The organism is Nonomuraea rosea (genome assembly GCF_039539705.1).
Classification (GTDB): domain Bacteria; phylum Actinomycetota; class Actinomycetes; order Streptosporangiales; family Streptosporangiaceae; genus Nonomuraea; species Nonomuraea rosea.
This window is the reverse complement of the sequence record NZ_BAABDQ010000003.1, coordinates 509,195-737,486: the sequence shown is the minus strand read 5'-3', so window position 1 is coordinate 737,486 and position 228,292 is coordinate 509,195. Positions and strand designations below refer to the sequence as shown.

The 228,292-nt window shown below is 71.3% G+C and carries 199 protein-coding genes and 3 pseudogenes (2 of these 202 cut by a window edge); 83 read left to right on the top strand and 119 right to left on the bottom strand.

Going from position 1 to position 228,292, the window contains the following annotated elements; genetic code table 11:
- Positions 1-1,038: the 5' portion of a glutamate-cysteine ligase family protein gene (locus ABEA43_RS10840; protein WP_345560751.1), read on the bottom strand. 360 nt of this gene lie to the left of the window's left edge; the window shows 1,038 of its 1,398 coding nt (coding positions 1-1,038); it begins with the start codon at positions 1,036-1,038; the stop codon falls past the left edge of the window.
- A 35-nt stretch (positions 1,039-1,073) separates the two neighbouring features.
- Positions 1,074-1,784, bottom strand: coding sequence for an SDR family oxidoreductase (locus tag ABEA43_RS10835; protein ID WP_345560750.1), 711 nt, complete (start codon positions 1,782-1,784; stop codon positions 1,074-1,076).
- Positions 1,785-1,898: 114 nt separating this feature from the next.
- Here ABEA43_RS10835 and ABEA43_RS10830 point away from each other — a divergent pair, with 114 nt between their 5' ends.
- Both ABEA43_RS10830 and ABEA43_RS10825 read left to right on the top strand, forming a co-directional pair.
- On the top strand, positions 1,899-2,729 hold the full coding sequence (locus ABEA43_RS10830) for a helix-turn-helix transcriptional regulator (RefSeq protein ID WP_345560749.1): 831 nt from the start codon (positions 1,899-1,901) through the stop codon (positions 2,727-2,729).
- A gap of 1 nt (position 2,730) precedes the next feature.
- The gene (locus ABEA43_RS10825; RefSeq protein WP_345560747.1) at positions 2,731-3,768 is read left to right on the top strand and encodes a zinc-dependent alcohol dehydrogenase family protein; all 1,038 of its coding nucleotides are present in this window, start codon (positions 2,731-2,733) and stop codon (positions 3,766-3,768) included.
- Here ABEA43_RS10825 and ABEA43_RS10820 read toward each other — a convergent pair.
- Entirely contained in the window at positions 3,746-4,222 is a 477-nt protein-coding gene (locus tag ABEA43_RS10820) for a carboxymuconolactone decarboxylase family protein (protein ID WP_345560746.1), read from the bottom strand. The genes ABEA43_RS10825 and ABEA43_RS10820 overlap by 23 nt on opposite strands.
- Before the next feature lie 159 nt (positions 4,223-4,381).
- Here ABEA43_RS10820 and ABEA43_RS10815 point away from each other — a divergent pair, with 159 nt between their 5' ends.
- Entirely contained in the window at positions 4,382-4,987 is a 606-nt protein-coding gene (locus ABEA43_RS10815; RefSeq protein ID WP_345560745.1) for a response regulator, read from the top strand.
- Between the two features lie 19 nt (positions 4,988-5,006).
- Here ABEA43_RS10815 and ABEA43_RS10810 read toward each other — a convergent pair whose 3' ends face one another.
- The 6 genes from ABEA43_RS10810 to ABEA43_RS10785 all read right to left on the bottom strand — a co-directional run bounded on the left by ABEA43_RS10810 (position 5,007) and on the right by ABEA43_RS10785 (position 14,376).
- Positions 5,007-6,980 carry a prolyl oligopeptidase family serine peptidase gene (locus ABEA43_RS10810; protein WP_345560744.1) on the bottom strand — a complete coding sequence of 658 codons (1,974 nt, stop codon included), beginning with the start codon at positions 6,978-6,980 and terminating at the stop codon, positions 5,007-5,009.
- Positions 6,977-8,677 (bottom strand): ATP-binding cassette domain-containing protein, encoded by a 1,701-nt coding sequence (locus ABEA43_RS10805; RefSeq protein ID WP_345560743.1) that lies wholly within the window; start codon positions 8,675-8,677, stop codon positions 6,977-6,979. Before ABEA43_RS10805 ends, ABEA43_RS10810 begins: the two co-directional genes overlap by 4 nt.
- The gene (locus tag ABEA43_RS10800; RefSeq protein ID WP_345560741.1) at positions 8,674-10,431 is read right to left on the bottom strand and encodes an ATP-binding cassette domain-containing protein; all 1,758 of its coding nucleotides are present in this window, start codon (positions 10,429-10,431) and stop codon (positions 8,674-8,676) included. Before ABEA43_RS10800 ends, ABEA43_RS10805 begins: the two co-directional genes overlap by 4 nt.
- A 75-nt stretch (positions 10,432-10,506) precedes the next feature.
- Positions 10,507-10,638, bottom strand: coding sequence for a SapB/AmfS family lanthipeptide (locus ABEA43_RS10795; protein ID WP_345560739.1), 132 nt, complete (start codon positions 10,636-10,638; stop codon positions 10,507-10,509).
- A gap of 3 nt (positions 10,639-10,641) precedes the next feature.
- Positions 10,642-13,209, bottom strand: coding sequence for a class III lanthionine synthetase LanKC (gene lanKC, locus ABEA43_RS10790; RefSeq protein WP_345560737.1), 2,568 nt, complete (start codon positions 13,207-13,209; stop codon positions 10,642-10,644).
- Between the two features lie 90 nt (positions 13,210-13,299).
- Positions 13,300-14,376 carry a sensor histidine kinase gene (locus tag ABEA43_RS10785; RefSeq protein WP_345560736.1) on the bottom strand — a complete coding sequence of 359 codons (1,077 nt, stop codon included), beginning with the start codon at positions 14,374-14,376 and terminating at the stop codon, positions 13,300-13,302.
- Positions 14,377-14,616: 240 nt separating this feature from the next.
- Between ABEA43_RS10785 and ABEA43_RS10780 the strand changes: the two genes are divergently transcribed.
- Positions 14,617-15,585, top strand: a complete 969-nt coding sequence (locus ABEA43_RS10780) for an aldo/keto reductase (RefSeq protein ID WP_345560735.1) — start codon at positions 14,617-14,619, stop codon at positions 15,583-15,585.
- Positions 15,586-15,633: 48 nt separating this feature from the next.
- On the top strand, positions 15,634-17,313 hold the full coding sequence (polX, locus tag ABEA43_RS10775; RefSeq protein ID WP_345560734.1) for a DNA polymerase/3'-5' exonuclease PolX: 1,680 nt from the start codon (positions 15,634-15,636) through the stop codon (positions 17,311-17,313).
- Positions 17,314-17,462: 149 nt separating this feature from the next.
- Here the strand turns inward: polX and ABEA43_RS10770 are convergent, their stop codons facing one another.
- Positions 17,463-17,714, bottom strand: a complete 252-nt coding sequence (locus ABEA43_RS10770; RefSeq protein ID WP_345560733.1) for a hypothetical protein — start codon at positions 17,712-17,714, stop codon at positions 17,463-17,465.
- 904 nt (positions 17,715-18,618) lie between these two features.
- Between ABEA43_RS10770 and ABEA43_RS10765 the strand changes: the two genes are divergently transcribed.
- The 3 genes and pseudogenes from ABEA43_RS10765 to ABEA43_RS10755 all read left to right on the top strand — a co-directional run.
- Complete coding sequence (locus ABEA43_RS10765) at positions 18,619-19,386, top strand: hypothetical protein (protein WP_345560731.1); 768 nt, start codon at positions 18,619-18,621, stop codon at positions 19,384-19,386.
- A 652-nt stretch (positions 19,387-20,038) separates the two neighbouring features.
- A complete protein-coding gene (locus ABEA43_RS10760) occupies positions 20,039-21,085 on the top strand; it encodes a sulfite oxidase (RefSeq protein WP_345560729.1) in 1,047 nt (348 codons plus the stop codon).
- 110 nt (positions 21,086-21,195) lie between these two features.
- Positions 21,196-21,708: pseudogene (locus tag ABEA43_RS10755) on the top strand (wax ester/triacylglycerol synthase domain-containing protein); the annotation flags it as partial.
- Positions 21,709-21,846: 138 nt separating this feature from the next.
- Here the strand turns inward: ABEA43_RS10755 and ABEA43_RS10750 are convergent.
- Positions 21,847-22,413 carry a hypothetical protein gene (locus ABEA43_RS10750; RefSeq protein ID WP_345560814.1) on the bottom strand — a complete coding sequence of 189 codons (567 nt, stop codon included), beginning with the start codon at positions 22,411-22,413 and terminating at the stop codon, positions 21,847-21,849.
- Positions 22,414-22,428: 15 nt separating this feature from the next.
- Here ABEA43_RS10750 and ABEA43_RS10745 point away from each other — a divergent pair, with 15 nt between their 5' ends.
- Positions 22,429-23,334, top strand: coding sequence for a WS/DGAT domain-containing protein (locus ABEA43_RS10745; RefSeq protein WP_345560812.1), 906 nt, complete (start codon positions 22,429-22,431; stop codon positions 23,332-23,334).
- On the opposite strand, the gene ABEA43_RS10740 is transcribed toward ABEA43_RS10745, so the two are convergent.
- Positions 23,272-23,817, bottom strand: coding sequence for a TetR/AcrR family transcriptional regulator (locus ABEA43_RS10740; protein ID WP_345560727.1), 546 nt, complete (start codon positions 23,815-23,817; stop codon positions 23,272-23,274). The two genes, ABEA43_RS10745 and ABEA43_RS10740, sit on opposite strands and share 63 nt — an antisense overlap.
- Before the next feature lie 579 nt (positions 23,818-24,396).
- Here ABEA43_RS10740 and ABEA43_RS10735 point away from each other — a divergent pair.
- Both ABEA43_RS10735 and ABEA43_RS10730 read left to right on the top strand, forming a co-directional pair.
- Positions 24,397-24,945, top strand: coding sequence for a TetR/AcrR family transcriptional regulator (locus tag ABEA43_RS10735; RefSeq protein WP_345560725.1), 549 nt, complete (start codon positions 24,397-24,399; stop codon positions 24,943-24,945).
- Positions 24,942-26,450 carry an MFS transporter gene (locus ABEA43_RS10730; RefSeq protein ID WP_345560723.1) on the top strand — a complete coding sequence of 503 codons (1,509 nt, stop codon included), beginning with the start codon at positions 24,942-24,944 and terminating at the stop codon, positions 26,448-26,450. The genes ABEA43_RS10735 and ABEA43_RS10730 overlap by 4 nt, the downstream gene beginning before the upstream one ends.
- Before the next feature lie 236 nt (positions 26,451-26,686).
- Here the strand turns inward: ABEA43_RS10730 and ABEA43_RS10725 are convergent, their stop codons facing one another.
- Positions 26,687-27,646, bottom strand: coding sequence for an alpha/beta hydrolase (locus ABEA43_RS10725; protein WP_345560721.1), 960 nt, complete (start codon positions 27,644-27,646; stop codon positions 26,687-26,689).
- Between the two features lie 35 nt (positions 27,647-27,681).
- On the opposite strand from ABEA43_RS10725, the gene ABEA43_RS10720 reads away from it, so the two are divergent.
- Positions 27,682-28,611 carry an aldo/keto reductase gene (locus ABEA43_RS10720; protein WP_345560719.1) on the top strand — a complete coding sequence of 310 codons (930 nt, stop codon included), beginning with the start codon at positions 27,682-27,684 and terminating at the stop codon, positions 28,609-28,611.
- Between the two features lie 313 nt (positions 28,612-28,924).
- Here ABEA43_RS10720 and ABEA43_RS10715 read toward each other — a convergent pair whose 3' ends face one another.
- The gene (locus ABEA43_RS10715) at positions 28,925-29,935 is read right to left on the bottom strand and encodes a polyprenyl synthetase family protein (protein ID WP_345560717.1); all 1,011 of its coding nucleotides are present in this window, start codon (positions 29,933-29,935) and stop codon (positions 28,925-28,927) included.
- 114 nt (positions 29,936-30,049) lie between these two features.
- On the opposite strand from ABEA43_RS10715, the gene ABEA43_RS10710 reads away from it, so the two are divergent.
- The 7 genes from ABEA43_RS10710 (at position 30,050) to ABEA43_RS10680 (ending at position 37,675) form a co-directional block, all read left to right on the top strand.
- Positions 30,050-31,408, top strand: coding sequence for a cytochrome P450 (locus tag ABEA43_RS10710; protein ID WP_345560715.1), 1,359 nt, complete (start codon positions 30,050-30,052; stop codon positions 31,406-31,408).
- Complete coding sequence (locus tag ABEA43_RS10705) at positions 31,405-32,253, top strand: terpene synthase family protein (protein WP_345560714.1); 849 nt, start codon at positions 31,405-31,407, stop codon at positions 32,251-32,253. The genes ABEA43_RS10710 and ABEA43_RS10705 overlap by 4 nt, the downstream gene beginning before the upstream one ends.
- On the top strand, positions 32,250-33,776 hold the full coding sequence (locus tag ABEA43_RS10700; RefSeq protein WP_345560712.1) for a prenyltransferase/squalene oxidase repeat-containing protein: 1,527 nt from the start codon (positions 32,250-32,252) through the stop codon (positions 33,774-33,776). The genes ABEA43_RS10705 and ABEA43_RS10700 overlap by 4 nt, the downstream gene beginning before the upstream one ends.
- A gap of 222 nt (positions 33,777-33,998) precedes the next feature.
- Positions 33,999-36,305 carry a sensor histidine kinase gene (locus ABEA43_RS10695; RefSeq protein ID WP_345560711.1) on the top strand — a complete coding sequence of 769 codons (2,307 nt, stop codon included), beginning with the start codon at positions 33,999-34,001 and terminating at the stop codon, positions 36,303-36,305.
- The gene (locus ABEA43_RS10690) at positions 36,302-36,721 is read left to right on the top strand and encodes a roadblock/LC7 domain-containing protein (protein WP_345560710.1); all 420 of its coding nucleotides are present in this window, start codon (positions 36,302-36,304) and stop codon (positions 36,719-36,721) included. Before ABEA43_RS10695 ends, ABEA43_RS10690 begins: the two co-directional genes overlap by 4 nt.
- 44 nt (positions 36,722-36,765) lie before the next feature.
- Positions 36,766-37,107, top strand: coding sequence for a DUF742 domain-containing protein (locus tag ABEA43_RS10685; protein WP_240779729.1), 342 nt, complete (start codon positions 36,766-36,768; stop codon positions 37,105-37,107).
- Positions 37,088-37,675 (top strand): GTP-binding protein, encoded by a 588-nt coding sequence (locus ABEA43_RS10680; protein ID WP_345560706.1) that lies wholly within the window; start codon positions 37,088-37,090, stop codon positions 37,673-37,675. The genes ABEA43_RS10685 and ABEA43_RS10680 overlap by 20 nt, the downstream gene beginning before the upstream one ends.
- A 289-nt stretch (positions 37,676-37,964) precedes the next feature.
- On the opposite strand, the gene ABEA43_RS10675 is transcribed toward ABEA43_RS10680, so the two are convergent.
- On the bottom strand, positions 37,965-38,882 hold the full coding sequence (locus ABEA43_RS10675; RefSeq protein ID WP_345560704.1) for an NAD-dependent epimerase/dehydratase family protein: 918 nt from the start codon (positions 38,880-38,882) through the stop codon (positions 37,965-37,967).
- A gap of 22 nt (positions 38,883-38,904) precedes the next feature.
- On the opposite strand from ABEA43_RS10675, the gene ABEA43_RS10670 reads away from it, so the two are divergent.
- The 3 genes from ABEA43_RS10670 to ABEA43_RS10660 all read left to right on the top strand — a co-directional run bounded on the left by ABEA43_RS10670 (position 38,905) and on the right by ABEA43_RS10660 (position 42,187).
- Positions 38,905-39,525 carry a TetR/AcrR family transcriptional regulator gene (locus tag ABEA43_RS10670; RefSeq protein ID WP_345560702.1) on the top strand — a complete coding sequence of 207 codons (621 nt, stop codon included), beginning with the start codon at positions 38,905-38,907 and terminating at the stop codon, positions 39,523-39,525.
- Between the two features lie 54 nt (positions 39,526-39,579).
- Complete coding sequence (locus ABEA43_RS10665) at positions 39,580-41,955, top strand: beta-galactosidase (protein ID WP_345560701.1); 2,376 nt, start codon at positions 39,580-39,582, stop codon at positions 41,953-41,955.
- Between the two features lie 61 nt (positions 41,956-42,016).
- Positions 42,017-42,187, top strand: a complete 171-nt coding sequence (locus ABEA43_RS10660; RefSeq protein WP_345560700.1) for a hypothetical protein — start codon at positions 42,017-42,019, stop codon at positions 42,185-42,187.
- Here ABEA43_RS10660 and ABEA43_RS10655 read toward each other — a convergent pair.
- The 6 genes from ABEA43_RS10655 to ABEA43_RS10630 all read right to left on the bottom strand — a co-directional run bounded on the left by ABEA43_RS10655 (position 42,131) and on the right by ABEA43_RS10630 (position 51,162).
- On the bottom strand, positions 42,131-44,023 hold the full coding sequence (locus ABEA43_RS10655) for a hypothetical protein (protein WP_345560699.1): 1,893 nt from the start codon (positions 44,021-44,023) through the stop codon (positions 42,131-42,133). The two genes, ABEA43_RS10660 and ABEA43_RS10655, sit on opposite strands and share 57 nt — an antisense overlap.
- On the bottom strand, positions 44,017-46,569 hold the full coding sequence (locus tag ABEA43_RS10650) for an alpha-mannosidase (RefSeq protein WP_345560697.1): 2,553 nt from the start codon (positions 46,567-46,569) through the stop codon (positions 44,017-44,019). The genes ABEA43_RS10655 and ABEA43_RS10650 overlap by 7 nt, the downstream gene beginning before the upstream one ends.
- A complete protein-coding gene (locus tag ABEA43_RS10645) occupies positions 46,566-47,210 on the bottom strand; it encodes a D-sedoheptulose-7-phosphate isomerase (RefSeq protein ID WP_345560695.1) in 645 nt (214 codons plus the stop codon). Before ABEA43_RS10645 ends, ABEA43_RS10650 begins: the two co-directional genes overlap by 4 nt.
- Positions 47,203-48,171, bottom strand: a complete 969-nt coding sequence (locus ABEA43_RS10640; RefSeq protein WP_345560693.1) for an ROK family protein — start codon at positions 48,169-48,171, stop codon at positions 47,203-47,205. Before ABEA43_RS10640 ends, ABEA43_RS10645 begins: the two co-directional genes overlap by 8 nt.
- A 106-nt stretch (positions 48,172-48,277) precedes the next feature.
- A complete protein-coding gene (locus tag ABEA43_RS10635; RefSeq protein WP_345560692.1) occupies positions 48,278-49,318 on the bottom strand; it encodes a LacI family DNA-binding transcriptional regulator in 1,041 nt (346 codons plus the stop codon).
- Positions 49,315-51,162, bottom strand: a complete 1,848-nt coding sequence (locus ABEA43_RS10630) for an MBL fold metallo-hydrolase (protein WP_345560691.1) — start codon at positions 51,160-51,162, stop codon at positions 49,315-49,317. The genes ABEA43_RS10635 and ABEA43_RS10630 overlap by 4 nt, the downstream gene beginning before the upstream one ends.
- Positions 51,163-51,194: 32 nt before the next feature.
- On the opposite strand from ABEA43_RS10630, the gene ABEA43_RS10625 reads away from it, so the two are divergent.
- Positions 51,195-52,841, top strand: a complete 1,647-nt coding sequence (locus ABEA43_RS10625; RefSeq protein WP_345560690.1) for a glycoside hydrolase family 84 protein — start codon at positions 51,195-51,197, stop codon at positions 52,839-52,841.
- Positions 52,842-52,920: 79 nt separating this feature from the next.
- On the opposite strand, the gene ABEA43_RS10620 is transcribed toward ABEA43_RS10625, so the two are convergent.
- The 11 genes from ABEA43_RS10620 to ABEA43_RS10570 all read right to left on the bottom strand — a co-directional run bounded on the left by ABEA43_RS10620 (position 52,921) and on the right by ABEA43_RS10570 (position 65,935).
- Positions 52,921-54,435 carry an FAD-dependent oxidoreductase gene (locus tag ABEA43_RS10620; protein WP_345560689.1) on the bottom strand — a complete coding sequence of 505 codons (1,515 nt, stop codon included), beginning with the start codon at positions 54,433-54,435 and terminating at the stop codon, positions 52,921-52,923.
- Positions 54,432-56,165 carry an alpha-amylase family protein gene (locus ABEA43_RS10615; protein WP_345560688.1) on the bottom strand — a complete coding sequence of 578 codons (1,734 nt, stop codon included), beginning with the start codon at positions 56,163-56,165 and terminating at the stop codon, positions 54,432-54,434. Before ABEA43_RS10615 ends, ABEA43_RS10620 begins: the two co-directional genes overlap by 4 nt.
- Complete coding sequence (locus ABEA43_RS10610; RefSeq protein ID WP_345560687.1) at positions 56,162-56,989, bottom strand: carbohydrate ABC transporter permease; 828 nt, start codon at positions 56,987-56,989, stop codon at positions 56,162-56,164. Before ABEA43_RS10610 ends, ABEA43_RS10615 begins: the two co-directional genes overlap by 4 nt.
- On the bottom strand, positions 56,986-57,879 hold the full coding sequence (locus ABEA43_RS10605; protein ID WP_345560686.1) for a carbohydrate ABC transporter permease: 894 nt from the start codon (positions 57,877-57,879) through the stop codon (positions 56,986-56,988). Before ABEA43_RS10605 ends, ABEA43_RS10610 begins: the two co-directional genes overlap by 4 nt.
- Positions 57,880-57,919: 40 nt before the next feature.
- The gene (locus ABEA43_RS10600) at positions 57,920-59,311 is read right to left on the bottom strand and encodes an extracellular solute-binding protein (RefSeq protein WP_345560685.1); all 1,392 of its coding nucleotides are present in this window, start codon (positions 59,309-59,311) and stop codon (positions 57,920-57,922) included.
- 325 nt (positions 59,312-59,636) lie between these two features.
- A complete protein-coding gene (locus ABEA43_RS10595) occupies positions 59,637-61,256 on the bottom strand; it encodes a solute symporter family protein (protein ID WP_345560810.1) in 1,620 nt (539 codons plus the stop codon).
- Between the two features lie 17 nt (positions 61,257-61,273).
- Entirely contained in the window at positions 61,274-61,564 is a 291-nt protein-coding gene (locus ABEA43_RS10590; protein ID WP_345560684.1) for a DUF485 domain-containing protein, read from the bottom strand.
- Between the two features lie 204 nt (positions 61,565-61,768).
- Positions 61,769-62,593, bottom strand: a complete 825-nt coding sequence (locus tag ABEA43_RS10585) for a carbohydrate ABC transporter permease (protein ID WP_345560683.1) — start codon at positions 62,591-62,593, stop codon at positions 61,769-61,771.
- Positions 62,590-63,483 carry a carbohydrate ABC transporter permease gene (locus ABEA43_RS10580; RefSeq protein ID WP_345560682.1) on the bottom strand — a complete coding sequence of 298 codons (894 nt, stop codon included), beginning with the start codon at positions 63,481-63,483 and terminating at the stop codon, positions 62,590-62,592. Before ABEA43_RS10580 ends, ABEA43_RS10585 begins: the two co-directional genes overlap by 4 nt.
- Positions 63,480-64,736 (bottom strand): ABC transporter substrate-binding protein, encoded by a 1,257-nt coding sequence (locus ABEA43_RS10575; RefSeq protein WP_345560681.1) that lies wholly within the window; start codon positions 64,734-64,736, stop codon positions 63,480-63,482. The genes ABEA43_RS10580 and ABEA43_RS10575 overlap by 4 nt, the downstream gene beginning before the upstream one ends.
- A 35-nt stretch (positions 64,737-64,771) precedes the next feature.
- A complete protein-coding gene (locus ABEA43_RS10570) occupies positions 64,772-65,935 on the bottom strand; it encodes a trans-sulfuration enzyme family protein (protein WP_345560679.1) in 1,164 nt (387 codons plus the stop codon).
- 56 nt (positions 65,936-65,991) lie between these two features.
- Here ABEA43_RS10570 and ABEA43_RS10565 point away from each other — a divergent pair, with 56 nt between their 5' ends.
- The 3 genes from ABEA43_RS10565 (at position 65,992) to ABEA43_RS10555 (ending at position 68,576) form a co-directional block, all read left to right on the top strand.
- Positions 65,992-66,990 carry a LacI family DNA-binding transcriptional regulator gene (locus tag ABEA43_RS10565; RefSeq protein ID WP_345560677.1) on the top strand — a complete coding sequence of 333 codons (999 nt, stop codon included), beginning with the start codon at positions 65,992-65,994 and terminating at the stop codon, positions 66,988-66,990.
- A 78-nt stretch (positions 66,991-67,068) separates the two neighbouring features.
- Positions 67,069-68,184: a hypothetical protein gene (locus ABEA43_RS10560; protein WP_345560676.1), complete on the top strand. Its 1,116-nt coding sequence runs from the start codon at positions 67,069-67,071 to the stop codon at positions 68,182-68,184.
- A gap of 5 nt (positions 68,185-68,189) precedes the next feature.
- Complete coding sequence (locus ABEA43_RS10555) at positions 68,190-68,576, top strand: hypothetical protein (protein WP_345560675.1); 387 nt, start codon at positions 68,190-68,192, stop codon at positions 68,574-68,576.
- Here the strand turns inward: ABEA43_RS10555 and ABEA43_RS10550 are convergent.
- The 12 genes from ABEA43_RS10550 to ABEA43_RS10495 form a co-directional block, all read right to left on the bottom strand.
- Positions 68,573-69,622 (bottom strand): inositol monophosphatase family protein, encoded by a 1,050-nt coding sequence (locus tag ABEA43_RS10550; protein WP_345560673.1) that lies wholly within the window; start codon positions 69,620-69,622, stop codon positions 68,573-68,575. The genes ABEA43_RS10555 and ABEA43_RS10550 overlap by 4 nt on opposite strands.
- 29 nt (positions 69,623-69,651) lie before the next feature.
- Positions 69,652-70,839, bottom strand: a complete 1,188-nt coding sequence (locus ABEA43_RS10545) for an alpha-D-ribose 1-methylphosphonate 5-triphosphate diphosphatase (protein ID WP_345560671.1) — start codon at positions 70,837-70,839, stop codon at positions 69,652-69,654.
- Positions 70,836-71,591, bottom strand: a complete 756-nt coding sequence (locus ABEA43_RS10540) for an ATP-binding cassette domain-containing protein (RefSeq protein WP_345560669.1) — start codon at positions 71,589-71,591, stop codon at positions 70,836-70,838. The genes ABEA43_RS10545 and ABEA43_RS10540 overlap by 4 nt, the downstream gene beginning before the upstream one ends.
- A complete protein-coding gene (locus ABEA43_RS10535; protein ID WP_345560668.1) occupies positions 71,588-72,424 on the bottom strand; it encodes an ATP-binding cassette domain-containing protein in 837 nt (278 codons plus the stop codon). Before ABEA43_RS10535 ends, ABEA43_RS10540 begins: the two co-directional genes overlap by 4 nt.
- Entirely contained in the window at positions 72,421-73,275 is an 855-nt protein-coding gene (locus ABEA43_RS10530; RefSeq protein WP_345560666.1) for an alpha-D-ribose 1-methylphosphonate 5-phosphate C-P-lyase PhnJ, read from the bottom strand. The genes ABEA43_RS10535 and ABEA43_RS10530 overlap by 4 nt, the downstream gene beginning before the upstream one ends.
- Positions 73,272-74,384 carry a carbon-phosphorus lyase complex subunit PhnI gene (locus tag ABEA43_RS10525; protein ID WP_345560665.1) on the bottom strand — a complete coding sequence of 371 codons (1,113 nt, stop codon included), beginning with the start codon at positions 74,382-74,384 and terminating at the stop codon, positions 73,272-73,274. The genes ABEA43_RS10530 and ABEA43_RS10525 overlap by 4 nt, the downstream gene beginning before the upstream one ends.
- Positions 74,385-75,074, bottom strand: a complete 690-nt coding sequence (gene phnH, locus ABEA43_RS10520; protein ID WP_345560664.1) for a phosphonate C-P lyase system protein PhnH — start codon at positions 75,072-75,074, stop codon at positions 74,385-74,387.
- The gene (phnG, locus tag ABEA43_RS10515; RefSeq protein WP_345560663.1) at positions 75,071-75,511 is read right to left on the bottom strand and encodes a phosphonate C-P lyase system protein PhnG; all 441 of its coding nucleotides are present in this window, start codon (positions 75,509-75,511) and stop codon (positions 75,071-75,073) included. The genes phnH and phnG overlap by 4 nt, the downstream gene beginning before the upstream one ends.
- Complete coding sequence (locus ABEA43_RS10510; protein WP_345560661.1) at positions 75,508-76,227, bottom strand: GntR family transcriptional regulator; 720 nt, start codon at positions 76,225-76,227, stop codon at positions 75,508-75,510. Before ABEA43_RS10510 ends, phnG begins: the two co-directional genes overlap by 4 nt.
- 83 nt (positions 76,228-76,310) lie before the next feature.
- A complete protein-coding gene (gene phnE, locus ABEA43_RS10505; RefSeq protein WP_345560659.1) occupies positions 76,311-77,945 on the bottom strand; it encodes a phosphonate ABC transporter, permease protein PhnE in 1,635 nt (544 codons plus the stop codon).
- Positions 77,942-78,709 (bottom strand): phosphonate ABC transporter ATP-binding protein, encoded by a 768-nt coding sequence (gene phnC, locus ABEA43_RS10500; RefSeq protein WP_345560657.1) that lies wholly within the window; start codon positions 78,707-78,709, stop codon positions 77,942-77,944. Before phnC ends, phnE begins: the two co-directional genes overlap by 4 nt.
- Positions 78,706-79,635: a phosphate/phosphite/phosphonate ABC transporter substrate-binding protein gene (locus ABEA43_RS10495; protein ID WP_345560655.1), complete on the bottom strand. Its 930-nt coding sequence runs from the start codon at positions 79,633-79,635 to the stop codon at positions 78,706-78,708. The genes phnC and ABEA43_RS10495 overlap by 4 nt, the downstream gene beginning before the upstream one ends.
- A 241-nt stretch (positions 79,636-79,876) precedes the next feature.
- Here ABEA43_RS10495 and ABEA43_RS10490 point away from each other — a divergent pair, with 241 nt between their 5' ends.
- On the top strand, positions 79,877-80,407 hold the full coding sequence (locus tag ABEA43_RS10490; protein WP_345560654.1) for an HD domain-containing protein: 531 nt from the start codon (positions 79,877-79,879) through the stop codon (positions 80,405-80,407).
- A gap of 107 nt (positions 80,408-80,514) precedes the next feature.
- A complete protein-coding gene (locus ABEA43_RS10485) occupies positions 80,515-82,698 on the top strand; it encodes a helicase-associated domain-containing protein (protein WP_345560653.1) in 2,184 nt (727 codons plus the stop codon).
- Here ABEA43_RS10485 and ABEA43_RS10480 read toward each other — a convergent pair.
- From ABEA43_RS10480 to ABEA43_RS10455, 6 genes are read right to left on the bottom strand one after another with little or no spacing between them, the layout of a single operon-like run.
- Positions 82,695-84,182 carry a sodium/solute symporter gene (locus tag ABEA43_RS10480; RefSeq protein WP_345560651.1) on the bottom strand — a complete coding sequence of 496 codons (1,488 nt, stop codon included), beginning with the start codon at positions 84,180-84,182 and terminating at the stop codon, positions 82,695-82,697. The genes ABEA43_RS10485 and ABEA43_RS10480 overlap by 4 nt on opposite strands.
- A 22-nt stretch (positions 84,183-84,204) precedes the next feature.
- Entirely contained in the window at positions 84,205-84,597 is a 393-nt protein-coding gene (locus ABEA43_RS10475; RefSeq protein ID WP_345560649.1) for a hypothetical protein, read from the bottom strand.
- Positions 84,598-84,625: 28 nt separating this feature from the next.
- Positions 84,626-85,375, bottom strand: coding sequence for a LytR/AlgR family response regulator transcription factor (locus ABEA43_RS10470; protein ID WP_345560648.1), 750 nt, complete (start codon positions 85,373-85,375; stop codon positions 84,626-84,628).
- Positions 85,376-85,408: 33 nt separating this feature from the next.
- Positions 85,409-86,587 carry a sensor histidine kinase gene (locus tag ABEA43_RS10465; RefSeq protein ID WP_345560647.1) on the bottom strand — a complete coding sequence of 393 codons (1,179 nt, stop codon included), beginning with the start codon at positions 86,585-86,587 and terminating at the stop codon, positions 85,409-85,411.
- Between the two features lie 16 nt (positions 86,588-86,603).
- Positions 86,604-87,008 carry an HIT family protein gene (locus tag ABEA43_RS10460; protein WP_345560645.1) on the bottom strand — a complete coding sequence of 135 codons (405 nt, stop codon included), beginning with the start codon at positions 87,006-87,008 and terminating at the stop codon, positions 86,604-86,606.
- Positions 87,005-87,718 (bottom strand): DUF1838 family protein, encoded by a 714-nt coding sequence (locus tag ABEA43_RS10455; RefSeq protein ID WP_345560644.1) that lies wholly within the window; start codon positions 87,716-87,718, stop codon positions 87,005-87,007. The genes ABEA43_RS10460 and ABEA43_RS10455 overlap by 4 nt, the downstream gene beginning before the upstream one ends.
- A gap of 52 nt (positions 87,719-87,770) precedes the next feature.
- Between ABEA43_RS10455 and ABEA43_RS10450 the strand changes: the two genes are divergently transcribed.
- Together ABEA43_RS10450 and ABEA43_RS10445 are read left to right on the top strand one after the other, a co-directional pair.
- Positions 87,771-89,294, top strand: a complete 1,524-nt coding sequence (locus tag ABEA43_RS10450) for an MFS transporter (RefSeq protein WP_345560642.1) — start codon at positions 87,771-87,773, stop codon at positions 89,292-89,294.
- On the top strand, positions 89,295-89,873 hold the full coding sequence (locus ABEA43_RS10445) for a TetR/AcrR family transcriptional regulator (RefSeq protein ID WP_345560641.1): 579 nt from the start codon (positions 89,295-89,297) through the stop codon (positions 89,871-89,873).
- Between the two features lie 6 nt (positions 89,874-89,879).
- Here the strand turns inward: ABEA43_RS10445 and ABEA43_RS10440 are convergent, their stop codons facing one another.
- From ABEA43_RS10440 to ABEA43_RS10420, 5 genes are all read right to left on the bottom strand, one after another.
- Positions 89,880-90,305: a protease inhibitor I42 family protein gene (locus tag ABEA43_RS10440; protein WP_345560808.1), complete on the bottom strand. Its 426-nt coding sequence runs from the start codon at positions 90,303-90,305 to the stop codon at positions 89,880-89,882.
- A 70-nt stretch (positions 90,306-90,375) separates the two neighbouring features.
- Positions 90,376-91,080: a DUF3618 domain-containing protein gene (locus ABEA43_RS10435; protein WP_345560639.1), complete on the bottom strand. Its 705-nt coding sequence runs from the start codon at positions 91,078-91,080 to the stop codon at positions 90,376-90,378.
- Complete coding sequence (locus ABEA43_RS10430; RefSeq protein ID WP_345560637.1) at positions 91,077-91,457, bottom strand: phage holin family protein; 381 nt, start codon at positions 91,455-91,457, stop codon at positions 91,077-91,079. The genes ABEA43_RS10435 and ABEA43_RS10430 overlap by 4 nt, the downstream gene beginning before the upstream one ends.
- A gap of 64 nt (positions 91,458-91,521) precedes the next feature.
- Positions 91,522-91,686, bottom strand: coding sequence for a hypothetical protein (locus tag ABEA43_RS10425; RefSeq protein ID WP_345560636.1), 165 nt, complete (start codon positions 91,684-91,686; stop codon positions 91,522-91,524).
- A 92-nt stretch (positions 91,687-91,778) separates the two neighbouring features.
- Entirely contained in the window at positions 91,779-92,552 is a 774-nt protein-coding gene (locus ABEA43_RS10420; protein ID WP_345560635.1) for a methyltransferase domain-containing protein, read from the bottom strand.
- Positions 92,553-92,656: 104 nt separating this feature from the next.
- Between ABEA43_RS10420 and ABEA43_RS10415 the strand changes: the two genes are divergently transcribed.
- From ABEA43_RS10415 to ABEA43_RS10405, 3 genes are all read left to right on the top strand, one after another.
- A complete protein-coding gene (locus ABEA43_RS10415; protein WP_345560632.1) occupies positions 92,657-95,659 on the top strand; it encodes a DEAD/DEAH box helicase in 3,003 nt (1,000 codons plus the stop codon).
- Positions 95,660-95,661: 2 nt separating this feature from the next.
- Positions 95,662-96,432 (top strand): SWIM zinc finger family protein, encoded by a 771-nt coding sequence (locus tag ABEA43_RS10410; protein WP_345560630.1) that lies wholly within the window; start codon positions 95,662-95,664, stop codon positions 96,430-96,432.
- Positions 96,433-96,528: 96 nt separating this feature from the next.
- A complete protein-coding gene (locus tag ABEA43_RS10405; RefSeq protein WP_345560629.1) occupies positions 96,529-96,951 on the top strand; it encodes a hypothetical protein in 423 nt (140 codons plus the stop codon).
- Between the two features lie 88 nt (positions 96,952-97,039).
- Here the strand turns inward: ABEA43_RS10405 and ABEA43_RS10400 are convergent, their stop codons facing one another.
- From ABEA43_RS10400 to ctaD, 8 genes are all read right to left on the bottom strand, one after another.
- On the bottom strand, positions 97,040-97,978 hold the full coding sequence (locus tag ABEA43_RS10400; RefSeq protein WP_345560628.1) for a diacylglycerol/lipid kinase family protein: 939 nt from the start codon (positions 97,976-97,978) through the stop codon (positions 97,040-97,042).
- Positions 97,979-98,087: 109 nt separating this feature from the next.
- Positions 98,088-100,829: an immune inhibitor A domain-containing protein gene (locus ABEA43_RS10395; RefSeq protein WP_345560626.1), complete on the bottom strand. Its 2,742-nt coding sequence runs from the start codon at positions 100,827-100,829 to the stop codon at positions 98,088-98,090.
- A 122-nt stretch (positions 100,830-100,951) separates the two neighbouring features.
- Positions 100,952-101,293 (bottom strand): fumarate reductase subunit FrdD, encoded by a 342-nt coding sequence (gene frdD / locus ABEA43_RS10390; RefSeq protein WP_345560624.1) that lies wholly within the window; start codon positions 101,291-101,293, stop codon positions 100,952-100,954.
- A complete protein-coding gene (locus ABEA43_RS10385; protein ID WP_345560623.1) occupies positions 101,290-101,673 on the bottom strand; it encodes a hypothetical protein in 384 nt (127 codons plus the stop codon). Before ABEA43_RS10385 ends, frdD begins: the two co-directional genes overlap by 4 nt.
- A 74-nt stretch (positions 101,674-101,747) precedes the next feature.
- Positions 101,748-102,509, bottom strand: coding sequence for a succinate dehydrogenase iron-sulfur subunit (gene sdhB / locus ABEA43_RS10380; protein ID WP_345560622.1), 762 nt, complete (start codon positions 102,507-102,509; stop codon positions 101,748-101,750).
- A complete protein-coding gene (gene frdA, locus ABEA43_RS10375) occupies positions 102,502-104,235 on the bottom strand; it encodes a fumarate reductase (quinol) flavoprotein subunit (protein WP_345560620.1) in 1,734 nt (577 codons plus the stop codon). Before frdA ends, sdhB begins: the two co-directional genes overlap by 8 nt.
- A 4-nt stretch (positions 104,236-104,239) precedes the next feature.
- Positions 104,240-104,473, bottom strand: a complete 234-nt coding sequence (locus tag ABEA43_RS10370) for a hypothetical protein (RefSeq protein ID WP_345560618.1) — start codon at positions 104,471-104,473, stop codon at positions 104,240-104,242.
- A 33-nt stretch (positions 104,474-104,506) separates the two neighbouring features.
- Positions 104,507-106,222 (bottom strand): aa3-type cytochrome oxidase subunit I, encoded by a 1,716-nt coding sequence (gene ctaD / locus ABEA43_RS10365; protein WP_345560616.1) that lies wholly within the window; start codon positions 106,220-106,222, stop codon positions 104,507-104,509.
- 280 nt (positions 106,223-106,502) lie between these two features.
- On the opposite strand from ctaD, the gene ABEA43_RS10360 reads away from it, so the two are divergent.
- Entirely contained in the window at positions 106,503-107,708 is a 1,206-nt protein-coding gene (locus ABEA43_RS10360; protein ID WP_345560614.1) for an aspartate aminotransferase type Ic, read from the top strand.
- 21 nt (positions 107,709-107,729) lie between these two features.
- Here the strand turns inward: ABEA43_RS10360 and ABEA43_RS10355 are convergent, their stop codons facing one another.
- On the bottom strand, positions 107,730-108,140 hold the full coding sequence (locus ABEA43_RS10355) for a hypothetical protein (protein ID WP_345560612.1): 411 nt from the start codon (positions 108,138-108,140) through the stop codon (positions 107,730-107,732).
- Between the two features lie 238 nt (positions 108,141-108,378).
- Here ABEA43_RS10355 and ABEA43_RS10350 point away from each other — a divergent pair, with 238 nt between their 5' ends.
- The 7 genes from ABEA43_RS10350 (at position 108,379) to ABEA43_RS10320 (ending at position 118,947) form a co-directional block, all read left to right on the top strand.
- The gene (locus ABEA43_RS10350; protein ID WP_345560611.1) at positions 108,379-109,740 is read left to right on the top strand and encodes an FAD-binding oxidoreductase; all 1,362 of its coding nucleotides are present in this window, start codon (positions 108,379-108,381) and stop codon (positions 109,738-109,740) included.
- Between the two features lie 203 nt (positions 109,741-109,943).
- A complete protein-coding gene (locus ABEA43_RS10345; protein WP_345560610.1) occupies positions 109,944-112,253 on the top strand; it encodes a protein kinase domain-containing protein in 2,310 nt (769 codons plus the stop codon).
- Between the two features lie 92 nt (positions 112,254-112,345).
- The gene (locus ABEA43_RS10340) at positions 112,346-112,981 is read left to right on the top strand and encodes a TetR/AcrR family transcriptional regulator (RefSeq protein WP_345560608.1); all 636 of its coding nucleotides are present in this window, start codon (positions 112,346-112,348) and stop codon (positions 112,979-112,981) included.
- A 53-nt stretch (positions 112,982-113,034) separates the two neighbouring features.
- Positions 113,035-114,567, top strand: coding sequence for an acyl-CoA carboxylase subunit beta (locus ABEA43_RS10335; RefSeq protein WP_345560806.1), 1,533 nt, complete (start codon positions 113,035-113,037; stop codon positions 114,565-114,567).
- Positions 114,564-116,435, top strand: a complete 1,872-nt coding sequence (locus tag ABEA43_RS10330) for an ATP-binding protein (protein ID WP_345560606.1) — start codon at positions 114,564-114,566, stop codon at positions 116,433-116,435. The genes ABEA43_RS10335 and ABEA43_RS10330 overlap by 4 nt, the downstream gene beginning before the upstream one ends.
- Positions 116,432-117,193 (top strand): enoyl-CoA hydratase-related protein, encoded by a 762-nt coding sequence (locus ABEA43_RS10325; protein ID WP_345560604.1) that lies wholly within the window; start codon positions 116,432-116,434, stop codon positions 117,191-117,193. The genes ABEA43_RS10330 and ABEA43_RS10325 overlap by 4 nt, the downstream gene beginning before the upstream one ends.
- A complete protein-coding gene (locus ABEA43_RS10320; protein WP_345560804.1) occupies positions 117,190-118,947 on the top strand; it encodes an acyclic terpene utilization AtuA family protein in 1,758 nt (585 codons plus the stop codon). Before ABEA43_RS10325 ends, ABEA43_RS10320 begins: the two co-directional genes overlap by 4 nt.
- Here the strand turns inward: ABEA43_RS10320 and ABEA43_RS10315 are convergent.
- Positions 118,903-119,928: an ROK family protein gene (locus ABEA43_RS10315; RefSeq protein WP_345560602.1), complete on the bottom strand. Its 1,026-nt coding sequence runs from the start codon at positions 119,926-119,928 to the stop codon at positions 118,903-118,905. The two genes, ABEA43_RS10320 and ABEA43_RS10315, sit on opposite strands and share 45 nt — an antisense overlap.
- A gap of 168 nt (positions 119,929-120,096) precedes the next feature.
- Here ABEA43_RS10315 and ABEA43_RS10310 point away from each other — a divergent pair, with 168 nt between their 5' ends.
- From ABEA43_RS10310 to ABEA43_RS10290, 5 genes are all read left to right on the top strand, one after another.
- A complete protein-coding gene (locus ABEA43_RS10310) occupies positions 120,097-120,903 on the top strand; it encodes a GNAT family N-acetyltransferase (RefSeq protein ID WP_345560601.1) in 807 nt (268 codons plus the stop codon).
- 60 nt (positions 120,904-120,963) lie between these two features.
- Positions 120,964-121,977, top strand: a complete 1,014-nt coding sequence (locus ABEA43_RS10305) for a phosphotransferase family protein (protein ID WP_345560599.1) — start codon at positions 120,964-120,966, stop codon at positions 121,975-121,977.
- Positions 121,978-122,009: 32 nt separating this feature from the next.
- A complete protein-coding gene (locus ABEA43_RS10300; RefSeq protein ID WP_345560598.1) occupies positions 122,010-122,330 on the top strand; it encodes a hypothetical protein in 321 nt (106 codons plus the stop codon).
- A gap of 57 nt (positions 122,331-122,387) precedes the next feature.
- Complete coding sequence (locus ABEA43_RS10295; RefSeq protein ID WP_345560596.1) at positions 122,388-123,239, top strand: helix-turn-helix domain-containing protein; 852 nt, start codon at positions 122,388-122,390, stop codon at positions 123,237-123,239.
- Positions 123,240-123,308: 69 nt separating this feature from the next.
- Positions 123,309-123,575 (top strand): hypothetical protein, encoded by a 267-nt coding sequence (locus ABEA43_RS10290; RefSeq protein WP_345560594.1) that lies wholly within the window; start codon positions 123,309-123,311, stop codon positions 123,573-123,575.
- A 50-nt stretch (positions 123,576-123,625) separates the two neighbouring features.
- Here ABEA43_RS10290 and ABEA43_RS10285 read toward each other — a convergent pair whose 3' ends face one another.
- The 11 genes from ABEA43_RS10285 to ABEA43_RS10235 all read right to left on the bottom strand — a co-directional run bounded on the left by ABEA43_RS10285 (position 123,626) and on the right by ABEA43_RS10235 (position 134,856).
- A complete protein-coding gene (locus tag ABEA43_RS10285; RefSeq protein WP_345560592.1) occupies positions 123,626-124,066 on the bottom strand; it encodes a GNAT family N-acetyltransferase in 441 nt (146 codons plus the stop codon).
- A gap of 66 nt (positions 124,067-124,132) precedes the next feature.
- The gene (locus ABEA43_RS10280) at positions 124,133-124,708 is read right to left on the bottom strand and encodes a GNAT family N-acetyltransferase (protein WP_345560590.1); all 576 of its coding nucleotides are present in this window, start codon (positions 124,706-124,708) and stop codon (positions 124,133-124,135) included.
- A gap of 126 nt (positions 124,709-124,834) precedes the next feature.
- Positions 124,835-125,809, bottom strand: coding sequence for an ABC transporter substrate-binding protein (locus ABEA43_RS10275; protein ID WP_345560589.1), 975 nt, complete (start codon positions 125,807-125,809; stop codon positions 124,835-124,837).
- A gap of 26 nt (positions 125,810-125,835) precedes the next feature.
- Entirely contained in the window at positions 125,836-126,777 is a 942-nt protein-coding gene (locus ABEA43_RS10270; protein ID WP_345560587.1) for an ABC transporter permease, read from the bottom strand.
- Positions 126,774-127,562: an ATP-binding cassette domain-containing protein gene (locus ABEA43_RS10265; RefSeq protein ID WP_345560586.1), complete on the bottom strand. Its 789-nt coding sequence runs from the start codon at positions 127,560-127,562 to the stop codon at positions 126,774-126,776. The genes ABEA43_RS10270 and ABEA43_RS10265 overlap by 4 nt, the downstream gene beginning before the upstream one ends.
- A gap of 95 nt (positions 127,563-127,657) precedes the next feature.
- Positions 127,658-128,008 carry a hypothetical protein gene (locus tag ABEA43_RS10260; RefSeq protein ID WP_345560584.1) on the bottom strand — a complete coding sequence of 117 codons (351 nt, stop codon included), beginning with the start codon at positions 128,006-128,008 and terminating at the stop codon, positions 127,658-127,660.
- Positions 128,009-128,266: 258 nt separating this feature from the next.
- The gene (locus tag ABEA43_RS10255; protein WP_345560583.1) at positions 128,267-130,342 is read right to left on the bottom strand and encodes an ArnT family glycosyltransferase; all 2,076 of its coding nucleotides are present in this window, start codon (positions 130,340-130,342) and stop codon (positions 128,267-128,269) included.
- Complete coding sequence (locus tag ABEA43_RS10250; RefSeq protein ID WP_345560581.1) at positions 130,339-131,514, bottom strand: bifunctional glycosyltransferase family 2/GtrA family protein; 1,176 nt, start codon at positions 131,512-131,514, stop codon at positions 130,339-130,341. The genes ABEA43_RS10255 and ABEA43_RS10250 overlap by 4 nt, the downstream gene beginning before the upstream one ends.
- 24 nt (positions 131,515-131,538) lie before the next feature.
- On the bottom strand, positions 131,539-132,891 hold the full coding sequence (locus tag ABEA43_RS10245; RefSeq protein WP_345560579.1) for a sensor histidine kinase: 1,353 nt from the start codon (positions 132,889-132,891) through the stop codon (positions 131,539-131,541).
- On the bottom strand, positions 132,888-133,586 hold the full coding sequence (locus ABEA43_RS10240) for a response regulator transcription factor (RefSeq protein ID WP_345560577.1): 699 nt from the start codon (positions 133,584-133,586) through the stop codon (positions 132,888-132,890). Before ABEA43_RS10240 ends, ABEA43_RS10245 begins: the two co-directional genes overlap by 4 nt.
- A 64-nt stretch (positions 133,587-133,650) precedes the next feature.
- Entirely contained in the window at positions 133,651-134,856 is a 1,206-nt protein-coding gene (locus tag ABEA43_RS10235; protein WP_345560575.1) for a cytochrome P450, read from the bottom strand.
- Between the two features lie 85 nt (positions 134,857-134,941).
- Here ABEA43_RS10235 and ABEA43_RS10230 point away from each other — a divergent pair, with 85 nt between their 5' ends.
- Complete coding sequence (locus ABEA43_RS10230) at positions 134,942-135,499, top strand: TetR/AcrR family transcriptional regulator (protein WP_345560574.1); 558 nt, start codon at positions 134,942-134,944, stop codon at positions 135,497-135,499.
- Here ABEA43_RS10230 and ABEA43_RS10225 read toward each other — a convergent pair.
- Entirely contained in the window at positions 135,496-137,010 is a 1,515-nt protein-coding gene (locus ABEA43_RS10225) for a phytoene desaturase family protein (RefSeq protein ID WP_345560573.1), read from the bottom strand. The genes ABEA43_RS10230 and ABEA43_RS10225 overlap by 4 nt on opposite strands.
- Positions 137,011-137,063: 53 nt before the next feature.
- Complete coding sequence (locus ABEA43_RS10220) at positions 137,064-137,954, bottom strand: LysR family transcriptional regulator (RefSeq protein ID WP_345560572.1); 891 nt, start codon at positions 137,952-137,954, stop codon at positions 137,064-137,066.
- A 70-nt stretch (positions 137,955-138,024) separates the two neighbouring features.
- Here ABEA43_RS10220 and ABEA43_RS10215 point away from each other — a divergent pair, with 70 nt between their 5' ends.
- The 4 genes from ABEA43_RS10215 (at position 138,025) to ABEA43_RS10200 (ending at position 143,693) form a co-directional block, all read left to right on the top strand.
- A complete protein-coding gene (locus ABEA43_RS10215) occupies positions 138,025-139,131 on the top strand; it encodes a YeiH family protein (protein WP_345560570.1) in 1,107 nt (368 codons plus the stop codon).
- Positions 139,132-139,237: 106 nt separating this feature from the next.
- Positions 139,238-140,176 carry a pseudouridine-5'-phosphate glycosidase gene (locus ABEA43_RS10210; protein WP_345560568.1) on the top strand — a complete coding sequence of 313 codons (939 nt, stop codon included), beginning with the start codon at positions 139,238-139,240 and terminating at the stop codon, positions 140,174-140,176.
- Positions 140,173-141,102, top strand: coding sequence for a carbohydrate kinase family protein (locus tag ABEA43_RS10205; RefSeq protein ID WP_345560566.1), 930 nt, complete (start codon positions 140,173-140,175; stop codon positions 141,100-141,102). The genes ABEA43_RS10210 and ABEA43_RS10205 overlap by 4 nt, the downstream gene beginning before the upstream one ends.
- Before the next feature lie 83 nt (positions 141,103-141,185).
- Complete coding sequence (locus ABEA43_RS10200; protein ID WP_345560564.1) at positions 141,186-143,693, top strand: hypothetical protein; 2,508 nt, start codon at positions 141,186-141,188, stop codon at positions 143,691-143,693.
- 271 nt (positions 143,694-143,964) lie between these two features.
- Here ABEA43_RS10200 and ABEA43_RS10195 read toward each other — a convergent pair whose 3' ends face one another.
- From ABEA43_RS10195 to ABEA43_RS10165, 7 genes are all read right to left on the bottom strand, one after another.
- A complete protein-coding gene (locus ABEA43_RS10195) occupies positions 143,965-146,922 on the bottom strand; it encodes a helix-turn-helix transcriptional regulator (RefSeq protein WP_345560562.1) in 2,958 nt (985 codons plus the stop codon).
- A gap of 63 nt (positions 146,923-146,985) precedes the next feature.
- Positions 146,986-147,600: a nuclear transport factor 2 family protein gene (locus ABEA43_RS10190; RefSeq protein WP_345560560.1), complete on the bottom strand. Its 615-nt coding sequence runs from the start codon at positions 147,598-147,600 to the stop codon at positions 146,986-146,988.
- 30 nt (positions 147,601-147,630) lie between these two features.
- Complete coding sequence (locus tag ABEA43_RS10185) at positions 147,631-148,065, bottom strand: GNAT family N-acetyltransferase (protein WP_345560559.1); 435 nt, start codon at positions 148,063-148,065, stop codon at positions 147,631-147,633.
- A 62-nt stretch (positions 148,066-148,127) separates the two neighbouring features.
- On the bottom strand, positions 148,128-149,264 hold the full coding sequence (locus tag ABEA43_RS10180; RefSeq protein ID WP_345560557.1) for an acyl-CoA dehydrogenase family protein: 1,137 nt from the start codon (positions 149,262-149,264) through the stop codon (positions 148,128-148,130).
- 1 nt (position 149,265) lies between these two features.
- The gene (locus ABEA43_RS10175) at positions 149,266-150,171 is read right to left on the bottom strand and encodes a hydroxymethylglutaryl-CoA lyase (protein ID WP_345560555.1); all 906 of its coding nucleotides are present in this window, start codon (positions 150,169-150,171) and stop codon (positions 149,266-149,268) included.
- Positions 150,171-152,180 (bottom strand): acetyl/propionyl/methylcrotonyl-CoA carboxylase subunit alpha, encoded by a 2,010-nt coding sequence (locus ABEA43_RS10170; protein ID WP_345560554.1) that lies wholly within the window; start codon positions 152,178-152,180, stop codon positions 150,171-150,173. The genes ABEA43_RS10175 and ABEA43_RS10170 overlap by 1 nt, the downstream gene beginning before the upstream one ends.
- A gap of 8 nt (positions 152,181-152,188) precedes the next feature.
- Positions 152,189-153,757, bottom strand: coding sequence for a carboxyl transferase domain-containing protein (locus ABEA43_RS10165; protein ID WP_345560551.1), 1,569 nt, complete (start codon positions 153,755-153,757; stop codon positions 152,189-152,191).
- A 61-nt stretch (positions 153,758-153,818) separates the two neighbouring features.
- Between ABEA43_RS10165 and ABEA43_RS10160 the strand changes: the two genes are divergently transcribed.
- The 4 genes from ABEA43_RS10160 to ABEA43_RS10145 all read left to right on the top strand — a co-directional run bounded on the left by ABEA43_RS10160 (position 153,819) and on the right by ABEA43_RS10145 (position 156,936).
- Positions 153,819-154,415, top strand: a complete 597-nt coding sequence (locus ABEA43_RS10160; RefSeq protein ID WP_345560550.1) for an SACE_7040 family transcriptional regulator — start codon at positions 153,819-153,821, stop codon at positions 154,413-154,415.
- A gap of 86 nt (positions 154,416-154,501) precedes the next feature.
- Positions 154,502-155,101, top strand: a complete 600-nt coding sequence (locus tag ABEA43_RS10155) for a PadR family transcriptional regulator (RefSeq protein WP_345560548.1) — start codon at positions 154,502-154,504, stop codon at positions 155,099-155,101.
- Complete coding sequence (locus ABEA43_RS10150; RefSeq protein WP_345560547.1) at positions 155,102-156,079, top strand: ATP-binding cassette domain-containing protein; 978 nt, start codon at positions 155,102-155,104, stop codon at positions 156,077-156,079.
- Positions 156,080-156,081: 2 nt separating this feature from the next.
- Positions 156,082-156,936, top strand: a complete 855-nt coding sequence (locus ABEA43_RS10145; RefSeq protein WP_345560546.1) for an ABC transporter permease — start codon at positions 156,082-156,084, stop codon at positions 156,934-156,936.
- Positions 156,937-157,042: 106 nt separating this feature from the next.
- On the opposite strand, the gene ABEA43_RS10140 is transcribed toward ABEA43_RS10145, so the two are convergent.
- Positions 157,043-158,392, bottom strand: a complete 1,350-nt coding sequence (locus ABEA43_RS10140; RefSeq protein ID WP_345560545.1) for a hypothetical protein — start codon at positions 158,390-158,392, stop codon at positions 157,043-157,045.
- 198 nt (positions 158,393-158,590) lie between these two features.
- Between ABEA43_RS10140 and ABEA43_RS10135 the strand changes: the two genes are divergently transcribed.
- Entirely contained in the window at positions 158,591-160,810 is a 2,220-nt protein-coding gene (locus ABEA43_RS10135) for a thiamine pyrophosphate-dependent enzyme (protein WP_345560543.1), read from the top strand.
- Between the two features lie 3 nt (positions 160,811-160,813).
- On the opposite strand, the gene ABEA43_RS10130 is transcribed toward ABEA43_RS10135, so the two are convergent.
- Positions 160,814-162,622, bottom strand: a complete 1,809-nt coding sequence (locus tag ABEA43_RS10130; RefSeq protein WP_345560541.1) for a serine/threonine-protein kinase — start codon at positions 162,620-162,622, stop codon at positions 160,814-160,816.
- A gap of 54 nt (positions 162,623-162,676) precedes the next feature.
- On the bottom strand, positions 162,677-163,375 hold the full coding sequence (locus ABEA43_RS10125; protein WP_345560540.1) for a M50 family metallopeptidase: 699 nt from the start codon (positions 163,373-163,375) through the stop codon (positions 162,677-162,679).
- A gap of 46 nt (positions 163,376-163,421) precedes the next feature.
- Between ABEA43_RS10125 and ABEA43_RS10120 the strand changes: the two genes are divergently transcribed.
- Genes ABEA43_RS10120 through ABEA43_RS10110 form a run of 3 tightly spaced genes read left to right on the top strand, consistent with a single transcriptional unit; the run spans position 163,422 to position 165,912 of the window.
- On the top strand, positions 163,422-164,294 hold the full coding sequence (locus tag ABEA43_RS10120) for an amidohydrolase family protein (RefSeq protein WP_345560539.1): 873 nt from the start codon (positions 163,422-163,424) through the stop codon (positions 164,292-164,294).
- A 7-nt stretch (positions 164,295-164,301) separates the two neighbouring features.
- Positions 164,302-164,775: a nuclear transport factor 2 family protein gene (locus tag ABEA43_RS10115; RefSeq protein ID WP_345560537.1), complete on the top strand. Its 474-nt coding sequence runs from the start codon at positions 164,302-164,304 to the stop codon at positions 164,773-164,775.
- Between the two features lie 18 nt (positions 164,776-164,793).
- Positions 164,794-165,912: a magnesium and cobalt transport protein CorA gene (locus ABEA43_RS10110; protein WP_345560535.1), complete on the top strand. Its 1,119-nt coding sequence runs from the start codon at positions 164,794-164,796 to the stop codon at positions 165,910-165,912.
- On the opposite strand, the gene ABEA43_RS10105 is transcribed toward ABEA43_RS10110, so the two are convergent.
- Complete coding sequence (locus tag ABEA43_RS10105; RefSeq protein WP_345560534.1) at positions 165,890-167,044, bottom strand: methyltransferase domain-containing protein; 1,155 nt, start codon at positions 167,042-167,044, stop codon at positions 165,890-165,892. The genes ABEA43_RS10110 and ABEA43_RS10105 overlap by 23 nt on opposite strands.
- 298 nt (positions 167,045-167,342) lie before the next feature.
- Here ABEA43_RS10105 and ABEA43_RS10100 point away from each other — a divergent pair, with 298 nt between their 5' ends.
- Genes ABEA43_RS10100 through ABEA43_RS10090 form a run of 3 tightly spaced genes read left to right on the top strand, consistent with a single transcriptional unit; the run spans position 167,343 to position 170,190 of the window.
- Positions 167,343-167,585: a hypothetical protein gene (locus ABEA43_RS10100; protein ID WP_345560533.1), complete on the top strand. Its 243-nt coding sequence runs from the start codon at positions 167,343-167,345 to the stop codon at positions 167,583-167,585.
- Positions 167,582-169,642 (top strand): DUF6571 family protein, encoded by a 2,061-nt coding sequence (locus ABEA43_RS10095; protein ID WP_345560531.1) that lies wholly within the window; start codon positions 167,582-167,584, stop codon positions 169,640-169,642. Before ABEA43_RS10100 ends, ABEA43_RS10095 begins: the two co-directional genes overlap by 4 nt.
- On the top strand, positions 169,639-170,190 hold the full coding sequence (locus ABEA43_RS10090) for a hypothetical protein (protein ID WP_345560529.1): 552 nt from the start codon (positions 169,639-169,641) through the stop codon (positions 170,188-170,190). The genes ABEA43_RS10095 and ABEA43_RS10090 overlap by 4 nt, the downstream gene beginning before the upstream one ends.
- A gap of 103 nt (positions 170,191-170,293) precedes the next feature.
- Here ABEA43_RS10090 and ABEA43_RS10085 read toward each other — a convergent pair whose 3' ends face one another.
- On the bottom strand, positions 170,294-171,412 hold the full coding sequence (locus ABEA43_RS10085) for a hypothetical protein (RefSeq protein ID WP_345560526.1): 1,119 nt from the start codon (positions 171,410-171,412) through the stop codon (positions 170,294-170,296).
- A 197-nt stretch (positions 171,413-171,609) separates the two neighbouring features.
- Between ABEA43_RS10085 and ABEA43_RS10080 the strand changes: the two genes are divergently transcribed.
- A complete protein-coding gene (locus ABEA43_RS10080; RefSeq protein WP_345560524.1) occupies positions 171,610-172,338 on the top strand; it encodes a neutral zinc metallopeptidase in 729 nt (242 codons plus the stop codon).
- A gap of 122 nt (positions 172,339-172,460) precedes the next feature.
- Here the strand turns inward: ABEA43_RS10080 and ABEA43_RS10075 are convergent, their stop codons facing one another.
- Positions 172,461-173,213 carry a Clp protease N-terminal domain-containing protein gene (locus ABEA43_RS10075; RefSeq protein WP_345560522.1) on the bottom strand — a complete coding sequence of 251 codons (753 nt, stop codon included), beginning with the start codon at positions 173,211-173,213 and terminating at the stop codon, positions 172,461-172,463.
- 103 nt (positions 173,214-173,316) lie between these two features.
- Here ABEA43_RS10075 and ABEA43_RS10070 point away from each other — a divergent pair, with 103 nt between their 5' ends.
- On the top strand, positions 173,317-174,138 hold the full coding sequence (locus tag ABEA43_RS10070; RefSeq protein ID WP_345560520.1) for a fumarylacetoacetate hydrolase family protein: 822 nt from the start codon (positions 173,317-173,319) through the stop codon (positions 174,136-174,138).
- On the opposite strand, the gene ABEA43_RS10065 is transcribed toward ABEA43_RS10070, so the two are convergent.
- From ABEA43_RS10065 to ABEA43_RS10025, 9 genes are all read right to left on the bottom strand, one after another.
- Positions 174,113-175,600: a heparinase II/III domain-containing protein gene (locus ABEA43_RS10065; protein ID WP_345560518.1), complete on the bottom strand. Its 1,488-nt coding sequence runs from the start codon at positions 175,598-175,600 to the stop codon at positions 174,113-174,115. The genes ABEA43_RS10070 and ABEA43_RS10065 overlap by 26 nt on opposite strands.
- 131 nt (positions 175,601-175,731) lie before the next feature.
- Positions 175,732-176,511, bottom strand: a complete 780-nt coding sequence (locus ABEA43_RS10060; RefSeq protein ID WP_345560516.1) for a hypothetical protein — start codon at positions 176,509-176,511, stop codon at positions 175,732-175,734.
- A complete protein-coding gene (locus tag ABEA43_RS10055) occupies positions 176,504-177,079 on the bottom strand; it encodes an RNA polymerase sigma factor (RefSeq protein ID WP_345560514.1) in 576 nt (191 codons plus the stop codon). The genes ABEA43_RS10060 and ABEA43_RS10055 overlap by 8 nt, the downstream gene beginning before the upstream one ends.
- 34 nt (positions 177,080-177,113) lie before the next feature.
- Positions 177,114-178,316 carry an MFS transporter gene (locus ABEA43_RS10050; RefSeq protein ID WP_345560512.1) on the bottom strand — a complete coding sequence of 401 codons (1,203 nt, stop codon included), beginning with the start codon at positions 178,314-178,316 and terminating at the stop codon, positions 177,114-177,116.
- A gap of 21 nt (positions 178,317-178,337) precedes the next feature.
- Entirely contained in the window at positions 178,338-179,282 is a 945-nt protein-coding gene (locus ABEA43_RS10045; RefSeq protein ID WP_345560511.1) for a winged helix DNA-binding domain-containing protein, read from the bottom strand.
- Positions 179,283-179,327: 45 nt separating this feature from the next.
- Complete coding sequence (locus ABEA43_RS10040; protein ID WP_345560509.1) at positions 179,328-181,388, bottom strand: transglutaminase TgpA family protein; 2,061 nt, start codon at positions 181,386-181,388, stop codon at positions 179,328-179,330.
- Positions 181,385-182,566 (bottom strand): DUF58 domain-containing protein, encoded by a 1,182-nt coding sequence (locus ABEA43_RS10035; protein ID WP_345560506.1) that lies wholly within the window; start codon positions 182,564-182,566, stop codon positions 181,385-181,387. The genes ABEA43_RS10040 and ABEA43_RS10035 overlap by 4 nt, the downstream gene beginning before the upstream one ends.
- Positions 182,567-183,601, bottom strand: coding sequence for an AAA family ATPase (locus ABEA43_RS10030; protein WP_345560504.1), 1,035 nt, complete (start codon positions 183,599-183,601; stop codon positions 182,567-182,569).
- A 13-nt stretch (positions 183,602-183,614) separates the two neighbouring features.
- Entirely contained in the window at positions 183,615-185,747 is a 2,133-nt protein-coding gene (locus ABEA43_RS10025; RefSeq protein WP_345560502.1) for a hypothetical protein, read from the bottom strand.
- A 151-nt stretch (positions 185,748-185,898) separates the two neighbouring features.
- Between ABEA43_RS10025 and ABEA43_RS10020 the strand changes: the two genes are divergently transcribed.
- The 3 genes from ABEA43_RS10020 (at position 185,899) to ABEA43_RS10010 (ending at position 192,311) form a co-directional block, all read left to right on the top strand.
- Positions 185,899-187,113, top strand: coding sequence for a hypothetical protein (locus ABEA43_RS10020; RefSeq protein ID WP_345560500.1), 1,215 nt, complete (start codon positions 185,899-185,901; stop codon positions 187,111-187,113).
- 242 nt (positions 187,114-187,355) lie between these two features.
- Entirely contained in the window at positions 187,356-189,011 is a 1,656-nt protein-coding gene (locus ABEA43_RS10015) for a hypothetical protein (RefSeq protein WP_345560497.1), read from the top strand.
- 78 nt (positions 189,012-189,089) lie between these two features.
- On the top strand, positions 189,090-192,311 hold the full coding sequence (locus ABEA43_RS10010; RefSeq protein WP_345560495.1) for a coiled-coil domain-containing protein: 3,222 nt from the start codon (positions 189,090-189,092) through the stop codon (positions 192,309-192,311).
- 13 nt (positions 192,312-192,324) lie between these two features.
- Here ABEA43_RS10010 and ABEA43_RS10005 read toward each other — a convergent pair whose 3' ends face one another.
- Positions 192,325-193,704, bottom strand: coding sequence for a citrate synthase (locus ABEA43_RS10005; protein ID WP_345560493.1), 1,380 nt, complete (start codon positions 193,702-193,704; stop codon positions 192,325-192,327).
- Positions 193,705-193,774: 70 nt separating this feature from the next.
- Here ABEA43_RS10005 and ABEA43_RS10000 point away from each other — a divergent pair, with 70 nt between their 5' ends.
- Positions 193,775-194,995, top strand: a complete 1,221-nt coding sequence (locus tag ABEA43_RS10000) for a LeuA family protein (RefSeq protein WP_345560491.1) — start codon at positions 193,775-193,777, stop codon at positions 194,993-194,995.
- Between the two features lie 204 nt (positions 194,996-195,199).
- Here the strand turns inward: ABEA43_RS10000 and ABEA43_RS09995 are convergent, their stop codons facing one another.
- The gene (locus tag ABEA43_RS09995) at positions 195,200-196,486 is read right to left on the bottom strand and encodes an MFS transporter (RefSeq protein WP_345560490.1); all 1,287 of its coding nucleotides are present in this window, start codon (positions 196,484-196,486) and stop codon (positions 195,200-195,202) included.
- 105 nt (positions 196,487-196,591) lie between these two features.
- Between ABEA43_RS09995 and ABEA43_RS09990 the strand changes: the two genes are divergently transcribed.
- Entirely contained in the window at positions 196,592-197,224 is a 633-nt protein-coding gene (locus ABEA43_RS09990; RefSeq protein WP_345560488.1) for an HAD family hydrolase, read from the top strand.
- Positions 197,225-197,323: 99 nt separating this feature from the next.
- On the opposite strand, the gene ABEA43_RS09985 is transcribed toward ABEA43_RS09990, so the two are convergent.
- The 3 genes from ABEA43_RS09985 to ABEA43_RS09975 form a co-directional block, all read right to left on the bottom strand.
- Positions 197,324-198,208 (bottom strand): NAD-dependent epimerase/dehydratase family protein, encoded by an 885-nt coding sequence (locus tag ABEA43_RS09985; RefSeq protein WP_345560485.1) that lies wholly within the window; start codon positions 198,206-198,208, stop codon positions 197,324-197,326.
- Between the two features lie 97 nt (positions 198,209-198,305).
- Positions 198,306-201,860, bottom strand: a complete 3,555-nt coding sequence (locus tag ABEA43_RS09980) for an AAA family ATPase (protein ID WP_345560483.1) — start codon at positions 201,858-201,860, stop codon at positions 198,306-198,308.
- The gene (locus tag ABEA43_RS09975; RefSeq protein ID WP_345560481.1) at positions 201,861-202,985 is read right to left on the bottom strand and encodes an exonuclease SbcCD subunit D; all 1,125 of its coding nucleotides are present in this window, start codon (positions 202,983-202,985) and stop codon (positions 201,861-201,863) included.
- A 107-nt stretch (positions 202,986-203,092) separates the two neighbouring features.
- On the opposite strand from ABEA43_RS09975, the gene ABEA43_RS09970 reads away from it, so the two are divergent.
- Positions 203,093-204,586 carry an alpha/beta hydrolase family protein gene (locus tag ABEA43_RS09970; protein WP_345560479.1) on the top strand — a complete coding sequence of 498 codons (1,494 nt, stop codon included), beginning with the start codon at positions 203,093-203,095 and terminating at the stop codon, positions 204,584-204,586.
- Here the strand turns inward: ABEA43_RS09970 and ABEA43_RS09965 are convergent.
- Both ABEA43_RS09965 and ABEA43_RS09960 read right to left on the bottom strand, forming a co-directional pair.
- Entirely contained in the window at positions 204,559-205,494 is a 936-nt protein-coding gene (locus ABEA43_RS09965) for an alpha/beta hydrolase (RefSeq protein ID WP_345560478.1), read from the bottom strand. The two genes, ABEA43_RS09970 and ABEA43_RS09965, sit on opposite strands and share 28 nt — an antisense overlap.
- 1 nt (position 205,495) lies before the next feature.
- On the bottom strand, positions 205,496-206,356 hold the full coding sequence (locus ABEA43_RS09960; RefSeq protein WP_345560477.1) for a crotonase/enoyl-CoA hydratase family protein: 861 nt from the start codon (positions 206,354-206,356) through the stop codon (positions 205,496-205,498).
- A 136-nt stretch (positions 206,357-206,492) separates the two neighbouring features.
- On the opposite strand from ABEA43_RS09960, the gene ABEA43_RS09955 reads away from it, so the two are divergent.
- The gene (locus ABEA43_RS09955; RefSeq protein WP_345560476.1) at positions 206,493-207,977 is read left to right on the top strand and encodes an LCP family protein; all 1,485 of its coding nucleotides are present in this window, start codon (positions 206,493-206,495) and stop codon (positions 207,975-207,977) included.
- A 91-nt stretch (positions 207,978-208,068) separates the two neighbouring features.
- Here ABEA43_RS09955 and ABEA43_RS09950 read toward each other — a convergent pair whose 3' ends face one another.
- Genes ABEA43_RS09950 through ABEA43_RS09930 form a run of 5 tightly spaced genes read right to left on the bottom strand, consistent with a single transcriptional unit; the run spans position 208,069 to position 211,699 of the window.
- Positions 208,069-208,347, bottom strand: a complete 279-nt coding sequence (locus ABEA43_RS09950; RefSeq protein WP_345560475.1) for a hypothetical protein — start codon at positions 208,345-208,347, stop codon at positions 208,069-208,071.
- A gap of 38 nt (positions 208,348-208,385) precedes the next feature.
- Positions 208,386-209,330 carry an asparaginase gene (locus ABEA43_RS09945; protein ID WP_345560474.1) on the bottom strand — a complete coding sequence of 315 codons (945 nt, stop codon included), beginning with the start codon at positions 209,328-209,330 and terminating at the stop codon, positions 208,386-208,388.
- Positions 209,323-210,144 (bottom strand): amino acid ABC transporter permease, encoded by an 822-nt coding sequence (locus ABEA43_RS09940; protein WP_345560472.1) that lies wholly within the window; start codon positions 210,142-210,144, stop codon positions 209,323-209,325. The genes ABEA43_RS09945 and ABEA43_RS09940 overlap by 8 nt, the downstream gene beginning before the upstream one ends.
- Positions 210,141-210,785 (bottom strand): amino acid ABC transporter permease, encoded by a 645-nt coding sequence (locus ABEA43_RS09935; RefSeq protein ID WP_345560470.1) that lies wholly within the window; start codon positions 210,783-210,785, stop codon positions 210,141-210,143. Before ABEA43_RS09935 ends, ABEA43_RS09940 begins: the two co-directional genes overlap by 4 nt.
- Positions 210,785-211,699 carry a transporter substrate-binding domain-containing protein gene (locus ABEA43_RS09930; protein ID WP_345560469.1) on the bottom strand — a complete coding sequence of 305 codons (915 nt, stop codon included), beginning with the start codon at positions 211,697-211,699 and terminating at the stop codon, positions 210,785-210,787. Before ABEA43_RS09930 ends, ABEA43_RS09935 begins: the two co-directional genes overlap by 1 nt.
- Before the next feature lie 106 nt (positions 211,700-211,805).
- Between ABEA43_RS09930 and ABEA43_RS09925 the strand changes: the two genes are divergently transcribed.
- Positions 211,806-212,948 carry an ROK family transcriptional regulator gene (locus ABEA43_RS09925; protein WP_345560467.1) on the top strand — a complete coding sequence of 381 codons (1,143 nt, stop codon included), beginning with the start codon at positions 211,806-211,808 and terminating at the stop codon, positions 212,946-212,948.
- 501 nt (positions 212,949-213,449) lie between these two features.
- On the opposite strand, the gene ABEA43_RS09920 is transcribed toward ABEA43_RS09925, so the two are convergent.
- Positions 213,450-214,322 (bottom strand): VOC family protein, encoded by an 873-nt coding sequence (locus ABEA43_RS09920; protein WP_345560465.1) that lies wholly within the window; start codon positions 214,320-214,322, stop codon positions 213,450-213,452.
- 238 nt (positions 214,323-214,560) lie between these two features.
- Between ABEA43_RS09920 and ABEA43_RS09915 the strand changes: the two genes are divergently transcribed.
- The 7 genes and pseudogenes from ABEA43_RS09915 to ABEA43_RS09890 all read left to right on the top strand — a co-directional run bounded on the left by ABEA43_RS09915 (position 214,561) and on the right by ABEA43_RS09890 (position 218,415).
- Positions 214,561-214,878, top strand: coding sequence for a hypothetical protein (locus ABEA43_RS09915; protein WP_345560464.1), 318 nt, complete (start codon positions 214,561-214,563; stop codon positions 214,876-214,878).
- A 186-nt stretch (positions 214,879-215,064) separates the two neighbouring features.
- On the top strand, positions 215,065-215,217 hold the full coding sequence (locus ABEA43_RS09910; protein WP_345560463.1) for a hypothetical protein: 153 nt from the start codon (positions 215,065-215,067) through the stop codon (positions 215,215-215,217).
- Positions 215,218-215,356: 139 nt separating this feature from the next.
- The gene (locus ABEA43_RS09905; protein WP_345560461.1) at positions 215,357-215,857 is read left to right on the top strand and encodes a hypothetical protein; all 501 of its coding nucleotides are present in this window, start codon (positions 215,357-215,359) and stop codon (positions 215,855-215,857) included.
- Between the two features lie 671 nt (positions 215,858-216,528).
- Positions 216,529-217,047, top strand: coding sequence for a DUF6879 family protein (locus tag ABEA43_RS09900; protein ID WP_345560803.1), 519 nt, complete (start codon positions 216,529-216,531; stop codon positions 217,045-217,047).
- A gap of 18 nt (positions 217,048-217,065) precedes the next feature.
- Positions 217,066-217,269: pseudogene (locus ABEA43_RS68145) on the top strand (helix-turn-helix domain-containing protein); the annotation flags it as partial.
- Complete coding sequence (locus ABEA43_RS09895) at positions 217,270-217,917, top strand: DUF5753 domain-containing protein (protein ID WP_345560460.1); 648 nt, start codon at positions 217,270-217,272, stop codon at positions 217,915-217,917. It begins immediately after the preceding pseudogene.
- Between the two features lie 99 nt (positions 217,918-218,016).
- A complete protein-coding gene (locus tag ABEA43_RS09890) occupies positions 218,017-218,415 on the top strand; it encodes a hypothetical protein (RefSeq protein ID WP_345560458.1) in 399 nt (132 codons plus the stop codon).
- Between the two features lie 495 nt (positions 218,416-218,910).
- Here ABEA43_RS09890 and ABEA43_RS09885 read toward each other — a convergent pair whose 3' ends face one another.
- Together ABEA43_RS09885 and ABEA43_RS09880 are read right to left on the bottom strand one after the other, a co-directional pair.
- The gene (locus ABEA43_RS09885; RefSeq protein WP_345560457.1) at positions 218,911-219,999 is read right to left on the bottom strand and encodes a mandelate racemase/muconate lactonizing enzyme family protein; all 1,089 of its coding nucleotides are present in this window, start codon (positions 219,997-219,999) and stop codon (positions 218,911-218,913) included.
- A complete protein-coding gene (locus ABEA43_RS09880; RefSeq protein ID WP_345560456.1) occupies positions 219,996-220,697 on the bottom strand; it encodes a GntR family transcriptional regulator in 702 nt (233 codons plus the stop codon). Before ABEA43_RS09880 ends, ABEA43_RS09885 begins: the two co-directional genes overlap by 4 nt.
- Positions 220,698-220,792: 95 nt before the next feature.
- Between ABEA43_RS09880 and ABEA43_RS09875 the strand changes: the two genes are divergently transcribed.
- Positions 220,793-222,085: an MFS transporter gene (locus ABEA43_RS09875; RefSeq protein ID WP_345560455.1), complete on the top strand. Its 1,293-nt coding sequence runs from the start codon at positions 220,793-220,795 to the stop codon at positions 222,083-222,085.
- A 2-nt stretch (positions 222,086-222,087) separates the two neighbouring features.
- On the opposite strand, the gene ABEA43_RS09870 is transcribed toward ABEA43_RS09875, so the two are convergent.
- Positions 222,088-223,158 (bottom strand): helix-turn-helix transcriptional regulator, encoded by a 1,071-nt coding sequence (locus ABEA43_RS09870; RefSeq protein ID WP_345560454.1) that lies wholly within the window; start codon positions 223,156-223,158, stop codon positions 222,088-222,090.
- A 176-nt stretch (positions 223,159-223,334) separates the two neighbouring features.
- Between ABEA43_RS09870 and ABEA43_RS09865 the strand changes: the two genes are divergently transcribed.
- On the top strand, positions 223,335-224,804 hold the full coding sequence (locus ABEA43_RS09865; RefSeq protein WP_345560453.1) for an FAD/NAD(P)-binding protein: 1,470 nt from the start codon (positions 223,335-223,337) through the stop codon (positions 224,802-224,804).
- Positions 224,805-225,044: 240 nt separating this feature from the next.
- On the opposite strand, the pseudogene ABEA43_RS68140 reads toward ABEA43_RS09865, so the two are convergent.
- Positions 225,045-225,287: pseudogene (locus ABEA43_RS68140) on the bottom strand (RNA-guided endonuclease InsQ/TnpB family protein); the annotation flags it as partial.
- Positions 225,288-225,596: 309 nt separating this feature from the next.
- On the opposite strand from ABEA43_RS68140, the gene ABEA43_RS09860 reads away from it, so the two are divergent.
- Both ABEA43_RS09860 and ABEA43_RS09855 read left to right on the top strand, forming a co-directional pair.
- Entirely contained in the window at positions 225,597-225,824 is a 228-nt protein-coding gene (locus tag ABEA43_RS09860; protein ID WP_345560451.1) for a hypothetical protein, read from the top strand.
- Between the two features lie 93 nt (positions 225,825-225,917).
- Positions 225,918-226,133, top strand: coding sequence for a hypothetical protein (locus tag ABEA43_RS09855; protein WP_345560449.1), 216 nt, complete (start codon positions 225,918-225,920; stop codon positions 226,131-226,133).
- A gap of 7 nt (positions 226,134-226,140) precedes the next feature.
- On the opposite strand, the gene ABEA43_RS09850 is transcribed toward ABEA43_RS09855, so the two are convergent.
- Both ABEA43_RS09850 and ABEA43_RS09845 read right to left on the bottom strand, forming a co-directional pair.
- A complete protein-coding gene (locus ABEA43_RS09850; RefSeq protein ID WP_345560447.1) occupies positions 226,141-228,120 on the bottom strand; it encodes a class I SAM-dependent methyltransferase in 1,980 nt (659 codons plus the stop codon).
- Between the two features lie 28 nt (positions 228,121-228,148).
- Positions 228,149-228,292: the end of an enolase C-terminal domain-like protein gene (locus tag ABEA43_RS09845; protein WP_345560445.1), read on the bottom strand. It continues 765 nt past the right edge of the window; only the last 144 of its 909 coding nucleotides appear in the window; the start codon falls outside the window, past its right edge — the gene reads right to left on this strand; it ends in the stop codon at positions 228,149-228,151.

The following is a 228,292-nucleotide window of genomic DNA, read 5'->3' as shown; positions in this document are numbered from 1 at the left end:
CGACAGCGTGAGCCCGAGGAGGAACGCCGTGTTCGCCGCCATGTCCGCGCACGAAGGCCCCGCCGGCAGCGCGCGCATCTCGATCCGCAGGTGACCGCCGTCGGCCGGGTCGTAGACGGGCCGGTTCCACTGCCAGATCGTGCCCTGGTGCAGCCGCAGCTCCGGCACCTCGTGCCGCTCGGCGTCGTCCGACATATCCGGCATGACGGGGTCGTAGTCCCGTACGTACCGCTCGAACAGCTCGTACGCGCCCTCCCGCACCCAGTCCGAGCCGAACGTGACGCGCCCGTCCCTGCGCTCGCGCCGCTGCACGTCCCGGTCGTCGGCGGCCTCCTCCATCAGCGCGATCCGCGTCTCCTCCCAGAGCTGCCTGCCCAGGAAGAACGGCGAGTTCCCGCAGGCGGCCAGCACCGGGCCGATGGCGAGCTGGGCGGCGTTGAACAGGCGGGCGAACCGCTCGGGCGGCGTGCGGATGTGCACCTGCCAGGAGGTGTTGGCGCTCTCGAGGATCACGTCCTCCACGGACAGCTCCAGGTCGTCGATCTTGACCAGGAACGGTTCGAGCCGGAGCCGCCTGATGCCCCTGCTCATGGCCCGGTAGCGGTTCTGGTCACTGATGGCGCCCAGCGTGAAGTCCTCGGTGCTGAGCGTGGGCAGGATGCCGATGGGCAGCGCGCCGCCGCCCTCGACGGCGGCGTCCACCTTGGTGATCGTCTCCTGCACCTCCGCGCTCATCACCTCGAAGGGGTTGCCCGCCAGCGGCGTCGGGGTCAGGTTGACCTCGATGTTGAAGCGGCCCAGCTCCAGGACGACGCGGGGGTCGTCCAGCGTCTCCTGCACCTGGCTGTTGTGCGGCAGCGGCCGGCCCTGCTCGTCGATGAGGAACAGCTCCAGCTCCGCGCCGATCGTGGCCGGACCCTGCCCGAAGCCGGGGGTATCGAGCAACTCGCGCAGGACCGCGAGCTGCTCCTGGATGCGCTCACCGAAGCGGGCGTACTCCGCTTCGGTAAAGCGCTCTTTATCGAGATCTCGTCCCATCACCACCTTCTGTCCTTTTTGTCAGCCTTGACACCTCACCAGGGGAGGTCGCCCGCATCCTCCAGGTAGCCACCGGTCGGGCCGTCCGCGCCGATCGTCGCGAGCCGTACGGCGATCGCCGCCCCCTGCTCGGCCGTGCGGAATCCGGTGTGGTGGTTGAGGTCGGTGGCGCAGTAGCCGGGGTTGGCGGCGTTCACCTTGATCGGGGTGTCCATCAGCTCCTTGGCGTAGCTGACGGTGATCATGTTGAGCGCCGACTTGGAGGAGTTGTAGGTGATGTAGTTGGCGTCCCAGTAGGGGGTGCTCCGGTCCATCGCGAGGGTCAGCGAGCCGAGCTCGCTGGACATGTTCACGATCCGGCCGGCCTCGGAGGCGCGCAGCAGCGGCAGCATCGCGTTGGTCACGGTGACCACGCCGAACACGTTCGTCTCGTAGACCTCCCGGAGCGCCTGCGCCGGCGTGCCGCTGGGCGCGGGCGCGGACAGGCTGCCGGCGATCCCGGCGTTGTTGACCAGGATGTCCAGCCGGCCGTACTCCTGCTCGATCCACTTGGCCGCGGCGGCCACGACGGCCTCGTCCGTCACGTCGATCCGCACGTACGGCAGCCCGAGCTTCTCACCGGCGGCCCGCCCGCGCTCCTCGTCGCGCGCCCCGATGATCGCGGTGACGCCCTGCTCGGCGAGCAGCCGCGCGATCTCGAAGCCGATTCCCTTGTTGGCGCCCGTGATGAGGGCAATCTTCGTCATGGGGACCACGTTCGCCCAGGTGACGGCAGGTCCGGGAGAGACCTGCAAAGGCTGGGATCGGCAGTACCACCCACCCGTCGCCCATCATCGCCGCAGGTCACCGATGATGGAGGCATGAACCGCGACGAACTTGCCGATTTTCTGCGCAGCTGGCGCGCCCGCGTCACCCCGGCCGAGGTGGGCCTGCCGAACGGGGAGCGCCGTCGCACGCCGGGCCTGCGCAGGCAGGAGGTGGCGCAGCTGGCCGGCATGTCGATCGACTACTACATCCGGCTGGAGCAGGCCAGGGGCCCGCATCCCTCCAGGCAGGTGCTCGGCGCGCTGTCCAGGGCCCTGATGCTGAGCCAGGACGAGCGCGCCCACCTCTTCCACCTGGCGGGGCAGCAGCTCGACGCGCCGCGGATCAGGGAGGACGTGCCCGGCAGCCTGCTGCACCTGATCGCGTTCCTGGAGGAGGTGCCCGCCTACGTGCTGGACGCCAGGTACGACATCCGCGCCTGGAACCCGGTGGCCGGCGCCCTGATGGGCGACCTCGACAGCCAGCCCCCTGACCAGCGCAACGTCATCCGCTGGGTGTTCATGTCCCCCGACATCGCCGAGCATCTCACCGACGAGGAGAAGGGCCGCTTCGCCCGCGCCTCGGTCGCCGACCTGCGCGCCGCGGCCGGCCGCTACCCCGACGACCAGCAGCTCCAGGCGCTGGTCACGGAGATGCGCGGGCTGAGCCGCGAGTTCGCCGAGCTGTGGGACAGACACGAGGTCCAGGTGCGCAGGGAGCAGCGCAAGCGGATCACGCATCCGGTGGTCGGCTTGATCGACGCGATCTGCCAGGTCATGGCGGTTCCCGACCGCGACGATCTCCGTCTCGTCCTGTACACCACAGAACCTGGGTCACCCTCGCACCAAGCCTTGCGCGAGCTGCGGCAATTGACCCTAAGCTCATGAGATGCGAGCGGTTGCCTTTGACATCTTCGGTGGAGAGCTCGACGTGCGCGAGCTGCCCGACCCTTCACCCGCCCAGCACGGAGCGGTGATCAGAGTCGAGGCTACGGGGCTTTGCCGCTCCGACTGGCACGGCTGGCAGGGACACGACTCCGACATCAAGGTCCTGCCGCACGTGCCGGGGCACGAGCTGGCGGGGGTGGTCGAGTCCGTCGGCTCCGATGTGCGCGGCTGGCTGCCAGGCGCGCGCGTCACCGTCCCGTTCATCTGCGCCTGCGGCTCCTGCCCGTCCTGCGCCACCGGCGACCAGCAGGTGTGCGAGCGCCAGACCCAGCCGGGCTTCACCCACTGGGGCTCCTTCGCCGAGTACGTCGCCATCGACCACGCCGACGTCAACCTGATCGCGATCCCCGAGGACATGGCCTACGCCACGGCGGCCGGGCTCGGCTGCCGCTTCTCCACCGCCTTCCGCGCCGTGGTGCGGGTGGGCCGGGTACGGCCGGGCGAGTGGGTGGCGGTGCACGGCTGCGGCGGCGTGGGCCTGTCGGCCGTGATGATCGCGACGGCGGCGGGCGCCCGGGTGGTGGCCGTGGACATCAGCAGCGACGCGCTGCACCTGGCCGAGCTGGCCGGGGCCACGCACTTCGTCAACGGCTCGGCCGGCGACGCGGCGGCCCAGGTCAGGGAGCTGACCAGAGGGGGCGCACACGTCTCGATCGACGCGCTGGGCAGCCCCCAGACGTGCGCCGCCTCCATCGAGAGCCTGCGCCGCCTGGGCCGTCACGTCCAGGTCGGCCTGCTCCCCGGCGGGCCCACACCCGTGCCGATGGACCGGGTGATCGGCTACGAGCTACGGCTGCTCGGCAGCCACGGCATGGCCGCGCACGCCTATGCGCCGATGCTGGAGATGATCAGGGCCGGGATCCTGCACCCCGACCAGCTCGTCACCCGCACGATCGGGCTCGCCGACGCCGGCAAGGCGCTGGCCTCGATCGGCTCGGTGCCGGGCGTCACGATGATCACTCCTCGATCTCCACTCTGAGCGTCCTGAGCACGAGCGCCAGCATGCCGTAGTGGGCCACGAGCATGACGAGCTCGATCCTGCCCACCTCGTCGTAGCGGTCGCAGAGCGCCGCCCACGTGGCGTCGGTCAGGTCGCCGGCGTAGTGGAGGTCGTCGGCCACCTGGAGCACGAGTCGGTCCTCGACCGACCAGAGGGCGTCGAGCTGGCGTACCGACTCGATCTCCATGTCGGACAGGCCCGCCTCGCGGGCCAGGCGGGTGTGCTGGGCCCACTCGTACGCGCTGTCGGTGTGGTACGCCGTCCGCAGGATGGCCAGCTCACGGTCGCGGGCCGGCAGCGTGCCGTCGAGCAGCACCCCGCCGAACCGCAGCCAGGCCCGGTAGAGCCGTGGATGGCGGGCCAGCGTGGCGAACACGTTGTAGGGGTTGGCCTTCGTGAAGTCGTCCCACTCTTCCGGGGGAAGGGGCCGCACGCGAGGATCCATGGTCGTAAGCATCCCCCCAAATAAGCGGGCGATAGCGACACCTTTTGTCTGACGCCTCTATACAAGGACTTTTCACCACCCGGTCAATAGGTCAGGATTGGGGGGCCCGCAGACGTTGCAAGCCCGTCGACCGCAAGGACGCGCACGGTGATTCGAACGTTGCTCGCTGAGGACATGCACCTGGTACGCGGGGCGCTCGTGGCGCTGCTGGCCTATGAGGAGGACATCGAGGTCGTCGCCGAGGTCGAACGCGGCGACCGCATCCTGGCCGCGGCGCACGCCTGCCGCCCCGACGTCGCGGTGATCGACATCGCGCTGCCCGGCAAGGACGGTCTCACCGCGGCCGGCGAGCTGCACGAGAAGCTGCCTGACTGCGGGGTGCTCATCCTGACCGGCGTGGGCACGCCCGGCCTGCTCAAGCGGGCGCTCGACGTGCACGTGCGCGGCTTCATGGCCAAGGACGCGCCGCCCGGCCAGCTGGCCGACGGCATCCGCAGGGTGGCCGAGGGCGAGCGGGTCATCGACTCGGAGCTGGCGATCGCGGCCATGCGGCCCGCCGAGGCGCCGCTGACGCAGCGCGAGCTGGACGTGATCGGCGCCGCGGCCGGCGGGGCGTCGATCGGGGAGATCGCGGCGGCGCTGTACCTGGCCGAGGGGACCGTACGGAACTATCTGTGCCGGACCACGGCCAAGCTCGGGGCGCGCAGCAGGATCGACGCGATCCGCATCGCCAGGGAGTCCGGCTGGATCTGAGCCCGGCCCATCCGGGGCGTCAGGACGTGTGCGCGGCCAGGAAGGCCAGGACGTCGGCGGCCAGCCCGACCGAGCGGCTGACCGCCCGGGCGCCGTGCCCCACGTCCGGCTCATGCCTGAGCAGCACCGTCCGGTCGCTGCCGGTGGCCCACTGGAGCGCGGCGCACATCTTGCGCGCGTGCATCGGATCCACCCGCGTGTCCTCCGCCGAGACGGTGAAGAGCGTCGCCGGATAGTCCGTGCCCTTGGCGACGTGGTGGTAGGGCGAGTAGGCCAGCAGCCAGCCGAGCTGCTCGGGGTCATCGGGGTCGCCGTACTCGCCGGTCCAGGCGGGGCCGAGGCCGCTGTGGTGGTAGCGGGCCATGTCGAGCAGCCCGGCCGAGCACACCGCGGCGGCGAACAGGTCGGGCCGCTGGGTGATCGCCGCGCCGACGAGCAGGCCGCCGTTCGACTCGCCCCAGATGCCGAGCTGCTCCGGGGTCGTCCAGCCGTCGGCGATCAGCTTCTCCGCCGCCGCCACGAAGTCGTCGAACACGTTCTGCTTGCGATCCAGCATGCCGTCCCGGTGCCAGGACTCGCCCTCCTCGCCGCCGCCCCGCAGGTTGGCGATGGCCAGCACACCGCCGGACTCGACCCAGGCCAGGGAGTCCGCGGCGTAGCCGGGGGTGAGGGGGATGCCGAAGCCGCCGTACCCGCTGAGTATCGCCGGCCGGGGGCCGCCGTCCGACGGCAGCGCGACGACGACCATGCGGACGCGGGTGCCGTCGGCCGAGTCGTACTCGACGTGGTGGCTGCGCGCGTCGGGCAGCCAGACCCGGCCCGGCGCGGCCGACCAGGGGGTGGTGGCGTCCGTACGGGCGTCGTAGCGCCAGATCTCCACGGGCGTGACCGCGTCGGTGTAGGCGAACCACGCCTCGGAACCGGCCTCGGGGCGTGAGGTGAGCGCGGCGATCGTGCCGCTGCCCGGCAGCGGCACGGTGCCCAGCCGCTCCCCCGTGCGGCTGTGGTGCACGGCGATCTCGCCGACCGCGTGGCGCGTCCTGGAGACGAGGAGCCGGTCGCCGTCGAGCACCGTGAACGCGCCCAGGACCGCCTCCTCGTCCTCGGGCACCAGCTCCCGCCAGACGTCGGGCGCCTCGGGATCGGCCACGCAGAGCCGGCGTCTCGGGGCGTCCCGGTCCGTGAGCAGGTACAGGCGTCCGTCGCAGGCCACCGCACCCGCCGTCCTGGCGTGCGCCCCGTCCTGCACGGGACGCGGGCTGAGCTCCGCCGGATCGCCGGTCACGTCGGCCAGCCAGAGGGACGTGCCCGATCCGGTGCCGGCCGCGATCGTGAGCCAGCGGCCGTCCGCGCTGATCTGGACGCCGTACGAGATCGGGCCCCTGGTGAACACCGGCACGTCGGCCGCCTCGCCGATCCTGTGCAGGTGCACACCCGCACGGAAGCGCACGTAGTAGAACGCCTCGCCGCCGGGCAGCCAGGCCACCGCGGAGTACCGGCAGCCGCCGATGGGCCCGTCGACGACGGTCCCGGTGGCGATGTCCCTGACGTAGAGGTCCGCCTGCTCGTCGCCGCTCCTGGAGATCTGGTACGCCAGGCGCCGCCCTTCCAGGTCGGGCTGCCAGTCGTCCAGCGTGGTGAGCCCCGTGGGGTCGAGGTCCATGGGGTCCAGGACCACGCGGTCGTCGCAGTAGAGGACCGGGTGCTCCTGGGAGGTGGACTGCCACAGGTGGAAGCGCCTGCTGCCGCGCCACACGGGCGGGGTGACCAGCCCGGTGTCGCTGAGCTCGGTGAGCCGGGCCAGGAACCGCTCCCGCCCGGGCAGCTTGGCGGCGTGGTCGCGCCAGAGCTGGTCCTGGGCGGTCAGCCAGGTCTCCGTGCGGGGGTCGAGGGGGTCCTCCAGCCAGCGGTAGGGGTCGTCGATCGCGTGGCCGTGGTGATGGGCGGTGAGGGGAAGGCGTTCGGCGAGCGGATAGCTGTCTGGAAATTTCATGACACGGGCTCCGGGTGCCAGTGGCCGGCCAGGTCCGCGTACAAGGGCGAGGTCCTGACCAGCTCGTCGTGGGTGCCGATGGTGACGGTGGGGCCGTCCATGAGCAGGATGCGGCGGGCGCGCAGCGCGGAGGTCAGGCGGTGCGCGACCACGATGAGCGTGCCGCCGCGACGCGCGAACGCGCTCTCCGCCCGCGCCTCCGCGGCGGGGTCGAGGTGGCATGTGGCCTCGTCCAGGACGACGAGGGGCGCGGGGGCGAGGTAGGCGCGTACGAGGGCGATGAGCTGGCGCTGCCCGGCCGACAGGGCCACCGGCTCGACGACGGCCGCGTACCCGCCCAGCTCGGCCACCAGCTCCCCGGCGCCGAGTGCCGCGACGGCCTCGTCCAGCGCGGTGGCCGGCGCGTCCTCCCGGAGGTAGGCGAGGTTCTCCATGAGCGTGCCGCGGAAGACGTACGCCTCCTGGGGGATCAGCACGCGGACGGCGGGGTCGAGCCGGTCGGCGGGGATGCCCCCGACCAGCGCCGCACCGCTCTGGGGCCGGAGCATGCCGCTGATGAGCGCGGCCAGCGTGGACTTGCCCGCGCCGCTCGGCCCCACCACCGCCAGGTGGTCGCCCTCGGGGACCGCGAGGTCGAGGCGGTCGAGGACGGGCGCGGAGTGCGGCCCGTACGCGAAGGTGACGCCGTCGAGCCGCACGTCGCAGGAGAAGGGCCGGATCCTGGGCCGGGACGGCGCGGGCGCCGGGACCGCGCCCGCGATCCGCCCCAGCGTGGCGGCGAGCCGGACGCCGCTCACGCCGAGCCCCTGCACCAGGCCGCCGAGCGCGGGTGCGAGGGACTGGGTGACGTACGCGAGCGCGCCGACCACCACCCCCGCCCCGAGTCCGCCGCTCATCAGCCACGGAGTGCCCGCCAGCACGAGGACGACGGGCAGCCAGCCGCCCACGGCGAGTGCGGCGGTGCGGACGGCGGTCACCCCGGCCAGCGCCCGCGCGGCGGCGGCCTGCTCGCCGGCCTGCCGCCCGAGCCTGGACGCGACGCGTTCCTCCAGGCCGCACGCCTCGATGTCGCGCAGGCCGCCCGCCATGGCCGTCATCGACTCGGTCAGATGCTCGTCGGCCATCAGGAACGCCCGCTGCCGCCGCGCCAGCGCGGGCAGCGACGCCAGGAACAGCCCGAGCCCGGCCACGAACGGCGGCAGCACCAGCACGAGCAGCAGCGGGGCCAGCGTCAGCAGCCCCAGCAGCACGCTGATCACCGTGAACACGAACCCGCGCACGGTCGTGACCACCGCCGCGAAGGCGTCCCTGGCCAGCTCCACCTGGAGCCCTGCCCTGGCCACCGCGGCGCTGTCGATGCGCGTGGACGGCTCGCGCCGCAGCGCCCCTTCGACGACGTGGGTCAGCAGGTCGTCGCGGAACGGCTCGGCCACCGCCGCCACGGCCAGCACGACCTGGCGCGCGGCCACCGCGGCGGCCAGCCACGTGACGGCCAGCGCCGCCAGCCAGCCCAGCCCCACGAGCGGCTCCCCTTGGGCGAACCCGTCCTCGATGGCCCGCGCGATCGCGTGCCCGACGAGGAACGCGGGGCCCGCCTCCAGCACCGACCAGAGGCCGATCCTGACGAGGACGCGCGGCCTGCGCCGCAACGCCCGCCAGAACCCGATCCCGTCCCGTTCCCGGCCCGATGCGCTCATGTCTCCCCCTGGAAAACCGCGCGGTAGGCGGGGTCCTGCCACAGCGTGTGGTGCGGCCCCCGGCCGCGCACTTCCCCGTCCGCGAGCCAGACGACCTGGTCGGCGCGGGCGGCGGTGGCGAGCCTGTGCGCCGCGATCAGCCGGGTGCGGCCTCCGTGATCGGCGGTGAGTGCCTGGCCGACCTGGCGTTCTGTGACGGTGTCGAGGCTGGAGGTGGCGTCGTCGAGCACCAGCAGCCGCTCTCCTTGGGCGAAGGCCCTGGCCAGGCCGATCCGCTGCCGCTCGCCGCCGGACATCGGCGCGTCCTGCAGCGGCGTGCCGTAGCCGAGGGGCAGCCGCCGGATGAACGCGTCCGCGCACGCCGCCCCGGCGGCGCCGGCCACATCCGCCGCTCCCATCGAGTCGGCCGCATCCCCCGCCGCGATCGGTCCGGCCGTGTCCGCCGCTGCGATCGGTCCGGCCGCATCCCCCGCTGCGATCGGTCCGGCCGTGTCCGCCGCTGCGATCGATTCTCCGACGGTCTCGCCGACCAGCACCGGGCGTTCGAAGGCGTACCCGATGGCGCGGCGCAGCTCCGCGCGCGTCAGTTCGCCCAGCGGGACGCCGTCGAGCAGGACCGTCCCGCGCTCCGGGTCGGCCAGCCGGCCCGCCAGCGCGGCCAGCAGGGACTTGCCGGAGCCCGACCGCCCCACCACGGCCGTCACGGAGCCGCCGGGCAGCGTCAGGTCGCCGACGGCCAGGCCGTTCGCGGTCACGTCGCGGAACTCGACCGTCCCAGGACCGGGCGGGAGCGTCCGCGTGCCGTGCGCGACCGGGGTCATGGCGAGGACCTCGGCGACCCGTTCCGCCGCGGCCCGTGCCCTGGCCAGGCCGCCGACATGGCCGAGCGCCGTGCTCAGGGCCGCGCCGAGCACGGCGTAGCGGGCGGCGGCGTACAGCTCGCCGATCGTCAGGTCTCCCGCGGCGAGCATGAACCCGCCGGCGATCAGCACCACCACCTCCAGCAGCGGCACCACCACGCCCGCCTGGATCGCGGCCCCCGCGTTGGCCCGCCACAGGGCCAGGCCGTGCGCGCGCAGCCTGGGCAGCGGCGCCAGCACGCGCCGCGCCTCCTGGGCGGCGGTCCCGGCCGCGGCGATCGTGCGGGCGCCGTCCATGGCGGCCACCAGCCGCGCGGCGATCTCGCCCTGTACCTCCTGGTACCCACCGGCGATCACGGTCGTCGCACGGAGGAAGGCGCGCAGCGCGAAGAGGATGACGACGATGCCCACGCCGAGCGTCAGCGTCAGCACGGGCGCGATCAGCGTGAGCGCGACCAGCGCGCCCGCCGTGGGCACCAGCAGGGCGAGCGCGCTGGTCACCGTCTCAGGCGCCCGGCCCGCCTCCTCGGCGTTCAGTCCCGCCCGGGTGACGAGCTCGCCTTCGGGAAAGCGGCGGACGGCCGCGTGACCGGTGCCGAGCACGTGGCGCAGGACGCCGAGCCGCAGCCTGGCCGCCGCGTGGGCGCTGCTCGCGCCGCGGGCCCAGACGCCGATGCTCTCGCAGAGCATGACGACGGCGATGACGGCCACGCAAAGCGCCAGCCAGGGAGTGCTTCCTGGCTGGCGCGAGACGAGGACGTCCACGGTGCGGCCGATGAGGTAGGGAACGGCCAGCTCGCCGGCCGCGCCCGCGACCGCCGTGACCGCCAGCACGGCCGGCCAGGGGCCGCCGCGCCGTATCGTGCCGGTCAGCAGCCGGTCACCTGCCCGCACCGCGCGCCTCCTCACGGGTAGAGTTCGTGGTGTCCCCGCGCCGACTCCTACGGCACGGGGACCGAGATCACGCGATCAGTGGCAGAGTGCGACACTGAGGTTGCTGGGATGCCCGGAGTGGCATGAGAGAACGGTGAGCGTGCTGCCGCCGCTGGCCACGTCGCTGGCCGCGGGAGCCTCAAGACCCTGCAGGTCGAGAAGTACCATGTGTTACACCTCCTTCCAGGTCTCATCAGAGGTAGGCCGCTCGGGTGCGGCCTCCAGGAACGGCAGGCGGCATGGCTGGTCTCCCAGCGCCGCGCCGAGGGCGAAGAGCACGCCCGCCGTTCCGGTCGCGAAATCCATGGAGAGGCGCAGCAGCTGGTCGCCGGGGAACGCCAGTCCCCCGCCGTACGGCAGCGCGTGCCACCTCAGTCCCTTCACCTGGCTGTCCGCCCCTGCGGGGAAGGCGGCGATGATGCCCGCGCGCCCGGTGAACAGCCCCGGCTGCACGAAGAACCCGGCCCGCGCGACCAGCCGCAGCTCCGCCAGCGCCGTCGCGAGCTCCTCGTCGGGCCGGTGCGCCAGATAGCGCTCCAGCACCAGGGCGATGCCGGCCGAGCCCTCGTCCAGGTACGGCAGCAGCCGCCAGCCCTGGTTCACCTGGAGCGAGCCGTCCTCGGAGTGCCGGCAGCGCCGCAGGTCCTGTTGGAGCGCGGTGTGCGCCAGGTCGAGCAGGGCGCGGTCGCCGGTGTGCTCGTACGCGCGCAGGAACAGCAGCGCGGGTCCCGACGAGCCGTGCAGCAGCCCGGCCCGCGGGTTGGCGCCGCCGCTGATCTCGGACACGGGCCCGCCGAGCCGCTCCGCGCAGATGTCCACGGCGCGCAGGGCCGGGCCGGTGCGGCCGGCGTCGAGGAGGTTCAGCCCGATTCCGGACAGGCCGGAGAACAGCGCCGACTCCAGGAGGTCCCATTTCTCGCGCAGGCAGACGTCGATCAGGTCGTCGGCGTCCTGGCGGTGCCCGAGCAGGCGGAGCACGTACGCGATGCCGTGCAGCCCGTCGTAGAGTCCGAGGCCCGAGCCCTGGGCCGGGCGGAGCGCGCGTTCGCGTAACCAGCTCTCGTACTCGGGGAAGGGCCCCAGGCCCGCGCGGGAGAGTGCGAACAGCACGCCGGCCGCGCCGTGGGCCAGGTTGAGCCCGCCGCCCGGCCGGAACTGGGCCACGTCCCCCGGGAACAGCCGGTCGTCCCGCTCGGGGGTCGCGCTCGCCACGATGGCCCGGCACATCGCGTCGCGGAGCTCGGGCCAGGTCGCGGTGCCCGGCATGGGCACGGCGCGCTCCCACGCCTGCTCCGAGATGGTCCGGACGGCTTCGTCCACCATGGGCGCCGGCACGGGGAACGTCTCCTTGACGATCTCCCCCAGGTGCGCCACCTTCGTCCGGTGCAGCGGCAGCATGATCGTGCACTGCGGCGCGAACAGGCCGAGGCGCAGGCAGGCCAGCGCGTACCTGTCCACGTCCACGCCCTGCCGGTCGGCGGGCGCGGCGAACGCGGGGTGCGCGAGCGCGGCGCGGGCCCGGTCTCCGGCGAGCGTGGCGACCTCGTAGTCGATCAGCGCCACCCGGCCGTCGTCGGTCAGCAGGATGTTGTCCGGGTGCAGGTCGCCGAAGACGACCCCGCGCTCGTGCAGCGACTCGACGGCCTCCTCGACGGCCCGCAGCGTCTCGGCCGCCCACGCCGTGTACTCGGCGAGGTCCTGGTCGGTGCAGGTGGCGCGGGTCAGCGGGTAGCGGTGCACCAGCCGCCGCTGGAGCGGCGTGCCGTCCACGAACTCCTGTACGAGGAAACGGTGCTCGCCCAGCGTGAAGAAGCCGCGCGGCTCGGGTGAGGCGGGCAGCCCCGCCAGGCGCTCCAGGATGTCGCGCTCGTGCTCGATCCTGGCGACCGCGTCCCGTCCCGCCGCGTCGAGCCCGGCGTGCGGCCTGGCCTCCTTGAGCACCACCTGCTCCCCCGTACGCGTGTCCCGTCCCAGGTAGACGCCGCCGCCGTTGGAGAAGTGCAGGACGCTCTCGATCTCGTACGGCACCCCGCCCAGCGTCACGGCGTTGCGCGCGGCCAGATGGGGCTCCAGGAACGCGGGCAGCGTCGTCCACGGCGGCACCGAGAACGTGGCGCCGCGCACGTCGGGCACGAGCCGCCCGTCGCCGTCCTCCAGGGCCAGCACCCGCTCGCCGGCGGCGGACAGGCAGTGCCGCTCGGCGAAGCCGCCGTACCTGACGAACAGGGGGCCGGCGCCGTAGCGCAGGTCGCTGAGGATGTACGGGCCCCGCACGCCGCCCAGGAGCTCGCCGAGCTCTTTGAGCACGAGTTCGAGCTGGCCTTCGTCTCTGGGATAAACGGTGATGAGTTTTCCGCTGGACGCCCTGGAGGCGGCCTTGGAGTTCACCATGACGAGCACCGGGAGCCCGCGCAGGAATTTGAACGCGATTCCCTTCGGCACACAGTAATCCCAGACGGCGGCGATGGCCTGGTCCGCGTCCTCCACCCGGGCCGACACGTGAATCTTCCAGCCCTGGGCCGGCAACGGCGGCTCGTTGTCGGGGACGTAATAGCACCAGGTGTCGGTCACCGCGTTCGACCAGCCGGGGGGCGTCGGCCTGCGCAAGATGGAGAAGTCGGCGTCCTCGGCCGTGCTGTGCTCCAGAGAGTCGTAGAAGCACGGATCCGTTAGGCAATAAAGCTCGTACTTGTCCATCTGGCGGGCCTCCAAGGCGATGTCCTTAGAGACTGACGCCATTGGCGGCGGCAGGCTAGTTACATGCGGCATTACCGCACCGTGCCTATATAATGTGCATTTGTGCGTTCCTCACAATAAACCAGGTGACGATTATTTCTTTCGTGGGGCGTACACGCTGAAGGTGAACTGGCCGGTCCGCGAGGACGTCGCCTCCAGCCAGCCGCCGAGGCTGGAGACGCGCTCGGCCAGGTTCAGCAGGCCCTGTCCCGCGTCGCCCGGGCGGCGCGGCGGGCGCACGCCGTCGTTCCTGATCGTCAGGCGGACCATCTGGTCGCGTTCGAGGAGATGGATGGAGCATTGGCGGGCCTCGGCGTGCCTGAGCACGTTCGTGACGCCTTCGCGCAGGGCGTGCGTGAGCGCCTCCTCGACGTCCTCCGGCAGGTCGCGGCAGGACACCTTGATCTGGCAGCGGACCCGTGCCGACTCCAGCAGTGTCCGCGCCGAGCCCAGCTCGGCCGCGAGCGAGGAGCTGCGCAGGCCGTGGGCGACGGCCCTGACGTCCGCCGACAGGCTGCGCAGCAGCTCCAGCGTCTGGCTCACCTCGTCGCCCGCCCGCTTGTCCTCCTCCGCCACCAGCCGCTGCACGAGCTGCGCCTTCAGCACCAGCACCGTGAGCCGGTGGCCGACGAGGTCGTGCAGATCGCGGGTGAAGCGGCGGCGCTCCAGCTCGACCGCCTTGCGCATCACCTCCGTACGCTCCTTGCCCAGCTCCCTGGCCCGCGCCGCCAGCGTCACCAGCGCGTACTCGACCAGGCCCACCAGCGGGCTCACCAGCGCCCAGCCGTGGTGGACCAGCGACGGCGCGGGGGCGGCCAGCACCACCAGGCCGCAGGCCAGCGCCAGGACCGCCAGCACGATCGACCGGAGCCGGCCGGCCATCACCAGCAGCGCGCCCGCGAGCAGCCCGCACACCGGCGTCCACGCCGCCCCGAACACCGTCAGCGGCACGTACGTCAGCCACGCCTGCACGGCCACGATCCACCACGAACCGGCCCGGCGTACCGGAGTCTCCAGCACGAACCTGACGTGCAGCCCGATCAGCACGAGCAGCGTCGCCGCGCCCTCGAGCGCCATCCCCGACCCGGCGAGCCCGACCTGCACCGGCACCGTCAGACCGATGACCCCCGCCACCAGCCCCAGCCCGCCGACCCAGCTGGAAGTGGACAAGAGCTCCAGTTTGGAACGTGCCCAACGAACGGATCCCCGATGCGTTTGCTCCACCTCACCCCCGTGCTGTGCGGTCGGCTCCGCGAGGTGCCCGCCTCTCCCCGGCGTTGCCCCGCGCTCTCGTGCCTCTAATCGACCCGATCAGGCTCTCCCCTGTAAAGGTCGTTTCCGCTTTCGGACAAGCCTGACTTCCCGTTGGAAAGGCAGTTAACCAGTACATACGCCTCTATCGTGGACGTTATGGACTACACACGACTTGGCACCACGGGCTTGCAAGTTTCACGCGTCTGCCTCGGCATGATGAGCTACGGCGATCCGGCGCGGCAGGAGTGGGCGCTGCCGCAGGATCAGGCCGAGCCCATCATCCGCAGGGCCGCCGACGCGGGCGTGACGTTCTTCGACACCGCCGACGTCTACAGCGAGGGCGAGAGCGAAGTCGTGACGGGCAACGTGCTGCGCGGGATCTTCCCCAGGCGCGAGGACTACGTGCTGGCCACCAAGGTGTACTTCCCCATGAGCAAGCGGGTGAACGACCGTGGCCTGTCGCGCAAGCACATCCACGCCGCCATCGACGACTCGCTCCGCCGGCTCGGGACCGACCACGTCGACCTCTACCAGACCCATCGCTGGGACGACGAGACGCCCATCGAGGAGACCATGGAGGCGCTGCACGAGGTGGTCAAGGCGGGCAAGGCCCGCTATATCGGCGCGTCGAGCATGTGGGCCTGGCAGTTCGCCAAGGCGCAGCACGCGGCGGAGTCCAACGGGTGGACGAAGTTCGTCTCGATGCAGAACCACTACAACCTCCTCTACCGGGAGGAGGAGCGCGAGATGCTGCCGCTCTGCGCCGACCAGGGCGTGGGCGTCATCCCGTGGAGCCCGCTGGCCCGGGGCGTGCTGGCCAGGGCGGGCGCGGCGACGGCGACCGCCAGGACGGGGTCGGACGAGCGCATCGACGCCCTGTACGACCCGGAGAACGACAAGCTCATCCTCGACCGGGTGGCGAAGGTGGCGGCGGATCGCGAACTGCCCGCCGCGCAGGTCGCCCTGGCGTGGCTGCTGCACCAGCCGGGCGTCACCGCGCCGATCGTCGGGGCCACGAAGAACCGGCACGTGGACGACGCGGTGGCCGCCGTGTCGGTGACGCTGTCGGAGTCGGAGCTGGCCTTCCTGCAGGAGTTGTACCGGCCGCGTGAGGTGCGCTTCTGACCGCCTCGTCTTTTCTTAATTGTCGGCCCGGGATCCTAAGGTAAGGGCATGCGGGCAAACGAGGACGCGGCGGCGGCGCTGCAGGAATACGCGGAGCTGTTCGCGCTCTGCGGCGGCGACGCCTTCCGGGTGCGGAGCTATCAGAAGGCGGCCAAGGCGATCGCGGGCTTCCCCGAGGACATCTCGGTCGCCGACGTGCGCTCCGTCCCAGGGGTGGGCGAGGCGATCGCCAAGAAGATGGAAGAGTTCCTGCAGCGCGGGAGCTTCCGGCAGCTCGACGACCTGCGCGGCCGGGTGCCCGAGGGCGTGCGCAAGCTGACCAAAGTGCCGACGCTGGGGCCCAAGACGGCGATCATGCTGTTCGAGGACTACGGCATCGACTCCCCCGTGGCGCTGAGCGAGGCGATCACCTCCGGCCGCCTCGACGGCGTCAAGGGCCTTGGCCCGAAGACGCTGGCCAACCTGCTCAAGGGCGTCGAGCAGCTGGAGCAGTCCGGCCGCCGGGTGCACATCGGCGTGGCCATGTCGCTGGCCGAGCAGGTGATGGGGTCGCTGGAGGCCGAGCGCATCGCCTATGCCGGGTCGCTGCGGCGGATGAAGGACACGATCGGCGACATCGACGTCCTCGCGGTCGCGCCCGAGTCCATCATGACCGCCTTCCGCGCGCAGCCCTACGTCGCCGAGGTCATCGCGGCCGGCGACAAGAAGACCTCGATCCGCACCACGTCCGGCATCCAGGTGGACCTGCGCGTGGTGCCCGCCGAGTCGTGGGGCGCGGCGATGCAATACTTCACCGGCTCCAAGGAGCACAACGTCACCATCAGGGAGATGGCGGTGAAGCGGGGCTGGAAGCTGTCCGAATACGGGCTGTACGAGGGCGAGCGGGTGATCGCCGCCGAGTCGGAGGAGGACATCTACGCCGCCCTCGGCATGCAGTTCGTGCCGCCGCCGATGCGGGAGGACGGCGGGGAGGTCAAGGCGGCGCTGAAGGGCGAGCTGCCGGAGCTGGTGGAGCTGGCCGACCTCAAGGGCGACCTGCACACCCACACCGACCTGACGGACGGGATCGCGTCCCTGGAGGACATGGTGGCGGCCGGGCACGCGCGGGGCTACGCCTACTACGCGGTCACCGACCACGCGCCCGACCTGACGATGCAGCGGATGACCCTGGACAAGGCGCTGGAGCAGCGGGAGCAGGTGGCCGAGCTACAAGGGAAATATCCCGACATGCGGCTCCTGCACGGCACCGAGCTCAACATCGCCCCCGACGGCTCCGTGGACTGGCCGGCGGAGGTCCTGCGGGGGTTCGACGTGTGCGTGGCGTCCGTGCACTCCCATTTCGGGATGTCCAGGGACGAGATGACGCGCCGGTTCATCACGGCGTGCGAAAACCCTTACGTCGACATCATCGGGCACCCGACGACCCGGAAGATCGGCAAGCGCCCTTCTGTCGATGCCGACTGGGACGCCGTCTTCCGGGCCGCCGCCCGTACAGGGACGGCCATGGAGATCGACTCCTACCCTGACCGCTCGGACCTGCCGTCGGATCTGGTGCGGCTGGCCAAGCATCATGGGGTGAAGTTCTCGATCGACAGCGACTCGCACGCGATCCCGCATCTGGCGCACCAGCGGTACGGGGTGGGGATCGCGCAGCGGGCGTGGCTGACGACGGAGGACGTCATCAACACGTGGCCGGTGGAGCGGCTGCTGTCCTTCCTCGGACGCTGACCCCACTTCCGAGCTCACCAACTTCAGGCCGCCCCCTCCGGGCTCACCGCTCCAGGCCGCGTGCCCTCCAGGGCCACCACCACGAGCTGCGTCCTCGGGATCGGGTAATAAGGGGCCTCTCCGGGCTGGCACATGACCTTTCACCGGCTTCACCCGCCCCAGGGCTGGAGCCGATCGCGCCAGACCCAGAGGCCCTCGTGGTCGCCCTGCTTGAGCCGTACCCAATGCTCGGGTCCGCGCCCTCGGGCGGCGCAGGTCGCCTTGACCGGGTCGTCGGAGGCCGGCAGTTCGCCCCGCGCCCGATACTTCTTGCCCGGACCCGACCTGACCGGCGCCGGGTCGTCCGCGATCACCACGTAGCGGCAGGTCTCGGCCTGCAGCCCATACGGCGCGACGGCCACCGGCCGAGCCGACCCAGCCCTCGCGCCGGCCGGGTAGGCGCTGACCGGACGGACACCTGGCGAGCCGGCCAGATGAGCGCTGACCGAACGAGCACCGGCCAGATGAACGTTGGCCGGACGGCCGCCAACCCGATGGCCACCGGGCGGACGAGCGCCGTCCCGATGGACACCAGGTCGATGGACGCTGGCCAATCGGGCGCTGATCCGATGGGCACCGGTCATCTGGGCTCGCGCCAGATGCGCTCCGTTCGGGCGGGCAGGCGTCGGACGGGCAGCGCTCTGCGGGCCGGCCTGCTGGGCGGCGTGAGCGTTCGTCAAACCCAGGCCGCCGAACGCGAGCGCAACGACGGCGCCGGACCAGAAACAGGCGGCGATCCCCATGAGCAGCCCCCCTTCCAACGAAAAGGTACGTCGGCCAGTCCCTGCTCAGTGCTCGTGGACTTAACACCACAAACCTGGACATTTTGCCCACAATTTAACGCGACACCACCCGCAAACGTTGGCCCGCGCCAACATAGCGACGCGTTCCCCGACCCGAATGCCTTCGTTGACCCCCAACGAGTTCATTCACCTGGGCAAGTTCATTGGACCCGAGCGAGCTCCGAAGCGGCAAAGGGCCACCCAAGGCACCCACGCACCTTGAGCATCTGGGCACCTTGAGCATCTGGACACCTTCGGCATCTGGGCACCTTGAGCACCTGCAGCACTGGCACCTTGGAGGACCCCTGCAGCCCTGCAGCACTGGGCGCCTGGAGCGCCTGGAGCGCCCGGAGCAGGAGACCACAGCGAGGCAGCCCCCACCATCGACCCCAAGGATGACAAACCCTGGGTGGATGTGCCGCCACCAACAATCCGAAAGAGTGTCCCCACCAGCTCGACCACGCACCCAAGGAGCACCCCGGGCATGCACTCCGTCCGAAAGAAGTCACGCACGCCGCGAGCGCGCATCCTCGCGGCCCTGCTGGCGTTCGTCGTGCTCCTCATCGCCGCCACCGCCGGAGCCGCCTTCGCCTACCCCTCCGTAGCCTCGACCACCTGCCCCGGCTGCTACGGCCTGACCGAGACAGAAGAAGGCGTCTACGCGGAAGACAACCTCTCCGACGCCCAGCGATCGCAGGTCCACCAACTGGTCGCCCAGGCACGCCGGCTGATCACCGGCTTCTACGGCACCCAGACGAGCTCCCCAAGCCTCCTCATCTGCCTGACCGAAGCCTGCTACCAGCGCATCGGCGGCAAGAAGGAGCGCGGCATAGCGGTTCTCAACCGAGCGGTGATGTTGTCACCCCGAGGCCTCAACGCTGTGATCGCCTCCCACGAGATGTCCCACGTCGAGCTCCATGCCCGCCTGGCCTCCAGCGCAGCCGTCCCCCAATGGTTCGACGAGGGCCTGGCCGTGGTGGTCTCCGACGACACCCGCTACCTGGCACCCGCACCAGCAGCAGACCGCTGCCTGATCGCCCCGACGGGCCCGCTACCGGTCACCCTGGAGGAGTGGTTGAGCGCCGCAAGCAAGGACGCCAGCACCTACGCCAAGTCCGCCTGCCAGGTGAGCCGCTGGCTACACGCCAACGGCGGCCGTACGGCACTGCTGTCCTTAATCGAGCGCCTCAACGCCGGCGAACAGTTCGACTCGATCGTGAAGCTCCCGGCGAACTACCCAGTTCCCTCCTGACATCCACCCAGCCATACCCTTCCCCCACCCTTCACAGCTCTCCCCACCACACTCCTTCGTGGCTTCCCCACCCCCACCCCTTCGCAGCTCCCCTGCCACGCACCTTCACGGCTTCCCCTGCCACGCCCTTTCGCAGCTCCCCCCACCCCACCCATTGCAGCTCTCCTGCCACATTCCTTCGCAGCTCCCCTGCCGCACTCCTCCGCTGCTCCCCCTACCACACCCCTTCACGACCACTCACAATCCGCCCGTTGCGGCCTTCACGGCGCGGCGCGGCCTGCAACCCCCAGCGAGCTACCCGCTCCTTCCTGACGCCTGCCCAAGCCGACCTCCCCTGCCACACCCTTCACAGAGGCCCCCTGCACACCCCTCACAGCCAACCCCTCCCTTCACAACCGACACCCAACACCCCTCCATCAGCTCAGCCGATCACATAACCCCAGGTCGAGCCCATGTAGCCGACCGGGGATCGACCAGAACGTGGCTCCGCGTGCAGTTCCTCCCGCTGGGGAGCCGGGTAAGGCCTAAGGCGATGGGATGGAACGTTCCTGAACTGTTCGGACACGCTTTGGCAATGAAGGACGCGGGGAGGCAGCCTGAAGAGATTAAATGGTTTCCTGGTAGGAAATAAGGATTGCGGAGGAGGGCATCGATGACGCAGGCCATGGCGACGATCGTGAAGCCGCTGCCCGACCACCTGTTCAGGGTGCACGGCGCGAGCGCGGAGATGCGCTGGGAGACCATGTCGGGGCAGGGGTATCACACCCCGAACGACCGGTTCTTCGTGCGCAATCACACGTTCACCCCGCTCATCGACGTTACGACGTGGCGCCTGCGGGTGCACGGCGCTGGTGTTCGATGTCCGCGCGCGTTCGATTATGAGGAACTGCGGGCCATGCCGTCACGTACGTTCGACGTCGCGATCGAGTGCGCCGGAAACGGGCGGCGGTTCTACGGGACACAGCAGCACGACGGTGCTCCCGGCACGCAGTGGGGGCTGGGTGGCATCGGGGTGGCGCGGTGGCGGGGAGTGCCGCTGAGATACCTGCTGAAGCAGGCGGGCGTGCTGCCGGGCGCCGTGGACGTGCTGCCCACCGGGCTCGACGCGCCGTTCGAGGACTACGGGCACGTACGCCGGCCGATGCCGATCGACAAGGCCATGGACGACGTCCTCGTCGCGTATGAAATGAACGGCACACCGCTCCCTCCCGATCACGGATTTCCGGTACGGCTGGTAGTTCCGGGATGGGTGGGAATCGCCTCGATCAAATGGCTTGGCGACATAGAAGTTTCAACGACAGAGCTCTCCACACCCTGGAACACGGTCTTTTACGCGAACGTCACGACGCAGCCGGTGAAGAGCGCTTTCGAGCTCCCTTGGAATGCCCGCCTGCCCGTCGCCAGACCGCACATCCTGCACGGACGGTCATGGTCCGGGCGGGGCAGGATCGTCCGGGTCGAGGTCAGCTTCGACGGCGGAATGAGCTGGCGCGAGGCAGAACACCACGGTCAACACCTGGTCAGCGCCTGGCTCCCCTGGCACATCGGCTGGGCTCCCCAGCGTACGGGAGCGGGCGTGCTCATGGCGCGCGCGACCGACGAGACCGGCGCCACACAGCCGCTCGTCACGCCGCGGCACCCCTTCGGCTATCACTTCGACGGGGTAGTGCAACACCCCATTCACGTGGTCAACGGATAGGTAATTGTCACCGATCCCGGCTGAGCTGGACAATCACTAAATGCAGGTTCTGCGCACCTGAATTCATCTGAAAGACTCTCGCGGAAACCTTCCAGAAATCCCTTCATGTGATGCTGCCCAGATCACGGGAAAAAGGAGAGCAGATGCGCCAGCTGACCGCGCTCGACGCCCAGTTCCTCAATGTCGAGACGGCGACGACCGCTGCACATGTGGCCGGGCTGGCGATCCTCGACTCGGCGGACGGCTCGGTCACCAGGGATGCGCTGGCGGAGCTCCTGCTCGATCGGCTGCACCTCTCCCCCGCGCTCAGCCTGCGGCTGGCCCACGTGCCGCTCGGGCTGGATCGCCCGTACTGGGCGGCCGACCCCGACTTCGACATTGACCACCATCTGTTCGAGATGGCGCTTCCCAAGCCGGGCAACGATTGGCAATTGGCGGAGGCTGTAGGCGAGATTCACGCCCGCAGGCTCGACCGGTCGCATCCGCTGTGGGAGATGCATCTCATCAACGGGTTGCCCGACGGGAGGGTGGCCGTGTACACGAAGGTGCACCACGCGGCCATCGACGGCGTCTCGGGCGCCGAGACCCTCGCCACGTTGCTTGATCTCAGTCCGGACGGCGGTCGCCGTACCAACACGCAGAACGGCAGTACGAAGGGCGCCACGCACGTTGAGCGCGTCACGTCGGCTGCGCGCGGCGATCGTACGAGAGTCGCGGCGCACAGCAGCCTCTCGAAGACGGTGACGCACGAGGATGGGCCCCTAGAGGCAGCGCGCGGTGAAGCTTCGCTCGGCGGAGTTGCGCGCAGGGGCGCAGGACGTGACGAGGACATGCGTGGCGACGCTGGACGCGGTGGCGGAGGGCGCGGCGACACCGAACCTGGCGAGGGCGTGCGTGAGGCCAGCGGACCTGCTGCCGGCGTTCGCAAGGCCGCCGGACGCGGTGGCGGAGGGCGCAGGGACGGCGAAGCTGGCGAGGGCGTGCATGAGGCCACGCGACATAACGGCGGCCTTCATGGGGACGCCGGACGTGGTGGCAGCGTGCACAAGGACACTGGGCGTGGTGGCCGAGTGCGCGGGGGCACCGGGCGTAACGACGGCGTGGCCGAGGAAGCCGGACACGGTGAGGCTGTGCGCGGCGACACCGGGCATCACGACGGCGTGGCCGAGGAAGCCGGACACGGTGAGGTTGTGCGCGAGGACGCCGGGCGTCGCGACGGCGGGGGCGAGGACGCTGGGCGTGGTGAGGTTGTGCGTGGTGGGGCGGGAGAAGTGGTGCAGGAGGGTGCGCCTGGGTTGATCGGGATGCTGGCCGGGGCGGCTGTTCATACGGCGACTCACCCCGTGCGGGCCGTTCAGTCCGTGGTCAGGGCGGCCGGTGACCTGGACGCCATCCCGCTGGCGGCGGGGCTGCCCGGTGCGAAGCTGATCGCCAAGGCCGCGCGGCTGGTGAGCGGTGATCGGCAGCAACGTCCGGAGCTGCCCAGCCTGAGCGTTCCGCGTACGCCGCTCAACGGCCCCATCAGTGGCCGCCGGCACTTCTCGTTCGGCTCGCTCTCGCTCAAGGACGTCAGGAGCGTCGCCAAGGCCAACGGCATCAGCGTCAACGACGTCGTGATGGCCCTGTGCACCTCGGCCCTGCGTTCGTGGCTGCAGGAGCGGGACGCGCTGCCGGAGACGCCGCTGATCGTCGCCGTCCCCGTGGCGGTCCGTACGGCCGGCGCCAAGGACCTGGTCGGCAACCAGATCTCCGCCATGGTGGCGCCCATGCCCACCAACGTTCCCGACCCCAGGGAACGTCTGGCCGCCGTCGGCGCGACCATGGGCAAGGCCAAGCGGCGTTTCGCGGTCGCCCCGGCCACCTGGCTGAACGAGCTGTGCTCGTTGCTGCCCGCCCCCGTCACCAGCCTGGCCACGCCGGCGATCTTCCGGCTGGCGGCGCTGGCGTTCCCGCCGGTCAATCTGATCATCAGCAACGTTCCCGGTCCGCAGTTCCCGCTGTATCTGTGCGGCGGGAGGGTGCTGTCGTACTACCCGCTGTCCGTCCTGACCGACGTGAGCGGCGGCCTGAACATCACCTGCTTCTCCTACGACGGCATGATCGACTTCGGCATCGTGGCCTGTCCTGAACGCGTGGACGACGTGTGGAGGTTGATCACCCATCTGCGTACGGCGCTCGATGAGCTGCTAGACGAGCGAGTGGGCGATGAGTTCCGCGACGGCGTCGGGGTCGATCTGGTGGCCGGTTAGCTGGCAGAGGTTCTCCTGGTAGAGCAGGACTGCGGCGAACGTGGCCGCCGCCACTTCCAGCCTGGCGGCGTCCCCGCGCGCGCCGGGCAGGGCCAGCTCCAGCGCGAACCTGGAGCGCCTGATCAGCTCACCGTTCAGTCGGCCGAGGCGTTCCTTGACCGAGCCGTGTGTGTCGGCCTCCCGGAACAGGATGCGCCGCATCGCCGGTGAGGCTCTCAGGGGCAGCCCGCGTGCCAGTTTGGACAGCGTGCCCGCCGGGTCGCCGGGCACCGCTTCGACGTCGTGCCCCTCTTCGACCAGCGTGCGCTCGTCGACGAGGGCGACCAGGACGTCGATCTTGCGCGGGAAATAGTGGAAGATCAGCCCTTTGGGGACCATCGCTAGCCTGGCGATGACGGCGGTCGGGGTGGCTTCGTAGCCGCCGCCCGCGAAGAGTTCTTCGGCCGCATCCAGGATGCGCGTGCGCGCGTCACCGATCACCACGCTCGCACCATAGCGCCACCTGCGACTTCGCCACCATGCCGCAAAAGCGAGACCCCTGTGTTGTTGTCCCGCCTGGCCGTCGGGCCCCTGTTGTTCCGCCTGGCCGCCGCTCCCCACTGTCCGGCCCGGCCGCCGCTCCCCGTTGTCGCGCTTGGCGTCGGTCCCTGTTGTCCCGTCTGGCGTCGGTCCCTGTTGTCCCGTCTGGCGTCGGTCCCTGTTGTCCGGCGTCACTGTGGCCGCCGTCGTTCCGACTGTTCGGTGCCCCCGTGCCCGCCGTCATTCCGCGAGCGTCGGGGGTGGGCGTTCGCGGGTGGCCACCCGGGTTGAGCACCCGGGTTGGGCACCCGGGTTGGGCGCTCGGGTTGGGCGCTCGGGGGTGGGCGTTTGGGGAGGCGGTGTGCTGGGTGCTCGGCGGTGCTTCGTGCGCGCTCGGTGCCTGGTCGCGAGCGTTCCGCTGTTCGTTCTGGAGGCCGGTAGGGCTGGCGAATGGTTCGCCTGTGAGGCAATGGTGTAGCTTATGAGACATATTTGTCTCATATGACACGGAGATGTGTAATGGTGATGAGCCGGGAGCAGATCATGACCGCGGCGATCCAGCACCTCAACAAGGATCCGATCGCCTCCATGGCTCAGCTCGCCGAAGCGGTGGGGATCAGCAGGGCCACGCTCCACCGGCAGTTCAGCAGCCGGGAGGAGCTGATGCTGGCCCTGGGGCTCCGGGCGCTTGAGCAGTGGCAACGGGTCCAGGAGGCCGCCGGCATCGCCGAGGCGACCGGCTCGGCGGACCCGCAGGTGCTCGACAAGGCCATGACCGCCTTACTGACCGGCCTCATCGACGTCGCCGACGAATACGGGTTCGGGCTGACCGACTACGCCATGGCCGTCCATCCGGAGCTGCTCCGGCGTTCCGACGAGCTGGAGGAGAGCGAGATCGCGTTCTATGCCGCCGCCCAGCGAGCGGGCCTGCTGCGCGGCGATCTGCCCGCGCGCTGGGTGAGCAACACCGTGTACGGCCTGCTCGTGGCCGTACGAGAGAGCCTGCGGCGCGGGGACGTCGCCCGCCGGGACGTGCCCCGGCTGCTCCTCGGCACCTTCCTGCACGGCACCGCATCTCGGGGGAACGCATGATGACCACGACTTCGCCGGTCACGTCGAGGAGACGCTGGGCGGGCCTGGCCGTGCTGTCGGCCAGCGTGCTGCTCGTGGTCATGGACATGACCGTGCTCAACGTCGCGCTGCCCGCCATCTCCGAGGACCTGCGGCCGGGCTCGATCGAGCTGCTGTGGATGGTGGACGCGTACGCGCTGGTGCTGTCCGGGCTGCTGGTCACGGTGAGCGCGCTGGGCGACCGGTGGGGGCGCAAGCGGATGCTGCTGACCGGGTTCGCGGTGTTCGGGCTGGCCTCGATGGCGGTGCTGCTGGCCGACAGCGCGATCGAGGTGATCGCCGTACGGGCGCTGCTCGGGGTGGGCGGTGCGATGATCATGCCGTCGACGTTGTCCATGATCAGGAACCTGTTCACCGACCCCGCCGAACGCGCGCGGGCGCTGGGCGTCTGGGCCGCCATGGCCGCGGTCGGGGCGGCGCTGGGGCCGATCCTGGCCGGGCTCCTGCTGGAGCATTTCAGCTGGCATTCGGCGTTCCTGGTGAACGTGCCCGTCATGGTGGTGGCGATCGCCGCCGGGCTGTTCCTGCTGCCGGAGTCCAGGAACCCGCGGCCCGGCCGGTGGGACGCGCTGGCCACCGTGCTGTCGATGACGGGGATGGTGGCGCTGGTGTTCGCAGTGAAGACGTTCGGCAAGTACGGCCTGGCGCCCACCGCCCTGATCGCGACCGTGCTCGCGGCGGTGACGCTGGGCTGGTTCGTGGTGCGGTGCCTGCGCAGGCCGGATCCGCTGCTGGAGATCGGGCTGTTCCGCAACGGGCCGTTCTCCGCCGGGGTGGTGACGGCGCTGACCACGTCGATCGCGATGGCCGCGGTGTTGCTGCTGCTCGCGCAGTGGATGCAGCTCGTGCAGGGATACTCGCCGCTGGAGACCGGCATCCGGCTGCTGCCCGCCGCGCTGGCCGCGATCGTCGCCTCGCCGCTGGCTCCCGCGCTCGCCGCGAAGATCGGCGCCCGTACGGTGCTGGCGGGCGGGCTGGCGGTGACCGGGCTGGGGTTCCTGCTGCTCTTCCTGGCGCCGAGCCCGCTGGGTTACTGGCCGGTCGCGGGTGCGCTGACGCTCATCGGCATCGGGAACGGCGCTTTGGCGATCGCCTCAGCAGTGATCATGTCGGGTACGCCGGCCGAGAAGGCGGGCAGCGCGGCGGCCATCGAGGAGACCAGCTACGAGGTGGGCGGGGCGCTCGGCGTGGCCGTCCTGGGCAGTCTCGCCGCCGCCGTCTACCGTGACCAGCTGGACTACGAGGGGCCGCAGGCCGGCGTCGTACGCGAGTCGCTGGGCGGCGCGCTGGACGCGGCCAGGGAGCTGGGGTCTGCGGGCGGGCAGGTGATCGAGCAGGCCAGGACGGCGTTCACCGACTCGCTGATTCTGACCAGCGGGGCGGGGGCTTTGCTGATGCTGGCCGGCACGGTGGCGGTGTGGCTGCTCATGCCACGCGGCCTCGACCTGTCCACGGCCGAGCATTGAGGCGGTTGGCCCCTCGGGTCGTGGATTTCGGTGGTGGTCGGGGTTCGACGGTGGTGGTGAGGCAAACGTCGGGCCCCGGCCTCGGTGGCGGGGTCTCGGTGGCGGGTGTGGGGGGCTCGGTGATGGTGCAGGCGGTGCGATGGTGGCGGTGTCGGGGGCTCGGTGATGGTGCAGGCGGTGCGATGGTGGCGGTGTCGGGGGCTCGGTGATGGCGCAGGCGGTGCGATGGTGGTGGGTCAGTGGGCGTTGATGGCGTTCATGAGCGTCGGGTAGGCGCGGTGCAGCTCCCGCTGCCAGTACGTGTGGTTGTGGCCGCCGCGGTAGAAGTGGGTGCGTACCGGGATGTCCAGCTCGTCCAGCCGGGCCGTGAACGATCGCGCCGCCCGGTTCGCCAAGTCCTCCACCAGGTCGCCCTCGCCCGCGGCCACGTACAGCTCGACGCCCTTGAGCCGGTCCGCCTGGTCATAGGGGTTGTGCGCTCGCCAGACGGTGCGCTGCGCCTCCGGGTCGCCCCAGATGCGCTTCCAGTCGGTGCCGAAGCAGCCGATCGCGGTGCCGGCCATCACGGCCTGCGGAACGCCGGGGCCGAGGATGTGCACCGCCCCGCTGAACGAGGCGGCGGCCTTGAAGTAGCCCTTGGCCGCGTACAGCATCGCGCCCTGACCGCCCATCGAATAGCCGGCCACGGCGCGCGCCCCGCCTGCGCGGTAGCGGGCCTCCAGCAGCGGCAACAGCTCCGTGAGGTGGTAGGTCTCCCAGCGCGGTGGGCCGCCGTCGCCGCCGTTCCACCAGTCGGAGTAGCTGCCGCACTTGCCGCCGTCCGGCATGACGACCAGTACGCCGGTGTCGCGGGTGAGCGCGTCGACGTCGGTCTTGGCGGTCCACGAGGTCTGGTCGTCCAGCCCGCCGTGCAGCAGCCACAGCACGGGCCAGTCCGTACGCGACTCCCAGCCGCGCGGCAGCAGCAGGCGCACCTTCGTGGTGGCGGCGAGTGCGGGCGATCTGATCGTCAGCTCCATCCGGCGTTCGTCGAGCCGGTTCTCCTCGACCACCTCCGCCGGGGTCGCGGTCTCGGTGGTACGGCGTTCCGGCGCGGCCCGCTCGTCCCTGCCGGCCAGCAGCATGGACAGGACGAGCAGGAACAGGCCACCGGCGACGACGGCACCGACCAGGCATCCACGTAATCGGGGGCGCATCGAGCCTCCTTGTTGGATGCGCGGATAATAGCGGGATGAGATCAATAGGCACCACGGCTCTGACCGTTTTCCCGATATCGCTCGGCACCAACGTCTTCGGCTGGACGGCGGACAAGGAGACGTCGTTCGCGGTCCTCGACGCGTACGTGGAGGGCGGCGGCAACTTCCTCGACACGGCCGACGTGTACCCGTACTGGGCGACCGGTGAGTCCACGTCGGAGTCGATCATCGGTGAGTGGATGGCCGATCGCAAAAACCGCGACTCGCTGGTGCTCGCGACCAAGGTCGGCATGCTGGAAGGGCTGCAGGGCCTGTCGCCCGCGACCATCCGCACGGCGGTCGAGGACTCGTTGCGGCGGCTCCGTACCGACTACATCGACCTCTACTGGGCGCACGTGGACGATCACGACACGCCGCTGGTGGAGTCGCTCGCGGCGTTCGACACGCTGGTGCGCGAGGGCAAGGTCCGCCATGTCGGGGCGTCCAACTACGGCGCGGGACGGCTGGCGGAGGCGCTCAAGGTCTCCGACGACGAGGGGCTGGTCAGGTATGTGGCGCTGCAGCAGCCGTACAACCTGGTCGAGCGCGGGTACGAGGGTGCGCTGCGCGATGTGGTGGCCACGGAGGGGCTGTCCAGCACGCCGTACTTCGGGCTCGCGCGCGGGTTCCTGACCGGCAAGTACGCCCCGGGCGTGACCGTGGACAGCCCCAGGGCGGGCAAGGCCGCCGAGTACCTGGACACCGAGTACGGGCGCAGGACGCTGGAGGCGCTGGCCAAGGTGGCGAACGAGCTCGAGGTCGCGCCGGCGTCCGTGGCGCTGGCCTGGGTCGCAGCCCAGCCGACGATCACCGCGCCGATCGCCAGTGCACGAAACGTCGAGCAGCTCCAGCCGCTCATGACGGCCGCGGCGCTGACGCTGAGCACCGAGGAGCTGGCGCTCCTGGACGAGGCCTCCCGCCCCTGACACCCGCAGGCAGCGGCTCGCAGGCGCAGGCTTTCACGCAACCGCCCGCAGGCGCGGGGTCCCGGGCTACCCGCAGGTCCGGGACGCCCGCAGGTCCCGACCCGCTATGCGCCGCAGGGCCCGGTGCGCGCTGCCAAGCCCGCTATGCGCTGCCGGAAATGTCCGCTTGGGCGGATTTCCAGCGGCACTCCTGGGGCGTCCGGGCCCCCGAGCCTCGGGGCGTCTGGACGGCTGAGCGACTGGGCGACTGCGGCGGCTGCGGCGGCTGGGTGGCTGCGGCGGCTGAGCGACTGCGGCGACTGGGTGGCGGGCGTTAGTGGGCGCGGTTTACGAGGGAGGCGCACAGCGCGCGTAGCTCCGTGGCGTCCGGCAGGCATTCGTCCATGACGCCCAAGGCCGACGACAGGTGCCGCTCCGCCTGCGCCTGGGCCTCGGCGCGGCCCCCCGCCTCCGCCGTCAGGCGGGCCGCCCGCCGTACCGAATCGTCGTCGTTCGCCCCCGACGCGAGGATGGCGGCCAGGTCGCGGGCGGCGGGGCCGCCCGCGGCGAGGGCCGCGAGCACGGGGAACGTCTTCTTGTCGCGCCGCAGATCGTTGTGCACCGGTTTGCCGGTGATGACAGGGTCGCCCCAGATGCCGAGCATGTCGTCCACGATCTGGAAGGCCACGCCGAGATCGCGTCCCATGGCCCACATGCGGTCCGCGAGCTCGGGCGCCCCGCCGAGTGCGACGCCCGCCGCCGCGGCGGCGCCCAGCAGGCCGCCGGTCTTGCCCGCGGCCATCTCGGTGTACTCGTCGACCGTGACCTGGGCGGGGCCGGTCCACGGGCGGTTCTCGAAGGCCATGTCCGCGGTCTGCCCCTGGACCAGCTCGATCAGCGCCGCCGACAGGTATTTCATCGCCTCCGGCCGCTCGGCGAGCCGGCTGACGGCCAGGGCCAGGAGCGCGTCGCCGGCCAGGAGCGCGGGCCCCACGCCGTACGCCTTCCAGAGCGCCTCGCGATGCCTGCGCAGCTCGTCGTTGTCGATGATGTCGTCGTGCGCCAGCGAGAACGCGTGCACCAGCTCCACCGCCACCGCGCCGGGCACCGCCGCCTCCGCCGGCCCGCCGACCGCCTCGGCGCTGAGCACGGCGATGGCGGGCCGCACGCTCTTGCCGCCGTCGCCCCTGTCCGGCCTGCCGTCCACATCCGACCAGCCCAGAGCGAACGCCGCCATCTTGGCGCCCCACGGATGCAGCACGGAGACCGCCTCACGAAGAGCCGGCTCGACCAGAGTCCGGCAGCGGACGATGGCGCCGCCGCCCGATGCATGGCTGAGATTCAACACCACTCCTACCCCGCTACGATCTTGAATCTACATGCATAAGCATGTGATACTCCACTCACCGGTTGACATTTGTCAGGGAATGTCCGTCATCTGAGACGGACACGGTCCGCGATGGAGGAATCACCCGTGGCGATCGCCGCCGCCCCCACCCGAACACTTCCATTCCTCCGCAAGCTCACGAGACACGCGCGCATCCCCGTCAACGCGTTCGAGGAGGCAGGGACGCAGGCCGATGGGGACCTCGTCCGCCTCACCATGGGACCGTTCCGCCCGTACCTGGTTACCCACCCTGACCACGTCCAGCACGTCCTGGCCAGGAACCAGCCGAACTACGTCCGCGAAGGCATGTTCTGGGACCCGCTCGCCCCGCTGCTGGGCGAGGGAATCCTGTCCGACGGCGAGACCTGGTCGGAGAGCCGGCGGATCCTGCAGCCCCTGTTCACGGCCAAGTACGTCAACTCGCTGGCCGAGCGCATGGCGGAGATCATCACCGAGCTGATCGACGAGACCGTGGTCCCGGGACGGCCGTTCGACGTGGCCAAGGGCATCTCGGCGATCGTGCACCCGACGATCGTGCGCCTGTTCTTCGGGGCGAAGATCTCGGTGGCCGACATCAACCGGCTGGTGCCCGCCTACGACGTGGCCGTCACCGCCAAGGCCATCCGGCTGCTGATGCCGTTCGTGCCCGAGCTGGTCCCGCTGCCCGGCGACCAGGCGTTCAAGAAGGCGATCAAGGCCATCGACGAGGTGGTCTACCCGCGTATCAGGCAGGCCAGGGCCGAGGCGCAGGAGGGCGACGACGTCGTCTCGCGGCTGTGCAAGGCACGCCAGGACGAGACCGGGGCCGAGGGCGACCGGCGGATCAGGGACGACCTGGTCGCCATGCACGGCGCCTCCACCGAGACCTCGGCGACGGCGCTGACCTGGGCCTGGCCGGTGCTCCAGGCGTACCCGGAGATCGCCGCCAAGCTCTACGCGGAGGTGGACCGGGTGGTCGGCGACGACCCGGTCAGCACGTCGCATCTGCCGGACCTGGTCTACCTGCGGATGTTCGTCAGCGAGCTGCTGCGGCTCTACCCGCCGGGCTGGATCCTGCCGCGCAAGGCCCTTGAGACCGACGTCGTCGGCGGGGTCACGATCGAGGCGGGCTCCACGGTGATGCTGAGCCCGTACCTGACGCACCGGATGAGCGCGTTCTGGGACCGGCCGCTGGAGTTCGACCCCGAGCGGTGGAACCCCGCGAACGAGGCCAAGCGGCACCGGTACGCGTACTGGCCGTTCGGCGCGGGCCCGCACGTGTGCCTGGGGCAGCACCTGTTCATGATGGAGGCGCCGCTGCTGATCGCGGGGATCCTGCGGAAATACCGGCCCATGGTCCACCATGACGGACCGGTGTCGCCGCGCCTGGCCTCCTCGCTGCGGCCCGCCGCGGGCCTGTCGATGACCCTCGTCCCGGTGGGACGGCAGTGATCGCATCGTTCACGGCCGGGCGGACGTGCGCCCTGGCCGTCGCGGGCGGGCGCGACCTCGCCCGCACCGCGGCCCGATACGACGGGCTGTTCCCGGAGAGGTCGTTCGACGGAGGGCTCTACCACTCGCTGGCCCTCGCCGGCGCGTTCGGCTCCCCTTGGGCCTCGCCCGCTGAGCTGCGCGCGGTCAACCGGGCGTCGCTGCTGGTGTTCGCCGTCGACCGGCTGATCGACGAGGAGGCGACCGCTCGGGAGCAGGTCGTCTCCCTCGTCGGCGAATGCCTGGACGCGGCGGCCGGCGGCGCGCCCGCCTCCCCCGTCGCCGCCTTCGTGGCCGGCCTGCGGGCCGAGCTGGCCGCGCCGGCCGAGCTGGAGGCGGCCTGGCGGGACCAGCTCGAACGCATGCTCCGGGCCATGGCCCGCGAATGGGACTGGAGCCGGGCGGAGCGTCCGCCGGCCCCGGAGGAGCACCTGGCCGGGGCCGACAGTTGCGGCGCGCTCTTCATCGGCGTCTCGCACTGGATCCACACCGGCCAGGCCCGCACTCGCGGCGACCTGGACCGGCTGCGGCCCGCGGGCGACGCGGTGCAGCGCTATCTGCGGCTGCTCAACGACCTGGCCACCCGGCACAGGGAGGCGCGCTTCCAGGACGTCAACGCGTTCACGCTGGGGATGAGCCCCGGCGAGGTGAACGAGCGACTGGCCGAGCTGGCGCGGGAGGCCACCGCGCTGATCGAGCCCCTACGGGACGCGTATCCGCGCGCGGCCGAGTATCTGGCCTGGCAGATCCACTACAGTGCCGGCTTCTACGGGCTGTCCGACTTCTGGGCTCCGGAGGGCTCGTGAACGACATCGCGCTCCGGGCCGACGAACTGGTCGCCGAGCTGATGGCCAAGCCGTGGGGCCAGGTGTCCCTGTCGGTCTATGAGACGGGGCGGCTGGTCACGATCGCGCCCTGGCTGGTGGGGCAGCGTGAGCGGGTGGCGTACCTGCTGCGTGAGCAGCGCGAGGACGGCTCCTGGGGCGCGCCCGACGGCTACGGGCTCGTGCCCAGCCTGAGCGCCACCGAGGCGCTGCTGACCGCGGCGGACCGCGGCGACGGCGACCCCGTCGTCCTCATGCCGGCCGCCCGCGCCGGGCTGGCGTCCCTGCGCCGGGTGCTGGAGGATGCGCCCGAGCTGCCCGACACGCCGGCGATCGAGCTGATCGTGCCGCACCTCGTCTCCCTCATCAACGAGCACGGCCACGCCGAGCCGCTGCCGCTTCCGGCCGGCATGGACACCGGGCGCCTGGGGAAGATCCGGCTGCTGCTGGAGTCCGGTGGCGAGCCGCCGCCGAAGGTGCTGCACGTCCTGGAGGTGGCGGGCGCCGCCGCGGCCGGGCGTGGCGCCGTGCGGCCCACGCCCATCGGCACGGTCGGGGCCTCGCCCGCGGCGACCGCCGCCTGGCTGGACACCCTCTCGCCGCCCGACTCCGCCGACTCGGCCAGGCGCCATCTGGAGGCGGTGGCCAAGCGCTACGGCGGGCCGGTCCCCGTCGGGCTGCCCATCACCGTGTTCGAACGCGGCTGGGTGCTGAGCTGGCTGGTCAGGGCGGGCGTGCCGGTGGAGGTGCCGCCGGAGATGATCGCCGACCTCAGGGCCGCGATCGGCCCGGACGGCACTCCCGCGGGGGCCGGGCTGCCGCCGGACGCGGACACCACCAGCGTCGCCCTCTACGCCCTGGCCCTGGTGGGCATGCCGTGCGAGCCGGAGTCGCTGCGGACGTTCGACACGGGGGCGCACTTCTGCACGTGGCAGGGCGAGGACGGCTTCTCCGTCAGCGTGAACGCCCATGTGCTGGACGCCCTCGGCCAGTACGCACGGGCCCGGCCCGGGGCCGCGGGTGCGTACGAGCCGGTGATGACCCGGGTGGCCCGCTGGCTGGGCTCGCGGCAGCGGGCCGACGGGAGCTGGCACGACAGGTGGCACGCCTCGCCGTACTACGCGACGCTGGCCTGCGTGCTGGCGCTCGGCGAGTTCGGCGGCCCCGCGTACGCGGACGCGGTCCGCGCGGCGCGGGACTGGGTGCTGGCCACCCAGCGGGAGGACGGATCCTGGGGCCGGTGGACCGGGATGCCGGAGGAGACCGCGTACGCCATGCAGGCCCTGCTGTTGTCCGGGCCCGCGCCGGACGAGCGGTGCGAACGGGCCGCCGTACGCGGATACGACTTCCTCACGCGTGCCGATGAGTTATCGGATTATCCACCATTGTGGCATGACAAGGACCTTTACACGCCCACGGCAATTGTCCGCGCGGCGGTGCTTGCTGCCCGGTATGTGACAAGGATGCACACTGAAGGGAATTTTAGACGAAAAAATGGGACATAGTGCCTCAATAAGGCTCTTTCGTGTTGAGGCAGTAATGTGCCGTTGCTAGGGTGATCCGAGTGTCAGATTCCTGGGATGCCCATTTCTTCCTCTTGACATGGCACGCTGACCGCGCTGCTTTCTCTCTTGGTGGGCTTGATGCGCTTCCGTAACGCCAGTGTCCGGTCAAAGGTCACGGCACTCATTGTCTCACTCGCCTGTTTGTGGGCGTTCGCCGCCTGGGTGACGCTGCGAGAGGGTGTGAACCTGCTGTGGGCCGCCACGGTCAACAGCGGTGTGATCGACCCGAGTGAGCCCCTGCTGGTCGAGCTGCAGCGGGAGCGCCGCATGACCGTCGCCCATCTGGGCGCGGGCACGCGTGAGCCCGACAGGCTGCTGCGGGACCAGCGCGCCAAGACCGACCGCCTGGTCTCCGACTTCCGGAGCGCCGCCTCGGGCGCCGTGGTCGAGTTCGCCATGGACGAGTCGCTCAGCCGGCGGCTGGTGGAGGTCAAGACCCAGCTCGACTCGCTGGCGACGGCCAGGAAGTCGATCGACTCGGGGAAGACCGGCCTCACGCAGGCCGCGACGCAGTACAACACCGTCGTCGACGCCTTCTACCGCATGTATGACTCCGTGGCGGAGTTCGACGACAAGGAGACCGCCAAGGACGGCCGGACGCTGTCCGAGATGCACCGCTCCCGGGAGATCTTCGCCCGCGAGGACGCGCTCATGGCCGGCGTCTTCGCCAAGGGCGGATTCACCGAGACCGAGCACGCCGAGTTCGTCAAGACGACCGGCGTCTTCCGCTACTCGCTGGGCGAGGCGCTGCAGAAGCTGCCCGCCGAGGACAGGACGGCCTTCGACGCCTGGCTGAAGACCGCGCCCGTCGTCCGGGTGCAGGCCATGGAGTCGCAGCTCATCCGGCACGACGCCGCGATGGAGCCGCTGCCCGTGAGCGGCGAGGACTGGCGCAGGTCCGCCGAGGCCACGCTGACCAGCATGCAGACGGTGACGCTGGCCGGCGGTGACCGGCTGCTCGAGCGGATCACGCCCGTCGCGATCGGCGTCATCGTCCGGCTGCTCCTCGCCGGCGGTCTGGGCCTGTTCGCCGTCATCGCCTCGATCGTGCTGTCGATCACCACGACCAGGCAGCTGCTCGCCCAGCTCAAGAAGCTGCGCGACGCCGCGCACGAGCTGTCGGACGACAGGCTGCCCGGCGTGGTCGAGCGCATCGGCCGCGGCGAGGAGGTGGACCTGGCCAAGGAGGTCCCCGCGCTGGACTTCGGCGACGACGAGATCGGCCAGGTGGGCCAGGCGTTCAACACCGTCCAGCGCACCGCGATCGGCGTCGCCGCCGAGCAGGCGGAGCTGCGCCGCAGCATCCGCGACATCCTGCTCAGCCTGGCCCGCAGGACGCAGGGCCTGGTCCACAGGCAGCTGACCGTGCTCGACGTGATGGAGCGCCGCGAGGCCGACCCCGAGGAGCTGAAGGAGCTCTTCCGGCTCGACCACCTGGCCATCCGCATGCGCCGCAACGCCGAGAACCTCATCGTGCTCTCCGGCTCCGCCCCCGCCCGTACGTGGCGCCGCTCGGTCCCCATGGTGGACGTGGTCCGCGGCGCGCTGGCCGAGGTCGAGGACTACACCCGCGTCACGCTCATGCCGATGGGCGACGTCGTGCTGCTCGGCCGGGCCGTCGGTGACGTCATCCACCTGCTGGCCGAGCTGATCGAGAACGCCGTGTCGTTCTCGCCCCCTTACACGAACGTGCAGGTCAGCGGCCAGCTCGTGGCCAACGGGTACGTGATCGAGATCGAGGACCGCGGCCTCGGCATGAAGCCCGATGACCTGAACAGCGCGAACGAGCGCATCTCGGACCCGCCCGAGTTCCGCATCACCGGCACCGCCCGCCTGGGCCTCTACGTGGTCAGCCAGCTCGCCAAGCGCCACGACATCCAGGTCGTGCTCAAGGCCTCCCCCTACGGCGGGACGACCGTCGTGGTGCTGCTGCCGCAGGAGCTCGTCCAGCTCGACCCGACGCCCGAGCCGCGCGAAGGCGACAAGCGTGACCGGCTGCCGCGCAGGCAGGCGGGCGTCGCCACGGCGGCGCGGCCGGTCGCGGCGGAGAACGTGCGCACGCTCAAGCCCGCGCGCCACGCCTCCGGCTCCTCCCCCGTCCCGGACGCCCGGCCCTCCTCCGGGCCCGTGCCCGCCGCGCGCCGCCCCACGTCCCCAGCGTCAGCCCCCGCACCAGCACCAGCACCGATGCCCGAGCCGGAGAAAGAAGCAGAAACACCGCCGGCGGAACCGGAGCAGCAGCCTGTGGCCGCGTTCACGCCGTCAGGACTACCGCTCCGAGTGCCCCAGGCCAACCTGGCGCCAGCGCTGCGTGACGACATGCCCACGCAGCCCGATCTCGAGGAGGACGATGACGAGCGCTCGCCGGAGGAGATCCGCGCGATGATGGGATCTCTGCAGTCAGGCACCCGTCTTGGCCGGTCGCAGGCCGCCAAGATGCTGGACGAGCAGCAGGGAGGCGAGGCATGAGCCCCTCCTCTGGCACCGACCTCAACTGGCTGCTCGACGACCTCGTCGGCCGCGTCAGGGAGGCCGATCACGCCATCGTGCTGTCCTCCGACGGACTGCTGATGGCCTCGTCCGCCGGCTTGCAGCGGACCGACGGCGAGCACTTGTCCGCCGTCGCGTCCGGGCTGCAGAGCCTGGCCAAGGGCGTCTCCGACCACATCTCCGGCGGCCCGGTGCGGCAGACGGTCGTGGAGTGGAAGACCCAGTTCCTCATCGTGACCACGGCGGGCGAGCGCGCCTGCCTGGCCGTGCTGTGCGCGCAGAACGCCGACATCGGGCTGATCGCGTACGAGATGGCGATGATGGTCGCCCGGGTGGGCCAGTACCTCACCTCGGGCGCCCGCAGCACCGCCGAGGCCGCGAGGAGCGAACGGTGAGAGGGGCGGATGAGCCCACGGGCGAGCCCACGGATGAGCACTGGGTGGATCCGGAGATCATCCGGCCCTACGTGGTCACCCGCGGCCGTACCCAGCCCGCCCACGGGAAGTTCGACCTGATCTCCATGGCCCTGGCGGTCGGTCCGCCGCCGGGCCCGGACGCCGGGCTGGACCCGGAGCACATCCGTATCCTCCAGCTTTGCCGTGAACCTAAGTCCGTCGCGGAGATCGCCGCCTATCTGGACCTTCCGGCCGGTACGATCCGGGTGCTGCTCGGTGATCTCTTCGACCGCGAACTCGTCTCTGCCCAGGAACCACGATCCGAGGTGGACATGCACGACATGAAGATGTACAGGGCGGTGCTCGATGGTCTTCGCTCGCTCTGAGCGCCCGCGCCTGCCGACGGCGATCAAGATCCTGGTCGCCGGCGGATTCGGCGCAGGCAAGACGACCATGGTCGGCGCGGTCTCCGAGACGCGGCCGCTGCGCACCGAGGAAGTCCTGACCGACCGCGGCATCGGGGTCGACGACCTCACCTCGGTCGAGGCCAAACGAACCACCACCGTGGCCATGGACTTCGGCCGGATCACGCTCGGCAACGACTACGTCCTGTACTTGTTCGGAACGCCGGGGCAGGAGCGGTTCTGGTTCGTGTGGGACGAGCTGGCCGAGGGCTCGCTCGGGGCCGTCATCCTGGCCGACACGCGGCGGCTGGCGGACTGCTTCCCGTCGGTGGACTACTTCGAGCGGCGCGGCACGCCGTTCGTGGTGGCGGTGAACTGCTTCGAGGGCGCGCAGACGTTCGAGCTGGAGGAGGTGCGGATGGCGCTGCAGCTCAGCCCGTCGATCCCGATCATCCTGTGCGACGCCCGCAAGCGAGAGTCCAGCCGCGAGGTGCTGATCGCCCTGGTCAAGCACTCCGCCCGCCTCCGCGCCGAGCCCGTCAGCAGCTGATCCTCCATTTCGTCGGTTCCTCCGAGCGCGTCCGGCCCGCCGTCCCCCGAGGCAGCTGGGGCCGCACCCCACCAAATCCATCTGGTACGGCGGGGCACGGCGGGCCGCCACCCGCCGCACGTGGCTGAGGGCCTCCAGGAGAACGCTCGCTGACCCGCACCTGGCCGGGCACCGTCACGTGCGCATTCTGGGCCGGCTGAATCGCGACCCCGTGCCCGTCGCCGCACGTGCTGCGGCACCCGCCGCGGCACGTGCACCCCACGCCTCCGCCCGGCCGGAACGGCGGGGGTCAGGTTGTGAGGGTTTCGGCGGTGGCCTGCCAGGCTTCGCGGGCGCTGGGATAGCGCGGTTTCCAGCCTGTCGTCTCGCGGAAGCGGGTGTTGGCTACCCGCAGTGAGCGGGTGAGTGAGGTGAGGCGGTCGCCGAAGAGGGCGGCGGCCCGGCCGGGGCCGCGGAGCCACAGGCGGGTGCGGGCCGCGCGGGCGAGCGCGTCCGCGTAGTCCCGCTTGGTCAGCGGCTCGTCGTCCACGACGTTGTACGTGCCCGCCGGAGCGCCGAGCGCCGCCACGACCGCGGTGGCGGCGTCGGCCAGGTGGATGGAGGAGACGTAGCCGTCGGGGCGGCCGAGCACCATCCCGACATGATGCCGGGCCTGGGCAAGCAACTGCTCGCTGTGCTCCGCCCCCGGCCCCAGGAACCAGCCGAGGCGCAGGACGACTCCCGCCCCGCCGCCGGACTCCGTGAAGCGGTGCGCGCCGGACTCGGCCGCGAAGTTGCCGCGCGTCATCGGATAGCGGTCGACCGGCGCGTCCTCATCGATCCAGCGTGCGCCCTGGTCGCGGTAGAGCATGCAGACCGACTCCTGCACCACGCGGCCGACGCCGGCGGCGAGGGCGGCGTCCACGAGGGCGGCCGAGCCCTCGGCCCGGACCCGGTAGTTGTCGCGCGTCGCCCTGGTGCTCATGAAGCGGGACATCGGCGGGATCGCGGTCGCCAGGTTGACCACCGCGTCGTGACCGGCGAGCGCCTCGGTCAGCTCCGCCCGGTCGAACAGCGACACCATGACGGGCGTCGCGCCCTGGTCGGTGAGGGTGGCCGCCTTCGTCCGCGTGCGGGCCAGGGCGGTCACCGTGTGACCCTGGTCGAGCAGCGCCGGGATCGTGTGACCCCCGATCGCTCCGGTGCCGCCCGCGACGAATACTCGCATAGTGAGAGAGTACTCTCTTACCATGGCGAGATCGACACCAGGGGTCACGCGGCAGCGCCTCATCGACGAGGCCGTCCGGCTGTTCTCCACCCAGGGCTATGCCGCGACGTCCGTGGCCGACATCCAGGCCGCCTGCGGGCTGACCACCGGGTCGGGGGCGCTCTACAAGCACTTCCCGTCCAAGCAGGCCCTGCTGGAGGAGGCCGTGCGGCGGAATCTGGAGACGATCGCCGATCGCGCGGCCACGGCCACCACCCCGGCGGAGCAGCCGGGCGGGGAAGAGCTCCGGGTGACTCTGGAGCGGATGGCACGGGTGGTCTGGGAGGTGATCGAGGCCGATCGGGCGCTGATCCGCATCATGCTGCGGGAGTTCGACGGGTTTCCCGAGCTGTTCGGGCACATGTGGCAGGGGGTGCTCGCCGGGGTCTACGCGCAGGGCGCCGCGTGGATCAGGGAGCAGCAGGAGCTGGGCCGGGTCGAGGTGGACGATCCGGAGGCGACCGCCACCGTGCTGCTGTCGTCGCTCACCTACTATCCGCTCCTGCGGCTCATGATCGGCCGCACGCCCGGTGACCTCGACGCGGAACGCTTCCTCGCCACCTGGGTCGACCAGGCCGTCGCCGCGCTCAAGCCACGTCCATAAGACGGAGATCACCCCCGCGCCGGGCGTCGCGTGCCGCCCGTGGACAATGGTCGGATGCCGCGAGCCTCGGCGCATGCCGTACACCACGTCCCCTGGGATCAGCCCGAGACCCGGCCGGCCATGGCCAACGTCGAGGACCCGCGCGCCGGGCTGGCCCTCACCAGCCGCTCCCTCTGGCGGGACGGCCGTCCGTGGATTCCCGTGACGGGCGAGATGCACTACAGCCGGGTCCCGCGCGAACGCTGGGAGCAGACCCTGCGCCTGATGAAGGCGGGCGGCGTCACCGTCGTCTCCACCTACGTCTTCTGGATCCATCACCAGGAGCGGCGGGATCAGGAGCCGGTGTTCGAGGGCGGGCTCGATGTGGCCGCGTTCGTCCGGATGTGTCATGCGGCCGGGCTGGAGGTGATCGTCCGGGTCGGGCCGTGGTGCCATGGTGAGGCGCGCAACGGCGGGCTGCCCGACTGGGTCGTCCCGGCGCGCAGCGACGATCCCGCGTACCTGGAGGAGGTGCGCGCCTGGTTCGGGCATCTGGGGCGGCAGGTGGGGCCGCTGTGCGGGGCCGGCGGGCCGATCATCGGGATCCAGCTCGAGAACGAGCTCTATGACCAGCGCGAGCACATCGTCACGCTGAAGAAGCTGGCCCGCGCGTCCGGCCTGCACGCCCCGCTGTGGACGGCCACCGCCTGGGGAAGCGCCGACATCCCCGTCGGCGAGGTGTTCCCGCTGTACGGGGGCTACTCCGACGGCTTCTGGGTGGACACCGCCGACGGCTGGGACGACTCGTTCCGCGCCCATTTCTTCTTCTCCGACCAGTGGGACGATCCGGGCATCGGCCGGGATCTGGCGGGTGACCGGCCCGGCATCGCGCCCGGGGCGAAGCACCCGGACTTCCCCGCGGCGACGTGCGAGCTGGGCGGCGGCATGGCGACCGCCTACCACCGCCGTCCCCGCCCCACCGGCGCGGACATCGCCGCCCTGGCGCTGACCAAGCTGGGCAGCGGCTCGGCGTGGCAGGGCTACTACATGTACGCGGGCGGGGCCAACCCGCGGCCCGGCCTGCAGGAGTCGCACGCGACCGGCTACCCCAACGACCTGCCCGTGCACGACTACGACTTCCACGCGCCGATCGGCGCGCACCTGCAGACCCGCGACAGTTTTCACCTGCTGCGCAACCAGCATGCCTTCGTGGCGGCGTTCGGCGACCGGCTGGCCGCGATGACCACCACGTTGCCCGCGCACCCGCCTGGACCTGCTGGGCTCGACGTGCACGATCGGGAGGCGCTGCGCTGGTGCCTGCGCTCGGACGGGCGCGCGGGGTTCGTGTTCGTCAACAACCACCAGCCGCACGAGCCGCTGCCCGCGCGGCCGGGCGTGCACTTCGACATCGGGCTCGACGCCGGGCGGGTCCGGTTCCCGCATCGGCCGGTGGACATTCCCAGCGGGGCCTTCCTGTGCTGGCCGGTGCGTCTCGACGTCCACGGGGTCACGGTCAACTGGGCGACGCTGGGCGTGCTCACCGTGCTGGAAGGGGCGGATGGCGAGGCTCCGGTGCTGGTCCTGACCAAGACGGAAGGGGTGCCCGGCCATCTGTCCCTGCCGCCGGGCTCCTCCGTGGCCGGGCATCCGGTGGTGGAGCTGGACGGGGAGGTGGTGCTGGAGGATCTGCCCGGGTCCCGCGCGTTCGTCTCGGTGACGGCTCCGGGCGGGGGCCGGCTGCGGCTGCTGGTGCTCGACGCGGCCGACGCCCTGCGCGCCTGGACGCCGGGGCGCGACAGGCTGGTCATCTCCGAGGCCGACGTCGTCGAGCCCGGCCCTGACGAGGCGGGTGGCGTGTGCGTGATCGCCGCGGGCCCGGTGACCGCCGAGGTCTTCCCGCCATCGCACGGGGCGCGCGGCCCTGGCAGCGCGGGCGCGGGCGGCACGAACGCGGACAGCGCGAGCGGCACGGACGCGGGCAGCGCGTTCGAGCGTTACGAGGTCGGCGGTCCCAGGACTCCGGTGCCCGTGGAGATCGTCAGGACCGCGGCGGCCACGTCGCCGCCGGTCCGGCCGGTCACCGTCCCCGGGCGCGCCTCCGCACCCGACGCCCGGACGCTGGCGGCGTGCGCGGCTCGCTACACGATCACGGTGCCCGCCCGCGACCTGGCCCGTGAGCGGGTGCTGCTGCGTCTGGAGCTGGTCGGCGACGTCGCCGTGGCGAAGGTCGGCGACCGTACCGAGGATCTGTTCTGGGACGGCGCTCCGTGGGATCTCGACGTCACCCCGCCGCCGGGCGCGGACTCCGTGCAGGTCGAGGTGCTGATCTATCCCCTCGACGGCGCGACGCCGGTCCGGCTGCCCGAGGACGCGGAGCGCCGCAGGCGGTCCGGCCCGGTCGCGGAGATCGTCTCCGCGACGGTGCTCGACTACCGCACACATCGGCTCTGAAGGAGGCTCTGAAGGAGGCTCTGAAGGAGGCTCTGAAGGAGGCTCTGACGGCGGCGGGCGCTTGGGCCCCAGGTGCGATCGTCACATCTCCGACGACGCGGGCGCGCTCAGGCTGTTCGGGGCCGAGATCGCGTACGGGACGTGGTTCTGGCTGGTCGGCGGGATCGCGCTGGCGTCACTGGGCGTGGGCGCGCTGCTCTACCTGGCCGGGGTCCGCGTCGCCCGCCGATAGCCCGGCAGGGGGACGGGCGAGGACCTGTTCGCAGGCCAGCAGCAGCACCCCGGCGCTCCACGCGTGCGACAGCGTCAGGTACATGCCCTTGGGCTGGAAGCAGTCCGTCTGGTAGTAGCGCTCGGTGATCATGCCGCGGTAGGCGTTGAGGTCGCCGTCGGCCGCCGGGAGGAGCTGGCGGAAGCAGTCGAGCGTCTCCCGTGCCCGCTCGGCGTAGTACGGGTCCCCGAGTGCCTCCGACAGCTCGACCAGCTCGGCGGTGCAGACGAGGCCGTAGGCGTGGAGGTGCTGGTTAGACGGGGACGCCTGGTCGGCCCCGCGGGTCGCGAAGCCGTGGACGCCGAGCGGGGTGCGGGGGCCGAAGCGGACGTTGTAGGTGTAGCGGAAGGTCAGGGTCCAGTCGGCGGCGCGGCGGGCCAGGTCGAGCCAGCGCGCCGCCCCCGTGCACCGGAACAGCGCCATGTACGCCATGACGGCCGCGTAGCCGTCCTCCGAGGTCGGGGCCAGATCCACGTCCTCGGGAGCGCCGTAGATGAACTCGTCGTCCACGAAGGACGCGTAGTACTCCCCCGCCCGCTCGGCCTCCGCCACGTATCCGGCTTCCGCGAGGGCCGCCACCCAGGTCAGGCCCGAGGCGCCCGACCAGGACAGGACCTCGCCGGTGGCGGCGTGGTGCAGCGTGCCGAGGTTCCCGTCGGGACGCTGGCGGGCCACCATCGTCTCCAGGTTGGAGCGCGCGGCGGCCGACCACAGCGGATCGGGCCGGTGGCGCAGCGCGCGCACCAGGAACAGCGTGGCCTCGCCCAGCGTGCGGGCGTGCAGGGCGTCCTTGACGTGGCTCCAGCTCTGCGACCATCCCGAGCTCCGGTACCAGGTGCCCCAGAACGTCCCCGACGGCGACAGGTTCGAGCAGATGAAGCCGATGACCCGTTCGGCGGCGGCGACGTGCTCGGGCCGTCCCCTCCGCAGCCCGTGCTCCAGGAGCGCCGCCGCCCACGGGATCCCGCTCACCCAGCCGACGTGCATGGCCTGCCGGTCCACCCGCTCGCCGTCGGTCCCGCTCACTTCCCTGTCGAACCCGACCGTCTCCAGCAGCACGCCCGGGTCCGGGTCGTAGTGCCAGCGGTAGAGGCCCTCGGCCGCGATGTCCGCCGCCGCCGCGACGTCCTCCCAGGGCTCGACGGGCGCACCCGGCAGGCGCAGCGCGCGGTCCTCGCGCAGCACCGGCGCGTACGCGTGCCGGTCGGCGGGCAGCGGGCACGTCGCGAGGGTCACGACGTGCCGCTCGCCCGGCTGCCAGACGTGGGTGGCGGCGGCCGCGGGCCGGGCCAGGGCCGAGCCGTAGTAGGTGACCGGATATTCCTGGTACGGGAACAGCAGCGAGATGGTCGCCAGCCCCGCGTCGTGCTCGATGGCCAGGCCGGTGGCGCCCAGCGACGACTCCTCGTCCGCGATCAACGCGATGCCGGAAATATCCCCCCACACCATGACGGCCGGGGTCGCCGCCCGATCCGCGCGGAAGCCCCACCGGGACGAGACCATCTCCGCCGGCCGGTCGGCCCCCGCCTCGAAGCGCGGGAACACCCGCCGGCAGCCGGCCGGCCGGTTCTCTCCGTAGAAGAGGCCGGGGATGAGCCACCACGGGTCCGCGGCGGGCACCGATCGGCTGACGCGGACGGTCCCGGCGGCGGGGGCCTGGCCGGCGTACTCGATGGTCAGGGTCAGCTCGCGGCGGCCGGTAGGCAGCCGCGGGCCCCACCGCCACTCCACCGTGAAGTCCGCCGCACCCAGCACCTCGACGGCGACCTCGCCCCCGTCCGGGTCGGTGATCACCATGCTTCCACCGTGAACGCCCCCTTACGCACCTCCAGCTCGACCAGGTCGGTCTCCACCGCGGCCTGCGGATCGTCCAGGGGGATCCGGAACGTGCGGATCTGGCTCGGCCCGAAGTCCGCCGTGAGCCTGACCCCGGCCAGCGGGAGGTCGAAGGTGGCGACCGCAGCCCGCCCGGTGGTCTCGACGGCGCGGACCACCAGGTCGCGCGGCTCGTCCTCGTGGCACTTCATCGCGGTCACCATGACCTGGCCGCCGCCGTCGTCCAGGTAGCTGCGCGACCCGGGCAGCGTCCCGTCGTGGAAGCTCTCCAGCATCGCGCGCACCGGCGAGCCGAGCAGCCCGGCCCGCCGGGTCAGCCCGGCCGCCCGCCAGTCGCCCGCGTGCGGCACCAGCAGGTACGAGAACCGCTGCACCCCCTGGTCCTGGTAGGCGTAGTAGCCGTCGGGGTCCAGCAGGCGGGGGTCGTGCCAGGCGTAGACGGGGCTGCGCACGGCGGTGATGCCGATGCTGTGGTCGCGCCCGGACGAGGGCGGCGCGACGTCGTAGCCGTGCTTGGCGTTGTTGACCACGGCGAGCCCGCCGCCGGCGCCCGACAGGTCCACCCATGACTGCGCGGGCTCTTCCGCCCCGTCGATCGGCCTGGTCAGATGCCCGAACGGGATCTCGTACGTGGCCACCGGGCTCTGCACCGCGACCGGGAAGCGCAGCTTCATCAGGTGCCCCCGCTCTCGCCAGTCGAGCGTGACCCGCACCTCCACCGCGTCGTCGCCGGCGCCCAGGATGAACTCCTCGGCCATCGTGGAGCGGCCCCACTCCCGCTCGACGCGGATGCGGGCGCGCAGCGGGCCGTTCTCGCGCAGGACGACGTCGGTCGTCGTCATGGCCTCGCCCGGCCAGTCGTAGGAGATGACGCGGTGGCCCCAGGTGTCGGTCGGGTCCTCGCAGATCTGCGTGTGCTCGCCCGCCGCGCCCGCCACCAGGTCGACGCCGGTGCGCTTGTCGAGCAGGCTCGACAGCCAGCCCGTCATGGGGTCCAGCTCCAGCCTGAGCACGTCGTTCTCGATGTGGTACTGGGAGGCGGACAGAGCGCCGCCCGTGTGCGCGGAGGCGCCCTGGCGCAGGTGGTAGAGGCGGTAGCCGAGCGCGGGCAGCTCCGCCTGGAACACGGTCGCGCCGCGGCCCTTGTCATCGGTGGTGGCGACCGACTGGATCGGCTGGCAGGGCACGGCCGCGCCGCCGGCGTCCACCACGTGCACGCCGGCGGGCGCGAGGCCGTACTGCATCTCGACCCGGGTGGAGACCGGCCACGGGTGCGGGTTGAACACGACCACCGGCTGGTTCGCGGTGTCCTGCGGGATGTGGATGTCGCGGGCGATGACGTTGTGCGCCCTGGTGATGATCCGCTTGGACGTCGCGACCGCCTCGCCGAGCTGGTCGCGGGCGTCGTCGTAGGCGGGCTCGATGGCCGAGCCGGGCAGCACGTCGTGGAACTGGTTGAACAGCACCTGCTTCCAGGCCCGCTCCAGGTCGGCGCGGGCGTCGTGACCGGCGATCGCGGCCCAGCGCTCGGCCGACAGGACCGCCGCCTGCGCCCTGCGCTGCCACGCCTTGATGCCCGAGTGGGAGGAGTAGCAGCCGGCCGCGTGGTGCTGCAGGTCGTCGCGCCAGACCGGCAGCTCGGCCAGGCCCTGCTCGCCCAGGCGCTTGGTCATCTCGTCGAAGTAGCGGCGCGGGGACGACATCGTCAGCTCCCCGAACGTGCCCATCCGGTCGTAGCGGTGGATGGACTCGATGTTCGCCTTGGTGGGGCCGCCGCCGTGGTTGCCGACCCCGTAGAAGATCATCAGGTCGCCGAGCGAGCGGTCGAGCTGGCCGAGCGCCTTCTCGGTCTGGCCCGCGACCTCGCCGGGCGGGCTGCAGTACTCGAACGGGATGCGGTAGGCCAGCACCCTGCTGCCGTCCGGGGCCTCCCACCAGAACATCGTGCCGGGCAGCTCGCTCTCGTGCGGGCCCGGGCGCAGGAAGCAGTAGGAGTCCATGCCCTGGCCACGCAGGATCGCCGGGAGCATGGCGTTGTGGCCGAACGGGTCGACGTTCATGCCGACCGTGGCGGTGATCCCGAACTTCTCCTTCAGGTAGCGCTGGCCGTACAGGCCCTGGCGGGCGAACGACTCGCCCGACGGCATGTTGCAGTCGGGCTCCACCCACCAGCCGCCGGCCATCACCCAGCGGCCCTCGGCGACCTTCTCCTTGATCCTGGCGAACAGCTCCGGATCCGACTCCTCCACCCAAGACAGCAGGACGACCTGGTCGCAGGTGAACACGAAGTCGGGATATTCGTCCATACGGTGGATCGCCGACCAGAACGTGGCCCGCGCCTCCTGGTAGCCCTCCTGCCACGGCCACAGCCACACCGGGTCGAGGTGCGCGTTGCCGATCATGTGCAGGGTCCGGCCGGGGGTCGCCGCCGGGCGGGGCGCGCTCGGAAGCCCGGGCGGCTGGTTGCCGGAAGGGGCGTTGGACATGGGGGCGGGGCGGCTGGTCACGCGGCCGCCCAGGCGTCGACCTTTTCGCTGATCAGGTGCAGCATCAGTGTGTGGATCTCCTGAATGCGCGGTGTCTCCGCTGAGGGGGCGAGAAGCAGGTGGTCGGCGTGCTTCGCGGCGGCGCCGCCGTCGCCGCCGCCGAACAGCACCGTCACCGCGCCGTTGCTCCGCGCGGTCTCCAGGGCGCTGACGACGTTCGGCGAGTCGCCGCTCGTGGTGAACGCGGCCACCACGTCGCCGGGCCTGGCCAGCGCCTGGACCTGCCTGGCGAAGACGTCCTCGTAGGAGTAGTCGTTCGCGATGCACGTCATGACCGTGGCGTCGGTCGTGAGCGTCACCGTGGGCAGCGGGCGGCGGTCGCGCTTGTAGTGGCCGATGAGCTCGCCGGTGAGGTGCTGGGCGTCGGCCGCGCTGCCGCCGTTGCCCAGCGTGTAGAGGGTGCCGCCGCGGGTGAAGGCGTCGATGAGCAGGTCGGCCGTGGCCTCCACTGCGGGGAGCAGGGCCGCCATGCCGCGGGCGGCGGCGAGGTGGCCTTCGACGTGCTCGGCGAGCACCGAGGTCAGGACCGTCCCGGCGGAGGGGACGGAGGTGTGGGACGTGTGGGACGCCGATGTGGTCATCGGCGGGGAGAGGTCAGGCATGTGACTTTCCTGAGACGAGGTCGTGTGCGACGGCGCCGGCGCCCACCACGCCCACTCCCGCGCCGAGCCTGGCCGGCTCGATGCGCGCGGTGCGGGCCGCGGGCGGCATGGCGTCCCTGGCGACGGCGGCGGCGACGGGATCGAGGAGGAGGGCGCCGGCACGGGTGACGCCGCCGCCCAGGACGACGAGCTCCGGCTCGAACGCGTTCACCAGGTCGGTGATCGCGCTCCCGAGCGCCCATGTGGTCTCGTCCCAGATCTCCACGGCGAGGGGGTCGCCGGCCGCGGCGGCGCGGGAGACGTCCTCGGCCGTCGGGCTCTCGACGGCCGACAGGGTGGAGGCGCGGCCCTCGGCCAGCGCCTCGCGGGCGCGTTCTGCGATGGCGGTGCCCGATGCGTACGCCTCCAGGCAGCCCAGCCGGCCGCAGGAGCACCGCCGCCCGCCCGGCCGCACCATGACGTGGCCCAGCTCACCGCCGTTGCCGGCGGCCCCACGGTGCAGGCGGCCCCCGATCACGGAGCCGCCGCCGACGCCCGTCGAGATGGTGAGGTAGAGCATCGTGCTGGTGCCCCGGCCCGCGCCGTAGCGGAACTCGCCCAGGGCTGCGGCCGTGGCATCGTTCTCAAGCGCGGACGGCACCCCGAACTCCGCCGCGGCCAGCGCCCCGATCGGCACGTCGATCCAGCCCGGCAGGTGCGGCGGGCACTCCAGCACGCCGGCCGCCGAGTTCAGTGGCCCGCCGCAGGAGACGCCGACGGCGGCCGGCTCGGCCAGCCCCGCGTCCGCGACGGCCTTCCTGCCCAGGTCGAACAGCCTGGCCAGGACCCGGCGCGGCCCCTCCTCCCTGCGGGTGGGGGTGACCTGCCAGCCATGGATCCGGCCGTCGCCTGTGACGACGCCCGCGGCGAGCTTGGTGCCGCCGATGTCCAGCGCCAGGACGGGGGGAAGATCGTGCTCCATTGGGCCTCCGACGGAACGAATGTCATGCAAGGGGATATGACATCGTTCCCACACGGATCCTAGGGCGACCTTTCCCTATGGGTCAACGGACGAGATGAGGGAAATGTCAGATCATCGGGGGCGGCGCGGTCGACTCCCTGGTCACGAGATGCACCCCGAGCACCGTGGTGACCGAGTCCGACTCCGGCAGGTCGATCCGCTCGTCGAGCCTGCGCACGGCCGTCGCGCCCAGGTTGAAGGTGTCCTGCGAGACCGCGCTGACCGTGGGCGAGACCATGCTCATCCAGGGCGCGTCGTCGAACGCGACCAGGCTGATGTCGCCGGGGATCCGCAGCCCCAGCTCCCCGATCGCCCGCCAGACGCCCTCCGCCAGCACGTTGTTGGCGGCGAAAACGGCGGTCGGCCGGTCGGGCCCGCGCAGCATGTCGCGCGCCCGGCGGCGCGAGTCTGCGACGTCCCAGCCCGAGGAGACGACCAGGTCGGGCTCGACCTTGATGTCACCGGCGGACAGCGCCTCCAGGTAGCCCTGGTACCGCTCGTAGCCGGTGGTCCAGTCGGTCTCGTCGATGAACAGCGCGATCCTGCGGTGCCCCAGCCCCACCAGGTGCGCGGTGGCGGTGCGGGCCCCGACGCGGTTGCCGACCACGACGCCGTCGGTCGAGCCGGCCGCGAACTGCCGGTCCACCTCGACGACGGGGATGCCGTGCGAGGAGAGGTAGGTGGAGACGGCCGGGGAGTTGGGGGTCACGATCACGCCCGCCACGCGCAGCGCGACGAGCGCCTCCGCGGCCTCCCGTTCCGTCTGGGCCGACAGGCTCGTGTCGGCCAGCACCATCGTGTAGCCGCGTTCGCGGGCCTCGCTGCTGACCCCGGCGGCCAGCTCCGCGTAGAAGGGGTTGCGCAGGTCGCTCACCAGGACGCCGACGGACCCGCTGATCTGCTGCTTGAGCGTGCGCGCCATCACGTCGGGCACGTAGCCGAGCTCGGCCGCCGCGCGCAGGACGCGTTCGCGCACGTCGCTGGCCGCGTACCCGCGACCGGTGAGCGCGCGGGAGACGGTGGAGCGTGAGACCCCGGCGGCCTCGGCCACGTCCTTGATCGTGGGCCGCCGGGAACGGCCGAGGGGGGTGCGCCGCTCTATGGTCATCGAATCCCTTCCCCGACCACGTCGACCAGCGCCTCGGCGTGCTGCCCGAGGCGCAGGTCGCCGATGGTCAAGTCGACTGCGAGGCGGACGCGGCGCCGTGGGACGGCGTCGGCGCCGAAACGGAGGTGCACCTGCTCCATACCCCCTCCGGGAAGCCTTAGCGTCACCGATCCACGCTCGCGGCGCCATCCAGGGGGCACGACGGGCTCGATGACGGCCACGACCTTGTCGGGGAACGGGTTGCGCACGGTGGCGGTCAGCACGATCTCGCCGCCCGCCTGGACGCTCGCATAGTAAGGGGTCAGGCGGCACAGCACCCCGTCCGCCCCGAGATCGAGCTCCTCCAGCGGGAGCAGGTCGTGGTGCAGGGCGACCAGCTCTTCGCCGCGCTCGGTGAGCAGGTGCAGGTAGTCGTCGTCCACCCAGCGGGGCCGCCAGTGGCCGCTGACCATGAGGTCGGGGCGCAGGCGGCGGTAGAGGGCGGCGCTCTTGCGGTAGTCCTCGATCCGGAACCGATTCTTGTACTGAAAATTCAGGATCTCGCCGCGTTCGCCAGGGATGCCCATCCCGTCCTGCTGGTCGCCGGTCACCAGCACGCGGTGGCCGTCCACCTCGAACTCGTACGCCGCCGCGAACAGCGTGTGCCCCGGCAGGTCGTGCACCGTGATGTCGTACTCGCGCCAGCGCACCGTCTCGCCCAGCCCCAGCACCCGGTCGGCGGGGATCGGCTCGAACCACTGGCACGGCAGATCGTGGTGGAGCGGCGTGGCCAGGATGGGCGCGATGTGGGACGGCGCCCAGATCTCGGTCCCCTCGACGTCGCGCAGCAGCGGCATGCCCGCCACGTGGTCGTCGTGGTAGTGAGTGGGCACGGCCACCTCCACCTGGGTGACGCCGTAGTGCTCGCGCAGCGCGGGCATGGAGGCCAGCCAGGGGCGGCGGGCCTCGCGGGCCGTGCTCTTGACCAGGCCGGTGGACATGTCGTAGCCGAAGTCGAAGATCATGGCCGCGCCCGACTCCGACAGCAGGACGTAGCTGTAGGACTGGCTGCTCTTGTTCATCAGCAGGTGCGGGGTCACCTGGACGAACGGGTTGTCCAGCAGCCCGCGCAGGTCCCAGGGGTGGGGGCGGCGGAAGTCGACGTAACGCCGCATGGCCGCCGAGAGCCGGCTCAGCGCGTCGCCGGGGTCCGTCATCGGCTCGCCGTGCGCGGGCAATAACACGTCGAGCTCCTCCCGCTGGAGCAGCTCGCAGCTCAGGACCACCATGGCCGGGCCCTCGTTCTCGGTGTACGACCACTGCGTGGCGGCCAGCGACCAGACCTTGCCGGGGGCGTAGATCAGGTCACCGGTGAACGCGACGCCGCCCGCCACGTACGTGACCGAGCCGGGAGTGTGCCCGGGGGTGGGCAGGACGCGCACGTCCACCCCGCCGTAGCGGGCCGTGCGGTACTCGGGCACCACGCTGGTCACGGGCACCGGCTCCAGCAGCGAGAACCGGTCGTCGCGCAGGTCGTAGTCGTTGCTGAGCTGGCGGCCCGCCCACATCTCGCCCACCTGGTCGAACAGGTCGCGCTCGACCGGCGGCACATGGACGGCGACGCCCGCCTCGACCGCCCGCGCCAGCCCTTGGGCCTGGTCGCGGTGGTGGTGCGTCATCAGGACGTCGGTGAGCCGGTCGATGCCGAGCTCGTCGAGGACGTCGAGCACGCGCCCCGAGCCGAAGTCGACGGCGATCCCCGTACGCTCCTCGCCGGGCTCGGCCGGAGCCGCGATGACATAGACGTGACAGGTGTCCTCGACGCGGAACACCCCGGGGACGACTTCGGTGACATCCTTAACCACAAGGCGGGATTCTATCCGGTATCGTTCCCACAATGGATGCCCTGGAATGGATCGTCCCTTATCCGAAAAAGGCCACGATCGGGCGATCCCATATCGATCTGAACGGGTGCCACATCCAGGGCGGCACCGGCACGGCCGTCACCGCCCTGCGCGCCGCCCTCGGCGCCGCACCTGAGGCTGGTGCCACAGAGGTCGAGGTCCGGGTCGAGATCCGGGTCGAGCCCGGATCGCCGCCCGAGGGTTACACGCTGACCGCCGGCGCGACGGGCGTGCTGATCGTCGGCGCCGATCCGGCCGGCGCCTTCTACGGGGCGCAGACGCTGCTCGCGATGGCCGCCGCCCCCTGCGCCGAGCACCGGGTGTGCGTGCCGGAGTGCAGCGTGCGCGACTGGCCCGACCTGCCGCTGCGCGGCACCATCGAGGGCTTCTACGGCACCCCGTGGACGCACGCCGACCGCATGGAGCATCTCCGCTTCTCGGGCAGGCACAAGCTCAACACCTACGTGTACGCCCCCAAGGACGACCCGTTCCACCGGGAGCGCTGGCGGGAGCCGTACCCGGAGGAGGAGCTGGCCAGGCTGGGCGAGCTGGTCGCGCAGGCGGCGGCGCAGCACGTCAGGTTCGTGTTCGCGCTGAGCCCCGGGCTGTCCATGGTCTACGGCGACCCGGCCGAGCGGGCGGCGCTGAGGGCCAAGGCGGAGCAGGTGTGGGAGGCCGGCGTGCGCGAGTACGCGCTGCTGTTCGACGACATCCCGCCGGAGCTGCGGCACGAGCGGGACCGGGCGGCGTTCGGCACGGCGGAGGGCGCGAGCGCGAGCGCCCACGCGGCCGTCTGCCGCGACTTCGCCGAGGAGTTCCTGGTCCCGCACGGCGCGGACCGGCCGCTGACCATGGTGCCCACCGACTACGCGGGCACGGGCAGGACGGCCTACCGCGACCGGCTGGCGGCGGAGCTGCCGCAGGACGTGCTCGTCTGGTGGACCGGGTCCGACGTGGTGGTCGGCGAGATCCCGGCGGCGGACATGACGGCCGCGGCGGCCTCCTACGGGCATCGCGTCGCGCTGTGGGACAACTTCCCGGTCAACGACTTCGACTTCGAGCGGGTCTTCCTCGGGCCGCTGACCGGGCGGGCGACGGAGCTCGGCGGCGTGCCGCTGGAGGGGATCACGGCCAACCCCATGGTGGAGGCGGCGGCGTCGCGGCTCGCCCTGACGACGGTGGCCGACTACGCCTGGCACCTGGCGGCGTACGAGCCTGGCCGGTCCCACGAGCGGGCCGTCCGGCTGGTGCCCGGCGCGGCGGAGCTGCGGCCGCTGGTGGAGGCGTGCTCCTCGTGGCCGCCCGGCGCGTCGCAGAGCCCGGCGCTCTCCGCGCTCTGCGACGACGCCCTGGCGGGCCGTCCCGCCGGACGGCTGCGCGCGGAGCTCATCCGGCTGGCCGAGCTGCCGCAGGACGTTCCGGGGACGCTGGCCCGGGAGCTGGGCCGCTGGGTGCCGGCCGCCAGGGACATGGGAGCGGCGGGGCTGGCCGCGCTCGACCTGCTCACCGGCCGTTCCGAGAGCCTGGTGGAGGCGGCGCGGGAGGCGCTCGCCCGCGCGGAGGCGCACGAGGCGAACGTCCTGCGCGGCGTGATCCCCCCGTTCGCCCGCGCAGCCCTGGAACGGGCGGCTCAGAGCTGATCGCGAAGGCGGGGAGCCCGGCCCCGGCCGGTCACGGGCTCAGGCGCGATCGCGAAGGCCAGGGCCCAGCCCTGGCTGATCACAGCGAGAGGACCTGACCGGCCGCCGCCAGCTCCTCCTGCAGGGCGGCGACGTCCACGTCCTGCACCGCCTTCCCGCTCCCCGCCGCCAAGGCGGCGGCCAGCCCGGCGGCGTGCCCGAGCATCTGGTACTGGACCTCCATCCGGATGGAGGAGAACGCCACGTGCGAGGCCGACAGGCACACCGGCACCACCAGGTTCGCGCACTCCTCGCGCCGCGGGACGATCGACGCGTACGGGATCTGGTACGGCGCCACCCCCACCGACAGGTACCCCTCGGTGACCACCATCGGCACCGGGTCGGGATGCTCGTACACCCACCGCCAGGTCCGCTGCACCTCCCGGATGTCGAGGTGGTAGGAGCCCATGGCGATGACGTCCTCCTGCGGCCGGCCGCCGACGAGGTCGTGCTCGGTCAGGTGCCGCTCCCCCAGCATCCGCCGCGCCTCGCGCACGTAGAGCTGGTGCGGCAGGTGCCCGGTGTCGGCGAACTCGTCGGCCGGCAGCCCCCACCGCCCCACCTCGGCCCGCACGCCGGCGGGCACCTCGGGGTCGTGCGACAGGAAGTACAGCAGGTCCTGCGCGTGGTGCAGGTGGTGCAGCCGGATCCGCTCGCGTTCTGCGGGCCCGGCGTCCGGATAGGCCCAGGCCGAGCGGTCGAGCACGCTGAGGGAGAACGGCCCGAGCGAGTTGCCGTCGCACTTGCCGCCGGGCAGGTTCGGCTCCAGGCCGACGAGGCGGCCGGCCCTGGGCGTGCTCCCCTGCTCCCGCCAGTGCCTGAACAGCCGCCGGCCCAGCTCCCAGTGCTCCTCGTCGTAGCCGGGCCGCCGCTCGAACGGGATCCGGTCGGCGGCCGTCGTCATGCAGACGCGGTAGCCGTACGACATGACGCCGCCGTCGCCCGCGCCCACCTCGGCCATGGGCCCGTCCGCGACCTGCGGCAGCAGGCCGCCCCCGGCCAGGAACGGCGAGATCCACGGCGGGAAGTTGTGCAGGCCGGGCACGACCTCGCGGCGACCGGCGAACCGCTCGCCGTGCAGCCCCCGGTCCTCCCTGCCGACGCGGTAGCCCACCCCGGCGGCGGCCAGCAGGTCGCCCTCGTAGGAGGCGTCCACGAACGCCCCGCCGGCGAAGTCGCCGCGCAGCGTGGCGACGGAGTAGACGCGCTCGCCGCTCATGACCACCGTGCGCAGCCGGGCATCGAACACCACCTCCACCCCGGCCGACTCCAGCCAGGACAGGAAGATCTGCTCGGCGACGTGCGGCTCAGGCCCGGCGTAGTGGCCCGGCGCGACCCCGTAGGCGTCGGCCACGGCCTGGCGGAACTCGGCGGCCATCCCGCCCAGCACGCGGGCGTCGCCGAGGTCGGTGTAGCCGAGCCCGCCCGAGGTCATGCCGCCGACGTGCCGTCCCGGCTCGACGAGAACCGTGTCGAGGCCGCGCCGGGCGGCGGCGACGGCGGCGCAGACGCCTGCCGACGTCGCCCCGTACACGACCACTTCGGCCTGCCTCACCGGCGCCACCAGGTCGCCACCAGATCGAGGTCCGCGCCGGTGATCGGCTCACCGGAGTTGTCGATGGACTCCACGTAGTAGAGGGCGGGGACACCGAGCGCGGGCTGCGCCTCGGCGTAGGCGAGCCAGTCGGCCCTGCTGGGCATCGGCCACTGGTCGGTGTCGATCAGGTGGCCGGGCATCGCGGCCACGGCCACCGCGTGGCGGAAGCGGAGCTGGTCCACAGCCGGTACGGGGTCCCCGTGGACGTCGTATTCGAGCACGTCGTTGAGCCTGATCATGTCGGTGACGTCGCCGAAGGCGGGATGCGGGGTGTGCGTGACCATCAAGGCGTCGGGCTTGACGCGTTTGGCGGCCTCGTACATGGTCGCCAGCAGCTCATGCAGGAGAGCGAACCCCCAGGTCGAGCCGTAGGTCTTCAGGTGTGTTCCGCTCGGGGACCACTGCGTGAAGTCCACCTTGAAGCCGTCGGCCCCGAGGTCGCCGAGCAGCCGCTCCATGATCGTCTGGATCCTGCGCCGGTAGGCCGGGTTCGACGGGTCGGCGGCCACGGCGCGACCGCCCGCGTCGGTGACGCACTCCTCCGGGGGCAGGCCGCCGGGCGCCCAGGCCCGCCACCACAGCAGGACGCGCTGGCCGCGCTCGTGCCTGGCGGCGATCCACTCCCGCAGCCGGGGCCACTTCTCCGGATCGGGCGCCGGGTCCCCGTACGTGAGCTGCCACCGGTCGTCGATGACGACGGTTCCCGGCACGAGTCCGTGCCCGGCCAGCCGGTCCAGCCATTCGTCGTAGAGGTCCTGCCTGGACAGCTCCACCGGCGACCGGCCGCCCGCCCTGGCGCACTGGGCGCCCCAGCCGCAGAAGATCGGCTCACTCCACCAGGGGTGCGGCTCGTGTAGGGGCCCGGCCGGGGCCATCCCGTGCGCGACGAGGTCGGCGCGGTGCTGCTCGATCACCTCGTACGGGGACGAGGCCGTACGGAACACCACGGCCGGCGACGTCCACCGGCCGCTGACCTCGGTGTGGCCCTCGTAGTCGAAACGCAGCAGCGCCCCGCCGTCCAGCGGCTCGTACGCCAGCTCGGTGAAGGTCAGCTCGCCGATCCCGGCACGTACCGAGGCGCCCAGCCAGGGCCCGCCCGGGACGGCGGTGGCGCCGTCCGGCTCCTCCTTGCAGAAGGCCAGCGCCAGCGGCGGGGGCGAGAAGACGGCGTGCAGCCGGCCCGGCGAGGCGTCGCCGACCACGGTCAGCGCGACCGGCGCGGACACCGGGCGCACGACCTGCACCGGGTGCGTGGGCGTGGGGTTGAAGACGCCCTTGGCGTGCGGCGCGCTGCGGAAGGTGCCCGACGCCCCGGTGTTCAGCACGGCGCGCCCGCCGAGCAGCGTCACGTCGCCGAGCACGCCGTCGCCCTCGACGCGCACGTCCAGCGCGATCGTCTCGGGGGTGCACGTGAGCCGCACCGCCTTGCTCTCCCACGCGGTCGAGCGCTGGGGGAACTCGAAGATCACCTCGTCCCCGCGCTCGACGAGCACCGGGGGCAGGGTCTCGTACGTCTCGTCGCGCCCGCCCGCCGTGTCCGCCGAGGCGATGAGGCTGAGCGTCATCCAGCCTTCGAGCTCGGCGCTGGGGTCGCCGCGCGAGACGGTCAGCCGGTAGTGGCCGCTGTCCAGGTGGTAGGCCGTGTCGGTGGTGGTGATCCGCATGGTGCTGCCGGACAGGGCGCTCATCCTTTGCTTCCCGTGGTCGCGATGCCCTTGACGAAGTGCCTCTGGCCGAGGAAGAACAGGACGATCATCGGGATCGTGGTGATCACGCTGGCCGTCATGACGATCTCCCAGTGCCACTCGCCGCCGAACCCGAACTGGTCGAGCAGCGCCTTCAGCCCGCGCGGCACCGTGAACGTGCTGGAGTCCCGCAGGTAGATCAGCGGCCGCATCAGATCCGTCCACGCCGCCTGGAACTCGAACAGCAGCGTCACCACGACCGCCGGCTTGCACAGCGGCAGCGCGATGCGGGTGAAGATCCGCCAGTTGTTCGCCCCATCGATCTTCGCCGCCTCGAACGGCTCGCGCGGGAGCCCGAGGAAGAACTGCCGCAGCAGGAAGATGTAGAAGGCGCTGCCGAACAGGTTCTGGGCCCAGAGCGGGGTCAGCGTGCCGACCATGCCGAGCGAGTTCCAGATCAGGAACACCGGGATCATGGTGACCGCGCCCGGCAGCATCATCGTGGCCAGCACCACGCCGAACAGCGCTCCCCTGCCGGGGAAGCGGAAGTAGGCGAACCCCCACGCCACCATCGCACTGGTGACGGTCACGGCCACCGCCGCGAGCACCGTCACCAGCAGCGTGTTGACCATCCACAGCGCCAGCGGCGCCTCCTGCCACACCTTGATGTAGTTGTCGAAGGTGAAGGTCTCGGGCAGGATCCGGTGGTCGAACACCTCGCTGCGCGGCTTGAACGAGGCGCTGAGCAGCCAGACGAACGGGTAGATGAACGCGACCGCGAACGCGCTCAGCGCCGTCATCGTCAGGATCTTCCTGGCCCGGCTCATGGCTGCCCCCCTTCATAGTGAACGAATCGCCTGGTCACCAGGATCTGCACGCCGGTGATGGCCATGATGACGATGAACAGCAGCCAGGCCAGCGCCGAGGCGTAGCCCATGTGCAGGAACTCGAAGGCCTGCTGGAACAGGTAGATCGCGTAGAACAGCGCGGCGTCGTTGCTGTAGGTGGTGTTGCCCGCGCCGAAGAAGGCGGTGTACGCCTCGGTGAACGACTGCAGGGCGTTGATGCTGTCCACGATGAACAGGAAGAACAGCGTCGGGCTGATCATCGGCACGGTGATCCGCAGCGTGCGCTTCCACCAGCCGGCGCCGTCCACGAGGGCGGAGTCGTACAGCTCCTGGGGGACGCCGCGCAGCGCGGCCAGGATGATGATCACCGACGAGCCGACCGTCCAGAGGCCCATCAGCACCAAGCCCGGCTTGACCCAGTTCGGGTCGGTGGTCCAGGCGGGCCCGTCGATGCCGAAGATCCCGAGGAAGCCGTTGATCAGGCCGCTCTGGCCGTTGAACAGCATCAGCAACAGGATGCCGATCGCGACCGGCGGCGTCATCTTGGGCAGGAAGAAGGCGGTGCGGAAGAAGCCGGTGGCCCTGGCGGCGCTGTTGAGCAGCAGCGCCAGCCCCAGGGAGACGACGAGATGGGCGGGCACGGACATCACGGTGAACAGGAACGTGTTCCACAGTGCGAGCCCGACCTTGGGGTCCTCGAAGAGCGTCACGTAGTTGTCGAACCCGACGAACGACGGGTCGTTGATGACGTCGTAGTCGGTCAGCGAGAGGTAGGCGCTGTTGATGACGGGCCACGCGGTGAAGATCAGGAATCCGATGATCCAGGGGCTGATGAACAGCAGGGCCGCCCGGGTCTCGATCCACCGCATGGAGCGCCACCGCGGCGCCCTGGAATGGGAGGCGCGCATCTCAGTTCGTACGCTTCGTCCAGCCGGCCCACGCCTTGTCCAGGGCCGCCTGGGCGTCCTGCTGGGCCTTGTCGAGCGCGGTCTGCGCCTCGTCCTGGCCGTTGAGCACCCGGTTCACCGCACCCTGCCAGGCGTCCTTGAACTCCTTGTCGGCCGGGTTGGCCGGCAGGCTGAAGGTGTGCTTGTTCGCCTCGTAGAAGGCCTTCACGCCGGAGTCCCAGGGCTCGCCGCCCGAGGTGAGCAGCTTCTCGATCTCGGCGTCGGCCAGGGTGTTGCCGGTGAGGATGCCGGTGAACGGCTTCTTCTCCGCGTCGCGCTTGGCGAGGCGCGCCTGCGCGGCGGCCTTCCAGGTGTCGACGAGCGTCATGGTCTTGGCGAACCTGCAGGCGGCTCCGGCGTTCTTGGCGCCCTTGGGGATCGCCCACGACGAGCCGGAGGAGTAGGCCAGCGGCTGCCCCTGCGGGGTGCGGAAGGTGTCGAAGACCAGCGGCGCCTTGGGTGAGACGTCGTTGAGCACGTTGACGTACCACTGCTCCATCGGCATCGCGCCGAGCTCGTGCTCGGCGAACTGGTTGCCCTTGCCGAAGAAGTCGGCGGAGTCGCGCAGGGCCTTGACCTTGGCGAAGCCGCCCTGCGCGTCATAGATCGCGACGGCGAACTCCAGCGCCTTGACCACCTGCGGGCTGTTGAGCTGCGCGGTCCTGCCGTCGGCCGACAGCAGGTCGGCGCCGTTGGCCTTGGCCCACAGCGGCAGGAACTCCGGCAGCTTGCTGTCGTAGCCGATGACCTGGAGCTTGCCGCCCGGGGCCTTGACCAGCTTCTTCGCCGCGGCGGTGACCTGCTCCCAGTTGGAGCCGTTCACGTCCGCGATCGTCAGCCCGGCCTCCTTGAGCAGGCCGGCGTCCGCCATGGTGATCTGCACCTGGTTGAACTCGGGGATGGCCCACACCTCGCCGCCGAACGTCACCTGGCCGAGCGCGTCCTTGTTGTACATCGAGGTGTCGATCTGCTCGCCCTTGACGCACGCCGTCAGCGGGACGATCGCGCCGCGCGAGGCGAAGGTACCGATCTGGTCGCGGTTGGCGTAGATGATGTCCGGCGGGTCGCCGGCGGCGACCGCGGACAGGAACTGCTGGATGTCGAGGTCGCCCTCGATCAGCTTGACGTCCGCGCCGCCGAGGGCCTTCTTGGCCGCTGCGACGCGCGTCGTCCCGATCTCGTCGGTCGCGCCGAAGCCCATGACGGACATCGTGCCCTGGTACGTGGCCCCGGGGTCGAACTGACCGGCCGACGGGGACGGGGCCGCTCCGCCTCCGGTGCCCTTGGCACATGAGGTGAGCGCCAGCGCCAGCGACATCGACAGGACGGACCAGCGGACGAGGGGGGATCTCATTTGGGGTTTCGCCTCCACACTGAGCAAGCGGGGCATCAGGCATGCTGATGACGGCCACGTGGCGCCAGGCCAGTGTGGCAACGTTCACACATCTGAGAACGTACCCATACCGCTGAAATCCCGTCAACCACTCATTTCACAGCGTTTCGCTGTCGTTAAGAAGCGTCGGGGTGTGGAACGTCCCGCATCTCTTCCCAGACAGGGGTTCTCTGCACATGCGGAAGGGCCCGGCCTTTTCCGGCCGGGCCCTTCCCGGTGCCCCGGGGGGTGGAGCACCGCAGGGGCAGGCGCCACGGGGGCAGGGGGCGCCTGCAAGGATCGGTGCTTAGTGCTCGTCCGCCTTCTCGGCGCCGACGCCCGTGAGGGAACGGACCTCGATCTCGGCGTACTTGGCGGCGTTGTACTCCTTGCTCAGGATCGTGCCGAGCCAGCCGCACAGGAAGCCCAGCGGGATCGAGATGATGCCGGGGTTGCTCAGCGGGAACCAGTGGAAGTCCACGCCGGGGATCAGCGCCGTCACCGCCGTGCCCGCCGGGGGCGCGGGAGCCGACACCACCGGCGAGAAGACGACCAGGACCAGGGCGGAGACGAGACCGCCGTAGATGGCCGACACCGCGCCCGTGGTGTTGAACCTCTTCCAGAACAGGCTGTAGAGGATCGCGGGCAGGTTGCCCGAGGCCGCGACCGCGAAGGCCAGGGCCACCAGGAAGGCCACGTTCTGGCCCTGGGCGAGGATGCCCAGGCCGATCGCGACGGCGCCGATGACCAGGGCGGAGACGCGGGCCACCACGACCTCCTGGCGCTCGCTGGCCTGGCCGCGCTTGAAGACGTGCGCGTACAGGTCGTGCGAGAAGCTGGAGGAGGAGGCCAGGGTGAGCCCCGCGACCACCGCCAGGATGGTGGCGAAGGCCACGGCCCCGATGAGCGCCAGCAGGATCGTGCCGCCGACCGGTCCGAAGATGTCGGCACCGATGCGTTCGGCCAGCATCGGCGCGGCCGTGTTGCCCGCCTTGTCACCGGCGACGATCGCATCCTTGCCGACCAGGGCCGCCGCGCCGAAGCCGAGGACCAGGGTCAGCAGGTAGAACACGCCGATGATGCCGATGCCCCAGAGGACCGACTTACGGGCGTCCTTGGCGGTGGGGACGGTGTAGAAGCGGATGAGGATGTGCGGCAGTCCCGCCGTGCCGAGCACGAGCGCGAGGCCCAGGCTGATCAGGTCGATCTTGCCGGCCAGGCCCTGCGCCTCGGTGCCGTACTTGAGCCCGGGGCTGAGGAAGCTCTCGGGGTTGGCCTTCGGACCGCTCGTGGCGGCGGCCTGGCCGAGCAGCGCGGACAGGTTGAAGCCGAACTTGCCCAGGACCAGCACCGTCACCAGCGCGGCACCGCTCATCAGCAGCACGGCCTTGACGATCTGCACCCAGGTGGTGCCCTTCATGCCGCCGAACACCACGTAGACGATCATCAGCGCGCCCACGCCGACGATCGTCCACGCCTTGCCCGTAGGGCTGGTGATGCCGAGCAGCAGGCCGACCAGCGCGCCCGCGCCCACCATCTGGGCCAGCAGGTAGAAGATGCTGACCACGATCGTGGACACGCCGGCCGCCGTGCGGACCGGCCGCGGGCTCATCCGGAAGGCCAGCACGTCGGCCATGGTGAACTTGCCGGAGTTCCGCATCAGCTCGGCCACCAGCAGCAGCGCGACCAGCCACGCCACCAGGAAGCCGATCGAGTACAGGAACCCGTCGTAGCCGGACAGCGCGATGATGCCGGCGATGCCGAGGAAGGAGGCGGCCGACATGTAGTCACCGCCGATGGCCAGGCCGTTCTGCACGCCGGTGAACGACCGTCCGCCCGCGTAGTAGTCGGCGGCCGTCTTGGTCTGGCGGCTGGCCCAGAACGTGATCCCCAGCGTCCCGGCGACGAAGGTGAGGAAGAGGATCATCCCCAAGGTCGTGGAGCTCACGAGGTCTTCTCCTCAACCTGGTGGCGGAGCTTGTCGGCGAGCGGGTCGAGCTTCTTCTCCGCGTGCCTGGAGTACGCCCACGCGATCAGGAACGTGGACACGAACTGCAGCAACCCGAAGACCAATCCGACGTTGATATCGCCGAGCAGCTTGATCGCCATGAATCCGCGCGCCCACCCGGACAGCACCACATACAGCAGGTACCACGCGAGGAACGCGACGGTCATGGGGAACGTCCAGCGCCGGAAGCGCCTCTTCAGCTCCTGGAAATCACTGCTCTCCTGCATTTGCTCATAGACCGATGCGTCATGTTTTTGTGTCGTCACGAGACCTCCACTGTGATGCGGATCACGCCCAACGTAAGAGCGCAACCTACCCGTCGTGGAGATCCGCAGAAGGGTTGTTCGGCGAGCCGCTGCGGTCCGGCGCTTAGTTGGGGGTGGCCTGCGGTGAAAGGTCTGTTAGACGCGATGAGCGGTCGGCTATCCCTTTCACCCTTTTACGGCCCCTGCCGTCAGCCCTTCGACGATGTAGCGGCGGATCGCGGCGAAAAGCACGAGGGTGGGCAGCACGGAGAGCACGGTGGCGGCGGCCATGGAGCCCCAGTCGATGTCGTACTGGGTGATGAAGGAGTTCATGGCGACCGGGATGGTCTTGGCGTCCTCGCTGTCGATGAACGTGATCGCCAGGAACAGCTCGTTCCAGCACTGCACGAACGCGAAGATGAACGTCGCCGCGATCCCCGGCAGCATGACCGGGATCACCACCCGCACCATGGCCACGATCCTGGAGGCCCCGTCCACCTGGGCGGCCTCCTCCAGCGCCACCGGCACCCGCTCGTAGAAGCCGCGCATGATGATCGTGGCGAACGGCACCAGCATCGCCACGTACACCAGCATCAGCCCGGCCAGCCGGTTGAGCAGGTCGAGGTCGGACATCAGCAGGTAGAGCGGGCCGAGCGCGATGAACAGCGGGATCATCTGGGTCACCAGGAACGCCAGCATCAGCGCTCCCCTGCCGGGGAAGGCGAAGCGGGCCAGCGTGTAGCCGCCGAGCACCCCGATCGCCGTCACCGCCCCCGCCGCGACCAGGGAGACGAACAGGCTGTTGAGCAGGTACGTGCCGAAGTCGGCGAAGGAGAACAGCTCCGCGTAGTGCTCGAACGTCACCTGGCCCGGCCAGTACCTGAGCGGCATGGAGAAGATCTCGGCCTTGGGCTTGAGCGAGGTGACGACGATCCAGTAGAGGGGGAACAACGTGATCAGCAGCCAGACGGCCAGCACGATGACCTTGGCCGCGGTCGCTAGACGTCTCATCTGGCCTTCTCGAAGCGGGTGGCGTTCAGGTAGAAGACGGTGAAGGACAGCAGGAGGCCGAGGATGAGCAGGCCGACCGCGCCCGCCCGGCCGTAGTCGCCGCCGATGACCTGCTGGATGAGGAAGGTCGTGATGATGTCGGTGCTGCCGGCCGGGCCGCCGCCGGTCATCGAGTAGATCAGGTCGGGGAAGTTCAGGATCCAGATGATCCGCAGCAGCACGATCAGGGCCAGGGTGGGCCGGATGTGCGGCAGCGTGACGTGCCAGAACTGGCGCAGCCGCGAGGCTCCGTCCACGGCCGCCGCCTCGTACAGCTCCTTCGGGACCGACTGCAGCGCGGCCATGATCATGATGGCGAAGAACGTCACGCCGTACCAGATGTTCGCCACGATGACGGAGGTCATCGCCCACCCCGGCGTGGCCAGGAAGCCGATGCGCTGGTCGATGAGCCCCGTCTTGAGCAGCAGGTCGTTGATCACCCCGAACTGCCCGTTGAACATCCACCGCCACAGCAGGCCGATCAGGAATCCCGACATGGCCCAGGGGAAGAACACCCACGCCTGGTACAGGCCCCGGCCGCGGAAGTGCCGCCGCAGCAGCAGCGCCAGCCCGAAACCGAGGAAGAACTGGAAGAACAGCGACACGACCACCCAGGTGCCGGTGTTGCGCAGCGCCGTCCAGAAGCGGTCCTCGGCCAGCACGGCCCGGAAGTTCTCCAGGCCGGTGAAGGGCGTCGAGGTGAGGTCGAACAGGTTGTAGCGCTGGAAGGCGATCACCGCGCCGCGGATCATCGGCCAGTACGTGAACAGGGCCACGAACACCACGCCGGGCAGCAGGCACAGCGCGATGAACCTGGCCCTGCGGACCGTGAAGGTGCGGGTGGCGCTCACGACACCTTCTTCGCCTGGTCCGTCCAGAAGGCGTCCCACGACTTGAGCACCTCGGCCGTGGTCTTCTTGCCGGTGATCAGGGCCTGGACGTCACGGTCGGAGTCGACCAGGAACTGGCTCCAGCCCGGGTAGTCCACCGGGCGGATCGTGATCACCTGCTTGGGGTCCTGCTGCGCCTGCAGATATGCCTTCCACGCCCCCTCAGAGAACTGCGGGTCGCTCTGGGCCTGCTGGGAGATCGGGATGAGCGAGTTGCCCTTGGCGAAGGCGATGCTCTGCTTGGCCTCCGACAGGAACTGCACCAGCTTGACCGCCTCCTTCGGGTGCTTGGTGAAGGAGGTCGCGCCCCAGCCGGCGTAGCCGACGGGCTGGAAGGCGTACCCGGTGGGGCCCTTGGGGATGGGGGCGGTGGACCAGGACGTGACGCCGCTCTCCTCGACCGTCTTGATCACTTCCGGGTCCTGGATGAGCATGCCGGTGACGCCGGAGGTGAAACCCTGGACCATCTCCGGGTAGCCCCATGACACGGAGTCGGGTGGCGACGCCTCCTTGAAGATCTTGACGTAGAGGTCCATGGCCTGGGCCGCCTCGGGGGTGGCGAAGATCGTCCGCTTGTCCTTCAGATAGAAGGATTTTTCGGGATTCAGGGCTTCGCCGTTGTACGCGCTGATCATCATCACCGCGTAGTCCGCGCCGCCCTTGCCACCCCTGAACGAGTAGCCGAAGCGGTCGCCCGAGGTCATCTTCTTGCCCGCCTCGTAGAGCTCCTGCCAGGTGGCCGGCGGCTGGGCCATCCCCCAGTCCGTCCGGTAGAAGATCGTCCGCTCGTAGAACCCGTACGGGATCAGGTACGCCTTGCCCCCGACCTCGACCGCCTTCTTCTTGGCCAGGTCGGTGAGGTCGGCCCAGCCCGCCCAGTCCTGCGTGGGCAGCTCGGCCAGCCAGCCGTTGTTGGAGAAGGACTTGGCCGTGTGGTCGCGCACTTCCAGCACGTCCAGATCCTTCTTCGTCTGCAGGATCTGGGTGATCTTCTGGTCGGCGCTGTCGAGGGGCGGGGAGATCAGCTCGACCTGGACGCCCGGGTTGGCCTTCTCGAAGTCGGCGATCAGGGACTTGATGAGCTTGGTGCGTTCTGGGCTGGTCAGGCTCTCGATCATGCGTAGCCGTACCTCTCCCGAGGACGACGATCCGGAGCCGCAGCCCGCGAGCACCAGCGTGGCGACGGCCGCGGCCGCCAGGAGGGGCTTACTCATGGGGGAGCCTCCCGCGTGTTAGACAGCGCTGTCAATCACGCTAGGCGACCCACCCCCTCCAGCGCTAGACCGAGATCCTTGATCAGCGAATCAGCGGGCTCCAGTCCGACCGACAGGCGCGCGAGGCCGACGGGGATGCCCATGGTGGCCCGTACGCTCTCCTCGGTGGACAGCGCGGGCGCGTTGACCAGGCTCTCGAACCCACCCCAGGACACCCCGATCCTGAAATGTCGCAATTTATCGAGAAAAAGTCCGACCTCTTCCCGCGACTCCGTGTCCAGCTCGATGCTGAACAGGCTCGAGAACCCCGTCATCTGCCGCACCGCGATCGCATGGCCGGGGTGGGAGGGCAGCCCGGGATGGTTCACCGCCCGCACCGCCGGATGCCCTTCGAGGAACTCCGCCACGGCCAGCCCGCGCTCCTGGTGGGCGGCCATCCGCACGGGCAGCGTGCGCAGCCCCTTGATCACCTTGGCCGCGTCGTGCGGCGACATGGCGGCCCCGTAGAGCTGGTACTCGGTCAGCGCCAGCGGCCTGACGAGCCGCGCAGGACCCGTCACGACGCCGCCCACGAGGTCGCTGTGCCCGCCGATGTACTTGGACAGGGAGTGCACGACCAGATCGACGCCCATGGTCAGCGGCTTCTGGAAGAGCGGCGTGGACCAGGTGTTGTCCATCACCGTCACCAGCCCGCGCTCGCGCGCCCACGCGGTCACCCCGGCGATGTCGACCACGGCGTAGGCCATGTAGGAGGGCGACTCGAAGTAGAGTAGGCGCGTGCTCGCCTTGATAGCGCTGTCACATCCCGCGAGGTCGTCGACATGCGTATGCGTGACCCCGAACTTCTCCAGGTAGCGCAAGAACTGAGTGGTCGGCCCGTAGACCGCGCCCAGCACCAGCACGTGGTCACCGGCCGACACGAGCGAGGAGATGGTCGCCGCGATCGCCCCCATCCCCGACCCGAAACATTTGGCCCGCTCCCCCCGTTCGAGCGCGGCGAGCTTACGCTGGGCGAGATCGACCGTCGGGTTGGTCCCCCGCCAGTAGACGTAGCGCTCGTCCTCGTTCCTGATCGCCTCTCCCAGCTCCTGCGCGCTCTCGAACGTGAACACCGAGTTCTCGAACACCGGCGGGTTGACCGCGCCCAGCACCCAAGGCTCGTCCTCACCCAGCCGGCCACAGATCCATTCATCATTCATGGGGGCAGACTATGACAGCGAGGGAGCGCCGCTTTGAGGAGGAGCCCAGCGCGGCCGTGCGCACGCGTACACGCCCCCCGACCATGGCGGACGTGGCCAGGCACGCGGGTGTGAGCCTGAAGACCGTCTCGCGGGTCGTCAACCAGGAGCCCCACGTCAGGGCGGCGCTGCAGGCCCGGGTGCAGGCGGCGATCAGCGCGCTCGGCTACCGCCGCAACGAGGCCGCCGCCCGCCTGGCCAGGGGCGCGACCATGCTGACGCTCGGGCTCGTGATGGAGAACATCTCCAACGAGTTCTACGCCCGCCTGGCGGCCGCGGTCGAGGCGGCTTCGGCGGAGCACGAGGCGCTGGTGGTGTTCGGCTCGTACGAGGAGAGCCCCGACAAGGAACGCATGCTGATCGAGTCCATGTACGCGCGGGGCGTCGACTCCCTCATCGTCGTCCCGTCGGCGGCCGACCACGCCTGGCTGGCCGAGCACGCCGGACTCACCACGGTGTTCGTGGACCGCGTCCCTCCCGGGCTGGACGCGGCGGACGCCGTGCTGCTGGACGACGTGTGGGGCGGGCGCGCGGCGACCGAGCACCTGCTGGCGCGCGGCCACCGCAGGATCGCGCTGATCTCCGACGACGACGGGCTGAGCTCGGTGCACGACCGCGCGTCCGGCTACCGTACGGCGCTGCTGGCGGCCCGGGTGCCCGCGGACGAGTCGCTGGTGGTGCGCGGCGTCTTCGACCCCGGGCGGGTGGCCGGCGAGGTCGGCCGGCTCCTGGACCTGCCGGACCCGCCGACGGCCTTCTTCGCCACGAACAACCGGGCCGCGATCGGCATCCTGCACGCGCTGCGGGAGCGGCCTGAGCGGCCCGCGTACGTGGGGTTCGACGACTTCGCCCTGGCGGACGTGTTCAACCCGGGGGTGACGGTGGTCCGCTACGACGTGTCCCGCCTGGCCGGCGCCGCGGTGAACCTGCTGCTCAACCCCTCCCCCGCGCCGCGCCGGATCAAGGTGCCCGTCGAGCTGGTCACGCGGGGGTCCGGCGAGCTCCCACCCACCTGACATCAAGGCTGCTCCCCGGGTTGGTCACGTCTCCTCTTGGTCGGTGCTGAGCCCGTACGGGTGGGGTAATCCGAGATCATGTCCGACATCGGTCCTCAAAGTCCTGACGTCCCTGTCGCCGAGCGGCCTGTCGTCACGTCGCCCGGCGATCCGGACGTCTACCTCGACGTGCCCATGGTCAAGGTCGAGGAGATCGACCTGGAGGTGCAGGATCTGCGGGCCAAAGTGTCGCTGCAGGCGGAGGTGCTGGATCTGTTGCGGCTCAACGTGGGGGCGGACGTGGGGCTGGGCCGGGTCAGCCTCACGATCAAGGGCGTGGAGGCGCAGGCGCTGCTCAAGGTGCGGCTGGACAACGTCGCGCACATCATCGACCGGGTGCTGCAGACCATCGACGACAACCCTCAGATCCTGGACAACCTGACCCGCAGCGTCGGGACTGCCGTGGAGAACATCGGCACCGGCGCTGGCTACGCCGTACGAGACGTCGGCGCAGGCGCAGGCACCGCCGTACGAGACGTCGGCGCAGGCGCAGGCACCGCCGTACGAGACGTCGGCGCAGGCGCAGGCACCGCCGTACGAGACGTCGGCGCTGGCGTACACGAGGTGGGGGCGGGGGCGGGGACTGCCGTACGGGACGTCGGCACGAGCACAGCCGGGACCATACGCGATGTCGGCCCAGGCGCGGGCCAGGTCGTCCGAGACACCGGAGCCGGCGCCACCGGAATCGTGCGGGACACCGGAACGAGCGCCACCGGAATCGTGCGGGACACCGGGACCACCGCGGCCCGAACCGCTGCCGGGCAGTTCGTGCCGCGAGCCGGGAACGACGCCTACGGTGTGCCGCCCACCGGCGTATCCGCACCCCAGCGCGTCGCCACCGAGAACGGCACCGGCGAAGACCGTGAGCCGGAGAACGACGAGGACGACCACCCGGCAGATCAACCCGAGCCAGACCGGAACGCAGACGAGCAGCCCCCGGATGCGGAGGAGGCAGACCCGGACGCGGACGGGCAGAAGCGAAGGCACGAGCGCGGGCGAAACGGGCACGAGCGGGACCGGACCGAAGCTGAGCCGAGCGCGGCCGCGCTGGCCGGGGCCCTTGCTCGTACCTCCATCCGCGCAGGCCGCGAGTGGCTCCAACACGTCACCGACGCAGCCGGCGGCGTCATCAAGAGCAAGTCCAAGGACAAGTGAGCACCATGGCGAAACCGGAGCATCCCGAAGAACCCGACGTCGAGATCCGCGCCTCCGCCAAGGCCCGCGAGATCCGCTTTCACCACCGCCCGGACGTGACCGTCGAGGCGGTGGCGGAGCCTACAGGCGAGTGTGTCTCAGGCAGCGAACGGACCGGTCTCCCCGACCAGGTGGCCGAAGGTGTCACCTACCGGGACATCCAGATCGACTTCCGCGTCATCGCCAAGCTCACGGCCCCCGGAGAGGAGCCCGGCGCGAGCTCCAGCGCGGGCCCCGGAGAGAAGCCCGGCGCGAGCTCCAGCGCGAGCCCTGTAGAGGAACCCGGCGCGCGCTCCGGGGCGGAGCCCAGCGGGGAGCCCCCCACCCAGCCAGGCGACGCTCCGTCGCCCTAGTCATCGAGCCCCATCAAGCCTGAGCCCCGTGCCGGGCGAGCGCCCGGATGCCCGCCCGGCTGGTCGCGCGCGGCCGTGAAGGCGTCGCGCAGGACCTCGGCCAGCTCGTCGGCCAGCTCTGGGGTGGCCGCCACGACGCCGCTCCAGCGCCTGGTCAGGTCGGTGTCCAGCTCGATCGGACGGCCGAAGACGTCCCTGACCGCCCCGCCCGCCGCCTCCGCCAGCACCACCGAGGCCGCGATGTCCACCAGGCGATGGGTGTCGGTGGCGGCATCGGCGAAGGCGTCGGTCGCCCCCTGGGCCACGAGGGCGCCTTCCAGGCAGCTCGTGGACAGGATCCGGACGCGGGCCGCCCGGCGGGCCACCTCCCACCAGGCGGCGGCCGGCCCCGGTCTGGCGGGCTGAGGGCGCAGGAGGGAGACGGCCGCGCCGGTCAGCTCCCTGCGGCCGGTCGTACGCAACGGGGACGGCACGCCCGCCGCGGCCCACCAGCTCCTCCCGGTCTCCAGCCAGACGGTCAGCGCCTCGGTGAAGACGCCGTCCTCGGCCACGGCGGCGGAGAACGCGGACAGCGGGACTCCGGCCGCCGCGTTCGCCGAGCCGTCCACGGGGTCCATGACCAGGGTCAGGGCCGAGCCGTTGTCCACCCAGCCGGTCTCCTCGGTGAGCACGTTGACCGGGTGCCCGGCCAGGGCGGCCAGGATGGCGTCCTCGACGAGCACGTCGATCCGCATCGTCGGCGTCCCGTCCGCGCCGTCCGCCACGACGGCGGCCAGGGCGGCGCGATCGTACTCGGCGGTAGCGGCGGTGTAGGCGTCCAGAGCCGCGGACGCGGCGGCGGCCAGCGCCGGATGCGCCTCCCCCGGCACCCCGGCACCCCACCCCGCGCCGCTGCCCGGCACCCCAGCGCCCCATCCCGCGCCGCTGCCCGGCATCCCGGCACCCGTTCCAACGCCGCTGCCCGGCAGCCCGGCACCCGTTCCAACGCCGCTGCCCGGCACCCCGGCACCCCACCCCGCGCCGTTGTCCGCCCCCCTGCCCGGCATCCCGGTCCCCTCTCCGCGCCGCGTCCCCGTCATCCCCTTACCCCCACCGGCACGGCCTGGTCACCGGCCGTGACGGTCAGTCGCACGGTCGGCCAGCCCCGGTCCACCGTCACCACCGCCAGGTCCCCGCGCTGCCCCTCGGCCAGCTCACCCCGATCGGACAGCCCCGCGACCGACGCCGGGCCCGAGGTGACCAGCGCGACCGCCCGCGGCAGCGCCACCACCCCCTGCTCGGCCAGCAGCAGCGCCGCGGCCAGCGGCGCGGAGGGCAGGTAGTCGCTGGACAGCCCGTCCACCAGCCCGGCCGCCACGAGCTCGGCCGCGGACACGTTGCCCGAGTGGGAGCCGCCGCGCAGGATGTTCGGCGCACCGGCCACCACCCGCAGCCCGCGGGCGCGAGCGGCCTTGGCGGCCTCGGGCGTGGTCGGGAACTCGGCGACGGACACCCCGTTCGCCAGCGCCACGTCGATCTCCTCCGCGGTCACCGGGTCGTGCGCGAGCAGCCGCGCCCGTCCGAGCGCCGCGAGCTCCGCCAGCCGGCCCAGCGCGATCTCGCGGTGCCCGATCCGGCTGTCCCGCTCGGCCACCAGGGTCTCCACCCGCCGCTGCGCCTCCTCGGCGGAGATGCCCTCGGTGCCCTCCAGCCAGCGCCGGTACACGGCCGAGTCCCGGTACTGCCCCTGCCCTGGCGTGTGGTCCTCGAAGGAGACCAGCGGCGGCGGCGCCGTCGTACCGGAGAGGCAGGATTCGAGGGCCGCCAGGCCCTCGGGGTCGCGGGCGTCGAGCCGATAGAGGATGCGGTGGTCCACCAGCGCGGCCCCCGAGGCGGCGCGGTCCCTGATCGCGGCGTCGACCCGGCGCGCCCGGTCGACCGTGCGGCCCTTGCGGTTGTGCGACTCGAACGCGACCCCGTGGAACACCGTGGTGATCCCGGCCGCCCTGACCCGCCCCTCGAAGCTGGACACCCCGAAGCCGACCTCGAACTCCGCGCCGGGACGCGGCCGCAGCTCGGTCTCCAGCCCGTCGGAGTGGGTGTCGACGATGCCGGGCAGCAGCAGCGCCCCGCGCAGGTCAATGGCCTCCGCGGGCACCGCGCCCGGCCGGGCGGGGCCGACGTGGGTGATCAGCCCGCCCTCGGTGACGACGAGCGCGTCGTCGACGACGCGGTCCGGCAGCACGGCCTTGGCATGGGCCAGCACCCTCGTGTGCGCGCTCATCGGGCCACCTCCAGGTTCAGTTCGGAATCACGCAGTACGACGGCGGGCGGCCCGTCGGCGGCCACCTTGCCGTCCTCCAGCACCACCACGCGGGTGGCGAGCCGGTCGATGGCGTCGAGATCGTGGAAGACGGAGAGCACGGCCACGCCCGCGTCCGCCAGGTCGGCGATCATGGACAGCACGGCCTCCCTGTTGACCGGGTCGAGCGCCGACACCGGCTCGTCGAGCAGCAGCAGCCTGGGGGGCGAGATGGTGCCGGCGGCGAGGTTCACGCGCTGTTTCTGGCCGCCGGACAGGACGGTGGTGTGCATGGCCCACAGCCGCTCGTCGATGCCGAGCCTGCGCAGCGCCGCCGCGGCGGCGTCCTGGGCGGCGCCGGTGTCCAGGCCGCGGGCCGCGCCCGCGCGGGCCACCACGTCGAGGACGGCCCGGCGCGGCTCGGCGCGCAGGAACTGCGAGACGTAGCCGAGCTCTCTGCCGCGCAGGTCGGCGACCTGGGCGTCGGGCAGCCCGGCGAGGTCCACCCGCGTGCCGTCCGAGGTGCGCAGCAGGATCCGGCCCGCGGTGGGCACGTAGGTGCGGTAGACGCACCGCAGCAGCGACGACTTGCCCGCGCCGGACGAGCCCGCCAGCGCGACGTGCTCGCCGCCGGCCACGTCCAGGTCCACGCCGCGCAGCGCGCCGACCGTGCGGCCGTCGATGGTGTGCAGGGTGAACGACTTGACCAGTCCCCTGACCTCCAGGACGTTCATCCGCGCGCCGCCGCGACCAGCCGCTGGCTGTACGGGTGCTGCGGGTCCTCCAGCAGCTGGTCGGTCAGACCGGTCTCCACGACCCGTCCGTGTTGCATCACCATCACCCTCCTGGTCAGCATCTCGATGACGCCGAAGTCGTGGGAGACGACCACGGCGGCGACGCCGAGCCGTTCGAGCAGGTTCCTGAGCAGGTCGAGGACGCCGGCCGCGACCGAGGCGTCCAGCCCCGTGGTGGGCTCGTCGAGCAGCAGCACGGGCGGCCGGTTGGCCAGCGCCTTGGCGATCTGCACGCGCTGCCGCATGCCGCCGGAGAAGGTGCGTACGGGGTCGTCCATCCGCGACAGCGGCACCTCGGTCAGCTCCAGCAGCTCGGCGGCCCGCTCGCGGATGCGGCCGAAGTGCCGCCCGCCCGCGGCGGTGAGCCGCTCGGCGATGTTGCCGCCCGCGCTGGTGTCCAGGTCGAGCCCCGCGGCCGGGTCCTGGTAGACCACGGAGACGCGGTCGATGCGCAGCCGCCGCCTGGCGCCGTCGTCGAGCGCCAGCACGTCGGTCCTGCCGTCGTCGTAGCCGCGCAGGTAGGCGCTGCCCCCGCTGGGGCGCTCGTCACCGGCCACGCAGCGCATGACGGTCGACTTGCCGGAGCCGGACTCGCCGACGATGCCGAGCGCCTCGCCCGGCTCCACCTCGAAGCTGACGCCCCATGCGGCCACCACGGCGCCGGTCGCGGGCGAGACCGAGGTGCCGTGCTCGGGCCCCGTCCCGGTCAGCGACGCCTGCCCCTGCTCGCCGTAGACCCGGCCGAGCCCGTCCACCTTCAACGCCCAGCTCATCGGGCCTCCTCCCGGTTACGCGTGCAGTAGTCGGTGTCGCTGCACACCCATGTCACGGAGCCGTCCACCGCGGGCACCTCCACCAGGTACGCGTCCTGCGCCCCGCAGTGCCGGCAGGCCGCGCCCGGCGTGTGCTCGACCTCGAACGGGATGTCCTCGAACACCAGCGGCTCCACCGGCGTGTGCGGCGGCACCGCGTAGATCCGCTTCTCCCGGCCGGCCCCGAACAGCGTCAGGTGCTCCGCCCGGTCCAGCTTCGGCACGTCGAACCTGGGGATCGGCGTGGGCGAGATCAGGTACCTGCCGGCGACCACGCACGGGTAGCCGGCGGTCTTGGTGACGACGCCGTTGCGTACGACGTCCTCGTACAGGCCGACCCACATGCGTGAGTAGTCGGCCTCCGCGTGCATCCTGCGCTGCTCGCGCACGTCGGACTCGACGGCGCGCAGCGGCTCCGGCACCGGGACCTGGAGCACGAGGACCTGGTCGGCGCGCAGCGGCGTCTCGGGAATGCGGTGCCTGGACTGGATCAGGCTCGCCTGGCCGGTGTCGGTCTCCTCGGCGCAGCCGACGTGGCCGACGACGAGGCGGCGCAGGTTGGCGGCGTTCACCCCGCCGTCCTCGCCCTGGTCGATGACCTTGAGCCGGTCGGCGGGGCCGACGAGGGCCAGCGTCACCTGCAGCCCGCCGGAGCCCCAGCCGCGCGCGACGGGCATCTCCCGCGACCCGAACGGCACCTGGTAGCCGGGCACGGCCACGGCGGTGAGCGCGGCCCTGCGCACCTCGCGCTTGGACAGCTCGTCGAAGATGCCGCGCGGGCCGGGGTCCCCGGCGAGCTCTGTGATCGTCATCGGGCTCCCGCCTCCTCCATGGCGGCGCGTACCGCCCGCTTGCGGTCGAGCACCGACCTGAAGTCCACGTAATGGGGCAGTTTGAGGTGTTCGAGGAAGCCGGACGCCTCGATGCCGTCGAGGGTGAGCAGCACCTCCTGCTCCAGGCTCGTCCGGCCGTCGTCGCGGTGGACGAGCAGGTCGAGCCCGGCCATCGCGATCGCCTTGCGCTCGTTGTGGCCGAAGCACATGCCGTAGCCGAGGTCCAGCCTGGTGCGATCCTCCTCGGCCCGGTCGAGGTCGTCGATGGTCTCCACCTCGGTGACCCGCACCTCGGCGACCGTGACGGGCCGGCCGGTGAGCGGGTGGCGCACTCGGACGGGGAGCGCTCCGTGGCGTACCTCGCCGGGGAACTCGTGGTTGTGCCGGCCCGGCCGGAACGTGTACGAGTACCAGAGGTGGACGAGGGCGCCGGTCTCGGCGCGCGCCATCGCGGTCAGCCGCGCCGACCTGGGCACGCCGGGGCGGATGGGGGCGCGGGTGACGTCGTACGGTTCGGGGTCGCCGTCGGCGCTCCTGTCGACGACCAGATCCATCGAACGCAGCAGGCGGAGCAGCCGCGGCGGCCGGCGCGGGTCGTCACCCCCCTGAGCGACCACGTGGCCGTGTCCGTGCCCGTGCTCGCGGGCCGCCGGCGGCTCCTCCTCGGCGCGGGCCTTGGCCTGCTCCTCCGGCATCAGGTCGAGCAGCCGGCCCACGTAGTCAGGCGTGCGGCCGAGCAACTGGCTGCCCGGCGGGTTGCGGAAGGCGGGCGAGATCCGGCGCGAGACCCGCAGCTCGTCGGCGTGCACCGGCTCCGAGTAGGCCACCCGGGGCAGCGTGGACCGGTGCGCCCTGATGAGCTGCGCCGCCTCCTGGACGTCGCCCTCCGCCTGGCGCAGCGCCCTGGCCGCCAGCTCGGGGGCCCACAGGCCGCCCTCTCCCATGATCCGGTCCACGGCCAGCCTGAGCCGCCCGGTGACCTGGTCGATGCCGAGCCAGGCGCTCGGCCCGCCGTACCGGCCGCGTTCGACGAGCTTCTCCGCGGCGAGGATGGCCTCGTGGCCGCCGCTGGCACCTGAGTACCCCATTCAGACGTCTCCGTTCTCGATCTCGATGCGGGTGCTGCGCGGCAGCCCGGCGACGGTCCCGTCCTGGGCGACGAGGAAGACGTCGACGCCGGCCGGGAAGTCCGCGTTGGCCTCGGCGAGGGCCTCGAACACCGCGCGGGGCAGCCCGGTCACCCTGATGCGCCGCGTCCCCGGCACCCCGGGACCGCTGAGTGCGAGCACGACCCCGGGCCCCTCCGCGCCCGGGACCGGCTGCCCGGCACGTTCCACGGCCGTCACGGCGGCCACCAGGCGGGTGCCGTGCTCGGGGTGCATGACGTCGCCCCTGGTCAGCCCGGCGATCTCGGCCGCCGTGGGCGGGCGCAGCGCGACCACCATGCGGGCCGTGTCCTGCGCGGCCGGCGGCGCGGAGGTCGCCAGGTGCAGGGCCTCGGCCCAGTGCTCCTCCCCGGGGGCGGTCAGCACGGCCGTCGGCACCTCGACGTCGGCCAGCCCGGCCGCCACGGCGAGCGCGGGAGGACCGCCGGAACGCCCGACGGCGTCCAGCACGCCGGGCCGGGCCAGCACGTTGAGCAGGGCCCGGAAGTCGGCCTGCGCCTGCGCGGCGGTCGGCGTCACCGCCCGCACGTGCGCGCCGATCCCCCGCACGGCCGCCACGCCGGCGGCCGATCCGGGAGCGGCCGGGTGGACGGCGGTCAGGTCGGTGGTCATGTCAGCTCCTCGAAGGCCACGCGGGTGGCCGACACCTCGTCCCATTCGGCGGCCTCCTCGCCGGCCCGCCGCTCGGCCACGGCCGCGCACAGCGCGTGCACGTCACCCGCGGCGGGCAGGCCGGCCGCCGCGGCGGCGTCCAGCAGGGCGGCCGCCAGCGCCGCCACGCGGTCGTCCCCGCCGCGCATGCTCCACCCCGCGGCCCCCGCCACCTCGACGGTGCACGAGGTGACCAGCACCTCCCCCAGGTGGAAGCGCTCCTCGGCGACCGGTTCGCGCACGGTGAGCATCACCATGCCGGTCTGCGGCGGGTGCAGGACGGTCGGCTCCCCGAGGTCGCCGGACTGGAGCAGGCGCTCGGCGAGCGGCAGCAGTTCGTCGGGAGTGGCGGCGGCGAGCAGCTCGGCGCGTTCCTCCCTGGTCATCGTGTCGATCAATGCGTTTCCTCTTCGATCTCGAAGGTGACGTCGAGGACGTCGGGCCGCAGGTACGTCCGCGCGTACTCGACGTACGGGCCGCCGGCGGCGCGGTTGACGCTCTCCGCCAGCCAGACGGGCCCCCGGCTGCCGCCGGTCAGGTGATCGGCGATGCCGGCCGGCGGCACGTCCAGGCTGATCCGGTAGCGGGAGCGGACGACGGTGAGCCCGTAGCGGCGGCGCAGGACCCGGTGCAGGGAGACCTCGTCGCCGAGCTCCCTGTCCAGGTTCAGCAGGGGGCGCCTGGGCAGGACGCTGGTGGCGTACGCGGCGACCTCGCCGTTCACGCTGAACACCCGCTCGACCGCCCACACGGCCGCGCCGGTGGACAGGCGGAGCCTGGCGCGTTCGTGCTCCACCGCGCGGCGGGCGCCGCAGGCGACCAGCCGCGCGCCGGGCTCGGCGCCGGCCAGGCGGACGGTCTCGCTGAAGGACGGCGGGACGTGGGCGGAGATCACGTACTCCACCCGCCCGCGCCTGAAGGTTCCGACGCCCTGGACGCGCCGCACCAGCAGCCGCCGCTCCAGCTCCTGCAGGGCCGCACGGGCGGCGGGCCTGCTGACGCGGAAGCGGTCGGCCAGCACGTGCTCGCTCGGCACCTGGGCGCCCACGGGCACGTGGGCCAGCTCCGCCTCCAGGATGTCGGCCATCTCCAGGTAGCGCTGCGTGCTTGTCATGACAAGCAGCCTCGGCGGCCTCTCTGACCAGCGGGTTAACGGCAGGCGACGCCGCACGAGCCCGGAGGCCAGCATGGGGGGAATCACCGCAGGAGGGACCGGAGCCGCGCCGAGACCGCCTCCACGGCCAGGACCAGCACGAACACCGGCAGCACGATCGCGGTCACGACGTCCTGGTTGAGCGCCCTGATGTGCTGGCTCAGCGCGTAGCCGAGCTCTCCCGCGCCGACGATGCCGAGGATGAAGAAGGCCCGCAGGTTCACGTCGAGCGCGTACAGGATGGTGGCGACCAGGCGCGGCGTGAGCTGGCCGAGCACGGCGACGGTCAGCTCCTGCACCGGGCCCGCGCCGGCGGAGCGCACCGCCTCGCGCGGCCCCGTGCGCAGCTCCTCGGCGTCGTCGGCGACGAGCTTGGCGACCAGGGCCGCGGTGAAGACGGCCAGCGCCAGGGTGCCCGCGACCGGCCCGTCCATGAGCCCGAACGCCGCCACGAACACCAGCACCAGCAGCAGGTCGGGGATGGAGCGCAGGCCGACGCAGAGGGCTCTGGCGATGAGGCGCACACCGCTGGTCGGAGCGACGGCCCGCGCGGCGGCCAGCCCGAGCGGCACCCCGGCGAGCGTGCCGAGGAAGGTCGCGCCGAGCGCGATCGCGGCCGTCTCCAGCAGTCCCTCGCCGAGCAGGCCCGCGACCGGCGCGAAGTCGGGCGGGAAGAACTCGCCGAGCGCACGCACGGAGCCCGCCGCGGCGTCGGCGAGCGCCGCCGGGCTCGTGCCGACCTGCTGGAACGCCACCGCCGAGAGCGCCAGCGCGCCCCAACCGGCCAGGTGGGCGGCGGCCCGGCCGCGCGTCCACGGCACGCGCGTGCCCCGCGCGGGCGGCACGCCTCCGGTACGTCCCGCGCCGAGCAACTGGCCGCGCAGCGTCACGGACACGCCTTCGACGAGCAGCACGACGGCCACCGTGACCAGCGCGATCCCGGTGGCCTCCCGGTAGTCGGTGAACCCGAACGCGGTCTTGAGATCGAGCCCGATGCCGCCCGCGCCGACGGCGCCGAGCAGGACCGAGCCGCGGAAGTTGATGTCGAGCCGGTACAGGATGGCCGCCACCCACGCGGGCGCCACCTGCGGCAGCACGCCGGCGAGCAGCCGCTGGCCGGGCCCGGCCCCGGTGCCCGCGACGGCCTCGCGGACGCCCTCGTCGGCCTGCTCCACCGCCTCGGCGAACAGCTTGCCCAGCATCCCCACCGAGTGCAGCCCGAGCGCCAGCACGCCGGGCAGCGGCCCGATGCCGATCGCGGCCACGAAGAACACGGCGAACACGACGTCGGGGACGGCCCGGCAGGCGACGATCACGGCCAGCGCCGCGGACCTGACGGACGTGATCCGGGCGGCGGCCAGCACGCCGAGCACGGCGGCCAGCAGGGTCGCCAGCGCGGTGCCCGCGACCGCCATCCAGAGCGTGTCGAGCACGTGGGCGAACGTGGTCGCCGGGTCCGACAGGGTGGGCGGCCAGGCCCGCGCCAGCAGCGCGGCGACCTCGCCGAACCCGTCGATCAGCCCGCCGATCCCGACGCCCAGCCAGTTGAGCGCGCCGAGTCCCAGCGCCGCGAGGACGAGGGGGAACCCCCAGGCCGCCGCCCGCCGGCCAGTCCGCGGCGGTCGCGGCAAGTGCCCCGGGGCGCGCGGGGGCCGTACGGGGGCCGGGTGCCCGATCACGGCACCGTCACGGGGTCGGACAGGTACAGGCCGCGCAGCCGTACGGTGTCGAGCAGCTCGGTCGGCTCGTCCAGGCGGACCTCGCCCAGCCGCAGCCCCACGACGCGGCGGGTCCACTGCAGCGCCAGCTCGATCTGGTGCAGCGTGCACACCATGGTCAGCCCGTCCTCCCTGCAGACCTGGACGAGCAGGCCCATGACGGAGGCCGCGGTCTCCGGGTCGAGCGAGGCGACGGGCTCGTCGGCCAGCACCAGCTCGGGCCGCTGCAGCAGCGCCCGCGCGATCGCGACGCGCTGCTGCTGGCCGCCCGACAGGCTGCCGGCCCGCTGGTACGCGCGATCGGCCAGCCCCACCCGGTCCAGGTGCTCCAGCGCCTCGGCGCGCAGGGACCTGGGCCAGGTGACGACGCCGTACCGGGGACCGCGCACGCGGCCGAGGGCGCCGCAGAGGACGTTCTCCATCACGGTCAGCCGCCCGACCAGGTTGAACTGCTGGAACACCACGCCGACCCGGCGGCGCAGCGCCCGCAGCTCGGCGCCTCTGGCGGCGACCACGTCCACGCCCAGCACCCTGACCTCGCCGGAGTCGGGCCTGGTCAGCCCGTTGAGGTGGCGCAGCAGCGTGGACTTGCCCGACCCCGAGGGCCCGAGCAGCGCGACGGTCTCGCCCCTGCGCACGGTCAGGTCGACGCCCCCGCACGCGATCACGTCGCCGAAGGCCTTGACCAGGCCGCGCGTCTCGACGATCGGCTGGCCGGCCGTCATGCCTTGGAGCACTTCTCGTTATGGGTGGCCGCGCACACCTGGCGTACCGGGTCGAAGGTGGCGTCCGTGACCGCCTGGAAGCCCCACACGGACGAGTCGGCCGTCACCCGGCACGTGGCCTCGTCCTTGCAGATGCCGAGCTGCACGAGCCGGTCCTTGGTCGCGTCCTTGGTGAAGGTCTGGGTCAGCTCGGCCTTCAGGTCGGCGGGCAGCTCGTCGCGCATGGCCACGGGCGACATGGGGATCGGCGCCGACTTCCACACCACCTTGACCTGGCCGGTCTTGAGCTTGCCCTTGTCGATGAGGATGTGGTCGACCATGGCGTTCTCGGCGAACCCGGCCTCGCACTTGCCCGAGGCCACCGACAGCACGGAGTTGTCGTGACCGCCCGCCATGATGGGGCTGACGCCGGTCTTCGGGTCGATGCCGGCGCCCATCAGGCCCTGGCTGGGGAAGAGATAGCCGGAGGTGGAGCCGGGGTCCACGAAGCAGACCTTGGCCCCCTTGAATCCGTCGATGCCGGTGATCGAGCTGTTCGCGGGGACGATGCCGTAGCTCTGGTAGGTGGGCTCGCCGCCCTTCTCGACCATCGACGCGATCGGGGTGATCTTGGCGCCGTTGCTCTTGGCGAGCACGTACGACAACGGCCCGAACTCGGCCAGGTCGATCTTGCCCGACACCATGCCCTCGATGACCGCGTTGTAGTCGGTCGAGCGGACGAACTCCACCTTCTTGCCGGTGTTCTTCTCGATGAGCGCGATGATGTCCTTGTACTCGGCCGTCGGGTCGATGTTCTGCTCGACCGGCACGGCGGCGAACCGGAGCACGTCGGCGCTGCTGCCGCTGGCGGAGGAGGAAGAGCAGCCCCCCGCCGCGAGGACGCCGAGCACGGCCAGGGCAGTCAGGGCGGTCAGGGAACGTTTCACAGTGAGGTCTCCGAGCGTGTCGCAGGAACCGGGTCCGGACTCTCACGCTGCTCGCCCACGGTGATGAGCAGGTCAGTCGCTCCTGTCGGTGCACGAACCGGGGGGTTAACTCCGGGCGAACCCGGCCGCCTGTCAGCCGCCCGTCACCCGGCCGACGGTGCACGGCCACCGTCCCGCCGTCCGCTGGTCACCCAGCCAAGCCCATGATGCTGCGATAAATCCACGCACCGGAGGACATCTCATGCTTTCTCGGTACGAATTCCTCGACCTGTTCGACGGCCTGGCCGGTCTCCCGTACGGCGGGGAGGCCGTCGACCAGCGCACCCACGCCCTCCAGACCGCCGCGCACGCCGTGGCCGCGGGCGCGGACGACGAGCTCGTGCTGGCCGCCGCCTTCCACGACGTGGGCCGCGCCCGCCCGGTCGCCGAGCGGCACCGCGGCCTGCCGCACGAGCAGGCGGGCGCCGCCTTCGCCCGCGACCACCTGACCGAGCGGTCGGCCTGGGCGATCGAGCAGCACGTGGCCGCCAAGCGCTATCTGGTCGCGGTGGACCCGGCCTACCACGACACGCTGAGCCCGGTCTCCGTGCGCTCGCTGCGCGTCCAGGGAGGGCCGATGACGCCGGAGGAGGCGGCCGCGTTCAAGGCGCACCCGTGGTCGGCCGACGCGGTCTCGCTGCGCCTGTGGGACGACGCCGCCAAGGACCCGGAGGGACCGGTGCTGACCGTGGACGAGCTGCTGGCGACGTACGAGCGCGTCCTGCGCGGGTAGGAGCGGTCCTGCTCGCGCAGCGGCGAGCGCTGCGACGGTGCCGGGTCCTGCGCGGGTAGGAGCGCTTTCCTGACTCACCGGGGTGTTCGCGCGGCTACAGTCGGTCTGTGCCTTTCCTCGCCCCCGACGAGCTCACCCGCCTCCTCCGTCACCGGCCCGAGCTGGCCGCCGCCCCCTCGCTGGAGGTGCTCGAACGCCTGCTGGCCAGGCCGGAGCCGGCCATCCCCGTCCTGCTCGACCTGGACGCCGACTGCCACACCGTCAGCCAGGCCGTGCAGGCGTGCGGCGGCGAGAGCACCCGCGAGGTGCTGGCCGGCATGCTGCGCGACCCGGGCGGCAGGCTCGGCGAAGTGCTCGGCACGCTGGCCGGACGCGGCCTGCTCACGCTCGACGGCGACACCGTGAGCTCCCCGCACCGCCCCGGCCTCTGGGCGCACCCGTTCGGGCTGGGCAGGCCGCTGCGCGACTTCGAGAAGCAGGTCACGGCGGAGACGCTCAAGACCCTGGTCAAGGCGCACGGCGGGCAGCCGCTGGGCCGCAAGGCCGACCTGGTGCGGCGGGCCGAGGAGGCCCTGCGCGACACCGCGTCCGTGCGCGCCCGCGCGGCCAAGCTGCCCCGCCAGGCCGTCGAACTCCTGGAGAGGATGGCCGCCGGGGCCCCGGTCACGGGCGGCGAGCAGATCTACTACGGCTCCGGCTCCCGGACCTCCACCGTGCAGCGGCTGGCCGACGCCGGGTTCGTGCTCCGCGACGGCTGGGAGTACGAGATGCCCAGGGAGGTGGCGCTGGCCCTGCGCGGCGACGGATGGCAGCCCGAGCTGACCGGGCAGCCCGCCGTCCCCGCCACGCCGCGTCCCGAGGCCGACGGCGTGGGCGGCGCGCTGGCCGCCGTCGATCGCGTCGAGGCGCTGGCGGAGCTGGCGGCCACGGAGACGATCGCCGAGCTGAAGTCCGGCGGCGTGGGCGTCCGCGAGCTGAAGCGGGTGGCCAAGGCGCTCGGCGTGCCCGAGCGGGAGGCCGCCCTGTGGCTGGATGTCGCCTTCGGCTCCGACCTGATCGCGTCGGAGATGGGCGAGTGGCTGGGCAGCACCACGGTGGTGGACGACTGGCTGGCGCGCTCCCCCGACGCCAGGTGGCGGGCGCTGGCCGACGGCTGGCTCGCGCTGCCGCAGGCGCCCACGTACCGGGTGGTGGGCTGTTGTCCGGAGCATCTGGAACGGTTGCCGCCGCCGTACGCGTTCGAGTGCGGGGCGGGCCGGATCCGGCGGGCGGTCCTTCATGCGCTGCGCAGCCTGCCTCCTGGACGGGCCGCCGACGCCGACGGGCTGGCGGCGGCCGTGGCCTGGCGCACGCGGGCCGTGGCGGAGTCGCCGGAGGCGGCCGCCGAGTTCGTCGCCGCGGCCTTGACGGAGGGCGAGTTGCTCGGCGTCGTCGCCGGCGGCGCGCTGACCGTGCTCGGCCGCGCTCTCCTGGACGAGACCGAGGCCAGCGAGTCCGGCCGGGCGGCCGCGTTGTTCCCCGTGCCCTCGACGACGGCGACCCTGCAGAACGACCTGACCGCCATCGTCTCCGGCATCCCCGCCCCCGGGCTGGCCGCCTTCCTCAACGGCTGTGCCGACCTGGAGTCCCGCGACCGCGCCAGCGTGTGGCGCTTCTCCGACAAGACCGTGCGCAGGGCCCTGGACGCGGGCACGGACGCCGACGCCCTGCTCGACGGGCTCGCCCGCTTCTCCGCCAAGGCGGTGCCCCAGCCGCTGCGCTACCTCGTCACCGACACGGCCCGCAGGCACGGCGCGGTCAAGGTCGCGGCCGGGCCGTCCGTGGTGGTCGCCACCGACCCCGCCGTCATCACGGAGCTGTGCGGCTCCAGGGCGCTGCGCAAGCTCGCCCTGCGCCAGATCGCGCCGACGGTCGCGATCGGCGCCCTGCCTCCTGAGGAGACCCTGCGGCTGCTGCGGCAGTCGGGCCACGCGCCGGTCGGGGTGGCCGCCGACGGCACGATCCGGGCCGAGCCGGTCCTGCGCCGCCGCCTGGCCGTGGACGTCGACCCGCGGATCGACTCGGCCGCGGCGGCCGCGGCGATACTCAAGGGCGGCAGGAACAGCACCTCCGCCGAGGCGATGGCCGTGGCCGCCGCCACCGGTGAGGTGATCGTCATCGTGTGGCAGCGGCGCGAGCACTACATGGAGGATCTGGAGGTGACGCCCGGCGTGGTCACCGGCTACTGCCACGACTGCGGCACCGGCCACACCCTCCCGCGTTCCAAGATCACCAAGGCGTACCTGCCCTAGGACGAGCGCGGCCGCCAGTCGCCGCGGTCCAGGTCGAGGTCCTCCGGGGTGTGCAGCCTGACCATGGTCCGCGCGACGCCCGCCGGCACGCGGTGCGGGGTGAGGAACGACACCGACACCATCACCGCGAACGCGATCGGCACCGTCCACGCGGCCGGCTGAGCCAGCAGCGCCCCGGCGGGCCCCTCGTACGGCCCGCCGGTGATCGTGACGAGCACCGCCGCGCAGGCCAGCCCGCCGCCCACGAACAGCCCCGCCAGCGCCCCCGTGGTGGACAGCCGCCGCCACCAGATGCCCAGCACCAGCAGCGGGCAGAACGACGAGGCCGCCACCGCGAACGCCAGCCCCACCACGTCGGCCACCGGCAGCGCCCGCGCCCACAGCGCCAGGACCAGCGGCACCGCCACCGCCATGAGCGTCGCGATCCTGAACGACCGCACCCCGCCCTTCAGCAGGTCCTGCGCGATCACGCCCGCCACGGACACGGTCAGCCCCGAGGACGTGGACAGGAACGCCGCGAACGCCCCCGCCGTGACCAGCGCCGTCAGCAGGTCGCCGAGCGTGCCGCCGATCATCCGCTCGGGCAGCGTGAGCACGACCGTGTCGGTACGCGCGAGGTCGGGCGTGTAGAGCCGGCCGAGCCAGCCGTAGACGGCCGGCATCAGGTAGAACGCCCCGAGCAGCGACAGCACCACCAGCGTCGTGCGCCGCGCCGCCCGCCCGTCCGGATTGGTGTAGAACCGCACGAGCACGTGCGGCAGCCCCATGGTGCCCAGGAACGTGGCCAGGATCAGCGAGTACGTCGAGTACAGCCCGTACTCCTTGCCCCCCGCCAGCGGCACCTGCCAGACGGCCGCGTCCTCCGCGCTCACGCTGGGCGCGCCGCCGTCCTTCCAGGCCATCAGCAGGAACACCAGCGGCACGGCCAGCGCCGTCAGCTTGAGCCAGTACTGGAACGCCTGCACGAACGTGATCGACCGCATGCCGCCGGACAGCACGTTCACCGCCACGACGACCGCGACCAGCAGCCCGCCCACCCATACGGGCGCGCCGGTGATCTCCCGCAGCACCAGCCCGGCGCTCTGGAACTGCGGCATCAGGTAGAGCCAGCCGATCAGCACGACCAGCACGCTCGCGGTGCGGCGCACGGCCATCGACTCCAGCCTGGCCTCGGCGAAGTCCGGCAGCGTGTACGCCCCCGAGCGCCGCAGCGGCGCCGACACCAGCACCAGCAGCACCAGGTACCCGCCGGTCCAGCCGACGGGCAGCCAGAGCATGTCCACGCCGAACGACAGGATGAGCCCGGCGACGCCCAGGAACGAGGCCGCCGACAGGTACTCCCCGCCGATGGCCGAGGCGTTCCACAGCGGGCTGACCGTCCGGGAGGCGACGTAGAAGTCGGACGTGGTGCGCGAGAACCTGATCCCGAACGCCCCGATGAGCACCGCCGCCACCACGACGACCAGCACCGCGGCCAGGCTCATGCGATCGGCCCGCGAGCGGGGGTCATCGGCGCTCGACCAGTTCGGCGAAGTGGCGTTCGTTGCGCTCGGCCTGGCGGACGTACAGCCAGGCGCCGATGACGAAGGACGGGTAGATGAGCCCGGCGAGCACCGCCCACGGCAGCGGGACGCCCAGCAGGTGCACCTCGCGCAGCTCGGGGATGAGCAGGAACAGCAGCGGCAGCCCGCCGACCACGCACGCCAGCACGGTGCAGACGAACAGCGCCAGCCGGAACTGGGTGCGCAGCAGCGAGCGCATGTAGACCTCGCCGAGCCTCGTCTGCTCGTCGATCTCCCGCGTGGCGGGGTAACGGGGCCTCCGCGCGGCGGCCGTGCGGGGGCTGGTCACGGCCACCCGCCGCGGCGTCTCCCGCTGCACCCTCCGCTCGGGGCTCATCCGAGACCCTCCGCGACCGTGAACCGGCTCATTCCTGGCGTCCCTTCCTGGCTCTGCGCACCAGCAGGTCCCGCAGCTCGCGGGTGTGGCGGCGGCTGACGGGCAGCTCCGTGTCCCCGACCCGCACGGTGCACCTGCCCGAGTCGATGTGCAACTCCTCGATGTGCTTGACGGCCACCAGATGGCTGCGGTGCACACGTACGAACCCGGCCGAGGCCCACCGCTCCTCCAGCGTCGCCAGCGGGATCCGCACCAGATGGCTGCCCGCCGCCGTGTGCAGCCGCGCGTAGTCACCCTGCGCCTCCACGTAGATCACGTCGGCGCTGGACACGAACCGCGTCACCCCGCCCAGCTCCACCGGGATCGTGTCCGACTCCGCGCCCTCGACGGGCACCTCGGCCGAGATGGCGACCCGCCGGATCGCCTCCGCCAGCCGTTCCGGGCGCACGGGTTTGAGCAGGTAGTCCTCGGCCTTGATCTCAAAAGCGTCGACCGCGTGCTCCTCGTACGCCGTCACGAACACGACCCTGGGCGGGTTGGCGAACTGCGACAGCAGCCGCCCGAGCACCACCCCGTCGAGCCCGCGCATCCTGATGTCGAGGAACACCGCGTCGATCGGCCGCCCGTCGGCGATGGCGCGGTCGAGCAGCCGCAGCGCCGCGGACCCGTCACGCGCGGTGGCCACCTCGCCGATGCGGGGGTCGGCGCGCAGCAGGTACGACAGATCTTCGAGGGCGGGCAGCTCGTCATCAACCGCGAGGACCCGGAGTTGTGCCATAGACAGTGATAAAACCGACAACAAAGATCGAGGTCAACGGGCAGAGACGCCTGGGTGATATTTCGGCAACCTGATGTTGACCTTGGTGCCCGCCCCGGTGCCCGTTTCGACGACGAGACCGTACTCGTCGCCGTACACCTGACGCAGCCGCTCGTCCACGTTCGCCAGCCCCACGCCGCCCGTGGGGGCGACCTCACCTGCGAGGATGCGGCGCAGCCGCTCGGGGTCCATGCCGAGCCCGTCGTCCTCGACGGTGATGCGGCACTCGGCGCCGGCGTCCTCGGCGATGATCGTGATGCGGCCGACGCCGTTGCGGCTCTCCAGCCCGTGCCGGACGGCGTTCTCGACCAGTGGCTGCAGGCACAGGAACGGCACCGCCACCGGCAGCACCTCCGGAGCGATGCGCAACGTGACCTGAAGCTGGTCGCCGAACCTGGCGCGTTCGAGTATCAGGTAGCGGTCGATCGAGCGCAGCTCCTCCGCCAGCGTGGTGAACTCGCCGTGCCGCCGGAAGGAGTAACGGGTGAAGTCGGCGAACTCCAGCAGCAGCTCCCTGGCCCGCTCGGGGTCGGTGCGGACGAAGGAGGCGATGGTGGTGAGGGAGTTGTAGATGAAGTGCGGCGAGATCTGCGCCCGCAGCGCCCGCACCTCGGCCTCCATGAGCAGCGTGCGCGAGCGGTCCAGCTCGGCCAGCTCAAGCTGCGAGTCCACCCAGCCGGCCACCTCCTGCGCGGCCCTGACGAGCCCGGCCGAGGCGTTCTGCCCGTAGGCGGCCATCGCGCCGACCACGCGGTCGTCGGTGGACAGCGGCACGACCACGGCCTGCCTGATCGGGCATTCGAGCAGGTCGCAGTCGATGGCCAGGACCTGGATGCGGCCGTCCTTCAGGGTCGCCGCCACGTGCTCGAACGCCTGGCCGGCGTGGTGATCGCCGGCGCCGTCGTAGACGAGCAGCCGCTCGCCGTCGGTGATCGCCAGCGCGGCCGAGCCGAGCAGCGCGCGCAGGTGCCTGGAGGCGCGTTCGGCGCCGTCGGCCGTCAGCCCGGACCGCAGCGGCGGCCCGGCCAGCGAGGCGGTGTGCAGGGTCTCGAACGTCGCTCGCTCGGCCGGGCTGGTGCCCAGCTCCCTGCGGCCCCGCATGACCCGCCACAGCACGATCGACGGCACGCCGACGAGCACCGCGACCACGGCCACGCCGACGAGGTATTCCACGCGGCCAGAGCTTAGCTCAGAGTGCCTTGGCGATCAGGTCGGCGTAGGACTGGGCCTCCTCGGCGGAGGCGTAGGTGGTGCGCGGCCAGAAGAACCCGCGCAGCCCGTCCTTCTTGTTGCGCGGCACCACGTGCACGTGCAGGTGGGCCACGCTCTGGCTGATCCGGTTGTTCATGGCCACGAACGTGCCGCCGGCCTCCAGCCCCTCCTCCACCGCCCCGGCCATGGCCCGCACCCGCTCGAAGAACGGGCCGACGTCGGCCAGGTCGGTGAGCGTCTCCACGTGGAGCCTGGGCACGACCAGCACGTGCCCCTTGAAGACCGGCCGGGTGTCCAGGAACGAGACCGCCACCTCGTCGGAGCGCACCACGTAGGCGGGCCGCTCCCCCGCGATGATCTCGCAGAACAGGTCAGTGCTCACCGCCCGACCTTATCCGCGAACGCGGTCCAGCTCGTCACGTTGGGGGCCGACCACGTGTCGGGCGCGTGCAGGAACCGCTCGCCGACCCGCTCGCGCAGCCGCTCGGGCACCTCGCCCGCGGGCAGCTTCGTGCCCCTGCAGTGGTAGACCAGCCCGCCCCCGCGCTGCCCCATGGCCATCCAGGGCAGCCACGGCGAGACCCGGCACCACGAGAACACGCACGGCACGCCGGGCACGCCGGACTCCACGTCCGCCGCCGAGGCGAAGAACTGGAACAGCTCCATCGCCCGGTAGGTGTCGTCGGCGGAGTTGTCCGGATAGTCGGCGACCTTCAGCGGCGAGGGGTAGGCCAGGCGGATGTCCACGTTGTAGGCGATCTGCCCGCCCAGCCGGGTCTCCGGCACCGGGTAGGCGCCGAGCCGCTGGTTGACCGGGTCGTTGAAGACGTGCTGCACCTCGACCGCGCGCCCGGTCAGCGGGTTGTCCCAGGTGTCGAGCACCTGCCGCGTCCTGGGGTCGAGATAGAGGGCGGCCTCCCTGGTCAGGAGCTGCCAGCCGCCGTCGACCTCGACCGCCCTGGCCACGTTGAGCCCCTCGAAGCCGAACAGATGGTGCGGCCCGTCGCCGTCCTGCCAGCCGTAGACGTCGCCGGTCCAGTAGGAGATCGTCTCCGCCCCGTCGGCGGACGCGCGCACCCGGATGAAGTCCATGATCCGCAGCCTAACGCGTCATTTGGCGACAGCATGTTGCTATGTTAGAAACATGGTGTCGCTAAATGGGCGGACCCGGCAGAGCTGGCTCCCCCTCATCGTGCTCGGCGTCGGCATGTCGATGATCATCATCGACGCGACCATCGTGAACGTGGCCGTTCCCGCGATCATGGGCGACCTCGGGCTGTCCGCCACGGACGTCGAATGGGTGAACTCGATCTACTCGCTCACGTTCGCCGCGCTGCTCATCCCGCTCGGGCGGACGGGTGACGTGCGCGGGCGGCGCAGGACGTTCGTGATCGGCACGGTGGTGTTCCTGGCCGCCAGCATGCTCGCGGCCGCGGCGGGCAGCGGCGCGATGCTGATCGGCGCACGGGTGCTGCAGGGGGCCGGCGCCTCGATGGTGGTGCCGATGACGCTCGCGATCATCAACTCCCTCTACACGGGCCCCCGCAGGACCGTCGCGTTCGCCGTCTGGGGGTCGATCATCGGCGGCATGGCCGCGCTCGGGCCGCTGGCCGGCGGCTGGGTGGTGACGGACTTCGGCTGGCGCTGGGCGTTCTGGGTGAATCTGCCGATCGGCCTGCTGGTGCTGCTCGGCACGCTGCGGGTGCCGGAGTCGAGGGACCCGGGCGCGGCCGGCCGGGACGTGCCCGGCGTCCTGCTGTCGGTCCTCGGCATGTCGTCGCTGGTGTTCGGGCTGATCGAGGGCCAGCGGTACGGCTGGTTCACCGCGCGGGACGGCGGGCTGTCCCCGATCCCGTTCGCGTTCCTGGGGGCGGTGCTCGCGCTCGGCGCGCTCGTGCTGGTCGAGCGGGCCAGAGCCCGTGCGGGCCGGCCGGTGATCCTGGACCTCTCCCTGCTCGCCATCCCCTCCTTCAGGTACGGCGGAGCCGCCGCGATGATCATCACGCTCGGCGAGTTCGGGCTGATCCTGGTGCTGCCGCTGTTCCTGCAGACGGCCATGGGATTCACCGCGTTCGAGACCGGGCTGATCATCGCCTCGCTGGCGGCCGGCACGTTCCTGGCCGGCGGCGTCGTGCCCAGGCTGCCCCTGGCGCCGCGGATCATCGTCCGGCTGGGGCTCGGGCTGGAGGCGGCCGCCGCGATCGCGGTCGGGCTGACCGTCTCGCCCGCGCTCGGACCGTGGTCGCTGGTGCCCTGGCTGATCGTCTACGGGATCGGCATCGGGTTCGCCTCCGCCCAGCTCCCGAACGTGATGCTGGCCGACGTACCCGCCCGCCTGTCCGGGGTGGCCTCGGGGCTGCAGAGCACGATCCGCCAGCTCGGCGCCGCCATCGGCATCGCCGTGCTCGGCGCGGTGCTGGTCACCGGGCTGGACGCGGCGATGGCCGAGCGCCTGCCGGGCGAGGACGCGCTGCGGCACGCCGTGCGCGAGAGCGCCGGCGCGGCCGTCGCGACGATCAGGGACCCGGCGAAACACGCCGCCGCGGTCGCCGCCGCCGCGGACGCCACCCGCCGGGTCACCATCGTCACGGGACTCGTGCTGCTCGGCGGCGTCGGGGCGACGCTGCTGCTGCCCGATACTGGAGGGGGACGACGCGAGGAGGAGTGAGTGCCGAGGATCAGCGCGGCCACGGTGGCCGACCACCGCGCGGGCCAGCACGCGGCCCTGCTGGCCGCCGCGATGGAGATCCTGGTCGCCGAGGGCGCCGCCGGGCTCACCCCGGCGGCCGTCGGGGCGCGCGTGGGGCTGGCCCGCTCCAGCGTCTACCGCTACTTCTCCTCCACCGCCGACATCCTCGCCCAGCTCGTCGAGGACGCGATCCCGCGCTGGGCCGCCCGGCTGGAGAGCGCCGTCTCCGCCCAGGAAGGGCTGGAGGCGCGGGTGCGGGCGTTCGGAGCGGTGACGCTGTCGTTCGTACGGAGCCCCGACTACGCGCTGCTGCGCACGTTCTCCTCGGTCGAGCTGCCCCCCGGCTGCCAGGACCGGCTCGACCAGCTCCACGAGACGATGATCGGCCCGCTCCACGAGGTGCTGGCCGACGCCGGGCACGAGCATCCCGGGCTGGTGGCCCGGCTGGGGTGGAGCATCCTGGGCGAGGGCCAGCGCCTGATGGCCGCCGGCGCGGACGCCGATCTGGTCGAGGAGACCACTCTCACGGTGCTGTGCCGCGCCGTGCGCACGAGCTGAGGGAGCCTATTTCCGCACGGTGACCGCGAAGATCGCCTCGCCGGACTGCTGCTTGCTCTCCTCCGTCGACGGCGTCTTGCCCTGGCCGCAACGCCAGCAGTCGCGCAGCCTGATCTCCGTCGTGCCCGGCTGCTTGCTGTTGAAGACGAAGTAGGTCGTGCCGCCGGCTCCGGGCGCGTCGCCCGCGCTCTGACGCTCCTCGCTGATGAACGAGGCCACCTTCGCGTCCGGCACCTCCACCAGGTCCCAGCTGTCGCCCACCGACGGATTGTCGACGACGGCCAGCGAGAACCGCTGCCCCGGCCGCAGCTCGACCTGCACGGTGGACCCCTTGACGCCCTTGACCACCGTGCCGAAGTCGCTCACCGCCGAGCCTGCCCCGCATCCCGCCGTCAGCAGGGCGAGCAGGGCGGCGGCGGCCGTTCGACGCATCACTCCGGCAGCGTATCGGCCTGCGGCCGGGGGCGGGACACCGCGTACGGCTCCCGCCCTCCGCACGCACCTACCTCTTGACCCACTTCTTGGCCTTGCTGACCGGCCCCTGCTTCCTGGCCTTGCTGCGGCGCACCATCCGGCGCACCACGAAGGCGGCCACGGCGCCGCCGACGGCGATGAGCAGCACCGGCCGCTTCTTCGCCTCGGCCGCCGCGTCCTTGACCTGGTCGGGCGTGCTCTCACGAACCTTGCCCGCCATCTCGGACGCCTTGCCCTTGACGACCTCCGCCGCGTCCGCGGCCCGGTCCTTGACGATCTCCGCCGCGTCGGCCGCCCGATCCTTGACCGCCTCCGCCGCGTCGGCCGCCCGGTCCTTGGTCACCTCGGCCGCGTGCGACGCCCGCGCCTTCACGTCGGCCTTGTCGGCCAGCGCACTGACGGTGTCGCCCAGCTCTCTTCGGGTCTGTTCGATGTCTCTACGCACGTCGTCCTCTTCCTCGTCATCGTCGCCCGCACGTTCCCCGCCCAGCGACTCCTCTTCGGTCCGCAGGCTCTCGGTGGCCTCGGACCGCTCGTCGGGGACGGGGGCCGCGGGGATGAAGGTCTCGTGTTCCTGACGCGCGGCCTCCGCCTGCCGCGCGTTCTCCGCCGCGCCCGGTCTCGTCGGGGGCACGTTGATCGATTCGCGTTCCGTCGGCGTGCCCACGGTCGCCCTGCGGGCCCCGACGTCTCCGGCGTGCTGCTCGCTGTATCCGGGGTCGGTCTCGCTCATCGGCGTGCCCTCTCCTTGACCATGTCGATATCGGCCTTGACGCTCGCGAGGGTCTCCGACGGGACCGGCGGCGCGGCTCGTTTCACCTGGTTCTTACCGATCAGCCCGAGCAACGCGGCGACGACGAACAACACGACCGCCACGATCGCGGCCGCCGCCCACGCGGGCATGACCAGAGCGAGGAGCATGATGACGGTGGCCACCAGAGCGGCGCCACCGAAGAACGCGACGAGTCCCGCCGCACCGAACAGGCCCGCGCCGAATCCCGCGCGCTTGCCCTTTTCCGTGAGCTCGAGCCTGGCCAGGCGAAGTTCGTCCTTGACGAGCCTGGAGACCTGCTCGGAGAGATCGTTGACCAGCTTGTGGGTGTCGTTCACGTCGTTCGCCTCCTCCGCTGAGGATGGCGACTACCCAGACAAGCGGCGTTCTATCACCCGCTTATTACCGCTTGGCGACCCTCAGCAGGAAGCCCAGCGCGGACAGCACCGGGTCCTTCTGCACGTCACACCAGTTGTCGGGCTGCTTCGGCTTGCTCCACGGGGAGGGCAGCTCGCATGAAGGAGCCTGCCGCTTGGGCCGCTCGCACCACGATCCTGGAGGGTTCATATCTTCATCGTACAACTTCACGAACCGCTTATATAAGCTCTCCCGCATGACCGACATGTCCGGCTGGCTGTCCCGGCCTGCACGCCGCCGGCTCAGGCGGAAGGCCTGCCGGTGCCGCCGGACTGGAGCTGACAGATGAGGTGGGTCAGCGCGGCCACACCCCGGTAGGGGTCGGTCCTGCCCGCCCGCTCCTCCGCCGCCAGCAGGTCGCCGAGACCCTCAGGAACGGGCGCGTCGTCGGGCAGGGCGTCGGTGAACACCCGCACGCCGTACCACTCGGTCACCTCCAGCCCCAGTACGCCCAGCCGCGCCGCCAGCTCGCCGAGCCGGTCGGCCCTGGCGGGGACGCCGAGCCGGTTGACGTACGAGCGCTCGTCGAACCCCCGCAGCGCCCCCTGCCAGTCGCCCAGCAGCCCCGGGCGCATGGCCAGGGCGTCGCCGTTGCGCACGAGCAGCGACAGGACGCCGTGGGGCGCGAGGAGGCGGGCCAGGCCGGCGAGCAGCGGGCCCGGGTCGTCGAAGTACATCAGCACGCCGTGGCACAGGACGGCGTCGAAGCTGCCCGGCTCGAACAGCTCCCCCAGGCGCTCGGCCTCGGCCTGCACGGCCGTGATGTCCATGCCCGGCTCGATCCCGGCCTCCAGGAGGTCGAGGAGCTCGCGGGAGGCGTCCAGCGCCGTGACGTGGTGGCCGGCGGCCGCCATCCTGAGCGCCTGCGTGCCCTGGCCGCTGCCGACGTCGAGGATCCGGCACGGGGGCGGCGGGAGGTGCCGGGCCAGCTGCCGGGTGACGAGCTCCTGCCTGACCACGTCCCGCAGCTTGCCGAGCCGCTCCCGCCACCTGTCCTCTGCCCCCTGGAACCTCATGATTCGATCCTAGAACGACCTTCTCTCCCGAAACCCGCAGGCACGACGGCACGCCTGGCCCGCGACGGGACCGTGCCTCCCATGCCTGGCGGTAGCCTGCCGGGGTGCTGGTACACGGGGTTTGGGCGGCGGACGGGCTCGCCTTCTGGGCTGAGACCGACGACACCTTGCCACCGACCGACCCCCTGACCACGCATCCGACCGGTCGGCCGCGTGGGAAGGCCGGTGCGGCGCGGTCGCATCCGCACGCCGCGCCCGCCGCCGAGGTCGCCGCCGTGCTCGGGCTCGACGGCTCGCCGTCCAGGACGCTGGAGCTGCTTCTTCCCGGCTCGGCCAGGGAGCCGCTGCCCTCTCCGGAGACCGGGCGGCTGGCCGACGTGGCCCGGCCCCGGCTGCGCCTCTGGGAGGTCCCCGCCGTCGTGCCGCCCGCCGCTCAGGCTCTGCGCGCTCTCGGCGAGCACACGGGCACCGCCACAATGCGCCACTGGGCCGCCGTCGCCGCCTTCGCCCGCGACCTGGTCCGCCGGGGCCGCGTCCTCCCCCACCTCATCCCAGCCCCCGCCGTGCCCGCCGGGCTGGTGCCTGATGACTCCATGGCCATGTGGGCGCCGCCCGAGGCGGATGCGCGAGCGGTGTGGCGGCCCGTGGTGACGGGGGTCGATGCCGGATATTTCCGGGAGCTGGCCCTCGCCATGCCCCCCGCGTGCCGTACCTCCCACATCGAGCGCCCCTCCGCGGACGTCCTGCGGGCGGCGCTCGACGCGTTCACCGACGCGCTGGTCAGGCAGACGCTGACCGAGCCGCTCACGGCCAGGCCCAGGACGCCGCACGAGCGCTGGCTGGCCGCGCTGACAGGCTCGGAGCCGGGCTGCCCCGACGTCCCCGAGCTGCGCCAGGAGCTGCGGAAGTGGCACGACGCGGTGACGGCGGCGGAGGGCGCGACCCGCGTGTGCTTCCGCCTGCTCGAACCCGCCGAAACCGACGACTGGCGGGTCGAGCTGGCCCTGCAGGCCGCCGACGACCCCAGCCTCTACGTCCCCGCCGCCCGTGTCTGGGACGGCGAGAAGGGCCTGCCGGGCCAGCCGGAACGAGAGCTGCTGACCGGCCTGGGCCGGGCCGTCCGGCTGTACCCGGAGCTCGACCGGGCCCTGCGCGTCCCCCGGCCGAGCGAGCTGGAGCTGGACACCCAGGGCGCGTTCGGGTTCCTGCGCCAGGCGGCCCCGCTGTTGCAGGCGGCCGGTTTCGGGGTGCAGCTCCCGCGCTGGGCCGGCCGTACGAGGCTGGGGCTGAAGCTCACCACCAGGACCAAGACGCAGACGGCGGCGGCAGCACAGGGGTTCGGGCTGCGCGAGCTGGTCGACTTCCGCATCGACCTGGCGGTGGGCGACGAGACGATCAGCGAGGCGGAGCTGGCCGAGCTGGCCAGGCTCAAGGTGCCGCTGGTCAGGGTGCGCGGCCAGTGGGTGGAGCTGGACGACGGGCAGCTCAAGGCGGCGCTCAGGGCCGTGGAGGGCGGCCGGACGGGAGAGGCGTCCGCCGAGGAGATCATGCGGCACGTCATCGGCGCCGACCTCCTGGCCGACGGCGAGCTGCCGCTGCTGGAGGTGGACGCCGACGGGGTGCTCGGCGACCTCCTGTCCGGGCAGGCCGAGCGGCGGCTGGTCCCGCTGGCCACCCCGGCGGGGCTGGACGCCACGCTCAGGCCGTACCAGGAGCGCGGGCTGGCGTGGCTGAGCTTCCTGTCCGAGCTGGGCCTCGGCGGGGTGCTGGCCGACGACATGGGGCTGGGCAAGACGATCACCACGCTGGCCCTGCTCGTCCACGAACGGGAGCCCGCCACGGCGCCGGCGCCGACGTTGCTGGTGTGCCCGATGTCGCTGGTCGGGAACTGGCAGCGGGAGGCCGCCAGGTTCGCGCCGGGGCTGCGCGTCTACGTGCACCACGGCAGCGGGCGCGACGCCGCCGAGATCGCGGGCGCCGACCTGGTGATCACCACGTACGGCACCGCCCAGCGCGACCTGGAGACGCTCAAGGGGTTCGAGTGGCGCCGGGTCGTGTGCGACGAGGCCCAGGCGATCAAGAACAGCGGCACGTTGCAGGCCCAGGCCGTACGAGCGATCCCCACGGGCGGCAGGCTGGCCCTGACCGGCACGCCGGTGGAGAACCACCTGGCCGAGCTCTGGTCGATCATGGAGTTCGCCAACCCGGGCCTGCTGGGGTCGCGCTCGCGGTTCAGGACCAGGTTCCAGGAGCCCATCGAGGCCCGTCAGGACGAGCAGGCGGCCCAGGCGCTCAAGCGGGCGACGGGCCCGTTCATCCTCCGCCGCGCCAAGACCGACAAATCCATCATTTCCGACTTGCCGGAGAAGATGGAGGTCAAGGAGTGGTGCCCGCTCACCCCCGAGCAGGCCACGCTCTACCAGGCGGTCGTGGACGACATGCTGGCCAAGATCGACGACAGCGAGGGCATCGAGCGGCGCGGCCTGGTGCTGTCCGCCATGGCCAAGCTCAAACAGGTCTGCAACCACCCGGCCCACCTGCTCAAGGACGGCTCCCGGCTGGCCGGCAGGTCGGGCAAGCTCGCCCGCCTGGAGCAGCTCTGCGAGGAGATCCTGGCCGAGGGCGAGAAGGCGCTGCTGTTCACCCAGTACGCCGAGTTCGGGACGATGCTCCAGCCCTACCTGGCGCAGCGGCTCGACCGCCCGGTCCTCTGGCTGCACGGCGGCCTGCCGAAGAAGACCCGCGACCGGCTGGTGGACCGGTTCCAGAGCGACGAGGAGCCGATGCTCTTCCTGCTCTCGCTCAAGGCGGCCGGCGTGGGCCTGAACCTGACCGCCGCCAGCCATGTCGTCCACGTGGACCGCTGGTGGAACCCGGCCGTCGAGGACCAGGCGACCGACCGGGCGTTCAGGATCGGGCAGCGCAAGAACGTACAGGTGCGCAAGCTCATCTGCGGCGGCACCCTCGAAGAGCGCGTGGACCAGATGATCGAGCGCAAGAAGGCCCTGGCCGAGCGGGTGGTGGGCGCCGGCGAAGAGTGGCTCACGGACCTGTCCACCGAAGAGCTGCGCGAGGTGTTCCGCCTGACGGCAGAGGGGGTGGGCTGAGCATGCCCGGCTGGTACGACGGCAACGGGCCGATCAAGGTCGAGGGCGGTCTCAAGGCCCGTACGCAACGCGGCAGCATCGGCTCGACCTGGTGGTCCAGGCGGTTCATCGACATACTCGAGCGCGTCTGCGACAAGGGCCGCCTCTCCCGGGGCCGCGCGTACGCCCGCCAGGGCCAGGTCCTGTCGATCGACCTGTCCCCCGGCGAGGTCAAGGCGGCCGTGCAGGGCTCGCGCCGAGAGCCGTACCAGGTCGGGATCAGGATCGAGGCGTACGACGAGGGCCGCTGGGCCACCGTCGAGGACGCGATCGCCGCGCAGGCCGTCTACCGGGCCAAGCTGCTGGCGGGCGAGATGCCGACGGAGATCGAGGAGCTGTTCGCCGCGCTCGGCATCGACCTGTTCCCGCGCGACCTGGACATGGACTGCTCCTGCCCCGACTGGGGCTTCCCGTGCAAGCACCTGTCGGCCGTGCTCTACCTGCTGGCCGAGTCGTTCGACGACGACCCCTTCCTGGTGCTGGCCTGGCGCGGGCGGACCAGGGAGCAGCTGCTGGGGTCGCTGGCCGGCACCCCGGAGGAGGACCCGCTGCGGGTGGACGACGTACCGTTCGCCGACCGGCTGGCCGACTTCTACGCCCCCGGCGCGACGGCCCACCGGCCGGAGCGCCGTCACACGGCCGTCGCCCCCGACCTGCTCCTGCGCGTCTTCCCGCCGCCCGGCGACCTGGCACGCGCGCTCGGCCCGGCCTACAGGGGGCTGGCGGACGTGTGACGCACGCCCCCTCCGCACTTTCCCTGCCCGGTGACGATCCGCACAAGCTCGATTACGTTGAGTACTGACGGACATCATCGGAGCAAGGGCGGCAGCATGGGATTCTCCTGGGCGAGCGCGGGGACGGCACTCGCGGCGGCGGCGGCAACGACCTCGGCGCTCACCGGCTCCGCGCAGGCACGCGCCGACGCCTTCCCGTGCGGGGCCCCGTTCGAGGTGACCATCGGCCAGGACGTGCACACCGTGCAGAGGTGCCCCGACTGGCACGACAGCGGGCGGATCGAGGTCTACGCGGACACCAGCGTGGACTCGGGTGTCGTCGGCGAGATCGCGGTCGCCGGCGACCACTGGTACGAGTGCGGCCGGCAGGGCGACGCGCTCTACCTCAGCGGCGGCGACGTCGGCAACGACTGGTGGGCCAGGACCATGGCGGATACCGGCAGATGGGGCTACGTGAGCCAGCTCTACTTCAAGGGTGGCGGCAACTTCGAGCCGGACACCGGCCTCAGACGCTGCTGACAGACCCCGGCCTCAGACGCTGCTGACAGACCCCGGCCTCAGACGCTGCTGACAGACCCCGGCCTCAGGCGCTGCTGACCCGGGGTGCTCAGCGGTCCTCGAACTCGGCCGGGACCATCACGCGCACCCCGTTCGGCACCACGCGGAGCCTGATCGGGGTGCGGAGACGCACCTCGCCGTCCACGTCGGCGGCCATCGGCGGGTCGGTCTCCAGCAGCATCTCCCGCCCCATCACGAACGGCCCGCCCGCCAGGCTGCGCCACCGGCCGGTGGTCGCCCTGATCAGGGTCTCGCCGAGCAGGCGCAGCTTCTTGCCCGAGCCGAGCTGGTAGGCCACCAGCATGCCGTTGTCGATGCTGATGTCCTTGGCCACCTGCCAGCCGCCGTGGAAGCGCCCGTTGGCGATGTTGAGCTGGTGGGTGAGCAGCTCGTGGCGCTGTCCCTCGACCGTGATGTACGCACGGAACGGCGTGTGCCCCGGCAGGATCGTCAGCGCCGTCAGCGGGTAGGCGGGCCGGCCCACGATGCGCTTGAGCCACGGCTTGACCTTGCCCGCCACCTCGACGGACACGCCGAAGCTGGCCAGGTTCGCGAACGGCCGGTCGTCGGCCATGCCGAGGTCGATGTCGGCCACCTTGCCGGTGCTGAACACCCTGATCGCCCCCGCCAGGTCGAGCGGCAGGCCCAGGCTGCGGGCGAAGTTGTTGGTGGTGCCGAGCGGGAGCACCCCGAGCGCGACGTCGCGGTGGGCGACGTGCCGCACGGCGGAGGAGAGCGTGCCGTCGCCGCCGCCCACGATGAGCAGATCGGGGTCGGTGGCCAGGGCCGTGTCGAGCAGGTCGCGCAGCCGCTTGGGGTTGTAGACCGACAGCTCGGCGAGCGGCTCGAACCCGAGGTTGTGGATCTGCTCGATCACCTCGAAATAGTGGCGTCGGCCGCGGCGCGAGCGAGTGTTCACCACTACTGCCACCCGGCGATTTGCCCGGATCGCCGCTGTGTGCTCGTCTTTGGTGCGCAGTTCGCTCATGGTCATCAATCGTAGGTGCAGAAGCCATGACCCACGGCCGACCTGAAGAACCCGACCGGCCGTGAACGCGTGGCCGCCGGGGGTGTCCCCGGCGGCCACGCGGATCGCTTTACTTCTTGGGCGGAACGACCTGGACGATGGCGCCCAGGTTGCCCGGGAGCGGGCTCACCAGCTTGAACTGCACGCCCAGCGCCTTGCCCTCGTCACCGGGGTTGCCGGTGCCGAGCACCGAGCCGGCGGCCACCTGGCCGTACAGCTCCGTGGCGGGGGTGCCGTCCTGGTGCACCACGCGGGCGCTGTAGACCTGGTCGCCCTTCGACGGCACGACCGCCGAGGCGTCGAAGTCACGGTAGTAGAGCCCACCGTTGATCACTTCGAGGCCCGGGTACCAGGTCTTGGCGTCGGTGAAGGCCGGCACGCCCTTCTGCGCGGGCAGGTCCGTGCAGTACTCGCTGAACGGCTCGTCCGCCGCCTCCAGACATTCCTTGAACGGGTACGTCTTGCCGAACCCGAACGCGGCGTTGGAGGACTGGACGCGGCCCTGCAGGTTCTTGTTGAGCTGCGGGTCCTTCTCGGCCGCCGTGCCGGTGCGGCGCAGCGGGTCGTAGTGGGAGTCCACGACCAGCAGGCTGCCCTTGGAGCCGAGGCTCGGCGGAAGCCTGAGGTTGCTGGCCAGGTTGTTGTTCACGAACGTCGAGTCGCGGTACCAGACCAGCAGGCCAGGCGCGTTGTACTTCAGCTTCTGCACCTTCCACGCCCCGTCGCGGGAGTAGTCGGTGTCGTAGGTGTACTGCAGACCCTTGTCGAAGCCGTCGAAGTTCCGCCACTCCGCCAGGTAGAAGCGGGAGATCTCGCGCTCGCCGTTGTTGATGGTCCAGCCGGTGCCGCTCGTGTTCGTGAACGTGCCGCCGGTGGCCTTCCACCCGTTCTCGCCGCCCTCGACGTCGTCGCTCCACACGGCGGTCGTGCCGTTGGTGAGCTGGAAGTCGTCGGCGTGCCAGCCGCGCGGCTGGAAGGCCGCGTCGGTGTTGTACGTCAGCCGCAGCTTGATCGTCTGCCCGGCGTACGGGGTCAGGTTGACGTAGTCGTGCCGCCAGCCGCCGGTCTCGCCGGTGAGGCCGTACTTCTTGTTGCCGAACGTCTTGAGGTTCTTGTTCGGGTCCGGGTAGCCGTCAGGCGTGGTGACCTCGGTGCCCGCCTCGTCGTAGACCTTCTGCTGGGTCCAGGTCGTGCCGCCGTCGGTCGAGATCTCGACGAAGCCGAAGTCCCAGTCCTGCTCGATCTCGTAGTTGTTCCACATCCAGAACTTCAGGTCGCTCCCGGCGGGAACGGGCACGTCGCGGTTGATCGTGACGTTCGCCCAGTCCTGGTCCAGGCCGGTCCACCAGGCGTTCGAGCCGCTGTGCGGGTCGATCATCTTCAGCGGCGTGGAGGCCAGGTTCACCCGGATGCCGTCCTGGGTGAGCTTGGGCGTGCGCGAGGACTGCCCGACCGTGACGAGCTTGGAGGCGTCGCCCGGGTTGAACGTCTTCGGGTTCGCCCAGCCGAGCACCCACTTGTCCCACAGACCCATGTGGGTCGGCATGGACTGGAAGATCGGGCCCGAGTGGGAGCCGCTGGACATCAGATCCCAGAAGTCCACGGCGGAGCTGGCCTGGCCCGAGGTGTCGTACAGGTCGGGCAGGCCCAGGTCGTGGCCGTACTCGTGGGCGAAGACGCCGACGCCCGAGTCCTCGGGCTGCACGATGTAGTTCGAGATCTTCTTGTCGGTGCCGGGGACCTGGTAGCCGCCCGCGACCGCGCTGGAGTGCGCCCAGATGGCGTAGGTGCCCTCGGCGCCGCCGTCGGAGGACTTGTCCTTGCCGGCGTGCACCAGGACCAGGTGGTCCACGACGCCGTCGGGCTCGTTGTGGTTGCCGTCGCCGTCGGCGTCCGAGATGTCCTCAAGGTCGTAGTCGGCCCACGGGAAGTCCGGCTGGGCCTGGGCCAGGGAGTTCACCGTGTCGATGGCGAGCTGCTGGGCGCCGAGCTCGTTGCCCGGGTGGCCGGTCATGTCCTGGGGCGCGCCGCCGCAGGCCGCGGCGCCGTAGTACGCCTCGGAGTGCGGGACCTTGATCCAGCCGACCGCCGACCCGGTGACGGAATAGGCGCCCTTGGACATCTCCTCGTACATCTTCTTCATCGTGGAGCCGGAGATGTCGATGCCCTTTTTACCGTCGCGCGGGTCCTTCAGGTCGGTCCGCACGCGCTCGGTGATGCCCTTGTCGGTGTAGAGCATCTTGTTGAAGTGGTCGGTGCTGAAGTCCTTGACCCAGAAGGAGTTGTTGTCCTTGTGCGGCAGCGAGGCCGGGTCCGGGATGCTGTTGTGCAGCGGGCCGTTCTTGAGCGTGCCCGGGGGCTCCACCACGCAGTCGTCCGGGTCGCTGTTCACCGTGCGCAGGCGGTTGTACCCGGAGAAGTCGTCGTTGGCCTGCTCGTTGAACTCGACGAGGACCGTCAGGAGCTTGGCCGTACGGGTCTGCTTGGAGTTCTTGAAAATCCATTCGGCGGGGTTGCGGCCGGTCCTGATGGCCTCGTCCTCGCGGGCGGCGAGAATGCGGCCGGCCGCCGGGTTTCCGCTGGTGAACTTCCTGTCGAACTTCTGCGCGGGAGTCAGTGAGCGCTGCTGCTGGTCGTTGACCGCGGGCTCTTTGGGGTCCTTGTCGACCCGGGGCGGAGCGTAGTTGATGTAGTAGTCCGAGGCACCGGGCTCGTAATCAGCGGCGGACGCTTGAGCGGTGGGCACGGACAGGGCGGCCCCGAGGAGGGCTACCGCCGGGAGCGTTGCTAACAGGCGCTTTCTGCTGGGCACCAGGAACCCTCTCTGCCCGGGATCGCCGGGCGCATGGCCATAGGGTGTTGCAATGCCGGACGTTAGAGGGTGACTAAACGAATCGTAAAGTGCGTTGTCGAAATGTGATCAAACCACGACATTTAGAACAGCAGAAGTCCGGCGACGACGCCACCCGCCACCGCGCCTCCGTAGCAGAGCACCGCGATCACCAGGTCGAACCTGGCGATGCCGAGCAGCTCCTCGCTGGTGAACCGGATCCGGTGCGCCGCATGGAAGAGGCACAGTACGACGGCCCCGAGCAGCGCGAGGCGTACGAGCACGTTGCCCGCCAGCGCCTGCAGGTGCCCGGCCGCGGGCCAGTCGATCAGGCCCAGCGGCATGAGCACCCCGAACAACAGCACGAACACCGGCAGCACGAACGCCGCCACCACTCCCCCGCCGCTGAACAACAGCCACAGGTACGGCTCCACGGTCCGTTTCATGGCGACCTCAGGATGAAGTAGGCGATGAGTGCGGAGACCAGGACCCAGGCCGAGTGGTTGCCGCCCTGGATCATCCAGGCGGGCACCCGCCAGCCGTCCAGCCGGACCACGGTGGCCTTGGGCGCGAGGTTGAGGAAGGTGATCGCGTGGAAGCAGGTGGCGGCCAGCGCCAGCACGTTGAGGGCGATCATCCACGGCCGGGCGGCCAGCGCGGCGAACTCCGGCAGGGTGCCGTCGGCCAGCGCGTCGATGAGCATCAGCAGGAAGACGATCGACCAGGCCACGAAGACGCTGGTCAGCTCGCGCAGCACGAAGAGGGTGTAGCTGCGGGTGCGGGCGAACCAGAACGCGTCGCGGCGCGGCCGGTAGCCGGTCGTCATCGCTCGCCCCACGGAAGGGTCGTCATCGCTCGCTCCACAGCAGGCTCGTCATCGCTCGCTCCACGGCAGGATCGTCATCGCTTGCTCCACGGCAGGATCGAGCGGAGCGCGGCGGTCAGTTTGTAGCGCTGGATGGCCTCGGCCGGATCCACGTGCTTGGGGCAGACCCGCGTGCACTCGCCGACGAACGTGCACCCCCACACGGCCTCGTCCAGGTTGAGCACGTCGAACCGGTCGCCCATGTCCCTGGAGTCCAGGTTGTAGCGCTGGGCCAGGGCGATGGCGGCCGGGCCGAGGAAGTCGGGATCGAGCACGTAGACCGGGCAGGCCGAGTAGCACAGCAGGCAGTTGATGCACATGCTGTACTGCTTGTACGCCTCCAGCTGCTCGGGCGTCTGCGCGTACTCGGTGGTCAGCGGCAGCTCCTCACCCTCCCTGATGAGCCAGGGCCGCACGGACGACAGCTTGGCCAGGAAGTCGTCGATGTCCACGACCAGGTCCCTGATCACCGGGAAGCCCTTGAGCGGCTCGATCCTGACCGGGCCCTCGCCGTACTCGGTGAGGAAGGTGCCGCAGGTCAGCCTGGGCTCGCCGTTGACGTTCATGCCGCACGAGCCGCACACGCCCATCCGGCACGACCAGCGGTAGGACAGGCTGCCGTCGAGCTGGTCCTTGACGTAGTTGAGCCCGTCGAGCACCGCCCAGTCGGCCATCAGCGGCACGTCGTAGCCCTGGAACACCGGCTCGGCGTCCTCGCCCGGACGGTAGCGCGCGACCTCCAGCCGGATCGTCCGCGTGCCCGCCTCCTGCCGTACCTCCTGCGTGGTGTCAGTCACGGCCGTAAACCCTTTCTCCCGGGGGCCAGCGGGTGATCGTCACGGGCAGCAGGCCGACGGACGGCGTGCCGTCCGGTGCGCGGTGCACGAGCGAGTGCGCGAGGTAGGCGTCGTCGTCCCTGGCGGTGAAGTCGGTGCGCTGGTGCGCGCCGCGCGACTCCTGCCTGTTCAGCGCGCAGGCCACGATGGTCTGCGCGACGTCCAGCATGGTGTGCAGCTCCTGCAGGTTGATCAGCTCGGTGTTGAACGCGGTGCTCACGTCTTCGACGCGTACGTCCTCCGCGCGCTCGCGCAGGTCCGCCAGCGTGTCGACGGCCTTGGCCAGCACGTCGCCCGTGCGGTAGATGCCGGCCGCGCCTTCGAGCGTGTGCTGCATCAGCTCCCGCAGGTCGGCGACGCGCTCGCCGGTCCTTTTGCCCTCGCGCGCGCGTTCCAGGCGGCGCCGCTCGTCCTCCCCCTGGGTGCGTACGGCGGCCGCCTCGCCGCCCTTGTGCGACCTGGCGAAGTCGGCGGCGGCCAGGCCCGCCCGGCGGCCGAAGACGAGGATCTCCGGCAGCGAGTTCGAGCCGAGCCGGTTGGCGCCGTTGATGCTCACGCAGGCGGTCTCGCCGGCCGCGTACAGCCCGGCGATGGGCGTGGCGCCCTCGATGTCGGTGTGGACGCCGCCCATCATGTAGTGCACGACCGGGCGTACCGGGATGAGGTCGGTGGCCGGGTCGAGGTTCTGGTAGCTCTTGCACAGCTCGCGCACGAACGGGATGCGGGCGTCGATCTTCCGCTCGCCCAGGTGGCGCAGGTCCAGGTAGACGACGGGACCGTACGGGGTGTCGACCGTGCGGCCCTCGTGCTGCTCGTGCACGAACGCCTGGGAGAGCCGGTCGCGCGGGCCCAGCTCCATGCTGCGCAGCTTCGGCGTCGGCGTGGGCGTGCCGAGGTCGTAGTCCTGGAGGTAGCGGTAGCCGTCCTTGTTGATCAGCCAGCCGCCCTCCGCCCTGGCCGCCTCGGTGATGAGGATGCCGGTGAACGGCAGGCCCGTCGGGTGGTACTGGACGAACTCCATGTCCTTGAGCGGCGCGCCCGCCCGGTAGGCCAGGGCCATGCCGTCGCCGGTCTTGATGGCGGCGTTCGTGGTGAAGGGGAAGACCCGGCCGCAGCCGCCGGTGGCCAGGATGACGGTCTTGGCGGCGATGGTCTCGATGCGGCCGGTTCTGATCTCGACGGCCACGACGCCGTGGACGCGGCCGTCGTCGACGACGAGCTTGGTGACGTACCACTCGTCGTACCTGATGATGTCCTGATATTTCAGGGTGGTTTGGAAGAGCGTGTGCAGCAGGTGGAACCCGGTCTTGTCGGCGGCGTACCAGGTGCGCATCTTCTTCATGCCGCCGAACGGGCGCACCGCGACGCGGCCGTCGCTCTCCCGGCTCCACGGGCAGCCCCAGTGTTCGAGCTGGATCAGCTCCTCGGGCGCCTCGGCCACGAACGCCTCGACCGCGTCCTGGTCGCAGAGCCAGTCACCGCCCGAGATCGTGTCGTAGCAGTGCTCGTCGAGCGTGTCGCCGATGCCGATCACGGCGGCGGCGCCGCCTTCGGCGGAGACGGTGTGGCTGCGCATCGGGTAGACCTTCGACACGACGGCCACGTTCAGCCCGGGGTCCCGCTCGGCGACCGCGATGGCCGCCCGCAGGCCCGCTCCGCCTCCTCCGACGATGAGCACATCGATCATTGAGTCACTTCCCGTGGTCGGGTTGTATCGGGTCCTTCACCCGCTTGCCGTCGTGGCGGATGGCGGAGAGGTGGATGCTGCCGTCGTGGTACTCGTGGCGGATCCGGCGGCAGCCGCAGTCGAAGAGCTGGTCACGGATCACCAGGCCGTAGCCGTCGTCGTCGAGCAGGCGCTCACCGCCGGACTTCTTCCCGCAGGGGGCCGTCTCGGGGGTGAAGGGGATTTTCGTCCCTGTCATCGCCGATCTCCCTAGATAGGCGAAACCTCATGATCAATCGGGCGTTTCCTTGCCGGGCGCGACCTCGGCGGCCTCGTCCGGCGGTGCGGCGGTCTCGCCCGGCTCGACCTCGGGGGTCGTCTCCTTCGGGTAGTGCAGGTCGAAGGCGGGCCGCTCGGAGCGGATCGGGGGCATGCTGGTGAAGTTGTGGCGCGGCGGCGGGCAGGAGGTGGCCCATTCCAGCGAGTTGCCGTAGCCCCACGGGTCGTCGAGCGTGACCTTGGGCGCGCGCCTGGCCGTCTTGTACACGTTGTAGAGGAACGGCAGCGTCGAGGCGCCGAGCAGGAACGCCCCGACGGAGGAGATCTCGTTCAGCGTCGTGAAGCCGTCACCGGCGCCATAGTCGGCGTACCGCCTGGGCATGCCGATCTGCCCCAGCCAGTGCTGCACCAGGAACGTGACGTGGAAGCCGACGAACAGCGTCCAGAAGTGCACCTTGCCCAGGCGGTCGTCCAGCAGCCGGCCGGTCATCTTCGGCCACCAGAAGTAGAAGCCGGAGAACATGGCGAACACCACGGTGCCGAAGACGACGTAGTGGAAGTGGGCGACGACGAAATAGGTGTCGCTGATGTGGAAGTCCAGCGGCGGCGAGGCCAGGATGACCCCGGTGAGCCCGCCGAGCAGGAACGTGACCAGGAACCCCACCGCGAACAGCATCGGCGTCTCGAAGCTCAGATGGCCCCGCCACATCGTGCCGATCCAGTTGAAGAACTTCACCCCGGTGGGCACCGCGATGAGGAACGTCATGAACGAGAAGAACGGCAGCAGCACCTGACCGGTCGGGAACATGTGGTGCGCCCACACGGTCATCGACAGCCCGGCGATGGTGATGGTCGCGCCGACCAGCCCCATGTAGCCGAACAGCGGCTTGCGGCTGAACACCGGGATCACCTCGGAGATGATCCCGAAGAACGGCAACGCGATGATGTAGACCTCGGGATGGCCGAAGAACCAGAACAGGTGCTGCCAGAGCAGCGGGCCTCCGTTCTCGCTGAGGAAGACCTGCGTGCCCAGCTTGCGGTCCGACTCCAGCACGAGCAGCGCCGCGGCCAGCACGGGGAACGCCATCAGCACGAGCATGCTGGTCAGCAGCACGTTCCAGGTGAAGAGCGGCATGCGGAACATCGTCATGCCCGGGGCGCGCATGCCGATGATCGTGGTGATGAAGTTGACGGCGCCGAGGATCGTGCCGAGCCCGGACAGCGCCAGTCCCATGATCCACAGATCGCCGCCCACCTGCGGCGAGTGGAGCGAGGACGACAGCGGCGTGTAGGCGAACCAGCCGAAGTCGGCCGGGCCCCCGGGCGTGAAGAAGCCCGCCACCACCATCAGCCCGCCGAACAGGAACAGCCAGTACGCCACCGCGTTCAGCCGCGGGAAGGCGACGTCCGGCGCGCCGATCTGCAGCGGCATGACCACGTTGGCGAACCCGGCGAACAGCGGGGTCGCGAACAGCAGCAGCATCACCGTGCCGTGGATGGTGAAGAGCTGGTTGTACTGCTGCTGGCTGACGATCTGCATGCCGGGCGCGGCGAGCTCGGCCCTGATGAACATGGCCATCACGCCCGCGACGAGGAAGAACCCGAAGGACGTGATCAGGTAGAGGTAGCCGATGACCTTGTGGTCGGTCGTCGACAGCCACGAGGCGATCACGGTCCCGGTGCGACGGCGCCTGATCCGCTCGATCGAGGTCTCGCGAACAGTCGTCACGGCTGCTCCCTCCGTGCGGAGTGTCGGTGCAGAACCCGCTGCCTGCGATGGCCCGCAGGACGAGGCCACCGTGCCTGCCCCGATCTACCCATTCCACGCCAACGATCGCCGCTCGGGAAGGTGTTCTTTAACATTGGTCACCGAGACCTTTGAGATGCGTGCGACCGCCGTGGGCCGCCGATGATCCTCCGCCGCCTCACCACCCCCGTGAGCCCCGGCGTTCCCGGGCTGGTCGCGCGTCTTCTATCCTTCGTAACCGGACCGATTCGGAGGAGATCCCGTGACCGCTCAGAGTGACTACGCCGCCCTCGTCCAGCAAGGGCTCTCGCTCGACCTCACCAGGGGCAAGCCGTCACCGCGTCAGCTCGACCTCTCCGACGCCCTGTTCCGGCTGCCCACGTCCTACCGGGCGGCCGACGGCACCGACGGCCGCAACTACGGCAACCTGCAGGGCCTGGCCGAGCTGCGCGAGCTGTTCGCGCCGCTGATCCAGGTGCCCGCCGGGCAGATCGTCGTGGGCGGCAACGCCAGCCTGGCCCTGATGCACGACACGATCGTGCACGCGCTGCTGACGCCGATGCCGGGCGCCGCACGCCGGTGGGTGGAGGAGCCGGAGATCACGTTCCTGTGCCCGGTTCCCGGCTATGACCGGCATTTCACCATCTGCGAGCGGTTCGGGATCAAGATGGTCCCCGTCCCGATGAACGCCGACGGCCCCGACATGGACGTCGTCGAGCGCCTGGTCGCCGAGGACGCGAGCGTCAAGGGCATCTGGTGCGTGCCGAAGTACAGCAACCCGTCCGGCATCGTCTACAGCGACGAGACGGTACGCAGGCTCGCCGCCATGCCGGCCGCCGCCCCCGACTTCCGGATCTTCTGGGACAACGCGTACGCGGTGCACCACCTCACCGACACCCCGGCCGAGCTGGCCGACCTGCTGGCGCTGAGCGCCGCGCAGGGCGACGCCGACCGCGTGTTCGTCTACGCCTCCACCTCGAAGGTGACACTGGCCGGCAGCGGGGTGTCCTTCTTCGGCTCCTCGCCGGCGAACGTCGAGTGGTTCCTGCGCAACACCGCGAAGCAGTCGATCGGCCCCGACAAGATCAACCAGCTCCGCCACGTGGAGTTCCTGCGCGACGGCGCGGGCGTGGCGGCGCACATGCGGCGGCACGCCGAGCTGATCGGGCCGAAGTTCGAGCTGGTGGACAAGGTGCTGACCGAGCAGCTCGGCGGCCTGGCCACCTGGACGAGCCCCAAGGGCGGCTACTTCATCAGCCTCGACGTGCCGCACGCCGCCGAGGTGGTGGCCAAGGCCAAGGCCGCCGGCATCGCGCTGACGCCCGCGGGCGCCACCCACCCCTACGGCGACGACCCCGCCGACCGCACGATCAGGATCGCGCCGACCTACCCCGAGCTGGCCGAGCTGGAGCAGGCCATCAACGGCCTGGCCGTCTGCGTCCGCCTGGTGGCGGAGGAGCACGCCTGACCCGGCGGCTTCGCGAGCGGGCTAGCGCTGGCCGCCGGCCCTGAAGCCGAAGATGTACTCGCGCGTCTCGCTCGGATGGAACGAGACGCCGACCTCCGGCTCGAACACCACGTTGTCGCGGGCGCAGTAGTAGAGGCCCTCCCAGACGGTCAGGGCCTTCTCCCTGGCCGGGGCCTCTACCGAGTCGCGCTTGCGTGCGCCGTACGAGCCGAGCACGTTCAGCAGCCCGAAACCCCAGAAAAGGCCCGTCAGGCAGAACGGGGCGAGCAGCACCTCGCCCCACTCCGGGTCCTGGCCCATGGCGATCACCAGCGACACGACCAGGTGCGTCAGAGCCGCCGCGAGCAGCAGGATGTAGCCGTTGTTCCGGGCCCACGGCGTGTAGTGGCGGCTGGGGAATGACAGCCAGACCGCGAGCTGCGTACGGCTCATGACATGCTTCGAAGCGCCCAGCGTCGCGGCCGTAGGCAGGTCGGCGATCTGCCGATCGCCGGGTAACCTGACCCGCCCGATCTTGTACGTCGTTCCCGCCGCGACAGCTCCAGGGACCGCGACAACCTGGTCAGCCTCCGTACACACCGGGCACCCGACTTTCACCCGGGCAGTCTGGCCTTAAGGCACGGCCTGCGCAAACCGTAACGTAGTCGGTAATGCACCTAAGGTGCATGGTGTGAGACCGATTGCTGCCTTGGTGAACTCCTTGTCCGAAGCTCGCGTACTGACCGACCCGGACGTGATCGACTCCTATGCCCGCGACCGGACGTTCGTGGAGCCCGGCAAACCGCTTGGTGTGGTGCTCGCCGCCTCCCGCGACGACGTGGTGACGACCCTGCGGTGGGCCACCGAGCACCGGGTGCCCGTGGTGCCGCGCGGCGCGGGCACCGGCCTGGCCGGCGGCGCGATCGCCGGTGACGGCTCGATCGTCCTGTCGCTGGCCAGGATGACCGCGATCAAGGAGCTGTCCCCTGTCGACGAGATCGCCGTCGTCGAGCCCGGCGTCATCACCGCCGACCTGGACAGGGCCGCCAGGGAGCACGGGCTGATGTACGCGCCGGACCCCTCGTCGTACGAGATCTCCACGATCGGCGGGAACCTGGCGACGAACGCGGGCGGGCTGCGCTGCGTCAAGTACGGCGTCACCAGGGACTCGGCGCTCGGGCTCGAGGTCGTGCTGGCCGACGGCCGGATCATGAACACCGGGCGGCGCACCATGAAGGGCGTCACGGGCTACGACCTGACCGGGCTCTTCGTCGGCTCGGAGGGCACGCTCGGCGTGATCACCTCGGCCACGGTCCGGCTGCGGCGCGCGCCGGTCGCGCCGCCCGCGACGTTCGCGGCCGAGTTCGGCTCGCTGCGGGAGGCGGGCGCGGCCGTGACGGCCATCATGGCCGCGGGCTGCCAGCCGTCGCTCATGGAGCTGCTGGACCGTGCCACGCTGGAGGCCATCGACGACTGGCGCAACATCGGCCTGGAGGCGGGGACGATGGCCATGCTGATCGGCCAGTCCGACGCGACCGACGCCCAGGCCATGGCCGAGCGCATGGAGCGACTCTGCATGGAGAACGGCGCCTCGTTCGTGGCCGTGTCCTCCAGCCCGCAGGAGACCGAGGAGCTGATCGGGCTGCGCAGGCTGGCCTACCAGGCCAAGGAGCGCCAAGGGGCGTGCCTGGTCGAGGACGTGTGCGTGCCGCGTTCCGTGCTGCCCGAGATGATCACGCACATCGAGGCGGCGGCGGTCAGGCACGGCGTGCGGATCGCCACGGTGGCGCACGCCGGCGACGGCAACCTGCATCCGGTCTTCATCTTCGACCACGGCACCGTGGAGCCTCCGCCGGAGGTGTGGGCGGCGGCCGACGAGGTGTTCACGCGCGCGCTGGAGCTCGGGGGCACGCTCACCGGCGAGCACGGGGTGGGGCTGCTGAAGCAGCGCTGGCTGGCCCTGGAGTCGGGGCCGGTGGCCACGGAGGTCCAGCGCGGCATCAAGGCGGTCTTCGACCCCCTGGGCCTGCTGAACCCCGGCAAGGCGATCTGACCACGGCTGACCTGAGTCAGGCTCATATCGACTCGATCACGCTTGACCAAGCCGTGACCTTGGCCGTTGACATGCACACGACCTGCGACGAGAGGCTGACATTCTCCGTCAAAACATGAAACTTCTGACAGGTCCGGCAGACTTGACAAGGGTCACGCTGGTAGCGTTTTGCCACATCTATTGGGTTGTAATGGGGGTCTGACGTGAATCAGTTCCAGCCGCTGGCGGCGGACGATCCGCGGCGGCTGGGGGCGTATGACATCGTCGCCCGGCTCGGCGAGGGCGGTCAGGGAGTCGTTTACCTCGGTAAGGGTGACGACGGGGAGCAGGCGGCGGTCAAGCTGCTGCACCACGCCCTGGTGGCCGACGCCGACGCGCGGACGAGGTTCCTGCGCGAGGTCGCGGTGGCTCAGCGTGTGGCCCGGTTCTGCACCGCTCCAGTGCTGGCCGCCGATCTTGACGGAAGCCGGCCGTACATCGTCAGCGAGTTCGTCCCTGGACCCTCGCTCCGCGAAATGGTCATCAACGAGGGACCGCGGCGGGGCGCGGCGCTCGAACGGCTGGCGATCAGCACGGCCACCGCGCTCGCGGCCATCCACCGCGCCGGGATCCTGCACAGGGACTTCAAGCCCGCCAACGTGCTGATGGGCCCCGAGGGTCCCGTGGTGATCGACTTCGGCATCGCCCGCGCGCTGGACTCCCCCGGCGCGACGGCCACAGGGATGGCCATGGGGACGCCGTCGTACCTGGCGCCCGAGCAGCTCAGCGGGGCCGCGGTGTCGGAGGCGGCCGACGTGTTCGCCTGGGGCGTCACGATGGTGTTCGCCGCGACGGGCAAGCCCGCGTTCGGCGCCGACTCCATCCCCGTGGTGATGAACCGGATCCTCAACGAGGAGCCGCAGCTCGGCGGGATGGACGGCGTGCTGGCCGAGCTGGTGGCCGCCTGTCTGTCGAAGGACCCGACGCAGCGGCCCAGCGCGGACGAGATCATCATCCGCCTCACGGGCCAGCCGGCTCCGAAGGCGGCCATCGAGCCCGTGACGGGCCAGCAGGCCGCCGCGCCGCAGCCGGGTCAGGCCGGTGGCCGTTCTGGCCCGGTCCGTCCCACCGCGCCGGACGAGGACTCCTATCCCGGCCCGTGGATGCAGCCCACCGGGCCGCACGCGGTCGGCGGCGCGCTCCAGACCGGCCCGCAGCCGGTGGCGCCCCCGCAGACCGGCCCTTACGGCCGCCCGGCCGCCGCTGCCAGCAGCCCCGCCGCCGCTCCCGGGCTCGCGCAGAACGGCCCTTCGGCCGCGCCGAGCGGGCAGCCCGGAGGCCACGGCCCTCAGGCGGGGATGCCGGGCGGCGGTCCGCAGGCCGGGATGCCCGGCGGACAGCCCGGCGCGCCACTCAACGGCCCCCAGCCCGGTGGGCCGCACGGTCCTCATGGCGGGCCCCAGGCCGGTGGACCTCAGGGCGTTGGCCCACAGGGTCCCCACGCTGGTGGGCCGCAGGGTCCTCAAGGCGTTGGGCCGCAGGGTCCTCAGGCCGGGCACCTGGCCGCGGCGGGAATGCCGCCGCACGGCGCTGGGATGCCTCCAGGCGGCCCGTACCAGGGCGCGGCACCCCAAGGCGGGCCCCACGGCAGGCAGAGCGGCCCCGGAGGTCCTGGGCGGCCGGGTGACGGCGCGCCGGCCAAGCAGCGCCGCACCCTCACCCTGGCCCTGTCGGGAGCCGCCGCCGCGGCCCTGCTGGTGGTCGTCGGCGCCGTCGTGGTGCAGGCGAACAGCAAGGAAGTCCCGGTCGTGGCCGTCGGCAACGCCTCGCAGAACACCCAGGGCGACGGCTCGGCAGCCGAGCCGCCGACCGGCGACCAGACCCCGCTCCCGCCCCTCCCGACGGGCAGCACGGTCCCCGTCCCGACCTTGGACGTGGAGACGCCCGGCGAGACCAAGCAGCCGAAGCGGCCCACCAAGGAGCCGATCGCCCAGGTCCCGAACGTGGCCACGGACGCCCCCAGGCCCCAGACCACGACGAATCGGCCTGAGCCGACGCCGACCAAGACCAAAAAGAAGTCGACCCTCGTCGAGCCCGACCTCGGGGGTACCGAGAGCGCGCCACCCACCACCCCCGCGACCGAGGTCCCGGCCACGACCAGGCCAGTTCCCAAGACCACCACCAAGCCCCCGGTCAAGCCGCCGTACAAGAACACGTACACGCCGACCGCGGTCTGTGGTTCGGGTTACAAGGTCATCGACCGCCACGTGCTGGACAGCAAGGCCACCGTTTTCCTGCTGTACAACGCGACCGCGAAGAAGAACTGCGTGGTGACCTTGTCGAACCTGGTCTATCCGAGCAAGGTTCAGATGAACGCGGTCCTCCAGGTCAAGGGCGGCTCCAGCGCATCCAACCCCGGCAAGTTCACCGCATACGCCGGTCCGGTCCGCCTGTCGGCCTACAAGAAGTGCGTGATCTGGGGCGGCACGTTCGGCTCCGTGGCCTGGAAGTCCGGCTGGAGCCACTGCACCTGAGATACCGCTGACACGCGAGGAGAGCCGGCGCCCGGAATTCGGGCGCCGGCTCTTCTGTGACCGGAGCCCTTCGGTCGGCTACCGTAGTTGACGTGATCGTCAAGTCTCCGGTTCCGACCGCCAAGGGCAGGCGGACGCGGGCCGCGCTGCTGCAGGCCGGGCGCGAGGCGTTCGAGGAGCACGGTTACGACGCCGCGCGGATCGACGACGTCTGCCGTCGCGCTCAGGTCTCCCACGGCACCTTCTACACCTACTTCGGGTCCAAGGAGGCGCTGTTCGGCGAGGTGGCCGAGGCGGTGGTCGGCGAGATGTTCGCGGCGAGCGTCGTGGGCTCGGCGGCCTCCGGCGACCCGTACGCGCGCATCGAGGCCGCCAACCGCCTCTATCTGCGGGCCTGGGCGGGAAACTCCCGCCTGGTGCGGATGCTGGAGCAGGCGGCGACCGCCGACGACCGGTTCGGGCGGCTGCTGCTGGAGCTGCGCGAGGTGTTCGTGCGGCGCGGCGCGGAAGGGCTGGCGCGGCTGCAGGCCCAGGGGCTGGCCGACCCGGAGCTTGATCCCCGGCTCACGGCGATCATGCTGGGCGGGATGGTGGAGCAGTTCGCCCACGTCTGGCTGGATCTCGGCGAGCAGGCCGGCGAGCAGGCGGCCGTCGATCACCTGACCCGGTTGTGGGCTCGGGCCATCGGATTGACGGTGGCGTCAACTTCGGCTCAGGAGGGCGTGTGATCAGGAGCAGGCTCGATCCAGGGGGCGCCGACTACCGGCAGCGCCGCGAAGCCATGCTGGCCAAGCTGCGCGACCTCGACGCCGAGCACGCCAAGGCGGTGGGCGGCGGCGGTCAGAAGTACGTCGAGCGGCATCGCGGGCGCGGCAAGCTGCTCGCGAGAGAGCGCGTCGAGCTGCTGGTCGATCCCGACTCCCCCTTCCTGGAGCTGTCGCCGCTGGCGGCGTGGGGCAGCGAGTTCCCCGTCGGGGCGAGCATGGTCGCCGGCATCGGCGTGATCGAGGGCGTCGAATGCGTGATCACGGCGAACGACCCCACGGTCCGCGGCGGCGCCTCCAACCCGTGGACCTTGCGCAAATCCCTCCGCGCGGCCGACATCGCCCTGCGGAACCGGCTCCCGTACGTGAACCTGGTCGAGAGCGGCGGCGCGGACCTGCCGACGCAGAAGGAGATCTTCATCCCGGGCGGCCGGATCTTCCGCGACCTGACCAGGCTGTCGGCGGCGGGCATCCCGACCGTCGCGCTCGTGTTCGGCAACTCCACGGCGGGCGGCGCGTACGTGCCCGGGATGAGCGACTACGTGGTGATGGTGCGCGAACGAGCGAAAGTGTTCCTGGGCGGGCCGCCGCTGGTCAAGATGGCGACCGGCGAGGAGTCCGACGACGAGTCGCTGGGCGGCGCCGAGATGCACGCCAGGGTCAGCGGGCTCGCCGACTACCTGGCCCAGGACGAGCACGACGCGCTGCGCGTCGGGCGGCAGATCGTCCGCTCGCTCGACTGGCACAAGCAGGGCGTGCGCCCCGGGCCCGCGGCCGAGCCGGGCTATCCGGTGGAGGAGCTGCTCGGGATCGTGCCCGAGGACCTGAAGGTGCCGTTCGACCCGCGTGAGGTGATCGCGCGGGTGGTGGACGGGAGCGAGTTCGAGGAGTTCAAGCCGGTCTACGGGCCCTCGCTGGTGACGGGGTGGGCGCGGATCCACGGCTATCCGGTCGGGGTGCTGGCGAACGCGCAGGGCGTGCTGTTCAGCGCCGAGTCGCAGAAGGCCACCCAGTTCATCCAGCTCGCGAACCAGTCGCGCACCCCGCTCGTCTTCCTCCAGAACACGACCGGCTACATGGTCGGCAAGGACTACGAGCAGGCCGGCATCATCAAGCACGGGGCCATGATGATCAACGCGGTGTCCAACTCGACCGTCCCGCACCTGACCGTCGTCATGGGCGCCTCGTACGGCGCGGGCAACTACGGCATGTGCGGGCGGGCGTACGATCCCCGCTTCCTGTTCAGCTGGCCGAGCGCCAAGTCGGCGGTGATGGGGCCCGCGCAGCTCGCCGGGGTGCTGTCCATCGTGGGGCGGGCGTCGGCGCAGGCCAAGGGCCAGGTGTACGACGAGGAGGCCGACGCGGCGATGCGCGCGATGGTGGAGGCCCAGATCGAGGCCGAGTCGCTGCCGTTCTTCCTGTCGGGACGCCTCTACGACGACGGGGTCATCGACCCGCGCGACACGCGTACCGTGCTGGGCATGTGCCTGTCGGCGGTCAACAGCGCGCCGGTGCCCGAGCCGGCCGGGTTCGGGGTGTTCCGTCCATGATCACTCGACTGCTCGTCGCGAACCGGGGCGAGATCGCCCGCCGCGTCTTCCGCACCTGCCGGGCGCTCGGCATCTCCACGGCCGCCGTGTTCGCCGACCCCGACGCGGACGCGCCGCACGTGGCCGAGGCCGATCTCGCGGTACGGCTGCCCGGCGCCCGTCCGGCGGACACGTACCTGGACGTCGAGCGCATCCTGGCGGCGTGCCGGGCCTGCGGGGCGGACGCCGTACATCCTGGCTATGGGTTCCTGTCGGAGAACGCCGGCTTCGCGCGGGCCGTGGAGGCGGCCGGGCTGGTGTGGGTCGGGCCGCCGCCCGCCGCCATCGCCGCCATGGGGTCCAAGGTCGAGGCGAAGCGGCTCATGGCGGAGGCCGGGGTGCCCGTGCTGCCGTCGCTCGACGTGACGGCGCCGGGCGAGTTCCCGGTGCTGGTGAAGGCGTCCGCCGGCGGCGGCGGGCGCGGGATGCGCATCGTCCGCGAGGCCGCGGAGCTGGCCCGCGAGGTCGAGTCGGCGCGGCGTGAGTCGGAGTCGGCGTTCGGCGACGGGACCGTGTTCGTGGAGCCCCTGCTGGAGGCGGCCAGGCACGTGGAGGTCCAGGTGCTGGCCGACCGGCACGGGACGGTGTGGGCGCTGGGCGAGCGCGAGTGCAGCGTGCAGCGGCGGCACCAGAAGGTCGTGGAGGAGTGCCCCTCGCCGGGGATCTCCGCGGAGCTGCGGGCCCGTCTGTACGACGCCGCCGTCAGGGCCGCGCGGAAGATCGGCTACGTGGGGGCGGGGACGGTCGAGTTCCTGGTCAAGGGCGACCGGGTGGCGTTCCTGGAGATGAACACCCGGCTTCAGGTCGAGCACCCGGTCACCGAGCTGGTCTACGGGGTGAACCTCGTACGGCTGCAGATCGAGGTGGCGGAAGGGGCGGCCCTGCCGCCCGAGCCGCCCGCGCCCGCCGGGAATGCGGTGGAGGTGCGGCTCTATGCGGAGGACGGCGACTACCTGCCGCAGAGCGGGGTGCTGCGGCGGTTCGAGGTGACCGGCGAGGTACGCGTTGATTCGGGAGTGGAGTCCGGATCCGTGGTGTCCCCGTACTACGACGCCCTGCTGGCCAAGGTCGTCGCGCACGGCGCGTCGCGGCCGGAGGCGGTGCGGAAGCTGGTCGCCGCGCTGCGCCGGGCCAGGCTGCACGGCCTCACGACGAATCGTGATTTGCTGGTAAAAATCCTGACCGATCCGGCTTTCGTGGCCGGCGACACCCACACCGGCTTCCTGCCGCTTCGTCACCCAAGCCCAGGCTCCCCCGGGGAGGCGAGCGAGCTGCCGGCGCTGGCCGCCGCGCTGGCCCTGGCCGCCGCCAACCGCCGCCGGGCCCCGGTGCTGGGCGGCCTCCCGAGCGGCTGGCGCAACGTACGCTCCCAGCCCCGCCGCGCCCGCTTCGAGGAGGCCGACGTCGTCTACGACCCGCTGCCCGGCGGCGTGAGCGTGATCGGCGCGGACCCGGAGCACGTGGTGCTGGAGCGCGACGGCGTCCGGCACACCTTCGAGATCGCCCGCTACGAGGACGACGACAGGGTCTACGTCGACCACGCGGGCGGATGCGTGGAGCTGACCCCGATCCCCCGCCTCCCCGAGCCCGTCGAGCACGTCGCCCCCGGCTCCCTGCTGGCCCCCATGCCGGGTAGCGTGCTGCGGGTCGAGGTGGAGGCCGGCGACCGGGTGACCAAGGGCCAGCCGGTGCTGGTCCTGGAGGCGATGAAGATGGAGCATCGGATCGGCGCACCCGCCGACGGGGTGGTGTCCGGCGTACACGTCGAGAAGGGCCAGCAGGTCGACGCGGGCGCCGTGCTGGCGATCATCCAGGGGGGGGACCGATGACGAGCCTGGTGCACAAGGACCTGGCGGCGGGCGTCGCGACGATCACGCTCGACTCACCGCCCAACCGCAACGCCCTGTCCGTACGCCTGCTCGCCGAGCTGGCCGGGCACCTCGCCTGGGCGCTGGCCGAGCCGGCGGCCAGGGTGATCGTGCTGACCGCGACCGGCACGGTGTTCTCCTCCGGCGCCGACCTGAAGGAGCAGCGGGCGGCGGGCGCGCCGATCACCGGCGCGCTGCCGGACATCATGACGATGCTCTGGGAGAGCCCGAAGCCCGCCATCTGCCGGCTCAACGGCACCGCGCGGGCCGGCGGCCTGGGGCTGGTCGCCTCCTGCGACTTCGCGATCGCGCCGCTGACGGCCTCGTTCGCCTTCACGGAAGTACGGCTCGGCGTCGTGCCCGCCATGATCTCCGTCCCCGTGCTCAGGAGGCTCGACCCGAGGGCGGCGGCCGAATACTTCCTGACCGGCGAGGTGTTCGACGCCGCCAGGGCGGCCGAGATCGGACTGCTCTCCCGCGCCGTGCCGGAGGAGGAGCTGGACGCCACGGTCGCGCACTACGCCGGCATGCTGATGAAGGGCGGCCCGGAGGCCGTCGCGCTCACGAAGCAGCTGGTCAGAGAGGTGCCGCAGGTCTCGTTCGAGGAAGGGCTGCGGCGGATGACGGAGCTGTCCGCCCAGCGGTTCACCTCGGAGGAGGGCCAGGAGGGGATCGCGGCGTTCCGGGACAAGCGGCCGCCCGCGTGGACGACGAGATGACCCTGCGGATCGCGAACTGCAGCGGCTTCTACGGCGACCGCCTCTCGGCCGCCAGGGAGATGGTCGAGGGCGGGCCGATCGACGTGCTCACCGGCGACTGGCTGGCCGAGCTGACCATGCTGATCCTCGCGGGCAACCGGCTGAAGGGCCGCCCCGGTTACGCCCCGACGTTCCTGCGGCAGCTGGAGGACGTTCTCGGTCCCTGCCTGGACAAAGGCATCAAGATCGTGACGAACGCGGGCGGGCTCGACCCGGCGGGGTGCGCGCAGGCCGTACACGAGCTGGCCGGACGGCTGGGCCTGTCCCCCGCCGTCGCGCACGTGACCGGCGACGACCTCACCGGCAGGGCCCTTGACCTCGTCAACGCCGACACCGGCGAGCGGCTCGACGCGACGCCCCTGACCGCGAACGCCTATCTCGGCGCCCGCCCGATCGCCGCCGCGCTGTCGGCGGGCGCCGACGTGGTGGTGACCGGCCGCGTGACCGATGCCGCGCTGGTGACGGGTCCCGGCATCTGGCGGTACGGGTGGGGCCCCGAAGACCTCGACCCGCTGGCGGGCTCGGTGGTCGCGGGCCACGTCATCGAATGCGGCTGCCAGGCGACGGGCGGCAACTACGCGTTCTTCCAGGACGTACCGGATCTGGCGCACTGCGGCTTCCCCATCGCCGAGCTGCGCGCCGACGGATCCGCGGTGATCACCAAGCACCCCGGGACGGGCGGGCTGGTCTCGGTGGGGACGGTGACGGCGCAACTCGTGTACGAGCTGGGCGGCCCGCGCTACCTGGGCCCCGACGTGGTGGCCAGGTTCGACACGATCACGCTGGCGGACGACGGGCCGGACCGCGTCCTGGTCTCCGGGGTACGCGGGGAGCCGCCGCCCGGCACGCTCAAGGTCGCCGTGAACTACCTGGGCGGCTACCGGAACACGATGACCCTCGTGCTCACGGGCCTGGATATCGAGGCGAAGGCCCGGGTGGCGGAGGAGGCCGTCTGGGCGCGCATCCCCCGCGACGCCTTCGACTCCGTGGACGTCACGCTCACGGAGTCGGGCCTGCTGCGGATCACGGTCATGGACGCCGACCAGCGCACGGCCGGGCGGGCCTTCTCCTCCGCCGTGGTGGAGACGGGTCTGGCCAGCTACCCGGGCTTCTACGGCCTCACTCCGCCGGGCAACGCCTCGCCGTACGGCGTCTACTGGCCGGTCCTCGTCCCGGCCGCCGACGTACGGCCACAGGTCTTCCTGAACGGCAAGGAGCTCCCGCCCACCGAGCCCACCCCCACCCGCCCAGCCCCAGACGCACCCACAGCCCGACCGATCCTGGACACACTCGCCGCCCAGCCAACCCCGGACACACCCGACCGGTCTGTCGCGAGCACGAGCACGGGCACGCCTGTCGCGGGCACGTCCACCGACCGGCCGGCTGTGCGCGTGCCTCTGGGCCGGATCGCGGGGGCCCGGTCGGGTGACAAGGGCGGCAACGCCAACCTGGGCGTGTGGACCACCACGGCGGCCAGGTACGACTGGCTGGCGGCCCACCTGACCACCGCCACCCTCAAGGAGCTCCTCCCGGACCTGGCAGGCCACCGCATCGACCGCTACGAGCTGCCCAGCATCAAGGCACTCAACTTCGTCGTCCACGGTCTCCTGGGCAGGGGCGTGGCCGCGAGCCCTCGCCTGGACCCGCAGGCCAAGGCCCTGGGCGAGGAGCTACGGGCGCGGCTCGTGGACCTGCCCGCCGACCTGTACGACTGACCCGGCCGCCCGCCACCCCAGCAGCCCCGCCCCCATCAGCCCGGCCCGGACGCCGAGCGACGAGGCCAGCACCTCGGGAGGCCGCCGGAACGCCAGCCGCGCCGTCAGCCGCTCCCGCAGCGGGACGAGCAGCGCGTCCCCGGCCTGCGCGACCCCGCCCCCGATGACGATCCGCGCCGGATCCAGCAGCAGCGTGTACGTGGCCAGGGCGAGCGCGAGCGCCTCCACAGCCTCGCCCCACACCTCCGCCGCCCGCGCATCCCCCACCGCGCTCCCGCCCCCAACCCCGGTAACGGCCGCACTGTCCCCCACCCCTGTCGCCGTCCTGATGGTGGCCGCCCCGTCCCCCGCTGCGGATTCCGCCGCGACCTTCGCCGCGTGCCTCGTGGCCCGCCGGACGACCTCCTCGGCCGTGCCCGCTCCTCCGCGCGTCGCGATCGCCGAGCCGGACGCGTACGCCGCCAGGCAGCCCCGCTGGCCGCATCCGCAGGCGAGCCCGTCAGGCCAGACCGGGATGTGCCCGATCTGGCCCGCCCAGCCGCCCGCGCCCCCGTACAGGGATCCGGACAGCACGACCGCGCCCGCGATGCCCGTGCCGATAGGCAGGAACAGGACGTTCTCGCCACCCACTCCGTAGGCGAGCTCCGCCTCTCCCGCCGAGCGGACATCGTGCCCCAGCGCCACCGGCAGGTCCACGTCCGTGAACGCCGAAGCAGGCACGTCCCGCCAGCCGAACGCCGCAGAAAAGACCGCATGCGTGGACGTGACCAGCCCCGGCACCGCCAGCCCCACCGCGACGGGCCGCAGCTCGGCCACGGCCGCCTCAGCGCCCGGAGGCGTGTCAGTGCCCGGACCGGCCTCCACAGCCAGGCGGACCTCCGCACCCGGATCCGTCTCGGGCGTCGGGGATACACCGGGTGGGTGCCGGATGGTGCGGGTGCGGGCGAGGTCGGTGACGAAGGCGGAGATGGCGGCGATCACCCGGTCCGCCCCTTCGGCCCGAGGCGTGACACGACGCTCAAAATGCAGAATTGTCCCGTCCCGGGCGACAAGTCCGCCTTTCATGGTGGTTCCGCCAACATCAACAGCAACAACACATTCCATTAACCCATTTTCCACCGACCACAACGATCAGGAAGGATGCCCGCTATGACCATCCGGCGCCTGACCCCAGCCGACCTCGACGCCTGCGCCCAGCTGGCCAAGGACCGCGACTGGCTGCCCGAACGCCACAAGTGGCGCCTGCTGTTCGAAATCGGAGAGCCGTACGGCATCGACGCCCCCGACGGCGACGGCCTGGCCGCGACGAACGTCCTGGCCCGCTACGGCGACGACCACGCCGTGATCAGCATGGTCCTCACCGCCTCCCGGTACGCCAGGCGCGGCCTGGCCCGCAGGCTCATGGAGCACGTCCTGGACCAGGCGGGCGACCGTACCGTCTCCCTCTACGCCACCGACAGCGGCCGCCCGCTCTACGAGCAGCTCGGCTTCCGCGTCGTCGGCACGGCGGCCAAGCACACCGGCGTCTTCGCGGGCGAGCCGTCGGGAAGGACGCGCCCCGCCACGGAGGCCGACCTCGGGTGGATCCTCGGACTCGACGCCGAGCTGTTCGGCACGGACAGGTCGGCGCTGCTGCGGCGGATGTTCGCGTTCGGCGAGCAGGTGCGGATCGCCGACGGAGGATTCGGTCACTGCTGGCGTAACGACGACAACGTGGTCATCGGCCCGGTCGTCGCCAGGGACGAGGAGACCGCGCGGGCGCTGATCGGCGACCTGGCGCTGGACGCGGGCGGCGAGGTGCGGATGGACCTCGACCTGGCCATGGAGAGCCTGGTCAGATGGGCGGGCGAGCACGGCATCGGCTCCCCGTGGCAGGTCTCGAAGATGGTGCGCGGCGGCGACCTGCCCGGCGACCGCGCCTGCCAGTTCCTGCCGTTCATGCAGGCTCTGGGTTGACCGTCCGGACGGCGCTCTCATAGGGTCGCCACTAGAATATCATTCTGTCGAAGGGCGGTCATGACCTCCACCCACATCGACGTCAGCGTCATCGACTTCGACGCGCTCGGCGCGTGGATGGACGCCGAGGGCCTGCCCGGCGGCCCGATCACCGGCACCGCGCCGGTGCCCGGCGGCACGCAGAACGTCATGGTCCGCTTCGAGCGCGGCGGGCGCCCGTACATCCTGCGCCGCCCGCCCCTGCACGCCCGGCGCAAGAGCAACGAGGTGCTGCGCCGCGAGGCCAGGGTGCTGGCCGCGCTGCGGGACACGCCCGTGGCCGCGCCCAGGCTCGTGGCCGCGCAGACCGAGCTGGAGCCGGTGTTCTACCTGATGGAGCCGGTCGACGGCTTCAACCCCTCGACCGGGCTGCCCGAGCCGCACGCCTCCGATCCGGCGATCAGGCACCGGATGGGCCTTGAGGCCGCCGCCGCGCTGGCCGAGCTGGGGCGGGTCGATCCGGGGGTGCTGCCGGGGTTCGGCCGGCCGGAGGGGTTCCTGGAGCGGCAGGTGCCGCGCTGGCTCAAGGAGCTCGACTCGTACGGCGAGCTCGACGGCTACCCAGGTCCCGACATTCCCGGATTGCCGGAGACGGCCGACTGGCTCACCCGCAACCTGCCCCGCACGTTCACGCCGGGGATCATGCACGGCGACTACCACTTCGCGAACCTGATGTTCGCCTGCGACGGCCCGCGCGTGGCCGCGATCGTCGACTGGGAGATGTGCACGATCGGCGACCCGCTGGTCGATCTCGGCTGGCTGCTGGCCACCTGGCCCTCCAACAACGGCCACGTGCCGGGGCTGCCGCAGCCACGGGAGATCATCTCCTACTACGCGGCGCTGTCCGAGCGAGACCTGTCGGCCGTCGGCTGGTACGCGGTCATGGCCTGCTTCAAGCTCGGCATCGTGCTGGAGGGCAGCCACGCGCGGGCGTTCGCCGGCAAGGCGCCCAAGGACATCGGGGATCTGCTGCACGCGACGACGCTGGGGCTGTTCGAGCGGGCGCGGGAGTTCATGGCGGGCGCGCTGGACTGACCCAATATCACGATTTCCGGACAAACGATCACATGGTTCTCCCCGAGCCGTACAATTGCGCGCAATTGCATCTGTATCGGGGAAGGATCGTCATGCGCATGCGGTTCCTCGGCTCCACCTCGGAGGCGGGCGCCTGTCCCACCCTGTACGAGACCGATCGCGGCACCATTGTCGTGCAAGGGCTCCAAGTCACCGACGCGGAGGCCCTCGGAGACCTTCGCGACGTCCTCGACGGCGAAGGCGCCGTTGAAGTCCCCCGCGAGCTCCTCACCGAAATCGCCCGCCGAGTCCTGTTCGACGACCAGGCAACCGCTTTCCCTAGCAGCAAGGAAACACCGACGGCAACCGGTTGATCACAATTGCGACTGACACTGGCTTGATCGGTACGGGCGGGGCTAGCCTCTTGCGGCGTGACGTCGTTTCAGCAGGCGCGCATCGACCTCGGCAGCCAGTTGCGTCAGCTGCGCGAGGGGGCCCATCTGTCGGGCAAGGAGCTGGCCGAGCGGTTGCGCTGGCAACCGTCCAAGGTCTCGCGCCTGGAGAACGCCCGGCAGACGGCCACCGAGGATGACGTTGTCGTGTGGGCGCAGGCCGTACACGCCGCGCCCGACACCACCGACGAGCTGATCCGGCAGGCCATCGCGCTGCTGGAGCGGCACGACGACTGGAAGCAGCGCCACCGCAGCGGCCTGGCCGCCATCCAGGAGGACATCCGCGACCTAGAGGCCAGGACGAAGCTGTTCAGGGTCTTCGAGCCGGGGATCATCGCGGGGCTGCTGCAGACCTCCGAATATGCCCGGCACGTGTTCCGCAAGGTGAAGCGGCTCTACAGCGCGGCCGATCAGATCGACGCGGCCGTGCGGGTGCGCATGCAGCGCCAGGAGATCCTCTACGACCGGACGCGGACGTTCAGGTTCGTGGTGACGGAGTCGGCGCTGCGCACCTGCCTGGCGCCGCCCGAGGTGATGCGCGGCCAGCTCGACCGCTTGCTCGCGGTCAGCACGCTGCCGAATGTGGACTTCGGCGTCATCCCGTTCAGCACCGAGTTGCCGTCCAATCCCATCAACGGTTTCTGGATCTACAACGAGGCCATGGTCGGCGTGGCCACGATGACAAAAGACCTGGTCCTGCGCGATCCCGACGACATCGCCTTCTACGTTCGAGCCTTCGATGACTACGCAAAAGCGGCTGAGTTTGAAGAAAACGGACGGGAGGTCATCATCAGCATTCTTCACGAATTCCGCAAACAAACCTCACATTAACCGCAGCAATTGCTTGCCTCCCACCCCAAGATCGTGCAATTCTGTCGCGAGACGTTGCGGAGGTGACGCATGATGCTCGATACCGCGCTCTGCCTCGAAAGGTTCGCCTGGCATGCGGGTCGTCACGCTGACCTGTCGGTCCTGAGCTTGGCCTTGTCGAGTGACCCGGCGTACGTGTCGGTCCGCAATCGGTTCTCGGCCACGCTCAGGGAGACCGTGACCTGCTCCGACGAGGGGGCTTACATCACCTCGTGGGGTTATCGCCTGGGCACGGCGGAAGACGTCGAGTCCGCCGCCGCCCGCCTCGCCTTCCTCCTGGCCGCACTCCCCGCCTGACCGGCGCCCGATGCGGCACGGGCGGTCTCGTCACAAAACACCGGGCGATCTCAAGGCACCGGGCGGACCATGAACACGTCCACCGGATCCTCGGTCTCCAGGGTGAACCCGTACCGCTCATAGAGCCGCCGGGCCGGGCTTCCCTGCAGCACGTTCAGCCGGACAGGAACACCGTCACGGTCACACCGCTCCAGCAGCTCGCGCAGGACATCCGATCCGATGCCGCAACCCTGCAGATGCGGGGCCAGATAGAAGTGCTCCAGCCAGCGGATGTCCCCGGCGTCCCGTAGCGCCACGCAGCCGGCGAACTCGCCGCCGACCTCGATCACCCAGGTGTGCGCCGGGTCGAACGCGTCCCGGAACCGCTGCCGCACCCGATGCTGGTCGTACCGTCCGAGCCGCTCCAGATCCGCTCGCATCACCACGGCGCGCAGCTCGGCCACCGTCTCGACGTCGACCGCCAAAGCGGGCCGAAGACCCCAATCCACCATGAGCCGCCACTTTACGGCACACTACGCCCACCACACATGCAGCCCCAGCATGATCGGGCCCCTACGTCATGAGGCGACCGCACTCCTCGGCGCATGGCTGCGACCAGCCGCGTCCAAGGCGATCCAGTAGCGGCGTTTCACCCCGATCCCGGTGTCGCGCACATCTTCCAGGACGCCACCGTTGCGCTCGATGGTGCGGGCCGAGCCGGCGTTGTCCTCGTCACAGGTGAGCAGGACCCGGTCCAGGCCGAGCCCCGGCGCCTTGCGCAGGACCTCTCCCAGCGCCCACGTGGCGAGCCCGCGTCTCCTGGCAGAAGGCCGGATGCTGTAGCCGATGTTCCCGCCGGCCTCCAGGAGAACGGCGTTCAGATAGTGCCGGAGGTCGATGGCCCCCAGGTAGGTCTCGCCGTCGGCGATCCACCAGTGGGTGGCGTGCACGCACCCTTCCTCGACGGGCAGCGACCGGTCGGACTGCTGGCGCAGCTGCACGACCCACGCGGCGAACCCGTCCGGGCTGTCGAGGTCATCCTCATCGACCAGACGCAGGCCGGCCCCGTCCTGGTGAGCACCTGGATCCCATTCGTCGCGGGCCGCGAGCCACGAGGAATGCAGCCGTGCCGTGGGGGTGATCAATGCAGCCATGCGATCGACGATAACACCCACGAACCCCATGTGATCAGGCATTTTCCACCACTGGCTCCCCACATCGAAGGCCGGCCAGAACGCCTCCTTCCACCGCGAGCAGCTCGTGATCCACTTTCGCGACCCCTAGCAGCCGGCCTTGTAGAGAACCTTCTGCACCTCGGGCTGATCCACGTTCGCCGCCGTGACGATGGTCGCGTCCGTCGGGATCGACGGTGTGACCTGCTGACCCCTGACCGCCGCGACCGCCTGCTCGACCCCCTTCGCGCCGATGTCGCCGGGCAGCTGCGCGATCAGCGCCTGGACGACCCCGTCCTTGAGCTGCTTGACCTGCGCGGGGCCCGCGTCGAACCCGACCATCTTGACCTGGCCCAGCTTGCCCGCCTGCTGGAGCGCCGACCCCGCGCCGGTGGCGGAGTTGAGGTTCGCGGCGAAGATCCCGGCCAGGTCGGAGTCCTTGGCGAGCGCCGCATTGACGATCTTCGACGCCTCGGTGACGTCGTTGTGCGAGTACTGGACGCCCAGATAGGTGATCCCCGGGTGGTTCGCCTTGACCTCCTCCTCGAACCCCTTGATCCGCGCGTCCACGGTGCTGACGCCCGGGTCGGTGGAGATGACGAGCACCTTCCCCTTGCCACCGATCTGCTCCGACAGCGCCTTGGCCGCCGCCGCGCCGCCCTTGAGGTTGTCGGTGCTGATCCTGGACAGCCCGATGCTGGGGTCCTCGACCACCGTGTCCACCAGGATGATCTTGATGTCCTGCTGCTTCGCCTGGGTCAGCGGTGCGATCATGGCCTTGACGTCGGTCGGGGCGATGAGCATGGCGCTCGGCTTGCTCGCCACGACCGAGTTGACGATCGGGGTCTGCAGGGTCGGGTCGAACTTCTGCGGCCCCTGTACGTCGAGCGTCACGCCCAGTTCCTTGGCCTTGGCCTTGGCCCCGCAGGCCATGGTCTCGTAGAACTCCTCACCGGCCAGGCCCTGCACGAGCGTGATCCGGATCTGGCCGTCGCCGCCGGCTTCCCCGCTCTGCCCGCCGCACGCGGTTACCGTCAGCAGCAGCGCTCCGAGAGCGGCCATGGCCCTGCCGGCCTTGTGCATGGTGGTGCCTCCTCCTGTTGGTCGCTCTAGTGGTCTCGGGCCCTGCGCCGCCACTGGTCGACGTACACGGCGGCGACGAGCACCGCGCCCACCACCACCTGCTGCCAGAACGGCCGCACGCCGAGGATCTGGAAGCCGTTCAGCAGCACGACGGGGATGAACACCCCGATGACCGTGCCGGCGACCGTCCCCACCCCGCCGAACAACGACGTCCCGCCGATCACCACGGCCGCGATGGCCTGCAGGTTGTCGGTGGAGTGCGCGGACACGCCGGTGATGCCGTACTTGGCCAGTGACAGGTGACCGGCCAGCCCGGCCAGCAGGCCGGCCAGGCCGTACACCTTGATCAGGTGCCTGCGCACGGCGACGCCGCCGCGCCTGGCCGCCTCGGCGTTGGAGCCGATCGCGTACGTGTGGCGCCCGAAGCGGGTGTGGGCGAGCGTCAGCGCGAGCACCGTGGTGATGGCGGCGCAGATCCACACGATCTGCGGCACACCGAGCCACCTGTCCAGCCCGAGCCCGAGGTTCAGCTCGGCCGGCGCCCGCAGGTCGACGCCGCCGGTGAGCAGCAACGCCCCGCCCAGCGACATGCCGAGCGTCCCCAGGGTCACGATCAGCGCCGGGATCCGCCCCAGCGCGACCAGCACCCCGTTCACCATGCCCCAGCCCAGCCCGGTCACCAGCGCGCTCACCGTGCCCAGCACCAGCGACCCCGTGACCTCGATGACCTTGGCCGCGACCACCGCCGAGAACACCAGCACCCCGCCCACCGACAGATCGATGCCCGCCGTGATGATCACGAACGTCATGCCGGCGGCCAGCAACAGCAGGATGGCGGCGTCGCTCACCAGGTTGAGCAGGTTGAACGAGGTGGGGAACGAGCGCGGCGCCAGCACCGCGAACGCCACCAGCAGCCCCGCCAGCACCAGCCCGATCCACACGATCTGCAGCCGCCCCAGCTCTTTCATGCGCCGCGCTCCTGCCGGGTCTCGCTCTCATGTGGCTGTTCCAGCGCCCCCGTCATGGCCCCGACGAGCTCCTCCATCGACACCCGCGCCGTCTCGAACCGCGCGACCCTGCGCCCCAGCCGCAGCACCTCGACCCGATCCGACACCGCCATGACGTCCTGCATGTTGTGGCTGATGAGCACCACGGACACGCCGGAGTCGCGTACCGTCCTGATGAGATCGAGCACCCGCCGCGTCTGCACCACGCCGAGCGCCGCCGTCGGCTCGTCCATGAACACCACCCGCCGCGCCCACGTCACGGCCCTGGCCACCGCGACCCCTTGCCGTTGACCACCCGACAACGTGGACACCGGCGCGCTCTGCGACGCCAGCCGCACCCCGAGCCGCTCGCACGCCTCCCGCGCCTCCCTGCGCATGGCCGCGTTGTCCAGCACGCCCAGCCACCCGAGCAGGCCAGGCTTGAGACGTTCTCTGCCGAGGAAGAAGTTGGCGGCGGGGCTGAGATCGGCGCAGAGCGCGAGATCCTGATAAACGGTCTCGATCCCGGCCCGCCTGGCCTCCTCCACGGCCCCGAACACGACGGCCGCGCCATCGAACTCGATCGTCCCGTCGTCCGGCCGCTCGACCCCGGAGAGGATCTTCGCCAGCGTGGACTTGCCCGCCCCGTTGTCGCCGATCAGCGCGACGACTTCCCCGGCCCGCAGGCTGAAGTCCGCGCCCCGCAGCGCCTCGACCTGGCCGTAGCTCTTCAGGATCCCGCGGGCGTCGATCAGCGGTACGGCCATATGACCATCAAGAAACTCCCTGACATCGTTGTCAAGCCCGAAGGCGGCATGCGAAAGGGCGGGCCGCGCGGGCCCGCCCTTCGGATGGGGTCTGGCTAGTTGACGTCGAGCTTGCGCTGGATGGCGATGAGGATCTGCATCATGTCCGTCTGGCTGCCCGCGAGCGCGTCGACCTTGGTGTCGAGTTGGTCGACCTTGGTGTCGATCTTGTCGACCTTCGTCTCCACCCCAGTAAGCCTCGCGCCGAGCCGGTCGACCGTCGTCTCCACTGCGGTGAGCCGCGTGTCGAGCTGGGTGACCTTGCCGTCGAGGACCTTGACCTGGTTGGCGACGCCGTTGATCCGCTCGGTGAGCTGTTGCCCCATCTCCATCTGGTCTGCCCGGATCTGGACGAACTCGTTGTGCAACCCGGTGCCGAGCGTCGAGCAGATTTCCTTGAAGCTCAAGTTGATCTCCCTTACCTTGGGGGGCAAGGGACCGGGGATGTTCGCGATCTCCGGTCCCGCTTCTTGACCAAGAGAATACGCCTTCGGATGGCTCGGCCCAACAGAATCTGGATGAGAATTCCCAGGTCAGCGGTCAGATTGGCGGCATAATTCCGGACGCATGCTCGTATTTCAAACCAGAGATTTTTTCTATACCAGACAAAATACTCTGCCTCACGAGCAATGGAGCAGGGGCGCCATTGGCGGCGCCCCTTCCCATCACGTCGCGCAGTCGTAGAGACCCTCCTGGCCGTCCACCGCCGTGCAGTTCGCCTGCACCCAGGTCGTCACCTCCGTGTTCCCCCGGCCGGGCCCGCCGCCCTCGCTTCCGGCCATGACGTACCTCAGCTGTCCCGAGGAGACCAGCGACCGCAGCCGCGCCACGGTCATGGCGGGGTCGCTGCCGGTGAAGCCGCCCATGGCGATCACGGGCCTGCCGGTGGACAGGATGAGGCCGGACGCCTGCTGAGCGCTGTTCACGGCCACCAGCCACGTGGCCTTGCCCTGGTTGGCCACCAGATACTTGGTCATCGCGTCGCTGACGCCACCGCCCGGTCCGCCCCGGCCCATGGAGCCGGACCGCCCGCCGCCTTCCGCCGTCCCGCGTTCGGCATTCTGGCGCCCCGTGGCACTCGGAGTACCTGTCTGTCCGTTCTGTTCGGGGGTGCCTCCCGGGAACTGACCGCCCCCAGGCATTCCGCCCGGCCGGCCGAAGCCGCCCATCCCACCTGTTGACGGCCCTGCCGTCGGGTTCGAGCCGTTGACCTGCGACTGCAGCGGCGTCACCGCGAACGCCGCCGGCCCGGCCAGCCCGGCGACCACCGTGGCGGCCAGCGCGAGCGCCGCGATCCGTACCGTCACCTGCGCCCGCACCCTGGCCAGCACGAGCACCACCACGGCCACCAGGGTCGCCCCGAGCACGACCCAGGCCAGCCACGGCGCCCAGTCGGGCGTACGGCGCAGCACCACGAACGACCACACACCCGTGACGGCCACCGCCAGCGGCAGCACCCAGGCCCACGCCCGCGACCGCCGGTACGCCTGCCACATCACCACCGCGCCCATCCCGCACAACGCGGCCACGGCGGGAGCCATGGCGGTCGTGTAGTACGGATGGAAGGTGCCGCTGGAGAAGCTGAACACCCCATAGTGAACGACCAGCCAGCCGCCCCAGACCAGCCAGGCCGCCCCCGAGGGCCCGTCGTCCGGATCGGAGACCAGCCGCAGCCTCATGAACGCCATCCTCATGTGCGAGACCCGCATGAACGCGGCGAACGCCAGCGCGATCACACAGAACGGCAGCAACCAGGAGATCTGTCCCGCCAGGGTGTCGTTGAACAGCCGCCCGGCCCCGGACTCCCCGCCGAAACCGCCACCGCCGCCACCAGCACCGCCGCCGCCGTTCCCCCGGCCCTGTCCGAAGATGCGGCCGAGGCCGTTGTAGCCGATCACCAGGTCCCAGACGGTGTTGTCGGTGGAGCCGCCGATGTAGGGACGCGAGTCCTTCGGCCACAGGTCCGTGATGACCATCCACCAGGCGCTCGACACCACCAGGACGACCCCGGCCGCCAGCAGGTGCCACACCCGCCGGAGCCACGGCCCGCCGGCGCAGACCAGGTACGCCAGCCCGAACGCCGGCACCACCAGGTACGCCTGCAGCATCTTGGCGTTGAACCCCAGCCCCACGAAGAACGCCGCCAGCAGCAGCGGCCGCAGCCGGCCGGTCCGCAGCGACTCCAGGCAGAACCAGGCCGCCAGCACCAGGAGCAGCACGAGCACCGTGTCCGGGTTGTTGTCCCGGTTGATCGCCACGGTGATCGGCGTGAGCGTCATGACGACGGCCGCGACCAGCGCCGCCACATGCCCCTGGGCCGTACGGGACCGGCCGGTGAAGGCCCGGCGGACGGCCGAGAAGACCAGCCCGACGGCGGCCACCCCGGCCAGCGCCTGCGGCAGCAGCATGCTCCACGTGCCGTAGCCGAAGATCCGCGCCGACAGCCCCATCACCCACAGCGCCAGCGGCGGCTTGTCCACGGTGATGTAGGACCCGGCGTCGATCGCGCCGAAGAAGAACGCCTTCCAGCTCTGCGTGCCGGAGAGGATGGCGGCGGCGTAGTACTCGTTGGCGTTGCCGCTGAGCGCCCACGCGTACAGGACGAACGCCGCGACCAGCACGACCCACAGCGCGGGCCGCGACCAGCGCGGGTCCTGCTCGGCGCCCAGGAAGACGCGGGCGGGCAGGCCACGCGTCCTGCCGGCCCGATGGCCGGAGCGCGTCTCGGTGATCGTGGTCACTGGGCCGTCCCCCGCTTCGGGTTGAAGACCCACACGCGCAGCAGCAGGAAGCGGACGAGGGTGGCGGCGGCGTTCGCGATGATGACCGCGACCAGCTCCACCCCGTGCGAGACCCCGTCGGGCAGCAGCGAAAGGCTGCCCGAAGTGAGCACCAGCCCGACGAGGAACGCGATCAGCCCCTCGAACTGGTGCCGCATCGCCCCGCCCGAGCCCTTGACGCCGAACGTGAACCGGCGGTTCGCGGCGGTGTTGGCCACGGCCGTGACCAGCAGCGCGACCGCGTTGGCCGCCAGCGGCGGCACGACCTGGCGCAGCAGCGAATACAGGGCCAGGTACGCCAGCGTGCTGATCACGCCCACGATCGCGAAGCGGGGCAGCTGCTTGGCCATCCCCTTCGGCAGCTCGGCCCGCTCGACCCTGGCCGGCACGGGGATGCGGGCCGCGCCGGACAGCGTCTTGCGCGCCACGCGGGCCAGGCCGCGCAGGTCGTCCCGGGCGGTGCGCATGATGTCGACCCGGCTGTCCGGATCGTCCACCCAGTCCACGGGGACCTCGTGGATGCGCAGCCCGTGCCGCTCGGCCAGGAGCAGCAGCTCGGTGTCGAAGAACCACTGCTCGTCCTCGACACCGGGCAACAGAGCCTGGGCGATCTCCGTACGGACTGCCTTGAAACCGCACTGCGCGTCCGAGAACCCGGCGCCCATCCCGAAGCGGAGCAGCAGGTTGTACGAGCGGGAGATGAACTCGCGCTTGGGCCCCCGCTCCACCCGCGACGCCCTGGCCAGCCGGGTCCCGATGGCCAGGTCACTGTGACCCGACAGCAGCGGCGCCACCAGCGGCAGGAACGCGTCCAGATCGGTGGACAGATCGACGTCCATGTAGCTGACGACGTCGGCCTCGCTCTCCGACCAGACCCGGCGCAGCGCCCGGCCGCGCCCCTTCTCGTCGAGGTGGACGGCGCGTACGTGCGCCAGCTCCCCGGCCAGCTCGGTGGCGATCTGCCAGGTGTTGTCGGTGCTGGCGTTGTCGGCGATCGTGATGCGGAAGCCGTACGGGAAGTTCCTCGTGAGGTAGGTCTGCAGCCGGGTGACGCTCGCGCGTAGTGCCCGCTGCTCGTTGTAGACCGGGACGACCACCTCGACCAGGCGTGTCCTTACTGCTGTCGTTTCCATGCAGCCAGCTCACGGTTTGGGTCTTTAACGGGACTTATCCGATTCTGAGTTACGGATGAGAGTTCCGGGAAGATCCAGGGTCGCGATCGCTCCGCCACCGGGCGCGTTCGCCAGGCTCACCGTGCCGCCGGCCTCCGCGACGGCCTGCGCCACGATCGCCAGGCCCAGCCCGGAGCCGGGCAGGCCGCGGGCGGACGGCGAGCGCCAGAACCGCTCGAAGACGTGCGGCAGCTCCTCCTCGGGCAGCCCTGGGCCGTGGTCGCGGACGGTCAGCCGGCCGTTCTTCAGCGACACCTCGACCGCGCCGTCGGGGCTGAACTTGGCGGCGTTGTCGATGAGGTTGAGCACCGCGCGTTCGAGTGAGGTGGAGCTGCCCACGACGTACCAGGGGGTGAGGTCGGTGGCGACCTCCGCGCCGCGCAGCCTGGCGCGTTCGACGGCGGCCGTGACGATCTCATGGAAGCCCAGCACGACGTGCGGCTCGTGATCGGTGTCGCCCCTGGCGAGCTGGAGCAGGTCGGCGACCAGCGAGGACAGCTCGGCGAACTGCGCCTTCACGTTGACCAGCAGGCGCTCCTTGGCGCCCGGATCGAGGCTGCGGCCGGTCTGCTCGCTGCGCAACAGCAGGTCGATGTTGGTACGCAGGGTCGTGAGCGGCGTGCGCAGCTCGTGCCCGGCGTCGGCGACGAGCTGCTGCTGACGCTCCCTGGAGCCGGCCAGCGCCGTGGTCATGGCGTTGAAGGAGGAGGACAGACGGGCGATCTCGTCGCTGCCCCTGACCGGGATGGGCGTGCCGAGGTCCTCGGTCTGCGCGATGTGCTCGACCGCCTTGGTCAGGTCGCCCACGGGACGCAGCGCCGCGCGTGAGATGGCCAGCCCCGCCCAGGCCGCGCCGAGCACGCCCATCGCGGCGATCCCGGCCAGGTAGATGGCGGTGTTCCTGAGCGTGCGCTGGATGTGGAAGAGCGGCCTGGCCTCCAGGACCGCCACGCCGGGCGCGAAGTTCACGGTCACCACACGGACCGGCTTGCCTTCGCGCGTCACGCCGTCGCGGTAGATCGGCTCGCCGGGCCGCGGCACCGCCGCCCAATCGAGGTCCGTCGGCACGATGGCGGGACCGACCGAGCAGGTGGTGCCGTCGGCACGCAGCAGTGTCGCCATGCCGTCGAACGGCCCACGCGAGCCCTCGATGGTGCACTCGTGGACGAGGTAGTTCTTGTCGCCCTGCTTCTCCGATTCCAGGATGCTCTGGTCAAGCTGCCCGACCACCTGGATCTGCACGATGAACCACGACAACGCCGCGCAGACGGCGATGGCGACCGCCACCGCCGCCGTGACGAGAAGAGTCAGCCTCGATCTCAGGCTGCCTCGTCTCACAGCGCGGCTCTCAGGACATAGCCCACGCCACGGACGGTGTGGATCACTCTCGGCTCGCCCCCGGCCTCGGTCTTGCGCCGCAGGTACATCACATAGACGTCGAGCGAGTTCGACGTCGGCTCGAAGTCGAAGCCCCACACCTCGCTCAGGATCTGATCCCTGGTCAGCACCTGGCGCGGATGGGCCAGGAACAGCTCCATCAGCAGGTATTCGGTACGGGTCAAGTCGAGCCGGCGATCGCCCCTGGTGACCTCCCTGGTCGCCGGATCCATGCGCAGGTCGCCGTAGGTCAGCGCGTCGCCCTCGGGCGTGCCGCCGCTCAGCGCGCCCCGCCGCAGCAGGGCGCGCACCCTGGCCAGCAGCTCATCCAGCTCGAACGGCTTGACCAGGTAGTCGTCGGCCCCGGCGTCGAGCCCCGACACCCGGTCGCCGACCGCGTCGCGGGCCGTGAGCATGAGGACGGGGATGTGGTTGCCCGAGGCCCGCAGCCTGCGGCAGGCGGTCAGCCCGTCGAGCCGCGGCATCATCACGTCGAGCAGCACCGCGTCGAACGAGTCCGCGGCCACCGCCTCAAGAGCGGCCAGCCCGTCGTTGGCCGTGACGACCTCGTAGCCCTCGAACTCCAGGCTCGACTGCAACGCCTCGCGCAACGCGGGCTCGTCGTCCACCACCAGCAACCGTGCGGGCTCACTCATGGTACGAACGCTAGAGGTTCATCATGAAAAGGTGATGAACGCCCTCACCGGCGTTTCATGAGGATCACCACGCGACCGGCAGCGCGGTGAGCCCGAAGATGACCCCATCGTACTTCGCGGGCAGGTCCTCGTCGGCCACCGTGACCTGCAACGCGGGGATGCGCTCGAACAACGTGCGCAGCGCGATCTCCAGCTCGGCCCTGGCCAGGTTCTGCCCGAGACACTGGTGGACGCCGTAGCCGAAGGCCACGTGGTGACGCGCCCCGCGCCCGGTGTCGAACTCGTCGGGCCGCTCGAACGCCCGCTCGTCCCTGTTGGCGGAGGCGCCGAGGACGAAGATGCCCTCGCCCTTCCTGACGAGCTGCCCGCCGATCTCCTGGTCCTCGGTGGCCACCCGGTCGAACCCCACCCAGTCGACGACCGAGTGGTAGCGCAGCAGCTCGTCCACCGCCGCCGGCCAGCCCTCCGGGTTCTCGCGCAGCGCGGCGAGCTGCCCGGGGTGGCGCATGAGCGTGAGCGCGGCCAGCGGGATCATGTTGGCGGTGGTCTCGTGTCCGGCGACGAGCAGCAGGAAGACGACGCCCACGAGCTCGTCGTGCGTGAGCCGCCCGCCCGTGATCAGCCGCCCGAGCAGGTCGTCCTTCGGCTGCTTCGCGGCCTCGGTGACCAGGTCGCCGAGGAAGCTCCTGATCTCCATCACCGCGGCGAAACCGGCCTGCCGGTCGGTGCCGGCGGTGACCATCCTGCGGGTGCGCGACTGGAAGAACTCGTGGTCGGCGTACGGGACCCCGAGCAGCCGGCAGATGACCAGCGAGGGCAGCGCGAGCCCGAACGCCTCCACCAGCTCGGCCTCCCTGCGGCCGTCGGCGAGCATGTCGTCGATGAGCCGGCCGGCGACCTGCTGGATGCCGGGCCGCAGCTCCTTCATCCGCCGGACGGTGAACTCGGGGATGAGCAGCCGCCGGAACCTGGTGTGCTCGGGCGGGTCGAGGTCGATGAAGGCGCCGGGGGAAACCCGCTTGGCGGCCTCGGCGTGCTCGGGGCTCAGCGGCTCGGCGGAGAGCGCGGTGTTCGGGTGGCCGGGGGTGGCCGGGCTGGTGCTGATGCCCGCGCCCATGAGCACCTGCTTCGCCTCGGCGAGCCTGGTGACGAGCCACACCTCGCCGCCGGGGAGCGAGGCTCGTACGAGCGGGGCCTGCTCCCGCATCGCCTCGTACTCCGGCGGCGGCGCGAACGGGCACGTGCGCGGGACGGGGAAGGATTGCGCCATAGTCTGCTCCCTACAAGCCGGATCGCATTACTTACTTACGCGAAAGTAAGCAATCGCGGGCCGGTCGTCAAGTGATGGGAGCGGGATGGCAGGGCGGCGGACGGACACGCGTGATCGGATCCAGCAGGTGGCGTTGGAGCTGTTCTCCGAGCGGGGATACGACAAGACCTCGTTGCAGGAGGTCGCCGATCGGCTGGAGATCACCAGGCCGGCGCTCTACTACCATTTCCGCACCAAAGAGGCGATCCTCGCGAGCGTCGTGGAGGGGCTCGGCGACTCGATCGACGAGCTGGTGGCCTGGGCGCGCGAACAGCCCACGACGATCGAGTCCAGGCAGGAGATCCTGCTGCGGATCGCGGACCTGCTGGAGAACCGGTGGCGGTCGCTGTTCAGGTTCGCGCAGGTGAACGAGGGGGTCATGCAGGACATGCCGGCCGGTGAGCGGCTGCGGACCGGGTTGATCAGCATGCTGTCGCTGCTGGCGGTGCCGGGAGCCGACGCGGTCCGGCAGTTCGAGGCCAGGCTGGCGGTGCTCGCGGTGATTCTGGGGAGCGTGCCGTTCCTGTTCGACCTGGGACTGGACGAGTCGGAGCGCGCCCGGGTGGCCCTGGAAGTGGCCACCAAGCTCATTTCAGATGATTAATCCCCCTTTTTCCGCAGGAGCGCCATCGCCGCGTTGTGCCCGGCGATTCCGCTGACGCCGCCGCCCCTGCGGGCGCTCGCGCCGCAGATCAGGATCCGTTCGTGCTCGGTCTCGACGCCCCAGGCGCCCTTTTCCCCGTACGGCCAGCTCAGGTCCGTGTGGAAGATGTGGCCGCCGGGCAGTCCCGCGTCCGTTTCGAGGTCGACGGGGGTTTTGACCTCCACGCACGGGGTGCCGTCAGGGGCCTTGAACAGGCATTCCTCGATGGGTTCCGCGAGGACCGCGTTGATGGAGGCGAAGGTGGCATCAAGCGCCATTTTTCGCGCTTTATCGGGATTTTTCCGGAAAAGTCGGGCTGGCATGTGCAGCCCGAACAACGTCATCGTCTCCACCCTGCCTTCGAGGTCCGGACCGAGAATGGACGGGTCCGTCAGCGAATGGCAGTAGACCTCGGCCGGCGGCAGTCGCGGAATTTCCCCGCTCGCCGCCTGCGCGTACGCCCTGGCGAGCTGATCGCGTCCCTCGTTGATGTGGAACGTACCGCTGAAGGCCGCCGCCGGATCCACGGACGCGTCACGCAGCCTCGGCAGCCTGCTCAGCACCATGTTGACCTTCAGCTGGGCCCCCTCGGGCACCGTCGCCGGCCGGCCCAGCGCCCGGTCGAGCACGGCGGGCGGCAGGTTGACCAGCACGTGCCCGCCGTTCACCGTGTGCTCGCCGTCTTCGTCCGCGAACGTGACCTCGCCCGACGGCGAGATCCCGACGATCTCCGCGCCGGTCCTGATCTCGGCCCCCGCCCGCCTGGCCGCCGCCTCCAGCGCCCCGGAGACCGCGCCCATGCCGCCCACCGGCACGTTCCACTCGCCGGTGCCGTCGCCGATCACGTGGTAGAGGAAGCACCGGTTGGCCGCCAGGTCGGCGGCGGGGTCGGCGAACGTGCCGATCAGCGCGTCGGTGAGCACGACGCCGCGGATGGTGTCGTCGCCGAACCGCTCGTCCACGCACTCTCCGATCGGCCGCGCGAACAGGTCGCGCCACGCCTCCGGCCCGACCAGCCGCTCGACCTCGGCGGGGCTGCGCAGGGGTTCGAGGAGCGTCGGGGCCAGGGCCTGCGCGACCCGCGCGGTCATGCCGTAGAAGTCCTGCCAGGCCCGGTGATCGGCGTCGCCGCCCGTGACCTCGCGGAACGAGGCCGCCGTCCGGGCCTCGTCCGCGTTGTCGACGAGCAGGCCGGTGCCGCCCTTGGGGGTGTACGAGGCGTAGCGGCGGCGGCGCAGCGCCAGCTTCAGGCCGAGGTCCTTGACGATCTGGGCGGGCAGGAGGCTGACCAGGTAGGAGTAGCGCGACAGGCGCACATCGACGCCGGGGAAGGGGCGGGCGGAGATCGCCAGGCCGCCGACGTGGTCGTACCGCTCCAGGACGAGCACTCGCCGTCCGGCCCCGGCCAGGTACGCCGCCGCGACCAGCCCGTTGTGCCCGCCACCGGCGACGATCACGTCATATGACCTCATTCCCGCACCATACGACTCACACCACACCCTTCGTCAACGCCCATCGGGGCACGTCAGGGACGGCTGGCGATGCCGAGCAGGGTGGCGGCGGGCCCGTTGAGTGGCCGGCCGCGCCGCCACACCGCCCGCAGGCTCCTGACCAGGTTGAGCCCCGCCAGGGGCACCTCGACCAGCCGCCCGGTGGCCACGTCGGCCTCGACCGCGTACCCGCTGAGCACCGCCGGCGCCACCCCGGCCTGCGCCGCGCCCTTGACGGCCGAGTTCGAGCCCAGCTCCTGGCGCGGGCTGGCCTGGTGCAGGCTCCTGAACGCCACGTCCAGCGTCTCCCGGGTACCCGAGCCTGGCTCACGTACGACCAGGGGCGTCGCGGCCAGCTCGGGGCCTCTCAGCGCCGTACGACGGCGCGCCCACGGATGTCCCGGGGCCACCACGACCACCAGCCTGTCGGTCCCCACCACCCGGCTGGACAGCCCCTCCGGGACGCTCGGCCCCTCGACGAACCCCAGCTCCACCTCCTCGCCCAGCACCCGGGCCGCGACGTCAGTGGAGTTGACCACGGCGAGCCCCACCTGGACGTCGGGCTCCCTGTTCTGCAGCTCGCCCAGCCATCGGGGCACCAGGTACTCGGCCACGGTCATGCTCGACGCGACCCGCAGATGGGCGGCCTCGCGGTGCCGCACCGCCGCGACGGCCCGCATGAGCTCGCCGGCGGCGGCGAGCACCTGCGCGGCCCAGCCCGCGACCATCTTGCCTTCGGAGGTGAGCGTGGAGCCGCGCGGCGTGCGTTCGAGCAGGGGGAGGCCGAGTCGGCGTTCGAGCAGGGCGATGCGCTTGCTCGCGGACGGCTGCGCGATGCCCGCCGCCTTCGCCGCCTGCCCGAGGCTGCCCAGCTCGCCCACGTCGACCAGCAGCTTCAGCGAGTCGAGATCAGGCAGCGCACTCATAGCCACAGGCTATGACCTCCCAGGCAAGGCGCGGCTACCGGGCCCGCCGAACCCCGGAAACACTGAGATCATGCCCCGCTCAGACCACCTGCCGGCCCTTGCGGCCCCTCTTCCGGTGATCCGCGACGTGCGGGCGGGTGCGGCACACGGCCCTTCCGCGGCGCCGGGGGTCGCGGCAGACGGCCCTTCCGCTGTGCCGGGGGCGGCACGCCGCCCTTCCGCGGTGCCGGGGGTGGCGGTCGCGGCGCTGGCGGTGGTCTTCGCGCTGCTCGTCAACCGCGTCGTCCCGGTGCTCAGCCCCGCCGTGATCGCCGTGTTCTCCGGCGCCGCGCTGGCCGCGCTGGCGGGCGTCGGCGAGCGGCTCAGGCCGGGCCTCGCGTTCGTCTCCAGGCGCGTGCTGCGGGTGGCGATCGCCCTGCTGGGCCTGCAGATCGCCGTGCCGCAGGTGCTGGCGCTGGGCTGGCAGACCCTGGCGATCGTGGCGGTCGCGACGGGGGTGACGTTCACGGTGACGCCGCGGATCGGCCGCCGGCTGGGCCTCAGCCGGGGCACGTCCCTGCTGATCGCCACGGGCGTGTCCATCTGCGGCGCGGCGGCCATCGCCGCCATGCGCGAGAGCACCGACGTCTCGGACGACGACGACGCGGCGAACGCCCTCAGCGTCGTCGTCCTCTACGGCACCGCCGCCATCGTGCTGGTGCCCCTGCTCGCGGCCTTCATGGGCCTCTCGCCCGCCCAGCTCGGCGTGTGGGCGGGCGCCGCCGTGCACGAGGTCGCCCAGGTGGCCGCGATCGGCGCGGCCTCGGGCGTGCTGGCCGGCGCGATCACGGTCAAGCTCGGCCGCGTCATCCTGCTCGCGCCGATCGTCGCCCTGACCTCTCATCGCCTGCGCCGCGACGCCGCGCCCCGTCATGGGGGGAGGCCGCCGATCGTGCCGCTGTTCGTGGCCGCGTTCCTGGCGATGGTGATCGTGCGCAGCACCGGGCAGGTCCCCGCGGTGGTGACGGACGCCGTGCCGCAGGTGACGAACGTCCTGATGGCGGCCGCCCTCTTCGGCCTGGGCACCGGCATCGACGTGCGGAAACTGGTCAAGGGCGGCCGTGCCGTACTGCTCGGCGGCATCGCCACGGGCATCATCGCGACCATCTCTCTGGCGGGCGTCGCCCTCCTCGTGTGATCCTCAGGTGGACGGCCGGGCGGGGAGGGCCGTAACCTGCTCCGTTCGGAACAAATTCCGCGAAACACGCCGTTCCCCCTAAGCAGGTCAGGACCACTCAAGGAGCATGAAACACACCATGCACAGCGCCACCGACTCCCTCCTCCAGCCGTCCGACGAGGTCGCCGCGGCCCTGGCCGACGGCTCGCCGGTGGTGGCGCTGGAATCGACGATCATCTCCCACGGGCTGCCGCAGCCGCGCAACCTGGAGGTGGCGCGGGAGCTGGAGGGCGTCGTACGGGCCGCGGGCGCCGTGCCGGCCACGATCGCGGTGCTGGACGGCGTGCCCCGCATCGGCCTGAACGAGCTGGAGCTGGAACGCATCGCCACCGAGCCCGGCCTGCGCAAGCTCGGCCAGCGGGACCTGCCCGTGGCGGCGGCGCTGAAGGCCAGCGGCGCGACCACCGTGTCGGCCACGTCGTTCCTGGCCGCCCGGGCCGGCATCCGCATCTTCGCCACCGGCGGGCTGGGCGGGGTCCACCGTGGCTGGACCGACGACCAGGACGAGTCCGCCGACCTCGACACGCTCGCCCGTACGCGCATCACGGTCGTCTGCGCCGGGGTGAAGTCGATCCTCGACGTGCCCGCGACCCTGCAGCGCCTGGAGACCAGGGGCGTGAGCGTGGCGGGCTACCGTACGAACGCCTTCCCCGGCTTCTACCTGCACTCCTCCGGCCAGCCGATCGACTGGCGGATCGAGTCGCCCGACGAGGCGGCGGCCATCATGCGCGGCCAGGACGCCCTCGGCGGTCAGGAGACCGCGCTGATCGTCGCCAACCCGGTCCCCGAAGATCAGCAGCTGGACCCCGAGCTGCACGACCGGGTGCTGCGCGAGGCGCTGGCCGCGGCCGAGCGCGAGGGCGTCAAGGGCCAGGCCATCACCCCGTTCCTGCTCGGCTACCTGGTCGACGGGACCGCGGGCGCCTCCCTGGAGGCGAACCTGGCCGCCGTCCGCGGCAACACCGCCCTGGCCGCCCAGATCGCCCTCTCGTGGGCCCGGTCGTGACCGACGGGGCTCTCCTCGTCATAGGCGACGCGGTCACCGATGTGGTGGCCTTGCATGGTTCGCCGGTCATGTCCGGCACCGACACGGCCGCCGACATCGTGCTCCGTCCAGGCGGCTCCGGCGCGAACACCGCCGCCTGGGCCGCTCACCTGGGCGCCGACGTGCGGCTGCTGACCAGGCTCGGCTACGACAGCAGCGAGTGGCACACCACCGAGCTGGTCAAGACGGGCGTGCGCCCGCACGTCACGGTGGATCCCGACCATCCCACCGCGGTCGTGATCGCGATGGTGGACAAGAGCGGCGAACGCTCGATGCTCACCAACCGCGGCGCGGGCGGCCTGATCTCCGACGCCGACTGGGACCCGTCCCTGCTCGACGGCGTCGGACGGCTCCATCTGTCCGGCTACATCCTGTTCGCCGAGCCGGGGCTGCGGCTGGCCAAGCTGGCCATGGCCGAGGCGGCGGCGGCAGGCGTCGCCGTCAGCATCGACCCGGCCTCCACCGGGCCGCTGCGCGACTTCGGAATTGAACGTTTCATCCGTGAATCGGCCGCCGCCGGCCTCATCATTCCGAACCTCGACGAGGCCCTCCTGCTCAGTGGGGCCACGAACGCGGAGCGGGCGGCCGTACTCTTGAGTGAGATGTATGGCACAGCGATCGTGAAGCTGGGATCACAGGGCGCGCTGGCCGCCGTGGGCGGCCAGGTGGTCGCCGTGGCGCCGGGCGTGTCCGCCGAGGTCGTGGACTCGACGGGAGCCGGCGACGCGTTCGCCGCCGGGTTCCTCACCGCGACTTTGCATGGTGTCAGTGAAGAGGCCGCTTTGCAGGCAGGTTGCCGTGCCGGTGCCGCATGTGTGGCCCAGGTGGGCGGTCGGCCACGGTACGGTTTTGATCTGAACCGTCTTTACCCTATTCACACTGATTGATAGCTTGCCGCGTAGGCTGCACCAATAGCCACATGCGTAACGGGCAGCACCACGCGGCTCACTGGGGAGGATAAGGTCCGCCGATGGAAGTCGAGTCATCGATCTGCCTGAGCGACCTAGTCCCTGCGTTGCGCTGGAGCCGCCCTCAGCAGGTGGCCGAGGTGCTGGGCGATCCGCGCCTGCCCGCGGGGTGGTGGTCCTCCCTGGCGCTGTCCAGGGCGCTCGGAACGGCCGGACTCGACTGGATCTGCGAGCGCCTGGCCCGGCTGGCCGCCACCCATTGGGACCACATGCCGCTGGCCGACCTGCTGCCCGCGCTGACGGTTCACCACATCGACCCGGCGCTGCCCGGCTGGCCGGACTCCACCCGCACGGCCATCGCCGGCCTCGGCGGCTGGCAGCGGCTGCGCCGCTTGGCCCCCGGCGACCTCAGCACCCCGTCCGCCACGCCTGAAGTGGTGCTCGGCTCGGTCTTCCGCGAGATCCTCGGCCGCATCCCGGCCCAGCGCGAGGCCCCCTCGGCCCACCCGGAGGTCACCAGGCCGCTGCAGCGGGGCGCGTCGTTCGCGGGCGAGGGCATCTCGACCAGGGGCACCGGCTCCTTCCCTGTCCAGAAGGAGTCGCAGAGCGGCCCCTTCGCCGCGCAGACCGGCGCCGGCCAGCAACCCGAAGGCGCACCGCGACCGCAGACCACCGGCCCGCTCGCGGCCCCGAGCCCACTCGCCGCCCAGGGCCCGCTCGCCGCGCAAGGCGACGGCCGCCCGCAGCGGCAGACCGGCTCGTTCCCCGCGCAACCGGAGAGCGGCGCCCAACGCGGGACCGGCGCGTTCCCCGCCCAGTCGCCCGAGCGCGCCCGCCAGACCGGCTCCTTCCCCGCAGTGCCGCCGAACAGCCCGGCACCCCCGAACACCTCAGTCCCCCCGAACAGCGCGGTGCCCCCGGGCGGCGGCGCAGTGCCTCCGGGCGGCGCGGTGCCGTCGAACGGCGCGGCCCCGCCGAACAGCTCGGTGCCCCCGAGCGGCCTCGGCCAGCGCCAGACCGGCTCGTTCCCCGCGCTCCCGCCGGACAACAGCCAGGGGGGTCCGCAGACGGGCTCGTTCCAGGCACAGCCGCACAGCGGTCCGTTCCCCGGGCAATCCCAGAACGGCGGCCCGCAACAGGGCCTGTCGGGCGAGGGCCTGCCGCAACGCCCGGCCCCCGGCCAGTCAGAACGCCTCCCACAGCGCCCCACCGGCCCGCAGCAGGGACGCCAGGACACCGGCGCCCCACCGCAGACAGGCTCGTTCCCCGCCATCCCCAGCTCAGGCGGCCCGCAGACAGGCTCGTTCCCGGCCGTCCCCGGCGCGGGTGGCCCGCAGACAGGCTCGTTCCCTGCGGTCCCCGGCGCGAGCGGCTCCAAGAGCGGCACCCCGGGCACACCCGGCTACCCGCTGCCCGTCCCCGGATCCACCGGCCCTGCGTCGTCCAGCTCCGTGCCCTCCCCCGCCCCGGCCTCGTCCGGCGCCGCCTCCGCCAGCCCCGTGCCTTCGGACACCGACCACGCCATGGTCCGGGTCGTGGACAACCTGTTCCGCAGCCTGGACAAGCTGGAGCTGGCGGTGGCGGTGCACCGGCTGTTCGCCGAGGACCCGGTCAGCCTGCGCACGCTGGCCCACAAGATGCTGGTGGAGAGGGAGGCGCTCTCCCACGCCCAGCGCACCGCCGAGGAGCGCATCCTGCACTGGCTCCGTTCGTCGGAGTCCGCGCCGGTCACGGGCCACATGTTCCGCCTGACCGAGTGGCTCGGCGCGGCGGCCACCGAAGACCAGCTCATCGGCGCCGACCCGGCCCACCCTGTGACGGTTCCCTCGTTGCGCACCCCGCTGTGGCGGGTGCTGGTGACGCTCATGCCCGACCGCCGCCTCCAGGACGGCTGGCTCGTGGTGGGCGACATCCACGGCCTCCAGGCCCGTACGCGCCAGCTCCTGGCCGCGAACTCCGCCGACGCCGACATGGTGGCGCTCATGACCGAGCTGGGCATCCGCGCCCACTCGGCGAAGGCGTGGCTCGACGTCCTGCCGCCCGAGACCGGCCCCGGCTCGGTGGACGAGGAGCCCTCCCCCGCGCTGCCCCTGCCGCGCCGCACGCCCGGCGCCAACGGCCACCACCACCGGGGCGGCCAGCCGATCCCGGCGGCCACGGCGAACTCGATCGATCCCTCGGCCGCGCTGGCCACGCTGTCGGCGCTGTCGGGCGGCCGCTCGGGCATGCCGGCCGGCAGCCTCGCCGGCACCCCGGCCACGCCGCCCGCGCCGCTCCCGAGCCCGTCCTCCGACCCGCGCCGCTGGCAGCGCATCGAGGTGACGCCCGAACACCTGAGGGGCGGCCCGGTGCCGGTCCCGGAGGGGTACGCCGCCCAGCTCGGCATGCGCCCCGGCACGCTGCTGTCGGTCACGGGCCCCGGCGACAACGCCATCGTCCTGGTCTGGCAGGGCCACCAGCCGGTGTTCGACTCGCTCCAGCCGGTCCTCATGCGCCTGAACGCCCGCCCAGGCGACCAGGTCTACGTCACCGTGGACGGCTACCGCCTGGAAGCCCAGCTAACCGGCTGACCCGAACCCCCACACCGGCGAACGGCATGATGCCCCAGCCGGGCGATCGTGGGTCCCGGTCGGGCGGTCCAGGGTTCAGCGGCCGGACGGTCAAGAAGGCGCACGTAACGGCGCCCGGCCACGCGGCGGTCAGCGGGCGTTTCCCTGGAGGCGACCGGCCACGGTCGGCGAGTGGCGGCCCACTTGGCCCCGCCGTAACGGAGAGGGCTTGAAAGGCCGCACCGTAACGGCGGGGGCGCAAAGGCACGGCCGGATAGAGGCTTGAAAGGTGCTACTCGAAGAGGCTGAGGCGGTGGGCGGTGGCCGCGGCCTCGCCGCGGGTGGCGACGCCGAGCTTGGCCAGGATGTTGGAGACGTGCACGCTCACCGTCTTGACCGAGATGAACAGCACCTCGGCGATCTCCCTGTTGCTCCGCCCGCTGGTGACCTCACGCAGCACCTCCAGCTCCCGAGCCGTCAGCCCCAGCGGCAACCCGCCCGCCGTCTCCTCCGGCCCGCCACCGCCGCCGATCCTGGCGCGCCGTCCGAACACGTCGAGCTGCTCCAGCAACGCCGTCGCCCCGAGCGGCCCGGCGAGCTCCTTCGCCCGGGCCAGCCGCACCGCCGCCCCCTGCCGATCACCGGCCGCGAGCGCCGCCTGGGCGGCACCCACCAGGCACTGCGCCTCCGCGTACGGCTGCCGCAGCGCGGCCCACGCCTCCACCGCCTGCTCCCACGCCTTGACCTGCCAAGCCGCCGACTCGGCCCCACCAGAGACGGCGGGCTCGGGGCCGGTCACCGCGGCGAACGTGAGCCGCTGCGCCTCCTGCAGATCGCCCTCGGCCTCCAGCTCCCGCGCCAGCTCTCGCAGCCGTCCCAGCAGCGCCGCGCCAAGCTGCGCGAGCGCCGCCCCAAAAGGCGCGGACGGCGCGCCGGGCGGCGCCACGGTCACCATGAGCCGGGCGAAGATCACCAGCAGCGGCCACGAGTAACGCGGGCTGGCCCGCAGGTCCTGCCCCTCCATGACCCGCGCCGCCGCCTCCACCGCGCTCTTCGTCTCCCCCCGCGCCCACAGCAGCGTCACCTCCCTGCCCAGATGCGGCAGCACCGTCTGGTCCCGGTAGGTCCCCCGCGACAGCACGCTGCGCGAGGAGTCGAGCAGCCGCTCCGCCCGGTCGAACTGCCCGCGGGCGAGCGCGATGTCCGTGGCGAACCCCTGCAGGCTCGCCCGGTAGGGCGCGGGCGGCGCGAGGTCGAGCGCGTGCTCGACCACCTCCAGCGCCTCGTCCCACCGCCCCAGCGACACCAGCGGCTCGGCCAGGTTGATCGACAGGAACGTGCCCGACGTGCGCGCCAGCCCGTAGTGCTCCGCCTCCGCGATGCCCTCGCGGGCGACCAGCGCGGCCCGCTCGTGCCAGCCCGCCCCTTCGAGCGCGTCGGACTCGGAGATGGCGCAGCGCATCACCGCGTTGTACGCCTCCCCCTCGGCGGCGATGCGCCGGGCCTCGGCGAACGCGCCGAGCTGCGACTCCATCTCCGAGTAGCGGCAGCGCGCCCAGGTGAGGCTGATCAGCGCGTGGGCCTCGACGTTGGCGTCGCCCACCTCGTGGCCGATCTCCATGGCGAGCTGAGCCGTGGCGATCTTCTCCCGCCAGTCCTCCGGCTGGTGGAGCATCCTGGACAGGCTCTCCAGGACCTGGCCGCGCACCTTGCTCGGCTTGTCGGCGGGGGCCAGCTCGGCCGCCCTGCGCAGGTCGTCGACGTAGCCGGGGCGGCCCAGGTCGTAGCGGGTCAGGCCGCGCTGGCGCAGCATGCGGGCCGACCTGATCGGGTCGGCTTCGTGGTCGAGCTCGTCGAGGGCGGCGCTGGCCAGGGCGATGGAGCGCTCGTATTCGCCGGCGAGGTGGGCGACCGTGGCGGTCTGCCGCAGCACGCTGAGGCGGTCGCCGCCGATGCGCTCGCCCGCGTCGGGCACCTGGTCCCACAGCTCCAGCACTCTGGACAGCATCCTGAGCTGCTCGTCGTAGGCGGTGGAGGTGCGGGCGGCGGCGGCCGCCCGCCAGGCGCTGACCAGGGCCCAGGTGGAGTCGTGGGCGGAGTGCCAGTGGTGGGCCAGCTCGATCGCGCCGCGCGGGGCGGGCAGGATCGACAGGTCGCGTTCGAGCGCCTCGGCGAAGCGGGTGTGGAGGCGGGTGTGCTCGCCGGGCAGCAGGTCGTCGTGGAGCGCCTCGCGGATGAGCGCGTGCCTGAAGGCGTAGCCCTCGCCGTCGACGACCAGCACGTTGCCGGCCACGGCGGGCCGCAGCGCGCGGGAGAGCGCGTTGTCGTCGAGCCCGGCGACGGCGCTGAGCAGGTCGTGCTCGATGCGCTGGCCGCCGGCGCTGGCCACCCGCAGCAGCTCCTGCGTCTCGTCGGGCAGCCGCTCGACGCTGGCGAGCAGCAGGTCGCGCAGCGACTCCGGCAGCGCGTCGTCGCCGCCCGCGTCGTTGAGCAGCGCCTCGACGAACAGCGGGTTGCCCTCGCTGCGCGCGTAGATGAGGTCCATGGTGGCGGGGGACGGCTCGCGCTCCAGGATGCTGGCCGCCTGCGCGACGGCCTCCCTGCGGGTCAGCCTGCGCAGCTCGGCCCTGGTCACCCACTCGATCCGGCCCAGCTCGGCGAGCAGGGGCCGCAGCGGGTGGGTGCGGTGCAGCTCGTCGGTGCGGTAGGTGACGACGGTGAGCAGGCGGCCGGCCGTGCGCTGGTAGCGGACCAGGAAGGACAGCAGGTCGCGGGTGGAGCGGTCGGCCCAGTGGGCGTCCTCGACGACGAGCAGCACGGGACGCTCTTCCGCCAGCCGCTCCAGCAGCCCGAGCACCTGCTCGAACAGCCGGGCCCTGGCCTCCGCGCCCTCCTTGTCGGGCTCGCCGAACTCCGGCAGCAGCCGCGCCAGGCCGCGCGTGGTGCCTCCGGGCACGAGCGCCGCGACCCCGTCGCGGCCCAGCTCGCGCACGAGCCCGCGCAGCACGGCGGTGAACGGCGCGAACGGCAGACCTTCCGTGCCCAGCTCCAGGCAGCCGCCGACGAGCACCATGGCGTCGTGGGCGCGCTCGGTGAACTCCTTGATCAGCCGTGTCTTGCCCACCCCCGCCTCGCCGCCGACGAGCACGGTGGACGACGCCCCGGCACGCGCCCGCACCAGGGCGTCGCCGAGAGCGGACAGCTCGCGGGCACGCCCGACGAACAAGGGGCTCACGGCATGGATACTCACGCACCCAAGGATGCCATCCGGTGGTGACAGAAACGTCCGCCCGCGTCGCCCGGCAGGCGTCGCTCAGGCGGGTTCGCCAGGGCGGGGCGACCCCGCCAGCCAGGCTGCGCCCTCGGCGTAAAGCTGTTCGACGGCCGCTCCGGTCAGTCCCGGCAGGCCGGGCTTGACGGCGAACCCCAGCTTGGTCTGCAGGTAGCCCAGATGGCGGTAGCCGTCGGGGAAGCGGCCGAGCAGCCCGGGATCGAGCCGGAGCGAGGCGGCCGGGTCGACGACGTCGATGCGGTCCTTCTCGTAGATGGGCTGGCGCCGCACGATCAGCCAGTCCTCGTCGCGGCGGGCCAGGAAGTCGTAGAACCGGCCGGTGCACACCACGTCGGCCAGGATGCCGTCGACCTCGGCCCGCTGGCTGATCGTCATCTTGGTCTGAGCGACCGCGCGGTCACCGGCGACGTCGCTGGTGTGACCGCCCAGGAAGTGCAGAATGCTGACGCCGTTCTCGAAGCCCTTCCTGCTGGCGGCGATGAAGTCGGCGGCCGGGCCCTGGAACCACGTCGCGCTCATCCAGCCGTCCGGGTGCCAGACCGTGGCGAACCGCTCCCAGTCGCCGGCGTCCCGCCACAGCGCCCAGTTCTCGACGACCCGCCTGATCTCGATCCGGTCCGCGCCGACAGTCGTCATCGCCATGCCTTTCAGGGGGAGGGTCTTCAGCTAGCGCAGGACCTTGCGGAAGAACGTGGCAGAGGCCTCATATCCGAGCGCATGGTAGAACTCCGGCGCCCGGCGCGTCGCCATGGCCACGTAGCGGGCCTCACGAGTGCGGGCCCACCGCTCGAACTCCTCCAGCAGCGCCCGCCCGATCCCCTGCCTGCGCGACCCGGACCCGACCATCGCCTCCTCCACCCAGGCGACCGGCCCGTTCGCGAAGAGCGTCAGGTGCACGAACCCCAGCAGGTAGCCGTGGATGTGCCCGTTGATGACGGCCGTGAGCAGCAGGGCGTCCTCGTTCGCCAGCAGCTCGGGCAGCGCGGCGTCGAAGGCCTCACGCTCCGGCCTGAATGTCAGCCCGAACTCGCGTGCCAGCGCGAACACCTCGTCCGCGTCCGCCTTCTCCGCCTTCCTGATGAGAAGATCGTCAACCGTCATGCTTGATGACACTAGATCGTGCCCCGTTCCTCACGCAAACACCTCCTCCGCTCATCTGATCGTCAGAGGTCGCCGAGCCCGAGCTGCCGGGCGATGAGCATGCGCTGCACCTCGCTCGTCCCCTCCCCAATCTCCAGGATCTTGGCGTCGCGGTAGAAGCGCCCGACGGGGAACTCGTTCATGAACCCGTACCCGCCGAACACCTGCGTCGCGTCGCGCGCGTTGTCCATGGCCGCGTTGGAGGAGACCAGCTTGGCGATCGCCGCCTCCTTCTTGAACGGCAGCCCCGCCAGCAGTCTCTCGGCCGCGTGGTAGTAGGCCAGCCGGGCCGTGTGCGCCCGCACCTCCATGTCGGCGACCTTGAACTGGATGGCCTGGTAGTGGCCGATCGGGTGGCCGAACGCCTTCCTGTCCCTGACGTACTTCAGGCACTCGTCCACGCACCCCTGCGCCAGGCCCACGCTGAGTGCGGCGATCGCGATGCGGCCCTCGTCGAGCGTCTGCAGGAACTGGGCGTAGCCGCGGCCGCGCTCGCCCAGCAGGTTCGCGGCGGGGACGCGGCAGTCGGAGAAGGACAGCTCGCGGGTGTCGGAGGCGTTCCAGCCGACCTTGGAGTACTTCTTCGACACCGTGAACCCCGGTGTGCCGCTCGGCACGAGGATCGTGGAGATCTCCCTGTCGCCGGTGAGCGCGGCCACGCCGACGACGGCGGTGATGTCGGTGCCGGAGTTGGTGATGAACGCCTTCGTCCCGTTGAGCACCCATTCGGCGCCGTCGAGCACGGCCGTGGTGCGCATCCCGCCCGGCACGTCGGTCCCGCCGCCCGGCTCGGTGAGCCCGAACGCGCCCAGCTCCGCCCCCGAGGTCAACCTGGGCAGCCAGTGCTCGCGCTGCTCGCCGGTGCCGAACCTGAAGATCGGCATCGCGCCCAGCGACACGGCGGCCTCCAGCGTGATCGACACGCTGGAGTCGACGCGGGCCAGCTCCTCCAGGGCCACGCAGAGGGCGAAGTAGTCGCCGCCCATCCCGCCGTACTCCTCCGGGAACGGCAGCCCGAACAGGCCCATGGCGCCCATCTGCCGGACGATGTCGTACGGGAACTCCTCGCGCTCGTAGAAGCCGCCGATCACCGGCGCCACCACGTCGCGGGCGAACGCCCCGACCGTCTTGCGCAACTCTTCGTACTCGTCTTTGAGCATGTCAGCCTTTCGACAGCGCCTGCACGACGCGGGATGGGCTGGGCCGGCCGAGCAGCTCCGCCAGCCAGGTGCTGGTGGACACGAGCTTGCCCAGGTCGAGCCCCGTCTCGATGCCGAGGCCGCGCAACATCCAGACCAGGTCCTCCGTGGCCAGGTTCCCGGTCGCGGACTCGGCGTAGGGGCAGCCGCCGATGCCGCCCGTGGAGGCGTCGACCGTGGTCACGCCCGCCTTGAGCGCGGCCAGCGTGTTGCCGAGCGCCTGGCCGTAGGTGTCGTGGAAGTGCACGGCGAGCCGTTCGGGCGTGCGGAAGGCCCTGATCAGGGCCGTGACGTGGCCCGGCGTGCCGACGCCGATCGTGTCGCCGAGCGAGAGCTGGTAGCAGCCGAGCCCGAGCAGCCGCTCCCCGACCGCCACCACCTGCGGGATCGGCGTCGGCCCCTCCCAGGGGTCGCCGAAGCACATCGACACGTACGCCCGCACCTTGACGCCGTTGTCCAGCGCCCTGGCCACCACCGGCTCGAACATCTCGAACTGGCTCTCCAGGCTCCTGTTCAGGTTCTTGGCCGCGAACGTCTCCGTGGCGCTGGCGAAGATCGCGATCTCGGCCACGTCCAGTTCGAGCGCCCGGTCGAGGCCGCGCAGGTTCGGGACGAGGACGGGGTAGCGGACGCCCGGCCTCCTGTGCAGCCTGGTGAGCAGCTCGCGGGCGTCGGCGAGCTGCGGCACCCACTTCGGGTGGACGAAGCTGGTCGCCTCGATCACCTTGTGCCCCGCGTCGGCGAGCCGGTCGATGAACGCGGCCTTCACCTCGACGGGGATGACCGAGGACTCGTTCTGCAGCCCGTCACGCGGCCCGACCTCGTAGATCGTGACCTGCTGGGGAAGACCTTCCATGGGGTACGGCATCACGCCTCCTCGCTGGTGACGACGGCCAGGACGGCGTCCATGTCGACCGGCTGGCCCGGCTTGACGGGCAGCTCCGACACCACGCCGTCGCGCGGGGCGGTGACCGTGTGCTCCATCTTCATCGCCTCGACGATGACCAGCGGCTGCCCCTCGCTCACCCGTTCGCCCGGCTGCGCCTTGACGACCAGGACCGTGCCGGGCATGGGGCTCCTGACCACGCCGTCGCCCGCCGCCGCGGCCCCGGGCCGGTCGCCAGGGTCGCCGATGAGGTGGCGGGTCAGCGCCCAGGAGCCGCCGTCCCTGCCCAGCCAGAGCGTGTCGCCCTGGCGGGCGTGCAGGTAGTGGCCGGTACGTCCGCCGATCGTGACGGCGAGGCCGGTGCCGTCCGTCCGGATGGCGGCGGGGACGTCGCGCCCGTCGATCCGCACCTCGGCCGACTCCGCGGGCAGGCCGCGGACCTGGACCGCGTGCACGCCGTCCCTGGACTCCAGCCGCCACGTCGTCCACGCGGACTCGCCCAGCCGCCACCCGTCCGCGATCTCCCACGGATCCCCGTTCCCGGGGCCCTGGGCCGCGGCGTGGAAGACGAGGGCCGCCGCGGCGAGCACCTCGTCCGGCACGCCCGCGCCGGGGACGAGCTCGGGCAGGACCCGTTCGACCAGGCCGGTGTCCAGCTCGCCCGCCACGACGGCGGGATGCGCGGCGAGCGCGCGCAGGAACGGGATGTTGGTGACCACGCCCAGCACGGCCGTGCTGGCCAGCGCGCCGTCGAGCGCGCGCAGGGCGGCGTCCCGGTCGGGCGCCCAGGCGATGACCTTGGACAGCATCGGGTCGAACTCGCTGCCGACCACACCGCCCTCGGCCAGCCCGGAGTCCACCCGCACGACGGTGCCCGCGGCGGGGTTCGGGTGCGTGGTCGCGGGCTCGCGCAGGACGAGGACGCGACCGCCGCTGGGCAGGAAGCCGCGCGCCGGGTCCTCGGCGTAGACGCGCGCCTCCACGGCGTGGCCGCCGAGCCGCACGTCGTCCTGCCCGAACCCCAGCCGCTCCCCCGCCGCCACCCGCAACTGCAGCTCCACCAGGTCGAGGCCGGTGACGAGCTCGGTCACCGGATGCTCGACCTGCAAGCGCGTGTTCATCTCCATGAAGTGGTAGGCCCCGGTGCCGCCGTCCACGATGAACTCGACGGTGCCCGCCCCCACGTACCCCACCGCGCGGGCGGCCTCCACCGCCGCCGCCCCCATGCGGGCGCGCGTCTCGGGGGTGACGAAGGGGGACGGCGCCTCCTCGATGATCTTCTGGTGCCTGCGCTGCAGGCTGCACTCGCGCTCGCCGAGGTGCACGAGGTTCCCGTGCGCGTCGGCGAGGACCTGGATCTCGATGTGGCGCGGGTTCTCGACGTAGCGCTCGATCAGCAGCGTCGCGTCCCCGAACGCCGCCCGTGCCGTACGCCTGCCCGACTCGATCGCGTCGGGCAGCTCGGCGGCCGACCGTACCAGCACCATGCCCTTGCCGCCGCCACCGGCGGACGGCTTGATCAGCGCGGGGAAGTCGCGCCAGTCCGCGATCGCGTCGCCGGGCTCGGCGCCGCCGGGGACCACCGGCACGCCCGCGGCCGACACGGCGGCCTTGGCCCGGATCTTGTCGCCCATCGCCTCGATGGCCGCGGCCGGCGGGCCGACGAACACCAGCCCGGCCTCCGCGCACCGCCGCGCGAACTCGGCGTTCTCCGCCAGAAACCCATAACCAGGATGTACGGCCTCCGCCCCCGCATCCCGAGCCGCCCCCACAATCGCCTCAATATCCAAATATTTCGGCACCTGGAGAGCTATGTCGGCTTCCATCACGTGCCGCGCGCCCGCGTCGGACGCCGTGTGCACGGCCACCGACGTGATGCCGAGCCCGCGCAGCGTGCGGATGATCCGTACGGCGATCTCGCCCCTGTTGGCGATCAGCACACGGCCGAACCGCGCTGCTCCCGGCGGTGCGGCGCTTCTCGCGTTCTCCATGGGTTCGCTCACATCCGGAAGACGCCGTAACCGGCGGGCTCGAGCGGGGCGTTGGCCGCCGCGGACAGCGCCAGGCCCAGGACCGTGCGGGTGTCGATCGGATCGATCACCCCGTCGTCCCAGAGCCTGGCCGTGGAGTAGTACGGGTTGCCCTGGTGCTCGTACTGGGCCCTGATCGCGCCGGCGTCGGCGTTGCCGACCGTGGTGAGGACGTTCGCGGCCTGTTCGCCGCCCATGACCGAGATGCGGGCGTTCGGCCACATCCACAGGAACCTGGGCGAGTACGCCCGTCCGGCCATCGCGTAGTTGCCCGCGCCGAACGACCCGCCGATCACCACCGTGAACTTGGGCACCCGCGCACACGAGACGGCCGTGACCATCTTGGCCCCGTGCTTGGCGATGCCGCCCGCCTCGTAGGCCTTGCCGACCATGAACCCGCTGATGTTCTGCAGGAACACCAGGGGGATCCGCCGCTGGTCGCACAGCTCGATGAAGTGCGCGCCCTTCAGGGCGGACTCGCTGAACAGGATGCCGTTGTTCGCCACGATCCCCACCGGATGCCCATGGACGTGGGCGAACCCGGTCACGAGGGTCGAGCCGTACTCGGCCTTGAACTCCAGGAAGCGCGACCCGTCCACGATCCTGGCGATCGCCTCGCGCACGTCGTACGGCTGGCGGGTGTCGGCGGGCACGATCCCGTACAGGTCGCGCGGGTCGTACAGGGGCGGCTCGGACTTGACGGTCTCCCAGGGCCGCTCGGCGCGCGGGGCCAGCGTGGAGACGATGTCGCGGACGATGGCCAGCGCGTGCGCGTCGTCCTCGGCCAGGTGGTCGGTGACGCCGCTGACGCGCGCGTGCAGGTCGCCGCCGCCCAGCTCCTCGGCCGTGACCTCCTCGCCGGTGGCCGCCTTCACCAGGGGCGGGCCGCCCAGGAAGATCGTGCCCTGACCGCGTACGATCACCGCCTCGTCGCTCATCGCGGGCACGTAGGCGCCGCCCGCGGTGCAGGAGCCGAGCACGGCGGCGATCTGGGGGATGCCCCGCGCCGACATCGTGGCCTGGTTGTAGAAGATCCGGCCGAAGTGCTCGCGGTCCGGGAACACCTCGTCCTGCCTGGGCAGGAACGCGCCGCCGGAGTCGACCAGGTAGACGCACGGCAGGCGGTTGTGCAGGGCCACCTCCTGCGCGCGCAGGTGCTTCTTGACCGTGAGCGGATAGTAGGTGCCGCCCTTGACGGTGGCGTCGTTGGCGACGATCACGCATTCGCGGCCCGAGACCCGGCCGATGCCCGTGATGATCCCGGCGGCCGGCGCCTGGTCGTCGTAAAGGCCGTTCGCGGCCAGCGGCGACAGCTCCAGGAAGCGGGAGCCCGGGTCGAGCAGGCCGTCGACGCGGTCGCGCGGCAGGAGCTTGCCCCGCTCGACGTGCCGCAGCCGCGACCGCTCGGGGCCGCCGAGCGCGGCGACGGCCAGGCGTTCGAGCAGCTCGGCCGCGAGCCGCTCGTTGAGCTCGGCGTTGCGCTTGTACGCCGCGCCGCCGGGCTCCGCGGCCGACTTCACCACCGGCCAGTCGCTCATGAGTCCCCTCTCATGGCTCGGATGTTAGTCATCATTAACGTAGTCGTCTAGCATGTGAGACGTGACCACCGTCTCTGCACCTACCCGCGATCGCGGCAACCGGCGCACGGAAATCCTGGCGGCGGCCGCCACGCTGTTCGCCGCACGCGGCTTCCACGGCGTCTCGATCGAGGACATCGGCGGCGCGGTCGGCGTTTCAGGCCCGGCCCTCTACCGCCACTTCAGCGGCAAGGACGCGCTGCTCGCCGAGATGCTGCTGGACATCAGCTCGCGGCTGCGCGAGTCGGCCGTCGCGGTGGCCACGTCCGCCCCGGGCCCGCAGGAGACGCTGGACACGCTGCTCAACGTGCAGATCACGTTCGCGATCGAGCAGCCGGCGCTGATCACGGTGCACGACAGGGAGCTGGGCAACGTGCCCGAGCCGGGACGGCGGCAGATCAGGCGGCTGCAGCGCCTCTACGTCGAGGAATGGGTGACCGTGCTGGCCGAGCTGCACCCCGCCTGCCCGGCCGCGCGCCTGCGCGCCGCGACCCACGCCGTCTTCGGGCTGCTCAACTCGACGCCGCACAGCGCGGGCGAGCTCGCCGGCAAGGACATGCGGCCGCTGCTGCACGCGATGGCGCGGGCGGCTATCGACGCCGCTGTTAGCGCTCGCTAACATTCGGCTTCCTTCGTCGGAGAGCCTTCCCGTCTCAACTATCTAGATATATCGTCAAAATATCTCGATAGTTGAGGAGCTTCGTCATGCGCGAGCCCGACTTCTGGGACGCCCCGCCGCCCCCTCCACCGCCCCCTCTTCCCCCGGGCCCCGGCCCGTTCCCGCCGATGGCGGAGGCCCCTCCGATGCCGGGAGCTCCCCCGATGCCGGAGTTCGGGATGTTCGTCCACTGGGAGACGCCCCCGCCGAGGGTCCGCCGCGGCGACGTAAGAGCGGCCCTGCTGGCCCTGCTCCACGAGGGGCCGCAGAACGGCTACCAGATGATCCAGGGCATCGAGGAGCGCAGCCGCGGCGTGTGGCGGCCCAGCCCCGGCTCGGTCTATCCGGCGCTCCAGCAGCTCGAGGACGAGGACCTGGTGACCGGCGACGAATCCGGCGGAAGCCGTACGTACCGCCTGACCGAGCAGGGCCGGCCGCATGCGGCCAGGCACGCCGACGAGGCGCCGTGGGAAGAGGTCGCACGAAGCGTCCCCGACGACCACCACGAGCTGCGCCTGCTCTGGGCCCAGCTCAACGAGGCGTTCTCCCACCTGGTGCGCACGGGCGGAGACCGTCAGGTGGCCGAGGCCAAGAAACTGATCAAGCAGACGCGCAAATCCATCTTCCGGATCCTGGCGGAGGACTGAATGGGCGAGGACGCGGCCGTCGCCGTGCACGGGTTAAGGAAGACGTACGGGAAGATCGAGGCCGTCAAGGGCGTGGAGCTCGAGGTCCGCCCCGGCGAGGTGTTCGGCTTCCTCGGCCCCAACGGCGCCGGCAAGACCACCACGATCAGCATGCTGTGCACCCTGGTCAACCCGACCGGCGGCAGCGCCACGGTCGCCGGGCACGACGTCGTCAGGGAACGCGACGAGGTGCGCAGGAACATCGGCCTGGTCTTCCAGGACCCGACCCTCGACGGCTATCTCAGCGCCGAGCAGAACCTGCGCTTCCACGCCGAGCTCTACGGCGTGCCCAAGAGCGTGGTCGGCGACCGGATCCGGCAGGTGATGGAGATGGTCGCGCTGTGGGACCGCAAGGACGCCAAGGTGATGACCTTCTCCGGGGGCATGAAGCGCCGCCTGGAGATCGCCCGCGGCCTGCTGCACTCGCCGCGCGTGCTGTTCCTCGACGAGCCGACCGTCGGTCTCGACCCGCAGACCCGCTCGGCCATCTGGGGCTACATCAACCAGCTCCGGCGCATGGAGGACATCACCATCTTCATGACCACCCACTACATGGACGAGGCCGAGTACTGCGACAGGATCGCCATCATCGACCACGGCGAGATCGTGGTCATCGACTCGCCGGAGGCGCTCAAGGCCAGCGTCGGCAAGGACCGGGTGCAGATCCAGACCGCCGACGACACCGCCGCGATCAAGGCGCTGAAGGAGCGGTTCGGGCTGGAGGCGGCCGTGCACGAGGGCGCGGTGACGTTCGCGGTGGCCTCGGGCGAGGAGTTCGTGCCCCGTCTGTTCGCCGAGCTGGGCATGCCGATCAAGTCGGTCAGCGTCTCCAGGCCCTCGCTCGACGACGTGTTCATGTCCTACACCGGCTCCACGATCCGCGACGCCGAGTCCGGCGCCGACAACCTGACGTGGATGAGAGCGATGGCGAGGCGATAGTCATGGCGACAGAGGCCATCAGCGTCCGGGTGCCGGTTCGCAGCGCCGGTCACGACGTCCGGGCCGTCAAGGTCGTGCTCCATCGGGAGCTGCTGCGCTTCGTCAACGACCGCACCCGCATGCTGTCCATGCTGATGCAGCCGGTGCTGTGGCTGTTCATCATGGGCACGGGGCTGGGCTCGCTGGTGCAGGGGTCGATCCCGGGGGTGGACTACCGGACGTTCATGTATCCCGGCATGATCTCCATGACCGTGATCATGACCGGCATGTTCTCCGCGGGGTCCATCGTGTGGGACCGCGAGTTCGGCTTCCTCAGGGAGATGCTCGTCGCGCCGGTCTCACGGGGCGCGATCGTGGTCGGCAAGTGCCTGGGCGGCGCCATCGTGGCCACCGGGCAGGGCGTCGTCATCCTCGCCATGGCGGGGCTGGTGGGCGTGCCCTACTCGCCGACGCTGTTCGTCACGCTGCTGGCGGAGATGTTCCTGGCGGCGTTCACGATCACCGCGTTCGGGGTGATGCTGGCGGCGCGGATGAAGAACATGCAGACCTTCTTCGGGCTCATGCAGATGGCGATCATGCCGATGATGTTCCTGTCGGGGGCGATGTTCCCGCTGGCCAACCTGCCGTCGTGGCTGCACGTGCTCACCGTGGTCAACCCGATGACGTACGCGGTGGACCCGATGCGGCAGGCGGTGTTCTCGCACCTGGACGTGCCCGCCCAGGTCAACGCGGTGCTGAACCCCGGGGTGATGTGGTTCGACTTCAAGGTGCCGGTGCCGCTGGAGCTGGGCATCGTGGCGGCGCTGGGGGCCGCGCTGCTGGGGGTGGGGATCGCGCAGTTCAGGCGCTCGGAATAGGACTGGTTTTCGCATCCGACTGCAAGCGATCACCTAGCCCGGCTGAGGCCGTACAAAAGGAGAGGCCCGGGGTGGTGTCCCCCGGGCCTGTTCCCGCGTCAGATGGTCAGCGCTTCACGCGGACGTAGTCACGCCCGCTGGTGTCGCCGTAGGTGTCGTCGTCACCGCTGAACACGAACTTCCAGTGACCCGACTTCCAGGCCTTGACCCTGGTGTAGAGACGCCCGCTGTCGCTCGACGTGGTCGTCTTCACGTACTGCCACTTCCTCGAGTGCAGCGGCTTGAAGTACAGCGCCACGCGGCCCGAGTAGCCCTCCCACGAGCCGTCGTCGTCGATCTGCAGCCAGCCCTTGACCTTCAGGTACCTGCCGCGCTTGACCGGCTCGGGATAGGCGTTGATCTTGATCACCCTGGTGTCCGCCTTGTCCGCCTCGGGCGGCGGGGCGGGCTGGTTGACCTTGACCCAGTCGGCGTCGCTGACGGCGCCGTTGACGCCGGACGCGCCCGCGAACTCCGCGCGCCACCAGCCGGAGGTCGCCGCGGTGGCGGAGGCCCAGAAGCGCCCGTGCCGGCCGGTCACGTCACTGGTGACGTACTCCCACCTGCGCGAGCCGTCGGCCCTGAAGAAGATGCCCACGCGCTGCCCGGCGAGGCCGTCACGGCCCTCGACGCGCAGGGCGCCGGTGAAGGTCAGCCTGTCGCCCTTGTCCACGGGCTCGGGGCGGGCGTCGAAGTCGACGATCCTGCTGCCGAGGCTCCCGCGCTTGACGTCCACCCGGTCGGCGTCGCTGACGGAGGCCGCCGCGGTGGAGCTGCGTGCGAACTCGGCCCGCCACCAGCCGGTGGCGTTCGCGCGGACGGTGGCGCTGAACCAGCCGCCGCGGCCGGTCGTCACCTTGGTGACGTCACGGTAGGTGTCGGAGCCGCGCTCGCGGAAGGTGATCGCGACGCTCTGGCCCTCGTAGCCCTTGCCGTCGGCCAGGAGCCGGCCGGAGGCCTTGATCGCGTCGCCCTTGTCGACCAGGTCCGGGCTGGCGTCGAAGTCGACGATCTTGGTCGCGAGCGCCTTGGCGACCTCGAACGTGCCGGACGTGGACTTGTCCCCGTCACCATGCGCGGTGGCGCGGAAGCCCCACTTGCCGTCGAGCTTGCCGTCGAAGGACTTGGTGCCGGTCCACTTCGTCCATTCGCCGGCCGGCGAAGGAGTGAGGTCGACCGGGCTCTCGACGCTCAGGCCGGGCGGCTTGAGCTGCAGCTCGCCCTTGCCCGCGTCCTTGGTGGTGAAGCTGAACGTGACGGTGACCGCGCTGTCGAACACGACGATCGGTGAAGCCGGGCTGATGCTCACATCGGAGATGCTGGGAGCCGCGGCCGCGGTCGCGGCGGTGGGCGGCAGAGCCAGGACGCCTGCACCCAGCGCGAGGGCGAGTGCGGCGACACGAATGCGTTGTAACATGCGGGTTCCTTTCTGGAGACCCCATTGGTCCAACGCGGCATTTGAGGGTGCCACGTGTGTCATATAAGTAGACGTGCACGCGGCCGATAAGGTTGAGATTCTGACAAACCGTTATAGCTGGGTGTCAAACGGACCGGTCCACAACATGTCACCGGCGTCCGGCAGACGGCAGCGCGGATCAAAGACATAATCGATGGTGTGGCGCGCGACACTGTTGAGACTCATTTCACCCAGGCGGTTGCGACGCTGAAGGCGGGCCCCGCGCGAGATCCGGGGCGGCCGATCCGCGAGGGCACCTCCCTGACCGGCGAGCAGTGCAGGCGGCTGTTCCAGCGCCAGCTCGACAGCCGGCTGCTCGACATCGCCGCCCGCTGGCTGCGCGAACGGGACGAGGGCTACTACACGATCGGCTCCGCCGGCCACGAGGGCAACGCGGCCGTCGCCGCCGCCCTGCGGCCCAGCGACCCCGCACTGCTCCACTACCGTTCAGGCGCCTTCTACCTGACCAGGTCCGAGCAGGCCGGACGGGTGCCCGAGCAGGGCCTCCGCGACGTGCTCATGGGCCTGACGGCGGCCGCCGAAGAGCCCATCGCGGGCGGCCGGCACAAGGTGTTCGGGCATCCCGACCTGGCCGTCATCCCGCAGACCTCGACGATCGCGAGCCACGTGCCCAGGTCCGTGGGCGTGGCGTTCGCCATCGAGCGGGCACGGTCGCTCGGCGCCAGGTCGAGCTGGGAGGAGGACGCGATCGCGGTGTGCAGCTTCGGCGACGCCTCGACCAACCACGCCAGCGCCCTGTCCGGCTTCAACACCGCCTCCTACGCGACCTACCAGGGGCAGCCGCTGCCGATCCTGTTCGTGTGCGAGGACAACGGCATCGGCATCAGCGTCCGCACGCCCAAGGGCTGGGTGGAGGCCGCCGCGCGGCGTCCCGGCATCGAATACTTCGCCGCCGACGGCTGTGACCTGGCCGACGCGTACGACGCCGCCGTCCGCGCCGTCCAGCACGTACGCGACCACCGCTCCCCCGCGTTCCTGCACCTGTCCACGGTGCGGCTGATGGGCCACGCCGGGTCCGACGTCGAGTCCGCCTACCGCACGCAGCGCGAGATCAGGGCCGGCCTCGAACGCGACCCCCTCGCGCGTACCGCTGCCCTCCTGGTGGAGGCGGGGCTGGAGACGCCGGAAGAGCTGCTCACGACGTACGAATCCACCCGCGAGCACGTGCTGCGGATCGCGCTGGAGACGACCCGCAGCCCGCGGCTCGGCTCGGCCAGGGAGGTCATGGAGCCGATCGCGCCGCGCCGCCCGGAGCTGATCGCCAAGATCAGCCCGATGGCGGCCCCGGCCGCGACCAGGGAGAAGGCGTTCGCCGGCGCGCTGCCGGAAGACGAGCGGCCGCAGACGCTCTGCCAGGCCATCAACCGCACGCTGGCCGACGCGCTGGCGGGCTACCCGGAGATGGCGGTGTTCGGCGAGGACGTCGCCAAGAAGGGCGGCGTGTACGGCGTCACCAGGGGGCTGCAGAAGCGGTTCGGGCCCGGGCGGGTGTTCGACACGCTGCTCGACGAGCAGGCCATCCTCGGGCTGGCGCTGGGCGCCGGTGTGTCGGGGCAGCTGCCGGTGCCGGAGATCCAGTACCTTGCCTACCTGCACAACGCGCTCGACCAGATCAGGGGCGAGGCGGCCACGCTGTCGTTCTTCTCCCGCGGCTCCTACCTCAACCCGATGGTGGTGCGGGTGGCCGGGTACGCCTACCAGAAGGGGTTCGGCGGCCACTTCCACAACGACAACGCGGTGGCCGCGCTGCGCGACATCCCCGGGCTGGTCATCGCTTCTCCCGCGCGGCCCGACGACGCCTCGGCCATGCTGCGCACCTGCCTGGCGGCGGCCAGCACGGCCGGGTCGGTGTGCCTGTTCCTGGAGCCGATCGCGCTCTATCACACGCGTGACCTGTTCGACGAGGGCGACGGCGGCTGGCTCGCGCCGTACGCGCCGCCTTCGCGGTGGGCGGAGACGCACGTGCCCATCGGGCGGGCGCGCTCCTATGGCGACGGGCGCGATCTGACGATCGTGACGTTCGGCAACGGGCTGCGGATGAGCCTGCGGGCCGCCGTACGGCTGACCCAGGAGGGGTACGGCTGCCGCGTCCTCGACCTGCGCTGGCTGGCGCCGCTGCCGGTGGAGGACCTGCTGCGGGCGGCCGAGCTGACCGGGAAGGTGCTGATCGCCGACGAGACCCGGCACTCCGGGGGCGTCTCGGAGGGCATCGTCGCCGAGCTGATCGATGCGGGGTTCACCGGGGCGATCGCGCGGGTGACGTCGGCCGACAGCTTCATCCCGCTGGGCGGCGCGGCCGAGCACGTGCTGCTGTCGGAGCCGGAGATCGAGCAGGCGGCGCGCAAGCTGCTGGGCTGATCACTACTGGGCAGAGTGTGCCACTGCGCCTCTGATGCACGTCGGCTTCGACCAGGCGACCGTCGTGCTCTCCGAGATGCGCAGCGGCACGCCGACCAGGAAGCAGTAACCGGTGCTCGGGTCGAGGCCGGCGACGCGGGCCGAGGTGGTGCCCTGGGTCAGGGCGGTGATGGCCTGCTCGCCCTTCTTGACCGGGGAACGCTGGAGGACCACCGGGTAGCTGCGGGCGCCGGTCGGGAGCGTCCAGTGCAGCTCGACCAGGGCGCCCTGGTCGGCGGTCACCTTCAGCGCGCGCGGGGCGAGTGCCGTCACGGACCGCTTGTCGATGGGCTGGGTGCTGTCCGTGCCCGGCCCGGTCGTCTCGGTCGCACCGGCGGTGGTCTGCGTGGAAGGCGGCGGCTGCTGGATCGACAGGAACACGGCCAGTGCGCTGCCGCCGATCGCGACGACCCCGACCGCCGCGCCGATGAGCAGGCCCCTCCGCCGCCCGGCCCCTCCCCCGGGATGCGTCACGCCGGTCGGCTGCCCGGCGCCGGAGTAGGGCGGGGCGGTGGCTTGCGGGCCGGCGTAGGACGGAGCGGCCGTGGCTTGCGGGCCGGCGTACGGCGGAGCGGCGGTGGTTTGCGGGTTGGCGCCCGCGTACGGCAGACCGGTGGCTTGCGGCGTCGGTCCGGCCTGGCCCGCGCGGTGCGATCCCGTCCGGTCCGGGGGCAGATGGCTCCCGGTGACCGGCAGGTGGTTACCGGTGACCGGGAGCTGGCTTCCGGTGGCCGGGAACTGGTGGCTGCCTGTGGCCGGGAACTGGGTGGACGGAGGCTGGTGGCCGCCCGTGGGAGGCGGCGCGAAGGGGCTCTGGTGGTCGGCCACGGAAGGAGGAGCGGCGGCCGGCGGCCCGTTCGGCTCCGGCGCGTCGGAGCGGTGCCGCGGCACCGTGGACATGGCCGGTCCAGGACCGGGGTCCTCGCCCACCAGGTCCGTCACCGACAGGCCCAGCTCCGCCTGCACCGCCTGCAGGTGCCGCGCGAGCTCCCTGGCGGAGGCGTACCGCACCTCGGGCTGCTTGGACATCGCCCGCAGGATCGTCTCGAACACCGACCCGGGCACGTCCGAACGGTTGATCGCCGGCGGATCGAGGCTGAGCACCCGGTACATCAGCGGCGCGATCGACGGATCCGCCGGGTTGTGGAAGGCAGGCTGGCCGGCCAGCAGGTGGTAGAGGGTCGAGCCGAGCGAGTAGATGTCGGTCGAGGCGGAGTGCGGCTGGCCGGTGAGCACTTCGGGCGCGGCGTGCAGCGGGGTGAACGCCTGCGAGGTGGCCGAGATCTCCGCGGAGTCCACGACCCTGGCCACGCCGAAGTCGGCGACGGCGAGCTCGCCGTACCGGGAGATGAGGATGTTCTGGGGCTTGATGTCGCCGTGCAGGACCCCGGCCTCGTGTACGGCGGCCAGCGCGCCGGCCAGCTTGACGCCCGCCCGCAGCACGTCTTGCACCGGCAGCGGCCCCTCCTTGCGGATCCGGTCGCGCAGGGAGCCGTTCTCGAAGAAGTCCATCGCGATGTACGGCTTGCCCGAGCGCGTCACGCCGGTGTCGAAGACGGTCACGACGTTCGGGTGGCCGGTGAGGCGGCCGGTGAGCTGCAGCTCCCGCTGGAACCTGCGCATCGTGCGCTGGTCGACCCGGTCCACGGACAGCACCTTCAGCGCCACGACCCGGTCGAGGCGCTCCTGGTAGGCGCGATACACGACGGCGAACCCGCCCTGGCCCGCCTGATCGAGTACCCGGTAGCCCGGCGCGTCCTCGACTGGCAGCAAAGCACTCCCCCCTGTTGCAGCGCTTGCTGGCGAGTTTAGTGCGAATTTTCGGTATTAGAGAGGATTCATGAGGTACGCACCGAAGGCCACCGAAACGACGGACACCAGCAGAAAGAAGAACACATAGAAGCCGCCGGGCAGGAACGTCAGCCGGGCCAGCTGGTCCGCGTCGGAATCTCTGGCCTGCCGCCTGCTCCGCTTACGCTGCAGCTCGATGATCGGCCTGATCCCGCCGAAGAGCAGGAACCACACCGCCACCAGCGCGACGACCTGCTGCACCTCCGCGGGCGCATACATGATCAGGGCGAACACCGCGCCGCCGGTCGCGAGCAGGATCAGCGCGCCGTACAGGTTGCGGATCAGCAGCAGCATGCAGACCAGGAACAGCAGCACGCCCCAGATCAGCAGCGTGATGCGCCCCTGCTCGGTCAGCCACGCGGCGGCCAGCCCGAGCAGCGGCGGCGCGAGGTAGCCCGCGAGCGCGGTCAGCACCATGCCGGGCCCGTTGGGCCGGCCCCTGGTCAGGGTCACGCCGGAGGTGTCGGAATGCAGGCGGATGCCTTCGAGCTTGCGCCGGGTGAGCAGCGCCATGAGCGCGTGACCGCCCTCGTGGGCGATCGTGACCAGGCCTCTGGACACCTGCCAGGGCATGCGGAAGCCGACGATCACGAGTGCGGCCAGCGCGGAGACCGCGACGACCCAAGGGTCGGGGTCAGGCTGAACTTTGATCAGATGTGCCCAGAACTTGTCCATCGAGGAGAAACCCTATCCACGTAAGGTCTTCCCTGTGGTTACAGAATTGCATTCTGATGCGGAGGTGCCGGACTGGTGGCGCGGGCTGGGGCTGCCCGGCCTCATCGACCTGCACGTCCACTTCCTGCCCGAGCGGATGGAGCGGCGGGTCTGGCACCACTTCAACCACGGCGGGCCGCTGGTGGGCGGCGGGTGGAAGATCGAATACGAGTGGCCGGTGGAGGAGCGGCTCGCGCGGCTGCGGGCGCTGGGCGTACGGACGTTTCCTGCTCTTGCCTATGCGCACAAGCCGGATATGGCGGCCGATCTGAACGCTTGGACGCTGGACTTCGCCCGTCGTACACCTGAATGTCTTCCGTCGGCGATCTTCTACCCCGAGCCTGGGGTCGTGGGCTACGTGCGGCGGGCGCTGGAGGACGGGGCCCGGATCTTCAAGGTGCATCTGCAGGTCGGGGGGTTCGATCCGCGGGCGGAGGAGCTGGTGGCGGTCTGGGGGCTGCTGGCCGAGGCCGGGGTGCCGGTCGTGGTGCACGCCAGCTCGGTGCCCGTGCCCGGGGGTTACGTCGGGGCCGGGCCGATCGGCCAGGTGCTGCGCGCGCATCCGCGGCTGCGGGTGGTGATCGCGCATATGGGGATGCCGGAGTACGACCCGTTCTTCGAGCTGGCCGCCCGCTATGAGCGGGTCGCGCTGGACACCACCATGGCGTTCACCGAGTTCACCGAACGAGGCATGCCGTTCCCTGACCGGCTGCGGTCTGCCCTGCTTGATCTGGGTTTGTCGGGGAAGGTGGTGCTCGGCAGTGATTTTCCGACCATTCCGTACCCCTACGCCCATCAGCTCGCCTCGCTCGCCCGGCTGGACCTCGGCGATGCGTGGTTGCGGGCCGTGTGCTGGCACAACGGTGCGGCCATGATCTGATAGAAGGGTGAACGATCGGCACGTGGCGCTCATCAGCGCTTTCTACGACGCTCTGGGGCACGCGGATTTCGCGGCCATGGAGCGCTGCTATCACCCTGAGGTCAGTTTCGGCGACCCAGTCTTCCAGGAGGTCGAGGGACGAGACCGGGTGATGAGGATGTGGCGGCTCCAGCTTGGGGTGCACAACGGGCTGATATCCGACTACTGCGACGTGACGGCCGACGGTTTCAGCGGGACCGCCCACTGGACCGCCCGTTACACCTTCTCCAGCACGGGCCGGGAAGTCGTCAACGAGATCGACGCGATGTTCAGGTTCGAGGACGACCTGATCGTCCGCCACCATGACGAGTTCGACTTCAAGCGCTGGTCGAAGATGGCGCTCGGCAGACCGCACGGATTGCTGTTCGGGTGGACGCCGATGTGGCGCAAGACCATCAGAGACCGCGCCGCGCAACAACTCGATGCGCTCGAGTCGTCGTAGTCCATCCGGAGGTGAGGCATGGCCAGGGTCAAGGGGATCAGGCGCGGCGGTGACGCACGCGAGGAGGCGCCTGAGCACTCGATGGACCCGCGCGCCATGGAGGAGCCGCCCTACCAGCCGACCGTCATCGACAACGCGATCTACCGGAACGGCGAGCGGGTCGACAATCCCGGCTCGCTCGCCGACGCCTTCGAGCGCCTCAAGCAGATGCCGGACGGCCTGGCCTGGATCGGGCTCTACCGGCCGAAGGAATGGGAGCTGGTCAAGCTCGGCGAGGAGTTCCACCTGCACGAGCTGGCGCTGGAGGACGCCATCGTCGGCTCGCAGCGGCCGAAGGCCGACCGCTACGGCGACACGCTGTTCGTGGTGCTGCGGGCCGCCCGCTATCTGGACGAGGTGGAGGAGGTCGCGTTCGGCGAGCTGCACGTCTTCGTCGGGCCCAACTTCGTGATCACCGTACGCCATGCGGAGGCCCCCGACCTGCAGGCCGTGCGCAAGCGCATGGAGTCCGACCCCGACCTGCTGCGGCAGGGCCCGCAGGCCGTCCTGTACGCCATCCTCGACACCGTGGTGGACGGCTACGCGCCGGTGGTGGCCGGGCTGCAGAAGGACATCGAGGAGATCGAGGCCGAGGTCTTCAGCGGCGACCCCTCCGTGTCGCGGCGCGTCTACGAGCTGTCCGGCGAGGTGATCGAGTTCCAGCGGGCCACCGCGCCGCTGGTCGGGATGATCCACGGGTTCATCGCGGGGGCGGCCAAGTACGGGGTGAACGACGAATTGCAGAGCTACCTGCGCGACGTGGCCGACCACGCGATCACGGTGACGGAGCGGATCTCGTCCTTCCGCCAGATGCTGCAGAACATCCTGCTCGTCAATTCCACGCTCGTCACCCAGGCGCAGAACGCGGAGATGGCACGGATGACGGAGGCGAGCATCAAACAGGGCGAAGAGGTCAAGAAGATCTCCGCCTGGGCCGCCATCCTGTTCGCGCCGACCCTGGTCGGGACCATTTACGGAATGAACTTCGACTTCATGCCGGAAACGCACTGGGCGTTCGGATATCCGTTCGCCGTCGTGCTCATGGGCGCCGTCTGCCTGGTGCTCTACACGGTCTTCAAGCGGCGCGACTGGCTCTGACCGGCTGGATCACGCGTTCCGGATCGTCCAGCCAGATGTGCTGCCCGCCGGGGGTGACCGTCATGCCGAACCTGTCGCGGCCCGGCTCTCCCCAGCTCACCCATCGGGCGTAGGCATCGGTGACCTCGTCCCACACACGACGGTCGCCGAGCTGGTACATCTCGTACTCCGTCTGCCCCGGCGCGGCGGTCGTCAGCGTCCACGCGCCGGGATCGTCCTGGTCCATCACCCACAGGAAGAGCCGGTCGCCCCGCTCCTCGAAGGTGACCTGCAGGCCTGTGAGCGCGGCCATCGCGAGCAGCGCGCCCGCGGGGGCGTAGGCGATCAGGCGCGGGTCGACGCGAGTGCTGAGGTCCTGACCGCTGCCGTCGTCCATGGTGGCGTGGGACGGGCGCTGGGAGCGCATCATCATGTACGACGCGAAGCCGGGGAAGCCGCCCCGCGCGATGCCGTCCGGCAACACGGTGAGCCGCAGCCCGTGGCCGTCGCCGAGCCCTGGGCAGTACGGCAGCACGATGACGCCGCCCGGCCTCGTCTGCTCGACCCAGGCGTGGGGCACGACGCGGATGCCGCAGGTGACGTGCACCCGATCGAACGGCGCCCCGTCGGCGCATCCGGCCGCGCCGTCGCCGACGATCAGCCTCGGCCGCGCTCCGGCCGCCGCCAGGTTTCCGGCGGCCTGCGCGGCGACCGCCTTGTCTATCTCGATGGACGTCACGGTCCCGTGCTCGCCGACGAGGTGGGCGAGCAGCGCGGCGGTCCAGCCGGTGCCGGTGCCGATCTCCAGGACCCGCTGCCCCGGCTCGGGGTCCAGCCAGCCCAGCAGGTCCGCGATCGTGCTGGGCGCGGACGACGCCGACGTGGGCTCGCCCCCTCCCGGCGCGAGCCGGCCGGCCCCGTCGCTGACCTGCGTGACGATGACCGAGTCGCTGTAGACGGCGTCCCACCATGCGTCCGGGTCGGCGTCACGGTCGATGACCTGCTCGATCTCCTCGTAGCCGAGCACCGCTCGCGCACAGGCGGGAATGAAGGGGTGGCGGGGCACGGCCCGCAGCGCGTCGAGCACGCGTCCGGTGCGCTGAGCGGCCGGCGGGATGTCCGCGATCAACCGCTCGACGGCGGGCGCCCTCACTTCTTGCCGCCGCTGTGCTGGCCGCCGCCTGGCTTCTTGTCGCCTTGCGACGGCGTGACCGGCTGTGGCGTGAAGGGCTTGTCCTTCTTCTTGTCACCCTCGTGCTTGCCCATGTTCCTCCTCTTCGCTCTTCTCGGCGCGACAGTACAACGAGATACGTGGTACGGACAAGCGGATACGCGTTAAGAACGTCTTCCTATAGCCTTAGACCAACTACTCCCTGTTCCATAGCCATTTCGCTGAGTTAGCAGGATTTCCCCTCGACGCATTCCGCCCCGCGGTTACCATGCCGACGGTGATGGCGACGCAGGAACAGATCGACGCCGCCAGACGGCACATCGAGGAACTTCGTGACCTGCATGCGAACGACGTGACGGCGCTGATCCGGATGGTCGAGGACGGCGCGCTCAAGGGCCAGGCCGGCGACCGGCTCACCGCCGATCTCCGCGCGTGGGACAGGGGGTTCAAAGACCTGTTCGCCCGGGCCCTGTCGCTGCTGGACTCCCTCCAGCCGACCGGCAAGGGAGCCTCCACCCGATGAGCTCCCAGGTCGGCATCAACCCCACGCTGATGACCCAGCTCATCAACGGCATGAAGCGGGTCAGCGGCACGATCCCCGGCATCGGCCGCCAGGTGGAACGAGCCCTGACCGCACTGGACATTCCCGTGTGGGGCCCGACCCCGATCCATGCCATCGCCCGGCAGATGAGCGACCAGATCCCCGCCCTTCAGGGCCGCCTGGACCTCATCCTCGCCGAACCGGACCGCAAGTCCGGCAAGGGCGACATCCTCTGGGCCAGCGAATCCAACTGGCTGTCCAAGTCCCCCGCCGAAGGCGCGGCAACCGCGCGCCAGCTGGCCTCACAACTCCGGGACCAGATCGGCAGCCATTCACTCGACGCAGAAACGGTGGCCGAGCTCGAACGGCACAAGAACGACCCGTACTTCGCCCTGGCCTTCGCCAACGAGATCCCGCCGCACGAGCTCAAAGCCATGATCGCCAGAACCTACGGATCAGGCCTGCCCCCGTCGGAGCGCCCGTTCCAGTACGACGTCGCACTCCAGGAGCGGCTCGCCACCATGCTCAGCACCATCCTGGGCACGGCCTCCCGCGGAGTGGGCCGGCTGAAACTGGCCGGGGACTATACAGATCGGCTGATCGAGGACATCGACGACCGGCAGAACGCGTTCGCGGTGAAGAAGCTGCTCCAGGACGGCGAGTTCGAGCACACCTTCCTGCTCACGCTGGCCAGAAAGCTCTACGATGCCGACATAGCCCATCCCCCAGACCTGACCCGCATGCGCGACCCCTGGACGGCGCCCGGCCCCAAGGACGTCACACCGGGCGACCTCAGCCCGATGGGTACGGCGCTGGTCGCCCTGGCCCACCATCCCGCCGTCGCCCAGGACTTCTTCACCGACCCGCAGCGCAAGCCCCTGGACTACCTGATGCGGCGCCACCCTTGGGACGGCGAGGCCGACGCCGACCTCGGCTGGGCCATCGAGGCGGCGAACACGGAGTTCCGCGACCACGACCTGCCACCGGGCGGCTCCCGCGGCTACAAGTCGGCCTTGATCGCTTCATGGGCGGTCCGCTTCTGGACCGATGCAAAGGTCCAGGAGAACCTGCCGCATACCCGCGGCCACCTCGGTACGATCCTCGCCCAGTACACCGGGGACGTGCACCGCGACACGCATGCCTTCACGGCGAAGAGGCCGGGCGTCGTGACGGGTCCGGACGCGGACAAGAACCTGATCGGCGCGGAACCCTACGGCGCCAAGTTCAACTCGAAGGACCTCAAACAGGTCATGACATGGGCATTCGAAGACGACGACGCCTTCAAGACCGTGGCCGTGGCACACGGGCAGTATTCCGCCAAGATGCTGGACGAACTGGCCGGCGAAATCTCAAAGGAGGTCCAGGCCGACTTCACGGCCTGGCGGATTTCACATCCGGAGGCCACCGAGCAGCAAGCCGCCGCCATGCGGCAGGACATACTCGAAGACCGCATGAGTGGCGGAGAAGGTGGCGAGTTCACCCAGGCGGTGCGAAACCTCAGCATGACGACTTGGGTGATCGCCGATGCCGCCAACATCGCCGATATCAAGGGGGCGAAGGAAGTCGATGCCCGTTTCGCCATATTCAAGGAGATAACCGAGAAGGTGGTCGGGCTGGCGCCAGGGCCGCAGGGGAAGTTCGTCGGGCTCTTGGTCGATTCGGCCAAGGGGAAGATCTTCGGGGAGATCAAGTCGAGTCATGAAGAGCGGGCGCGCGCAGATGCGGACACCGCACTCGGAGCCGCCAAGCACATGTTCACCGACCTCACCCTGGCCGCGATGATGCGCCACCGCCTTTTCGGGGACGCGTCGGCGAAGACACATCCGTACTACCACGAGGACTTCCGTCCTGCTTCGGAAGGGCATTTCCTGGCCAACGGGAAACTCATTCCCTGGGCCGAGATGAATGCAGACCAGCGGGAGGATTATGAGGAGTGGCTGAGCGTGAACAGCATCGGCCGCTCCTTCAGTGAGCCGGACGGCGCCATAGCGGACGGTTTCGAGGCTGCTGGCAACCACTATTCCGGGAGTGGTTCATGAAACGGCAGCTATCGACCGTCTCCTTCCTCTCCGTCCTCGTGGCGGGAGGGGCGTGCTCCTCTCCCGCGATGCCACCCGACATGCGCCCTCTGGGCAACATAACTTCCGCCCCGCGAGAATGCGATCTCATCTCGGCGAAGGCCATCAAGCTCGCCACGGGCCTCGACGACTATACGGCTTACGGCACGAAGATGGACTCGGCCCAACGTTTCGCGTCATGCACGGTTCGCGAGGATTCGAATCCAGGAGGAAAACGGGGACTCTTGATCGAGCTCTTCGATCCGTCCGAGAACGATGCGGAAGATCTGGCGAACACCAAGCTTTCCACTCAAGGAAAGAATCTGCCCAACGGGTTGGGGCCAGGGTTCGCCGGGCGGCGGAAGAACGCCCAAGAAGAGACCATCGCGTTTGTCTACGGATGGACATCAGACTACAAACGACTTCTCGTTGTCAGCCTCCTGGAGGGCGCGCCTGGGCGCGACTCGTTGGCGGACGCGACCGAATTCTTCCGCCAGCTCAAGCCCGTCCTCCTGGACAAATCCGAATGATCGCCGTCACCGACCCACTCCGCAGGACTGCAGGGCCTCGTCCAGCCGTCGAACGTAGGTGGTGTCCGCCCAGGGCTCCAGTCGCGCCCGCGTCTGCCTGATCTCATCGGTGAGCTGAGCCGAGCTGTGGCGGGAAGCGATCTCCAGGGCCGCGCCCAGTTTGGCCGCTGCCTCGGGAATCTCCTTGGCCAGGACCAAGGCGCCGCTGTATCGGGCGAGCGCCAGCCCGTACAGTCTCGTCTCGCTTTGCGGGGATCGAGGCCGGCCAGAGACTGCTCGGCCGCCGCCATCGCGGGCCCGGGTTGCCGCAACCGGAGCAGCGACCAGGCCCGCCTCGTCTCCTCTGACGCGGGTGAGACCCAGTAGAGGAAGCGCGGTTCGTCGTCCTTCGGCGCTGCGGCCAGAGCGAGGGCGCGTTCATGCGTGCGGCTACTCGCCGCAGCATTTCCCTCAGCGGCATAGCCGAGCGAAAGCAATCCTTCGTGTATCGACCCCAGCAATTTGCTCGATGACCGGACGGCCCACTGACGAGAGCGGCGAAGGCGTGGTCGAGAACCGCAGCAGGACGGTCCTGCTCAGCGGCCGCTCTGCCGGGCCAATAGTGCATATAGCCGACCAGGGGCGGGTCACCGAGATCGAGCGCCGCCCTCAGCCCGTCGTTCAGCGGCTGCTCGGCCGCCTGGTAATCACGTAGGTCGTAGGCGAGAAAACCCGCCAGCTGGGACAGCTGGACATATGTTCCGAGCAGCCGGTCACGCAGACCCGTCGGCATCGACTCACGCGCGAGAAGCCGTCCGACCACCGCCCGATGCTCGTTCACCACCGGCAGCAGCGCCGCAGGCCCGGACGCGTCATCGGCCCGACGCGCGTGCATCGTCAGCTTCTCGAACGTGTGCACTGCCGTCTCGTCCACCCGCCACGTGCTGCGCAGCACCCCGGCCAGGCGTTCTTCCTCCTCCAGGGTGAGCACCCGCAGCAGTTCCAGCGCCTTGCTTCCGCCCAGCACCAGGGCGAGCTCGAAGAGCAGCTCCCGTCGCTTCACGTCGGTCTCCTCGACGCCGATGGCATGCAGCAACCGGACGCACGCCGAGGCGCCCACAAGCGGCGCGTCTGCGGGGTCGGCCGCTGCGCTCACTTTCATAGTGACACGCCGATGAGACGCGGGCCGATTGGCGTCCATTCCCCGGAAGTCCGCGCGGTCGATCAGCTCGCGATCGGTCACCCCGTACAAGGCCAGGCCCTCATCGCACACCAAGTTACGCGCGGAGGTCTGGTAGATCTCGGGCGGAGATTCGCGCGAGGCGCTGCCGCTGAATACGGCTCTTCATATTGCCGCCTGGGTGCCGTTTCTGGTCGCGCTCTGCGCCTGACGGTCGGCGCGGTCTGTGGCGGGCGGAAACGGCTCTAATATCTGGCTTTATGATCATTCGCATATTAGCGGGAACCGCCGCCGGCCTCGCTCTCTTCGCCGGGGTGGCGCACGCCGGGCCGGTCAAGGGCGCTCCCGAGCTGACGCACAACGCGCTCTACAAGGCGGCCAAGCTGCCCAAGGTCTCGTGCAAGCTCAACAAGGGCACCAGCAAGGCCTCGGCCACGAAATACGTCACCAAACTCGTCGGTTGCCTGAACTCGGCCTGGAAGCCCGCCATCGCGGATTTCCAGGCGGTGACCGTGGCGTTCAAGGAGGCGGATGACAAGCGGTCCTGTTCCACCGGAATGGACGTCTCCGCCTCCTTCTCCGAGATCTGCGGCACGACCATCAGCGTGCGGCTGGCCGATGACTGGATCAAGGCCAAGGACGACCTCAAGGTGTTCACGTCCATCACCAGGACGTGGAGCGGGGTCGTGACGGGGCAGAGCGGCATCGGGCGGGCCTGGTGGGCGTTGGAGAACGACGCGACGGAATCCGCCATGAACGAGCAGAACCGCCGCTACTATCTGCAGCTCGACTGCTTCATCGGCGTGTCGGCGAAGAGCGTCGGGCGGGTGGTCAAGGACTGGAAGCCGGTGATCAAGGTCAAGGAGTTCTGGCCGAACCGGTTCCATGCCAAGCCCGCCAACCGGCTCTCCTGGATCGAGAAGGGGTACGGGTCGGGGCGGCCCGGTTCGTGCAACACCTGGACGGTGAGCTCGGCCAAGGTCGCTTGACGTTCGCGGCGCCCGGTCACCACAGCGCTCCGATCACCAGGCCGACCAGGATGAGGGCGACGATGGCGATGCGGAGCGCCGTGAGTGCGCGCCGCCGGCCGGCGGTCTTCACTTAGCGGTCCTCAGGCGTCCGGACCGAGGCGTTCTTCGAGGCGTTCGAGGCGCTGGACGAAGGGCTGCAGCTCGTGCCGGATCGCCGCGGCCAGTGCGGCGAGCTGGCCGGCCTGGGCGGCGGGGTCGGGCTGCTGGGCCTGGGCGCGAAGGTGGACGTACCCGGCCAGGGCCGCGGTCACGGCGCGGCGGGTGAGCCTGGGCTCGGCGCCCAGCCCGCGCAGGACCTGGCCGGCCCTTCCGTCCGGCTCGGCGACCAGACCGAGCAGGAGATGCTCGCAGCCGACGTAGTTGTGGCCGAGCGAGGTGGCCTCCGTGACGGCGAACTCCAGGGCGTTCGCGGCGGGCCCGCTGAAGCTGCGCGGCTCCGTCGCGCCCGTCTCCGCCGGGGAGGTGGACTGGAGGGCGAGGTCGCGCCCTGCGTGGGCAGGGTCGATGTCCATGGCGCGCAGGACGTGCAACGCCAGGTTGGTGCCCTCGCTCAGCATGCCGCCGAGCAGGTGCTCGGTGCCCACGGCGGCGGCTCCCTCGGCCCTGGCCTGGTCGGCGGCCAGCTTGAGCACCGCGCGCGTCCTGGCGGTCAGGTACGTCAGCGCCCCCGTCGGCTGATCGAGGTCGAGATCGGTGAGAACCGTCTCCCTGATGGCGGTCACCCGGCGGACCGCCTGCTCCAGAGCTCGCTGGCAGACCGCCGACACCGGCACGCCCGCCTGCTTGACCGCCTCCGCGAGCTCGTCCGGGAGGTAGACGTTGATCTTAGGCATGACCACACCATAACCCCAATGGGGGTCTATGTATATAACCCCACCTGGTCGGTCGCTTCACGGCAGAATGCCAACGTCTGCACCGCTATCGAGAGGAGAGCGCGTGAAGCTCGCGACGCTGCGGCTGCCCCGCCGCACGACCGCCGCCCGCATCGACGGCGACCACGCCGTGGAGGTCGGCGCGCCCGACGTGGGCGCGCTGCTGGCCGATCCCGGCTGGCGGGACGTGGCGGCCGCCGCCGACGGGCCCAAGCATCCGCTGTCCTCGGCGGACCTCGCGCCCGTGGTGCCACGGCCCGGGAAGATCATCTGTGTCGGGCTCAACTACCGCAACCACATCCTGGAGATGGGACGCGAGCTGCCCGAGTATCCGACGCTGTTCGCCAAGTACGCCGAGGCGCTGATCGGCCCGTACGACGACATCGCCCTGCCCGCCGTCTCCCAGGCGATGGACTGGGAGGCCGAGCTGGCGGTGATCGTGGGCGCGGAGGCCCGCCACGTGTCGCCCGAGCAGGCGCCGGCCGCCATCGCGGGCTATTCGGTGCTCAACGACGTGACGGCCCGCGACTACCAGAACCGTACGCTGCAGTGGCTCCAGGGCAAGACCTTCGAGGACAGCACGCCGTTCGGGCCCTACCTCGTCACGCCGGACGAGCTGACCGGGCCGATGAGCATGCAGTGCGAGGTGGACGGGGAGGTCGTGCAGCAGGCGGACACGGCGGACCTGGTGTTCGGCCCGGCGCAGCTGATCTCGTACCTGTCGGAGATCTTCACGTTGCGGCCCGGCGACGTGATCGCCACCGGCACGCCGGGCGGGGTCGGGCACGCGCGCAAGCCGCCGAGGTACCTCATCGACGGCAGCAAGGTCGTCACCCGGATCGCGGGGCTCGGGGAGCTGATTAACACGGCGCGCCGGTCAGCCTGACCGTGACGGGGCCGCCGGGCGTCCTGACCGTCATGAGGTCGCCCGCGAACGACACCTCGGGGTCCGCGCAGCCGGGCACGATCACGGTCAGCACGCCGGCCGCTTCGGGCGACAGCACGGTCACCACCTCCGCCGTGCGCTGGATGCCGGGCGCGATCAGGCCCGGCCGCACCGCCTGCCCCTCCCCCGGGAGGTGCAGCAGCGTCACCCGCCACGACCCGTCCCCCAGCACCACCACGCCGGGGCGCCGGGAGACCACCTTGAGCGCGGGGTCGAAGTGCCACAGGCTGCGCAGCGTCCCCGAGGGCACGGAGTCGCGCACGGCCAGCAGGTCGGCCCCATGGCTGACCAGGACGCGCCGGGTCCTGGTCAGCCCGTAGGCCTCGTCGGACAGCTCGTACTCCTGACGCGTCGGCCCGATGGAGGAGCCCACCAGGCGCGTGGGCGTGCCGGGACGGAAGCCGCCCGCCACGATGGGCACGTTGTGGGCCTCGGGCGAGCGGGTCCAGGCCACGAAGCCCGTCCGCTCGTAGGAGTGGAACCCGGCCTCCACCAGGATCCGGCGGCCCTGCGCGCTGTAGGTGACGCCGAGGTGGTCCTCGTGCCCGTGCAGCGCCCGCCCGGGGCCGAACCTGATCGAGTAGTAGGCCGAGCCGGGATCCTGCCACGCGGTCCTGCCGAAGACGTAGCCGCCGTCGAACACCCTGACCTCCGGCTCCTGATGCGCGAAGCGGGCTCCGCGCGCGTCGGCGTGCCCGTCGCCGAGCGGCGCGAGGAAGCCGTCGGGCTGGGTCGCGTGCGCGATGTACGACTCCAGCGCCGTCCGCCTGGCCACCAGCCGCGCGGGTGTCTCGGCGCCGCTCTCCTCGATCGCGCGCAGGGCCACGCCGAGCCTGCGGTGCACGTACAGGCCGTAGCGGGGGGCCTGTTCGTGCAGCACGCCCTGCGGGTCGATGGCGACCTCGGCCGACCTGGTCATCCGGCGGACGGCCAGGTCGCGCCACCGTGCCCGGCCCAGCCTGCAGCCCACGACCAGCAGCCCGATGTCCTGGTCCAGGCCGTGGTTGTGGCCTTCGCGGTAGAGCGCGGAATCGGCCAGGACCTCGCCGTGCTCGGCCAGGCTGTCCCACAGCCGCCGGGTGCGCACGTGCTCGCTGAGGCAGACGAGCGCGGGGGCGCGCAGGGCGACGGCGTGCTCGGCCCAGGCCCACGGGCTGACGCCCTGGCCGCCGCGCGGGTTCTCGCGGATCCAGTGGTCGGCCAGGTCGGCGGCGCGGTCGAGGTACGCCCGCTCGCCCGTACGCTCGAACTCGGCGGCCAGGCGGCCCAGCCAGCGCAGCGAATGCAGGTTCAGCGCCCAGGATCGGTTGCCGTGCGGGTTCGCGGTCCAGTCGACGTCCGTCCCCAGATCGACGGCGGGCAGCCCGGCGAGCGCCACCCGGCCCTGCAGCAGCTCCTTCACGGTGAATCCGGAAAACTGGTCACTCAGGCAGATGGCCCTGCCAGAGGTCGTGCGGGCACGCCAGAACACGTCACGGCTCCTGTTTTCTGGCGCGCGAAACCCACGCGCCGGGTCATGGTCGGCAGGCTCGGCTAGCCGAGATCGGGCCCCTTGTCGGTCCAGCCCGCTTCGAGCACCTGCTCCTTGCGCTCGGACGGCCTGCTGTCGGTGCAGGACAGCACCTGCGAGGTCTTCGGGTCGATGATGATCGTCCGCATGGAGCCGTCCCGCAGCAGGTACGAGAACGCCTTACCGGGCAGGCTCTCGCCCAGGTAGCGCACCTCGGGCAGGTCGGCGAGCGCGCGGTAGGCGGCGGCGCGCACGGCGGGCGGCGACGGCTTGTTCCACAGCAGGCCGCTGAGCGCGTCGGCGAGCAGCCCCCGGCTGTCCGGCGGCAGCATCTCGGCCACCCGCGCCGTGAGCGCCGCCTTGTCCGTGGGCAGGCTGTCGATCTGCTCGAACGTCAGGTCGCGCCCGGCCATGCTGAACGGCGGCCCGCCCTTGACCCGCTTCACCCGGCCCTTCTCCGAGGTCCAGGCCCGGCCGTCCCTGGTGGCCCAGAGCTCGATCACCTTGGTGTCGTCCCTGAGCTTCTTGATGTGCCAGTAGGTCCCTTGCTCGGCCGGGCTGGAGGCCGCGGTGGCGGCCGCCGCCAGCAGCAACGACCGGCCGGAGACCTGCGGCTGCGGTGGCACGGGGGACTCGTGCGGGAAGAACGCCACCGCCAGCGCCGCCGCCACGAGCGGCACCGCCAGCCACGACAGCCGCCTGCGCCGGCGCCTGACCGTCAGCCGCCGCCACACCCTGTTCTGGGCGCCCGGGTCGAGCCGCGGCCGGCCGAACAGGTCACGCACCTGCTCCAGCTCATCCATGGAGCACCACCTCGCCGAGGAGCGCGCGCAGCTTCTTCCTGGCCCGGCTCAGCCTGGACCCGACGGTGCCGTACGGGATGCCGAGCGCGTCGGCGATCTCGTCGTGGCTCAGCCCGGCCAGCGCCATCAGCAGCAGCACGTCACGGTCGCGCCGGTCCAGCTCGGCCAGGGCGGCGGCCAGCTCGGGACGCAGGCTCTGCGCGCTGACGCGCAGCGCCACCGAGTCCTCGTGCCCCGGGGCGTCGCTCTCGGGGCCGCAGCGGCCGAGCGCGCGCAGTGTGCGGGCTTCGAGGCGGCGGTGCTTGCCGATGAGGTTCGTGGCGATGCCGTAGAGCCAGGCGCGCACGCCCGCGCGGGACGGGTCGTAGTGCCCGCGCTTGCGGAACGCCGTCAGGAAGGTCTCCGCGACGATGTCCTCGGCGTGGTCCGGGCCCAGGCGGTGGGCGACGTACGCGTGGATCTCCCCGAAATACGTGCCGAACACCACGGCGAACCCCTCCGTGTCGTCCAGCACCCCCGGCGCGCGGGCCCCCCACGGCACCCGTGACGCCATGCTCTCCCCCGTCATGTACAACCTTCCGACGCATCAGTGTCATCTCTTATCACCCGATGCCCCGGTTTACTTTCACGGTCTGTCCTTCTCGTACGAACGCCATCAGCACGGCCCCCGCCAGCGGACCGGCGGCCAGCGCCGCGAAGGCGGCCGGAAAGGAGCCGGTGGCCTGGTAGACCGCGCCGATCACCAGCGGCACGGTGACGCTGCCGAGCTGCCACAACGCGTTCGTCGCGCCCGCCGCGGACCCGGTCAGCCGCTCGCCGGACAGCCCGGGGATCATCGCCACCATGAGCGGGCTGTACAGGTACGCCCCCAGCCCCAGGAACGGCGCCACGGCCAGGAACGCGCCCGCCGAGTCCATCGTCCCGAACACCAGCAGCGCGAACGAGAAGTACAGCAGCACCACGGCCGCGGGCACCTTGCGCCCCCATCCCGCGACGTCGGTCACCAGGCCGATCAGCGGCTTGCAGACCACCGCCACGATCCCGAACAGCACGACCACGCCGCCCGCCGTCACCGGGTCGATCCCGCCGCCCTTGACCATGAGGGTGTTGGACCAGGTGACGAACCCGTACGTGCCCCACAGGCCGCCGAACCCGGCCAGTCCGAGCAGCAGCAGGTTCCGGTCGGCCAGCAGCGGGCGCGGGTCCGGCCACGCCGACTCCCCCGCGCTCACTCCGTCCTTCAGAAGGAGCAGGCACAGCACGGCCAGCGCCATCGAGACGCCGCCGAACAGGTGGTACGAGGCCCGCCAGCCGGACCCCTCGATCAACGTGGGCACGATCGCGTTGGCGAGCACCGTGCCGAGCGAGGTGGCGGTCAGGAAGACGCCCACCGCGGTCCCGCGCCGCCGCTCCCCGAACCAGGCCGTGACGAGCTTGACGCCCGCCGCGTAGTCCGCGCCCGCGAACAGGCCGATGAGCGCCTGCAGCGCCAGGCCCGCCCCGGCCGACGGGCTCGACCCGAACAGCACCATGAACGCGCCCGCCGCGAACAGCGACCCCGACAGCACCACCCGCCCGCCCAGCCGGTCGGCCAGCACGCCGCCGAAGGCGCTGGCGATCACGTAGCCGGCGTAGTACGCGGTCGCGAACCCGCCCAGCCCGGCCAGCGACACCCCCAGCCCCGCGCCGACCTCGGCGGAGGCCGGGCCCCACGCCGAGCGGTCGGCGGAGGTCATCGTGAAGGAGGCCCAGCAGAGCAGGAGCACCAGCCAGCGATTACCCCGTGACTCCGTGTGATCGGTCATGCGCGTACACGGTAGCGTCCGTCAGGCGAGGAAGCGGCGCACGTCGGCGATCTCGTCGTCGAGCAGGCCGCCGGGCAGCTCGCCGAACGGCCGCACGCTCACCTGCGCGCCCTTGCGCCCCCACACGCCTCTGATGACGCCGTCCACGAGCACGACGGGGCGCAGGATGCCGCCTCCGGGGAACACGTCCTTGGCGTGCTCGGGAGCCAGGATGGGGTCCCTGCTTCGCCAGCCCATCAGGAACTCGTCGAAGGCGGGGGCCAGGCGGGCGACCGGCTCCTCCGCCGGGGGCGGCGGGTGGGCGGCGGCCAGGCCCCAGGCGGTGCGGGCCGCGCCGAGCGGCAGGCCCGACCAGGCGGCCAGGTCCTCGGGGGCGGCCGGGTGGTGGGCGCGGCGGTAGCGGACGGCCAGTTCCTTCAGCGCGCGTTCGCGGTCGGGCTCGGGCGTGATCGGGGCGCCCAGCCAGTCGGCCGCGTGGACGTAGGTGGGTTTTCCGGCGCGCAGGGGTCCCAGGACGGCCAGGCCGTGGTGGGCGGCGAGCGCCACCAGATGCACGATGCCCTGGCCGCTCGCCCGGCCCGCCAGGCGTTCGGCCAGGTCGGCCTTGGTGAGCGGGCCCTGTCCTTCGAGCGCCGCGCCGATGAGCGCGAGCAGGTCGTCGCCGGTGACGCCCTCCTCGGCCAGGCGGCGCAGCGTGCCGGTGCTCTGGCCGGTCAGGGCGTGGATCCAGGGGAGGTCGTCGGCGTGCACGAAGTGCAGCGTGCCGCGCGGGCCCCAGGTCCTGACGATCTCGCGGGACTGCCAGGCGGCTTCGACGTCGCCTCTGGAGAGGGTGGCCGAGCGGGCGCGGAAGGCGAGCAGGGCGGCCGGGACGTCCTGGGCCTGCATCGCCCCGAGCCGCCGGACGATCTCGCCCGCCGCCAGGCCCGGCGGGCGGTGCAGGAGCTGGGCCTCGACGCTTCTCATCCGGGCATCATCCCAGGAGCGGGCGTCGTCACGGGTGTGCGGGCGTCAGCGCAGGAGCAGGCGGTTGCGCAGGCGGATGGTGAAGGGCGTGGCGGTGCGTACGGCTCTGCGGATGGCGTCGCTGCGCTGCCAGGCCGCCGTGGCCGCCGCTTCGGTGACGGCCTCGGGGGCGTACCGGACGAAGTTTGAAATTTCGGCCAACGGCCGAAGATGTGCCGAAATATCGCCCGAATGGCGGATCACGATGTCCTCGGCGGTCAGCGCGTCCTGACCCCTCAACCCCAGGTCGTCGCACGTCTGCCGCCACGCGCCGAGCACCCGCTGCTCAGGCCCGTGGCCCTGGCGCCGGCCGCGCCGGCGCCACCACGGCAGCGCGGCCGCCACCCCCGCATACCCCGCCAGCAGGACGCCGCCCGCCACCGCAGCCACCACCCACGGCGACAGGCCGCTCCCCGGCTCCTCGCCGTTACCTGTGGCCTGCGGCTGGGTCGTCTTGGGCCGGTCGCTCCCGCCCTGGGTGAACTCGCCCTCCAGCTCCTCGCTCTCCTCGATCGCCGAGGAGGCGACCTCGTGGTCGTCCTTGGCGCCGCTGCGCCCCGGCGTCGGGTAGAACGGCCGCCACCCCAGCTTGTCGAACTTGATCTCCGCCCACGCCATCACATGTCCCGATTTAACGTGATAAACGCCGCCAGAAACCTGCCCCGGCCTGAACCCCACCACCACCCGCGACGGCAGCCCGAGCGTCCTGGCCATCAGCGCGAACGTGCTCGCGAACTGCTCCGACGTCCCCCGATGCGTCGTCTGCAGGAAGAACTCCAGCCCCTTGAGCGAGTGGCCGGGCGGCGCGGTGACGTCGTAGCTGGCGTTCGTGCGCAGGTAGCTCTGCAGCCGGTACGCCTGCTTGATCGGCACGTCGGCGCCCTTCGTGGCCTCCTGGGCGAGCCGGCGGAACAGCTTCTCCTGGGGCCCGGCGGGGAAGGCGGTCAGGCCGGGATCGGTGACGGGGGCGGCCGCCAGCAGGTCGTCCTTGGACGGCTTGGCCACCCGCGAGGTCACCTCGTAGCTGAACCCCTTGACGGGCTTCGTCCCGGCCAGCAGCGATCCGCTCTCGGGATCGACCGCCAGCCCGCGCACGCCGCCGACCTCCACCGGCCGCTCGGCCGCGGGCAGCCAGGTGCCGGGCAGCCCGTTGAAGGTCACCTTCTGGCGTACGACGTCCGCCTTGCCCGTCCAGTCGCCCTCCGGCACCCGGCCGCCGGTGGGCTGGAAGCGGGCATCGGAGGTCCAGCGGACGCCGTCGTACCGGTCGAGGACGGCCAGCCGCCAGTTGAGCGGTTTGTCGGCCTTGACGGTGAACAGCTCCCTGTCCGGGATCTGCAGCCACGCCGAGACGCGGTCGAGCGGGCTGACGCTGTCGACGCGTACGGGCGCGGGCGGCTCGACGTGCTCACGCGGGTTGTACGGCTGCGCGGCGACCGGCAGCAGCGGGCCCATCACCAGCGCGAGCGCGGCCAGCACGGCGGCGGCCGGGAGCCCGGCGAGGAGCCAGAGCGGGGGCCGCTCGTCCCGCAGCAGGGCCAGCGCGGCGATGAGCACGAACAGGGCCGCCGCGACCGGCAGGTTCGACCCCTCGCCGTCGACGCCGAACAGGAGCGCGACGCCGTAGACGACGAGGGCGGGGACGGCCGCGGCGATCTTCGTCCTGGTACGGGTCAGAGTCTCGGCGCCGATCGCCGCGGCGGCCCAGGTGAGCGTGTGCACCAGCACCAATAGCCGCGGCTCCGGCTGGGCGGGGAGGAGGGTGGTGAGCAGGGCATGCCATGAGTTCGCCACGTCGGCCAGCACGGCGGGCCGCAGGCCCTGGTAGAGCGGGATGGTGCCGGCGAACCAGAGGACGACGTCCAGCGCGAGCGCCAGCCACAGGGGCCGCCGGGAGGTGAGCGCCGCGACGAGCGCGGGGGCGACGGCGGCGGGGACGATCGCGAGCAGCAGCCCGGTGCCGGGGAAGACCCGATGGAACCCCCAGCCCGCCACGCCGGCCACGGCCGCCACGACGACCAGCCCCGCGAGCCGCCGCCAGCCGGCCGCCTCCTGCCCTCGGGTCATCGGGCGCCCCACGCGAGCGGGAGCTCGTCGAGCGCGGCGATCGGCATGACCGTGACGCCGGGGACGCCGACCGAACCAGTCCCGACATATACGCAGATGACCCGGTCGAAGCGGCGGCGTACCCCCGCGACCCGTCCCGCCTCGGCCGGGTCCGCCGTGACCAGCACCAGGGACCCGCCGCCGCGGGCCAGGCGCATCGTCTCCGTGACCGAGCCCCGGCCCTCCTGAACCGTGGCGAGCCAGTCCAGAACCGTGTCGGCGTCGGTCTTGTTACTCGGGGGCGGCCCGTCGCCGGTGCGGACCCGTACCGGGAATCCGGCCTTGGCGGCGGCCAGCGCGACCGAAGCCGCGGCGTCGACGGCCAGCTCCGTCATGCCCCGCGTGTCGAGCACGACCGTGGTGGTGGGCAGGCTGGCGTCGATGAGCTGGCGGACCATCAGCGTCCCGGTGCGGGCGCTCGACCGCCAGTGGACGTGCCGGAGGTCGTCGCCGACGACGTACTCGCGCAGGGTGTGGAAGGTGACCGTGCCGCTGGGGGCGTTGTCGCTGGTGGGACCCTCCAGGTGGTGGGCCTTGCCGGACGGGGGGACGGGGAGCGGGACGGTGCGCGGGCGTACGAGGAGGGTGGCGGGCCGGCCGTACTCCCTGACGCGGCGGGTGAGCCCGAACGGGTCGGCGCGCACCAGGCGGAGCGGGCCGACCCAGATCTCGCCGCGGACCTCGGTGGGCAGCGGGTACGACACCGTGCGCACCGCCCCCTTGGGCAGCCTGGGCAGGTCGATCATGTGCTCCGACGCGCCGATCCGGTCCTGGGCGCGCAGGCCGGACAGGCCCTGGCGGCCGAGGTTCGTGACGCTCAGCACGGCCACGGCCGCCTCGCCGCGCGGCACCTTGAGCGGGGTGACCTCGCGGTGGACCTCCAGCCTGGGCTTCGGCGCGGTCCACGCGAGCGCCGTCAGCAGGGCGAGCAGCCCGCCCGTGGCCAGCACGACGGGCTCCGGGTAGCCGAGCGCGAACCCCGCCGCGTACAGGAGCACGCAACCGGCCAGCGTGCCCCAGCCCAGCGGCGTCAGCACCGCGGCGAGCCCGCTCGCCCCAGGCCTGCTCGCCGCAGGTCCGCTCGCCGCGCCTGGTGGGGTGTGCGCCTGTCCGCTCGCGGCGGCCGGCGGGGTGTGCACCTACGCCGCCTGCGGCACCGGCATCCCGGCGAGGATCTCGCCGAGCACGGCCGCGGCGGTGACCTCGCGCAGTTCGGCCTCGGGCGTGAGGATCAGCCGATGCGCGAGCACCGGTACGGCCAGCGCCTTCACGTCCTCGGGCACCACGTAGTGCCGCCCGGCGGCGGCGGCCTTGACCCTGGCGGCCCGCAGCAACGCGAGGCTGCCACGCGGGCTGGCGCCGAGCCGCAGGTGCGGGCTCGTACGGGTGGTGCCGCACACCGCCACGATGTAGTCGTAGACCTGGTCGGCCACGTGGATGCGCGAGGCGAAGTCGATCATCCCGGCCACGTCCGACGCCCGCGCCACCACCGGCAGCCGCTCGACCTGCGGCCCGGTCGGCATGCCCTTGAGCACCTCGACCTCGGAGACGTGGTCGGGATAACCGACGGAGATCTTCATCAGGAACCGGTCGAGCTGGGCCTCGGGCAGCGGATACGTGCCGTCCATGTCGACCGGGTTCTGGGTGGCCACCACCAGGAACGGCCTGGGCACCGGATGCGGCTCGGCGTCCACCGTGACCCGGCGCTCCTCCATGACCTCCAGCAACGCGGCCTGCGTCTTCGGCGAGGCACGGTTGATCTCGTCGGCGAGCACGATGTTCGCGAAGACCGGCCCCTCGTGGAACTCGAACTTCTGGTGCGCCTGATTGAAGATCGACACGCCGGTGATGTCGCTGGGCAGCAGGTCGGGCGTGAACTGGATGCGCCGCCACTCGGCGTCCACGCTGGCCGCGACGCACCGGGCGAGCGTGGTCTTGCCGGTGCCCGGCACGTCCTCGATGAGCAGGTGCCCCTCGGAGAACAGGCAGATCAGGGCCAGCTCGATGGCCTCGTGCTTGCCGCGGATGATGCGCTCGATGTTGGTGGCGAGCAGCTGGAACCGCTGCGCGAACTGGCCGGCGAGCTGCTGCGGCTGTTGCGGTTGCGACGGCGGCTGCTGCTGGTAGGGCTGCGCGGTCTGCTCGAACTGGTCCTGATAGTTGTACTGGGTCAACTGAGTCCCCTTCTCAGTCGGTGCACTCGAAGAGCGGCCCCTCGGGGAAGCCGCCGTCCGGAGTCGCCACCAGAGTGTCGTTCAGGTAGCCGTTGCCGTACTGGCTCTCGATCCGGTTCCAGATGTCGCTGGACTTGCCGGTGGAGGTGTCGGTGTAGGACGCGCCCTTGACCTGGCAGATCACCGTCAGGGTGATGTACACCTTCTGCGGGATCCTCCCGGCTTCCGCGCCTGCCGACGGGCCCGTCCGGATGATCGTGTTGGTGTCCTCGTTGCTGGCGTTCTTGTACTGCTGGCGCGGATAGGCCAGGTCCACCTCGGCCGTGGCAACGTCCGGGCTCTCCCCCGCCGCGTTCTTGGCCTTGAGCTTGAACGCGTGCTTCTGGTTGTTCTTGAGCCCTTCCACGGTGAACGAGGTGCCCTTGACTGCGTTGTTGGCCGCCGCCCCGGTGAGCTCGTAGGTGACGCCGTCGTCGGCGTTCGCGGGGGCGCTCCAGCTCAGCTCGGCGCCCCGGTTCTTGGCCTTGGCGGTGAAGCCGCTCGGCGAGCCGGGCGCGACGCACGGCTTGGCCCCGGCGCTCGGCTCCGACGCCACCTCGCCGCCCGACCAGTGCGCGACCACCACGAACGTGTACTCCTTCGCGCAGTCCCCGCCCGTGAACTCGAACTGGAACGGCCCGTTCGCGTTCACCGACTCCGGCTCGGAGCGGCCGTCCCCGGTCGTCTTCAGCGTGTAGCGCTCGACCTTGCCGCCGGCGGACGGGCTGAAGCCGACCGTCACCTTGCCGGGGCCCGACCTGGCGCTCACGCCGCCGGGCGCGGAGGGCGGCCCCGCCGTGGGCGTGGCGGTCGGCGTCGCCGTGGGGGTGGGCTTCCTGGTGGGCTCACGGGACGGCTCGCTGTCCGCCGTACGCGTGGGCCGGGGCGCGGTGGTCGTCTTGATCGGCTCGGGGTCCGGCTCCGGCTGGGTGTCGCTGCGCGTGGGGTCGGGGCGCGGCGTCTGCTTGGGCTTGGGGGTGTTCGTCGGACCCGGTACGTCGGAGTCGTCCTTGTCCACGTCGTGCTTGCGGCCCTCGGGGTCGATGACGACCGCCTTGTCGCCGTTCTCGTCGTTGGCCCAGAGCAGGCCGTCCTTGACGAACACGTCCACCGGTCCCGGCTGCTCGGCCACCCGCAGCGTGGTGGGGTTGCCGCCGGCCGCGCTGTCCCAGACGATCAGCGAGCCGCTGGCCTGGTCGGGGACGTACACCTTCGAGCCGAGCACCTGCGGCACCCCGAGCTTGCCGGGGTCGTCCGCGGCGAACTTGGTGCTGAGCACCGAGTTGGACGCGGTGTCGATCACCACGAGCAGCCCGGAGTCGCCGGGCGTCAGCACCGGCACCAGAGAGCCCTCGGTCGTGGCGGGCGTGAGCACGCCGCCCTTGGGGGCCTGGGCCACGCCCTTGGGCAGCGTGATCTCGCCGACGCCGCCGTCCTCGCCGATGATCGTGGCGGTGGCGGCCCTGGTGTTGACCACGACCGGCAGGCTGCCGGCGATCGTGACCGACAGCTCCTCGCCGGGCTCGCCGACCTTGAGCGGGCTCGCCGCGACACCCTGGGACACCGGTACGACCTCGCCCTTGGCGGTCACCGGCACCCACAGCCGGCCGCCGCCGTCGATGCGGGCCGCGCCCAGCGGTCCCTGGAGGGTGATCGGCGCGCCCACGGCGTTGAGGGTGGCCGGGTCGATCTGCTGGATCTTGCCGGTCGCGGGGTCCACGGCGTATCCGGTCGTGCCGGACACGGCGAGCTGGAGCCCGGCCGCGCCGAGGTCGCGGGTCTGGGCGACGCTGAGCTGGCCCGGCTCGACGCGGCTGACGTAGCCGGTGCCGTCGTCGACGAGCAGCACGTTCCCGCCGTCCTGCACGACCCGCAGCTGACGGCCCGCCTTGTCGTTGAGGTAGCCGTCCACCTCGCCGGACAGGCCGTTGACGTGCACGATCTTGCCCCTTGCCGCGGTCCAGAGCCAGGCGCCGACGTCGGCCAGCTTGGGATTGGCGCTGGAGACACCCACGCCGAACCACGCCGCCGCGGCGACCAGGATCGTGGCCACCACACCGGCGATCAGCGCTGTGGCTCGATCACCTCGGAGCACGCGGATCCGCACCCGTCACTCACCCCGTATGTACGATTACAGAGCGTTTGCCCCCGTATTACCGGGCATCACCCTAGCGCCCAGCCGTCCCTTGCGCGTATGTACCGGCTGGTAGCCGCGTTGAGTTCTGAGAGTGTCGGTGCGAAGCCGTACCTTAGTCCCCGTGCCAGTCCCCGTCCCAGCCCCTATGCCCGAGCTGACCTTCGACGCCGTGCTCACCGACGAGGCGGTCCTGTCGACCTACCGCCGCATGTTCGCCGCGCTGGCGCGCGACAGCGGCGCGGTCGTCGACGACCCGGCCCTGGTCGACATCGCCGAGACGCTGTTCGCCGCGTTCGCGGAGGCGGGCGAGGAGTGGCTGACGCACGAGCAGATGCGCTTCGCCTGCCGGGCCTATCCCGGCGACCAGTTCGACAACCGGCTGCGGGTGCTCAAGGGGCTCGGCGCGATCCGCGAGGTGTTCCCCAAGCCCAACCAGCTCCGCTACCGCGCGTCGTTCACCAGCGTGGTGGGGCTGATGTTCATCCGGCGGATGATGGACGACGGCGGCCAGTCCGAGATGCACCGGCTGCTGGCGCTCGAAGACCTCAACGTCGCCGACCCGCGCACCACCATGGAGGAGGCCAGGCAGAGCGCGGCCAACATGGCGCGGGCGTTCCGGCTGTGGGCGCTGGAGCTGATCACCCTCACCATGGGCACGATCGAGGAGCTGCGCGAGCAGGCCCCCAAGCTGTGGGGCACCGAGGAGATCGCGCGGCGCGCGCAGGGGCTGCACGGCACGATCCTGACCCGCTGGCCGGAGCTCGACCGGGTCTGCACCGACCTGCGCGCGGCCATCTACGCCTACAGCGACGCCTCCCGCCGCGCGGCCGGCCGCCTGGCCGACTCGGCGGGCACCACCCGCAACCTGACGCTGCTGCCGACGGAGACGTGGCGCACGTTCGCGCAGACGGCGTCCAGGGAGCGGCTGGCGGCGGTGCTCGACGGGTTCGTGTTCGACGCGCCCGCGCCGTGGCACGATCCGGCCGCGATCGCGCGTGCCGTGGACGAGGCCCCGCGTCCCGCCCCGGCCCAGCCCACTCCCCCGCGCTCCAACCTGCCCGATCCCGGGCCCGGCGACTCGCTCGACTCCTCGCCCAGCGCCGCGATGGAGCGTCTGACGCAGGTGGCCGAGTCCCTGCTGGGGGCCGATTCGCGGGTGGCGCTGTCCGACGTGCTCGGGGCCGACTGGCCGTCGGCCCGGCGGGTGCTCGCCGACCTGACGACCGTCGATCTGCGGCCTGAGCTGCCTTATCGGCTGACCTGGTCCGATGGGCTCACGATCGATCCGGGGCGCGAGCCGGCCTGGCTGTCCCACGGCTTTCTGGAGCGCACCTGATGCCCGCCACCGGCGAGTCTGCGCCCGACGAGACGCATCCGTCCCCTGCTTCCGGCGGCTCCGGGAGCTCCGGCTCCGGCTTTGGGGGCTCGGGTTCCGGGGGCTCCGGTTCCGGGGGCTCGGGTTCCGGGGGCTCGGGTTCCGGGGGCTCGGGTTCCGGGGGCTCGGGTTCCGGGGGCTCGGGTTCCGGGGGCTCCGCGAAGAGGCGGCGGTCCGGACCGGCCGATGGGCGCGTCGCGCATGTGCGGGCCCGTGCGGGTGGGCCGTTGTGGCTGGGCGCCGGGGTGGCCGCGCCGCCCGGGATGACGCGCCTGACGCGTCCCGACTCCACCGGGCTGGCCCTGCCGGTGTGGCCCGACGGGGTGACGCCGTCGTTGCTGGAGGAATACCAGGTGGCGCCGGTCAACGTGGAGCGGTCCGGCGAGACCCGCCGCGTCCTGGCCGCCGTGCTCAAATGCTGCTGGAACGATCTTTCCGTGGACCCGTGGCCCGGCGCTCCGGCGCCTGTGGAGCTGGTGCTCGACACCTATCGCGCGTTGATCGGCCGTACCGATGACCTGATGCGCAACTGGGCGATCGGCGCGCTGCGCCGCCTGCACGACTCCGCGTGGATCGTCCTGGACGACGGCGTGGTCGTCCTGGGGCCGCGCTGCGCGTTGTGGCCGGTCGAGTCGCACGCCCAGTTGCAGGAGCTGGTCCGCCGCCTGCCCGAGCCCGAAAACCCGGAGCTCACGGTGGTGGGCGACGCCGACATCGTGGCCGCCGCCCAGCCTGCCCCCGACCCGGGCGCCGCGTCAGGGGGACGGGTCGAGGGGGGCGCGACCGAGTTCGAGGACCTGCTGGGAGCCTATGACGAGCGGCGGCGGGCGGAGCTGGTGGCCGCGTTCATGGTGGTGGAGCTGGCCGCCGAGCCGGTGCAGGAGGTCCGCTTCGCGGCCCTGCGCGACCCGGCGCTGCGCCACACGCTGGGCGAGATGCTGTCCAGGCGCGGACGTACGCTGATCCACCACCGTGACCGCTGGACCTCCGGCTACGACGACACCTCCGCCGCCGCCTTCACCGAAGCCGACGTCCAACAGCCGTCCGCCCCCTCGACCCCCGGCCCAGAAGGCACCGCGGTCGCGCCATCCGAGCCGTCCGTGCCGTCCGCGCCACCACCGCCGTCTGCGCCGAACGGCGGTACGGACGCGGCATCCAGAGCGGGCGTGGGCAAAACGGCCAGAACGGGCGACAGCGCGGGCGTGGGCGCGGCGCCCGGACCGGGCGACAGCACCGGCCTAGGCGGCGAGGCGGCCAGGTCGGGCGACGATGCGAGCGCAACGCCCGGGTCGAGCGACGGCAGCAGCGTGAGCGAGACGGCCGGAGCGGGCAACGGCGCTGGGGTGAGCGAGGCAGCCGGGTCAGGCGGCGACCCTAGCGCGACGACTGGGGCGGGCGACGGCATCGGCGTGGGCGAGACGGCCGGGTCAGGCAACGGCGTGGGCGGGGAAGCGGGGCCGGGGCTCAGGGTGGGGGGTGGCGGGGCGGGAGCGCGGCTGGGTGTGAGCGAGCGGGCCGTGCTGACGCTCGTCCTCGTGCACTCCGTGGCGATCCCCAGGGCAGAGGGGCTGCTGCCGGAGGACTCCTGGATGTCGCCGCACCCCACCCCGGTGGACGAGCTGCGCCGCCACACCCAGCTGCCGATCGGCGAGCTGGAGGCGGCGCTGCGGGTGTTGCGGCACGCGGGGCTGCTGGGCCAGGTCAAGGCGGGTGAGGAGGCGGGCGGCTATGTGCCGGGCCCGCAGTTCCACCGGCTGACCCCAGCGGCCCGGCGGCGGTTGCAGGAGGAGCTGATCCTGGCGGCCGGGCCGAACACACCGCTCGCGGCGGCCGTACGGTCGCGGAGATCGGCACGCTGAGCGCGCACCCGCACGGGCGGGACGGACAGACCGGCGTCATGACAAAGGAAAGGCTTACGGGGGTTACAGGTGTCGCAGATGGAGAACGTCGTCGGGGACCGGGTGCTGATCGCGGTGCAAGCGGTCAACATTTCGCGGCTCTCGACCCATCCGGTGCCCACCGTCCCCGGAACGCTCATCGTGGTGGCCGGTGCCGGGCCGAAGGACTCCAACGGGGCGGGCAAGTCATCGTTCATCGCCTCGATCACCGCGTTGCTCGGTGACGAGCAGTGGCGCTTCGCCTCGGGGGCGAAGGCGGTGTCGGAGCTGCTGTTCAACGCCGAGCTGGCCAGTGGTGCCGGCGCCCGCCAGTGGGCGAGCGCCGACCACGGCTACATCGTGGGCGTCTTCGGCCCGCCCGGCATGGACGGCTTCGCCCCCGCACCGGCCGACCCCGGATCGGCCGCGTCCGTGGATTCCGTGGATTCCGTGGATGACGCCGGGTCCCAGACGGGTGCGGAGCTGGTTCTCGGGGCGGACGTGGACGAAGAGGAGCCGAGCGGGGAGCTCTTCGAGGTGCCCGACACCTCGGGCGGTGCCGTCACCGTGTGGCTCAAGGTCAATCAGGAGGCGCCGCACCTGGAGATCCGCTGGCGGGAGGGCGTGCAGCTGGCGGCGTCCCAGTCCGAGGCCGAGCGGGTGGCACGGGCCGACGAGATCTGGGCGTCCCTGCCGAAGTCGGCCGGCCGGCGTGACGTGGTGGCCCGCGACCTGACCAAGGTGCTCTACGGCGATCGGGTCAGGTGCGTGTCGTTCCTGTCCACCTCCGTACGCAGCAAGGTCGCCACCAACCTGCTCTCCCAGCCGCTCAACGAGATCTCCCCCGAACGCGTCTTCGAGGCCATCGCCGCACTCACCGGCCTGGACGCCGAGCTCGAACAGGAGCGTGAGGCCCGCCGCGACGAGCACTCCAAGCGGGTGCGCGCGGCGCAGGCCTCCGATCGGCTGGCGGAGTTCGAGGCGGAGTCGAAGGCGCTGCTGACCACGTTCGACCGGCGTGACCAGGCGCGCGTGCGCCTGGCGGACGCGCTGCGGTGCTGGCGCGGCAGGCAGGCGCGCAAGCTGGCCGACGCGGCGGACAAGGACGAGGCCCTGGCCGCCGACCTCGAACGCCACCACGCGGCCGGCGAGACCGCCGCCGAGGCGATCGCCCTGGTCAAGGCGGAGATCGCGACGCTGCGGGAGGACACCCTCGACCGGCAGGTCTCCCAGGCGCGCAAGGAGCTGGCCGCGATGCAGGCTCGGGCGGCCAAGCTCGACGCCGACCGCGCGGTGGCGGAGAACTCCGCCGACGAGCTGCGCGGGCTGATCCCGGCGCTGGAGGAGACGCGCAGGTTCGCGGACGGGCGTGACGTGCCCACGGCCGAGCGGGAGCTGGGCGAGGTCAGGCTCCGGCTCAACGAGGCGCTCAAGGCGCTCGGGGTGGCCGACCGGGAGGTGTCCTCGGCCCAGGCCGCGCTCGACGACGCCGAGGGCGGACCGGCGGCGGCCCAGCTCAACGCCCTGACAGCGGCGGGCATCGGCGCGACCGGCCTGCTCGATGCCCTGGACGTGGCAGAGCAGGCCAGGGACTCCGCCCACGCGAGCACCTCCGGCGGCTCCGGCGCCACGCGCTCGCTGCGCGGCCAGGCGGACGGTTCCGGGGAGGAGAGCGCCGAGTCGCTGAGTGCCGCGCTCAAGGCTCGCTTCGGCAAGCCGGCCGACGACGGCGCCGCCGCCGGCGCAGAGCTTCGCGCGCTGGCGCTGGATGAGTTGCGGGGGTGGCCGAACGAGCATGCGGTGATCGTGGACGCCGCGCACCTCGACGCCGCCGCGGCCGCGCTGGCGGACCTGCCCGGTTCCGTGCTGGTCAGCGCGGCCGGGGTGAGCGTCGTCGGGGCGTTCGACGGGGTGGCGACCGGGCGGGAGGCTCGGATCAAGGCCGCCGAGCAGCGGTTGCACCGGGCGAAGGACGTTCAGGAGACGGCGGCGCAGGCCGTACACGATGGGGAGGACGCCGTCGCCGAGGCGCAGCGGCGGCTGGAGGGGGCCAGGGCCGGGGTGCGGCTGGCCGAGCTGGAGGCCAAGCTGGGCGAGCGGCGGGCCAGGCTGGGCGAGCTGAACGCGGCGATCGAGGAGCTGACCCCCAAGGTCGCCGAGGCCGAGCGGCAGACCGGGACGCTGGACTTCCGGGCCAGGACCAGGGACATGGAGATCGAGCGGCTGGAGGGGCGGCGGCAGCGGCACGAGGCCGAGCGGGCGCAGGCGCGCGGCCAGGAGGCCAAGGTCGGCGCCGAACGCGAGTCGCTCAAGCTCGACGCGCTGGCCGCCGACTGGGGCGGCACGGTGGAGACGGCCCGCGAATGGCTGACGGCGCTGCCCGAGGAGGAGCGGCCGCGCGCCGCCGAGGAGTGGTGGCGGATCGCCGAGCGGCACTTCGACCAGGCGCTGCGTGACACGTTCCCGGAGGAGAACGCGGAGATCCCGGAGGAGCTGCGGTTCCTGCTGAGCGAGCGGGGCGGGAGCACGGCCAGGGAGCAGGCGACGTTCGCGGCGGTGTGCGGGTCGCTGGCCTCCTACCTGCGGGCGCAGGAGGAGTACGAACGCCACCAGCGACGCCAGATCGAGGCCCAGATCGTGACCAGGCAGCGCGACCTGGCGGCGGCGGCCAGGGGCGCGGAAGAGGCGGCGCAGTCCACGGCCGTGCACCGGGCGGCGCTGACGGCGGCGATCAAGGCGCGGCTGACCCGGGTGGCCGAGGAGTTCGAGAAGCTCGACACCTCCTACGGCGGTTACGGGGCGACGCTGGAGTTCCCGGTACCGCCGGCGCCCGCCGATCCCGAGCAGCGCTGGCAGTGGCGGGTGACGCCGAAGTGGCGGCGGGGCGAGGGGCAGGGGTTCGTGCCGTACAACCGGCGGGCCAACACCGCGCTCATGGACGAGAAGGCGGTCAAGCTGGTGTGCGCGGCGGCCATCGCCTCGTCGGGGGGCGGGCATCTGTGCCTGGTGCTCGACGAGCTGGGCCGCAACCTGGGCAAGGAGCATCGCAGGGAGGCGGTGGCGCTGTTCAGGAGGATCGGGGAGACGTACGGGATCACAGTGATCGGGGCGCTGCAGGACGACATGGAGCCGTACGCGATCGATGCCTGTGGCCAGTACATCAAGCTGCGGCGATCCTCGGACGCGATGCCGTACAACGACCCGCCGGTGATCATCGGGCACGACCAGCACGCCGAGCGGGTCCGGGCACTGGCGGCATACGTCGACAGGACAGCCGGCTGACCCAGTTGAGCGGCTACGTGATGGGTGGGCCGGTGTAGGAGGCGCGCAGGCGTAGGAGGGCGCCGCGCTCGTACTCCTCCATCGCGTGCGCCAGCCACCCCGCCACCCTGGAGACCGCGAAGATGGCCTCACCCGCGCCGCTCACCATCCCGCTGACGGCGGTGAGGGTGGCCAGGGCGAAGTCGACGTTGCGCTCGGGCAGCCGCCGGCGGCGCATCTCGGCCAGCACGGCCGCGACGGCGGCGATCCGCTCGTGCCCCGGGGCGGCCTCCTTGACCAGGTCGAGCAGGACGGCGCCGCGGCCGTCGCCGTTCCTGTAGACGCTGTGGCCGAAGCCCGGGATGCGCTCGCCGCGGCGTACCCGCTCGGAGATCGCCCGGGCGGCCTGGCCCGGCTCGGCGACCTCGGCCAGCAGCCGCTCGGCCCCGTACGACGCGCCGCCGTGCAGCGGCCCGCCGAGCACGCCGAGGCCCGTCAGGACCACCGCGTACGGGTCGGCCTTGGCGGAGGCGGCGACCCTGGCGGCCAGGGTGGAGGCGGCCAGCTCGTGGTCGGCGAGCAGGACCAGGGCGGCCTGTACGGCGTGGAGCATCGCCGGAGTGGCGGGGCGGGGCGACAGGCGGGACCACAGGCGCTCGGCGATCGACTCGCCCTGCGGCTCGCTGAGCTGTGGCAGGGCGTCGACCAGGCCCGCGATCAGGCGGCGGCCGGTGGCGGCCACGGAGACGGGGTCGAGCTGGTAGCGGAGGGAGTCGGACGCGCCGAGCACGGTCGTGATCACCTGGAGGCGGTCGAGAGGCAGCAGGTCGCCGGGCAGGCCACGCTGAGCGGTCACGGCGGCGCTCAGCGCGCCTGGCTCGCACCTCCAGGGATCCTCCTGACTCCCCCGGGCATCCTCGTTGGGCGCGCGGAAGTCCGGCGGGCGGGAGTCGGACACGTGGGCGTCCGGCGGGCGGGAGCCGGGCACGTGGGCGTCCGGCGGGCGGGAGCCCGGCTTGTGAGGGTCCGGCAGACGGGAGTCCGAGCGGAGGGGGCCGGGCACGTGGGCGTCCGGCACGTGCAGGTCGGGCCGGAGGGCTGGGTCGGCGGTCCAGAGCCATTCGGCGACCGTTTCGAAGCGAGCCGTGCCCGCCAGCCCCAGCGCGTCGATCCCCCGGTAGTACGGCCGATCCACGCCGAGCGCCGTGATGCCCGACTCGATCACCAGCTCCGGCGGCTGGCTGCGCGGCCGTCCGCGGCGCGCCAGGCGTTCGATCTCCTCGGCGGAGAAGAGGCTGCGGCGCCCGTCGTCGCCGTGCCGCCGTTGCAGCACCCCCCGGCTCACGTACGCGTACAGCGTCGCGGGTTTCACGCCCAGCCGCTCGGCCGCCGTGGCCGCGTCGATCCACTCCACTCCGGCGCGCCTCCTAGGTTGATGAAAATCAATATTGATCCATGTTGAGTGCGCATGTCAACGTGAAGACATGCCAACAGTTCATTTCCTCGATGTGACCAACCGGGACGGCGTGCAGACCGCGCGCACCGGGCTGTCGAAGTTCGGCAAGACCATGGTCAACTTCTATCTGGCCAAACTCGGCGTGGCGCAGTCCGAGATCGGTTTCCCGTTCCTGTTCCACGAGGTCCCGTACGTCAGGGCGCAGGTGGCGCTGGCCGAGGCGGGCGCGTTCGGGAGCCTCAGGCTGTCCGGCTGGTGCCGGGGGGTGCCGCAGGACGTGGAGAAGGCGGCGCCGCTCGGGCTGCGGCACTACAACCTGTCCATCTCGACGTCCGACTACATGATCCAGAACAAGTTCCGTGGCCGCCTGGACAGGGACGCGATCATCAGGGAGATGACGGCCGCGGTCCGCGTGGCCAAGCAGGCGGGCGCGCTGACGGTCGGGGTGAACGCCGAGGACGGCTCGCGTACCGACGACGGGTTCCTGCTGGAGTTCGCGCTGGCGGCCAAGCAGGCGGGCGCGGACCGCGTACGGTATTGCGACACCATCGGCGGCGACACGCCCGACCGGATCCGCGAGCGCTTCGCCAAGCTGGCCACGGCCACCGCGATGCCCATCGAGACCCACTGCCACAACGACCTCGGCATGGCCGTGGCGAACTCCGTCTCGGGCGCGCTCGGCGACCTGGACGCCGGCCAGGACGCGTGGGTCAACACCTGCGTGAACGGCATCGGCGAGCGCTCGGGCAACGCCGATCTGCTGTCCACCATCCTGGCGTTCGAGCACGGCTTCGGCGTCGACGCGCAGATCGGCGACGCGCTCGATCTGTCGTGGGCGCGCAGGTTCGGGCTGTGGGCGAGTTACGCGTTCGGGCAGCCGCTGCCGTACAACCAGGTCGGGGTGGGACGCAACGCGTTCGCGCACGAGTCGGGCATCCACGCCGACGGCGCGCTGAAGGACCACGGCAACTACGAGCTGTACGACGAGGCGTCGCTGGGCCCGTTCCCCGAGGACTGGCACGCGCGGCCGGGCCGGGTCGTGCTGACCGGCGAGTACGGCGGCAAGGCCGGTTTCCGGCACGTCATGGACGGGCTCGGGGCCGAGGTTGCCGACGAGGACCTGGCGTTCCGGCTGGTCCAGCTCTGCAACGCGATGACCGGCCGGCCGCTCACGGACGACGAGCTCCGCCTGATCGCGGCCTACCCGCGCGAGCTGTCCCTGCTCTTCCCCGGATACGAGCCCGCCTGACGAGCCGGCGGTCAAGCAGACGGGCGGGCTCGCTCGGCCTGGCCATCCTGACGACGATCTTCGCCGCCGCCACGGCGGGACACGGCACGGCCGCGCTGGCCGAGGGCATCAGCGCGGCCGTGGGACGCCGCTGCGGGGATCGTCATCACCCTGGCGGCGTGAGCTAGATGTACTTGGTCGTCGCCCGTACCCGGGCAGCGCGAGCTAGAGCGACTCGTCGCCCGTCTCGGGCAGCGCGAACAGGCAGAGCAGGCTCAGCACGGCCATGGCCGAGACGTAGCCGCCGACCGCCATCACGCTCAGGCCGCTGGCCTGCATGCTGGTGGCGACCAGCGGCGGCACCGCGCCGCCGAGCACCCCGCCAAGGCTGTAGGCGACCGACGCGCCGCTGTAGCGGAACTCGGTCTTGAACAGCTCAGGCAGGTACGCGCCCATCGGCCCGAAGATCAAGCCCATCAGCCCGAGCGCGCCGGCCAGCGCCAGCCCCACCAGGAAGATCGACCTGGTCTCCATCAGCGGGAACATCACCAGCCCCCACGCGATCGCGACCGCCGTGCCGGTGATCAGGGTGCGGCGGCGGCCCAGGCGGTCGGAGACCATCGCGGAGGCCACCGTGCCCGCGGCCATGAACAGCACCCCGATCATGGTCAGGCCGAGCATGGTGGTCTTCGGGATCTCCAGCGTGGTCGTGCCGTAGGCCAGGCAGTAGGTGGTGGCGGTGTAGAAGAGCGTGTAGGCGATGGTCATCGCGCCCGCGCCGAGCAGCACGCGCCGCCACTGCTGCCTGATGAGCCCGGCGAACGGCACCTTGGCGATCCGCCGCTGGTCCATGGCCGCCTGGAAGACCGGCGTCTCGGAGATCTTCAGCCGTACGTACAGACCGACGATCACGAGCAGCAGGCTCGCCACGAACGGCAGCCGCCACCCCCAGCTCCCGAACTGCTCGTCGCTCAGCGTCTCACCGAGGATGAGGAACAGCCCGTTCGCCACGACGAACCCGACCGACGGGCCGAGCTGGGGGAACATCGCGTACAGGCCGCGCTTGCCGGGCGGCGCGTGCTCGGTGGCCAGCAGCGCCGCGCCGCCCCACTCCCCGCCGAGCCCGATGCCCTGCGTGAACCGCAGCAGGACCAGCAGCACCGGCGCGGCCACGCCGATCGCGGCGTAGCCGGGCAGCAGCCCGATCGCCACCGTCGAGAGCCCCATCACCAGCAGCGACACGACCAGCATGGACTTGCGGCCGACCCGGTCTCCCCAGTGGCCGAAGACGGCCGAGCCGAGCGGGCGCGAGATGAACGCCACGGCGAACGTCGAGAACGCGGCCAGGCTGCCCGCCACCGGATCCATGCCGGGGAAGAAGGCCGCGTTGAGCACCAGGGCCGCGGCGGTGCCGTAGATGTAGAAGTCGTAGAACTCGATCGCGGTGCCGATGAGGCTGGCGGCCGCGATCCTGGACCGGCTCGGCGCGACCGGTCGGGGGGAGGTCTTCATGATGTCTCACTATGCGGACTAGCGTCTTGTGAAGCGATACAGAGACGCTACCACCTGCGCAATGACAGAATGTCAGGAGATTGGATCAAGGGAAAGGAACGGACTTTGAGCGTCGATCTGGTCATCTTCGACTGCGACGGGGTGCTCGTGGACAGCGAGCCCATCTCCGTACGCGTGGGCACGGCCGCCCTGCGCCGGATCGGCTGGTCGATCGACGAGGCGGAGTACGCGGAGCGGTTCGTGGGCTGCACGAACGAGTACTGGGCCGAGCAGGTCGGCGAGACGCCGCCGGGGTGGCGGGAGCAGCTCAACGCCGACTACGTCGCCGCGGTCAAGGCCGAGCTGTGCACGGTCGCGGGCATCGAGCAGGCGCTCGACCAGCTCATGGTGCCGAGCTGCGTGGCCTCGAACGGACGGCACACCACGATCCGCCGCAGCCTTGAGCTCACGGGGCTGGCCGGGCGGTTCGCCGGTCGCGTGTTCAGCGCCGAGGACGTGGCCCAGGGCAAGCCGGCGCCCGACCTGTTCCTGCACGCGGCGGCCACGATGGGGGCGGAGCCGGCGCGCTGCGTGGTGGTGGAGGACAGCCCGTTCGGGGTGATGGCGGCGATGAGCGCGGGCATGCGCTGCCTGGCCTTCGCCGGCGGCCTCACACCTCCCTCCCGCCTGGCCGGCCTCGGCGCCACCCTCTTCCACGACCCGGCCACGATCCCGGACCTGATCACCGAACTCACCTGACCGCCCGGCGCGAGCCGGCGGACCTGGTGGCGCGCCGTACGCGATGACATCGTGGCGCGCCGTACGCGATGATGTCGCCGCGCGGCGCGAGCCGGCGGCCTAGCTCTGCCTGGATCGGCCGTTCTCGTCGAGGTAGTCGCGCCACGACCGCTTCGGGTTCCAGCCCAGCAGGCGGTGGGCCTTGGCGCACGAGATGCCGGAGGCGTCGGGGCGGGCCAGCGGGCGCAGCTCGACCCGGTCGCCGTGCTGCCGCCGCAGGGCCTCGGCGAAGTCGTGGCCGCCCGCGTTGTCGGGCGAGGCGATGTAGAACACCTCGTGGCCCGGCAGGGCGGACTCGGTGGCCAGGACGATCGCGTCCGCCAGGTCGTACACGTCGATGTAGCTCAGCAGCCCCGCCCCGAGCTCGGAGGCGTCGCGGATCTGGGGGCCGAGGTTGAGCTCGTAGTTGCCCTCCCACTGCACCCAGCTCGGCCGCAGCGAGATGCACCGGATGTCCGAGCGCCGCACCGCCGCGTCCATGAGCTGCTCGCCGAAGTGCTTGGCCAGCGCGTACGGATCCTGCGGCCGGATCGGGTGCTCCTCGTCGACCGGCGCGTAGTCGGGCAGGAAGGGCCGCTCGGGGAAGAAGAAGCCGGGGACGGTCTCGCTGGAGATGTTCACGAACCGGGGGACGCCCAGGCGGACCGCGGCCTCGATCATGTTGAAGGTCGCCATCAGGTTGTTCTGGAAGACGACCTGCGGCGGGTTGGAGGTGGGGTCGGGGATGGCCGCGGCGTGCACGACCGCCTCCGCGCCGTGCACCACGGCGAACGCGTGCCCGGCGTCGGTCAGGTCGGCCTGCTGGTAGCGCGGCTCGCCGGCCCCGTGCCGCTCGAACACCGGGCGCGTGACGTCCACGGCGGTGACCTCGTGCCCCGCCTCGGCCAGGGCCTTGACGGCCGCCCGGCCGACCTTGCCGTGGGCTCCGGTGACTACGACGCGCATGAGCTGCTCCTTAACGGGTCCGGTGCACGGCAATCTATCCCTTTGAGCAGATTTCGGGGCCGCCCCCTTCATCCTCAGTTCGTCATGGACAGATCGCTCACCGCGGCACTCCGGCCACGGCCAGCGTGGATCCGGCGCGGGTCTTGGTGACCTTGAGCTGAGCGGTGATCCGGGACCGCAGCTCGGCGACGTGGCTGACGATGCCCACCGCCCGCCCGCCGTCCCGCAGCCCGTCGAGGATGTCGAGGACGCTGTCGAGCGTGTCCTCGTCCAGGGTGCCGAACCCCTCGTCCACGAACAGCGTGCCGATCTCCGCGCCGCCCGCCTCCGCCGTCACCACGTCGGCCAGGCCCAGGGCCAGCGCCAGGGAGGTGACGAAGCCCTCGCCGCCGGACAGCGTGGCCGGGTCGCGGTCGACGCCGGTCCAGCCGTCGGCCACGCGCAGGCCCAGGCCGCCGCCTGAGCGCCCCCGGGAACCGGCCGTCTTCCGCAGGTCGTGGCGCAGGAGGTAGCGGCCGGCCGACATGTGGCCGAGCCGTTCGTTCGCGGCGTCCACCACCTGCCGCAGGCGCTCGCCCAGCACGAACGACGACAGGCTCATGCTCCACTGGTTGTCGCTGGACGTGCCGCTGGCCAGTGCCGCCATCCGCTCGGCCAGCCGGTGCCGCTCGGCCGCCGGGTGCCAGCGCTCGATGCAGGCCAGCAGCTCGGCGTGCAACTCCTCCAGCCGCCCCGCCCTGGCCACCGCCCGGTCCAGGACACTGGACAGCCGCGTGTACGCCTCTTCCGTCCCGGCCCGCTCGCCCCCGATCGCCTCCAGGTCCGGCGCCAGTTCGGCCGCCGCGGCGACCAGCTCGGGCTCGGCCAGCGTCCTGGTGACGGCGGCGTGCTCGTCGTCCAGCCGCCGCAGCGCCTCGGCCCTGCTCTCCTGCTCGGCCGGGCTCCTGTACGCGGCCTCCGCGTCCGCCACGTCCCCGAACCCGGCCTCGGCCGCCGCCTCGGAGGCGGCCTGTTCGGCCCTGGCCAGCTCCCCGCCGGCCGCCAGCGCCGCCTGCGTGGCCTCCAGCGCCTCGCGCAGCAGCTCGGCCTCGTCGTGCAGCCTCGACAGGCGGGCGGCCAGCGAGGCGTCGCCGCCACGTGCGGCATCGAGCCTGGCGGTGAGCCGGCCGGCGTCGCCGCTCAGCTCTTCCTGCCTGGTACGGCAGGCCGCCAGCCGGGCCGCGACCCTGCGCCCCTGCTCTTCGAGCTCGCCCCGCTCCCGCGTGAGCCGGGCCGCCTCCCCCGCCAGCACCGGCTCCCCGGCCGCCGAAGCGGTCAGCCTGCGCACCTCCCGCTCAGCCGCCACCAGCACCGCAGCAGCATCCCCAGGTCCCGTCGCCACGTCCGAGGGCGAGGCCGTCGCGGCGGTGAGGCGGCTGTGGAGGCGGGCGCGTTCGGATTCGAGGTGCGTACGGTGGGCGCGGTGGGCGGCGAGGGCTTCGGCGACCTCCCTGGACTGGTCCCGGACGCGTTCGCGGTCGCTTTCGACGCGGTCGAGCGCCGCCGCCAGGGCGGGCTCCCTGCCGGCCATCGCCTGGAGGCGGGCCAGCTCTTCCCCGGCCCGCAGGACCTGCTCCTCCGCGGTGTCGATGTCCAGGTCGCCGGTGGCCTCGGCGGCGTCGGCGTGCCGGGATTCGAGCGAGGCCAGGGCGCGTTCGGCGGCTTCGCGATCGGCCAGGGCGGCTTCGTGCGCGGTCTCGGCCTCGTGCTCGTCGTCCGCCGAAGGGGCGCTGGGCGCCGGTGCGGCCGGATGGGGGTGGTGGTCGGAGCCGCAGACCGCGCACGGCTGCCCGTCGGCCAGGTCGCGGGCCAGCTCGGCCGCCATGCCGTCGATCCGGGCCTGGCGCAGGTCGAGCCACCGCTCCCGGAGTGTCTGGGCGTGGTCGACGAGCACCTGGTGGGCGGCGACGGCGGCGTCGAGCTCGTCGGCCAGGGCCGCACGGCGGTGGGCGGCCTCGCGTACGGCGCGGGCGGCGTCCAGGCTCGCGGCGGCCGCCGGGATGGCCGCCGCCTCCGCGCGTACGTCTGCCAGGGCCGCGCTCGCGTCGGCGATCCGTCCGGGGAGCTCGGCGGCGGCCGCGGACACCTCGGCCTCGCGCTGTGCCAGCGTGTCCAGCTCGGCCGCCAGCCGGGCCAGCTCGTCGTCGATCTCGATCAGGTGGGCCGCCGCGTCCCGCACCGCCTGGGCCGCGGGGATCCTGGCGGCGTCCAGGCGGGCCTCCGCGAGCCTGGCTTCGGCCTGGTCGATGAGGGCGGGCAGGGCGGCCAGCCGTGCGGCGAGGGCCTCGTCGGCGCCGACCAGCTCGGCCAGCTCGCCTTCGACGCGGAGCAGGTCACGCCGGACGACCGAGAGCCTGGCCTCCTCGGTGAGCAGCTCGGACAGCCGGGCGATCTCCGCCTGCCGCTGCCGTTCCAACCCGGCCAGCTCCTCCACCGACGCCCGCCCACCAACGGAGGACCGCGCGGGTGCCGGTGCCTCTGACGGCGCGCGTGGGGCCGTGAGCAGGGGGCGGGCGCGGGCGAGGGCGTCGGCGGCCAAGGTGCGGGCCTTGGCGGCGGCCTCCGAGCGTTGCCTGGCCGCCGTGACCAGCGGCAGCACGCGATCGGCACGGGCCGCGTCGTCGAGGATCGCCTGCAGGTCGGCCCGCTCGTCCGCGCGCTCGTCGAGCGTGCGGCGGCGGGTGAGCGCCTCGGCATGGCGGTGCTGCCGCTCGGCGAGGGCGGCGGCCCGGTCGAACCGCAGGCGCGCCGAACGCAACGCCGCATCCGCTGCGGCATGATCCCCGGTGACCCGCACCACGACCGCCCGCGCGGCGTCGAGCAGCGCTCCCGCCCATCGCACGGGATCGTCCTCAGGCGTCAGCGGTTCCTGCGAGCCGACCGGCCCGGAAGACCCGGCCTCCCGCACAACGGGCTTGGCGGACGCGGGCGGGGCGGTGAGGTCGGCGCCAGCGGCCTCCTCCACCCGCTTGACCGCATAGTCCACCTCCTGCCGCAGCTCCTGCGCCCGCCGCCAGGCCTGCTTGCGGTGCTCGGCCAGCCACGACTCGGCCTGCGTGAAGATCTTGACGGTGAACAGCCGCTCCAGCAGCTTGGCCCGATCGTCGCCGTCGGCCCGCAGGAACCGGGCGAAGTCGCCCTGCGGCAGCATCGCCACCTGGCAGAACTGGTCGGCGTTCATGCCGAGCAGCCCACCCACCAGGTCGCCCGCCTCGTCGAGCCGGGTCGTCAGCCCCTGCCAGGCCGAGTCGCGCCACTCCGCCACGATGACCTTGGACTTCTCCTCCGTGACCCCCGTGCCGCGCAGCTTGGGCCGCTGCCACGACGGCGAGCGCTGGATGCGGAGTAACCGGCCGCGGATGGACACCTCCAGCGTGACCGACGGCCCGGCGGAGGGCGGGGCGTGGTCGCACCGCAGGCTGCGAGCGCTGTTGCGCTGCCCGGGCACCTGGCCGTAGAGGGCGAAGCAGAGCGCGTCGAGGATCGTGGTCTTGCCCGCCCCCGTCGGCCCGTGGACGAGGAAGAGACCCGCCTCGGCCAGGGCGTCGAAGTCGACCGTCTCCGAGCCGGGAAACGACCCGAACGCCGTCAGCGAGAGCCGGTGCGGCCGCATCTACGCCATCGTCTCCTTCACCCTCGATGCCTCGATCGCCTGTCTTAGCAGGTCTTCCTCCTCAGGTGCGGCAGGCTCGCCGCGCACCTCCCGAACGAAATCCAGGGCGACCTCCGCCTCGGGCCGCCCGCTCAGGCGTACGGGCTGGGCCGCGGGGGCCGCGCCGACCGGCTCGAAGGCCAGGGCGAGGGCGTGCGGGAAGCGGGCGCGCAGCCGTTCCATGGCGGATTTGGGGCGGACGGCGTCGGTCAGGGTGACGTGGAGCCAGTGATCCTCATAAGAGGTATATTTCGGGAACATCAGCAGCTCCTCCAGCTCCCCCCGCACCCGCCCCACCGCCCGGGGCACCGGCGCCGGCACGAAATCGGCCGCGACCCCGGGCTCGCCCGGCGCGAGGGTGACCAGCCACGAGCCCTTCACGTGGCCGGTCTCGGAGAAGGAGTAGGCCAGCGGCGAGCCGGAGTAACGCACCGTCTCCGACATGCGCTGCCGCCCGTGCAGATGGCCCAGCGCGACGTAGTCGACCCCGTCGAAGGCCCGCAGGGGCACGTGCGCCACCCCGCCCACGCTGATGTCGCGCTCGCTGTCGCTGGCCTGCCCGCCCGTCACGAAGCAGTGGGACAGGACGACCGAGGCGCGACGGCGTACGGCGTCGGCCCTGATCCGCGACATCGCGTACGAGATCGCCGCCGTGTGGCTGCGGTCGGGCAGCTCCCAGCCGGCCCTGACCAGCTCGGGCTCCAGGTAGGGGATGCCGTAGAAGGCGACGTCGCCGACCAGCACCGGCTCCCACGACGCGTCCGGCGACGTGCGCACGTGCACGCCGGACGCCTCGAACAGCGCCGAGCCGAACCTGAGCCGCAGCGCCGAGTCGTGGTTGCCGCTGATCAGCACCACCCTGGCCCCGGCCGCGCGCAGCCGCGCGAGGGCGTCGTCGAGCAGGGCGACCGCGTCGACCGGCGGCAGCGCCCGGTCGTAGACGTCGCCGGCGACCGCCACCACGTCCACCCGCTCGGCCCGCACCGTCTCCACCAGGTGGTCGACGAACGCCTCCTGCGCCGCCAGCAGGCTCTCGCGGTGGAACGAGCGGCCCAGATGCCAATCGGAGGTGTGCAGGATCCGCATGTCGCAGGAAACTAACAGCTCTCACTGACAAATACCGTCGCTACCGCCCCAGGAGCTGGGAGTAGGCTGAAAGATCCGCGGGCAAACCAACGCACATGGGGAGGCCGATGCGCACTGGCCGTGGCACCTTGAGCGTCGCCGCCGGCCTGGTGCTGGTGGCGCTTGCGTCGGTCGGCTATGTGCTGCCGCCCGCGTTCGACCCTCCGCCGCTCAAGGTCGATCCAGCCTTCCAGGCGATACCGCCGCAGCCGCCGGGCGAGCTGCGGCCGGTGGTGGCCGTCGATCCGCTCCGCAGGGAGGAGATCTCGGTCGCCGGAGAGGGCCAGCGCCTGGAGGGAACGCTCCGGATCCCGGTCACCCCCGGGCGGCATCCGGCGATGGTGTTCGTGTCGGGGTCGGGCAACGGGTCGCGGACGGAGTTCACGCCGCAGGCCGAGTTCCTCAGCAAGGCGGGCGTGGTGACGATCGCGTTCGACAAGCGCACGATCGGCTACGACTTCCGCGAGCGCGACTTCGGGCTGCTCGCCGACGACGCGCTGCGCATGGTGGAATACCTGCGCACCCGCCCGGAGGTGGACCCGGCGCGCATCGGGCTGTGGGGGGTCAGCGAGGGCGGCTGGGTCGTCCCGATCGCGGCGGCCAAGAGCACGGCGGTGGGCTTCGCGGTGCTGGTGTCCTCGCCGAACGTCTCCCCGCTCCGGCAGGTCGCCTGGGCCCTGAACGAGCAGTTGCTCAGGCTCCGGGCCCCGATCGGCGCCCGCGACCTGCTGACCAGGGCGATGGGCGGGGTCGGCTTCAACTTCCTGCGCTACGACGCGATGCCCGCGTTAAGCCAGATCAAGCAGCCGGTCCTGGCCTTCTACGGCACCACCGACCCGTCGATCCCCTTCGTCGAGTCCACCAAGGCCCTCATCACCGCCCTCGGCACCGCGGGCAACGACGACTACACGATCCGCTTCATGGGCAAGGGCGACCACGCCATGCGGGTCAACGGCGGCGACTTCACCAAGGGCTACCTCGAGACCCTCACCAACTGGATCACCGGCCTGCCCCGCACGGCCAGGCCCGCCGTGCACATGGCGGGCGCCACCCCCGTGCAACGCTTCGAGGCCAGTGACGTGCCCGCGGCCCCCTGGTACGCGGGCGGCACGATGCTCGGCCTGACGATCTGCCTGGCCGCCGTCGGCTATGTGGCGGGCCCGGTCGCCGCCATGGTCGTACGCCTGCGCGGCCGGCCCCACGTCCCCGTCGAGACCAACGCCAGGCTGTGGCCGCCGATCAGGCGCAGGCTGCGCCGGATGGTCTGGACCGGCCTGGGCCTGCTGCTGTCGGTGGGCGCGTTCATCATGCTGCTGGTGCTGTTCTCGGTCAACCAGGCCGGCGCCTGGCCCGCGGTGCTGGCCGGCTGGCTGGTCGTGCGCCTGCTGGCGGTGCTGATGCTGATCCAGGAGGTGACGGCGGTGGCGGCGTTCGTGTCGGCGCTGCGCGAGGGCATGCGGCCGGGCCGCTGGCAGCACGTGGCGGTGGCCGGCGTGCTCGGCGGCACGGGGCTGCTGCTGGTGGCGGCGGCCTACTACGGGCTGTTCTCCTTCCCCTGGTAGCCGTCCGGGCCGAGATAGGCGTTCATCCAGCGGTCCATCTCGGCGAACACCTGCTTGCGCACCGGCTCCGCCGACAACACCAGATCGTGTACGCCGTCGGCGATGCGCACGCACGTGACGTGCGGCCCGAGGCAGGCCGACCAGCGGGCGATCTGCCGGGGATCGAGGACGATGTCGGCCGCGCGCGCCTCCGGCACGAAGTCGCGTACCCGCAGCCCGGTGGCGGAGGCGAGCACGAGGACGGGCGCGTCCACGTTCAGCCCCGCGTGCAGCCGCCGCTGCGCCCTGCGGATGGCGGCCAGCCACATGGCGTGCACCGAGAACCCGGTCAGCGGCTTGAGCTCCAGGTCGTAGTCCCATTCGCCGTGTTCGCTGAGGTGCAGGGTCCGGCCGTAGACGTTGCTGGAGCCCAGCGGGAGCGGCCTGCGGCTGTAGGACAGCGGCGTCTTGAACAGGTCGGCGGCCAGGCGGAGCGGCGTGGGCACGTTCAGGTCGAAGAACGGGCTGTTGAGCACCAGCCCCTGCACCAGGCCCCGGCCGCGGACCCGGTCGGCCCACAGGGCGGCGATCAGGCCGCCGGTCGAGTGGGCGTTGATCGTCAGCTCGTCGTGGTCCTGCCGGATGATCCGGACGGCCTCGTCGATCTCGGGGAAGTAGTCGGTGATGCTCCTGATCAGGCCTCTGGTCTGGTGCGGGAGCAGCGAGCGGCCGTATTTGCGCAGGTCGAGCGCGTAGAAGTCGATGCCGCGCTGGACGTAGTGCTCGGCCAGGTGGTCCTGGAAGAAGTAGTCGGTGAAGCCGTGCAGGTAGAGGACCGCCCGGCGGGACCCGGCCTTCCTGGAGACCAGCGTCGCGACGACCTCGCCCTCGAAGTCGTCCGGCAGGGGCAGCACGGTGATCTCGTACATGCTAGACACGATAGGGATTCTCCGGCCAGAGCGGCACTCCGGGCGGCAGGTCCGTGCTCACCTTCATCGGGAATTCGGCCTGCCGCTTCTCCAGGAACGCCGTCACGCCCTCGGCCGTGTCGGGCGCGCCGCCCAGCTCGGCCATGAGCCGGGAGTCGGCCGCGTGCGCCTCCCACGGCGAGGCCGCCGACAGGCCCGACCACATCAGCCGGCGGATGGCCGCCACGGAGACGGCCGAGGTGTTGTCGGCGATCTCGCGGGCCAGCGCGTACGCGGCCGGCAGCAGCTCGCCGTCCGGATAGACGCGCGAGACCAGCCGCCCTTCGAGCGCCTCCGCGGCCGGGAAGACGCGGCCGGTCGCGGCCCACTCCATGGCCTGGGCGATGCCCACGATCCTGGGCAGGAACCAGCTCGACGCGGCCTCGGTGACGATCCCGCGCCTGGCGAACACGAACCCGAACTTCGCCGACTCCGCGGCGAGCCGGACGTCCATGGGCAGCGTCATCGTCACGCCCACCCCCACGGCCGGCCCGTTGATGGCGCCGATGACCGGTTTGAGCGACCTGGCGATCCTGAGCGCGACCGTGCCGCCGCCGTCGCGCGGCGCGCCGTCCACCAGCTCGCCCGGCTCCTTGTGCCCGAACGTCCCGCCGCCGCCGCTCAGGTCGGCCCCGGCGCAGAAGCCGCGGCCCGCGCCGGTGACCACCACGGCGCGAACCTCGTCGTCGGCGTCCGCGAGATCGAAAGCCTCGATCAACTCTCCACGCATCGTCAAGGTGAAGGCGTTGAGCCGTTCTGGACGCTTCAATGTGACGGTGGCGACACGGTCGGCCACGGCGTACTCGATCTCGGAGAAGCCCATGGTCCGAATCTTATTCGGTTACTGATGTTCACTCTCCGATAAAGACATATTTCGTATTCGGTGCGTAGGCTGCCGCCTCTATTCAGGCCTAAAGTGGACCGCGTCCAGCGGTTCGCCACGGAGTCTGTCACCTACGGTGGAGTTCGCGGGAAACGGGGAAGGCGTGCAGCAGGCAAGGAAACCGGTAGGCGCCGCGGCGCTGCTCGGGTGGCTGGCGTTCGCGGCGCTGGTGCCGGGCGCCGCCCATCTGCGCGCCGGTTGGCGCAAGACCGGCCTCGTCCTGATCTCCTGCTACATGGCCGGGCTGCTGGGGCTGCTCGCCCTCGGCCTGGCGACCGACAACCTGCTCGGCTCGCTGACCGAGAACTCCTGGCTCACGGCGATCGTGGTGGGCTCGTCCGTGCTGGGGCTGGCGTGGTTCGCCCTCATCGTGCACTCGTTCGTGGTGCTGCGTCCCGGCCGGCTGCCGCAGGCCGGGCAGATCGTCGCCGGCTCCGTGGCCGGGCTGCTCGCCGTCGTCGTGGTGGTGCCGTTCGGGGTGGCCGCCCAGTACGTGTGGACCTACCAGCAGGCGCTCAACGGCATCTTCCAGGACCCGCCCGCCGACGGGGAGTCGCCGGCCGTGGCGCAGCCCAAGCCGGAGGACCCGTGGGCGGGCCGGCAGCGGGTCAACATCCTGCTGCTGGGCGGCGACGCCGACGACAACAGGACCGGCGTACGTACCGACAGCATGAACCTGGCCAGCGTCGACGTGAAGACCGGCAACACCGTGCTGTTCAGCCTGCCGCGCAACCTGGAGGACGTCCGCTTCCGCCCCGGCACGCCGATGGCGCAGCACTTCCCCAACGGCTTCCGGCTCCCCACCGACCCGGGCGGCGGGCGCAGCGACCTGCTCAACAGCGTCTGGGAGTACGCCGACGCGCACCCGGAGATCTTCGACGGCAAGCAGCACCAGGGCCCCAAGGTCCTGATGGACACGATCGGCTACACCCTCGGCGTCAAGGTCGACTGGTACGCCCTGGTCAACATGTGGGGCTTCGCCCGCCTCATCGACGCCATCGGCGGCGTCACGATCACCGTCGAGAAGGACGTCGTCTTCGGAAAATACAACGAGGGCCTGGTCAAGGCGGGCACGCGCGAGCTGAAGGGCGCCGACGCGATGTGGTACGCCCGCTCGCGCACCTTCAGCGACGACTACACCCGGATGCGCCGCCAGCGCTGCGTCCTGGGCGCGATCCTCGACCAGGCGGACCCGGGGACGGTGCTGACCAGGTTCAACCAGATCGCGCTGGCCACCAAGGAGCTGATCAGGACCGACATCCCGCGCTCGATGCTGAAGAACCTGGTCCCGCTCGCGCTCAAGGTCAAGAACGCCAAGGTGTCCAGCGTCCAGTTCGTACCGCCGCTGATCAACACCGGCTACCCCGACTGGGACAAGATCCGCGACATCGCCGACAAGGCCATCCGCGGCTCCGCCACCGCCAAACCGGCCGTCGCCGCCTCGGCCTCCGCCGACCCCTCGGTCTCCCCCTCGCCGAAGAAGTCCCAGAAGAAGCCGGTCAAGCCGGAGAGCGACGACCCGACGAAGGGCCTCACGGAAGGCTGCGCCGGCGCCCTGTGACCGTCACCGATCGCCTGGGCGCAGGAACTTGGTCCGGCCGTCGACGGGCACGGCCGCCATCATCTCCAGATGCTCCCGCGTGACCAGCGGCTCACCGCCGATGCCGATGTCCGCGATCCGGCTGCTGACCTGCCCGGTGCGCGGATCGACCGCCTCGAACACCCGCGTCCCAGCGGACCATCCGCTCGTGCCCGGCGTGCCACCGTGTCCAGCTCACCAACCGGCCGTCCGCGCGGAGCTGGACCGAGACCAGCGCGACGACCTCGTCGCCGTCGGCCTCGACGTCCATCAGCACCGTCGATCGCCGCACGTCCGCGCCGTACTCGGTCACGCCGAAGCGGACGCCGATCGTCCGCAGCCGATCGCCCATCCGCCGCCCCGCATTCCCGGCTTTCCCAACACCCTAGGTCAGCGACGCGCGACGATCTCGCCCACCGGGACGCCGCCGCCCAGGACGGTTACCTGGGCGAAGGCCGCAGCGCCGCTCACGTCGCAGCCCATCCGGCCCAGGACGTCCAGCGCGATCGCCGTCGTGGCTCGCGGGCTGCCGTCGATCACCTTCACCGCCGCCGCGTGCCCCGACTCCAGCGCCACCACCAGCACGCCCTCCGCCCCGCCCTTCGCCACCGCTCCCGGCAGCGCGCGCATCAGCTCCGTGTTCTGGTGGCCGGTCCCGCCCACGTACTCGGGATGCGCGCGCATCGCGTCGGCGACCTGGCGCGGCGCGCTGCCCGGCGCGGCCAGCACCAGGGCCTGCACGGCCCGCGCCAGCCCGGTCAGCGACAGGCCGAACAGCGGCGCGCCGCACCCGTCCACCGCCACGTGCGCGGCCTTCTCCCCCGCCAGCTCCTCGGTGACCGAACGCACCTTGAGCTGCAGGGGATGCCCGGCCGACAGGTAACCGGGCACGTCCCAGCCGTTGGCCACGCAGGCGGCGAGCATGGCGGCGTGCTTGCCCGAGCAGTTCATGCGCTCGCGGGAGACGTCCTGGCCCTGCCTGATCAGCTCGTACATCGTGGGCCGGTCCTCCGGCCACGACGCCGGGCAGGCCAGCGCGCCGGTGTCCAGGCCGTAGTCGGCGAGCAGCTCGCGTACCAGGCGCACGTGGAAGTCCTCGCCCGTGTGGCTGCCCGCCGCGATCGCCAGCCGCGGCCCGGCCAAAGCCGCGCCCGCGGTCAGGCAGGCCAGCGCCTGGAACGGCTTGGCCGACGAGCGCGGCAGCACCGCCGCCTCCACCTGGCCGAGCGCCACCTCGGTACGCCCAGACGGCCCCAGGCCGACGGCGCTGCCGTAGTGGAGGCTCTCCACGAACCCCGAGCGGATCACCTCGGCGAGCAGGGCGAGATCAGGCACCTGCGGATCTCCTTCGCAACGTGACGGGCTGGCGCGCCTCCAGCGTGCGGGCCAGCTTGGACAGCGACGCGTTGACCACCAGATAGATCAACGCGACGACCAGGTACGTCTGGATGAGCAGACCGTTGTACGCGGCCAGCACCTTGCCGCTGTAGAGCAGCTCGCCGTAACTGACGACGAACCCGAGCGAGGTGTCCTTCAGCAGGCCGACGGACTGGCTGACGATCGACGGCAGCACCCGGCGGGCCGCCTGCGGCAGAACGACCAGGCGCATGGTCTGCCCATGCGTGAGGCCGATCGCCAGACCGGCCTCGGACTGGCCGCGTTCGACCGATTTGATGCCCGCCCGGAAGATCTCGGCGAACGCGGCCGCGTTCGAGATCGTCAGCGGCACCGCCAGCTTCCAGAACAGCGGCAGGTCCAGCCCGTACCGGGGCAGCGCGAACAGCACCACGTACACCAGCAGCAGCGCCGGCACGACCCGGACCACCTCGACGTAGGCGGCGGACGGCCCGCGCACCCACCGGCGCGGCGAGAGCCGGCCCAGCGCCAGGACCAGCCCCAACGCCATCGACAGCGCCGCCGAGACGACGGCCGCCAGGAACGTGGACCACAAGCCTGTCAGCAGATATCGCCACATGGGCCAGGTCGCGTACGGCTGCCAGCGGGCCGCGTCGAGCTGCCCGTTCGCCCCGAACTGCCGAACCGCCAGGACGACGAGCGCGACGGCGGCCAGCGTGCCGACGACGGTCGCCACGCGGATGCGCCGCCGCGCCTTCGGCCCCGGCTCGTCGAACAACGCGGAACTCGTCATCGGAGGATCACCAGCCTGCGTTCGAGCCGTCCCGCCACGAACCCGGCCACCGACGCGATCAGCGCGTACGCCACACCGGCACCCACGAAGATGGGGATCGGCTGGGCCTCGACCAGGTTCACCCGGTGCGCGGCGGCCGTCAGGTCGACGACTCCGACGGCGGCGGCGAGCGCGGTGTTCATGGCGGTGGCGATGAAGATGTTGCCGAGCGGCTGAACGACCGTGCGCAACGCCTGCGGCAGGATGACGTGCCGCAGCGACTGGCCGAACGTCAGCCCGATCGCCCGCGCCGCCTCGCCCTGCCCCTTCGACACCGAGTTCACGCCGGAGCGCAGGGCCTCGGCGATGTAGGCGGCCTCGTACACGGCGATGACCACGATCGCCGTCGTCATCAGGCCGGCCTGGACGCCGATCTCCGGCAGGCCGAAGAAGGCGAGCACGAGCAGCACGAGCAGCGGCAGGTTCTGGAACGTCTCGACGTACGCCGTGCCGATGGCCCGCAGGACCCGTACCGGGCTGACACGCAGGGCGGTGACCAGGACGCCGAGCACCGCCGCGCCCGCGAAGGACGCGGCGGTGAGCTGGAGCGTCACGATCAGCCCCTGCCACAGCTCCGGCAGGTGATCGAGGAGGACGGACATCAGGACCCCGGCACGGAGCCGATCTGCGGCGGCTGCGGCGCCTCACCGGTCACGACCGTGCCGATCGAGGTCTTCCAGATCTCCTGCCAGACGCCGGCGTCCTGCAGCTTCTTCAGCCAGGCGTTGGTGAAGGTCTTGAACGCGTCGTCGCCGTGCTTGAGCCCGATGCCGTACGGATCCACTGTGAACGGCTTCGTCACGATCTCCAGCGACGGATCCTTTTTGGCGTCGGCGATCAGGATCGTCTCGTCCTGCACGTACGCCACGCCGCGATCCTGCTTGAGCGCCTGCACGCACTCGGGGTCGCTGCCGAACGTGATGATCTCCGCCTGCGGCGCCAGCTTCTTGATCGCGGGAATGGCCGGGGTGTTCGCGCCCGCCAGGACCTTCTTGCCGTTCAGGTCCTCCGGCTTGGCGATGCCCGTCGTGCCCTTCTTCACCGCGATCGTCAGACCCGAGGTGTAGTACGGGCCCGCGAACGCCACCTGCTTCGCCCGCTCCTCGGTGATCGTGTACGTCTGGAAGACCACGTCCACGGTCCCGTTGGCGAGCAGCGCCTCCCGGGTCTCCGACGCCGAGTTGACGATCTTGACCTTGGGCTCGCCGAGGATGTACTTGGCCAGCGCCCGGCCCATCGCCGCGTCGAACCCCTCGACCTCGCCGGTGGCGGGGTTCTGCTGGGAGAGCAGGGGCGCGTCCAGCGAGCCGCCCACAAGGAGCTCGCCACGCTGCTTGATCTTCTCCATGGTCGAACCGGGCAGGATCTCGGCCGCCGTCGCGACGGGTGCCTTGGCCAGCACGTCGCTCTTCGGGGACTCTCCGCCGGGCACACCGGGCACCGCGGGGCTGCTCGACTCGCCACAGGCCGTCAGGGCTAACAGGGAGACGGCGGCGACAGCGACAAACCTCTTCATGAACGTCCACTTCCTTCGATTTCGAAGATAAGCCGGACCGTAGTGGGAAATTTCGTAGCAAGTCAATACGTTGTCGGCCTAAGTCTGGACATGGTAGGTATCTCACATGAACCAGCGGCTGCCCGTGCAGGGGGCACAGGGCGACCTGCTGCGACTCGTCGCCACCGGCGAGGCGGAGTCCCGCGCCGACCTGGCCCGCTTATCAGGCCTGGCAGCCTCCAGCGTCTCCCTGCGCGTCGAAGAGCTCATCGACGCCGGCCTGCTGGCCGAGGAGGGCTCCGGCACCTCGCGCGGCGGCCGCCGCCCCCGCCTGCTGCGCCTGTCCCCCGGAGCCGGCGTTCTGGCCGTCGCCGACCTCGGCGCCCATCACGTACGCCTCGGCCTCCTCGACCTGAGCGGCACCCCGATCGTCGTCGAGGAACAGCCCTGCGAGATCACCGACGGCCCCCAGCGCACCCTCGACCGCATCGCGGACGCCTTCGACACCCTGCTGGCCGCCCACGTGCCCGGCCACGTGCCGCTACGCGGAATCGGCACCGGCATCCCCGGCCCGGTCGACCCGGCCACCCGGCGCGTCGTCACACCCTCGCGCATGCCCGGCTGGAACGAGTTCCCCGTCGCCGAACACCTCGCTGCCCGCTACGACCTGCCCATCCTCGTCGAGAACGACGCCAACCTGATGGCCGCGGGCGAGACCCGCTGCTGGCCGGGGCGCAAGAACCTCATGGTCGTCAAGGCCGGCACCGGCATCGGCTGCGGCGTCATCGTCAACGGCCACCTCCACCGCGGCAGGGGCGCGGCCGGCGACATCAGCCACGTACGCGTACGTTCCGACTCCTCGATCCTGTGCGCCTGCGGCCACCCGGACTGCCTGGAGGCGTACGCCAGCGGCGCCGCCCTGATGGCGGCCCTCACGGACGCGGGCATCTCGGTCACCCGCCCGGCCGACATCGTCACCCTCGTCAACGACGCCGTCCCGGAGGCGACCAGCCTGGTACGCACCGCGGGCCGCCGCATCGGCGAGGTCCTCACGGTCCTGGTCAACTTCTTCAACCCGGACGTGGTGGCGGTAGGCGGCAGCCTCTCGGCCGCCGAACCGCTGCTGACCTCGATCCGGGCGGCGGTGTGGGAACGCTGCCTGCCGCTGGCCACCCGCGACCTGGAGATCGCACCGGCGCGGGCCGGCCGCGACGCCGCCCTGCTGGGCGCCGGCACCCTCCTCCTCGAAGCCGCCCTCACTCAGCCATAACCTCTGGCCCGGCTACCCGGTGGGCCACCCCTAAAAGCCCCCACCCGTTGCCCGACTACACGGTGGGCCTCCTCAGCCCGCCCCGAAAGGTCCTCGCCAAAACCGCGCTCCGCGCGACGGGACTCGGGCTGCCCTGTGTGGGGGACACCCCCGAACCCGGGTGCCTCCGGCCCCCGGACCCCCGAGCGCCAGCCGGACTCCGCACATCGATAGGGCACCACGGCGACCCCGCACCTTCGCACTCCCACATGCGCACGGCTCGTGTGGGCAGGTCAGCTCCACCAAGGGTCGGCACACACGCCGGGGAAGGCCAGGCTGCATGCACCGACACCGATGATCGCAGCACGCCTACCTGGGTCAACACGGCGTCCGGGCGGTCATTCCAGTCAAAGATCTGGCTCCGCGACCCCATCCATGATCCACGGAAACCCGCCCCAGCGGCGCATCGCCGCCGTCCAAGGCCCAGCGCAGACAGGCCCACTGGCCGGCCACGCGTCATGGTCAGGTCGGAAGGTAGGCCGCCAGCGTGGCTTCGAGTTCCACGTCAAAGCTGGCGGCCTCGCGGCACCGATACCTTCGATCGTCGATGGACACGAAAACGCCGGGAGGCGGTTCGGCAGTGAACACCCCACCAAGGCGCCACGCAACCTCGCCCGGGCCAGGAGCCACGCCGAGACCGATTTGATAGTGGACAAGCGCCCTCCCGCGGTCAGGGCCGGCGTTGAGCTCGTTGACCTTGGTCGCTGACCAGCCGAACTCCTCGTCCCAGTCCACGCTCGCGCCCACGTCGCACCCCAGCTGACACCACGGCCAGTGCGACCAGTCAGGCAAGAAGAGAGATGCAGCGCGCAGAGGCACGCCCCCGTTGTCGCCGAATCTGGCTTTGGTGCCGGTCGACGTGTTCGTAACCTGACTGACCCCGAAGCCCAGCACGTACAGTTGCTCAGCGACGGCCCTGACGTAGCCCATATGGTTGGCGCGTCCCGGGCCTTGCAGACTCGGCGGGATTCTGTCAGCGACGACCCACCCATAGCCATACCGGTCGGTGAACCCTCCCTTACGGTAAGGCCCCCATGGCACCTCGTGCTCGCGAACCTCGTCGAGGTCGTCCGCTCCGGCTGCCATGGCACGTTCGACGAGGCCGACGGGATCATCCACGAAGACCTTCACAGCCACCATGGCCCCAACAGCGTCGCCGACAAGCCCACACACCCAGAAGACGTTTCCCTCAACCTCGAGTTTCACGACCTTGCCGCCGCTGTGCGCTGTGGCCCCCAGCGCCTTTCTGTACCACCGCACAGCCCTCGCGACCCGTGGCACGGCAAGCATCGGCCGATTCACCAGGTCCCCAGCCTGCGGCCCGAGCGTCGTCATTCGTCACCCTCCCGTTGGCAGGAGCGCCTGCGAGTCAGTGCATCACATCGAAACGCCTCTGGCTGACACCATCCAGTCCGAGCCCTCCGTTGATCGTGTGGCGGCTGACCGTGATACACGGCCATGCAGGTTCCCGGTCAACCCGGGTCAGGCCGGAACACGCAATCAGGCGATCTTGTGGCAGATGTTTTGGTACGTTCGCCCATGACGTAAATGATCTCCCCGTCCGAGAGGTTCAATGAACATCAGAGCTGGATTCAGGGCGTTGACCGTGGCCGCCGGCGCCGCGATTCTGCTGATCGCCGGATCAGGTGCCGCGAGCGCGGACCCTGTGGAGGCGGAGACCGCGATATCTTGCGTGAAGAAGATCGACAGCGGCAGGTACGACATCATCTACCCCTGGGTCCAGGTCAAGAACGGATGCGCCTGGACCTACGACGTCAAGGTCATCTGGAACAACGGGCCCGACAGTCCCTGCAAGGAGCTGTCGCCGGGCGAGACCTTGAAGAGCATCTCCTCCCCCGGTGCTTCGTACCAGCGGGTTGACCTCTGCTGACGTCGTCATGCAAAAGGCTCCCTGAGCGGTCGCTCAGGGAGCCTTTTCGTGGTCAGACGAACTGCAGGGCATCAACGACGGCGATCTGCTGGAAGCGGTCGCCACTCTCAAGGTCAGCACCGGGGCCGAAATGCGGGTCGAGGTCTCCAACGGAAGATCAAACCCCAGGCCGACAAGATCCAGGGCATGCCCATACCGGACCAGGTCGCACAGCTGATCTCCTACCCGATCCCGTTTAAGGGGGATTTGCCCTTCGATGTGAAGCTGACCGGGGTCAGAAACGTGCCGGAAGGACTGGAGTTCTCCGCCGAAGCGTTCGACGTGCCGATTCGTGGATGAGGCTGCACCATTTCGCCGCGATCTTCTCACTTGACAGGCAACTTAACTTTATTCTTAAGGGATAGTGGCGGCCACGGTCATCGCCTTTACATTGTAGATCACTGAGATATCTGGCGACGCATGTGACATTCTCGGCGTCATGCCATCTGTCATCCGGCATCCCTACATCAGGGGGCTCTCCGGCACGGCAAGCATGTTGATCGGCGCGCTCGCCTTGTCCGCATCCGGCGGACAGAGCCACTATCTGGCGTTCAGCGCAGCCCTTTGCACCGGTGGCGCGTTGCTCACGTGGGTCGGCTTCACCGGGCGGCGACTCGGTCGGATCGCGTGGGTCGTCATCGCACTGCTGGCGGTGGCGGGGCTCTTCTCGAGTTTGCTGGTGGTCCGGGAGGACGTTTGCTGCATGTTCGGCTTTCACCGCGGTCTCGGGTATCCGTGGGGGTGGCTGGACAGCAGTGCGTCGGCGGACACCATGGACGTCATCGATAGATACCGCGCCGATCCCGACAAGCTGGAGAAGACCGTTGATTGGCCGAAGGTGATGCTCGATGGGTTGTTCTGGTGGCATGTGGCAGTGGTCGCCGTCCTCTCCGTCACACTGGTGCTCCGGCGCGCCAAGCGGTCTGTAGTGGAGATATGAGCGATCGACGACGAGGGTTCTGCGACCGCCGCGCTCCGAGAACAGGCGGACAAGCACCGCCTGGCGTTCGGGCTGGGACGCCCATGCCCTTGCTTGGCCCAGGCCCTCATGAGGGCCTGGTCGCTGGGCTGCTTGGTCGGCGACTTCCGGCTCTTCTTGGGCTGGCCGGGGCAGGAGCCGGCGTGGTGAGCGTGGAGCCTCGATCGACGGCTCCACGCCCCTGGTCCTCGTCGCACAGGCCGTAGGACCCGTGCTGGCCACTCGTCGTGATAGGTGGCCGTCACATCGCCGTCGTGCCAGTCGCAGATGTGGATGACCTTGGTTCCCTTGAGGAGAGGACCTTACCAAGCACATATGTGGACGTTCGGCACACCGCCTTGACCGGCTGTGCATGCGGCTTCACGCTCAGGTGGCGTACAAGTTCGTACTCACTCGAAGACCGGAGACAGCCATGCCGCTACGGTTTTACGGCAAGGGTGGCAGCGACAACAGCAGTTGTCCGTCGGTGCACGGGGACGACGCTGACGGCAGCCTCGTCATCGTAGGCTGGCCGGTGGATGACCCAGATGTGCTCACCCAGATTCGAGCGGTGAGTCACATCGAGCCCCACGAGCGAGCGTTTCGCGTACCGGCCGAGCTGAAGAAGGCGCTTTGGGAGGCATGCGGTGGCCATGATCCACACTTTGGCTGATCTCTTCGCGAAGGCGACGCGCTCGGTCACGCACCTGGAGTTGCGTGACAACTACGGCACCGGGAGCCCCGGCTACCAAGCCTGGATGAAGGGCTCCTCCGTGGAAGAGATCTCCAAGCTGGACGACTACTGGCTTCCATGGACTCGCCTGATTCAGGAGAACGTCGCGCGGGGAGTGGCCTTCCGCCGCGCCCGAGTGATCTCCGAACCGGTGAGTGACTACATCCGGTACGAGCATGCGGTCACTCCCTTCTCCAACCTGGCCGGAGGGGAGCAGGTTCGCTGGCTTCCCCGGCCACAGGCGAAGGACCTGCCCCTGCCAGGCTGCGACTTCTGGCAGTTCGACGACAACTTGGTGGGCTGGATCTTCCAGAGCGGAGACGGGGAGCCCACAGGCTTCGAGCTGAGTGAGGACGCCTTCGAGGCTGAGCTGTGCTCCAACGCCTTCGAGGCCGTGTGGAGGCGGGCGATCGAACATGCGGAGTACCGACCCGCCTAGACCCGTTCACCACCGCGAGTGACAACTTCGCCGTCCTCCAGCGCCCGGCAAGCGCGTCAGGCCATCGCAGATCGGCTCCGGGAGATTCTGCGCGACTCAGGCTTGACCGCTCGGGCGCTGGCTCGACATGCCGGCTGGGATGAGACCAAGTGCTCACGTCTCGTCCACGCCCGCACTCCTCCATCGGATGAGGACATCCGCACCTGGTGCGCGATCTGTGGTGTGCCCGAGGAGATCCCCAATCTCATCGCGGCCAGCCGCAACGCGGAGTCCGCCTACTTGGAATGGCGCCGGGTCCAGCGCAGCCAGACCCGCATGCAGAAGCTCCGGCTTGACGTCTATGAGGGGACGCAGTTCTACCGGATCTACTGCAACCACGTTCTGCCTTGGCCAGTCCAGACGGCGGCGTACATGCGGTCCCTCATGGAGGGCTTCAACGCGTTCCATGAGGGGGCCGCCGCCGACATCGACGAAGCTGTCCAGGCTCGCCTGGCCAGGCAAGAGCTCCTGAATGACGGCTCCAGACGTTGCGCCATGGTGATCGAGGAGACGGTTCTCCGCGACCGCTTCGCCGACAATGAAGTGATCAGGCAGCAGCTCCGGCATCTTCTGGCGGCTACTCGGCGTGCTCCGCTATCGCTGGGGATCATCCCGTTCGGAGCTGTCCGCAGCTCCTATCGGCCGACCGAGACCTTCTCCATCTATGGTGACCGGATGGTCGTGGTTGAGCTGGTCGGTGCGGCGGTGAACATCACCCAGCCGCGCGAGATCAGCCTGTACGTCAAGGCGTTCAACGACCTGGCCGCAGTCGCTGTACATGGCGAAGCTGCTCGGGTTCTCATCGCCAATGCCATGAACGCACTGCGCTGAAATCAGCGTGCAAGTCCGTGCATGTTCGTTGAGGTTGCGGATGCGCTGGTCCTAGCGTCGGAGCACGTACCCGGACAGAGCCGCATCACGGAGACCCCGATGACAAAGCCCGCAGCCCAATCCCGCCTCGATTCCGCACTGGCCGTTCGCCGAGTCGGCAGGTCCACCATGGTTCAGATGTGTGATCTTTCGGACACTGAAGATCTCCTCACCATGGACGCCCGCTCGTGGCTGAACCTCCTGCACGCCATCAGGCGTGACTGCCTGCACCCAAAGCGGGATGGCGACTACGTCTACATCGAGGTTGAGTCGTCGGCCGGTGGGACTGCGGTTCTCTGCACCACGGCGGAGGCGTACGTACAGTTCCAGAAGGCCGCAGCGGCTGAGCGCTTTGACGGGCTCAGGCCCGCTGCGGTCGGCCTGGGGCATGGCCCGTGGATCTGGGCCGCAGGCACCGTTGAGGAGGCCAAGAACAAGGCCCTGGACGGAGTCTCATGAGCTACCCCCGGTTCGCCTTCGGAGGGGGCGGCGGCCGGGGGTAACCCACCTGGAGCCCCCCAGGAGCGAGGTCCCTGGCCATCCCGTCCGGAAAGGCCGTCTTCCCCGATTCGGCCTTCGGCTGGGGGGCCTCGCGCACGATCAGCCCCGGTTGAGGTGTCATCCGCTGGTTCTCCCACCTCCGGGGTGTAGGTCCCCCAGGTATCCCTTCCCAGGGCTGGGGTCGGGGCTCTGGCCTTCCCCTTCGCGTGCCCATGCTCCGAGTTGACCGGGACGCCAGGTGCCGACACGAAAGGGGAGCGCCAAAGGATCACGGACGGCAACGCTCGGGGGGCCGGAGGCACCCGGTTCGGGGGTGTGGGGGTGTCCCCCACACAGGACAGCCCGAGCCCCGTCGCGCGGAGGGAGGTCCGCTCGGGGCGGGCTGAACAGGCCCACCGGGTAACCACGCCACCGGTGGGTGCTTTTCCGACGCAGATGCCCGGTCGGTGAGGGCTAAGCGACCCGGAGCGTGTCCATGGCGTCCCGGTCCCATGCGATCCCCAGCCCCGGCACATCGGGCGCGATCGCGTGACCGTTCTCGATCGGGAGCTCCGCCCGCGTGATCGCCCTCAGCTGCGGGATGTGCTCCACGTACGCCCCCGCCGGAACGGCCGCCACCAAGCTGACGTGCAGCTCCATGAGGAAGTGCGGGCACACGATCACGTTGAACGCCTCCGCCAGGTGCGCCACCTTCAGCCATGGCGTGATCCCGCCCACCCTGGCCACGTCCGCCTGCACGACCGAGGCCGCACCGCGCGCCAGGTAGTCGCGGAACTGTCCCACCGAGTACATCGACTCCCCCACCGCCACCGGGATCGACGTCGAACGGGCCAGCTCCCGGTGCCCCTGCACGTCGTCGGCGGGCAGCGGCTCCTCGAAGAAGTACACCCCGTACGGCTCCAGCGCGTGCGCCCGGCGCCGGGCCTCGGCGTACGTCATCGACTGGTTGGCGTCCACCATGATGTCGAGGCCGGGTCCCACGGCGGCGCGGACGGCGGCGATGCGTTCCGCGTCCTCCTCGGCCCGGGGGCGGCCGATCTTGATCTTGACGCCGCCCAGCCCGGCCTCCCGCGCCGCGAGCGCGCCCTGGACGAGGTCCTCGGTGGACAGGTGCAGCCAGCCGCCCTCGGTGTCGTACACGGGGACGTTTTGCCGGAACCCGCCCGCGAGCCGCCAGAGCGGCTCGTCCGCGCGCAGGCAGCGCAGGTCCCACAGGGCGGTGTCCACGGCGGCCAGCGCGAGTGAGGTGATCGCGCCCACCGTGGTGGCGCGGGTGGCGGCGAACAGGTCGCGCCAGATCGCCTCGATCTCCCGCGCGTCCCGGCCCGGCAGCGCGGGCAGGAGGTGGTCGCGGAGCATGGACAGGACGGCCCGGCCGCCCGTGCCGATCGTGTACGAGTACCCGATCCCCTCCAGCCCGTCGTCCGTGGCGAGGTGCACGAAGATCGTTTCCTGTTTGAGGAACGCCTGCACGGCGTCCGTCCTGACGGTCTCCACGGGGATGTCGATCAGGTGGGTCTCGGCGCTGATGATCTTTGTCATGTGGTTCCAATCCGGAGGAAACGGTCGCGAGCCGCGGTGAGGTGGGCCCGCATCGCCGCCTCGGACTCCTGCGCGCCGCCCGTGGCGACGGCCTCGGCGATGCGGGCGTGTTCGGCCAGCGTGGGCTCGCCGCTGCGCCGGCCCTCGTACTCGATGCGGAACAGGTGCAGGTGGCAGTGCGTACGCCGGAGCGATTCGCGCAACGCCTGGCTCCCGGACAGCTCGGCGATCAGGTCGTGGAATCGCGCGTCGTGAGCCGCGATGCCGTGGTAGTCCTCGTACCGCGTGCCCTGGGGCGCCTGCGGGACGCCGGCCAGCTCGGCGCGCAGCCGTTCAGCGGCGGCGGGTGTCACCCGTTCGGCCGCGCGCGCCGCCGCCCACGGCTCCAGGAGCAGCCGGAGCTGGTAGAGGTCGGCGACCTCGCCGGAGGTCAGCACGGGGGCGACCGAGTAGCCGCGCAGCGCCTCCTTGGTCAGCAGGCCCTCCGACTCCAGTGCCGACAGCACCTCGCGCACCGGCGTCTGGGAGACCTCCAGGAGCCGGGCGACGGCGTAGATGTTGACGCGGGCGCCCGCCTCCAGGTCACCGTTCATGATCAGGCCCTTGACCCGCTCGTAGACGTCCTCGGTCAGGACGCTGCGCCGGGCCGCCTGCACGCGCCCTTTCAGGCGGTTCTCCAGGTCCCCTGCCACGCTCACGCTCCAACTGATCGATATGACGGGTCTTGACGGATGTAGTGAACTCTAGGCAACATGTCCGAAATATCCAATAGGAAATAGTACTGAGGATCGCGATGGCCACAACCCTCCGGAGCACCGTACGCGGCCGGCTGCGCTGGTACATGATCAGCTTTGTTTTCGCCGGACTCGTCATCAACTACCTGGACCGCGCCAGTCTCGGCGTCGCCCTGCCGTTCATGGGCGAGACCTTCAACCTCTCCAAGACCGAGGAGGGGATGATCCTGGCGGCGTTCTTCTGGTCGTACGACTTCTTCCAGCTCGCCGCCGGCTGGTTCGTGGACAGGTACGGGCCGCGCAGGACGTTCACGTTCGCCGCCGTGTGGTGGTCGTTGTTCACCTCGCTGACGGCGCTGGCGAGCAGCTTCGCCTCGCTGTTCGGCGTACGGCTGCTGCTGGGCATCGGCGAAAGCCCGGCCGCCACGACCAGCGCCAAGGTCGTGGCGCGCTGGTTCCCGCGGCACGAGCGGGCGCTGGCCACCGGGATCTGGGACTCCGGCTCACGCGTGGGAGGCGTCATCGCGCTGCCCGTGGTGACGGCGCTGATCGCGGGGCTGGGCTGGCGGTGGACGTTCGCGGTCATCGGGGTGATCGGGCTGCTGTGGGCGTTCGGATGGTGGCGGACCTACCGGGATCCGCAGGACCACCCGAAGATCACCGAGGAGGAGCTGACCTACCTGCGCGAGGGCGGGGCGCGCTGGGAGGGCGACGACGACGAGGACACGGCCAAGATCCGGTGGCGGGACCTGTTTCGCTATCGCACCATCTGGGCGATGATGCTGGGCTTCTTCTGCCTCAACATGGTCGTCTACTTCTTCCTCACCTTCTTCCCGACCTACCTGGTGGAGGAACGGGAGTTCAGCCTGCTCAAGCTGGGCCTGTTCGGGGCGATTCCCGGGCTGGTGGCGATCGGCGGCGAATGGCTCGGCGGATGGCTGGCCGACCGGCGCATCTCGCGCGGCGACTCGGTGACGCGGGTCAGGAAGCTGTTCATCTCGGGCGGGTTCCTGGTCTCGACGGTGATCGGGCTGGCGGTGTGGGTGCCCGACGCGTGGATGGCCCTGGCGCTGCTGTCGATCGCGTACGCGGGCTCGACGTTCGCCGCCGCCAACATCTGGTCCCTGCCCGCCGACGTCGCCCCGGCCGACCGCCACGTGGCCTCGATCGGCGGCATCCAGAACTTCGCCTCGAACTTCGCCGGCATCGTCAGCCCCATCATGATCGGCGTCCTGGTGGACCGGACGTCGTCGTTCACCATTCCCCTGATGGTGATCTCGGGGGTGGCGCTGCTGGGCGCGTTCACGTACGCGGTGATTCTGAAGCGGGTCGAACCGCTCAGGCGACCATGACCTCAGCGCTCGGCGAACAGCCGGGCGACGAGCTCGCCCCGGCTGGAGATCCCCGCCTTGCCGAAGACGGCCTTGAGGTGGCCGCGGACGGTGTGCGGGGAGATGAACAGGGCCGTGGCGATCTCGGCGGTGGGCAGGCCGCGCGCCACGAGCTGAGCGACCTCGAACTCGCGCGGCGTCAGACCGTACGCCTCGGCGACCATGACCGCCAGGTCGGCGGGCGCGGCGGGCTCGATGACGAGCACGACCGGGCCCGGCCGTCCCCCTGGACCGGTCAGGCATGAGGCGCGGCAGGTCAGCCACCAGCCGCCGGCGGTTCGCAGCCGGATGCGGGCGCTGCCGCGGTCGCGGCCCGCGGCGATGGCCCGCGCCTGCAACGCCGTGCCGATCAGCCAGATGGGCAGCCTCGGCCCGAGCGCCGACGGCGTGGACGGCCCGTCCGGCAGCAGCGCGAGATACCGCCGCGCCTCCTCGTTGATCGAGGTGGCCTCCCCGTGCTCGTCGAACAGCAACAGGCCGGGTGCGGACCCGCCACGCTCGCCGTCCGCTCCACCGGGACCGGCGAAGCGGCGCAGCCGGTCGGCGAGCGGCCCTGACAGGCCGGCGAGCAGCGCGATCTCGTCCGGGCCGAACGCGGGGCCGCCCCGCATCCGGAACAGGCTCACCGATCCCCACGGCCGGCCCCCGATCCGCAGCACGGCCCGCAGCTCGTCGTCCACGCCCTGGCCGTCGAGCAGGCGGCGGAAGCGGGCGCTGCGCGCCGGCAGGTCGCCGGTGGCCGCGCGCAGCCCGGCAACCGGTACGGCGGCGCGGGCCAGGTCGCGGAACGGCAGGACGTTCTCCTCCAGGAGCTCGCTCTCCCAGTAGGCGGCGCAGTCTTCGGCCGTGCCGAGGTTCTGCACCAGCATGGGCGCGGTGACCAGGCCCGTCTCCGGGTCGGTCGCCGACCACACGGCGGCGTCGAACGGCATCAGCCGCCGCAACCCGGCCGAGGCGCGGGTGAAGAGCTCCAGCGCGTCGCCCGCCCGCTCGGCAGCCGACACGATCTCGGCGTGGCGGTGCGGGTGCGTCATCGAGCCTCCTGGCGCGGGGTGTCTTCCGGGGTCAGCTTTCCTGTTCTCCCTTCCTTCGCCAACCCCTCGTTTGAGGGGGTCATTCCGCGGGCGACCGGCCGCGCTCGGGGGATGGAGTGTGGCTCCGGCGACCGCGAGGCTCGGAACGGCCTTTCCGGACGAAGAGGGAGAACATCATGCGTATCGCGATCGTCGGAGCCGGTGCCGCCGCGGTCGGCCTGCTGGACGCGCTGGCCGTGGGGGTGGCGGAGGGCGGGGAGGTCACCGTGTTCGAGCCGTCCGCGCACCTGTGGCGGGGCCGCCCGTACGGGCCGGACCTGGACAGCGTGCTGGTCAACGCCCCGCCCGCCATCATGTCGATCCGTCACTCGGACGCCGGGCACTACGCCTCGTGGCTGGGCGGTGAACGTGCCGCCGCGCACCTGGACGACCTGCTGGGCCAGCCGCTCGTGCCGCGCGCCCTTTTCGGCGCGTACCTGGCGGACACCGCCGAGGCCGCCTTGGCGGTATTGCGCCGGCGAGGGTGGCGGACACGGGTCGTCGCCGCGCGGGTCGTCGCGGTGGCCCGCTCCGGGCTGGCAGTGCGCACCGAGGACGGCCACGATCATCCGGCCGATCAGGTGGTGCTGTGCGTGGGCGGCGGCACGCCCCAGGACCACTATGGCCTGAGCGGAGCCCCCGGGTTCATCGGTGATCCGTATCCGCTGGCGGACACGCTCGGCCAGGTCCCGGACGGGGCCGACGTCGCGGTGCTCGGCAGCGGGCTGACGGCCGTGGACGCGGTCGTGTCGCTCGCCGCGCGCGGCCATGCCGGGCGGATCGCGCTGGTGTCGCGGAGCGGCCTGCTGCCCGCCGTCTGGCAGCGTCCGCTCAGCCACCAGCGGCGGCACGTGACCGCCGAGCGGGTCGAGGCGCTGAGCCGGGCGCACGGCGTCGTCACCCTCGACGACCTCGCCGGGCTGGTCCGGGCCGAGCTGGAGGCGGCGGGCGAGGACTTCGCGCACTTCACGGCGGAGCTGCTGGGGGCGGGGTCCGAGCCGCCCGTGGAGCGGTTGCGGCGGCAACTGGCCGCCGTCGGCGACCCCGCGATCGGGCGGCAGGCGCTGCGGGAGGGCGTGCACGTCGTCGGCCCGTACGCGTGGCGGCTGCTGCCCGAGGCCGACCGCGAACGGCTGCGCCGCCACTTCCGCCTGGCCACCAGCGTCGCCTCGCCGATGGTGCCGGTGAACGCCGCCGTGCTGCTGCGGCTGTTCGACTCCGGGCAGCTCAGCGTGGTCGCGGGCGTCCACAAGATCGAGGCGGTCGCGAACGGGTTCCGGGTCCGCCACGACAGCAACCTGAACGCGGCCACCGCCGCCGAAGACACCACCACCACCGCGGACGTCGTCATCAACGCCGTGAACCCGCCGCCCCAGTCCGTGCCCAGCGCCGCCGAGCCGCTGGTCACATCCCTCCTGGCCGCCGGGCTCGCGACCCTGCACCCGTCGGGCGGCCTCGTCCCCGCCGACCCGCGCGTGCACGTGGTCGGAGACCTGGCCGGCGGCGGGCCGTTCATCACCTCGGGCATCCCCTCGGTCGCCGCCCGCGCAGCCCGCGCCGCCGACGCCCTGGCGGCCGCACCTACCGGCTACGCGGGCAGTCGTTGACTTGCTCTCCGCCGTGAGGTGAAGGACGGAGATTCCCGTGCCGCTCACGCGGCAGTTCGCGCCGCTGACGCGGCCCGTGCTGTGGAACGGGGTGCTTGACGCTTCACAGACCCGGATGGGTCTCCACGCCCTGAGACGGCCGGCCCGGCCGCCTGATATCTCGCCAGCGTGTTCCTGGCCCCCGACGATGTCGGCGTGCTCGGTATGCCCGCAGGTGGTGCAGGAGAAGAGCGCTTGGCTTTCGCGGCTCTTCCCATCCACCACCCCGCAGGCCGGTGCCGGGCAGGTCTGTGAGGTGTACGGGGCCGGAACGCTCGCGATGACCGTCCCGGTGCAGCGAGCCTTGGACCGCAACGCGATCTCCAACCCGTACCAGCCCTTGTCCAGGATCGCCTTGTTCAGACCGGACTTCGCGGCCCGCCCGTTGCGCAGGAACGCGCCAGGGCGGCCGGGGTCAGGTCTCGGCCGCGCAGCGCTGGTCATGTTCGCCGTCTGCAGGTCTTCGAGGACCACCACGCCGTAGTCGCGGGTCAGACGATGCGCGGCCTGGGCGTTGAAGTCGCCGCGCCGCCACCTGACCCGCTTCAGGGTCCCCGCTACGCGCTCCGGGATGCCCCGCCTCCGGCGGACCATCCCCTTCGGGGACCACATTCATCCCCGGTCTGAAGGCCGAGGCTTTCTATGGACCTTCGGGTAAAGAACCCGCCTTGCCCCTGTGGCGGCACGACCGCGGCGCGGCGCATCGTGATCTCCTGAACGGAGTCGTCCCGCCACGCGCCTCAGGAGGTCCGCATGCGCCGTGCTCACCTGCTCGCCACCGCCGCCCTGGTCACCGCCCTCGCACCGGCCGTCGCCCACATCCCCGTCGCCATCCCCGCGCCTCCCGCGAGCGACCCCACGGGAGGCGCGCTCGACCGCGTGCACAACGTCCGCGACGCTGTCATCGAGGGCAGTCACCGCTTCTACAACCTGGCCGACATCCTCACGGGCGCGCTGAACTACAGCGCGCTGCCGCTCTGAGCGCCCTCCGGTCGTTTTCACGCACCGGTTGAACCCGGCTCCGCCCAGGCCGCGTACTTCCTCCGACAGACGCCGCCGGCAGAGGAGGACGCCGTGAACGTCCAGGAGTTACGGACCGCGCTCGCGAAGTGCCCGGTCTCCCGGGACCGTTACCGCATCCTCGAGCCGACGGCGGACTTCGCCTGGTGTCTCAGAAGGGTGGGGCGGACGTGGCTGGTCTTCTACTGCGAACGCGGCAGCTGGGCGCTGAAGCGGTTCAAGACCGAGAGCCACGCCTGCGAGTATTTCTTCAACCAGGTCGTGCGCTGAGACCCGATCACGGGAGCCGGTGGAAGACGGCGCGCCAGCGGTGCCGCTCGCCGTCGCGCAGGTCCTCGACCTTCACGATCTGCAGCCCGTCCGCCGCGAACGCCTCGATCTCCGACGGCGTCAGCGGCCACGGCGGCGCGAACACCGGCCCGCTCTCCTCCCGCCCGGACGCGATCACCAGCAGCGTGCCGCCCGGCCCGACGAACTCCGCGACCCTGGCAATGGCCCGCGCGTGCAGCGGCTCCGGCAGCGCCTGCACGGTCATGACCTCGATCACGAGGTCGAACGCCCGCCGCCACCCGGCGGGCGGATCGAGCAGGTCGGCGACCTCGTAGCGCACCTCGCTCCCGGGGAAGCGCTCCTGGGCGAGCCGTACCGCCGACTCGCTCACGTCGAACGCGACCGTGTCGTAGCCGAGCCCCGCCACGAACTCGGCGTCGTCGCCCAGCCCGGCCCCCACGACCAGCGCCCGCCCCCGACCGGGGACGCCCCAGTCGGCCAGCAGGAAGTGCGGGGAGCGCGAGTCCCACGGGACGATCGCGTCACCGGTCGCCGACTCGGCGTAGAGCCGCTCGAACCAGCCGGTCGCGTCGCCCTGCGCCAGCGACTCGGCGGCCAGCCTGATCGCGTCCTCGTCCGGATCTCTCCCCGTCATCGGCACCCCCAGCAGAATCCCGTACGGCTCGCCGCGCTCGGCCGCCGCCGCCAGTTCTACCACGTCCACCCGGTCCCCCAGCGGCCCGGCGAGCACGCGCTGAGCGAACACGTGTTCGTGCACATACCCCTTGCGGCGCAGCGCCACGTCGAACAGCGGGACGAGCGCGCACACCCCGGGCGTCGGGTGCGGGCAGGACTGGGCCCGATGCGCCCACACCACCTCATCGGCGCGCCCGCCGGCCACCAGCTCGACGACGTCCAGGTCGGTGGCGGGCCGGCCCAGCAGGTTCGCGGCGGCCTCGATGACGAGGCCGCGCCACCACTCCCCGACGACGCGCCACTCCTCCGGCGGGATCTCGTCCAGCCGGTACGGCCGCATGGCGATCCAGAACCCGCCCTGGTCGACCAGCCCGTGGCTGGTCACCTTCGCGAGCCGCCGTTCGAGCGCGCCGGGCAGGCGCAGCGCCATCCCCGGCTCCTGCCCGGCGACACTCCAGGGCTCGGTGCCGAAGAGATCTTCCTCCTCCGGAGCGAGCACCAGCAGTTCCTCGGTACGCCGGGAGGTGCGGGTCAGCAGGTCGAGGTCGTCGTCCTGGAGCTGCCGGCGAAAGCTCTCGTAGAGATCCGAGGCACCGCCACGGTGCGCGAACGCGGACACGTAGCGGGTCAGGTGCCAGCCGAAGGCGCCCCGCACGTACATCTCGGCCCGCGAGGCGTCCCTCAGACGCTCGCCGCCGACGAGGGAGCGGGCCTCGGCCCAGAGCGCCTGCCGCAGCGGGCGGCACGCCTCTCTCAGCGAGGGCTCGTCATAGTGGTACAGCAGCACGTGCACGGCCTGGTTCTCGTGCCGGCGCCACCGCTTGGCGCTCAGCATCTCCCGCACGACGAGCGCGTGCAGGTCCCGCTCGCTCAGCCCGATGAGCAGCGGCAGCCCGAGCACCAGCAGCGGGCGGCCGAACCGCCCTGGCCAGGCGGCCAGCGAGGCCCGGTGCGACACACGCACTATGGGCAGCGTGTCGAAGCCGGCCAGCCGCGCCGCGGCGGTCACCAGGGCCGCGAGCCGCGGATGCGCGTCCAGCTCGATCTCCGGGTAGGCGCCGTTCCGCGTCGGCCACCAGTTCGCCACGAGCGCCAGCACGGCCAGCCCCGCCGCGGCGGCCACGATCAGCACGGCCTCGAAGCTCAGGTAGGCGTCGCCGGCCAGCAGCAGACCAGCGGCCACGGCCGCGATCGCCACGGCCCCCGCGAACACCATCGCGCCCTTCGGCACGAGATCGGAGCGGGCTTTGGAGAGCTGCAGGCGTAACACGCTCCACCGGGTCAGGCGCACGCCTACCTCCCTTGATCAGGAAGGCACTCTACGCATGAAACGACTCCTTCGACAGCCGTCGCACCCGTTCCTCGTCGATGGTGTGGCCGAGCCCCGACTGGGTCAGCGGGACGGCGATGACGCCGGCGTTCGCGCCCACGATCGGGGTGACGATCTGGTTCTGTTTCGGCGG

What these genes read in the sequence shown, in the direction of transcription:
- ABEA43_RS09940 (WP_345560472.1), bottom strand. Translation starts at nt 210,144, where the DNA reads ATGACGAGTTCCGCGTTGTTCGACGAGCCGGGGCCGAAGGCGCGGCGG.
- ABEA43_RS10155 (WP_345560548.1), top strand. Translation starts at nt 154,502, where the DNA reads ATGCGCGAGCCCGACTTCTGGGACGCCCCGCCGCCCCCTCCACCGCCC.
- ABEA43_RS09935 (WP_345560470.1), bottom strand. Translation starts at nt 210,785, where the DNA reads ATGTCCGTCCTCCTCGATCACCTGCCGGAGCTGTGGCAGGGGCTGATC.
- ABEA43_RS09915 (WP_345560464.1), top strand. Translation starts at nt 214,561, where the DNA reads ATGAACATCAGAGCTGGATTCAGGGCGTTGACCGTGGCCGCCGGCGCC.
- ABEA43_RS10795 (WP_345560739.1), bottom strand. Translation starts at nt 10,638, where the DNA reads ATGGTACTTCTCGACCTGCAGGGTCTTGAGGCTCCCGCGGCCAGCGAC.
- ABEA43_RS09860 (WP_345560451.1), top strand. Translation starts at nt 225,597, where the DNA reads ATGCGCCGTGCTCACCTGCTCGCCACCGCCGCCCTGGTCACCGCCCTC.
- ABEA43_RS09925 (WP_345560467.1), top strand. Translation starts at nt 211,806, where the DNA reads ATGAACCAGCGGCTGCCCGTGCAGGGGGCACAGGGCGACCTGCTGCGA.
- ABEA43_RS10680 (WP_345560706.1), top strand. Translation starts at nt 37,088, where the DNA reads ATGGTCTTCGCTCGCTCTGAGCGCCCGCGCCTGCCGACGGCGATCAAG.
- ABEA43_RS10805 (WP_345560743.1), bottom strand. Translation starts at nt 8,677, where the DNA reads ATGAGCGCATCGGGCCGGGAACGGGACGGGATCGGGTTCTGGCGGGCG.
- ABEA43_RS10490 (WP_345560654.1), top strand. Translation starts at nt 79,877, where the DNA reads ATGCTTTCTCGGTACGAATTCCTCGACCTGTTCGACGGCCTGGCCGGT.
- ABEA43_RS10045 (WP_345560511.1), bottom strand. Translation starts at nt 179,282, where the DNA reads ATGAGAAGCGTCGAGGCCCAGCTCCTGCACCGCCCGCCGGGCCTGGCG.
- ABEA43_RS10010 (WP_345560495.1), top strand. Translation starts at nt 189,090, where the DNA reads ATGGAGAACGTCGTCGGGGACCGGGTGCTGATCGCGGTGCAAGCGGTC.
- ABEA43_RS10235 (WP_345560575.1), bottom strand. Translation starts at nt 134,856, where the DNA reads ATGGCGCAATCCTTCCCCGTCCCGCGCACGTGCCCGTTCGCGCCGCCG.
- ABEA43_RS10060 (WP_345560516.1), bottom strand. Translation starts at nt 176,511, where the DNA reads ATGGATGAGCTGGAGCAGGTGCGTGACCTGTTCGGCCGGCCGCGGCTC.
- ABEA43_RS10605 (WP_345560686.1), bottom strand. Translation starts at nt 57,879, where the DNA reads ATGCGGTGGATCGAGACCCGGGCGGCCCTGCTGTTCATCAGCCCCTGG.
- ABEA43_RS10760 (WP_345560729.1), top strand. Translation starts at nt 20,039, where the DNA reads ATGACGCAGGCCATGGCGACGATCGTGAAGCCGCTGCCCGACCACCTG.
- ABEA43_RS10710 (WP_345560715.1), top strand. Translation starts at nt 30,050, where the DNA reads ATGGAGGAATCACCCGTGGCGATCGCCGCCGCCCCCACCCGAACACTT.
- phnH (WP_345560664.1), bottom strand. Translation starts at nt 75,074, where the DNA reads ATGACCACCGACCTGACCGCCGTCCACCCGGCCGCTCCCGGATCGGCC.
- ABEA43_RS09885 (WP_345560457.1), bottom strand. Translation starts at nt 219,999, where the DNA reads ATGACAAAGATCATCAGCGCCGAGACCCACCTGATCGACATCCCCGTG.
- ABEA43_RS09985 (WP_345560485.1), bottom strand. Translation starts at nt 198,208, where the DNA reads ATGCGCGTCGTAGTCACCGGAGCCCACGGCAAGGTCGGCCGGGCGGCC.
- ABEA43_RS10825 (WP_345560747.1), top strand. Translation starts at nt 2,731, where the DNA reads ATGCGAGCGGTTGCCTTTGACATCTTCGGTGGAGAGCTCGACGTGCGC.
- ABEA43_RS10425 (WP_345560636.1), bottom strand. Translation starts at nt 91,686, where the DNA reads ATGAACCCTCCAGGATCGTGGTGCGAGCGGCCCAAGCGGCAGGCTCCT.
- ABEA43_RS10810 (WP_345560744.1), bottom strand. Translation starts at nt 6,980, where the DNA reads ATGAAATTTCCAGACAGCTATCCGCTCGCCGAACGCCTTCCCCTCACC.
- ABEA43_RS10735 (WP_345560725.1), top strand. Translation starts at nt 24,397, where the DNA reads ATGACCGCGGCGATCCAGCACCTCAACAAGGATCCGATCGCCTCCATG.
- ABEA43_RS10625 (WP_345560690.1), top strand. Translation starts at nt 51,195, where the DNA reads ATGGATGCCCTGGAATGGATCGTCCCTTATCCGAAAAAGGCCACGATC.
- ABEA43_RS09930 (WP_345560469.1), bottom strand. Translation starts at nt 211,699, where the DNA reads ATGAAGAGGTTTGTCGCTGTCGCCGCCGTCTCCCTGTTAGCCCTGACG.
- ABEA43_RS10095 (WP_345560531.1), top strand. Translation starts at nt 167,582, where the DNA reads ATGAGCTCCCAGGTCGGCATCAACCCCACGCTGATGACCCAGCTCATC.
- ABEA43_RS09995 (WP_345560490.1), bottom strand. Translation starts at nt 196,486, where the DNA reads ATGAAGACCTCCCCCCGACCGGTCGCGCCGAGCCGGTCCAGGATCGCG.
- phnC (WP_345560657.1), bottom strand. Translation starts at nt 78,709, where the DNA reads ATGACGGCCGGCCAGCCGATCGTCGAGACGCGCGGCCTGGTCAAGGCC.
- ABEA43_RS10560 (WP_345560676.1), top strand. Translation starts at nt 67,069, where the DNA reads ATGTCCGACATCGGTCCTCAAAGTCCTGACGTCCCTGTCGCCGAGCGG.
- ABEA43_RS09890 (WP_345560458.1), top strand. Translation starts at nt 218,017, where the DNA reads ATGACAAAGCCCGCAGCCCAATCCCGCCTCGATTCCGCACTGGCCGTT.
- ABEA43_RS10300 (WP_345560598.1), top strand. Translation starts at nt 122,010, where the DNA reads ATGGTTCTCCCCGAGCCGTACAATTGCGCGCAATTGCATCTGTATCGG.
- ABEA43_RS09975 (WP_345560481.1), bottom strand. Translation starts at nt 202,985, where the DNA reads ATGCGGATCCTGCACACCTCCGATTGGCATCTGGGCCGCTCGTTCCAC.
- ABEA43_RS09875 (WP_345560455.1), top strand. Translation starts at nt 220,793, where the DNA reads ATGGCCACAACCCTCCGGAGCACCGTACGCGGCCGGCTGCGCTGGTAC.
- ABEA43_RS10655 (WP_345560699.1), bottom strand. Translation starts at nt 44,023, where the DNA reads ATGGTGATCACCGACCCGGACGGGGGCGAGGTCGCCGTCGAGGTGCTG.
- ABEA43_RS10435 (WP_345560639.1), bottom strand. Translation starts at nt 91,080, where the DNA reads ATGAGCGAGACCGACCCCGGATACAGCGAGCAGCACGCCGGAGACGTC.
- ABEA43_RS10190 (WP_345560560.1), bottom strand. Translation starts at nt 147,600, where the DNA reads ATGACGACTGTCGGCGCGGACCGGATCGAGATCAGGCGGGTCGTCGAG.
- ABEA43_RS10150 (WP_345560547.1), top strand. Translation starts at nt 155,102, where the DNA reads ATGGGCGAGGACGCGGCCGTCGCCGTGCACGGGTTAAGGAAGACGTAC.
- ABEA43_RS10335 (WP_345560806.1), top strand. Translation starts at nt 113,035, where the DNA reads ATGCTGGCCAAGCTGCGCGACCTCGACGCCGAGCACGCCAAGGCGGTG.
- ABEA43_RS10210 (WP_345560568.1), top strand. Translation starts at nt 139,238, where the DNA reads ATGAAACACACCATGCACAGCGCCACCGACTCCCTCCTCCAGCCGTCC.
- ABEA43_RS10240 (WP_345560577.1), bottom strand. Translation starts at nt 133,586, where the DNA reads ATGAGTGAGCCCGCACGGTTGCTGGTGGTGGACGACGAGCCCGCGTTG.
- ABEA43_RS10050 (WP_345560512.1), bottom strand. Translation starts at nt 178,316, where the DNA reads ATGACCGATCACACGGAGTCACGGGGTAATCGCTGGCTGGTGCTCCTG.
- ABEA43_RS10185 (WP_345560559.1), bottom strand. Translation starts at nt 148,065, where the DNA reads ATGACGGTTGACGATCTTCTCATCAGGAAGGCGGAGAAGGCGGACGCG.
- ABEA43_RS10055 (WP_345560514.1), bottom strand. Translation starts at nt 177,079, where the DNA reads ATGACGGGGGAGAGCATGGCGTCACGGGTGCCGTGGGGGGCCCGCGCG.
- ABEA43_RS09950 (WP_345560475.1), bottom strand. Translation starts at nt 208,347, where the DNA reads ATGGGCGATCGGCTGCGGACGATCGGCGTCCGCTTCGGCGTGACCGAG.
- ABEA43_RS10470 (WP_345560648.1), bottom strand. Translation starts at nt 85,375, where the DNA reads ATGGCACAACTCCGGGTCCTCGCGGTTGATGACGAGCTGCCCGCCCTC.
- ABEA43_RS10250 (WP_345560581.1), bottom strand. Translation starts at nt 131,514, where the DNA reads ATGGAAACGACAGCAGTAAGGACACGCCTGGTCGAGGTGGTCGTCCCG.
- ABEA43_RS09910 (WP_345560463.1), top strand. Translation starts at nt 215,065, where the DNA reads ATGCCCATACCGGACCAGGTCGCACAGCTGATCTCCTACCCGATCCCG.
- ABEA43_RS09870 (WP_345560454.1), bottom strand. Translation starts at nt 223,158, where the DNA reads ATGACGCACCCGCACCGCCACGCCGAGATCGTGTCGGCTGCCGAGCGG.
- ABEA43_RS10830 (WP_345560749.1), top strand. Translation starts at nt 1,899, where the DNA reads ATGAACCGCGACGAACTTGCCGATTTTCTGCGCAGCTGGCGCGCCCGC.
- ABEA43_RS10125 (WP_345560540.1), bottom strand. Translation starts at nt 163,375, where the DNA reads ATGGACAAGTTCTGGGCACATCTGATCAAAGTTCAGCCTGACCCCGAC.
- ABEA43_RS10725 (WP_345560721.1), bottom strand. Translation starts at nt 27,646, where the DNA reads ATGCGCCCCCGATTACGTGGATGCCTGGTCGGTGCCGTCGTCGCCGGT.
- ABEA43_RS10600 (WP_345560685.1), bottom strand. Translation starts at nt 59,311, where the DNA reads ATGAGATCCCCCCTCGTCCGCTGGTCCGTCCTGTCGATGTCGCTGGCG.
- ABEA43_RS10175 (WP_345560555.1), bottom strand. Translation starts at nt 150,171, where the DNA reads ATGCCGTACCCCATGGAAGGTCTTCCCCAGCAGGTCACGATCTACGAG.
- ABEA43_RS10145 (WP_345560546.1), top strand. Translation starts at nt 156,082, where the DNA reads ATGGCGACAGAGGCCATCAGCGTCCGGGTGCCGGTTCGCAGCGCCGGT.
- ABEA43_RS10220 (WP_345560572.1), bottom strand. Translation starts at nt 137,954, where the DNA reads ATGAGTGCGCTGCCTGATCTCGACTCGCTGAAGCTGCTGGTCGACGTG.
- ABEA43_RS10320 (WP_345560804.1), top strand. Translation starts at nt 117,190, where the DNA reads ATGACCCTGCGGATCGCGAACTGCAGCGGCTTCTACGGCGACCGCCTC.
- ABEA43_RS10165 (WP_345560551.1), bottom strand. Translation starts at nt 153,757, where the DNA reads ATGAGCGACTGGCCGGTGGTGAAGTCGGCCGCGGAGCCCGGCGGCGCG.
- lanKC (WP_345560737.1), bottom strand. Translation starts at nt 13,209, where the DNA reads ATGGCGTCAGTCTCTAAGGACATCGCCTTGGAGGCCCGCCAGATGGAC.
- ABEA43_RS09900 (WP_345560803.1), top strand. Translation starts at nt 216,529, where the DNA reads ATGATCCACACTTTGGCTGATCTCTTCGCGAAGGCGACGCGCTCGGTC.
- ABEA43_RS10530 (WP_345560666.1), bottom strand. Translation starts at nt 73,275, where the DNA reads ATGACGATCACAGAGCTCGCCGGGGACCCCGGCCCGCGCGGCATCTTC.
- ABEA43_RS10170 (WP_345560554.1), bottom strand. Translation starts at nt 152,180, where the DNA reads ATGGAGAACGCGAGAAGCGCCGCACCGCCGGGAGCAGCGCGGTTCGGC.
- ABEA43_RS10080 (WP_345560524.1), top strand. Translation starts at nt 171,610, where the DNA reads ATGATCATTCGCATATTAGCGGGAACCGCCGCCGGCCTCGCTCTCTTC.
- frdD (WP_345560624.1), bottom strand. Translation starts at nt 101,293, where the DNA reads ATGAAACGGACCGTGGAGCCGTACCTGTGGCTGTTGTTCAGCGGCGGG.
- ABEA43_RS10730 (WP_345560723.1), top strand. Translation starts at nt 24,942, where the DNA reads ATGATGACCACGACTTCGCCGGTCACGTCGAGGAGACGCTGGGCGGGC.
- ABEA43_RS10200 (WP_345560564.1), top strand. Translation starts at nt 141,186, where the DNA reads ATGGAAGTCGAGTCATCGATCTGCCTGAGCGACCTAGTCCCTGCGTTG.
- ABEA43_RS10750 (WP_345560814.1), bottom strand. Translation starts at nt 22,413, where the DNA reads ATGAACAGCCGCCCCGGCCAGCATCCCGATCAACCCAGGCGCACCCTC.
- ABEA43_RS10835 (WP_345560750.1), bottom strand. Translation starts at nt 1,784, where the DNA reads ATGACGAAGATTGCCCTCATCACGGGCGCCAACAAGGGAATCGGCTTC.
- ABEA43_RS10455 (WP_345560644.1), bottom strand. Translation starts at nt 87,718, where the DNA reads ATGGACTTCATCCGGGTGCGCGCGTCCGCCGACGGGGCGGAGACGATC.
- ABEA43_RS10305 (WP_345560599.1), top strand. Translation starts at nt 120,964, where the DNA reads ATGACCTCCACCCACATCGACGTCAGCGTCATCGACTTCGACGCGCTC.
- ABEA43_RS10540 (WP_345560669.1), bottom strand. Translation starts at nt 71,591, where the DNA reads ATGAACGTCCTGGAGGTCAGGGGACTGGTCAAGTCGTTCACCCTGCAC.
- ABEA43_RS10215 (WP_345560570.1), top strand. Translation starts at nt 138,025, where the DNA reads ATGCCCCGCTCAGACCACCTGCCGGCCCTTGCGGCCCCTCTTCCGGTG.
- ABEA43_RS10525 (WP_345560665.1), bottom strand. Translation starts at nt 74,384, where the DNA reads ATGGGGTACTCAGGTGCCAGCGGCGGCCACGAGGCCATCCTCGCCGCG.
- ABEA43_RS10675 (WP_345560704.1), bottom strand. Translation starts at nt 38,882, where the DNA reads ATGCGAGTATTCGTCGCGGGCGGCACCGGAGCGATCGGGGGTCACACG.
- ABEA43_RS10405 (WP_345560629.1), top strand. Translation starts at nt 96,529, where the DNA reads ATGGGATTCTCCTGGGCGAGCGCGGGGACGGCACTCGCGGCGGCGGCG.
- ABEA43_RS09865 (WP_345560453.1), top strand. Translation starts at nt 223,335, where the DNA reads ATGCGTATCGCGATCGTCGGAGCCGGTGCCGCCGCGGTCGGCCTGCTG.
- ABEA43_RS10310 (WP_345560601.1), top strand. Translation starts at nt 120,097, where the DNA reads ATGACCATCCGGCGCCTGACCCCAGCCGACCTCGACGCCTGCGCCCAG.
- ABEA43_RS10370 (WP_345560618.1), bottom strand. Translation starts at nt 104,473, where the DNA reads ATGACAGGGACGAAAATCCCCTTCACCCCCGAGACGGCCCCCTGCGGG.
- ABEA43_RS10480 (WP_345560651.1), bottom strand. Translation starts at nt 84,182, where the DNA reads ATGAGCCTGGCCGCGGTGCTGGTCGTCGTGGTGGCGGCGGTGCTCATC.
- ABEA43_RS10100 (WP_345560533.1), top strand. Translation starts at nt 167,343, where the DNA reads ATGGCGACGCAGGAACAGATCGACGCCGCCAGACGGCACATCGAGGAA.
- ABEA43_RS10690 (WP_345560710.1), top strand. Translation starts at nt 36,302, where the DNA reads ATGAGCCCCTCCTCTGGCACCGACCTCAACTGGCTGCTCGACGACCTC.
- ABEA43_RS10535 (WP_345560668.1), bottom strand. Translation starts at nt 72,424, where the DNA reads ATGAGCTGGGCGTTGAAGGTGGACGGGCTCGGCCGGGTCTACGGCGAG.
- ABEA43_RS10075 (WP_345560522.1), bottom strand. Translation starts at nt 173,213, where the DNA reads ATGCCTAAGATCAACGTCTACCTCCCGGACGAGCTCGCGGAGGCGGTC.
- polX (WP_345560734.1), top strand. Translation starts at nt 15,634, where the DNA reads ATGCGGGCAAACGAGGACGCGGCGGCGGCGCTGCAGGAATACGCGGAG.
- ABEA43_RS10510 (WP_345560661.1), bottom strand. Translation starts at nt 76,227, where the DNA reads ATGACAAGCACGCAGCGCTACCTGGAGATGGCCGACATCCTGGAGGCG.
- ABEA43_RS10275 (WP_345560589.1), bottom strand. Translation starts at nt 125,809, where the DNA reads ATGCACAAGGCCGGCAGGGCCATGGCCGCTCTCGGAGCGCTGCTGCTG.
- ABEA43_RS10615 (WP_345560688.1), bottom strand. Translation starts at nt 56,165, where the DNA reads ATGAGCGCCCTGTCCGGCAGCACCATGCGGATCACCACCACCGACACG.
- ABEA43_RS10265 (WP_345560586.1), bottom strand. Translation starts at nt 127,562, where the DNA reads ATGGCCGTACCGCTGATCGACGCCCGCGGGATCCTGAAGAGCTACGGC.
- ABEA43_RS10475 (WP_345560649.1), bottom strand. Translation starts at nt 84,597, where the DNA reads ATGAGCCCCGAGCGGAGGGTGCAGCGGGAGACGCCGCGGCGGGTGGCC.
- ABEA43_RS10355 (WP_345560612.1), bottom strand. Translation starts at nt 108,140, where the DNA reads ATGAGCCGTACGCAGCTCGCGGTCTGGCTGTCATTCCCCAGCCGCCAC.
- ABEA43_RS09970 (WP_345560479.1), top strand. Translation starts at nt 203,093, where the DNA reads ATGCGCACTGGCCGTGGCACCTTGAGCGTCGCCGCCGGCCTGGTGCTG.
- ABEA43_RS10000 (WP_345560491.1), top strand. Translation starts at nt 193,775, where the DNA reads ATGCCAACAGTTCATTTCCTCGATGTGACCAACCGGGACGGCGTGCAG.
- ABEA43_RS10110 (WP_345560535.1), top strand. Translation starts at nt 164,794, where the DNA reads ATGGCCAGGGTCAAGGGGATCAGGCGCGGCGGTGACGCACGCGAGGAG.
- ABEA43_RS10610 (WP_345560687.1), bottom strand. Translation starts at nt 56,989, where the DNA reads ATGAGCCGGGCCAGGAAGATCCTGACGATGACGGCGCTGAGCGCGTTC.
- ABEA43_RS10225 (WP_345560573.1), bottom strand. Translation starts at nt 137,010, where the DNA reads ATGAGGTCATATGACGTGATCGTCGCCGGTGGCGGGCACAACGGGCTG.
- ABEA43_RS10720 (WP_345560719.1), top strand. Translation starts at nt 27,682, where the DNA reads ATGAGATCAATAGGCACCACGGCTCTGACCGTTTTCCCGATATCGCTC.
- ABEA43_RS10645 (WP_345560695.1), bottom strand. Translation starts at nt 47,210, where the DNA reads ATGCCTGACCTCTCCCCGCCGATGACCACATCGGCGTCCCACACGTCC.
- ABEA43_RS10400 (WP_345560628.1), bottom strand. Translation starts at nt 97,978, where the DNA reads ATGAGCGAACTGCGCACCAAAGACGAGCACACAGCGGCGATCCGGGCA.
- ABEA43_RS10585 (WP_345560683.1), bottom strand. Translation starts at nt 62,593, where the DNA reads ATGAGACGTCTAGCGACCGCGGCCAAGGTCATCGTGCTGGCCGTCTGG.
- ABEA43_RS10420 (WP_345560635.1), bottom strand. Translation starts at nt 92,552, where the DNA reads ATGAGGTTCCAGGGGGCAGAGGACAGGTGGCGGGAGCGGCTCGGCAAG.
- ABEA43_RS10575 (WP_345560681.1), bottom strand. Translation starts at nt 64,736, where the DNA reads ATGAGTAAGCCCCTCCTGGCGGCCGCGGCCGTCGCCACGCTGGTGCTC.
- ABEA43_RS10665 (WP_345560701.1), top strand. Translation starts at nt 39,580, where the DNA reads ATGCCGCGAGCCTCGGCGCATGCCGTACACCACGTCCCCTGGGATCAG.
- ABEA43_RS10325 (WP_345560604.1), top strand. Translation starts at nt 116,432, where the DNA reads ATGACGAGCCTGGTGCACAAGGACCTGGCGGCGGGCGTCGCGACGATC.
- ABEA43_RS10570 (WP_345560679.1), bottom strand. Translation starts at nt 65,935, where the DNA reads ATGAATGATGAATGGATCTGTGGCCGGCTGGGTGAGGACGAGCCTTGG.
- ABEA43_RS09960 (WP_345560477.1), bottom strand. Translation starts at nt 206,356, where the DNA reads ATGGGCTTCTCCGAGATCGAGTACGCCGTGGCCGACCGTGTCGCCACC.
- ABEA43_RS10635 (WP_345560692.1), bottom strand. Translation starts at nt 49,318, where the DNA reads ATGACCATAGAGCGGCGCACCCCCCTCGGCCGTTCCCGGCGGCCCACG.
- ABEA43_RS10090 (WP_345560529.1), top strand. Translation starts at nt 169,639, where the DNA reads ATGAAACGGCAGCTATCGACCGTCTCCTTCCTCTCCGTCCTCGTGGCG.
- ABEA43_RS10280 (WP_345560590.1), bottom strand. Translation starts at nt 124,708, where the DNA reads ATGGCTGCATTGATCACCCCCACGGCACGGCTGCATTCCTCGTGGCTC.
- ABEA43_RS10330 (WP_345560606.1), top strand. Translation starts at nt 114,564, where the DNA reads ATGATCACTCGACTGCTCGTCGCGAACCGGGGCGAGATCGCCCGCCGC.
- ABEA43_RS10550 (WP_345560673.1), bottom strand. Translation starts at nt 69,622, where the DNA reads ATGCCGGGCAGGGGGGCGGACAACGGCGCGGGGTGGGGTGCCGGGGTG.
- ABEA43_RS10270 (WP_345560587.1), bottom strand. Translation starts at nt 126,777, where the DNA reads ATGAAAGAGCTGGGGCGGCTGCAGATCGTGTGGATCGGGCTGGTGCTG.
- ABEA43_RS10765 (WP_345560731.1), top strand. Translation starts at nt 18,619, where the DNA reads ATGCACTCCGTCCGAAAGAAGTCACGCACGCCGCGAGCGCGCATCCTC.
- ABEA43_RS10450 (WP_345560642.1), top strand. Translation starts at nt 87,771, where the DNA reads ATGGTGTCGCTAAATGGGCGGACCCGGCAGAGCTGGCTCCCCCTCATC.
- ABEA43_RS10410 (WP_345560630.1), top strand. Translation starts at nt 95,662, where the DNA reads ATGCCCGGCTGGTACGACGGCAACGGGCCGATCAAGGTCGAGGGCGGT.
- ABEA43_RS09905 (WP_345560461.1), top strand. Translation starts at nt 215,357, where the DNA reads ATGCCATCTGTCATCCGGCATCCCTACATCAGGGGGCTCTCCGGCACG.
- ABEA43_RS10670 (WP_345560702.1), top strand. Translation starts at nt 38,905, where the DNA reads ATGGCGAGATCGACACCAGGGGTCACGCGGCAGCGCCTCATCGACGAG.
- ABEA43_RS09965 (WP_345560478.1), bottom strand. Translation starts at nt 205,494, where the DNA reads ATGTACGAGATCACCGTGCTGCCCCTGCCGGACGACTTCGAGGGCGAG.
- ABEA43_RS10595 (WP_345560810.1), bottom strand. Translation starts at nt 61,256, where the DNA reads ATGATCCTCTTCCTCACCTTCGTCGCCGGGACGCTGGGGATCACGTTC.
- ABEA43_RS10555 (WP_345560675.1), top strand. Translation starts at nt 68,190, where the DNA reads ATGGCGAAACCGGAGCATCCCGAAGAACCCGACGTCGAGATCCGCGCC.
- frdA (WP_345560620.1), bottom strand. Translation starts at nt 104,235, where the DNA reads ATGATCGATGTGCTCATCGTCGGAGGAGGCGGAGCGGGCCTGCGGGCG.
- ABEA43_RS10285 (WP_345560592.1), bottom strand. Translation starts at nt 124,066, where the DNA reads ATGGTGGATTGGGGTCTTCGGCCCGCTTTGGCGGTCGACGTCGAGACG.
- ABEA43_RS10780 (WP_345560735.1), top strand. Translation starts at nt 14,617, where the DNA reads ATGGACTACACACGACTTGGCACCACGGGCTTGCAAGTTTCACGCGTC.
- ABEA43_RS10640 (WP_345560693.1), bottom strand. Translation starts at nt 48,171, where the DNA reads ATGGAGCACGATCTTCCCCCCGTCCTGGCGCTGGACATCGGCGGCACC.
- ABEA43_RS09920 (WP_345560465.1), bottom strand. Translation starts at nt 214,322, where the DNA reads ATGACGACGCTCGGGCCGCAGGCTGGGGACCTGGTGAATCGGCCGATG.
- ABEA43_RS10180 (WP_345560557.1), bottom strand. Translation starts at nt 149,264, where the DNA reads ATGCTCAAAGACGAGTACGAAGAGTTGCGCAAGACGGTCGGGGCGTTC.
- ABEA43_RS10590 (WP_345560684.1), bottom strand. Translation starts at nt 61,564, where the DNA reads ATGCAGGAGAGCAGTGATTTCCAGGAGCTGAAGAGGCGCTTCCGGCGC.
- ABEA43_RS09980 (WP_345560483.1), bottom strand. Translation starts at nt 201,860, where the DNA reads ATGCGGCCGCACCGGCTCTCGCTGACGGCGTTCGGGTCGTTTCCCGGC.
- ABEA43_RS10040 (WP_345560509.1), bottom strand. Translation starts at nt 181,388, where the DNA reads ATGACCCGAGGGCAGGAGGCGGCCGGCTGGCGGCGGCTCGCGGGGCTG.
- ABEA43_RS10440 (WP_345560808.1), bottom strand. Translation starts at nt 90,305, where the DNA reads ATGCGTCGAACGGCCGCCGCCGCCCTGCTCGCCCTGCTGACGGCGGGA.
- ABEA43_RS10140 (WP_345560545.1), bottom strand. Translation starts at nt 158,392, where the DNA reads ATGTTACAACGCATTCGTGTCGCCGCACTCGCCCTCGCGCTGGGTGCA.
- ABEA43_RS10230 (WP_345560574.1), top strand. Translation starts at nt 134,942, where the DNA reads ATGGCAGGGCGGCGGACGGACACGCGTGATCGGATCCAGCAGGTGGCG.
- ABEA43_RS10290 (WP_345560594.1), top strand. Translation starts at nt 123,309, where the DNA reads ATGATGCTCGATACCGCGCTCTGCCTCGAAAGGTTCGCCTGGCATGCG.
- ABEA43_RS10545 (WP_345560671.1), bottom strand. Translation starts at nt 70,839, where the DNA reads ATGAGCGCGCACACGAGGGTGCTGGCCCATGCCAAGGCCGTGCTGCCG.
- ABEA43_RS10385 (WP_345560623.1), bottom strand. Translation starts at nt 101,673, where the DNA reads ATGACGACCGGCTACCGGCCGCGCCGCGACGCGTTCTGGTTCGCCCGC.